A 225,711-nucleotide genomic window follows, 5' to 3' on the forward strand; every position below is an offset into this window, starting at 1 on the left:
TGAACGGACGGTGCGGCACCGTCCGTTCGAGGTTCCTCGCTCCGCGGGTCAAGGCTCCCGGCCTCCGCGAGCTTCCCTCCATGGCGCAGGGTGCGTGCACCCAGCGCCATCTCCAGCGCAGCCGGCTCTTCGGGGAGGCGTTGCTCACTACCCGGATGACCACCGCCGTCCGCCCGAGTAGGGTCGGGGGCTGCGTGACGGCCGATGGCCGCAGCCTGGCCTGCCTGCCCTTGTGAGGGCACATGCGTACGTGGCCCTTCCCGGCCCCACCCGGGAAGGGCACCGGGATGCGGCTCCTGACGTCTCACGTGCAGTGCGGCGGGCCCCCGGGCCCGTACCCCCCACACAAAGAGTCGCGCGTGCGCGGCCGCAGATCAGGAGCACCAGTGCAGGGCACCCCCCACATAGCCAGCACACCGCATCACGGGCGATGGTCGTCCGTGCACCCGGACGTCGCGCAGCGCATGTCGGACCGGGCCGCGGTGGCACCTCGCGCGACCCCGGCCACGCGGCGTCCCGACGATGCCGATCCCCAACTTCCCGTCTTCATCGACCAGTCGGGCTGGCGTCGGCGGGCGCTGCAAGGCCTGGCGCTGATGGTGGGCTGCGCCTGCGTCGGGTACCTGCTGTTCGTCGGCGCGCTGATCAGCGGCCTCCGGCAGCCCGTCGGCACCCACCCGCCGAGTACGAACGCACCGGCGCCCTCGGGCCCGGACACCGGCAGATCGGCCCCGCCGGCCGGAGGCCTGAGGCAGTGAGGCGGGGTTCCGCCGTCCGCCGCCCACCGCGCGGACACTGGATCGTCCTCCTGCTGGTCCTCCTCGTGGTCACCGTCGCCCTCCTCTTCGAGGGCTGGACCACCCATCAGGTCGACGCCGCCCGCACCAAGCCGCCGTGCACCCGGCCGATCCCGCGCGAGGCGGACGACGGCAAGCCGCTGCTGCGGTTCGGCCCGAACGGGGTCGCCACCGCGGCCATGCCGCCCAGGACCGTCGCGCTCACCTTCGACGGCGGGCCCGACCCGGTGTGGACGCCGCGCCTGCTCGACCTGCTGCGCAGGCACCACGCGCGGGCGACCTTCTTCGTCTACGGGAAGGACGCGGCCCGGCACCCCGGGCTGCTGCGGCGGATCGTGCGCGAGGGCCACGAGATCGGCTCGTACACCTACAGCGGCGGTGACCTCGGTGTCGCGTCGCCGCTGCGCGCGCGCCTCGAACTGTCGCTCACCCAGACCGCTCTCGCGGGCGCGGCGGGCGTCAACACCAGCCTGCTGCGGCTGCCGCACACCACGGCCGCGGACACGCTCTGCGGCGTGCAGTGGCCGGCCGCGAAGCGCGCGGCGGATCAGGGATACCTGGTGGTCGCCTCGGACCGCAAGGACCGCGATCCGGCGCGGGGAGTGGTGACGCAGCACAGCCAGACCGACCTCGGCTTCCGCGAGGCCGAGGACCTGCTGCGGGACCGCGACGTGAAGTGGTTCACCACCGTCAGCGGGGGACTGGGCCGCCCCTCGTTCCTCGAAGAGGTCCCGGTCGCCGAGGAGGTCAAGGGCGAGGGCCTGATCTGGTCGCAGCGGCTCGGGCACGGCCTCCTCACCGTGATGGTGTGGACGCTGACCCTCACCGGCGTGCTCGGCGTCCTGCGGATGCTCCTGTTCGCGCTGTTCGCCCGCCTCCACGTGCGCAGGCTGCACCGTTACCGGCCCGGCGCGCCACGGCTGCGCGAGGTGCGGGACCCGGTGACGGTGCTGGTTCCCGCGTACAACGAAGAGGCCGGCATCGCCTCCACCGTGTACTCGCTGCTCGCCTCCACCCACCCGCACTTCCAGATCATCGTGATCGACGACGGCTCGACCGACGCCACCGCCGACATCGCCGAGGACATCGACGACCCCCGGGTGACGGTGATCCGGCAGCCCAACGGCGGCAAGCCCAGCGCCCTCAACACCGGCCTGGCGCACGCCCGGTACGACATCGTGGTGATGGTCGACGCGGACACCATCTTCGAACCCGAGGCGCTTGCCCGCCTCGTCCAGCCGCTCGCCCACCCGGCGGTCGGCGCGGTCAGCGGCAACACCAAGGTCGGCAACCGGCGCCGCCTGCTCGGCAAGTGGCAGCACCTGGAGTACGTGCTCGGCTTCAACCTCGACCGGCGGATGTTCGAGGTCCTGGAGTGCATGCCGACGGTGCCGGGAGCGATCGGGGCCTTCCGCAGGGACGCGCTGATGGGCGTCGGCGGCGTCAGCGACGAGACCCTGGCCGAGGACACCGACCTGACGATGGCGCTCTGGCGGGCGGGATGGCGCGTCGTCTACGAGGAGTCGGCGGTCGCGTGGACCGAAGTGCCCAGCACCGTGCGGCAGCTGTGGCGCCAGCGCTACCGCTGGTGCTACGGCACCCTCCAGTCGATGTGGAAACACCGGCGGGCGGTGACGGAGGTCGGCCCCGGCGGACGCTTCGGGCGTCGCGTGCTGGTCTACGTCACCCTGTTCCAGATCGTGCTGCCGCTGTGCGCGCCGGTCGTGGACATGTTCGCCCTGTTCGGGGTGCTGTTCCGCGACCCCGTGGAGGCGGGACTCGTCTGGTTCGGCTTCCTGGCCGTGCAGGTGTTCACCGCCGCGTACGCGCTGCGGCTCGACCGCGAACGGCTGCGCGTGCTGTGGGTGCTGCCGCTCCAGCAGTTCGTCTACCGGCAGTTGATGTACCTGGTGGTCATCCACTCCGTGACCACGGCGCTGCTCGGCACCCGTCTGAAGTGGCACAGCATGAAACGGACTGGGACCGCCGATCCGTATCTGCTGGAAACGCCGCCCGCGGAGGCGTCCGCCAGGGCTTTTGGAGCTCCGCCGGACGAGCTGCCTTCGCGTGAGCGCGCGTCGGACCTGGAACATGACCGAGGGAGTCGACCATGAGGGACCCGCTCGACCAGCGGGCCGGACGCACCATGCCTGCGGGAGATGTCCCGGAACCCGCGGGGGATGTCCCGGAACCCGCGGGGGAGGCCCAGGACGCGACCCCGGGGGGCGGCACCGAAGCGCGTGTGCCGTTCGCCGACCGCCCCAGCTCCCGCTACGGGCCCCGGCGCGCCCACGCCCGGACGTCGAAGAAGCGCAGGAGGCTGCGGCGGGCGGTCCTCGTGCTGCTGGTCGTCGTGGTCGCCGGGGCGGGCGGTACGTACGGCTGGGCCGAGACCCGGCTCCAGCGCGACGTCGACCTGGGCGCGTACGGGGACCGTCCGCCGCCCGGCGAGGGCACCAACTACCTCATCGTGGGCTCGGACAGCCGCGACGGGCTCTCGCCGGACGCCGTGCAGGACCTGCGCGCGGGCGGGGGCGGCGGGCGGCGCACCGACTCGATGATGCTGCTGCACACCGGGGCCAACGGCACCAGCATGGTCAGCCTGCCGCGCGACTCCTGGGTCACCCTGCCCGGCCGCCTCGACACGACGACGGGCAAGACGAAGCGGCCCGAGGGCGACAAGCTGAACGCCGCCTTCGCCTACGGCGGCCCCGAACTCCTGGTGCACACCGTCGAGAAGAACACCGGGCTGCGCATCGACCACTACGCGGAGATCGGTTTCGCCGGGTTCGTGAACATCGTCGACGCCATCGGTGGCGTACGGATGTGCCTGGACCGGGACATCAAGGACAAGCAGTCGGGCGCCGACCTGCGCAAGGGATGTCAGACCCTGAGCGGCAAGCAGGCGCTCGCCTTCGTCCGCCAGCGCCACCAGGAGCGGGAGGGCGACCTGGGCCGGTCGAGGAACCAGCAGAAGTTTCTGTCGACCCTCGCCCACCAGGCCGCCAGGCCCGACACTCTCCTCGACCCGCGGGAGATCGCTCCGGCCGTGGAGGCCGGGCTCGACACGCTCATCGTCGACAAGGACATGAGCCTGCGCGATCTGAGCGGGATGTTCCGCGCCGTGCAGAGCGTCGCGGGCGGCCGGGGCAAGCAGATCAACGTGCCCGTGTCCGGCTTCGGCGTCCCCACGTCCAAGGGCAACGTACTGAAGTGGGACGCCAAGAGGTCGGCCCGGCTCTTCGACGACCTGCGGCAGGACCGGCGGGTGACGGAGACGGGGAAGACGTCCCGCCGGTGAGCGTGGCATGAGCACTCGGGAACGGCTGGTGGGCGGCGCGGTGACGCATGCGCGCCCTTCCGGGGACGGCCCCGATGGTTTGAGCTGGGAGATCGTGGTTGTGGGTGATGGCGGCGTGGTCGGGTCTCTACCGGGTGGGTGGAGGAGGCGACGCTGATGGGGTCGTTGATCGGGGAGTTGGAGGCGCGGGAGGCGGCGGCCCGGGTGCGGTCGCCGCCGTCGTCGACGAGTGACGGAACCGCCGGGGCCGCACCGTGCCGGGGGTCGAGCGGGGCGGGCCGCCCACCGACTAGCATCGCCGAGTTCGTGCCACCCACCGGCCCGGGCATCGCGGCACGGCGTACAGGGGAGCTGACACGGCATGAGAACGAAGAGCGCAGCGGCGTGGGCGGTAGCGGTGCTGATGCTCGGCGCAGCCGTCGGCGGCTGCGCCGAGCAATCGGTCAGGGGACCGTCCGGCAGCAGCGCGAAGCACACGAAGTCCCACCGCGAACCGGAGGACAAGCCTGATTCACGGGTCGTCGAGGACGACGACGACCACACCGTCCTCGAACTGTCCGACGGCCGGCAGGTGTCCCTCCGCTTCACTCGCCGCGGCCTGGAGGCACAGCATCGCGACACCTCTGACGACGCCTGGTCCGCCCGGAAGACGGTCTATGAGACCGGCACCGAACCGTGCCACGGCATCAGGGCAAAGGCGTACCGGGACACCGTGTGGCTCGCGGCCGGCTTCGGCGTGTACTGCAGGGACGGCGAAGAACCGCAAGAGGTGATCGCGGCCGTCGCCACCGGGGACCTCTCCTCCTGGACCACCGACCCGACCAAAAACACCATCGCCTGGCCGAAGGCCCGCATCCGCGACGGTGGCGCCCGAGTGGACTTCGTCGATCCCAGCATGCTGGAAACCACCACGCTGACCTGGCGCAAAGGCTCCGGATTCGCCGAGGTGGCCACGGAGTACAAGCCCATCCACCCCTGGTTCGTGGGCCGGTGGCGAGCCAGGGACGGCAGCCAGCAGCTGACCCTCCACCAGGTCGAGTCGGGCAGACGCGCACGCGTGGTCATCGAGTCCCGCACCGGCCCGCGATGCAAGGGCAGCGCCACTGTCTCCGGCATCGACCAGCACGATCTGTCCATGAGCAACTTCAAGCTCGATCAGGGCACCAGGACCGTCAACTGCCCGCCGGAGGAGACCGAGTACTCCTTCGACGTGAAGTCCTCGGACGGCCCGCTGCGCCTACGCAAGATCGGCAACCACCCGAAGACCGTCCTTACCTATGAGCGGGCGGGCTGACGTACGACTGCGCATGAGGGGCGGCGGCGTGGTCGGGTCTCTACCGGGTGGGTGGAGGAGGCGACGCTGATGGGGTCGTTGATCGGGGAGTTGGAGGCGCGGGAGGCGGCGGCCCAGGCCCGCGACCGCGACCACGTGCGGACCTGGGGCGTCCTGGTCGACGGCGCCCGCCACCAACTCGACCCGATCCGCGCCGAAGCCGACCGGCGCGGGATCACCGTGTAGGTCCTGCTCGACATCGTGCACGTCAGCGAGTACGTCTGGGCTGCCGCGCACAGCTTCCACCGGTCCGGCACCCCGGCAGCCGAAGCCTGGGTCGCCGGGCATCTGACCACGATCCTCCACGGCCGGGCCAGCCGCGGAGATCACCGCGCAGGCGGAGCGGGCCGGCCACCTGCGTCCGGTACCTGGGCGGCCACCTTGACCAACTCTGCCACGAGACCGCGTTGGCCGAGGGCCGGCCGATCGCCACCGGCCCGATCGAGGGCGCATGCAGGCATCTCATCGGCGACCGTCTGGAGATCACCGGGGCAAGGTGGGGGCTGAGCGGCGCCGAGGCCGTCCTCAAACTCCGGGCGGTGAAGGACAACGGTGACCTCGACGCCTACTTCGCCTTCCATCTCGCCCGCGAGCACGAACGGCTCTATTCCACCTCTGACCAGCACGACTACGACCTCACGGTCTGAACCGCAGGCGTCTCCCGGGGAGAGCTACACCCAACGGCGAATGACGTGCGGCGGGTGATGGCCCGCTCCCCAGCGCCGCGCATTCTCCCCAGATTCTCCCCAGGGGGCCGGGAGAGCCCTTCTGAACCCTTCGCGTACGCGAAGTCGAGCAAGCCTACTGGCTCCCCGCTACAGCCAGTCCCGCCGCTTGAAGATGAAGTACAGGCTCACGCAGACCACTGCCATCAGCCCGATCGCGAACGGATAGCCGAAGGCCCAGTGCAGCTCCGGCATCTCGTCGAAGTTCATCCCGTAAATCGTCCCCACCAGCGTGGGTGCAAACAGAATGGCCGCCCACGACGAGATCTTCTTGATCTCCTCGTTCTGTTCGAAACCCGCCTCCGCCAGCGCCCGCATCTCCGCGTTCTGCTGCTGCGTGACGAGTGTGGAGTTGACCGTGAGGATGTCCGTCAGGGCCTGGCGGAAGCCGTCTACTCGCTCGCTGGTGTGGGTGACGTGGTCGGCGACGTCGCGCAGGTAGCGCTGGAGTTCCTCGTCGGTGCCGTACTTGGCGAAGCCCGCCATGAGGGAGTGCAGCATCGCCACCAGGGGGCGGGTCGCGCGCTGGAACTCGACCATTTCCCGGGAGAGTTCGTAGATGCGCCGCGAGACCTCCGGGTCGCCCCCGAAGACCTCGGTCTCGATCTCGTCGATGTCGTTCTGGACGCCGGCCACGACGGGGGCGTACCCGTCGACCACCGCGTCCAGGATCGCGTACAGGACCGCCTCCGGGCCGAGCTTGAGGAGCTCCGGGCTCTCCTCCATGCGGCGGCGTACGGCGGTCAGGTCCGGGGCGGCGCCGTGGCGCACCGTGATGACGAAGTCGGGCCCCACGAACACGTGCAGCTCACCGAAGTCGACCTCCTCCGAGGCGTCCAGGTAGCGGGCCGCGCGCAGGACGACGAAGAGGGTCTCCCCGTACCGCTCCAGCTTCGGGCGCTGGTGGGCCTCCATCGCGTCCTCGACGGCGAGCTCGTGCAGGTCGAACTCGGCTGCCAGGGAGAGGAGTTCCGCCTCCGTCGGCCGGGCGAGGCCGATCCACGCCATGCCTTCCCGCTGCTCGCGCAGCTCCCGGAAGGTGTCGGCGAGGGAGGAGGGCGTCGCGACGCGGACTCCGTCCCGGTAGAGCGCGGCCTGCACGACGCTCGGGGCGTCCGCGGGTGCGGGGGAGGGAGAGGGGGACGCGGGCGTCGCCTCGGGGATTCCAGCGTTCCCGTTCCCTGCGGCCGAGGCAGCCTTGGCGGGGATGGTGCGCCGCCAGCCGTGCCTCTTCGCGCTCGGTGCGGGCCGGGGCCGGCGCTCCGCCATGTTGGCTGCCTCCGATGTCGGGTGAGGTCGGTTGGTGTCAGTTGGTGTCGGACGAAGTCGAACGTCTGTCTTGACGGCTTCTGCGCAGGATATACGTCCCAAAAGGCGCGACCGTGGCGACATCTCGACACGTTTGCGGACAGCGGGTGTCCGCAAGTCCCGCTAGCGTGCGGAGCATGACGAAGACGCAGGGAACAGCGGGTGCGGCGGGTTCGGCGAGTACGCAGGGGACGGTGAGTGCGGCGGGTTCGGCGAGTACGCGGGGAGCTACGCAGGGGACAAAGAGCGCCAAGCCGAAGGCTGCTCGCGCGAGTACCCAGTCGCGCCCCGCCCCCGCCCCCGTACTCAGTACCCGCGCCCTCAACCGCGCCACCCTCGACCGTCAGCTCCTCCTGCGCCGCTCGGCTGGCCTCTCCGTCGAGGGCGCCGTCACCCACCTCCTCGGCCTTCAGGCGCAGAACGTGAAGCCGCCCTACTACGCGCTCGCCGCCCGGCTCGAAGGGTTCGACCCGGAGGATCTGTCGGGGCTGCTGGCCTCGCGCGATCTCGTACGCATCGTCACGATGCGGTCCACCATCCATCTGCACACCGCCGACGACGCCCTCACCCTGCGCCCGTTGGTGCAGGCGGCGCGCGACCGTGAGCTGCACGCCTTCCGCAAGGGGCTGGTCGGCGTCGACCTGGGGGAGCTCGCCTCGATCGCCCGCGCCGCCGTCGAGGAGGAGCCCCGGACCATGCAGCAGCTGCGGGAGATCCTCCTGCCCCGCTGGCCCGACGCCGACCCGCAGTCGCTCGCCGTCGCCGCCCGCTGCTCACTGCCGCTGGTCCAGGTCACCCCGCGCGGTCTGTGGCGGCGCAGCGGGCAGGTCGCGCTCACCACCGCCGAGCACTGGACCGGCCGCCCGAGCGAGCCGGTGCCCGCGCCCGACGCCACCGTTCTGCGCTACCTCGCCGCCTTCGGGCCCGCGTCCGTCAAGGACATGCAGATCTGGGCGGGCCTGACGCGGCTGAAGGAGGCGTTCGAGCGGCTGCGGCCCCAACTGCGTACGTTCCGCGACGAGAGCGGCGTCGAGCTCTTCGACCTCCCCGACGCGCCCCGCCCCGACGCGGACACCCCGGCTCCGGCGCGCCTCCTGCCCGAGTTCGACAACCTCCTCCTGTCGCACGCCGACCGCAGCCGCGTCGTACCTCCCGAGTACAAGGGCCGCACCTGGAAGGGGAACTTCTCCTACAACACCTTCCTGGTGGACGGCTTCCTCGCGGGCGTGTGGCGCGTCGAGGAGAGCAAGAGCACGGGCAAAGTCACGGGTACGGGCAAGAGCGCGGGCAAGGGCTCGGGCAAGAGTGCGGGAGAGGCCAAGGGTCTCGCCGTCCTCACCATCGAGCCCTTCGGTACCCTGACCAAGGCGCAACGGCACGAACTGACGGACGAAGCAGCGCGGTTGCTGAGCGGCCCCATGAGCGGCCCCATGAGCGGGTCGAGCGCGTACGACATTCGCTTCGGCACGGTTATCGAGCGCTGACCGGCGGAGGCAGGCCTCAGTCCGCCCGCCCCGTAGCCGCCACCGTCACGCCCAGCCCGATCATCGTGACGCCCCCGGCTCCGCCGATCAGGGAAAGGCGGCGGTCCGAGCGGGCGAACCAGGAGCGGGCCGCTGAGGCGGTCAGGCCCCACAGGGTGTCCGTGATCAGACCGATGCAGATCGGGACGAGCCCGAGGAGAAGCATCTGCGCGGGCAGATGGCCCGCCGAGCGGTCGACGAACTGGGGCAGCACCGCCGCGAAGAACACGATGCCCTTCGGGTTCGTCACGCCGACGAGAGCGCCGTCCATGAGCGTCCGCAGGTCGGTGCGCGCCTCTGCGGGGGAAGCCGTCCCGATGGACTGCGCCCGCATCTCCTTGCGGTGCCGGAAAGCCTGCACGCCGAGGAAGACCAGGTACGCGGCCCCCGCCAGCTTCACCGCCATGAACACCGCGGCCGACCGCTCGACGAGCGACCCGACGCCGAACGCGACCGCGAGCACCAGGACGTACGACCCGACGACATTGCCGAGTGCCGTCGCCACCGCGGTGCGCCGGCCGTGGGCGAGCGCCCGGCCGATCACGAACAGGACGCTCGGTCCCGGGATCACGATCACCAGCAGTGACATCGCCGCAAAGGCGAGAAAACGGTCAGTGGACACCATGCCCATCACCCCCTCCAGGCCCATTCAATCCGTCGCGGGCCCGCGACGTAAGGCGCTCGCCAAAGCGCTCGCCAAAGCGCTCGCCAAAGCGCCCGCCATGGAGCCGTCATGGAATGGCGCTCCGGGGATCACGGCAGCAGTCCCGCCCGCCGCGCCGCCACCACCGCCTCCAGCCTCGTGTGCGCCCCCAACTTCCGCATGGCCGCCCGCAGATACCCCTTCACCGTCTCCGGCCGCAGCCCCAGCCGCTCCGCCGCCACCGCGTTCGTCGCACCCCCGGCCACGCACGCGAGGACGTCCACCTCGCGCGGAGCGAGGGACACCGACCGCTCACGGCCCGGCGGCAGCGTGGCCGCCGACGCCAGTCGGCCGCAGACCGCCAGCATCTCCGCCCGCAGCACCGGGTCGGCGATCCGTGGGGCCAGACCCCGGAGCGCACGGTGCGCCTCGCGGACCTGCTCCCAGGCGGGCCCGGCACCCGGCTGCGGCTCCCGCGCCGCCACGATGAGCGCCTGCACCTCGTCACGTACGACCAGGGCCTGCTCCACGTCCCGCGCCGCCGCCACCGCCGCCGACAGCGTGCGGTCGCCCAGCGGCTGGGCCGAGCGCAGGGCCCCGTACAGGACGCCTCGCACCTTGCGGCGCACCACCACCGGCACCGCGAGGACCGAGCGCAGGCCCTCCGCGGCCACGGCGGAGTCGTACTCGTGGCTGATGTGGCGCGAGTCGTGGTAATCCGTGACCGCGCACGGGCGCGAGAGCGCGACCGCCTTGCCACCCAGGCCGTTGCCGGACGAGACCGCGAGCCCGCACAGCGCACGCGTCCCCGTGCCCGTCAGCTCGCCGATCCGCACGTGCCGCTGCCCCTCGACGAGGCCCCCGAAGGCCACCGGCAGGCCCGTGCCGCGCCGCAGCCGCAGCAGCGCGGCCCGCATCTCGACCGCATCGCCTCCGTCAGCCGTCACGCGCACGCCCTTTCACCTCGGGACACCCCCGTCCGGGGGTGGTGAGATCCGCATCACGAATTACACGATGCTACGTAGCGTCCGGCAATGACTCCGGCGAAGAGCCCGGCACGGTGCCGGGCACCGGACCGGCGACGAGGAGAGCGCGATGACGACGACGGCCACCAGCGGCACGGAACAGTTCCGGGCGGCGCGGGACTTCCTGCTGAAGCACCGCGAGGACTACGAGGCGGCGTACGAGGGTTTCGCCTGGCCGCGGCCCGAGCGGTTCAACTGGGCGCTGGACTGGTTCGACGTCATCGCCGCTGGAAACGACCGCACGGCCCTCCACATCACCGAGGAGGGCGGGGGCGAACAGCGTTTCAGCTACGCCGAGCTGTCGGCGCGCTCGAACCAGGTGGCCAACTGGCTGCGGGCGCACGGCGTCGTGGCCGGTGACCGGATTCTGGTGATGCTCGGCAACCAGGTGGAGCTGTGGGAGACCGCGCTCGCCGCGATGAAGCTGCGCGCGGTGATGATCCCGGCGACGCCGCTGCTCGGAACGGTCGATCTGCGGGACCGGATCGAGCGGGGCAAGGCACGGCATGTGATCACCCGCGGCGAGGACGTGGAGAAGTTCGACGGTGTGCCGGGTACGTACACGAGGATCGTGGTCGGGGAGGGGTCCCCGCGCGAGGGCTGGCTGGCGTACGCGGACACGGCATCGGCCGCTCCGGACTTCGAGCCGGACGGCGTCACGGCAGCCGACGACCCGCTGATGCTGTACTTCACGTCGGGCACGACGTCGCAGCCGAAGCTGGTGGAGCACACTCATGTGTCGTATCCGGTGGGCCACTTGGCGACGATGTACTGGATCGGGCTGAAGCCCGGCGACGTACACCTGAACATCTCCTCGCCGGGCTGGGCCAAGCACGCCTGGTCGAATCTCTTCGCCCCGTGGAACGCCGAGGCGACGGTCTTCATCTACAACTACACGCGCTTCGACGCGGGCAGCCTGATGGCGGAGATGGATCGCGTGGGCGTCACCAGCTTCTGCGCGCCGCCCACGGTGTGGCGCATGCTGATCCAGGCGGACCTGGGCCAACTGCGCACGCCGCCGCGGGAGATCGTGGCGGCCGGCGAGCCGCTGAACCCCGAGGTGATCGATGCGGTGAACCGCGCCTGGGGCGTGACGATCCGGGACGGCTTCGGCCAGACGGAGACCGCGGTCCAGGTGGCCAACTCCCCGGGCCAGCGCCTGATCCCCGGCTCCATGGGCCGCCCGAGCCCCGGCTACCGGGTCACGCTCCTCGATCCGGTCACGGGCGAGCCGGGCGTGTCGGAGGGCGAGATCTCCCTGGACCTGTCGGCGCGGCCGGTCGGCCTGATGACCGGCTACCACGGGGATGCGGAGCGTACGGCCGAGGCGATGGCTGACGGCTACTACCGCACGGGTGACATCGGCTCGCTCGACGCCGAGGGCTACCTCACCTATGTGGGGCGGAGCGACGACGTCTTCAAGTCCTCCGACTACAAGGTGTCCCCCTTCGAGCTGGAGAGCGCGCTGCTGGAGCACGAGGCCGTGGTGGAGGCCGCGGTCGTGCCCGCGCCGGACGCGCTGCGGCTCGCCGTCCCGAAGGCGTACGTCGTGCTGGCCAAGGGCTGGTCGCCGGGCGACGAGACGGCGCAGGCGATCTTCGAGTACACCCGGTCGGTGCTGGCTCCCTACAAGCGCGTCCGGCGCATCGAGTTCACGGAGGAACTCCCCAAGACCATCTCCGGCAAGATCCGGCGGGTCGACCTGCGGGAGCGGACGGCTGAGGGCTCGTCGGAGGAGTGGCTGGAGCGCGGCAAGAGCTGACTCCTCGGTGCGCCCTCCTGACTCCCCGCTTCCCCCTGCTACTCCTCTACCCCTCCTGACTCCCTGCTGAGCTGCTGCTGACGTCCTGTCAGTGCAACGCCGGACGCTGACGGTTGCTGACCCCTGTCCCCCGGGTTCGGAGCCAAGTACAGTAATATTCGTACGCGTACGAAAGGGGAGTGATGAACGCGATCGGTTCGGTCGGGGCGGGTACGGATGCGGGGGAGCGGTCCACGGCATCCTCAAGTTCCAAATCCGTCGGGGAGCAGAGCCTGTCGAGGCTGCTGCGTCCTCATATCCGGAGTCTCGCGGCCGTCGCGATCCTTCAGGTGATCGGCGCTCTCGCGGGTCTGATGCCCCTGCTCGCGGTCGTCGAACTGGGCCGCACCCTGCTGGCACCGGGACCGATCGACGAAGGCCACGTCTGGGTGGTCGTGTTCGCGGGTGCGGCCGGCCTGTTCGTCCGGCTGCTGTTCACGGCCGCGTCCTCGGGGCTAGGGCACGTGCTCGACGGCCGGGCGCAGCTGACCTTCCGCCGACAACTGGCCGCGCGGCTGGGACGCGTGCCGATCGGCTGGTTCTCCCGGCGCAGGACCGGCGAGCTGGCCAAGGTGGTGGGGGAGGACGTGAGTGCCGTGCACCCCCTCGTCGCCCACGCGCCCGGGGAGCTCGTCTCCGCGTTCGTGGTGCCCCTGGTGTCGCTGGTCTATCTGTTCACCGTCGACTGGCGGCTGACGCTGATCACGCTGATCCCGGTGGTGATGGCCATCGCGCTGGTGCCGCTGCTGATGCTCCCCGCCAGGACGCGCGAGCAGGAGGAGTTCGACGCGGCCATGGGGCGGATCGCGAGCTCCGTCGTCGAGTTCGTGCAGGGCATCTCGGTGGTGAAGGCGTTCGGCGGATCCGAGCGCGCCCACGGGAAGTTCCTCACCGCCGTGGACGATTTCGTCGGCACCTTCTTCCGGTGGGTGCGCGGCATGTCCCTCGTCGCCGCCGGGATGCAGCTGGCGCTGTCGCCGCCGTTCGTGCTGCTGGTCGTCCTGATCGGCGGTACGTCCCTGATCACGTCCGGAAGCATGGCCCCGACCGACCTGCTGCCCTTCCTGCTGCTCGGCCTCGGACTGACCGCTCCGGTGGCGGCACTGGGCCACGGCTTCGACGACATGCAGGCCGCGGGCCGTGCGGTCGGCCGGATCAAGGAAGTGCTCGAGGTCGAGCCGCTGCCGGAGCCCGCGCGCCCGGTGGCGCCCCAGGGGCACCGGATGGAACTGCGTGACGTCCGCTTCGGCTACGAAGAGGATCGCGAGGTGCTGCGCGGGATCGACCTGGTGCTGGAGCCGGGGACCTGCACGGCGGTCGTCGGGCCGTCGGGCAGCGGCAAGTCCACCCTCGTGCAGCTGCTGCCGCGCTTCTTCGACCCGACCCACGGCTCGGTCGTCCTCGGCGGTGTCGATCTGCGCGAGATCGGCAGCCGACAGCTCTACCGCATGGTCTCCTTCGTCTTCCAGGACGTCCGCCTGCTGCGCGCGTCGGTCGCGGACAACATCGCGCTCGCGGTGCCGCACGCCGAGCGAGACGACGTGGTGCGCGCCGCCCGGCTCGCGAACATTCACGACCGGATCCTCGAACTGCCGCACGGGTACGAGACGGTGATCGGCGAGGGCGTCGAGCTGTCGGGCGGCGAGGCCCAGCGGATCTCGCTCGCCCGCGCGCTGCTGGCCGACACACCCGTCCTGGTGCTCGACGAGGCGACCGCCTTCGCCGACCCGCAGACCGAACAGGCGATTCGCCAGGCCCTGGCGACGCTGGGCGGCGAGCGGACGATCATGGTGATCGCCCATCGCCTGGAGACGGTCTTGGACGCCGACACCGTCGTGATGCTGGAGAACGGGTCGGTCGTCGAGCGCGGCGCACCCGCCGAACTGCTCACGCGGGACGGGAAGTTCACCGCGTTCTGGCGATCCCAAGGAGGTGATCCCGGATGATCCGGACGCTGCTGCGCGTGCTCGGACCCGAGTACGCCCGGGCGATGCGCCGCACCGTGGCCCTGATGACGATCACCGCGGTGGCCGAGGGCCTTTCCTACGCGCTGCTGGTTCCGGTGCTGCGGGAACTGTTCGGCGGCACGCCCGACGACGCCGTGCCGTGGCTCGTCGCGTTCGGGGCGGCGGTCGCGGTATACGCCGTGCTGCGCTACGTCAGCGATCTGTCCGGCATGCGCGTGGGGACCACGATGCTGCACGGCATGTACTACCGCCTTGGCGAGCATCTGGCCCGGCTGCCCATCGGCTGGTACAACGCCGGACGGGTCGGCGAGGTGTCCGTCATGGCGAGCCGCGGCCTGCTCCAGGCGATGGGCGTGGCCGCGCACCTGCTGGCACCGTTCGTCTCCGCCCTGGTGACCCCCCTGACGATCGTCGCCGTGATGATCGCCTTCAACTGGCAGCTGGGATTGGCCGCGTTGGCCGCCGCTCCCGTCGTGGCCGCGATCCAGGTGTGGACCGCACGCTCGATGGCCGGCACCGACACGGAGCGCCACGAGCGGGACAAGGAGGCCTCGGGCCGCGTCATCGAGTTCCTCCAGGCCCAGCCGGTGCTGCGGGCCGGTGGCCGGACCGGGGAACGCTTCGAACTCCTCGACGACTCGTTGCGGGAGGTCGAGCGCGCGTCCCGCCGTACCGTCCTCGCGATGCTGCCCGGCGCGGTGGGCCTGACGCTCACGGTCCAGGTGAGCTTCACCGCGCTGCTGGCCCTGAGCGCCTCGCTCGCGCTCGGCGGGAACATCGGTGCGGCGGAGGTCCTGACGATCCTGGTGCTCGCGGCCCGCTGCGCCGATCCGCTGCTTTCGCTGTCGGACATCGGCGGCAAACTCCGCGGCGCGCGGTCCGAGTTGGAGCGGCTCGACAAGGTCCTGCGCACCGAGCCGCTGCCGGAACCCCGCGAACCGGTCGAGCCGGTCCACCATGACCTGGCGTTCGAGTCCGTCACCTTCCGGCACGGCGACCGCACGGTGTTCGACGACGTGTCGTTCTCCGTGCCCCAGGGACAGCGGCTGGCCGTCGTCGGCCTGTCGGGTGCGGGCAAGAGCACGCTGCTCCAGTTGCTCGCGCGGTTCTACGACGTGGACACGGGCGCGGTACGCGTGGGCGGTGTGGACGTGCGGGAGATCGACACGGCGGAGCTGATGGCGCGGATCGCCATCGTCTTCCAGGACGTCCACCTCTTCGACGGCACCATCGAGGAGAACGTGCGCCTGGGCCGTCCCGACGCCGACGAAGCCGACGTCCGGGCGGCGGCGACCGCGGCCCGGCTCGACGAGGTGATCGAGCGACTGCCCGGCGGATGGGCGGCGAACGTCGGCGAGGGCGGCGCACTGCTGTCGGGCGGTGAACGCCAGCGCGTCTCGATCGCGCGGGCACTGCTGAAGAACGTGCCCGTCGTACTGCTGGACGAGGTGACCTCCGCCCTCGACCCGGTGAACGAGACAGCCGTCCACGAGGGCATCGAGCGCCTGATGGCGGGGCGGACCGTGGTGATGGTCGCGCACCGGATGCGGACCGTGCAACGTGCCGACCGCGTCCTTTTCCTGGAAGGCGGCCACATCGTGGAGGAGGGAAGCCACGACGAGCTTGTGGGCCGAAGCGGCCGCTATGCCGACTTCTGGAACATTTCCATGGCGCCGGTGGCCAGTGATTGAGTTGATTGAGTGGGCACGCTGATCGGTCCTTTGCCGTGGGGTCAGCCACGTATTTCCAGCCGCGTATTTATCGGTCTTCCGTGGTCTCGTCCGACCGCAGCAGTCCGTCGATGATCGCCGTAAGGCCCTGCCGATGCGTGTCACGGGCGTTGAGTTCGGCCCATCGACCGGCGACCGTCGCCAGATGGGGGTGCGTGCCGCTCGTCAGGCCGGCGACGACCTCGTCCTCATGGCTCGGTCCGGTCGTCTTGCCGCGTCGGCGCTCTCCGTTCACACGGATGACCAGGTCGCCGACGATGGAGAACCAGATCGTGCGGTAGATGTATACGGCCTGTTCCGGAGTGTGGCCGTAGTCCACCGCGGCGCCGATCATCTCCTCGACGAACCAGAGGGCCGAGGGGGCGACGAGGTCGGCGCCGGTCAGCACCTGGACGATCCACAGCCGGTCGGACAGCAGCTCGTAGAGCAGGATCGACACCGTGATCAGCCGCTCACGGGGATCCTCCGGAAGCTCCGGGCGGGGAACGCTCTTCGCCTGATTCTCCATCAGGAGCAGAAGCAGTTCATCCTTGTCGCGCACGTGATAGTAAAGCGCCATGGGTGCGCTGTTCAATTCGTTCGCCAGGCGCCGCATCGAAATCTTTTCCGCGCCCTCGGTCTGAAGAATGCGATCCGCCGCGGCGATGATGGCATCGAGAGACAAATGAGGCGGCCGGCCGACGGCCTTTGTGCGGGGCTTTCCTGCGGGCATCTGGTCCTCCGTGCTGGTCGGCAGATTCTAACATTCCGCACCTGTGGACAATCCGCGCCGGATATTCGTGCGTTCTTGCTCTATTTGAAAAGGTGTCATGAAAAGAGGTCGTGAGATGTGCGGGATCGCGCGTAAGGGTCGACGCGGCGCTGACCTGCGGGTCACACTTGACGCCGTGCTTCGCAAGGCCCGCTCAGGGAGCAGCTCATGGATGTGGTGACAGGTGTGCCGGAAACGCGAATTCCGGTGACCGAACCGTCGTATGCGCACGGTGTCAGTACGACGCCGCTGCTCGGTGACACCATCGGACGCAACCTCGACCGGGCGGTCGAGGCCTGGCCGGAGCGGGACGCGCTGGTGGACGTGGCGGCGGGGACACGCTGGACGTACGCCGAATTCGGCGCCGCCGTCGCGCAGTTGGCGCGGGGCTTCATGGGGGCCGGAGTCGCCAAGGGGGACCGGGTCGGCATCTGGGCGGTGAACTGTGCCGAGTGGGTGCTCGTGCAGTACGCCACCGCGCGGATCGGCGCGATCATGGTGAACATCAACCCCGCTTATCGGGCACATGAGTTGGAGTACGTGCTCAAGCAGGCCGGGGTGACGGTCCTGGTCGCATCGCAGTCGCACAAGACGAGCGACTACCGGGCACTGGTGGACCAGGTGCGGCCCGCCTGCCCGGAGCTGCGGTCCGTCCACTACATCGGGGACGGCTCGTGGGACGAGCTGCTGGACGCGGCGGGGAGGGTGAAGGTCGGTGAACTCGCCGCCCGCGAGGCGCAGTTGAGCTGTGATGACCCCGTCAACATCCAGTACACCTCGGGCACGACCGGCTTCCCCAAGGGGGCCACGCTCTCCCACCACAACATCCTCAACAACGGCTACTGGGTGGGCCGGACGGTCGGCTACACGGAACAGGACCGGGTCTGCCTGCCCGTGCCCTTTTATCACTGCTTCGGCATGGTGATGGGGAACCTGGGCGCCACGTCCCACGGCGCCTGCATCGTCATTCCGGCCCCGTCCTTCGACCCGGTCGCCACGCTGCACGCGGTGGAGCGCGAGCGCTGTACGTCGCTGTACGGGGTGCCGACGATGTTCATCGCGGAACTGAACCTCTCCGACTTCGGTACGTACGACCTGAGTTCGCTGCGCACCGGCATCATGGCGGGCTCGCCCTGTCCGGTCGAGGTGATGAAGCGGGTGGTCGCCGAGATGCACATGGAGGAGGTCTCCATCTGCTACGGCATGACCGAGACCTCCCCTGTCTCGACGCAGACCCGGCGCACGGACGATCTGGAGCGGCGGACCGGCACGGTGGGGCGCGCGCTGCCGCACATCGAGGTCAAGGTCGTCGACCCGGCCAGCGGCGTGACGCTGCCGCGGGGCACCTCCGGCGAGCTGTGCACGCGGGGCTACAGCGTGATGCTCGGCTACTGGAACGAGCCGTCGCGTACGACGGAGGTGATCGACGCGGGGCGCTGGGTGCACACGGGTGACCTGGCGGTGATGCGTGACGACGGCTACGTCCAGATCGTCGGCCGCATCAAGGACATGATCATCCGGGGTGGCGAGAACATCTACCCGCGCGAGATCGAGGAGTTCCTCTACGGACACCCGAAGATCGCGGACGTCCAAGTGGTGGGGGTGCCGGACGAGCGGTACGGAGAGGTCCCGCTGGCCTGCGTGATCCTGCGGGACGCGGAGGGTCCGGAGGGTCCGGAAGGCCCGCTGACACTGGAGGAGCTGCGGGCCTTCTGCGAAGGGCAGTTGGCGCACTACAAGATCCCGGCCGGGCTGCGGATTCTGGAGAGCTTCCCCATGACGGTGTCGGGGAAGGTGCGGAAGATCGAACTCAGGGAGCGGTACGGGGCGTAGTGCCGGCGGGGGCGAGGTCGCGGCGCATGGCCACGCGGGGCCAGCGGTCGAGTCCGAGCTCGGCCTCGTGGGCGCGGATCTTGCGTAGGCCCGGGGTGAGTTCGGCTTCGGCGAGCACGCGGAATCCGATGCGGGCGTAGTACGGGGCGTTCCAGGGGACGTCCGCGAAGGTGGTCAGGGTGAGGGCTTCCCTGCCCTCTTCGCGGGCGCGGTCCGCGGTGTGCTCGATCAGGGCCTGGCCGATGCGGTGGCGCGCCGCTCGGGGGTGGACGGAGATCTGCTCGATGTGCTCCGCGGTGTCCACGGGTTCGCTGATGAGGTACGCGATGGGGGTGCCGCCGCTCTCGCCGTCCTCGCCAGTGCGGTCTTCGCCAGCGTCGCCTGTGCCTGTGCCTGGGCCTGCGTCTTCGCCTGTGCCGGTGGCCACCCAGGCTCGGCCTGCGCGGCGGAACTCCTCCAGGAGGTCGATGCCGGGCGGCTCGTCATCGGCGATGGCCTCCATGCCCAGGGCGCGGAAGGGTTCGCCTGCGGCGCGTTCGATGTCCTGGAGCGTGGGGAGGTCGGCGGGGGTGGCCCGGCGGATGCGCATCCGCCGAGTATGCGGCTTGCCGGCCGGCGGCTGCGGGTATTTCTGTCCCGCCGCTTCGCGACGGATCTTTCCCACCCACCCGATCACCCCGCAGCGAGGAGGTCACCCGACGCCCGTGGGGGCAGGGGCCCGCAGCGGCCAGATCGGTCGTACCGGTGGGACGAGTTCCCTGCAGCGGCCAGCTCGCCCGTGTGGGTTGGGGGCCTGTAGTGACAGCTCGCTCGCGGCGGATCACCTGTGCTGGTGGGGGCCTTTGCCTCGCGGAGGCTGGGTGGCCTGTGCCGGGTGGGGGCCCGCGGCGGCCGGATGGCCTGTGGTGGTGGGGTGGGTTCTCTGGAGCGGTCGGATCGGGTGTGCCGGTGAGGGGGATTCGCTGCAGTGGCCGGGTGGCCGGGTGGCCGGGTGGCCGGGTGGCCGGGTGGCCGGGCGGCCTGTGCCGGGTGGGGTATCCCCGCGGCGGCCGGATGGCTTGTGCTGGTGGGATGGGGTCTCTTGAGCGGTGGGTTCGGGTGTGCGGGTGGGGGGATCCCTGCGGCGGCCGGATGGCTTGTGCTGGTGGGATGGAGTCTCTGGATCGGTCGATTCGGGTGTGCCGGTGGGGGGGGGCTCCCCGCAGCCGTCGGATTGTCTGCGTCGGTGGGAGGGGGTTTCCTGCCGTGGGTGCCGTGGGTGCCGTGGGTGCCGTGGGTGTGTTGGTTGGGTCCGCAGTCGGGGGTGCCCGTGTCGGGGAAGTGGCTTCTCGTCGCCGGTGGCTTCGGTGGGCGCTAGGTGCCCGTGGCGATCAGTTCGTCCGCTGCGTTGTTCACCGGCTGGGGTGTGCCCGTCAGGTCGATGACGAACAACGGGATGGACAGGGCGTCCGCGCGGGTGCGGGCCGGTTCCTCGTACCCTGCGAGGGAGAAGCAGACGCAGCTCACGGACTCGGTCATCGCGGTCAGCCATACGCACTCCACGTCACGGAGCGTCGTCGGCTGCACGGACGGCTCGATCAGCGCGATCATGCCCCGCGCCGCGACCCGCACCCCGGAAGGCGCCCGCTTGACCGCTCCCCGGATGTCCCCGTACCCCAGCCACCGCAGGTACAGCGCCGCCACCGTCACCGCGTCCCGCGCCGTGCGGACCGGCACCGGCTGGAAGGCGGGCCGAGGCGTCGGAGCCGTCCGGGGCAGGGAGATGTGCGCCGGGGCTTCCCGGGCTTCCGGGGATTCGGGGGCGTCCCTGGTCTCCGGGGCCTCCGGAGGCTTCGGTGTTTCCGGGGTCTCCCGAGCCGGAGTCTGCGGTGTCGCCGACGGCGCCTGCACCGCTCGGACCGGGATGCGCAGCACCGCCCCGCACCCGCACCCGCACCCCAGCTCCGGCTGCGGCCACTGGTCCCGGCGCCCGCACGTCCGGCACCGCACGGTCACCCACTCCTCCGCCCACGTCCGGTCCGTCACCGGTGTCACCGTCGCGCCGCGCGCCACCGGCGGTACCACGGGGGCGCCGCACGCGCAGGGGTAGGAGGGAGGGGCGTACACATGCTCGCGCCGGCAGATCGGACACCGTACCGGGACGCCGCTGTCCGTCATCACCCTCACCCGTCACCGTAACCGTCACCGCTCGCCGGTTCGTGACCTCCATCGTCCACCAAGTGGGCCTGCCACGGCAGGCAGTTGAGCCAAGAACAGCGTGCCCGCCAGAGTCAGGGCCCGGCGGCGGCTGCCCGGCAGGGGAAGGCCCGCCATGCGCGCGACGGTGCGTGGGGCGGGCCTGGCCGTGGGGTGCCGGGCGAGGCAGGCGGTGATGAGGGGCCGCAGCTCCCTCGGTACGTCCGTGAGGGCGGGGCCGCCATCGCCCTCGCCGCCGCCTTCGCCCCCTGCGGCGGCAGGAGCGTGTCCCGTCGCCGCGAAGGCGAGGACCGCGCCGAGCGCGAAGACGTCCGCGGGGGGCTTGGCCGCCGCGTCCGTCGCCAAGAGCTCGGGTGCCGTGTATTCGCGGCCTCCCCTGTACCCCGTGTACGCCACGCACCCACCCGTTCCGAAGTCGACGACGCGGGGTCCCTCGGCGGCCAGGAGCACGTTCGACGGGCGGAGGCCCCCGTGCACGAGGCCCGCCCGGTGGACGTCGTCCAGCGCCCCGGCGAGCGCGCTCGCCAGGGCCCGCAGTTCCGCCGTACCCAGTGGTCCGCCCATGTCCCGCACCCGTGCGGCGAGCGTCGGCCCGGGGACGTACTCCGTGGCGAGCCAGGGCGTCGCGCCGTGCGGATCGGCGTCGAGGAGGGCCGCGATGTGGCGGCCCCGCACCGCGCCGATCGCGTGCACCTCGCGGGCGAAGCGCCTGCGAAACTCCTGGTCACGGGCGAGGGAGGCGTGCACCACCCGCAGGGCGGCCGCGCGCCCCGTTCCGTCGTGCGCGAGGAAGACCCGCCCGAGAGTCCCCTGCCCCAGCAGCGGCCCGGCCGTCCAGCGGCCGTACCTCTGCCGGTCCTGCCCGGACATCTGGTCCTGACGGGCCGGCCGGTCCTGCCTGCCCGGCCCGGCGGGCGACGCGTCCGGTGAACTGGCCACGGGTGACCCCCCGATGGTGTGGCCCGAATTCAATGCGAATTCAACGACTGGGACGCGCCCCTCGGCCAGCCCGGTTCCCGGACATCCCTTGACGGTCTCCACCGCACCCGCCTACATTGCTTCCATATAGCAGAACATACTTTCCACAATGCGGAAACAGAAGCTCACCGCGGGGCGCGACGGGAGCCGGATCCGCCAGCCGTATCCGTCAGCCGAATAGCTGATGAAGCTGTCGAAGCTGTTGTCGAAGCAGGAGAACCCCATGGCCCGTATGACCGCTGTCCGTGCGGCAGTTGAGATCCTCAAGCGCGAAGGCGTCACCAACGCGTTCGGTGTGCCCGGCGCGGCGATCAACCCGTTCTACAAGGCGCTCCAGGAGGGCGGTGGCATCGACCACACGCTCGCCCGGCACGTCGAGGGTGCCTCGCACATGGCCGAGGGCTACACCCGCGCCAACCCCGGCAACATCGGCGTCTGCATCGGTACGTCGGGCCCGGCGGGCACCGACATGATCACCGGTCTGTACTCCGCGACCGGCGACTCGATCCCGATCCTCTGCATCACGGGCCAGGCGCCGACGCACCTGCTCCACAAGGAGGACTTCCAGGCCGTCGACATCGCGTCGATCGCCACGCCGGTCACCAAGATGGCCGTCACGGTCCTGGAGGCCGCGCAGGTCCCCGGCATCTTCCAGCAGGCGTTCCACCTGATGCGCTCGGGCCGCCCGGGTCCGGTCCTCATCGACCTGCCGATCGACGTCCAGCAGACCGAGATCGAGTTCGACATCGACACGTACGAGCCGCTGCCGGTCTACAAGCCGTCCGCGACCCGCGCCCAGATCGAGAAGGCGATCACGTACCTGGTCGAGTCCGAGCGTCCGCTGATCGTCGCCGGCGGCGGCATCATCAACGCCGACGCCTCCGACCTCCTGGTCGAGTTCGCCGAGATCACCGACACCCCGGTCGTCCCGACCCTGATGGGCTGGGGCACGATCCCCGACGACCACGACCTGAACGCGGGCATGGTCGGCCAGCAGACCGGCCACCGCTACGGCAACGCCACGTTCCTGGAGTCGGACTTCGTCCTGGGCATCGGCAACCGCTGGGCCAACCGTCACACCGGCTACAAGCTGGACGTGTACACCCAGGGCCGCAAGTTCGTGCACGTCGACATCGAGCCGACCCAGATCGGCAAGATCTTCGCGCCGGACTACGGAATCGCCTCCGACGCCAAGGTTGCCCTCGAACTCTTCGTCGAGGTGGCCAAGGAGCTCAAGGCCGCTGGCAAGCTGCCCGACCGTTCCGCGTGGGTCGCATCCCACCTGGAGCGCAAGGAGACCCTCCAGCGCCGCACGCACTTCGACAACATCCCCATGAAGCCGCAGCGCGTCTACGAGGAGATGAACAAGGCCTTCGGCCCGGACACGCGCTACGTCACCACCATCGGCCTCTCGCAGATCGCGGGCGCCCAGATGCTGCACGTCTACAAGCCGCGCCACTGGATCAACTGCGGCCAGGCGGGCCCGCTCGGCTGGACGATCCCGGCCGCGCTCGGCGTCGCCACCGCGGACCGCGACACCCCGGTCGTCGCCCTGTCCGGCGACTACGACTTCCAGTTCATGATCGAGGAGCTGGCGGTCGGCGCGCAGCACCGCATCCCGTACGTCCACGTCCTGGTGAACAACGCCTACCTGGGCCTGATCCGCCAGGCCCAGATCGGCCTGGACATCAACTTCCAGGTCAACCTGGAGTTCGAGAACCAGAACAGCCCCGAGCTGGGCGTCTACGGCGTCGACCACGTCAAGGTCGCCGAGGGCCTGGGCTGCAAGGCCATCCGCGTCACCGACCCGAACGAACTGGGCGCCGCCTTCGAGCAGGCCAAGAAGCTGGCCCAGGAGCACCAGGTCCCGGTCGTCGTCGAGGCCATCCTGGAGCGCATCACCAACATCTCCATGAGCCCCACGGCCGACATCAGCGCGGTCAAGGAGTTCGAGGAGATCGCCACGGAGCCGGGCCACGCGCCCACGGCCATCCGGCCGTTGAAGGTGTGACGCCGCGCTGAGCGTCTGAAGGGGCGGTCCACCCGTGGGGGGTGGACCGCCCCTTTATCTTGGGCGGATGGAATCGCTCGCTGATCTGAAGGTCATGACCTGCGCGGGCCGGGCCGAGTTGGAGGCCTGGCTGGACGAACACCACGACAGCTCACCGGGCGTCTGGGTGAAGCTCGCCAAGAAGGGTTCGGGGGTGCCCTCGGTGACGGCCGCGGAGGTCAACGACACGGCGCTCTGCTACGGCTGGATCACCGGCCACCGCAAGGCGTACGACGACGTCTTCTACCTGCAGAAGATCACCCCTCGCCGCCCGCGCAGCCTGTGGTCGAAGGTGAACATCGACCGCGTCGAGGAGCTGACCGAGGAGGGCCGCATGCGCGAGCCGGGCCTCACGGAGGTGGCCGCGGCGCGGGCTGACGGACGCTGGGCGGCGGCCTACGAGTCGCAGCGCAACGCCACGGTCCCGGACGACCTGGCGGCGGCGCTCGCGGTGAGCCCGGCGGCTCGCGAGACCTTCGAGGCCCTGGGCAAGTCCGACCAGTACGTGGTGTTGCACAGGCTGATGACGGCGAAGACCCCCGCCACGCGAGCCGCCCGCCTGGAGCGGATGGTGGCGAAGCTGGCTTCGGGCGAGAGGGTGCGCTGAGGCCAGTCTGCCCCTGCGGGTGCGTCGCGGTCGCTCGCGCAGTTCCCCGCGCCCCTGAAGGGGCTGCCGGTGGGCGCCCCTTCAGGGGCGCGGGGAACCGCGCGCTCAGCCAAGACGCAGTCGCAGACAACAAAGAACGCCGAGCACGGGACCGTCCGTACTCGGCGTTCTGGTTGTTGCCGTCCGACCGCGCGCGACTGGCGGAACATGCATACGCGCTGCCGGACGGAGTCATAGGGGTCCAAGGCCCAGGGGCCAGGAAACGGCTGGGACCGCGGCGGCTGCGAATGGACCGGCGGAGTTCTCCTCCCTCAGGTCGAGAGGAGAGCCGTCTGACCTTTACCACCGCACTGGCTCGCAGAGCCGCCGCGGTCCTCATCCGGCCCGGTTCACCACGGGACCACCCCTCATCCGGGTCCGTGATGGTGCGGGCGCAGCACCGGGAAACTGACCTCCCGTCAATTCCCCGGCGCAGTCAGGGGGTTCTAGTCCTCGCGCAGGGCGCGGACGGCTTCCTCGACGCGCTTGCCGTACTCGGCGTCGGCGGCGTGGAAGTGGGCGAGGTTCTTCTCGATGACGTCGTCACGCGTGACCTGCGAGAGGCCACCCGCGATGTTCGCCACCAGACGGGCCTGCTCGTCGGCCGACATCAGGCGGTAGAGCTCACCCGCCTGGAAGAAGTGGTCGTCCTTGGTGTGCAGCGGCGCCTCGTGCGTGCCCGTGTGACCGCTGACGGCCAGCGGGGCGGACAGCGGCTGACCGGTCTCGGCCGGGCCGTCGTACGAGTTGGGCTCGTAGTTCTTGCGGTCGCGGCCGTACGCGTTGGACGCCATCAGGCCGTCACGGCCGTAGTTGTCGGCGGTGGTCGCCTTCGGCGCGTTCACCGCGAGCAGCGTGTGGTTGACGCCCAGGCGGTAGCGGTGCGCGTCCGCGTAGGCGAACAGGCGGCCCTGGAGCATCTTGTCGGGGGAGGGGCCGATGCCCGGAACGAAGTTGTTCGGGGAGAAGGCGGCCTGCTCGACCTCGGCGAAGACGTTGTCGGGGTTGCGGTCCAGGACCAGGCGGCCCACGCGCTGCAGCGGGTAGTCGCTGTGCGGCCACACCTTCGTCAGGTCGAACGGGTTGAAGCGGTAGTCGGCCGCCTCGGCCGCCGGCATGATCTGCACGTGCAGCGTCCAGGACGGGTTCACGCCGCGCTCGATGGCCTGGAGCAGGTCCGTCTGGTGCGAGTTGGCGTCCTTGCCCGCGAGCTCGGCGGCCTGGTCCGACGAAAGGCTGCGTACGCCCTGGTTCGTCTTGAAGTGGTACTTCACGAAGAAGGCCTCGCCCGCCTCGTTCGTCCACTGGTAGGTGTGCGAGCCGTAGCCGTTCATGTGGCGGTAGGACGCGGGGATGCCGCGGTCGCCCATGAGCCACGTCACCTGGTGGGTCGCCTCGGGGGAGTGCGCCCAGAAGTCCCAGACGTTGTCCGGCTCCTGCTTGCCCGTGAAGGGGTCGCGCTTCTGGGAGTGGATGAAGTCGGGGAACTTGATCGGGTCCTTGATGAAGAACACCGGGGTGTTGTTGCCGACGAGGTCGTAGTTCCCCTCCTCGGTGTAGAACTTCAGCGCGAAGCCGCGCGGGTCACGGACCGCGTCCGCGCCGCCGAGGCTGTCGGCCACCGTGGAGAAGCGCAGAAACGTCTCGGTGCGCTTGCCGACGGTGTTCAGGAAGTCGGCCGAGGTGTACGCGGTGACGTCGTCGGTCACCTCGAAGTAGCCGTACGCGCCGGAACCACGCGCGTGCACCACACGCTCCGGGATGCGCTCGCGGTTGAAGCGGGCGAGCTTCTCGAGGAGGTGCTGGTCCTGGAGGAGAAGCGGGCCACCGACGCCGGCGGTGGCGGAGTTCTGATTGTCGGCGACGGGAGCGCCGGACTCGGTCGTGAGCACACGCTTCGACATGGTGGCGAGGGTGACCTTCCGTACGGACTGCTGAAACTGCTGAGGTGACGCGAGCGTAAGTACGCCCGAACAGCTACGTCAACAGTTTGTTGAAGTTTTGGGTGGGGCTTGTTCGCTTGCTCTTGCTGGGGCTTGAGTTCCGGACCGCGGCGACGCCTGGGCGCGACAGGACAGGTGTCAGCGCCGCCGCGGCCCGGAAGTTGAGGGAGCTCTTGAAGCCCTTGGGGCTTCTTAGAGCTCGGCGCCCGAGAGGCGCTCCACGCCGCGAAGGAGCGCGGAGTGGTCGAGGCCGCCGTCACCCTGCGTGCGCAGCGAGGCGACGAGCTGGGCCACCACGGCGCCGACCGGGAGCGAGGCACCGACATTGCGGGCGGCGTCGGTGACGATGCCCATGTCCTTGTGGTGCAGGTCGATCCGGAAGCCGGGCTTGAAGTCGCGGTTGAGGAAGTTGTCCTTCTTGCGGGTCAGGACGGTCGAGCCCGCGAGCCCGCCGTTCAGGACGTCGAGGGCGGCGGTCAGGTCCACCCCGGACTTCTCCAGGAAGACGACGGCCTCGGCGCACGCCTGGATGTTCACGGCGACGATGAGCTGGTTGGCGGCCTTCACGGTCTGACCCGAGCCGTGCGGACCGCACAGCACGATGGTCTTGCCGAGGGCGTCCAGGAGCGGCTTGGCCTCGTCGAAGTCGGCCTGCTCGCCGCCGACCATGATGGAGAGCACGGCCTCGATCGCGCCGGCCTCGCCGCCCGACACGGGGGCGTCCAGGACGCGGATGCCCTTGGCCTTGGCGGCCTTGGCCAGGTCCACGGAGGTCTGCGGGGTGATCGAGGACATGTCGACGATCAGCGCGCCGGACTTCGCGTTCTCCAGGATGCCGTCCTCGCCGTAGGCGATGGCCTCGACCTGCGGAGAGGCGGGCACCATCGTGACGATGACGTCGGCGTCCTTGACGGCCTCGGCGATCGACTTCGCGACGGTGCCACCGGCGGCGGCGAGGCGGTCCAGCTTGTCCTGCTCGAGGGTGAAGCCGGTGACGGAGTAACCAGCCTTGATCAGGTTCTCGGACATGGGGGACCCCATGATGCCGAGTCCGATCCACGCGATCTTGGGAAGGTTGCTCATGGTGGAGCCTTTCTGCAAAAACTACGGAGTTTCGGGTGGGTGGGCGGGAAAAGATCCGCCGCGAAGCGGTGGTCTAGTCCGAGCCGGGCAGCCAGCCGAAGGCCTCAGCGCTGGGCCGGTCGCCGGCCTTGTACTCCAGCCCGACGAACCCCTCGTAACCCGCCTTGCGGAGCTGATCGAGCAGCTCCTCCAGAGGCAACGACCCCGTTCCGGGGGCCCCGCGGCCAGGATTGTCGGCGATCTGTACGTGCGCGGTCTGGGCGACGTACCGATCGATGACGGCCGGCAGGTCCTCACCGTTCATGGACAGGTGGTACAGGTCCATGAGGAACTTCGCGTTGCCGAGCCCGGTGGCGGAGTTCACCTTGTCCACCACGGCGATCGCGGCGTCCGCGCTGACGATCGGGCAGCGCGGCGACTCCGGCTTGTTCAGGGCCTCGATCAGCAGCACCGCACCCACGCGGTCGGCCTCGCGGGCGGCCAACACCAGGTTCTCCAGGGCGAGTTCGTCCTGGACGGCGGGGGCGACCCCCTCCACCCGGTTGCCGTACAGCGCGTTCAGCGCCTTGCAGCCGAGGGATTCGGCGAAGTCCGCGGCGACCGAGAGGTTCGCACGGAACTTCTCGCTCTCCTCGCCCGGAATCGACAGGGCGCCGCGGTCCGGACCGGGCAGCTGCCCCGCGTAGAAGTTCAGGCCCACCAGCTGTACGCCGGCGTCCTCGATCGCCGCCCGCAGGGCGTCGAGCTCGGACTGCTCGGGGGTGGGGGCGTCGACCCAGGGCCACCACAGCTCGACCGCCGTGAAGCCCGCCGCGGCGGCAGCCGCGGGGCGCTCCAGGAGCGGGAGTTCCGTGAAGAGGATCGACAGGTTCACATTGAAGCGCTGGTCGGAGTATCCCATGGGGCTTCCGCGCTCCTTCCGTATTGCGGAAGTTAATTTCTGTCTGATGGAAGATTGCCGTCGAGGATCGGCCCTTGTCAAGAGGGGGCTGCCGGAAAATCACCACGCGGCAGTAGGTTGTGCGCGTGCGATTGAGAGTGGAGTTCACGACCGAACCCTTCGACCTGGACGAGGCGCCCGCCCATGCGGTGGTGGCCCGTGACGTCATCCAGGGGGCCGAGCTCGACGCCGTTGACGTCGGCCCCTTCGGCAATACCGCGGAAGGCGGTGCGGACGAGGTCCTGACCGCCGTCGACGCGCTGCTGCGCAAGGCCCTGGAGGCGGGCGCCACGCGCGTCTCGCTCCAGGTGAACGTGCTCGGAGAGTCGGGGGAGGCCATCGAATGACCGGTTCCAGAGACGACCGCGACCCCTTCGTGGCCGCCGTCAAGCCGCTCGTGGACGCCATGGGCGGCGAAATCGTGGCCCCCGACCAGGCGGGCCCCGACGACGTCGTCCTGGCCTGGCAGGGCGAGGACGTGCTCGCCGTACGGCTTCCGCAGCTCGCGGACTCCCTCGACCACATCCTGCTGGCCCTGGAGCGCAAGCGCGGGGTGCCCCTGTCGGACCTTGACCGCAAGGCCAAGCAGGAGGTCGTACGGATACTCGAGGCGCGAGGCGCCTTCGCCGTGCGGCATGGTGTGGAGACGGTCGCCGGCGCGCTCGGCGTCAGCCGCTTCACCGTCTACAACTATCTGAACCGCTCCACCTGACGGCCCAGGCCCCCCAAGGGGCCGGGGCCCCCGAAAGGCCGTCGTCCGTTAACCGGGCGGCGGCCTTTGTTACTCGAAGTTTTCAACAAAGTGTTGACGTGGTGTTTCGGCTGGCGTTAGCTATCCGCAGCCCGTCCAGCACAAGGCCCTATGGCCACGGAGGCACCCGTGACTTCGAGCTCGACGCCGGGCCTTGCCCGGTTCAACGCCTCGCCGGAGAGTGCGGCCACCGCCGCCCTCCACGAGGCCTGCGCCTCATCGGCCTGGGGAAGCAAACTGCTCTCCCAGCGCCCTTTCCCCACCGTCGAAGCCCTCTTCGCCGCCAGTGACGCCGCCACGGCCGAGCTGACCGACGAGGATCTGGCCGAGGCGATGGCCGGGCACCCGCCGATCGGCCGCCCGAAGCCCGGGGACCCCACGTCGTCGCGTGAACAGCGCGGCATGGCGGGGGCCTCCGAGGAGCTCAAGGAAGAGATGCTCGAACTGAACCTGGCCTACCAGGAGAAGTTCGGTCACGTCTTCCTGATCTGCGCCACCGGCGCGACCGGTGAGCAGATGCGCGATGCGGTGAAGACCCGGATCGGCAACACCGCCGAGCAGGAGCGCGCCAACGTGCGCACCGAACTCGGGAAGATCAACCGAATCCGGCTGGCCCGTCTCGTAGAAGAGGACAAGGACTGATGAGCACTGACACCACCGCCTCGGTGTCCACGCACATCCTGGACACCAGCGTCGGACGCCCCGCCGAGGGCGTCGCCATCTCGCTCACCGCCCGCAGCGGCCGTGACGCCGAGTGGGTGGCGCTCGGTGGCTCCGCGACCGACGCGGACGGGCGCTGCAAGGACCTCCCGGCCCTGCCGGAGGGCACGACCCACGTACGGCTCGACTTCGAGGTCGAGCAGTACTTCATGAAGAAGCAAGCCGAGGCGCAGCAGGACGCCCCCCGCGTAAGGGACAGCGGTGCGTTCTTCCCGGAGGTGGCGATCACGTTCGCCGTCGATCCGGGCGAGCACTATCACGTACCGCTGCTGCTCAACCCGTTCGGCTACTCCGTTTACCGAGGGAGCTAGCAGACATGCCCACGATTCTCGGCCAGAACCAGTACGGCAAAGCAGAGAACCGCGTCGTCAAGATCACGCGGGACGGCGACACCCACCACATCAAGGACCTGAACGTCTCGGTCGCGCTCTCCGGCGACATGGAGGACGTCCACTACTCCGGCTCGAACGCCAACGTCCTGCCGACGGACACCACCAAGAACACGGTGTACGCGTTCGCCAAGGAGTACGGCATCGAGTCCGCCGAGCAGTTCGGCATCCACCTGGCCCGCCACTTCGTGACGTCCCAGGAGCCGATCAAGGTCGCGCGGATCCGCATCCAGGAGTACACCTGGGAGCGCATCGCGACCTCGGACAACAACTCCCGGTTCATCGGCTCGGACGAGGTCAACCACTCCTTCGCCCGCAAGGGCCAGGAGCTGCGCACCACGCAGATCACCTTCGACGGCGAGAACTGGGAGATCATCTCCGGGCTCAAGGACCTCACGGTCATGAACTCCACCAACTCGGAGTTCTGGGGCTACGTCAAGGACAAGTACACGACGCTGAAGGAGGCGTACGACCGCATCCTGTGCACCGACGTCTCCGCCGCCTGGCGTTACAACTGGACCAGCGACGCGGACCGGATGCCCAACTGGGAGAAGTCGTACGAGCAGGCCAAGAAGCACATCCTCCAGGCCTTCGCCGAGACGTACTCCCTCTCGCTCCAGCAGACCCTCTACCAAATGGGTTCGCGCGTCATCAACAGCCGGAGCGAGATCGACGAGATCCGCTTCTCGCTGCCGAACAACCACCACTTCCTGGTGGACCTCGAGCCCTTCGGTCTCAAGAACGACAACGAGGTCTACTTCGCGGCCGACCGCCCCTACGGCCTCATCGAGGCCACGGTTCTCAGGGACGGGATCGAGCCGAAGATCCCGGTCGACATGACCAACCTCTGACGCGGGATGCGCGCCCCCAACCGTCCGCAGCGGACGGGGGCGCGCCACACCGGAGGGAACAGCAGCAATGGCACAGCCTGCAAAGGGGCCGGCTAAAGGCCCGTGTTCCACCCCATCGGACATAGCCGGCGGCGAATCAACTCCCGCCTGTCACCCGGTGGATGAGAAGCTCCACCCCTCGCGGCTCGTCCCCGCCGCGCTCCAGCACATCGCCGCCATGTACGCGGGCGTCGTCACTCCGCCGCTGATCATCGGCCAGGCCGTCGGCCTGGACACGGTCGCTCAGACGCGCCTCATCGCCGCGAGCCTGCTGATCGCCGGACTCGCCACGATCCTGCAGACGCTCGGCGTCAAGGGCTTCGTCGGCAACCGGCTCCCCTTCGTGAACGCCGCATCGTCGGCCGGCATCGCACCCATCCTCGCCATCGCCGAGAACAGCGCCACAGGTCATCAACTCCCGGCCATCTACGGCGCGGTGATGGTCGCGGGCGTCTTCTGCCTCGCCGTCGGCCCCTTCTTCGGGCGCCTCCTGCGCTTCTTCCCGCCGCTGGTCACCGGCGTCGTCATCACCCTCATCGGCGTGACGCTGATGCCCGTGCCCGTCACCTGGGCACAGGGCGGCGACAAGGCCGCCGCCGACTTCGGCGCCATGAAGTACCTCGCGCTCGCCGCCTTCACGCTCGTGGTGATCCTGCTCTTCCAGCGGTTCGGACGCGGCTTTCTCAAGCAAGTAGCCCTGCTTCTGGGCATGTTCGTCGGCACGCTCGCCGCGATCCCGTTCGGGATGGCCGACTTCAGCGCCATCAGGTCCGCTCCGGTGGCCGCGCTTCCGACGCCGTTCGCCTTCGGCGCCCCGGAGTTCCAGCCCGCTGCGATCCTCTCGCTCTGCATCGTGATGCTGGTCCTGATGACCGAGTCGTCGGCCGGCATGCTCGCCCTGGGCGAGATCTGCGAGCGCAAGACCGACGGGAGGACCATCACGCGCGGCCTGCGCACCGACGGCATCGCGACCCTGGTGGGACCGGTCTTCGGCGGCTTCCCGACCTCGGCCTTCGCGCAGAACGTCGGCGTCGTCTCCCTGACACGTGTCCGCAGCCGCTATGTCGTGGCCGTCGCGGGCGGCGCCCTCATCGTGCTCGGCGCCTTCCCGATGCTCGGCGCGGTCGTCAGCCTCGTACCGATGCCGGTCCTCGGCGGCGCGGGCATCGTCCTCTTCGGCTCCATCGCGGTGAGCGGCATCCGTACGCTCTCCGAGGCGGGCCTGGACGACAGCTCCAACATCATCCTGGTGGCCGTCGCGCTCGGAGCGGGCATCATCCCGCTCGCCGCGCCCACCTTCTACGCCGAATTCCCGGCCTGGGCGCAGACCGTCCTCGGCTCCGGAATCAGTGCGGGAGCGCTGACCGCGGTCCTGCTCAACCTGTTCTTCAACCATCTCGGCACCCGCGGCCCCGCGGCCGCGGCACTCAAATCTTCCTAGGGTCATGCCGTGCCCACATCGCCACAACAAAGAGAAGGAAGAAGCACCATGGCAGCACCGGCAGACCTGCAGCGCATCGTCATCGAGAACTGTGCCATCGCGACCGTCGACGCGAACGACACCGAGTACGCGTCGGGACACGTCGTCGTCGCGGGCAACAAGATCGAGTCCATCGGAGCGGGGAAGGCTCCCGAGGGTCTTCAGAACGTCGTACGCCGCGTGGACGGGACCGGTCACCTGGTGACCCCCGGCCTGGTCAACACCCACCACCACTTCTACCAGTGGATCACCCGTGGCCTGGCCACCGACCACAACCTCTTCAACTGGCTCGTCGCGCTGTACCCGACCTGGGCGCGCATCGACGAGCGGATGGTGACGGCGGCCGCGCAGGGCTCGCTCGGCATGATGGCCCGCGGCGGTGTCACCACCGCGATGGACCACCACTACGTCTTCCCGAAGAACTCGGGTGACCTCTCCGGCGCCATCATCGGCGCCGCGAGCGACATGGGCGTGCGCTTCACCCTGGCCCGCGGTTCCATGGACCGCAGCGAGAAGGACGGCGGCCTGCCGCCGGACTTCGCCGTCGAGACGCTCGAAGGCGCGCTCGCCGCGACCGCCGAGACCGTCGACAAGCACCACGACGCCTCCTTCGACGCGATGACGCAGGTCGCCGTCGCCCCTTGCTCGCCGTTCTCGGTCTCCACCGAACTCATGAAGCAGGGCGCGGAGTTGGCGCGCGCCAAGGGTGTACGCCTGCACACCCACGGCAGCGAGACCGTGGAGGAGGAGCAGTTCTGCAAGGAGCTGTTCGGCATGGGCCCGACCGACTACTTCGAGTCGACGGGCTGGCTCGGTGACGACGTGTGGATGGCGCACTGCGTCCACATGAACGACTCCGACATCGCCGCGTTCGCCCGTACCGGTACGGGCGTCGCGCACTGCCCCTCCTCCAACGCGCGTCTGGCCGCGGGCATCGCCCGCGTCCCCGACATGCTCAAGGCGGGCGTCCCGGTCGGCCTCGGTGTCGACGGCACGGCGTCCAACGAGTCCGGCGAACTCCACACCGAGCTGCGCAACGCGCTGCTCATCAACCGCCTCGGCGCCCACCGCGAGGCCGCCCTGAACGCGCGTCAGGCCCTGCGCCTTGGCACCTTCGGCGGCGCCCAGGTCCTGGGCCGTTCCACGCAGATCGGGTCGCTCGAGCCGGGCAAGCTCGCCGACCTGGTCCTCTGGAAGATCGACGGCATCGGGCACTCCTCGATCGCCGACCCGGTGACCGCCATCGTCTTCGGCGCGGCGGCCCCGGTCACGCTCTCCCTCGTCAACGGCCGGCCGATCGTCGAGAACGGCTCCCTGCTGCACGTCGACGAGGACGCCATCGCCCGCTCTGCGCGGGAGGAGGCGCAGCGCCTCGCGCGGATCGCCGCCGAGGCCTGACCCACGAACTCCGGTCAGGGGGGACGGCCCTTGACCGGACTTGAGCAGCCGAGCGGGTTGCTCAAGTGCCGCCCCGGAACGTGGCCCAAAGCTTCACGTTCCCGGGGCGGTCAGTACTACCTGGGCGCACCACCCACAACTTCATACCGAGCAAGTCCTTGCACCACGCACCACCTCCCAGAAGCGAAAAGTGCCGGCACGGCCCGTACTGGAAAACAACCGGAGGAGCCACAGTGGCCACTCAGCCCAGGTTCACCAAGCAAGGCACCACCCCAGACCCATCCGAAGTCGACGGCGAGAGCGCCATACGAGACGTACATCCCGTCGACCAGAAGCTCCCCCCGCTCAAGATGGCGACGACCGGCCTCCAGCACGTGGCGGCCATGTACGCCGGTGTCGTCGCCCCGCCGCTCATCGTGGGCGCGGCGATCGGCCTCTCCGCGAAGGAACTCACCTTCCTGACCGGCGCCTGTCTGTTCACCGCGGGCCTGGCCACCTTCCTCCAGACGCTCGGCATCTGGAAGATCGGCGCCCGGCTGCCCTTCGTCAACGGCGTCACCTTCGCCGGTGTCGCCCCCATGCTCGCGGTCGTCGACTCGACCAAGGACAAGGACGACGCGCTCCCGATCATCTTCGGGGCGGTGATCGTCGCGGGCATCCTCGGCTTCGTCGCGGCGCCCTTCTTCTCGAAGCTGGTCCGCTTCTTCCCTCCGGTGGTGACCGGCACGGTCATCACGCTCATCGGCATCTCGCTCATGCCGGTAGCCTTCGGCTGGGCGCAGGGACCCGTCCCGGGAGCCGACGACTACGGCTCGATGAAGAACCTCGGTCTCGCGGGCATCACCCTCGTGATCGTGCTGCTCCTGCGCCGGTTCACCACCGGTTTCGTCAAGCAGATCGCCGTGCTCCTGGGCCTCGTCGTCGGCACGGTCATCGCGATCCCGTTCGGCGTCACGGACTTCAGCCCGGTCGGCGACGCGGACATCGTTGGCTTCCCGACGCCGTTCCACTTCGGCGCCCCGCAGTTCGCGGCGGCGGCGATCGTCTCCCTCTGTGTCGTCATGGTCGTCTCGATGACCGAGTCCACGGCCGACATGCTGGCGCTCGGCGAGATCGTGGACCGTCCCGCCGACGAGAAGACCATCGCGGCCGGACTGCGCGCCGACTGCCTCGGCTCGGCGGTCAGCCCGCTCTTCAACGGCTTCATGTGCAGCGCGTTCGCGCAGAACATCGGCCTGGTCGCGATGACGAAGATCCGCAGCCGGTACGTGGTCGCCGTGGGCGGCGGCTTCCTGGTCCTGATGGGCCTGTGCCCGATGGCCGCCTCGCTCATCGCCGTCGTACCGCGCCCGGTGCTCGGCGGCGCGGGCGTCGTCCTCTTCGGCTCGGTCGCGGCGAGCGGCATCCAGACGCTGGTCAAGGCGAACCTGGAGCGTGACAACAACGTCCTGATCGTGGCCGTCTCACTGGCCGTCGGCCTGATCCCGATCGCGGCGCCGGAGTTCTACCACGCGTTCCCGGAGACGGCGAACATCATCCTCGACTCGGGCATCTCCACGGGCTGTGTCGCGGCCGTGCTGCTCAACCTCGTCTTCAACCACATCGGCAAGCGGGGCGAGGACGACGAAGTGACCAATCCGATGGAGCCCGGGGGAGAGATCGCTGAACAGAGGGTGCACGAAGGGTCTTCCCCGGCGGGGGCCCACTGACGTAACGTGCGTGACGCCGCCCGCATCGCGGAAGTTACTTTCCAGTCGGATTGATGGTCGGTCCCGCCGCGCGCCTCGTGAACTCCCGCGCGGCGGGCCCGACTTCCGGCGTCTCGCACACGGAAGAAGCGCCACCCATGAGTTCTCAGCCACGCCCCGCCGACCCGGCCGCACCCGCCGAAGCGGCTCCTGAGGTCCATCCGGTCGACGAGATCCTGCCGCCGGGCCGGATGCTCGTCGCAAGTCTCCAGCACGTCGCCTCCATGTACGCGGGCGCGGTCTCGGTCCCGCTCGTCGTGGCCGTCGCAGCCAAGATGTCGCCGGGGGACACCGCCGTACTCATGGGCGGCAGCCTCCTGATGGCGGGCATCGCGACGCTGCTCCAGACCCTTGGCATAGGCAATTTCATCGGCTCCCGCCTGCCCTTCGTCAACGGAGTCTCGTTCGCGGGCGTCGGCGTGATGCTGACGATCATCACGACGCAGGGCGGCGTCGAGGCGGGGATGCCGGTGGTCTTCGGGGCGATCATCGTCTCCAGCGTCTTCGGCTTCCTGGTCAGTTCCTACTTCTCACGCCTGGTCCGCTTCTTCCCGCCGGTGGTGACGGGATCGGTCATCACCCTGATCGGCGTCTCCCTCATCCCCGTCGCGTACGACTGGATCGTGGACGACTCGCCGACGGGCACGCCGGAGCCGGCCAGCATCGGCCTGGCAGGGGCCACCGTCCTGGTGATGCTGCTGCTCCAGCGCTTCACGCGCGGCTTCCTCAAGCAGATCAGCATGCTCTTCGCGATGATCTTCGGTACGTTGCTCGCGATCCCGATGGGCCTCGCCGACTTCTCCAAGCTGGACGACGCCGCCCTGGTCGGCATCCCCTCCCCGCTGCACTTCGGCGCACCGGAGTTCAACATCCCGGCGATCATCTCCATGTGCGTCGTGATGCTGGTGATCCTCACCGAGTCGACCGCCGACATGATCGCCCTGGGCAGGATCGTCGACAAGGAGGTCGACGAGAAGACCATCGCCCGCGGCCTGCGCGCCGACGCGCTCGGTTCGGCACTCAGCCCGCTCTTCAACGCCTTCCACGCGAGCGCCTTCGCGCAGAACATCGGCCTGGTCGTCATCTCCAAGGTGCGCAGCCGCTTCGTGGTGGCGCTCAGCGGCGCGATCCTCGTCCTGATCGGCCTCAGCCCGGCAGCGGCGGCACTGATCTCGGTCGTTCCCATGCCGGTCCTGGCCGCCGTCAGCCTCTTCCTCTTCGGCTCCATCGCGGTCAGCGGCATCCAGACGCTGCTCCAGGCGGACCTGCACCGGGGCGACAACGCCCTGATCGTCGTGGTCACCCTCGGCGCGGGCCTGGCGCCCGCGCTCTCGGACGGCTTCTACGACGCGTTCCCGGCCTGGGCCCAGATCGTCCTCGGATCGGGGATCTCCACGGGCTGCCTGCTGGCGGTGGCGCTGAACCTGGTCTTCAACCACCTGGGCGGCAAGGCGGGTTCGGCGGGCGCCGAACAGCCCAAGCCCGCGATCACGCACTGAGCCGAGCGGCCGGCCGGCGGGGGCGCCGCGCGGGAATCCGACGTCACCCTCGCCGCGGCACATTGATGTCGCATACGTGCCAGACCCGGTCCGTACGGCACTGCTGAACTCGGCAGCATGCCAGCACCCGCCACGTCACCTCCGTTCACCGAGACCTCCTCCGCCCGCCTCCGGCGGGGCGGCTGGCCGGCCGTCATCGCCGTGACGCTGGGGATCTTCTCCATCGTCACCACCGAGATCCTGCCGATCGGCCTGCTGACCCCCATCGGCGACACCTTCGGCATCTCGGACGGCACGTCCGGCCTGATGATGACCCTGCCCGGCCTGCTCGCCGCCGTCGCCGCACCGACCGTGACCGTCACCACCGGACGCGTCGACCGGCGCCACATGCTCTGCGCCCTGATGCTGCTGCTGGCTCTCGCGAACTTCCTCGCCGCGATCGCGCCCGGCTACTGGCTGATGATGGTCTCCCGGGTCCTCGTCGGACTCGTCATCGGTGCCTTCTGGTCCATCGGCGCGAGCCTGGCCTCCCGTCTGGTCCCCGAGGCCCAGGCCGGCCGGGCGACCGCCGTGATCTTCTCCGCGGTCCCGCTGGGCTCGGTGCTCGGGGTCCCCGCGGGCACCTTGCTCGGTCAACTGGCGGGCTGGCGCTCGGTGTTCGTGGCGATGGGCGTCCTGACCCTGGCGGTGCTCGGCGCGCTCGTGGTGTCCGTGCCGCCCCTGCCGCCGCAGCAGGTCACCCGGCTCACGGTGCTGCGCGAGCTGCTCGGTACCTCCCGCGTCCGGGTCGGCCTCCTCGCGACCTTCCTCATCGTGATGGCCCACTTCGGCACCTACACCTACGTCACGCCGTTCCTGGCGGACGTGACGCACGCGGGCCCGCGGCTCATCACCGTCTTCCTGCTCGCGTACGGCGCCGCGGGCATCGTCGGCAACTTCCTCGCGGGCGCGTGGGTGCGGCGCCGGCCGCGCGGCACGTTCGCGGTGGCCGCGTGCCTGCTCGCCGCCGCGACGCTGCTGCTGCCCGTGCTCGGTACGGGGAAGACCGGCGCGCTCGTGCTGCTCCTGGTCTGGGGCGCCGCGTACGGCGCGGTGCCGGTCTGCTCCCAGACGTGGTTCGTGACGGCGGCACCGCGCGCGCCCGAGGCGGCGTCCGTGCTGTTCACGTCGTCGTTCCAGGCGACGCTCTCGCTGGGCGCGCTGGCGGGCGGCGCGGTGGTGGACGCGGCGTCCACCACCGTGGTCATGACGCTCGGCGGGATCGTCGCGACCCTGGCGGTGGCGGCGGTGCTCAGGTCGCCGCGGCGGGCGCCCGGTCCGTCGCGAGCTTGACCGCCAGGGCGCCGAGCACCGTACCCATCACGTACCGCTGGACCCGCAGCCACGTCGGGCGGCGGGCCAGGAACACCGCGATGGTGCCTGCCGCCATGACGATGGCGAGGTTCACGACCAGGCTGATCGAGATCTGGACGCCGCCCAGGAGGAAGCCCTGCACCAGCGTGTGCCCGGCCGCCGGGTCGATGAACTGGGGGATGAGCGAGACGTACATGATGGCGACCTTCGGGTTCAGGAGGTTCGTCAACACCCCCATGGAGAACAGGCGTCGGGGCGAGTCGGGGGCCAACTCCTGGTGGGAGAAGACCGATACGCCGCCCGGCTTCAGCGCCTTCCAGGCCAGCCACGCCAGGTAGGCCGCCCCGGCCAGCTTCACGGCCACGTACAGCTGGGGGACCGCGAGGAAGACCAGGGACAGGCCCAGGTTGGCGGCCGTCAGATAGACGATGAAGCCGACGGCGACCCCGGCCAGCGAGATCGCTCCGGCCCGCCTGCCCTGGGTGATGCTCCGCGAGACGAGGTACATCATGTTGGGGCCCGGCGTGAGCACCATGCCCAGGGACACCACTGCGACGCCGAGTACCGCGTTCATTCCGATCATCCAGCAAGGATCGGACCCCTCCGCCGTCGAGCACCAGCGAAGAATTCTTCACACAACACGTAAGCACCGCTACATCGGCAGCACCGCTGCATCGGCGCGGGGTGCCGGTGCCCCGCGCCGACGCGGACGACGGATCAGCCGATGCGGTACGGGTCCCCGTACACCTTCCACTCCAGCGGAGTGTTCAGGTTGAGGTTGCCCTTCTTCAGGAACACCCGCTGTGCCGTGTCGACGCGGCTGGTGTCCTCGTGCGCCTCCTCCTGCCTCATCGCCCAGACGCGCGCGTCCAGGAAGGCGTTGAGGTACGTCACCTCGTCACCGCCCTGGGCCGGCGGCTTGGCCGAACGCAGCGCGCGCTTGCGGATGTTGCCGAAGCTGGTGCTGTCGCCGCCATTGCCGTGCATGACGATCGCGTCGTAGTACGCGAACTGCCCGAGGACGCCGATGCCGTCCGCCTTGCCCTGCTTGACGGACGGGTTGAAGTAGACGCGGTCCCGCTCGTCGTTCTGCGCCTTCTGGAACGCCGGGTCCTCGGCGGCCCGCTCCCAGTCGCGCGTGTAGTTGGGGTCGAGGCCCTCGTGGGAGTCGGTGCCGTCCACCTCGCGCAGCGCGGGCAGGTACTTGGCGAGGACGTTGCCCGGCTTGCGCTGGGTGTAGAGCTCGACGAGGTCGAGCATGTCGCCGGTGCCGGAACAGAAGCCGATGATCCCGGCGGTGTAGCCGCGGCCGTCGCCGATGTCCTCGCAGTAGCGGTAGTACTCCTTCCAGTTGAGGTCGGAGTTCTCGGCGCTGCACACGATCTTCATGGCGATCTCCTTCTTCGCCGGATCGTCGAGCCCGACCGCCTTCGCGGCCGGGGCCGCGCCCGCCGTCTGGGAGGCGATGACCGGTCCTGCGACGAGCGAGGCGCCGATGAAGGCGAGCAGAGTTCGGCGTGAGGTGTGGATGCGGGGCGTGGGGGCGCGATGGGGGGTGGGCACGGGACCTCCAAGGTGGGGGAGTTCGTCGATCCGATGACGCTTGGGCTCTTCCACGTACTGTTAGGAAGGTTTCCTACCAGAGTTCGAGGGTGACGTATACCCGTCAAGGGAGGGCGAGTTGATGATCTTGGAGACCGTGCCCCGCCGGTTATCGCGTCCCGGTCAGCCGTTCGCGCACCTGAACAGCGACTTTGTACGTGTCTCCGGTCGGCCGGACGGCGAGCTGCCCCGGGTCACGAATCCACCCGTCTTCGAGCGTGAACCAGTCGATGGCCTTCGGGGCCCGCCCTTCGTCGAGCGCCGCACGCAGCTCCTTGAAGTACGTTCCCCAGCGCAGCCGGTAGAGCCCGCCGACCAGTCCGGCCCACTCCCGGTTGGCGTAGTCGCGCAGCCCCGCGTCCGCCCCGGACCGCGTGCCCCACACGGTGAGCAGCGACAGCTGGTCGTACGCGAGCCGGTCCCGTTCGGTCGCGTCGGCGCCCCACGAGCGGGCGTCGGCGACCCAACGCCCCAGGAGGTGGCGGGAGTCGGTGGCCACCAGCTTGTCGAGCAGATCCATGTGTCCGAGCCAGGTCCGGGTCAGCTCGTCGAAGCGGGCCGTGTCCTTGTCGTCGTACGCCTTCTTGATGTCGGGGAGGAGCACCCGGCTGCGGTTGGAGAGGGCCTGGCGCGCCACGTCCAGGAGGTCGCGGCGGTAGGCGGAGGAGCGGCGCAACTCGCGGCGCACGTGCAGGAGTTCAATGAGGGCGGGTTCGAAATCCGCGGGCTCGTACCGCATCGCCTTCGGCGACCAGGCCGCCGCCGACTTCGCCGACAGGTCGGGCCGCGCGCCGAAGAGGCCGTCCGCGCCCTCGGACCACTCGTCGGCTCGGGTCGTGCCGTACGCGGTGCGGCGCAGGACGTCCCAGGCCGCCGCCGCGTGCGGGTCGGCGGCTCCGTAGCGGGAAACGGACCAGTCGGCGAACCAGGCGTCCAGGTCCAAGTCGCCTGTACGCCAGGCCAGTTCGGAGAAGAGCTCGAAGGCGGCCGGGTTGTTGTCGGCGGCCTCCGGCATCAGGGAGATGCCGCGCTGCGTGCTGCCCTCCTTGGTGCGCCACTTCTCGTAGAGTGCGGCCCAGTCGGGGGTGTTGGCGCCGAGGGCCGTGTGGCCGCCGAAGTTCCAGATCGAGCCGAAGGTGTACGGGGTCGCGTTCCAGTCGGCCTCGCGGTCGGTGACCTTCGGGAAGCGGTCGGAGAGGCCGTCGACCACCAGCATCATCGACTTGTCGACGGCGTCGACGATGGCCTCGGGAGGGTTGCTCTGCCAGCCGAGGATCACCCAGGTGGCGCCGGGATGCGCGGTCTGGAGGGCCTTCTCGACGGCCTTCGCCGCGTCCGGGACCGGGACGTCGCCCGGCTTACCGCCCTCGTGCAGGAGGTCCATCTTGTACATCGTCGAGGCGCCGAAAAGATCGTCCTGGGCGCGGTAGAAGGCGGCGGCCACCCGGCCGAAGTGCTCGGTGCGCGGATCGAGCCAGTCGGGCCGCGCGAAGCCGACCCAGTCGCCCTGCGGCACGGTCCTCGCGCCGGGATTCCTCGCCGTGAAGCCGGGCGGGACCGTGCCGAAGTAGCCGGGGAACACCGGCGTCATGCCGAGGTCCCGCAGCCGGTCGGCGATGCGACGGCCCAACGCGGCCCTTCGGTCGAGAAGTTGGCGCGAGACGGGGTACGGGAAGGCGGACATGTTCTGGAGCAGCCACCACGGCTGGTGCGCCGGGGCCGGGATCCACTCGCGCAACTCCTGGTCGGAGTAGCCGAACTCCTGGAACACGCGGTGGTAGAGCGCGTCGGCGCCGACGTACACGAGCACTTCGTTGTAGCCGTGCAGCGCGAGCACGTCGATCTCGCGCTCCCAGTACGACCAGTCGTGGTACGCCCCCGTGTAGCCGTCGTTCGTGTCGTTGAGCACGAAGCGGTGCGGGGCGTTGGCGCGGCCGGTGACCGGCTCGTCCAGGCCGGGCAGCCGGTCGGGCAGGTCCAGCTGGTCACCGGCCCAGGTGATGTTCGCGTGCGCGGTGTGCTTCAAGTAGTGGCGCAGGCCGGTCAGTTGAACGGCCGGGGTCGATCCGGTGACGGTGATGTTCCCGCGCCGCCCGGATATCCGGAAGGCGTCGTCGGGACCCGCGGTTCTGAACGTCAGCTGCTTCCAGTGCCGGGGCAGCAGCCGTCGGGCGGCCTTGACCGCGGGCGAGGCGGAGGCCGGGGCACCGTCGGCGGTGGAGCCGGAACAGGCGACGGCGGCGCCGGTCGTTCCGGCGAGTGCGGTGAGGAAGGTGCGGCGGGCCAGGGGCATGACGTAGGGATACCCTCCCGGGTCGGCGATGCTCGGGCGGGCGCCCGAGCGGTGCTGGACGGCGCACCACGATGAACCGCGCGCGGACCATGGTCAAGATGCCCTCGCGCGGCGGCCCTGCCCGTGCGCCGCGCCGCCGCACCGCCCGCGGCCCCGGTGCTAGCGTCGGCGGATGACCGCACCGCTGCCCGGCAGGCCGACCCGCGCCTCCACCACGGGCCGTCCCCTGATGGCCGCCCTCGACCTGTTCGGGCGGCGCTGGAGCCTGCGGATCGTCTGGGAGCTGCGCGCCGAGCCGCTGGGGTTCCGCGCGCTCCAGGAGCGGTGCGACGCGATGTCGTCCAGCGTGCTGCGCCAGCGCCTGACCGAACTGCTCGAAGCCGGCTTGGTGCGGCAACTGCCCGACAGCTCCTACGCCCTGACCGAGCTCGGGAGCGACGCCCACCAAGCCCTGCGCCCCCTGGACGCGTGGGCCGAGCGCTGGGCCACGGAGGTCAGCGCCGACTCGGCAGAGGGTCGGCGCTGAGCGCCTCCCGCATCTGCGAGACGGCGGCCTTCAGCGAGCCGAGCGGCCGGAGCAGCAGGGTCGCCTCCGTCAACTGACCCTGGGCGTCGACCTGTTGCACGAAGACGCCGTACGCGGCGGACTCCTCGCCGACGCTACAGGTGAAGGTCGTCACGCTGTGGTGCTCCTGCCCGCGCTTCTCGCCTTCCCCGCCTTCCCTGCCCTCCCCGTCCGCCCCGGGTCCGGAGAACTCCCGCAGCGGCTCGACCCCGTGCAGGCACTGCCCGATCTTCGTGAACAGGTGCGCCACGTCGTCCCGCCCGCCGTAGTCCGCGACAGGGCTGTGGAAGACGACGTCCCGCGCGAGCAGGAGCCGGGTCTGTCCGGGTGCGCCGGGTGCCAGTACGTCACGTACGTCGAGGCTCATCGGTCTCGCTCCTCCTGGCTCTGACTGCCGTCTGCCGACTGCTTCGGTTTCCGAAGCGCTGTCGCGAGCGTAGCCCGGACGCCGGGACTTTGTCCCACCCCCGTGGGCCGACATCCCGTCCGAGTCCGGCTCCATGTCCCGACGTCAGCGGCGGTCTATGCCCATAGATGAGCCCGCCGCCGCTGACTTACGTTCGATTGCAGATTCGGATCCATCCGGATTCCGTCCCCGACCCCATCCCGAGAAGGGCAGCAGATGAAGCGCGTGCACAGGACCGCGGTCAAGGCCGAGATAGTCCGCGAACCGGGAGCGAAGGAGACCACCCACCGGAAACTCATCGACACACCGGACGGCGCCGACCGCTTCGTCCTCACCGAATTCGAGGTCGCGCCGAACGGCTCCACTCCGCCGCACTACCACGAGTGGGAACACGAGATCTATGTGCTCGAAGGCTCGATGGGGCTCGTCATGCCCGAGCTCGGCAAGACCGAGGAAGTCGGCCCCGGCGACGCCATCTTCATCCCCCGCAACGAGCCCCACGGCTTCGTCACCGGCCCGGACCAGACCTGCCGGTTCCTGGTCGTCGCGCCCTGCGAGCGGCCCCCGGTACGGAACGTGTTCCTCTCCGAGGACCCCTACGAGTACACGCAGAACCCCGAGTACGTGAGCCTCCTGGGGGGCGGCAAGTGAGTGCACCGACGGCCGCGGCACCCAGCCGCGCCCTCGCTCCGTACGAGGACGCACCGGACCCCGGTCCGCTCCTCGCCCTGAACTTCGGCTTCGCCCGCGCCAGGGTGCTCGGCACGGCCCTGGAACTGGGCGTGTTCACCGGCCTCGTCCGGGGCCCGCGCGGCGCCCGGGGCCTCGCAGCCGAGCTGGGCTGCGACCCCGACGGGCTGCGCGCCCTGCTCGCCGCCCTGGAGGAGCTGGGCCTGGTCGCGGGCGGTGACGGCAGCGGCGAGGACAGCTGGGCGCTCACCGACGCCTCCCGGGCCTACCTGGTCGAGGGCGGCCGCGGCTACCTCGGCGAGCACTTCGCCGACGTACTCGCGGAGTGGGACCAGTGGACCGGCCTCACCGAACTGGTGCGGACCGGCGGGCACGGCGGCGGAGAGCTCGGCGCCCCCGAGAACCGGGACCTCTACCCGGGGATGTTCGCCGGGATCTTCCCGGTGGGGGTGCGCACCGCCTTCCGCGTGGTGCGGGAGCTCGCCCTGCCGGAGGCGGGCCGCGTCCTGGACTTCGCGTCGGGCGCCGGCGAGTGGGGCATCGCCCTGGCCGCCGCCGACCCGGAGGCACGCGTGGTGGCCCACGACGCCCCGGAGCTGCTCGGCGTCGCACGCGAGCGGGCGGCGGAGTTCGGCGTGGCGGAGCGGTTCCGCTTCGTCCCCGCCGACTTCACCAGGGACTACGCGGGCGACCTGCCCAAGGCGCCCTTCCCCGGCGGCTGTTTCGACACCGTCGTCCTCGCGCACCTGAGCCGCTTCGCGGGCCCGGACGCCACGGAGCGCCTCGTCCAGGAGTGCGCACGGCTGCTGCGACCCGGCGGCACCCTGCTGATGGTCGACGTCATGCGCCAGGAGCCGGGGCGGCCCGCCCTGCACCGTCCGATGATCGCGCTCAGCCTCCTGGTGAACACCGAGGCGGGCGGGGTCCAGGAGGAATCCGTGTACCGGGCGGTCATGGAGAAATACGGGGTGACGGCGAAGGAGTCCGTCACACCCGGCGTCATCACTGTTCTGACAGGAGAAAGGCGTTAGTGGTTCACGTGCGAGAAGTGGTGGTCACCGGGTTAGGAGTGGTCAGCCCGGCCGGAATAGGAACAGAAGCACTATGGGAAACGATCTCCGCGGGAAAGAGCGTCACGAAGCCCCTTTCCGACATCACGAGTTCGGCGCTCTTCGGAGACTTCGACTTCGTGTCGGACTCGATCGCTGAGGTCTCCGGATTCGAGGAGCAGATACCGGGCCTGCCGCCCGAGGTGCGACGGCTCGACCGGTACACGCAGTTCGCCGTGGCGGCCGCCTACCAGGCCGTACGGGACGCGGGGCTCACCCAGGGCACCTACGACCCCGTACGCGCCGGACTCTCGCTGTCCACGGCGGTCTGCGGCACCCCGAAGATGGAGGAGGAGTTCCTGCGGGTCACCGACGAGGGCCGGGGGCCCATCGACCCGGCCAAGGCGGGCCGCGACCTGTACCTCGCGTCCATGTCGAACACCCCGGGCACGATCCTCTCGGCGCTGCTCGGCATGCAGGGCCCGTGCGTGACCCTGTCGACGGGCTGCATCGGCGGCGTCGACGCGATCGGCCACGCCTACGAGGCGATCCGCCACGGGGAGGCGGACGTGATGATCGCGGGGGCCACAGAGGCGCCCATCACCCCGGTGACGGTGGCGTCCTTCGAGATCATCAACTGTCTCTCGCGCTCCCACGCCGACCGTCCCGAGGCCGCGTCCCGTCCGTACGACGCGGGCCGCGACGGCTTCGTGCTCGGCGAGGGCTGCGGCATCGTCGTCCTGGAGTCGCGCGAGCACGCGGAGCGCAGGGGGGCCGCGCCCTACCTGACGGTGGACGGCTTCTCGCACACCTCCAACGCGGCGCACATGACCGACCTGCTCTCCGACGGCGAGGACCTGACCCGCGCCATGACCCAGGCCGTGGCGGAGGCCGGCCTGCGTCCGCGGGACATCGACCACGTCAGCTCGCACGGCAGCTCGACCCCGCAGAACGACACCTGCGAGACCAGCGCCCTCAAGCTCGCCCTCGGCGAGCGCGCCCGGGAGATCCCGGTGAACTCGGCGAAGTCGATGGTCGGCCACGCGCTGGCCGCCGCGAGCGCCATGGAGATCGTGCTCTGCGCCCTCGCGGGCAAGCACTCCTTCGTCCACCCGACCGCCAACTACGAGAACCCGGACCCCACCTGCGACCTCGACTACGTACCGGGCGAGGGCCGCCCGTGGCACGGCAAGGCGATCCTCAAGGGCGCCAGCGGGTTCGCGGGGCTGCACGCCGCGCTCGTCACACGGGCCGTGCGGGAAGGAGCGCACCGATGAGCGTCGTCGTCACCGGGATCGGGGCGGTCACGCCCGCGGGCACCGGCATCGATCCCCTCTGGGACAGCGCACGCGCGGGCATCCCGCAGATCGCCGCCATCGACCGCTTCGACGCCTCGGAGTACGCCACGTCGGCGGCGGGCCAGGCGGACTTCGACGCCGGCGCAGAGCTGCCCTCCCGCTTCGTCAAGCGCACCGACCGCTTCACGCACCTGTCCGTGCACGCCGTACGGCAGGCGCTCGCCGACGCCCGCGTCACCGTGGGCGAAGAGGCGTCCGCCGAGCGCACCGGCGTCATGGTCGGCAACATCCTGGGCGGCTGGGAGTTCGCCGAGCGCGAGCTGCGCCACCTGTGGACCGACGGGCCGCGCGCGGTCAGCCCCTACCAGGCGACCGCCTGGTTCCCCGCCGCGCCGCAGGGCAACATCTGCATCGACCAGGGGATCAAGGGCCCGGCGCGCACGTTCGTCGCCGACCGGGCCAGCGGTGCGTACGCGTTGATCGGCGGGGCGGAGGCGCTCCTGCGCGACCGCGCCGACGTCGTGATCGCGGGCGGCGTGGAGGCGCCCCTTTCGCCGTACGGCTGGCTCTGCATGGAGACCAGCGGCCTCGGCGCCAAGTCCCGCGGCTCGCTCGGCCCGCACGAGTTGTACCGCCCGTTCGACGCGGGCCACGGCGGCAGCGTCTTCGGCGAGGGCGCGGTGTTCCTGGTCATGGAGCGGCGCGAGCACGCCGAGCGGCGCGGGGCGCGCATCCTGGGTGAACTGGCCGGCTGGGGCGTGACCACCGACGGCTACATGCCCTACTACACGGTCGAGCCGACCGGGCAGGTCCTCGGCCGCGCCATGCGGACCGCGACGCGGCGCGCCGGGATCTCCGGCGGTGACATCGGAGCGGTCTTCGCGCACGGCTCGGGCGTCCCGTTCGAGGACGTGACGGAGGGATACGCGCTGCACGAGGCGTTCGGCTCCGCCACCGCGCGCCAGCTTCCCGTCACCGCACCCAAGTCGGGCTTCGGCCACCTCCTGGGGGCGGCGGCGCCCGCCGACGCGGCGCTCGCGCTGCGGGCGATGCGCGACGGGGTGGTGCCGCCGACCGTGAACCTGGACCGGCAGGCCCCCGGGATCGACCTCGACCTGGTCGCGGGGCAGTCGCGCCCCGTGGCCGACTGCGAGCACACGCTGGTGGTCTCGCGCGGCCTGGGAGGTGTCAACGCATGTCTGTTGCTGAGGCGTTGACCTCCCAGGAAGTGCTTCCCCGGTCGGCCGGCATCCGCGCGGTGGGCATCGACATCGTCGACGTCGAGCGTCTTCGCGCCATGGTCGAGCGCCGTGGGCAGCGGATGGTCGAGCGGCTCTTCACGGTCAATGAGCAGGCCCAGTGCGAGGGCACGTCGCCCCGCCACCGGGCGTACTGCATGGCCGGTCGTGTCGCCGCCAAGGAGGCCGTGCGCAAAGCGCTCGGCGGCTACGGCGAAGGCCTGGGCTGGCGGGACGTCGAGATCGGCCGCGACGCGTCCGGCGCACCGGTGCCCCGCCTGACCGGCCGGGCCGACGAGGCGATGCGGCGTGCCGGATACAGCGGGCTGCACATGAGCATCTCGCACGAGGCGGGCGTGGCCGTGGCGATCGCGGTCGCCGACTGACCTTTCACCTCATCAAGACCGACCACCTGAATTACCCGAAGGAGTACGTGAGTTCCATGGACATCCGCGAGAACGTGGTCACCGTCATGCGCGGTGCCGGCTTCGAGAGCGAGGCGCTGACCGACGACCAGCGCCTGGCCGAGGACCTCGACATCGACTCGACCGAGCTGGTCGAGGTGATCGTCGCCCTGGAGCAGCACTTCGGCGTCAGCATCGACGCCGACGCCGAGGGGGGCTTTCGCACCTTCGGTGACCTCGTCGACTGTGTGGGGCGCCTGCTGTCGGCCGACGTCGCCGCGGTGGGGAGCTGAGACGATGCCCAGGATCGAGAACAGCGTCGTCATCGAGGCGGACGCACAGCGCGTCTTCGAGATCACGAACGACATCGGCCGCTGGCCCGACCTCTTCGACGAGTACAACCACGCCAAGGTGGTCTCGGAGGAGCGGGACGGCCGCTGGACCGAGATCCTCTTCGAGCTGACCAACCCCGAGGGCTCGACCTGGAGTTCCTGGCGGCTCCTGGACCACCGCGAGCTCACGGCGGTCGCCGAGCGGCGCGATCCGCTCTTCCCGTTCCGCTACATGCACCTCAAGTGGAGCTACCGGCAGGTGCCCGAGGGGACCCTCATGACCTGGGTCCAGGACTTCGAGGTCGACGACGCCTTCGATGTCCCGCTGCCGACCGTCGTGGAGCGCATGCAGCTGCACACCCGGCAGAACCAGGCGGGCATCAAGCGGAAGATCGAGTCCGGGGTCTGAGTTCTCCGTGCCCATCGCCATCACGGGGGTCATCGCGATGGACCACCTCATGACCTTCCCGGGCCGTTTTCCGGAGCGGTTGGTGGGGGACCGGCCGCACGTCGCGTCCCTCGCCTTCCTCGCCTCGCGGCTCGAGATGCGCCGGGGCGGCGCCGCGGCCAACGTCGCCTTCGGCCTCGGCCGGCTCGGTCTCGATCCGGTCCTGGTCGGCGCGGTCGGTTCCGACTTCGCCGACTACCAGGTGTGGCTCAAGCAGCACGGGGTCGACACCGAGTCCGTACTCGTCGTGCCGGGCGAGCACACCGCGCGGCACGTGTGCACGACCGACCTGGAGGGGGAGCGGGTCAGCACCTTCAGGCCGGGCGCCCTGTGGGCCTCCTCCACCCTCTCGCTGCGTTCCGTCGCGGCGAGCACGGGCGGCCTCGGCCTGGTGGTGGTCGAGCCGGGCGATCCGGCCGCGATGCTCCGGCACACCGAGGAGTGCCGCGCACTGGGGCTGCCGTTCGTGGCCCACCCTTCGTGGCAGATCGAAGGGATGGGCCGCGCGGACATCAAGCACCTGATATCCGGGGCGAGTTGCCTCATCACCAATGAGGGCGAGTCGGAGCGGCTGAGGGAGGCCACCGGCTGGAGCGGCCCGCGCGTCCTCGAACGGGTCGGGGCGTGGGTGACCACGCTCGGCGCCGCCGGGGCGCGCATCGAGCGTCCCGGCCGTGAGCCCTGCCTCGTCCCCGCCCTCGGCTCGGTCACCGTGGCCGAGCCGAGCGGGGCGGGAGACGCGTTCCGGGCGGGCCTCGTCGCCGGGATCATCCAGGGAGCGCCGCCCGAACGAGCCGCCCAACTGGGCTGCGCACTGGCCTCGTTCGCCCTGGAGACGACCGGCACACAGGAGTACGCGATGGACGTACGCCGCCTCCTCGACCGGGTCAGAGAGGCGTACGGCCATACGGCGGCGGCCGCGATCCGCCGCCTGCTCACCTACGCCGCGTGAGGCGTGCCGCATCAGGCGTGAGTGAAGACCGACGTCCCGTCACCGACAGAGAAAGAGTCAGGAGCATCCGATCCATGTACGTAGACCTGAGCATCCCCATCAGCCGCCGGGCGCCCGGCGTGGAGTTCGAGCAGTGGCTCCACCGCGACGGCATCCGCCACCTCTCGCGCAGGATCAGGGCGCTGCCGGGGGACAGTCGCAAGGACCGGCGGCGCAACTACTGGCGCTGGCTGACCGGCGCCCGCCGGCTGCGCGCACGCGATCTGCCCGACGGCTGCTTCCTCTCCAACGAGTTCTACCGGATGTCCGTCCACCAGGGCACGCACGTGGACGCGCCCTTCCACTACGGCCCCGAGTGCGCGGGAGAGCCCGCGAAGAAGGTCCTCGACCTGCCGCTGGAGTGGTTCTGCGGGCCCGGCGTCGTCCTGGACGTACGGGAGTGCGGGGGGAGTGTCACGGCGTCCGACGTCAAGGAGGCGCTGCACGCGGCCGGTTCGGAGGCCGGGCCGGGGACGGTGGTGCTCTTCCGCACCGACTCGGACCTGCGCCTGGGCACCCCCGCGTACTACACGCGGTCCACCGCGATCACGCCCGAGGCCGTCGACCATCTGCTGGACCTGGGCGTGAAGGTGCTCGGTACGGACTGCTGGAGTTTCGACGGCCCCGCCCGCGCGATGGTGGAGTCCTTCTACGGGACGCGCGACCCCGCCGCTCTCTGGCCCACGCATCTTCATGGCAGGAAGCGGGAGTTCATACAGATTGAGGGCCTTGCCCGGTTGCGGGATCTCCCGCAGCGCGGCGCGTTCACCTTCATGGCCTTCCCCATCGCGCTCGCGGATGCGGGCGCGGCATGGTGCAGGGCGGTTGCCGAAGTTTCGGAACGAGTATCGGATCGAGTACCGGAACGAGTGCAGGAACCGATTTGAACGGGTCAATTGCTCGGGCAATTGAGACGCGTTCCGTTGCGCTGTCAGGGAGATGGCCGTCCAGTGCGTCACGGGTCCGTCACGAGTCCTCCTTGGCGACCCAGGGAGCGTTTCGCGTACAGGACGGTCTGTACACGGTTGGGGGTGCCCAATTTGGCGTAGATACGGCTCAGATAGTTGCGCACGGTCTTAGGCCGAATGCCCAGCGCGGTGGCGATGCACTCGGTCTCGCGCTCGTCGGCGATCAGGGACAGGATCTGCCGCTCGCGCTCGGTCAGCGTCGACAGGGCCGTGTCGTCGCCGCGGTGGCGGCCCGACATGAGCTGCAGGATCGGCCCCGCGGTGGCCGCGGTGAACGCGGCGCCGTCGCGGTGCACGGCGAGGAGCGTGCCCCGCAGCTCGTCCGCGTCGATGCTACGGGAGAGGTACGCGTTGGCGCCGGCCACGAAGGCCTCGCGCATATAGACCGGCTGCTGGTTGGAGGAGAGGATGACGATGCGCACGTGCCCGGACTCCCGGCGAATGGCCCGGATCGCGTCCACGCCGCCCGTTCCGGGCACGCCGAGTCCCATCACGACGATCTGTGGGCGGCGCCTGCGTAAGTGCTCGACCGCCGCTGCGGCGTCATGGGCGATGGACACCACTGAGAATTCCGTAAACCCGTCGAGAAGCTTTCGGAAACCTTCGAGCACGAGTTGTTCGCTGTCGACGAGCAGGACCTTTATCGATGACATTGATCTCCCCCTGGGTTCCGCATTCACGACTGTGAAAGATCAGAACATGGGGGCATCAAGTGATGTTCTCCTTGCCCCCGTTGGCTGATTTTCATCGTCGACGAATTATCTGCCTGATCCGATGCTACACCACCTTCACAAATCCCCTTCCGGTAAATAATCAATAGTGAGGTCGACGTCACGCGGCGATTTATCGGAGTCACAGATTCCTTTCGCGTGCTGATCGGAATTCGCTTGAAATCTTTATGGAAACGCGGGATGGGGGGGCGGCGTGGCACCGCCTCGGTGGCACCCCCGAGGCGGTGTGGCCGCAGTGCGCCTCCAGTCATCGGAGCGATGGCGGGCGATCGTGCCAACATCGGCCCTGTCGAGGTCAGTTGGACGCATTGACATCCGATGTATTCGACCCTACGTTCCCGAGCGACCCGTCAACCTCAGGGAGCCGCCCCCATGCGCACCCAGTTCAGCCGCACCCGGCGAAGAGTCGCCGGGATCGCCCTGCTCCTCGCCTCGGCCCTCGCCGCGACCGCCGTCCCCGCCGCGGTCGCGGCACCGACGGAACCCCCGGCCGCCGCCGCCCCCGAGGCTCCGGGCCCGGGCACCGACCACGCCACCGACGACCCCTTCACCGCGGACCGCACCAACTGGTTCCGGCAGGACCGCTTCGGCATGTTCATCCACTTCGGCACGTACTCCAACCTCGAGGGCGAGTACAAGAAGGCCGACGGCTCCGTCTGCCGCGACGCCGAGTGGATCCAGCGCCAGTGCGACATCCCGAAGGCGGAGTACGAGAAGCAGGCCGCCACGTTCAACCCGGCCGAGTTCGACGCCAAGGCCGTGGTCAAGGCGGCCAAGGACGCCGGAATGCGCTACATCGTCATCACCTCGAAGCACCACGAGGGATACGCGATGTGGCCCACGAAGGTCAACGACTGGAACCTGCGCGACCACTCCTCCTTCGACAAGAAGCGCGACATCCTGGCCGAACTGAAGAAGGCCTCGGACGACGCGGGCATCAAGCTCGGCTTCTACTACTCGATCTGGGACTGGCACGACCCGGACTTCCCGGACCCGGCGACCTTCCCCCGGTACGAGAAGCGGATGCGCGCCCAGCTCAAGGAGCTGGTCGACACCTACGATCCGGCGCTGCTGTGGTTCGACGGCGAGTGGGACACGGACAAGCCCAACAACCCCTGGACGGCGAGGGACGGCGAGAAGCTGGAGGCCTACCTCCGCGACCTCGACCCGGACCTGATCATCAACAACCGCGTCGGCAAGCGCCGCGTGGTCGACGGGGACTACGGCACCCCCGAGCAGGAGATCCCCGGCGCCCCGGTCGACGGCCAGCTCTGGGAATCGTGCATGACCCTCAACGGCCACTGGGGCTTCGCGCGCTACGACACCGACTGGAAGTCGTCGTCCACCCTGGTCCGCAACCTCCTCTCCACGACCTCCCGCAGCGGCAACTACCTCCTGAACGTCGGCCCCGACGCCCGAGGACGCGTCCCGCAGCCCTCCGTCGACCGCCTGAAGCAGATGGGCGACTGGCTGCGCACGGCGGGTCAGGGCAAGGCGGTGTTCGGCGCCCGCTACGGCGGACTCGTCGAGGAGCCGTCCTGGGGCTCGGTCAGCCGCAAGGGCGACAAGCTCTACGCGGCCGTCACCCAGTGGCCCGCGTCCGGCGCCGCCCTGCACCTGAAGGCGCGTACGGACTTCGACGTCACGGCGGCGCGAGTGCTGGGCAGCGACCAGAAGGTGACGGCCACCAAGGCCGGTGACGGCATCGACGTGAAGCCGTCCGGAGCCGCGACCAACGACACGGCGACGGTCGTCGAGCTGACGGTGGACGCAGGGCCGACGGCCCGCCCCGACCACGGCAAGGGCCTGAAGCAGGAGATCTTCGACAACGCCGTTCTGAGCGGCACCCCGAAGATCACCCGCACCGACCGCACCCTCAACCACGCCTGGAAGTACGAGGGTTCACCGGCGGCGAGCATCCCCTCCGACAAGTTCAGCATCCGCTGGACCGGCACACTGGAGCCGCGCCGCTCGGAGACGTACACCCTGACGACCGTGTCGGACGACATGGCGCGGGTGTGGATCGACGGCAAGCTGGTCATCGACTCCTGGTCGCCGCACGAGCCGAGGATCGACAAGGGCCAGGTCGCCCTCACCGCGGGCAAGCGGCACTCGATCAAGGTCGAGTACGCGGAGCAGACGGGCGAGGCGCACATGAAGCTGCTCTGGTCCAGCCCCGGCCAGGAGCAGCAGATCGTGCCGGCGACGCAGTTGTCCGCGCGCTGAGCGGACCCACGGTCCTCCGCCGCCGCGCGCGTCGGGCCCCAAGTCCCGCGGAATGCGGGACTTGGGGCCCGCGTGGTGAGGACCAATGGCGGGCATTTTCCGCTCTCCGGAATTGGGAGTGTTGATCGTCGCCCAGCAGGGCATACGACCAAATGTCGATGTACCGGCCACCCAGGTCGGGCCGTCGGTGCACGCCCATCGCCGACCGAGAGAGTGACTGCCCCGTGAGCGCCCCCGAAGCACCCGAAACACCGGCACCCGCTCCGGAGGCCCTGGCCCGGCACCGCGCGCTCTTCCGTGCGATCCACCGCCGCAAGAACCCGCGCCTGCGTCAGTCGGACATCACCGTCACCGAAGAGGCCCAGGTCAAGCGCGCGGTGAAGGCGACCGCGCTGGGCAATGCCATGGAGTGGTACGACTTCGGCGTCTACGCCTACCTCGCGGTGATCATCGGCAAGGAGTTCTTCCCCTCCGGCAACGACACCGCGCAGACCCTCTCCTCGCTCGCCACCTTCGCCGCCGCCTTCCTGGTGCGTCCCATCGGCGGCATGTTCTTCGGGCCGCTCGGCGACCGGGTCGGCCGCAAGAAGATCCTCGCGCTGACCATGATCATGATGTCGACGGCGACCCTGGCGATCGGCCTGATCCCCAGCTACACCAGCATCGGCGTCTGGGCCCCCATCCTCCTCGTCCTGTGCCGCATGGTGCAGGGCTTCTCCACGGGCGGCGAGTACGGCGGCGCGGCGACCTTCATCGCCGAGTACGCGCCCGACAAGCGCCGCGGGTTCTGGGGCTCCTTCCTGGAGTTCGGCACCCTGATCGGCTACACCGTCGCCGCGGTCCTCGTCACCTCCCTCACCCTGTGGCTCAGCGACGACGCCATGCAGTCCTGGGGCTGGCGCATCCCGTTCCTGGTGGCGGCGCCGCTCGGTCTCATCGGCCTCTACCTGCGGCTGAAGCTCGACGAGTCGCCCGCCTTCCAGAAGATGGCGGAGGCGGAGAGCGGACCGGCCGCCGAACGCCAGAAGAAGTCCTTCAAGGACTCCTTCTTCGGCCAGTGGCGCGCGATGCTGCTCTGCATCGCGCTGGTGGCCGCGTTCAACATCACCGACTACATGCTGCTGTCCTACATGCCGACGTACCTGACGCAGCTCGGCTTCGGCGAGACCGGCGGCCTGATGTCCATCGTGCTCGTCATGCTGATCCTGATGGCGCTCATCAACTCCGTCGGCCGCCTCTCCGACCACATCGGCCGCAAGCCGGTCCTGATGGCGGGCTCGGTGGGCTTCTTCGTCCTGGCCCTTCCGGCCTTCCTGCTCATCAAGCAGGGCGGCACGGTCGCGGTCTTCACCGGCCTGCTCATCCTCGGCCTGGCCCTGGTCTGCTACTTGGGCGCCATGTCGTCGTCGCTGCCGGCCCTCTTCCCCACGGACGTCCGCTACGGCTCGCTGTCCATCGGCTTCAACATCTCGGTCTCGCTCTTCGGCGGTACGACCCCGCTGGTGGTCGCGGCGCTGATCGGCGCGACCGGCAACGACCTGATGCCCGCGTTCTACACGATGCTGGCGGGCCTGGTCGGCATCATCGCGGTGGCCGCGATGAAGGAGACGGCCCGCAAGCCCCTGGAGGGTTCCCCGCCGTCGGTCGCGACGGACGAGGAGGCCCGGGAACTGGTGGCGGCGCAGCGGCCCTGACCCCTCAACCGCGCCCGCCCTCCAGGGTGCTGATGGCCTCGGTCAGCCACTTCTTCTCCTCCGTGCCGGTGGCGCGGGCGATCCGGAGCATGCCCTGGCGGAAGAGGTCGGGCGCCTCCTCCGCCGACACCGGCTTCCCGTCGCGGTAGAAGAAGCTCGCCGGTGTGTCCAGGAAGACCTGGCGGCGGCGGAGCACGGCGGCCTGCTCGGCCGGGTCGGGGAGGTGGCGCAGGAACGCGAGCAGGGTGAAGAAGCGCTGCCCGTCGGTGATGTCGGCGTCCTTGGGGTCCCGCAGGCGGGCAAGGAGTTCGGTGCGTCCGGCCTCGGTGAGGGAGAGGATCCGACGGGGCGCCGCGCTCCTGCCCGGCTCGGTGCGCTGCTCGACCAGGCCCGCCTTCACCAGGCGGGTGATCGCCGGATAGAGCGCGCCGTCGCTCACGGGGCGGATGTGACCGCTGAGGCCCTGGATACGGGTCTTGAGGTCGTAGCCGTGCAGGGGCTCCTCGCGGAGGAAGCCCAGGATCGACAGCTCCAGCATGTGAGTTGAGCCCCTTCGTCGCGCGTTCCTGAGCGGCGCACCCTTGCGTAACCTCGCGCACCCTTGTCCACCCCGTGCGGTTGATGCTATCTCTTTCCGCTGTACCTCGAATCGAGGTACAGCGGAAAGAGGGGGGATGGGCCATGGGTCCGTCATCAGGATCAGGATCAGGATCAGGATCAGGAAAGGCATCGCCATCGGCAGAGCACCGGCGGCGACTTGTCTCGCTCGCGTACCCGGTCTACTTCGAGCTGCTCGCCGGAGTCACGGCCGGGATCATCAACATGGTCTGGGTGGCGCGCCTGGGCGGGGACGCGGTCGCCGCGGTGGCCGTCGCCACGAACGTCGAGAACCTGCTGCTCGGCGTCATCCTCATGGCCGGTTCCGGTACGACGGTCCTGGTCGCACGGGCCCGGGGAGCGCGGGACCGGGCCGCGGTGCGGTCGGCGGTGCGCGGCGGCTGGGCCCTGTGGGTGCTGATCACGCCGGTCGTGGCCGTCGGCGGCTACCTGTGCAGGGAGCCGCTGGCCCGGCTGGTCCTAGGCGGGGAGAGCGACGCGCTGGCCCTCACGACCGGCTACTTCGCGATCGCGCTGCCGGGCATGGCCGTGTACTTCGCCACGAACGTCGTCGACGGCATCCTCAAGGGCGCGGGCGACACCCGCACCCCGATGCGGCTCGCCCTGCTGGCCAACGGCCTGATCCTCGTCCTGGATCCACTCTTCATCGTGGGCTTCGGACTCGGTGTGCGCGGGGCGGCGATCGCCACGGTCCTCGGCCGGGCGGCCGCGTTGCTCTGCGGTCTCGTCGCGCTGCACCGCAACGCGCTGCTGCGGGCAGCGCGCCGCGAAGGGGGCGAGAGGCGGCTGGGCGCCGACGCGCGCAGGACGGCGGCCACCGGTCTGCCGATGTCGGCCGACTTCGTCGTACGGATGGCGGGCGCGCTCGCGCTGGTGGCGGTCGTCGCCAGGATCGGCGTCGGGGAGGTCGCCGCGTACGGCATCGCGACCAAGGCGATGTATCTGGCGACCATGGCCTTCTACTCCGTACGCCAGGCCGCCGCCATCCACACCGCCCACCTGCTGGGCACCGGCCGCGACGAGCGGCGGGCCGTCGGGTGCCAGGCCCTGCTCATCGCCGGGGCGCTGGGCCTGGCGGCCGCGCTGCTGCTGCTCGCCGCCGGTCCGTGGATCATGCGGGGCTTCGGCGCCGAGGGCGAGGTGGCCGACGCGGGGGCGCTCTATCTGCGTTGCCTTGGGCCGTACTTGGTGCTGCTCGCCTGCTTCATCGCGCTGGGCGGCGTCTTCGAGGGCAGCGGCGGCAGCCCGGCCCTCGCCCGCATCACGGCGTGCGGGGTGGCGGTCCAACTTGCGCTCGCCCACGCCCTGTTGGGCCTGGGGCTGCCCGGCGTCTGCCTGGCCATGGCGGGGTCCATGGCCCTGCAGTGCCTTGCGGTCGCCCGCCTCTACCGGCGTGCGGGGCGGGCGGATCCGCTACGCCCCGCACGCCGGAAGAGGCGGGCGGGCGGCTCCGGCATCAGCCGCACAGACGGCGCCGGGGTCAGTCGCAGAGACGGTGCATGGTGACGGCGCCGCCCGCGTTCTCGTCGTCCGTGCCGAGGGCCGCGACGCGGGAGCCGGGCACGCAGTGCAGCGCCTCGATCTTGTGGCCCTTGAACTTCGTCAGGAGCTCGGGCGTCTTGTCGACGGACAGCCGCACCCTCCCCGCTGAGGTGACGGACACCCTGCCCGCGTCGCTCACGGCGGAGTCGAACGGCCCGTCGTCACCGGCGTCGGAGGCGGAACTGACCAGCAGGCGCCCCGACCTGGTCACCTCCATGTCCGATGCGTGGCGGACGTCCCCCTTCGGGTACGGCGCTCGGAACGTCGCCGTCTTCACCGCGCCGAACTTCGACTCACCGTAGGAATTGATCGAGAACGGCGCCGCGTACAGCGTCGCGGGACGGTCCTTGCCCTCGCCCCGGTCCGCCCAGACCGCCACCGTCTTCCCGTGCCGCGACGTCAGCGTGAAGCTCTCGAAGTCGTCGCCCGTGCCGATCGCGGGCAGCGGCGCGATGTCCAGGACCCGCACGGCCTCCCCGGCGTCGGTCAGCTCGAGGTGGTAGGCGAGCCCCCGGCTGGCCACGGCCACGTACTCGTCGGACGTCCCCGGCACCGCGTCGAGCGCCTCCAGGTCGACGGGCTCGGCACCGCCCAGCCAGGTCAGCGGCGTGGCCACGGCCGCCTGGCCGTGGCGGTAGGTGACCTCGGCGACGCGGTTCTCGCCGGGCCGCTTGTTGTCGCGTACGACGAGGGCGTGCAGATTGCCACCCGAACGGTAGGTGACGGCGAGGCCGCTGATGCCGGACTTCACGTCGCTCCCGACCTGCTGCCACGGGGCTGCCTTCGGCTGTGCCGTGGACAGGCCGGTGCCGAGCGCCACGGCAACTCCCGCGCCGATGGCGGTCATTGCGGTCAGAAGGGTCTTACGCATGGTCAGGGACCTCTCGCTCGGTGCGCGACGCGCGTAGATTCACGGCTGGCCGGACCGTAGTGGCCCGGCCGCCGTGAGGCAAGTGCAGTACCTGGACTGGTCTAACACGCGGTTCGCGCCTCTAGCGGGCGGTGCGCGCGGCCACGGGTTCCGGGTGCTCCTGCTCTCGCTCCTGCTCTCGCTCCTGCTCCATCTCGGGGGCGGCGGCGCTGTCGGAAGCGGTCGTCCCGCGCTCCGGCCGCAGCAGCGTCGCCGCGAGGGCGAAGCCCGCCGCCGCGATGCCCGTGGCCACCGAGAAGGCGAGGCGGTAGCCGTCCGCCGTGGCCGCCACGGTCTGCCCGCCGTCCGCGAGCACACCCTCCGTACGGCTCGCCGCCAGCGTGGTCAGGACGGCGAGACCCAGGGAACCGCCCACCACCTGCGTGGTGTTGAAGAGCCCGGAGGCCAGGCCTGCGTCCTCCTCGCGCGCCCCGGCCATCGCCAGCCCCGTCACCGCGGGCATCGCGGCGGCGAACCCGGCGCCGAGCAGCAGCATGGCGGGGAGCACATCCACGACGTACGAACCGTCCGCGGGCAGGCGGCCGAGGAGAGCGAGGCCGACCGTGATGAGGGCAAGCCCCGCGAGCACCGAACGGTAGGGGCCGAAGCGGCCGATCAGCCGGGCGGACAGGCCCACCATCAGGACGCCGATGACGATCGGTGCGGGCAGGAAGGCGAAGCCCGTCTTCAACTCGCCGTAACCCAGGACCCGTTGGAAGTAGAGCGCGCCGATGTACTGGAAGCCGAACATGCCGGCGATCATCAGGATCTGCACGACGTTGGCGCCGGTCAGCGTGCGGGAGCGGAAGACGCGCAGGCGCAGCAGCGGGCGGGCCGCGCGGGTCTGGCGGACGGCGAAGGCGGCGTACAGGGCGAGGGAGAGCGCGGCGAGCGCGACCGTGGCGGGCGTCCCGTGCTCGGCGGAGCCCACGATCGTGTAGACGGTGAGCATCAGCGCGCCGGTGATGAGCGCCGCGCCCGGGTAGTCCGCGCCTCCGGCGAGGCCCGTGCCGCGGTCGTTCGCCAGGACGCGGACCGCGGCGACGAGCGCGACGGCCCCGATCGGCAGGTTGATCAGGAAGATCCAGTGCCAGTTGAGGGCCTCGGTGAGCGCGCCGCCAAGGAACGTGCCGAGCGCGCCGCCCGCCGCGCCGACCGCGCTGAACACCGCGATGGCCTTGGCCTGTTCGCGCGGCTCGGGGAAGAGCGCCACCAGCATGCCGAGGACGACCGCCGATGTCATCGCCCCGCCGACACCCTGCACGGCGCGTGCCGCGATCAGCAGGCCCTGGTCGGTGGCGACTCCGCACAGCACGGACGCCGCGGTGAACACGGCGAGACCCGAGACGAACATCCGCTTGCGGCCGATGAGATCGCCGAGCCGGCCCGCGAGGAGGAGCAGGCCGCCGAACGCGATGAGGTAGGAGTTCACGACCCAGGCGAGGCCCGGCGCCGAGAATCCGAGGTCGTTCTGGATGGCGGGCATCGCGACGGTCACGATGTTGCCGTCGATGATCGTCATCAGGAGGCCCGAGGACAGAACGGCGAGCGATGCCCGGCGGGAGCGCGGTGCGAGGGTTCGATCCTTGACATCGGACACGATGGGAACCTCCATGAGCTGCATAGGTGCACGACTTGTAACGGGGCTCATCGTGCGTGACCATGGAGTCCGGGAGAAGGAGGAACTTCGATGTCCCAAGGGAACACCGGTGTAACGGCGCAGGTGGTGAACGCGCAGGCGTGCCCGCTGCGGGAAGTTCTTGACAGGGTGGTGGGAAAATGGAGCATCCCGATCCTGGTCGCCGCGGCCCACGGCCCCATCCGCTTCACGGAGTTGGAGCGCAGCATCGAGGGCATCAGCCGCCGCATGCTGACGCTGACGCTGCGGAACCTGGAGCGCGACGGTCTGCTCACGCGCACGGTGTACCCGACGGTGCCACCGAAGGTCGAGTACGACCTGACGCCGGTCGCCCAGGAGTTGCACGGCACGCTGCTGACCCTGACGGGGTGGGCGGAGCGGCACCGGGTGACGATCGCGCAGTCGCGTGCGGACTATGACGAGAAGCGGGGGCTGGTCGACGCCTAGCCCCCGCCGCTCCGTGTGCGCGGGGTGCGCGGGGCCGGTTACGGCTTGCGGGCCACAGCTCCGTAGGCGTCGACCGGCGTCGCGTCCTCGGATTCGGGGCGCCACCGGGTGACTTGGGAGACGCCGGGCTCCACCAGCTCCAGGCCGTCGAAGAAGCCGCCGATCTCCTCGACGCTGCGTACGTGATAGGGGATCGCGCCGCTCTTGTTGTACGCGTCCGACGCCGCGATCATGCCCTGGCTGGTGGCGGTGCTGTCGCTGATCACCAGGTAGCTGCCGGACGGCAGGCCCGCCATGAGCTGCGACACCAGGTCGCGTGCCTGCTGGTAATCGCCCACGTGGCCCAGGGTGTTGAGGATCATCAGGGCGACGGGCCGCGAGAGATCCAGGGTCTCGCTCGCGGACTTCAGGATCGCCTTGGGGTCGTAGAGGTCGGCGTCGATGTACGCGGTGACGCCCTCGGGCGTGCTGGTGAGCAGCGCGCGGGCATGGGCCAGGACGAGCGGGTCGTTGTCGACGTACACGATGCGGGAGTCCGGGGCGACGCGCTGGGCGACCTCGTGCGTGTTGTCGGCGGTCGGCAGGCCGGTGCCGATGTCCAGGAACTGGCGGACGCCCTGCTCCGTCGCCAGATGGCGGACCGCGCGGCCCAGGAACTGCCGGCTCAGCCGCGCCACGTCGACGAGACCGGGGTGGATCCCCTTGATGTGGTCGCCGAGTTCACGGTCCTTCTCGTAGTTGTCCTTGCCGCCCACGAAGTAGTTCCAGAACCGCGCGGAGTGCGGCGTGCTGGTGTCGATGCGCGCGCGTATCTCCGCGGCGGCTTCGGCTTGGGGGTCGCGGTCCGACACGAGAGGGCCTCCGGTGGGTGAGCGGGCCTGCTTGCTGCCTGTTGGAACGATCAACCACCAATCTAGCCGTCAGAGGCCGATCACGGTCGGGTCGTCGGCCATCGCGCGGAAGTACTCGCGCGGATCGCCCACCATCTGCCGTGCGTTGAGGTCCAGGAGGCCACCGATGGAGTGCACCTCGGCGGCCTTGGTGCCGTCCGTCTTGCGGATCAACTGCTCGATGCGGAACGTCTTGCGCTCACCCCACACGAACTCGCAGGTCACCTCCACCTCGTCGCCCGCGCGCAGTTCGCTGAAGTAGCGGATGGTGTTCTCCAGGGCGACGGGGCCCACCCCCTTGGCGAGCAGACCGGCCTGCTCGATGCCCGCGGCGCGCAGCACCGACCAGCGGGCGTGCTCGGCGTACTGCAGGTAGACGGCCTGGTTGAGGTGGCCCTGCGAGTCCGTCTCGTACCCACGGACACCGATGCTCACGTAGAACTGCTCCGACACGACATTCCCTTCAACGGTTCGACATGGTCACTTCTTCAGCGCCGCGTGCGCCTAGCCCCTGCGGGGCGAGGCAAGCAGGTAGCGCACGCCGTGCGGCCGCTCGGCGTGTTCGCCGACCTGCCATCCCGCGGCCTCCAGCGCGGTCGCGCACGCCCGCAGCCGGTCCGGCGCCGCCTCGCGCACGGCGACGGCCTCGGGCTGCGGGGTCTCGCCCACCCGATACCCCTCGGGCCCCGGCGGGCAGCCCGCCGCCTCCAGGGCCAGCGCGGCGGCCTGCACCAGATGCGTCCGCTCCCAGGAGCAGGGGCGGTCCCGCGCACCGTCCGGATTGGTCATGCGGCGCATCTCCAGGAGGCCTTCCCAGGCGCTGCGCACGTCACGGGCGCGGGCCGGGCCTTCGGCACCGGGCGGCGGTGCGGGCTCGGTGCCCGTGCGGGCGGCGAAGAGGCCGGAGGGGGCGGGGGCGACCGGGGGAGGGGCGGGGGCATCGGCAGCGGGGCCGAGCTCGGTGCCCTCCCGTATCCGATGACCCGTGGGCGTCAGGAAGTAGGCGTGTGGCGGCCGGGGGTGCCGGAAGGCGAGGCGGTGGCGCACGAGTCCCGCCAGCTGTGTCTCGCTCCCGGTGAGACGGCCCGTCGCCGGGTCGGCGGCCTCGATGATCCGCCGCTGAGCGGCCGTCACAGGCTTCGTCATGAGCCCACCTCTTCCCCAGGTCCTCTTCCGCCTGGTTCCGATAGTGCCTCGTGCCACTGACAACGGCCGCGGGACCTCGGCTGTCGGCGGCCCGCCGGCTCAGCGAACGGTTCCCGCGGCGAGGTCGACGACCTTCTCGGCGACGAGTTCCAGCGTGCGCCGGTCGTCGTCGGCGGTGCCGCGCTCGGCGGGCGTACCGGGGTAGGTGTCGAGCAGGACGTCCGTGGCGCCGAGCTCGGCCAGCGCCTCCAGGTCGGCGCGGAGCTGGTCGACGCTGCCGTGGCCGAGGGGGCGTTCCGCCGTGTCGGGCTGCGGTGCGAGCCGGAGCTGGAGGCGGGGCACGAGGTCCGGCGCGGGGCGCCCGGCGGCCTCGGCCTCGGCGGCGATCCGGGGCAGTGCCGTGCGCACGGCGTCGAGCGTCGGCATGAACGGGTGCCAGCCCTCGCCGAGGCGGGCCGCGCGGCGCTGGGCCGCGGGGGAGTTGCCGCCGACCCAGACGGGCAGGGGCGTCGCCGGGGCGGGGGCGTTGCGGATGTCCTCGTACGCGGCGTACCGGCCCTGGAAGGAGGTCGTCTCCGCACGCCACGCGGCGCGGATCGCGGTGAGGTACTCGTCCGTGATGGCGCCGCGCTCCTCGAAGGGGACGCCCAGCGCCTCGTACTCGGCGCGGGACCAGCCGACACCGGCGCCGAGGATGAAGCCCGCTTCGTTCAGCTGGTCGATGTTGGCGGCCAGGCGGGCCGTCTGGAGCGGGTGGCGGTAGGGGATCACGGTGATCGTCGTGCCGAGCCGCAGCCCCGGTACGCGGCCGGCGAGATGCGCGGCGAGCACGAACTGGTCGTAGAACGGGGCCGGATAGACCGCGTGCACGTCGGGGGTGACCGTTATGTGGTCGGAGATCATCGCAAGGCCGAACCCGAGGTCACGGGCGTCGGTCGCCTGACGGACGAGGGAGTCGGGGGTGGTGCCGGAGCCGAAGTTGAGGAGGTTCACGCCGTATCGCATGGCGGCAAGTCTTGATGATCTTGGGGGTGCGTGTCGAACCGGCCCTCGCACCGCGCGACGGCCGCACCGCGCGACGGCCCCACCGCCCCATGACCGCCACCGGGCCGGCCGGGGAGACCGGCCGGCCCGGACGTCCGCCCGCTACTTGCTCATCGCGAAGCGCATCAGGGCCTGCTCGTCGCCCTGCTTGATCTTCCCGGTCTCGTTGATGACCTGGAGCTTCCAGGCACCGCCTTCCCGGATCGCCTTGGCCACGGCGCAGCCGTTGTCATTGGTGAGCAGGCTCGGCCAGATGTCGGCGACCTGCTGGGTGCTGCCGCCCGTGGCGTCGTACACCTTGAAGCTGATGTTGCGCGCGTTCTGGAAGGCGCTGCGCTTCTTGTACGCGGCGGCGACGAACACGATGGACGTGATGTTGTCCGGCACGCGCTCGAACTCGACGGTCACCGTCTCGTCGTCGCCGTCACCCTTGCCGGTCTGGTTGTCCCCGCTGTGCACCAGCGAGCCGTTGCCCAGCGGGTCGAGGGAGTCGAGACCGGCGAGGCGCACCGGGTCCGCCCCGGCCATCGCGATGGCGATCAGGTCGAGGTCGGTGCCCGCCTTCTGGCGGAGCTTCCCCAGCACCCCACCGCTGCTGCCGACGGTCGGGTCCCAGGACACCCCTATGGACAGACGGGTCACTCCGCCGAGATCAGCCGGTCCGTCTTCCTTCTTGAGCGTGATCATTCGCGATCCTTCTTGGTGGTGAGAGAGCTATATGGGACAGAGTGTGCCTGGTTTTACGGACGGATGTTCCAGCTCGCCACGACAGGTCGGCCGTGTTCGGTGCTGAGGCGGCAGACCGTCCCCGTCGCCAGTTGGAACAACGACCCTCCCGACACCGGCAGTCCGAGGCGCCGCGCCGTCAGGACCCGCAGGAAGTGGGAGTGGGCGAAGAGGACCACGCTGCCCTCGTAGTTGGCGAGCGCCGCGTCGACCTTGGCCAGCATCCGGTCGGCCCGCTCGCCGACCTGCTCCGGGCTCTCGCCGGGGTGCTCGGCGGGGCCCGCGGCCACCCCGTCCGTGAACAGATACCAGTCGGGGCGGGTGCGGTGGATCTCCACCGTCGTGACCCCCTCGTACGCCCCGTAGTCCCACTCGCCAAGGTCGGGGTCGACCCGGGCCTCCGGGAAGCCCGCGAGCTCCGCCGTGTCCCGGGCCCGCTGCCGGGGGCTCACGAACGCCGCGCCGATCCGGAACCTGCCGATCAGCGGTGCGAGCCCGCGCGCCTGCTCCCTGCCGTTCTCGGTCAGCGGGATGTCCGTCCAGCTGGTGTGCTGCCCGGTCAGGGACCACTGGGTCTCGCCGTGCCGGACGAGGAGCAGGTCACCCATGGTGCACAACTTCCTGTTCTGTCGGTGGTGGCCGGACCGGAAGGCCCGGTCCGGCCACCACCGAGGTTAGATCCCCGCAGGTACGCGCGCCGGGCGGCCCGAGCCGCGCGTCAGGCAGTAGCCCCCGATGCCCGCGAGCGCGCCGAGCACGCCACCGGCCCCGGTCCACAGCCAGCGGGACGACCACCACCCCGACGCCCAGCCGTCCTCCGGCTCGCTGGAGGCCGCCGCCGTCTTCGTGCCGACCCCCGGCACCAACGGCTCCGCGAGGGCGCCGTCCACCGCCTGCGCACCGCCCGCGTCGCTGGTCGTGACCAACGCCTCGGCCCGCATCGGCAGGCCCAGGTCGTCCGCCTTGAGTCCGGTGACCGTCAGCCGGGCGTAGTACGTGCCCGGCAGCGGGTCGTTGGCCCACGGCTCGGCCCACCCGCGCACCGTGCGCAGCGTGCAGGACAGTTCGACCGTGGCGGCGTCCTGCGCCGCCGTCCTGCTCTGCGCGCCGAACCGGCACGCCTGGTGGCGCCGCAGTCCGTCGTACACGTCGACCCGCCAGGTGGATGCGCCGTGCCGGGCGGTGTCCTCGGGCAGCTTCACCGTGGCGTGCACGGTGGCGCGCTGCCCGACGTCCGCGGGGAACGACCAGTACAGGTAGTCGCCGGTGGACGCCTCCGCGGTGGCCTCCTGGTCCGGCTGGATCGCGGTCGCCGTACGGAAGGACGTACCGGCCTCGGTCGGAGCGTCGGACGTGTCGGAACCACCTGAACCGTCAGAACCGTCCGAGCCGGCGGCGAAGGCCGCTCCGGCCGTGCCGGTCAGGGCGAGCAGCGCGGCGCCGGCCAGCAGGCCGGCCCGGCTCAACACACGTGTCGTACGCATCAGTTGGTCCTCCAGACCGCGAAGCGCCAGCGCGAGACCCAGCCCCAGACCAGACCGGCGAGGAAGCCGGTGAGGACCAGGGCGCCGAGCAGCCACCAGCCGTTGCCCAGACCGAAGGACGCCACGTCCGAGGCCTCGTCGGGCGCGTCCACCAGGTCGACGGCCAGCTCGACGGGCAGACCCGGGGTCGTCTTCACGGAGGAAGGCGCCGAGAAGGAGTTGCTGACCTGGAGGCACACGGTCTCGGCGGCGGGCTCGCCCCCGTCGCTGCCCTCGTCGTCGCCGTCCTCCTCCGGCTTCGGGTAGCGCAGCCCGGTCGAGATCACGTCCGTACGTCCGTCACCCGCCTCGGAGCCCCGCACGATCTCGCGTCCGCGCTCGGTCGAGGCGCGCAGCAGCACGCCGTAGTCCTGGTTCACCGCGCGGTCGGCGCCGACGCTGACGGAGGCGCGCAGCTCCTGGCCGGGCTTCACGTCGACGCGGTACCAGCGGTGCTCGCCGAACTTCTCCCGGTCGGTGTAGACGCCCGCCTTCAGCTGCGGGGCCTCGGAGCACTGGGTGGCGCCCTCGGTGGCCACCGGGGTGGCGACGGGGTCCGCGGCGCGGTCGACCAACTGCTTGACGCGCCCGGAGAGTTCGTCGGTGTGCCGCACCGAGGTGTACGTACCGCCGGTGGCCTCGGCGATGCAGCTCAGCTGGTCGCGGGTCTTGGCGTCCGGCACCAGGCCGAGCGTGTCGACCGTGAGGTGGATGCCCTCGGCGGCGATCTTGCGGGCCACCTCGCAGGGGTCGAGCGGCTGGCAGGTGTCCTCGCCGTCGGAGATGAGGACGATGCGGCGGCTGCGCCCGGTGTCGTCGTCCTTGAGGTCGTCGGCGGCCTTCAGGAGCGTGGGGCCGATCGGCGTCCACCCGGTGGGCGCGAGCGTGGCCACCGCGGCCTTCGCGTCGGTGCGTCCCGCGCGGTCGAGCTCGGCGACGGGGTAGAGCAGCTCGGTGTCCTTGCAGCCCGTCTTGCGGGCGTCGCCGCGGTAGTTGGCGCCCAGCGTGCGTATGCCGAGCTGGACCTCGTCGGGCGTGGCGTCGAGCACCTCGTTGAACGCCTGCTTCGCCGCCGCCATCCGGGACTTGCCGTCGATGTCGCGGGCCCGCATCGAACCGCTGACGTCGAGGACGAGCTCGACCTTGGGCGAGGGCTGCGCCGGTTCGTCTGCTTCGGCGGCGGCGGGGCCCGCCGTGCCGAGTCCGGCGGTCAAGGCGGCGAGCAGGGTGAAGGCCCCGGCCGCCAGCCGTTTTCTTGTGATCATCGCCGGATCTTATTGATCTTGACGTGCATACCCAAACCGACGGATGGGTATCAGCCGCCGCCCGCGTCAGCCCGCCCCCACCTCAGCCGCTCCCGCCTCATCTCACCGTCGAAGCTCCCGCCCCCCGAACGCCCCGCTCCCGTCGGCCTGCTTCCACCACGTCTCCAGCGCCGTCTGGTCCATCGACCGCCACGGCGGCGTCTCCTCGACGAGCGCACGGCCCAGGCGCCGCCCGAGATCGACCATCGCGGCACCGGCCACGGTGCGGTCGGTGTCGTACGTGTCGAGGGCGTCCGGCCAGGTCGTGGCCGTGGCGAAGGCGGACTCCAGGACCGTCGCGTCCTGGAGCGCCTTGACCGCGCCCGCCCCGGTGTGCGGCCGGGCCACGGTGGCGGCGTCGCCCATCAGGAGCACCCGGCCCGTGGTGTAGCGGGGCGCGGTGAAGTCGTACATCGGCTGGAGGAAGAGCTCGTCCGGGGTGGTCGTACGGACGAGGTCGCCCCAGTAGGGCGGCAGCAACGCGTCGCACACGTAGGTCAGGTGGGAGGAGAGGGCCTCCGTGAGGCCGCCCGGCGGCAGGCTGGTGGGCGCGGTGAGCCGCAGGTCGAGGCCGAGCCCCAGGTCGAGGTCCGGCGGCGGCGCGGTGTACAGGACCCAGTTGACGCGGTGGCCGCCGATGCCGTCCGGGATGCGGTAGACGATGAGGTGGCCGCCGGGGAAGACGACGTACACGCAGTCCTCCTCGGCCCACAGCTCCGGGTCCGGCAGCCGGACGGCGGGAAAGGCGCCGCGCCAGGCCAGATAGCCGGCGTACACGGGACGCACGGTCGCGAACGCCGCCGCACGGACCACGGAACGGTAGCCGTCTGCGCCGACGACGAGGTCGGCGCGCTCGGTGCCGTCGGCGGTGACCACCTCGGCGTCCTCGCGGCCGGTGCGCACCTCCTCCACCGCCACGCCCGTCCGGAAGACCACGGACTCGGGCACCCGGCCGCGCAACTCACGCCACAGAGGTCCCCAGTTGTACGTACGGAAAGGGAACGCCATCGCCCCGATCTCGTGGCCGAGCGGCCCCGCCGCCGACCCGTCCCGCACGTACCAGCGGCGCCGCTCCAGCTGCACCCACGGCATGTCCGCGTCCAGATACCCGGCGGAATCCAGCTCCGCGTAACGGGAGTTGTGCACCGCGAGTCCGACACCGCGGTCGGCGAGGTGACCCGCGGCCCGCTCGTACACCGTGATCTCATCGGCGCCACCGCGGTACGCGGCGAGTGCGGCGGCGCATCCGGCGATGCTCCCACCCACGATGGCGACCCTGCCTCCACGCATCATCGCGCCATCCTGGCAGGAAGGATGACCCTCTGTCAGCGCAGGGACACCCCGCGTCCGGCGAAGAACGGTTCGAAGTCCGAAAGTGCCATGTCCGCCGTCCGCGTCCCCGCGTCGATCCCGGACGGATTGTGCAGGTGCAGCCCGCCGTCCGCGGAACGCCCGGTGACCAGCACCAGGTGGCCGCCCCGGCCGGGCGAAGGCAGGTGCGGACGGCGGATCTCGTAGTGCACCGAGACCATCACCGAGCGGCCCTCGTCGAGCAGGCCGGTGACCTCCTCGACCGTGAGGTGCCGGTGCACCGTGGCGTTGACGCCGTGCACATCACGTACGTACTCCGCGAACGGGGCGTAGATCAGCCCGTGGATCGTGCCGTCGGCGTCCTCCGTGTAGGCGCCGTACTTCAGCGCGCCGTCCCGCAGCTCGAAGAGCGAGGGCGCGGAGGGGCCGAGCGCCATCCGCAGGCACGTCAGACCGCACAGATGGCCGCACCAGCGCGCGTAGTCGTCGAGGGTGACGGCGCCCGACTCCGCCCAGGCCGGGTCGGCCGCGCGGTCGAGCCCGCCGTACACGATGGCCTCGACCAGGCCGGGCGAGGCGAACTGGGTGAGGGAAGGAACCCGGCAGGTGGAACAGAGAGACACACGACCCCCGTCGTCCGGTGACGTCACTGGCGGTAGCCGCTGAGGAAGCGGCCGATGCGGCTGATCGCCGCGTCGAGGTCGTCAGCGTAAGGGAGGGTCAGGATGCGGAAGTGGTCGGGGCGCGGCCAGTTGAAGCCCGTGCCCTGGACGACCTGGATCTTCTCCTGGAGCAGCAGGTCGAGGACGAACTTCTCGTCGTCGTGGATGGGGTGGACCTTGGGGTCCAGGCGCGCGAAGGCGTAGAGCGCGCCCTTCGGCTTCACGCACGAGACGCCGGGGATCTCGTTCAGCTTCCGCCACGCCATGTCGCGCTGCTCGTGCAGCCTGCCGCCCGGAGCGGTCAGCTCGCGGATGGACTGGCGGCCGCCGAGCGCGGCCTGGATGGCGTACTGGGCGGGGGCGTTCGGGCACAGGCGCATGGAGGCGAGCATGGTCAGCCCCTCCAGGTAGCTCTTCGCGTGCTGCTGGGGGCCCGTGACGACCAGCCAGCCCGAGCGGAAGCCCGCCACGCGGTACGTCTTGGAGAGGCCGCAGAAGGTCAGGACGACGAGATCGGGGGCGAGGGCGGCGACGCTGTGGTGCACGGCGTCGTCGTACAGGATCTGGTCGTAGATCTCGTCGGCGAAGACCATCAGGCCGTGGCGGCGCGCGAGGTCGAGGATGCCCTCCAGGATCTCCTTCGGGTAGACGGCGCCCGTGGGGTTGTTCGGGTTGATGATCACGACGGCCTTCGTGCGGTCGGTGATCTTCGACGCCATGTCGTCCAGATCCGGGTACCAGTCCGCGGACTCGTCGCACACGTAGTGGACGGCCTTGCCTCCGGAGAGGGTCGTCACGGCGGTCCACAGCGGGAAGTCCGGGGCCGGGACGAGGACTTCGTCGCCGTCCTCCAGGAGGGCCTGGACGGCCATGGTGACCAGCTCGGACACGCCGTTGCCGAGGAAGACGTCGTCCACCGAGACCTCGTCCAGGCCAAGGGCCTGGTAGCGCTGGGCGACGGCGCGGCGGGCGGAGAGGACGCCGCGCGAGTCCGTGTAGCCGTGCGCCTGGGGGAGCATCCGGATCATGTCCTGGACGATCTCCTCGGGCGCCTCGAAGCCGAAGAGCGCGGGGTTGCCGGTGTTGAGGCGCAGGACGCTGTGGCCCGCCTCCTCCAGGGCGTTGGCGTGCTCGATGACCGGGCCCCGGATCTCGTAACAGACCTCGCTGAGCTTGCTGGACTGCCGGAACTCCATGCGCTGTGCCTCCCGTGACGTGAGTTACTTGGTTTTACCAAGTTGGAGCTTGGAAAGTCCAACAACTTGCATAGACTGAGTCGCATGCCACCCGCCGCCAGGTCCCGCCGAAGCTATGACCAGTACTGCGCCGCAGCCCGCGCCCTCGACGCCGTGGGCGACCGCTGGACCCTGCTGATCGTCCGGGAGCTCCTGGTCGGCCCCCGGCGCTACACCGACCTGCACGCCGATCTGCCGGGCGTGAGCACGGACGTCCTGGCCTCCCGGCTCAAGGACATGGAGCGCGAAGGCCTGACGACGCGCCGCCGCCTGCCCCCGCCCTCGGCCGCGTACGTCTACGAACTGACCGAGCGGGGTCGCACGTTGCTCCCGGTGCTCCAGGCGCTCGCCACCTGGGGCGCGCCCGCCCTCCAGGAGCGCAGGCCGACGGACGCGGTCCGCGCCCACTGGTTCGCGCTGCCGCTGCTCCGGGCCCTGGCGGCGCTCGGAGTGGAAGGGGTCCTGGAAGTCCACCTGGACGAAGGGGAGTTCCACGTCAGCCTGGGAGGCGGGCGGGAGTCGTACGGCGACGGACCGGCCCCCGCGGAACCGGACGCCCGTATGGCCCTGGACGCCGAGACGTGCGTGGAGGTCGGCCGGGGCGCATCGACGGTGGGGGAGGGCGTGCGGGCGGGCCGTATCGAGCTGACGGGCGAGGGAGTCCTCGCGAAGGCCCTGCGCGCGTCCTGACCGGCTCCGCGCCGGCGATCGGGCCGCCGGGTAGCCGCCGGTTCGGCGACCGTCACCGCGCCGTGCCCGGATACCGGTGTGTGCATCTTCCCGGCCTCTGGAATTCTTGGCGTCGCACAGATCTACTGACCAGAGGGGAAGTCATGAGCACCGAGACGTTGGAGTTCCAGGCCGAGGCCCGGCAGCTGCTGGAGTTGATGGTCCATTCGATCTACTCGAACAAGGACATCTTCCTGCGCGAACTCATCTCCAATGCCTCTGACGCCCTGGACAAGCGGCGCCTGGCCGGCCTCAAGGACGAGAAGCTCGGTGCGGACGACCTGCACATCGCCATCGAGGCCGACAAGGAGGCCCGCACCCTGACCGTGCGGGACAACGGGATCGGCATGACGCGCGACGAGGTGGTGGCACTGATCGGCACCATCGCCCGGTCCGGTACGGCCGAGATGCTGCGCCGCCTCAAGGAGAACAAGGAGTCGGCGGAGCTGATCGGCCAGTTCGGCGTCGGCTTCTACTCCGTGTTCATGGTCGCCGACAGGACCACGCTGCTCACCCGCAAGGCCGGTGAGACGACCGGTGTGCGCTGGGAGTCGACGGGCGACGGCACGTACACGATCGAGACCGTGGAGGACGCGCCGGAGGGCACGTCGGTCTGCGTGCACCTGCGGCCCGCCGACGAGGAGGACGCGCTCTACGACTACGCCGACGAGGGGAAGATCCGGGAGATCGTCAAGCGGTACTCGGACTTCATCTCCTTCCCGGTCCGGCTCGGGGACGAGACCCTCAACTCGATGAAGGCGCTCTGGGCCCGCCCGCGCTCCGAGGTGAGCGAGGAGGAGTACCAGGAGTTCTACCGGCACGTCAGCCACGACTGGGCCGACCCGCTCGAGGTCATCCAGATGCGGGCGGAGGGCACCTTCGAGTACGAGGCGCTGCTGTTCCTGCCCTCGCGGGCCCCGCACGACCTCTACCAGCGCGACGCCCGCCACGGCCTCCAGCTGTACGTCAAGCGCGTCTTCATCCTGGACGACAGCCGCGAGCTCCTGCCCGACCACCTGCGCTTCGTCAAGGGCGTCGTGGACGCGGCCGACCTGTCGCTGAACATCTCCCGCGAGATCCTCCAGCAGGACCGGCACATCCAGCTGATCCGCCGCCGCCTGGCGAAGAAGGTCCTGGCCTCCGTCAAGGACCTGATGAACAAGGAAGCCGACAAGTACCGCACGTTCTGGCGCGAGTTCGGACCCGTCGTCAAGGAGGGCCTCCTCGACGGGGCCGAGGACCACAAGGCGATCCTCGACATCGCCTCCTTCGCCTCCACGGCAGGCGACGAGCCCACCACCCTGGCCGACTACCTCACCCGGATGCCGGAGGGCCAGGACAAGATCTACTTCATGACCGGCGACAGCCGCGCACAGATCGCCAACTCCCCGCACATGGAGGCCTTCCGGGCCAAGGGGTACGAGGTCCTGCTGCTCACCGACCGGGTGGACGAGATCTGGGTCGAGGGAGTGGGGGGCTACGCGGGCACGGAGTTCCAGTCCATCACCCGCGGCGCGCACGACCTGCCCTCCGACGAGGAGCCCTCCGCGGAGCAGGCCGACGCCTACGCGGCGGTCCTGACCTGGCTCAACGAAACCCTGGACGACGTCAAGGACGTACGCCTGACGACCCGCCTCACCAGCTCACCGGCGTGCCTGGTCAGCGACACCGACGGCCTGACACCGGCCCTGGAGAAGATGTACAAGGCGATGGGCCAGGAGCTCCCGCCGGTCAAGCGCATCCTCGAACTCAACCCGGGGCACCCGCTGGTCAGCGGCCTCCAGACGGCCTACGACCAGCGAGCGGGCGACCCGGCGCTGACCGAGACGGCCGAGCTGCTGTACGGCACCGCCCTGCTCGCGGAGGGCGGGGAGCTGACCGACCCGGCACGCTTCGCGTCCCTGCTCGCCGACCGTCTGAGCAAGACGCTCTGACTCCGTGAGAACGAAGGAAGCTGGAGAGCGGGACCCTTGAAGACACTGAGACAGGTCGTTGCCACCCGCTACATCGAACCCCTGCGGACCGGCGGATCGGTGCCCGGCATCGTCGAGGCCGACGACCTGGGTACGTACGTCGTGAAGTTCACCGGATCGGCGCAGGGCCGCAAGGCCCTGGTCGCCGAGATCATCGTCGGCGAACTGGCCCGCCACCTCGGGCTGCGCTTCCCCGAGCTCGTCCTGGTCGACTTCGACCCGGCCGTCGCGGCGGACGAGCCGCACCAGGAGGTGCGGGACCTGCTGGAGGCGAGTGCCGGGCTCAACCTCGGCATGGACCTCCTGCCGGGGGCGGTGGACTTCACGCCCGAGGCGCTCGACGTGGACCCGCTGGAGGCGGGCAAGGTGGTGTGGCTCGACGCCCTCACGGCGAACGTCGACCGCACGGTGCACAGCTCGAACCTGATGGTCTGGCCCACGTTCGGCACCCACGAGCCGCACCTGTGGCTGATCGACCACGGCGCGGCCCTGGTCTTCCACCACCGCTGGGGCGCGTCCGCGCCGGACAAGGTGTACGACTTCCGCCATCACGCCCTCGGGGGGTACGCCCCCGATACGGCCGCAGCCGACGCGGAGCTCGCTCCGCTGGTGACGGAGGCCGCTCTCCGCGAGATCGTCGCCCTGGTGCCGGACGCGTGGCTGGCATCTGAACCGGGGTTCTCGTCCCCCGGGGAGGTGCGGGAGGCGTACGTCGGCTTCCTGCTGGCCAGAGCGCGTTCCTCTGCGGCTTGGCTGCCGAGGGACTTTCCCAGTCGGGGGGAGCTGGCTGCCGCCGACGCCCGGCGCGCTGCCGCTACGGAGAGGGGGCGGCCTGCCTGGCTGAAGCGGGTGCCCGACTTGCACGGGAAGCCCGCGGCTGAGCAGGACTGGTCCTCGCATCTCGGTTAGCCGCGGGCGGTCCCTGGCTGAGTGCGCAGTTCCCCGCGCCCCTTACGGGGCATGACTTGGCCCCCGGCGCTGTGCGGTGCCGGGGGCCAAGTCATGAATTCCGCAGGGGAATCAGCGCAGCTGCTCGTACGCCGGGAGGGTCAGGAAGTCCGCGTAGTCCGCGTCCAGGGAGACCTGGAGGAGGAGGTCGTGGGCCTGCTGCCACTTGCCGGCCGCGAAGGCCTCCTCGCCGATCTCGGCGCGGATGGCGGCCAGTTCACCGGCGGCGACCTCGCGGGCCAGGTCGGCGGTGGCCGTCCGGCCGTTCTCGAAGACGACGCCCGCGTTGATCCACTGCCAGATCTGCGAGCGCGAGATCTCGGCGGTGGCCGCGTCCTCCATGAGGTTGAAGATGGCGACGGCGCCCAGGCCCCGCAGCCACGCCTCGATGTAACGGATGCCGACCTGGACGGCGTTGACCAGGCCGTCGTACGTGGGCTTCGCGTCGAGGGAGTCGATGGCGATCAGGTCACCGGGGGCGACCTTCACGTCCTCGCGCAGACGGTCCTTCTGGTTGGGCTTGTCGCCCAGGACCGCGTCGAACGACTTCATCGCGATCGGGACCAGGTCCGGGTGCGCGACCCAGGAGCCGTCGAAGCCGTCGCCGGCCTCGCGGTCCTTGTCGTTCTTGACCTTCTCGAACGCGACCTTGTTGACCTCCGCGTCCTTGCGGGACGGGATGAACGCGGCCATGCCGCCGATCGCGTGCGCGCCGCGCTTGTGGCAGGTGCGGACGAGGAGTTCGGTGTACGCCCGCATGAAGGGGGCGGTCATCGTCACGAGGTTGCGGTCCGGCAGGACGAACTTCGAGCCGCCGTCACGGAAGTTCTTGACGATGGAGAAGAGGTAGTCCCAGCGGCCCGCGTTCAGGCCCGACGCGTGGTCGCGCAGCTCGTAGAGGATCTCCTCCATCTCGTACGCGGCCGTGATCGTCTCGATGAGGACGGTGGCGCGGACGGTGCCCTGCGGGACGCCGACGTAGTCCTGCGCGAAGACGAAGATGTCGTTCCAGAGGCGGGCCTCCAGGTACGACTCCGTCTTCGGGAGGTAGAAGTACGGGCCCTTGCCGAGCTCGATGAGGCGCTTGGCGTTGTGGAAGAAGTACAGGCCGAAGTCGACCAGCGCGCCGGGCACCGGGCGGCCCTCGAGCTGGAGGTGACGCTCGTCCAGGTGCCAGCCGCGCGGGCGCATGACGACGGTGGCGAGCTCGCCCGCGTCCTTGAGGGCGTACGACTTGCCGCTGCGGTCGTCGGTGAAGTCGATGCGGCGCTCGTAGGCGTCGGTGAGGTTGAGCTGGCCCAGGACCACGTTCTCCCAGGTGGGCGCCGATGCGTCCTCGAAGTCCGCGAGCCAGACCTTGGCGCCCGAGTTCAGGGCGTTGATGGTCATCTTGCGGTCCGTCGGCCCGGTGATCTCGACGCGGCGGTCGTTCAGGGCCTCCGGGGCCGGCGCCACCTTCCAGGAGTCGTCCGCGCGGATCGCCGCGGTCTCGGGAAGGAAGTCGAGCGTGGAGGTGCTTGCGATCTCGGCGCGGCGCTCGGAGCGGCGGGTGAGGAGCTCGTCACGCCGGGGCGTGAAGAGCCGGTGCAGCTCGGCCACAAAGGCGAGGGCCGCGTCGGTGAGGACCTCCTCCTGCCGCGGCAGAGGCTCCGCGTCGACGATGGCCAGCGGGGACTGCGCTGGTGCGGACATGAGCTGTCACTTCCTTCAGCGAGCTTCACAGGTGGCGCCTTGGCGACCGCCGGGCATTCGCAGTGACACTCAGTGCCACCGGAGCCGAGATACGGCCGTGGGCCCCACTTGAGGGAACGGGTGCTTCTGAACAGTGGATACTAGTTTCCTCATAGTGGAAGTTCAATCGTCTGTTGACGTCGAGATTCTTCTCATCGACAGAACGTGTCGCTGAGTGCCATGCCGGTCACTCAAGGTGGATCAGGTCGGCGGGGGTGTCGATGTCGTACGCCCGGGCCACGTCGCCGCACTCGACGAGTGAGATTTCTCCGGCGTGTTCCTTCAGATAGGAGCGAGCCCCGCGATCACCCACCGCGCTCGCCGCGATGCCCGCCCAGTGGTCGGCGCCGAAGAGCACCGGGTGGCCGCGCTCCCCGTCGTACGCGGCCGCCGCGAGGGTGGCGGGCGAGCGGTAGGCGGCGTGCACGCGGGCCACCGCGGCCGGGCCGATGCCCGGCTGGTCGACGAGCGAGACGAGCGCGGCCTCGGCGTCGGCGGCGTCCTCGCGCAGGGATGCGAGGCCCGCCCGCAGCGACGACCCCATCCCCTCCGCCCACTCCGGGTTGTCGATCAGTACGCAGCCGGGGAGCGAGGCCTTCGCGCGTACGACGTCGGCGTCCGCCCCGAGCACCACGTGCACGCGCGTGCACCCGCCCTCGCGCAGGACGTGGACCGCGTGCTCCACGAGGGGCCGCCCCCGGTGGTCGAGGAGCGCCTTCGGCCGGCCTCCCAGGCGCCGCCCGCCGCCCGCGGCGAGGAGGAGCCCGGCGATCATCGGATTCGTCATGGCTCCTGCATACCGCACCACGGCCGCCCGGTCGCGGCGGTCGAAGTGGCCTTCCGCGGTCGTTGTGCGGTCGATCAGCGGTCGACGCGGTGTCTTCAGGCCATAAAGTGGCGCGTCCTGCTTCCCGTGGCGTTTACTGACCCGCGTCCCCCTGGTGTCTGACCAACGCCGCGCGGGGGTCGCAAGATCTGCACGAGAAGATGCGCGCGACGTCGTGCGAGGGGGAGAGCTGTGTTGCGGAGCGTGGGGCAGAGGCAAGTGACCGGCAGCGATGAGGATCCGCGAGTCGCGGAGTTGGGCACCGCGGTGTCGCGGCTGCGCCGTGAGCTCGCCGCGCATCCGGCCGAGTTCCCCGACCGGGGCATTGCCGAGGACGAGCTCGCGGCACTGGCCGCGATGGCGCTGAGCGGTGCCCCGGAGGTGCCGAGGCTGCGGCGGTCGCTGCTGCTCGTCGCGGGAGCGATCGGCTCCGTCAGCGCGCTGGCCGCGGGCCTCGCGGCGGTCCGGGGAGCGGTGGAGCTGTTCGGGGAGCCGGGGCCGCGGTAGAGCGCGGCGCCCTTCTCCGAGCGTTCTCGTGAAGCGGCCTGGTGAAGCGCCCTGATGGAGCGGCCTGATGGAGCGCCGTGCCGTCAGGCGACCCAGTGGCGTGGTCCTCCGGTGGCCGAGCGGTCCAGGCCCGTGCCGAGCGCCGCGGCCAGCCGCCGGACCGCTTCCTCGCCGGAGGCGGCAGGCAGGGTGTAGGGAATGCGCAGCCGGTGCTCGTGCGTGCCGGGGTCCGCGCCGAAGCGGGCGCCGCCCTCGATGCGTACGCCGTGGGCGAGCGCCGTGCGGGCCAGGGCCGAGGCGATCGGCTGCCCCAGGTCGACCCAGAGCGACAGGCCGCCCGGCGGGGTCCGCCAGCGCCACTCGGGCAGGTGGTGGGCGAGCGAGGCGGCGAGCGCGTCCCGCTGGGCCCGGATGCGCGGCAGCCGGTCACGCAGTACGTCGTCCATGCCGGACAGCAGATGCAGCGCGACGAGCTGCTCGATCACCGGGGTCGCCATGTCGGAGGGGACGCGCGCGGTCGCCAGCTCCGTGATGAGCCGTGAGCCCGCCCGCACCCAACCGATGCGCAGCCCGCCCCAGTGCGTCTTGCTCAACGAGCCGACGGTGACGACCTGTTCGCCCACGCCGTGCGGGGCCAGCGAGGCGAAGGGCGCGGCCGGCGGCCCGTCGAGCGCGATGTCGGCGATCGTCTCGTCGATCAGGAGCCAGCTGCCGGTGGAGCGGGCCGCCTCCAGGATGCGTACGCGCTGCTCCCTGGGCATCAGACCGCCCGTCGGATTCTGGAAGTCGGGCACCAAGTAGGCCATGCGGGGCGCCGCCTGACGGAGCGTCGACTCGACGAGGCCGGTGTCCCAGCCGGTGTCGGTGACGGGTACGGGCGTGGCGCGCAGTCCCGCGCGGCGGATCGCGTCGAGAGCGTTCGGGTACGAGGGGTTCTCGACCAGGATGCGGTCGCCGGGTCTGCCGAGCAGGGAGAGCGTGAGGGACAGGGCGTGCTGGGCGCCGGTGGTGATCAGGATCTGGTCGGGCAGGGTGGGCAGACCGCGCCGCGTGAAGCGGTCGGCGACGGCCTCCCTCAACTCCGGTAGTCCGTACGGGTGGTAGCCCGGCGTCGAGGCATGCGGGGGGAGGGCGGCGGCCGCGGCGGCGAGCGCCTCGGTCAGCTCGGCCTCGGGTGCGCCGGGTGCGGCCACCGCGAGGTCGAGCACGCCGTCGCCCGCGGGGAACGCGGCCACGCTGGAGGGGCGGCTCCCGTCGGGCAGCTCGGTCCAGGTGCCCGCGCCGCGCCTGCTGCGGGCGTAGCCGCCCTCGCGCAGGAGGTCGTACGCGGCGGTGACGGTGGCCCGGCTGACACCGAGTGCCGTGGCCAGCTCGCGTTCCGCGGGAAGCCGGGTGCGTAGGGGGATGCGGCCGTCCAGGAGGAGGGTGCGGATGCCGTGGGCGAGCGCGCGGTAGCCGGGGTGGGCCCCGGCCGTACCGGTCACCAGCTGCGACAACTGCCGGCTGCCGAGCTTCCGGTCCACATCGTGGATCACACGTACGTCTGCCATGCCACCTCCCGCTGATTGGCCCTGCTGGCCAGGCCAATCAGCGTACAGACTCCGGTGGAGCGGGCCGGATTGGCCTGTTGCTACTAGGCGCTGGTGCGACGAGGCGCGACGAGGTGCGACGAGGGAGGGGGCTGGCCGTGGAGGCAAGGGTCGTGGTGGGGGTGAGCGGTTCACCGGCGAGTCTCGCGGCGCTGCGGGTGGCGGCGGAAGAGGCGCGAAGGGCCGGTCGCACCCTGGTCGCGCTGATCGCGTGGGAGCCGCCGGAAGGGGAGGGGCTGTACGCGCGGCGCCCGGACCGGGCGTGGGCCAAGCACTGGGAGTCGGCGGCCCGGGAGCGACTGGACCGGGCGTTCGACGAGGTGTTCGGCGGGGCGCCGGAGGGGGTCGCGGTGGAACGGTGGGTGGTGCGGGGCGCGGTGGGCCGGGCGGTGTGTGACCTGGCCGCCGCCTCGACGGATGACCTCGTGATCCTCGGCACGCGGAGGGGCTGGGGGAGGGCACGACGCTACGTACAGAGGCATGCCCGGTGCCGGGTCATGACGGTGCCGGGGCCTGCGGTGCCGCGAGGGGTGCGCCGAACGCTGCGGAGGATCACCCCGGAAGACTTCTCCCAGCCCTCGCCCCCGCCCCGCCCCGAACTCCCGGCTCCCCCGGCCAGGGACCCTCACTGACGACTGCCCCGGCCGAGGTCCCCCTCGGCCGCAGAGCGGGCTGGATTCCAGCGCTTTCCGGCGGCGAGATCCGTCCCCTTGGCGGGTTGTTGATCACCGGCTGCGCCCAGTTGGCCCTCGGCCGGGGGGTGGACTCGGACCTCTTCCCCGGGGCGGTGAGGGCTCCGGGACGGGGCGGGGCTCCGGGGGTGGGGTGTTACGGGAAGGAGCTCTCCGCCGGGGCCCCCACCCTTCCGTCCACCAGTTCCACCACCCGGTCGGCGACAGCCAGCCGGGCTCGGTCGTGGGTGACCAGGACCGTTGCCGTGCCCCACTCCCGGGTGAGGCGTCCCAGCAGATCGAGGACCGCCGCGCCCCGTTCGTGATCCAGGGCGCTGGTCGGCTCGTCCACCAGGAGCACCGCGGGTGCGTTCATCAACGCCCGTGCGATGCCGACCCGTTGGCGCTGGCCGCCCGACAGTTGGTGCGGGCGTCGATGCGCGAGACCGTCGAGGCCCACCGTGGCGAGCAGCTCCCGTGCCCGCGCCCGGGCCTCGCCGGAGCGTCGGCGTCCGCGACCGTCGATGCGCGCCATCAGCTCCACCTGTTCCAGCGCGGTCAGCGAGGCCGGCAGATTCGGCTGCTGGAAGATGATCCCCATCCTCCGCCGCCGCAACTCCGTGCGTTCCGCCGCGGACAGCGCACCTGTCTCCGTACCTCCGACCAGTACCCGCCCCGCGTCGGGCGTCGCCAGCGTCGCCGCCACCGCGAGGAGGCTGGACTTCCCCGAGCCGGACGGGCCGACGATCGCCGTCAGCGTTCCGGCGGGGACGTCGAGGTCGACCCCGTCGAGCGCCGTGAGGCGGCCCTCACCGTCCGGGTACGTCAGCGTGATGTCTTCGAGGGACAGACTCATCGGGCACTCCCCAGCGCGGTCAGCGGGTCGACGGCGGTGATCCGCCGGACGGACAGGCCCGCGCCCAACGCCCCGAGGGCGATCATCACGGCGGCGGGCCACAGCACGGTCGGAGCGTCGAGGACGAAGGGGACGTCGCCGCCGCCGATCGCGGAGCCGACCACCGCGGCGATCCCCGTCCCCAGGGCCGTCCCGGCGGCGAGCATCAGCACGGCCTGGCCGAGGGCGTCCCTCAGCAGGTACGGAGTGGACGCGCCCAGTGCCTTCAACACCGCGATGTCACCGGCGCGCTGGATCGTCCACACCGTGAAGAACGCCCCTATGACGAGCGCGGAGATGACGAAGAGGAAGCCGCGCATGAGCTGCAGCGAACCGTTCTCCGCCTGGTAGGAGCCGATGGCCGTGAGCGCGCCGTCGAGGGACTTCGTCTCCGTGCCCGCCGCCTCGTCCCCGGCGGCGAGATCGACTCCGCCGCCGGTCCGCAGCGCGACGACCGTGGCCTGCTCGTCCAGCGACGTACCCCGGTGGCCGAGCCCCTGCCAGTCGTCGAGCGCGGTCCAGACGACAGGGGTATGGCTGTACGAGGCGTCCGACGCGACCCGCGCGACGCTCTCCTCGACTCCGCTGCCCCCGAGCCGCACCGTGTCCCCGGGGCCGACTCCGAGGTCCGCCGCGGCCTTCTCCGAGAGCACGGCCCTGCCCGGCGCGACGCCGGCCGGCGCGATCCCGGAGTCCGGCTCGACCCCGAAGGCGGACACGGCGGCCGAGCGGTCACCGGCGGTGGCGTTCAGGGTGCTGATGCCGATGGGCTCGGCGGACCGTACGCCCGGCTGCTTCGCCCAGGTCTCCCAGGCGCGCTGTTGCACCTGGGAGCCGGTGAAGGAGGCGGACTGGCCGGGCGGTGGCGCGGCGAAGGCGAGGTGGTCGGCGGGGAGGCCGGTGATCGCGGAGGTGTTCTCCCTCGCGAGCCCGGCCGTGAGCCCGGAGAGCAGCCCCACGAGCAGAGTGATGAGTACGACGACGGCTCCCATCAGGGCGAACCGCCCCTTGGCGAACCGAAGGTCTCTCCATGCGACGAACATGGCCCCACCCTCCGTCCGCGCCCACCCGCGCGGCATCGCGCCGCAGCACGCTTCCCCCGGATCGAAGGAGGGAGCCCGCGATCAACCTTTCGGTTGACGGAAGCGGGGGCGGCTGCGCCTACGCTGGAGGGTCCGATGAACAACTCCCCGAGTGCCGAGCCCGGACTTGCGCCGGGAATCCAGTCCCGCTCGAAGCCACGGGGCGGACCCCGGCCCGCGAATCGCACCGGACCCCCGACTCTGCCCTCGCCCCCATTTCCGACCGAGACCAGCTCCGGAAGCACCCGCACCCACCCCCGACCGAAACCGGCACCGGGCGCCGCCCCGCTGCCGCCCTCAGCCTGGGCCGAGACCGGCACCGGGCGGGCGCCTCCGACCGAGATCAGCTCCGGGCCCCCGCCCCGCTCCCGCCTCCGGCCGAGAACCGGTTCCGGGAGCCACCGCTCCCGCCCTCGCCCTCACCCCCGACCGAGACCGCCCCGGAGCGCCCCCGGACCGAAACCGGCCCCCGACCCTGCTCCCGCCTCCGCCTGAGATCAGCTCTGGGGGCATCCGCCCTCGCCCCCCTCCGACCGAGACCGCCTCCGGGCACCCGCCCCCGCACCCTCCCCGCTCGCACCCTCACCCCCGACCGAGGCCCCGATGCTCCCCGACGACTCCCTGGCCCCCTCATCCCCCTCGCGGACCACCCCCGTCACCCTCGCCCTGCGCCTCTGCCTGCACGCGCTGCTCGTGGGGCTGCTCGCGCTTGCTGCCGTGCGGGCCGTGGCCGACGGTGCGGCGCGTGGCGGTGTCGTCGTGGCGGTGGTGGTCGTCATGGGAGGCGTCTACGCGGCGGGGACGTTCAGTCCGGCCGTGGCCCGGTCGCAGCGGGCGGCGGCCGTGTGGCTCGCGGTGCTCGGCGCCTGCTGGGTGGCGCTGCTCGTCCTGTCGCCGGACGGGCTGTGGGCGGCCTTCCCCCTCTACTTCCTCCAGCTGCATCTGCTGCCTCTGCGCTGGGGCCTGCCCGCCGTCGCGCTGACCGCCGCTGCCGCCATCGCCAGCTTCCTGCTGCACGGCTCTCCCGTGTCGCCCGGCAGCTTCATCGGGCCGCTGCTCGGCGCGGCCGTGGCGGTCGCCACCGTCCTCGGGTACCAGGCCTTGTACCGGGAGAGCGAGCGGCGCCGTGAACTGATCGACGAGCTCATGGCCACCCGGGCCGAGCTCGCCGCCGCCGAGCGGACCGCGGGCACCCTCGCCGAGCGCGAACGCCTCGCCCGCGAGATCCACGACACGCTCGCGCAGGGCCTGTCCTCCATCCAGCTCCTGCTGCGCGCCGCGCAACGCGCGCTGCCCGCGGGATCGCCCGCCGCCCCGCACATCGAGCAGGCCCGCGCCGCCGCGCAGGACAACCTCGCGGAGGCACGGCGTTTCGTGCGCGCCCTCAGCCCGCCCGACCTGGAGCACGGCTCGCTGGCCGGAGCGCTGGAAAGGCTCTCCGCATCGGCAAGCGCATCGGCAAGCGCGTCCGCATCGCCCGCCTCGGACGTCCAGGTCCAGTTCACGGTGAGCGGTACACCCACCGAGCTGCCGACCCCGTACGAAGTCGCCCTGCTCCGCACCGCCCAGTCCGCCCTCGCGAACACCGTCCGGCACGCGGGCGCGAGGCGCGCCGAGATCACGCTCAGTTTCATGGACACCTCGGTGTCCCTGGACGTGGTCGACGACGGGCGGGGCTTCGACCCGGCGTCCGCGCCCCACGACAACGGGCAGGACGGAGGGTTCGGTCTGCCCGCGATGCGGGCCCGGGCCCGATCGCTCGGCGGGACGCTGAGCGTGGAGTCGGCGCCGGGGCAGGGAACGGCCGTCGCGGTCACCCTGCCGCTCCCGACGGGGGCCGTTCCGACCGCAGCCGTTCCGACCGCAGCCGTTCCGACGGGGACTGCTCCGGTGGGAGCCGGTCCGATGGAGGCCGCACTGTGAGCGCCGAGGCGCCGGAGCCCATCCGGCTGCTCCTCGCCGACGATCACCCCGTCGTGCGCGCCGGGCTGCGCGCGGTACTCGACACCGAGCCCGGCTTCGTCGTCGTGGGGGAGGCGGCGACGGCCGAGGCCGCGGTGTCGCTGGCCGCCACCGGCGGGTTCGACGTCGTCCTGATGGATCTTCAGTTCGGGGCGGGGATGCACGGGGCGCAGGCCACGGCCGCGATCACCGCCGTGCCGGGGGCGCCGCGGGTGCTCGTCCTGACGACGTACGACACGGACGCCGACATCCTCGCCGCGGTCGAGGCGGGCGCGGCGGGATATCTCCTGAAGGACGCGCCGCCGGAGGAGCTGGCGGCGGCGGTGCGGACCGCCGCGGCGGGGCAGTCCGCCCTCGCGCCGGCGATCGCGCATCGGCTGATGGACCGGATGCGGACGCCCGGGGAGGCGTTGACCGGGCGCGAGCTGGAGGTGCTGCGGCTGGTGCGGGAGGGATTGTCCAACCTGCAGATCAGCAAGCGGCTCTTCCTGAGCCAGGCCACGGTCAAGTCCCACCTGGTGCACATCTACGCGAAGCTGGGCGTCGATTCGCGTACGGCGGCGGTCGCGGTGGCGACGGGGCGTGGGCTGATCCGGGGCGGCGCCGGGCAGCGGCCTTCGCGTTGAGACATCGGCGAGGAGGGGACCGAGCCGCTGCCTACGCCAGACATCCTCGTGGCGTCAGGACGCGCCGACATCGACGAGCGCGGTGGTGAGCACGGCGGCCAGGGTGAGGGTGGCGGCGAATGCCACGGCGGCGCGCGTCAGTGCGGCCGGGTAGGTCGCCTGATCGCGACGGGCGAGGTACCCGGCACCTGCCGCGACCAGGACAGCGATCACGATGGTCACGGCCAGGGCGAGCGCGATCATGACGGTGTGGTCGGACACAGCGTTCTTCTCCTTCGACGCCGACTGATGGGTAAAGCGGGGTCGAATCTGCCGAAGTGACTGTTCGCCATGGTGCGCCTGGACAAAGATGAACACCGGTGAACAGGACAGCAAGGTGAGGGGCGGGGAGGGTGGCGGCACACGGATCGCAGGTTCCGGCGGACGCATTGGACGCGTTGAGGGAGCTGCGCGCGCGCCTCGAGGCCGGGCGAGTGGCCGCAGGCTTGAACAAGACCGAACTCGCTCGCCGCGCCGATCGGGCACGCACGTCGGTCAGCGCCGCACTCAACCCCGGCCACGACGTCCCTACGGCCGACACGGTGGGGGCGCTGGCCCGCGCTCTCAAGCTCGATCTCCAAGCCCTGCTGCGTCTGCGGGCCGCGGCTGACGCCGACCGGCGCGACATTGCGGTGCCGGACCAGGACGGCCCCTCGCGATCCCCACTCGGCGTGACCATCGATGAGATCGATGACACGTACGCGGTGGACCACCTAGGGGTTCACCACAGCATCGACCCCGTACTGCCGCCGCTCACCTCATTGACTCCCTATGTCCGTCGGCCGCATGACCTTCGCCTTGAAACGGCCGGTCGAGCGGCGCAGGTGTCCAGCCAGATGACGGTGCTGGTAGGAGACTCGTCGACCGGCAAGACGCGCGCCTTGCAGGCCTTGGTCCTCCTCCGCGAGCTCGCGGAATGGCGGTTGTGGCAGCCGCATTCGCCCGAGCAGTTCCTTGAGGCGTACCGGCGGCAGCGCATCGCCCCGCACACCGTGCTGTGGCTGAACGAGACACAGCGCCATCTCATCGGGCCCCTGGGGGAGGAAACCGCCTGCGCACTACGGACGTTGCTGGCGGACCCGCTGTGTTCGCCCGTCTTGGTCCTGGGGACGCTGTGGCGTGAGCACCATTCCCTCTTGACGGTTCGGCCCCGTCCGACGGAGCAGGACCCGCACGCGCACGCCCGCGACCTCCTGGACGGAAGGTGCATCACGGTCCCTGACTCCTTCACCGACGACGAACTGGACCACCTGGCGCGGATCGCGCCAAAGGACCGGCGGCTGGCCCTCGCCGTCGAGCACGGGGGGCGTCATGTCACTCAGTTCCTTGCCGGTGCTCACGAGCTTGTACGGCGCTTCGAGGCCGCCCCGGCCGAGGCACGAGCTGTGATCCTTGCGGCCATGGACGCCCGCCGCCTGGGACACGGTCCGTCATTGAGTCCAGAGCTGCTGCGGGCAGCTGCTCCCGGATACCTGAGTGACCAGCAGTGGCAGTTGATGGACGACAACTGGTTCGAGAAGGGGCTCGACTACGCGCGCCGGCCCTGCAAGGGCGTTCCCGGTCCGCTGACGGCATGGCGGCCCCGCCCCGGAGAGACCGCCCCGGCAGCGACGGTTCTCCGGCTCGCCGATTACCTGGAGCAACATGCACGGGACACGCGTCGCTTCACCGTGCCCCCGGCCGCTTTCTGGGATGCCGCCGCCCACCACGCGGGATCGGCCGCCGATCTGATGGCGCTGGCGGGCGCGGCCGACGACCGGTGGCTGCGCCGCCAGGCTTCACTGCTCTACCGGGCCGCCGCCGACCACGGCCTGCCACGCGCGTGGGTCGCCCTGGGGAGCCTGCACGAAGGGGTCGGTCATCGCTCCACAGCTGTCCGCTGCTTCCAGGCCGCAGCCGATGCCGGTGAAGTCGACGGCCTTGTCCGCCTCGCCCAGATGCGCAGCGGAAGCGGAGACGCCGCAGAGGCCCTGCGGCTCTACCGGGCGGCAGCACGGCTGGTCGAGGACGCTGCCGAGCCCGTGCCCGATGTTGCGAGATTCGTCGGCATGCTGGCCATGCCACTGGCGGACGCGGGTGACACGGATGGCGCAGAGCGTCTGTGCCTGGCATTGGCCGAGGCGGGCAACGACCATCAGTGGCTCTGGGCCTATCTGGCCAAGCTCCGCCTGCGCGCCACGGACCTGGAGGGCGCTGAAGCTCCCGCGCGTGAGGCTGCTCGCCATGGCGACTGCACAGGGATGCTCGACCTGGTCGGGACGTGGCGAGCGGCCGGTGACGAAGACCGCGCCGACCGTCTGTTCGGGCAACTGATGGACGTCGGCCCGACGATGGCACTGGGGGAGCTCGCTCTCTCGTCGTCGCGGCTCGGGCCAGGGGAGGCGGAACGCCTCCACCGGGTCCTCGAAGGGCGTGAGGGCGCCGAGGCCCTGTGGGTCAAGGCCGCACGGCTGCACGAGGCCGGAGACCTCGCCGGAGCCGAACCGCTCTACCAAGCGTGTGTCGCGGCCGGCGATCACTTGGCTTACGGCGATCTGGCCGCGCTGCGGATGGAAGCCGGTGACTTCGACGGTGCCGAGCGGTATGTCCTGCGTGGTGCCACTGAGGCCAGTACCCGGCACAGCGGGGACGAATTGGCCATGACCTACCGCAAGAACGGCCAACTCGCCAGACTGCGTTCCTTCTGTCAGGACGCCGCTGACCAAGGATTCACCTGGGGTCTCGTCCACCTGGCACGGCTCTTGGACGAGGCCGGTGAGCACGTCGAAGCCGAAAGCCTCGCCCTCAGAGCCGTGGCGTCCGGGGATTCCTCTGGCCTGTGGCTCTTGGGGAAGGACGGCGACGACCCCCGCCGTCGGCAACTGCTCCGGTACGGACTCGAACCGGACGGCCGTGTCGCTGATCCCTGGAGCTGACCTAGCGTCGGGACCACCACTCGAAGAGGCCCAGCAGCGCAGGCATGACCACTCCTGCCGCCCCGAGTGCGATGCGGCGCCGCACTTCCTGCCACAGCGGTGGGGACGTGACTTCCCGTGCTTCCTTGGGTGGGGCCGGTACGCGGTCGGGCTCGGGCTTATCGAAGTGACGGCACACGTGAACCTCTTGGGGTCTGAGCGGGCGGATGACCACTGCGCCGGGACCGTGGCCCGGTACGGGAGCCACTCTGACTCCACGTGTTCGTGCAACCTCCGACATCCGGGCGAACCGGGCAGCGGGCGAACTATCCTGCTGGTCAACGCCACCGAGGGAAGTGCCCGAAGCGCCTGTCGCGGGTGGCCCGGGCAGGGGGAGGCGCATTCGGATGGGGACGGCCGGACAGCGCGTGTGGGAGATCCTGAGCGGATTGCGTGAGCGGGCCGAGGCGCGCCGGAGGGCTCAAGGGCTCTCCTTCAGCCAGACCGTGGTGGAGACGACGCTCAGGACATCCGCCGCTGCTCCAGGTGCTCGGGGCTTCTCACGGAAGCGGATCAGCGACTGGGCTCCCCGGGACGTGGCCGGGTTCAAGCTGCCCCAAGCGGCCAGTGACGACAGAGTCCTGGCCTTGGCCGCGCTTTGGGCCGACTGGGCACAGGAACCGCCGCCAGGACGCGAGTTGCGCGACCTGTTGGGGAAGGCTCGCGACGAGCAAGGGGCCGAGCGCCGCACGCCGCCGGAGGAACGGTCCGAAGCCGAATCGCTCTCCGATCTGACCGCTGAACAACTGGAGGTGCACGAGGCACCCTTGCCCAGGCCCCGGCGCCGGACACTGCCCACCCTGTCCCCGTACCTGAGCCGTGAGCTGGACGGAGAGCTGCGCAGGCGGCTGGAGAAGGCGCTCGCCGGTGGATCTTCGGCCCTCCTGGTACTGACCGGGGAGTCCTCGACCGGCAAGACTCGCGCCCTGTACGAGGCCGTGCGTGAACTGGCCCCCGACCAGCCGCTCCTGCGGCCCGCGACCGCACAGGACCTGCTGTCGCTCCTGGCCGACGGGGCGGCACGTCCCGGCACCGTGCTGTGGCTGAACGAGTTCCAGCGGATCCTGTACGACAGCGAGGGCGAACAGGTCGCCGCGCAGCTGCGGTTGTTCCTCGAACGGCACCAAGGGGTGGCGGCCGTCGCCACCTTGTGGCAGAACCCGTACTGGCAGGAGCTGACCAGGCAGGGAAAGCCCCGGGACCCCTATCCGCATGCGCGGGCCCTGCTCGTCGGCGCCCACACGCACCGGATCCGGGTCCCGGCCGAGCTGACCCCTGAGGAGCGGGAGCAGTGGCGGGAGCTCGCCGCGCACCATGGGGACGACCGCCTGGCGTACGCCGAGCGGGCGGGAGCGCGGGACGGGCGCATGGTGCAGCATCTCAGCGGCGGCCCCGAACTGCTCGATGCCTATCTGAGCGGCCCCGACGACCACTTCACGCGCCATGAGCACGCGTTGATCACCGCGGCGCTCGACGCCCACCGCCTGGGCCACTCATCGCCGCTGTCCTCGGCCCTCCTGGCGGACGCAGCCGACGGCACGCTCGCCCCGCACCACCGGGCCCCGAGCGCGGACTGGGCGGCACTCGTCCTCGACGCGCTGACGACCGGCGAACGGCTCGACGGCACCCGCACCGACATCCGCTGCACCCTGACGCCTCTGAGGGCGCGACGGGACACCGCGGGAGCCCCGCCTCTGTACGAGCCCACGGTCTACCTCCGTCAGCACATCCCCCCTGTCCGCGCCGACCAGGCCGGTTCGGCGTCCCTGTGGGAAGCCCTCTGCCGCCACACGGAGGAGACCGCGGACCTCGTTTCATTGCAGGAAGCCGCCTGGCGGCGCGGGCTGTTCCGGTACGCCGTCGACCTGGACCGCAGGGCCGCGAAGGCGGGCAGCGGCGAAGCCTTGATCCGTCTTCTCAAACGCACCGCGACACATCCGGACGCCCACCGGATCGCACACTGGGCGGCAGCGCAGGCCCATCCGTCCCGGACGCGCCAGACTGACGAGATCCTGGACCTCCTGGCCGCGGCGCAAGCCCAGGAAGCCGTCGACGAGCTCGCACGTCGGCTCGTGGATCGGACCGACCCGGCGGATGTCGTGACCGGCGGAGCACTCGCCGTACGCCTGACGGACAAGGGTGCCTCTCCGGAGGTCGTCCAAGCCCTCGTGGACTCACTGCTGCAGCACACCGATCAGCTCGCCCCACGTGCCCTGGTACGAGTGCTGCCCGATCTCCGGCGGGTCTGCACCGAGCGTTCCTTCCGGTCTCTGGCCCGGCGTGCGGCCGACGAGCTCGACCTGGTGGACACGTGGGCGACCGTGATGCTGATCCGGTCCTTGAACACGGCCGAGGCTCCCGACCTCCTGGCTGCCTTCGCCACCAGGATCACCACCGAGGCTTCGCGCCTGGACCCCGATGAACTTCCTGGCCTGATGGCGGAGCTGTGGCATGCCGGGGCCGAGCAAGCCGTGCACTCGCTGCTCGCCCTCGACCCGGCGGCAAGGGTCGGGCTGACCGATGCCGCAACCGTCGGGTGCCTGCTGGGAGTTCTTCGCCTTGCCGGGGCCGACGATGCGGTACGGACGCTGCTGAGCTGCGGACCGGCCCGGCATGTCGGTCTCGTGCCGGGTCCGGACGATGTCGAGAGGGCGGTCTGCGGACTTCTCGGCGCCTTGCGGGAGTACGGGGCCATGGACGAGTTCGCCGTTCTCGCCGACCGCGCCGTGTCCGAGCTGGATCTGACCGACCCCGAAACAGTCACCGCTCTCCTGGACTCGCTGTGCTCGGCCGGCCGCGAGGAAGCCCTGGCGACGCTGTTGCGGCGGGAGGTTGCCGGGCACGTGTGGTACGAGGATCCGCACGAGATCCAGCCCTTGCTCAGCGCGCTGCGAAGGGCCGGAGCCTGCGAGGTCTTTGAAGCCACGGCAACGGTGCTCGTCAACGAAGTGGACCTCCACGTCTCCGAGTTCATCGCGGAAGTCGTCGAGGTTCTGCTGGCGGTCGACGCCGAGCGGGCCATCGACCACCTCGTGACACGCGCCGAGGCGGACGTGGGAACGGGGCACGGACTGCTCGCCGTGCTCGCTCTGTCGGAAGCAGGTGCCCACGGAGCCGCGCGACGGCTGGCGCTCCACCACGTCGCCAACACCACCAGCACGGATCTGGACGAGGTCAGCATCCTCGCGTGGTTCTGCCACGCGGCCCACGTTCCGGACGCGGTGCGGAAGTTGATCGATCAAGGCCTGGTGGACCGAGTCGCCGTGGACTTCTCCACGAACCTCGATGCGCACGAGACGCTCCTGGACGTCCTCGTCCTAGCGGGGGCCGACGAGACCGCACGGTCCTTCGCCGACCGGGCCGCCGCCGGCATCGACCTGGACGACACGATGGGCATCGCCGCCCTGCTGAAGGCCATGAACGCCGCGGGGTTCTCCGGAGCGTGCGAGGTCCTGGTCCGGCGTGCCGCCCCGGGCGCGAGCCTCGGGCACATGAACAGCGTCGCCAGGCTTCTCGAGGCGTTCATGGAGCTCGAAGCCGAGGAGGCGCTCCAGCACCTCCTGCGACGAGCCCCGGCATCCCAGGTCGACCTCAACCGAGCGACCACCAGCTGCGGTGAGGCCCTCTTGGCGGCACTCCGGAAGGCCGACGCTCCCGAAGCGGACGAGTTCGCCCGGCGGGCGCGGGCCGCGGGATGTCTGCCCACGGCCCCCCTCCTGCCGTACGGAGTCGAGGTCGACGGCCGTCCGGCAGGCCCGTGGTCATGGGACCGGTAGACCCGGCCGGGTAGGCCGGCGGGTATCGACCCTTCAGGCCGCAGGCCCCGAACTCGCCAGCGCGGCGGACAGCTCCACCGCCACCTGTTGCAGTACCGGCACGATCTTCTCCACCGCGGCCTCGGTCACGCGGCCCGCCGGGCCCGAGATCGAGATGGCCGCCGCCGTGGGGGAGTTCGGGACCGACACCGCAAGGCAGCGCACCCCGATCTCCTGTTCGTTGTCGTCGACCGCGAAGCCCGCCCTGCGGACCTCCTCCAGCGCGTCGAGGAACCCCTCCGGCGTGGTGATCGTCTTCTCCGTGGCCGCGGGCATGCCGGTGCGGGCGAGGAGGGCCCGTACCTCCTCCGGTGGCGTGTGGGCCAAAAGAGCCTTGCCGACGCCCGTGGAGTGGGGCAGGACCCGGCGGCCCACCTCGGTGAACATGCGCATGGAGTGCTTGGAGGGCACCTGTGCGACGTACACGATCTCGTCCCCGTCGAGCAGGGCCATGTTCGCGGTCTCGCCGGTCTCCTCGACCAGGCGCGCGAGGTAGGGGCGCGCCCAGGTGCCGAGGAGGCGCGAGGCCGATTCGCCGAGGCGGATCAGGCGCGGGCCCAGGGAGTAGCGGCGGTTGGGCTGCTGGCGTACGTAGCCGCAGGCGACCAGGGTGCGCATCAGGCGGTGGATCGTGGGGAGCGGAAGGCCGCTGCTGGCGGAGAGCTCGCTCAGGCCGACCTCGCCTCCGGCGTCCGCCATCCGTTCGAGGAGGTCGAAGGCGCGCTCAAGGGACTGGACACCACCGCTGGCAGCGGGCGGCTTGGAGGCGGCGACTTCGGTGGAGGCGTCGCTGGCGCTTGACGTCGGCACGGCGCAGTCCTTTCGGGGCTGACGGGCAAGGCAGCAGCCTACCGGGCGGTTCCCCGCCGGGGCTCTGACCGGCCCTGGCGTCTTTGCCGGTCAGGGCCGGTCAGGGACCGGTCGGGGCGCCTTTGTCCGCTTACCCGCCGTCGCGCCTGGTGATCGTTTGACGGCCCGGTTGTGCATAGCTACGTTCTGGTCTGCGGAATTCTAATTCCACTTTGTGGAAACGTCCAGGGCGTGCCAGGTGGCCTCTTGACGGTTCGGGGTCGGCCGTGAAGACTCATTCAACAGAACGTTGAATTCCGTTTAGCGGAAACGAATGGTCTGTGTAGCGGAAAAGAACGAACAGGCGAGCAACACGGCAAGCGACGGCGAACAGCCGAGCGACAGCGAAGAAGCGAAGAAAGGGCGTTGAGGACGTGGACGTAGAACTGGTGCTGCGCTCGACCCGCGTGATCACACCGCAGGGAACCCGCGCCGCGTCGGTCACGGTCTCCGGAGGGAAGATCGCGGCCGTCCTGGCGCACGACGCCGACGTACCGGCGGGGGCCAGGATCGAGGACCTCGGCGACGACGTCCTGCTGCCCGGCATCGTCGACACGCACGTCCATGTGAACGACCCGGGCCGCACGGAGTGGGAGGGCTTCTGGACCGCCACCCGCGCCGCGGCAGCCGGCGGCATCACCACCCTCGTCGACATGCCGCTCAACTCCCTGCCGCCGACCACCACCGTCGACAACCTGCGCACGAAGCAGGACGTCGCACGGACCAAGGCGCACATCGACGTCGGCTTCTGGGGCGGCGCCCTGCCCGACAACGTCGGCGACCTCAAGCCCCTGCACGACGCCGGTGTCTACGGCTTCAAGTGCTTCCTCTCGCCGTCCGGCGTGGACGAGTTCCCGCACCTGGACCAGGACCACCTCGCCACCTCCATGGCCGAGATCGCGGGCTTGGGTGCTCACGGGGGCCTGCTCATCGTGCACGCCGAGGACCCGCACGAGCTGGACGCGGCCCCGCACAAGAGCGGCCCCAAGTACACGGACTACCTGGACACCCGGCCGCGCGTCTCCGAGGACGCCGCCATCGAGGGCCTCATCGGGCTCGCCAAGCGGCTCGGCGCCCGTGTCCACGTACTGCACCTGTCGTCGTCGAACGCGCTGCCCCTGATCGCCGCCGCCAAGCGCGATGGCGTCAAGCTCACCGTCGAGACCTGCCCGCACTACCTCACGCTCACCGCGGAGGAAGTCCCGGACGGGGCGAGCGAGTTCAAGTGCTGCCCGCCCATCCGCGAGGCCGCCAACCAGGATCTGCTCTGGGAAGCGCTCGCCGACGGCACCATCGACTGCGTCGTGACGGACCACTCGCCGTCCACCGCCGAGCTCAAGACCGACGACTTCGCGACCGCGTGGGGCGGCATCTCCGGGCTCCAGCTCAGCCTCCCCGCGGTCTGGACCGAGGCCCGCAAGCGCGGCCACAGCCTCGAGGACGTGGTGCGCTGGATGTCGACGCGCACCGCCGAACTGGTCGGACTCGACCAGAAGGGCGCCATCGAGGCCGGCCGCGACGCCGACTTCGCGGTCCTCGCGCCCGACGAGACCTTCACCGTGGACCCCGCGGAGCTGCAGCACCGGAACCGAGTCACGGCGTACGCGGGCAAGACCCTCAGCGGCGTCGTGAAGTCCACCTGGCTGCGCGGCGAACGCATCCTGCACGGCGGCGAGTTCAGCGAACCCGCAGGCCGACTTCTGGAAAGGAAGAACTGATCACCGTGACGGCGATACCCAGTTTCACCGGCGACGCGAGCCCTTACGGCGGCGGCGACCCGTACGCGGACTACCGCACCGCCGACTTCCCCTTCACCCAGTACGCGAACCTCGCGGACCGGCAGCTCGGCGCGGGCGTCATCGCCGCCAACGACGAGTTCTTCGCGATGCGCGAGAACCTCCTCCTCGCGCACGACGCCGTCTTCGACCCGGAGCACTTCGGGCACAAGGGCAAGGTCATGGACGGCTGGGAGACCCGCCGCCGCCGCGGCGTCTCCGCCGGGCAGCCGTGGCCCACCGCCGACGACCACGACTGGGCCCTCGTCCGCCTCGGTGCCCCCGGCGTCGTACGCGGTCTTGTCATCGACACCGCCCACTTCCGCGGCAACTACCCGCAGGCCGTCTCGGTCGAGGGCGCCAACGTCGAGGGTTCGCCGACCCCCGAGGAGCTCCTCGCGGACGACGTGAAGTGGACGACGCTCGTGCCCCGCACGGCGGTCGGCGGCCACGCGGCCAACGGCTTCGCCGTCGACGTCGAGCAGCGCTTCACGCACCTGCGCGTCAATCAGCACCCGGACGGCGGCATCGCGCGCCTGCGGGTGTACGGCGAGGTCGTCGCCGACCCCAAGTGGCTCGCCACGCTCGGCACGTTCGACGTGCTCGCCCTGGAGAACGGCGGCCAGGTCGAGGACGCGTCCGACCGCTTCTACTCCCCGGCCACCAACACCATCCAGCCGGGCCGCTCCCGCAAGATGGACGACGGCTGGGAGACCCGCCGCCGCCGCGACAACGGCAACGACTGGATCCGCTACCAGCTGGTCGCCCAGTCCGAGATCCGCGCCGTCGAGATCGACACCGCGTACCTCAAGGGCAATTCGGCCGGCTGGGCCGCGCTTTCGGTACGGGACGGCGAGAGCGGCGAGTGGGTCGAGGCGCTGCCCCGCACCCGCCTGCAGCCCGACACCAACCACCGCTTCGTCCTGGACGCCCCGGTCGTCGGCACGCACGTGCGCATCGACATCTTCCCGGACGGCGGCATCTCCCGCCTGCACCTCTTCGGTTCGCTGACCGAGGCGGGCGCGAGCCGTCTGACGGCACGTCACCAGGAGCTGGGCGGCTGATCGGGCCCGCCGAAGCCCGCTGAAGAACGTGGGGCGCACCGGGTGGACAGCCCCGGTGCGCCCCATCACCATGCCCGCGCACGGTTACGCGGCATGCCCGCCGTCGACCACGAGCTCCGAGCCGGTGATGAACGCGGCGTCCTCACCGGCGAGATAGGCGACGAGGGAGGCCACCTCGTCGGGCGCACCGAAGCGGGTCAGCGCGTTCGCCGCCTTCTGGGGCTCGGCGAACGGCCCGTCGGCGGGGTTCATGTCCGTGTCGACCGCACCCGGGTGCACCACGTTCACCGTGATCCTCCGGTCGGCGAGCTCCCGTGCCAGGGGCTTCGTCATGCCGATGAGCGCCGCCTTGCTCATCGCGTAGAGCGAACTGCCGGTCCCGCCCGCGTAGCGCGTGAGCGCCGTCCCGACGGAGATGATCCGGCCCCCGTCGGCCAGCCGCCCGGCCGCCGCCTGCGAGGCCAGGAAGACCGAACGCACGTTGACGGCGAGCACCCGGTCGATGTCGGAGAGCGCCAGGTCCCCGATGGGGCCGAGGACCCCGATGCCCGCGTTGTTCACCAGGATGTCCAGGCGGCCCAGGTCGTCGGCCGCGCGCTCCACCGCGCCCGCGGCGTCCCCGGCGTCGGCCGCGTCCGCCCGGATGGCGAAGCCGCGCTGCCCCGCCGCCTCGATCTTGGCGGCCACCTCACGCGCGGCGGCCTCCCCGTTGACGTACGTGATCGCGACATCGGCGCCTTCTCGCGCGAGCCGCAGCGCGATCGCCGCGCCGATGCCGCGGCTGCCGCCGGTGACCAGAGCCGTCCTGCCGGTGAGAGTAGACATGTTCATAACCTCATTCGCGTGGGTGTCTGCCGATATGCGTGAGAAGTGCTTGCGGTTTCAATGAAAGCGGGCGGCGTGCCCCATGGCTGGCGGTAAATGGACGCCGCGCTCCGCGGTCCCATCTCCGCGGTCCCTTCCCGGCGCGATCTTTGCCGGATACGGTGATCGACCCACGTGAGAGCCGCCGAAGTCTCCACACCGCCGCATCCGTTGGAGATCGCGCCCCGTGTCGACGCTCGCCGCTCCCGCCGCGCCCGCAGTGCGCCGCGCCTGGCTCACCGATCTGCCCGTCCTGCTCGTGGCCGTGGTCTGGGGCGCCAGTTATCTGGCGGCGAAGGGCATCACGACGACGCACACGGTCGTCGCCGTCCTGGTGCTGCGGTTCGCCGTCGTGCTGCCCGCGCTCGTGGTGGCCGGATGGCGCGGCCTGCGGGCGCTGACGGCGCCGCAGTGGCGCGGGGCGGGGGTGCTCGGGCTGATCCTGAGCGGGATCTTCCTCCTGGAGACGTACGGGGTCGTCCACACCTCGGCGACCAACGCGGGCCTCATCATCAGCCTCACCATGATCTTCACTCCGCTCGCCGAGGCCGCGGTGACCCGCAAGAGCCCGCCGCGCGCCTTCCTCGCGGCGGCCGGGCTCTCCGTGCTCGGCGTGATCCTGCTGACCCAGGGCGGCGGCTTCACGCGACCCTCACTGGGGGACGGTCTGATCCTCCTCGCGGCGCTCGCGCGCACGGTGCACGTTCTGGCGATGTCCCGGATCAAGGCGGTCCAGGACGCGGACGCGCTCTCGCTCACCACCGTCCAACTGGGGTCCGCCGTGGCCGTGTTCGCGGTGCTCGCCGCCGCGGGCACGGGAGCGTCGCCCTGGTCCGTCGCCGTGGACTTCGGCGCGCGCGAATGGGCCGGGCTGCTCTTCCTCTCCGTGTTCTGCACGCTCTTCGCCTTCTTCGTGCAGATGTGGGCGGTACGCAGGACGTCCCCTTCCCGGGTGAGCCTGCTGCTCGGCACGGAGCCGTTGTGGGCGGCGGCGGTGGGGATCGCGCTCGGCGGGGAGCGGCTGGGTGTGGTGGGTCTGGTGGGAGGTGTGCTGGTTCTGGTGGGGACCAGCTGGGGGCGCCGGGCACGGTGATACCTTCCGTGGTCGATCAAGCAGGGGGAGCCCATGAACGAGTACTTCGAGCAGGAATTCGCCGCGAGCGCGCAGAAGCGCCGTGCTTGGGGCGCCGCGCTGTTCCTGGCCGCGGGCATCATCTGGGCCGTGCTCGCGTACCAGCTGATGGCGCCGTTCAGCGACGGGGACGACGAGTACTCCAGCAGCAGCCGCACGTGCCAGTCGGTGCTGTTCTACGAGGGTGACGCCCCGACGTGGGCAGATGCCACGTGGGACGACTGCCGCGCAGAGCGCAGGTGGCCCGAGATGCTGGGCTGGCTGGGGCTCTCGGTGCCGCTGTCGGTTGCGGGCGCGGTGCTCTTCACCGGCGGGTCCACCAGTCTGCGGATGCGGGAGTACATGGCGGAACACCGCATCGCCGCTGCTGCCGCCGCGAAGACCGCTGCCGCGAAGACCGGCGCCGAGAAGGCCGTTGCCGAGAAGGACTGACGGCGGCGAACCGGTTGCGCCGGGTTAACTCCCGGAAAATTCACCGCACTTGACGTTGACACGACAACCTCTACGCGCGTCACACTGGTCGCATGCGAATCCCCCCACGAATCGTGAGCATCACCGCCCTCGCCGCCGCCCTGCTCATCGGCGGCCCCGTCGCCGCCTCCGCGAGCGCGGCCCCGGCCCACCACGCCCCCGCGTCGACGGCGTACTCCGTCGCCGCCGTCGGCGACATCTGCTACTCCGCGCTGCCCGCCCAGGCGCACGACACCCTGGACCTGATCGAGGCGGGCGGCCCCTACCCGTATCCGCAGGACGGCACCGTCTTCCAGAACAGGGAAGGCATCCTGCCCTCGCAAGGATCCGGCTACTACCACGAGTTCACCGTGGTGACGCCGGGCTCACCGGACCGCGGCGCGCGCCGCATCGTGACCGGTGAGGAGAACCAGGAGGACTACTACACGGCCGACCACTACGAGTCCTTCGACCTGGTCGACTACGCCTGCTGAGCCGCCGGGCGCGCCCGAGCCCGCCGCGGCACGGTGCTAGCGGGCCTTTCGGCTCTCCGCGACGGCGAACAGCGCGAGCGCGAGCACGATCAGCGTGACGCCCGCGTAGATCTCGTAGCCGTCGAGGAACCCGATCCGCTGTACGACGCCCCAGCCGCGCAGCCGGCCGGTCAGCTCGTGCACCAGGGCGGCCACGCCCTGGATCAGGAGAAGGACGCCGGAGACCTCGAGTACCTGCTTCATGCCGAAGAGCCTCGCCCCGCGGACCCCCCACGCACATCGGCCACGGGGCGAGGCCTCTTCCCCCCGGGCCCCTCCGAAAGTCTGCGCGTGTACGACTTTGGTAGACGATCACGACCGGACGACGCTCCATGACCCCGGCAGTGCGTAGATTTGTCGACCATGAGCGGCAATGAGCCCCGGCCTGTTCCCTCGGCGCCCCCGGCCCCCTTGGCCAGGCGTCCCTGGGCGCTGCCCTCGGCCGTCGCCGCCGAGCTCGATCCGGACCACGCGGGACGCGAGAACAAGGGCGACCGCAGGCCCCGGCGGACCGTACGGGACTGGCTCGTCGACTTCGCCTGCTTCTTCGTGGCCGTCGCCATCGGCATGGTGGGCGCGGACGCGGTCGGCAACAACCCGAACGTCTCGCCCGGCTTCGCCGAGGCCGACCAGGTGATCGGCGCGCTCGCCTGCGCCGCCGTCTGGCTGCGCAGGCGCTGGCCGGTCGGTCTGGCCATCGCCATGGTGCCGGTCAGCGTGCTCTCGGACACCGCGGGCGGGGCGACCGCGGTCGCCCTGTTCACCCTCGCGGTGCACCGGCCCTTCCGGTACGTCGGCTGGATCGGCGGGGTCTCGATCGCCGTGGTGCCGTTCATCTACTGGCTGCGGCCCGACGCCGATCTGCCCTTCCTGGTCGTTGTCCTCATCAGCATGCTGATCAACGCCTCCGTCATCGGCTGGGGCATGTTCGTCCGCTCGCGCCGCCAGCTCCTGATGAGCCTGCGCGAGCGCGCGGTCCGCGCCGAGAACGAGGCCGCGCTCCGCGCCGAACAGGCCCAGCGCATGGCCCGCGAGTCCATCGCCCGCGAGATGCACGACGTGCTCGCCCACCGCCTCACCCTGCTCAGCGTGCACGCGGGCGCCCTGGAGTTCCGCCCCGACGCGCCCCGCGAGGAGATCGCCCGCGCGGCCGGTGTCATCCGGGAGAGCGCGCACGAAGCGCTGCAGGACCTGCGCGAGGTGATCGGCGTCCTGCGCGGGGGCGGCGACGGCGAGGCCTCCGGCCGCCCGCAGCCGACCCTCGCCGCCCTGGAGACCCTGGTCGCCGAGTCCCGCGACGCGGGCATGAAGGTGGCGCTCGACCACCGCGTCGCCGACCAGGACGCGGTGCCCGCCGCCGTCGGCCGCACCGCCTACCGCATCGCCCAGGAGGGCCTGACCAATGCCCGCAAGCACGCCCCGGGCGCCGAGGTGAGCGTCCTGGTCTCCGGCGCCCCCGGCGACGGCCTCACCCTTTCGGTACGCAATCCACCGCCGCCCGGCGACGTGCCGGACGTCCCCGGCTCCGGCCAGGGCCTGATCGGCCTCACGGAGCGGGCCACGCTGGCGGGCGGCCGCTTCGAGCACGGGATGGCGCGGGACGGCGGGTTCAGCATCGACGCCTGGCTGCCGTGGGACGCGCCCTCCGGCCGCGGGGACGAGCCGAAGCAGACGTGATGGGGTCAACAGACGTGACGGGGGCGGCGGACGTGACCGGCTTGTCCGAGAGGGGATCTCGTTAATGTGGAGCCCATGAACCCCATCCGCGTCCTTCTCGTCGACGACGACCCGCTGGTCCGAGCCGGTCTGTCCTTCATGATGGGCGGCGCGGACGACATCGAGATCGTCGGCGAGGCGGCGGACGGCTCCCAAGTCGCCCCGCTGGTCGCCGAAGTGCGCCCGCACGTCGTCCTGATGGACATCCGCATGCCCACCATGGACGGCCTCGCGGCGACGGAGGCCCTGCGCAAGCGCCCGGACGCCCCCGAGGTCATCGTCCTCACCACCTTCCACGCCGACGAACAGGTGCTGCGGGCCCTGCGGGCGGGGGCGGCCGGGTTCGTCCTCAAGGACACCCCGCCCGCCGAAATCGTCGCGGCGGTACGGGCGGTGGCGGCGGGGGAGCCCGTGCTCTCGCCCTCGGTGACACAGCAGCTGATCACACAGGTGACGGGCGTCGACCCCCAACTGGGGCGCAGGGAAAGGGCGTTGCAGCGCCTGGCCCTGCTGGGGGAGCGGGAGAGGGAGGTGGCGGTCGCGGTGGGCCGGGGCGCGTCGAACGCGGACATCGCGGCGGAGCTCTACCTGAGCGTGGCCACCGTCAAGGCCCACGTCTCCCGCGTCCTGACGAAGCTGGACCTCAACAACCGGGTGCAGATCGCGCTGTTGACGCATGACGCGGGGCTGCTGGACGGCGTGGAGTAGCGCCCGGACCCGAGCCGGGCTCTACGAGGAAGGTGATGGGCTCACCCCCCGGCGATCTCCGTCATCCGAACCAACCGGCCTTCCCGCCGCGACAGTTCACACGCCTCGGCGATGCGCAGCGCCTGCAGCGCCTCCCGCCCGTCACAGGGGTTCTCCCGTTCTCCCCGTACGACATCCACGAACGCCGCCAGCTCCGCCTCGTACGCGGGAGTGAACCGCTCCAGGAAGCCCGGCCACGGCTTCTCGGGCGGCGGCGGGCCCGAGGGTTCCACGGACGACAGGGGCATGCGGTCGTCGAAGCCGACCGCGATCTGGTCGTCCTCTCCGGCCAGTTCCATCCGTACGTCGTAGCCCGCGCCGTTGACCCGCGTGGCCGTCGCCGTGGCGAGCGTGCCGTCGTCGAGGGTGAGGACCGCCGCGGCCGTGTCGACGTCGCCCGCGTCGCGGAACATCGAGGGCCCGGCGTCCGACCCGGTCGCGTACACCTCGGTCACCTCACGGCCCGTCACCCAGCGCAGCATGTCGAAGTCGTGGACCAGGCAGTCGCGGTAGAGACCGCCGGAGAGCGGGAGATAGGCGGCCGGCGGCGGCGCGGGGTCGGAGGTGATCGCGCGGACCGTGTGCAGCCGCCCGAGCCGCCCCGACCGCACGGCCTCGCGCGCCGCCATGTACCCCGCGTCGAACCGCCGCTGGAAGCCCAGCTGGAGCACCGTGCCCGCGGCCTCGACCTCCTGGAGCGCGGCGAGCGTGCCGGGCAGGTCGAGGGCGATGGGCTTCTCGCAGAAGACCGGAAGCCCCGCACGCGCCGCCTTGCCGATCAGCTCGGCGTGCGCGGAGGTCGCCGCGGTGATCACCACCGCGTCCACGGCACCCGACCGGGCGCTGCCCGTGAAGACGTCGTCCACCGAGGGCGCCGACGAGGCGCCGATCCGTGCCGCGAGCCCGGCCGCGCGCCCGACATCGGCGTCGGCGACGACCAGCGCACCCACGTCGGGATGCCGCTGGAGAGCCGCGGAGTGAAATGTGCCGATACGGCCCGTTCCGATCAGTCCGATGCGCATGGACCCACCCTCACCACGCCCCGCGATCCTGTCAATCCTTTGTCCGGACAACAGAACTTCAGAACTTCCCGTCATCATTTCCTGCGACTACGCTCGCCACGTGCCCAAATCTGCCGCCAAATCAGCCGTGGACCCGACCGTCTCCCTCCAGCTCGGCGTCGACCGCAGCAGCCCGGTCCCGCTGTACTTCCAGCTGTCCCAGCAGCTGGAGGCGGCGATCGAGCGAGGCGCCCTGACGCCGGGCACCCTGCTCGGCAACGAGATCGAGCTCGCGGGCCGCCTCGGCCTGTCCCGGCCGACCGTCCGCCAGGCCATCCAGTCGCTCGTCGACAAGGGGCTGCTCGTGCGCCGCAGGGGCGTCGGCACCCAGGTCGTGCACAGCCAGGTCAAGCGCCCCCTCGAACTCAGCAGCCTCTACGACGACCTGGAGGCGGCGGGCCAGCGCCCCGAGACCCGCGTCCTGCGCAACACCGTCGAGCCCGCGTCCGCCGAGGTCGCAGCCAGGCTCGGCGTCGCGGAAGGCGACGAGGTGCACCTGGTCGAGCGGCTCCGCCTGGCCCACGGCGAACCGATGGCCTGCCTCCGCAACCACATCCCGTCCGGCCTGCTCGGCCTGGACACCGCACGCCTGGAGGCCACCGGCCTCTACCGCATGATGCGCGCCGCGGGCATCACCCTGCACAGCGCGCGCCAGTCCGTGGGCGCCCGCGCCGCCACCGCCGACGAGGGCGAGCGGCTCGGCGAGCCCGCAGGGGCCCCGCTGCTCACGATGCAGCGCACGACCTTCGACGACACGGGCCGCGCGGTCGAGTTCGGCTCGCACATCTACCGGGCCTCGCGCTACTCCTTCGAGTTCCAGCTCCTCGTACGGCCGTAGCCCTCCGGCACATCACCGTCGTAAGAATGTTCTGACAAAGCCATTGACGCTGCCGCGCGCCCGCCGCTAGAACTCCCCCAGCCGCACTAGGGCGGCCGGGAGAAGAGGTGGCCCCACCATGCGTACAGCCCGCACGGCAGCAGCTCTCATAGCGGTGATCGCGCTCACGGCCGGGTGCAGCGGCTCCGGCGGCAAGGACGACGAGGACAAGTCGGGCGACGACGGGGGAGGCGGCAAGGGCGTGAACACGCCGCGCCTCAAGATCGCGATGGTCACGCACTCCGGCGAGGGCGACACCTTCTGGGACATCGTCCAGAGCGGCGCCAAGCAGGCGGCCCGCAAGGACAACGTCGACTTCCTCTACTCGAACGACAAAGAGGCCAAGGGACAGGCCGAGCTCGTCCAGTCGGCGATCGACAAGAAGGTCGACGGCATCGTCGTGACCCTGGCCAAGCCCGAGGCGATGAAGACGGTCCTCGGCAAGGCGGAGGCCGCCGGGATACCCGTCGTCACGATCAACTCCGGCGGCGAGTTCTCCGCCGACTTCGGCGCGCTGAGCCACATCGGGCAGGACGAGTCCGTGGCGGGCGAGGCCGTCGGCGACGAGCTCAACAAGCGCGGCAAGAAGAAGGTGCTCTGCGTCATCCACGAACAGGGCAACGTCTCCCTGGAGCAGCGCTGCGACGGCGTCAAGAAGACCCTCAAGGGTTCGGTCGAGAACCTGAACGTCGAGGGCACCAACGCGCCGAACGCCCAGTCATCCATCAGTGCGAAACTCCAGGCGACCAAGGACATCGACGCGGTCGTCACCCTCGGCGCGCCCATCGCCGCCCTCTCGGTGAAGGCCAAGGAAGACGCCGGAGACGCGGCCAGCAAGGCCGAGGTCGCCACCTTCGACCTGAACGCCGAGGTCGTCAAGCGCCTGAAGGCCAAGGAGGTCGGCTTCGCCGTCGACCAGCAGCCCTACCTCCAGGGCTACCTCGCCATCGACGAACTGTGGCTCTACAAGACCAACGCGAACGTCCTCGGGGGCGGCAAGCCCGTCCTCACCGGACCCGCGATCGTCACCGAGAAGGACGTGCCGAAGCTCGAGAAGTACACCGCCCGCGGTACCCGATGAACACATGCGTGATCCGCGTGGTCGATACTTGGGCGGCCGGGGCCGGGCATCCGGACCGGCCACACCGAGGAGCAGAGCTAGAAGGGCACGGCGTCGTGGCAAGGGTTCAGACAGGGGTACGTGCGGTGGGCGCCGTGCTGGTCGCGGTGCTCGGGGTGTCCCTCGCGGGGTGCAGCAGCACCGGTGGCAAGCGCGCCGAGGACGCACGCAAGGCGGCGACGGCACAGGGCAAGGCCGCGGTGAACACGCCGAACTGGACGTTCGGCATGGTGACCCACTCGGGTGACGGCGACACGTTCTGGGACATCGTCCAGAGCGGCGCCAAGCAGGCCGCCGTCAAGGACAACATCAACTTCCTGTACGCCCACAATGCCGAGGCCCAGCAGCAGGCCCAGCTCGTGGACTCGTACATCGACAAGCGGGTCGACGGCATCATCGTCACGCTCGCCAAGCCCGCCGCCATGAAGGGCGCCCTGGCCCGCGCCAAGAAGGCCGGCATCCCGGTGATCACGGTGAACTCCGGCTCCGCGGAGTCCAAGGAGTTCGGCGCGCTCACCCACATCGGCCAGGACGAGACGATCGCGGGCGAGGCCGTCGGCGAGGAGCTCAACAAGCGCGGCAAGAAGAAGGCGCTCTGCATCCTGCACGAGCAGGGCAACGTCGGCCACGAGCAGCGCTGCGAGGGCGCCAAGAAGACCTTCGACGGCAAGATGCAGAACCTGTACGTGACCGGCACGAACATGCCCGACGTGCAGTCCTCCATCGAGGCCAGGCTCCAGTCCGACAAGGCCATCGACTCGGTGGTCACGCTCGGCGCGCCCTTCGCGGACACCGCGGTGAAGGCCGCCGACAGCGCGGGCAGCAAGGCCGAGGTCGACACCTTCGACCTGAACGAGAAGGTCGCTGCGGGCCTGAAGGACGGCACGCTCGGCTTCGCCGTCGACCAGCAGCCCTACCTCCAGGGCTACGAGGCCGTGGACCTGCTCTGGCTCTACAAGTACAACGCCGACGTCCTCGGCGGCGGCAAGCCGGTCCTCACCGGACCGCAGATCGTCACCAAGGACCAGGCCGCCAAGCTGGAGGAATACGCGAAGCGAGGGACGCGATGACAGCGACCGCACCGGCGCCGGCGCCTTCGCCGGACACCAAGGCCGACGAGCGCCTCCTGAAGGCATCGCCGCTGAAGAAGCTGATGGGCCGCCCCGAGCTCGGCTCGGTCGTCGGCGCCGTCGCCGTCTTCGTCTTCTTCGCGGTCGCCGCGGACAGCTTCCTGCAGACCAACAGCCTCGCCACGGTGCTCTACGCGGCATCGACGCTCGGCATCATGGCGGTGCCGGTGGCCCTGCTGATGATCGGCGGCGAGTTCGACCTGTCGGCGGGCGTCATGGTGACGACCTCCGCGCTGATCTCGTCGATGTTCAGCTACCAGATGACGGCCAACGTCTGGGTCGGCGTCCTCGTCTCGCTCGTCGCCACCCTCGGGGTCGGCGTCTTCAACGGCGTGATGCTGACACGCACCGACCCGCCGAGCTTCATCATCACGCTCGGTACGTTCCTGATGCTGACCGGCATGAACCTCGGCTTCACCAAGCTGATCAGCGGCACGGTCTCCACGAAGTCGATCGCCGACATGGAGGGCTTCTCCTCCGCCAAGGACGTCTTCGCCTCGACGATCACCATCGGCGGCGTCGACTTCAAGATCACGATCCTCTGGTGGCTCGGCCTGATCGCGGTCGCCACCTGGATCCTGCTCCGCACCCGCGTCGGCAACTGGATCTTCGCGGTCGGCGGCGGCGAGGACGCGGCCCGCGCGGTCGGTGTCCCGGTCGCGGCGACCAAGATCGGCCTCTACATGGGCGTCGCCTTCGGCGCCTGGATCTCGGGCCAGCACCTGCTCTTCTCGTACGACGTCGTCCAGTCGGGCGAAGGCGTCGGCAACGAACTGATCTACATCATCGCGGCCGTCATCGGCGGCTGTCTGATCACCGGCGGATACGGCTCTGCGGTCGGCGCGGCCGTCGGCGCCCTCATCTTCGGCATGGTCAGCAAGGGCATCGTGTTCGCCGAGTGGAACCCGGACTGGTTCAAGTTCTTCCTCGGAGTGATGCTGCTCCTGGCGACCCTGCTCAACCACTGGGTCCGCAAGCGCGCGGAGGCGACGAAGTGACCGACACGACCGATGTCACCGACGCGGTGCCGGCGGCGGAAGGCACTCCGCTCGTCGAGCTCGACGACGTCAGTAAGTACTACGGCAACATCCGCGCCCTCGAAGGCGTCTCCCTGGAGGTCCACGCGGGCGAGATCTCCTGCGTCCTCGGCGACAACGGCGCGGGCAAGTCGACCCTCATCAAGATCATCGCGGGTCTGCACCGGCACGACGCGGGAGAGTTCCGCATCGACGGCGAGGACGCGAAGCTGGGCTCGCCGCGCGAGGCCCTGGACCGCGGTATCGCCACGGTCTACCAGGACCTCGCCGTGGTCCCGCTGATGCCGGTCTGGCGCAACTTCTTCCTCGGCTCCGAGCCGACGAAGGGCGTGGGCCCCTTCAAGCGCCTCGACGTCGACCTCATGCGCGAGACGACCCGCGCGGAGCTGCTGCGCATGGGCATCGACCTGCGCGACGTCGACCAGCCCATCGGCACCCTGTCGGGCGGCGAGCGCCAGTGCGTGGCGATCGCCCGCGCGGTCTACTTCGGCGCCAAGGTCCTGGTCCTCGACGAGCCGACCGCAGCCCTTGGCGTCAAGCAGTCGGGCGTCGTCCTGAAGTACGTGGCGGCGGCGCGGGACGCGGGCCTCGGAGTGGTCTTGATCACCCACAACCCGCACCACGCGTACCTGGTCGGCAACCGCTTCGTCCTCCTCAAGCGCGGCACCATGTTCGGCAGCTACGCGCGTGACGAGGTCACCCTGGACGAGCTCACCCGCCAGATGGCGGGCGGCAGCGAACTGGACGACCTCCGTCACGAACTGGAGAAGCGCTGAGCAGCGCCCCGTAAGGGGCGCGGGGAACTGCGCGCTCAGCCCAGGAAAAGCCGCAGTCGCGACTGCTCTGTGACCCAGCAGACGCGTCTGCGGCTTCTTCGTGGTTGCTCGCGCAGTTCCCCGCGCCCCTGACGGGGCGCACCCCGGAGCTACGGGGGCACCCCGGGTCCGTTGTGCGCGCCCCCGCGAGAGTGAGGCAGAATCGCCGCAATGAGCACCTACCGCGATCTCGCGCACCGCGGCTCCGCACGAGCCACCGTTCTGCGGACCGTGGGCACGCGTGAGCGCCGATCCCATCTGACGGCGCCCCGCGTCCCCACCGTCGGCATCGACATCGGCGGCACGAAGGTGATGGCGGGCGTCGTCGACGCCGACGGCAACATCCTGGAGACGCTCCGCACGGAGACCCCGGACAAGTCCAAGAGCCCCAAGGTCGTCGAGGACACCATCGTCGAGCTGGTCCTGGACCTCTCCGACCGGCACGACGTGCACGCCGTGGGCATCGGCGCGGCGGGCTGGGTCGACGCGGACCGCAACCGCGTCCTGTTCGCCCCGCACCTCTCCTGGCGCAACGAACCCCTCCGCGACCGCATCTCGGGCCGCCTCGCGGTCCCCGTGCTCGTCGACAACGACGCGAACACCGCCGCGTGGGCGGAGTGGCGCTTCGGCGCGGCCCGCGGCGAGGACCACCTGGTCATGATCACGCTCGGCACCGGCATCGGCGGCGCGATCCTGGAGGACGGCCAGGTCAAGCGCGGCAAGTTCGGCGTGGCCGGAGAGTTCGGCCATATGCAGGTCGTCCCCGGCGGCCACCGCTGCCCGTGCGGCAACCGCGGCTGCTGGGAGCAGTACAGCTCCGGGAACGCGCTGGTCAGGGAGGCCCGCGAGCTCGCCGCGGCCGACTCCCCGGTGGCGTACGGGATCATCGAGCGGGTCAAGGGCAACATCCCCGACATCACGGGCCCCCTGATCACGGAGCTGGCCCGCGACGGCGACGCGATGTGCGTGGAGCTGCTCCAGGACATCGGCCAGTGGCTGGGCGTCGGCATCGCGAACCTCGCGGCGGCCCTCGACCCGTCCTGCTTCGTGATCGGCGGCGGCGTCTCGGCCGCCGACGACCTCCTGATCGGCCCGGCCCGCGACGCCTTCCGCCGCCAGCTGACGGGCCGCGGCTACCGCCCCGAGGCCCGTATCGCCCGCGCCCAGCTGGGCCCCGAGGCGGGCATGGTGGGCGCCGCCGATCTGGCGCGCCTGGTGGCCCGCCGCTTCCGCAGGGCCAACCGCCGCCGGGTGGAGCGCTACGAACGCTACGAGCGTTACGCGGAGGCGCGCCGCACCAATGACCGCACCTCTCAGGGAACTCTGTAAGTGATGACCGTGCCCCGCCAACCCTCGTCCCCGGACTCCGCGGGCTCCCCGGATCATGCCGACGAGGGGAGCGGCCCCCGCGAGGACCGCCGCCACATGATCCGCCGCCGCTGGCTGACGGCCACGATCATCGTGCTCCTGATCGGCGTACCGGCCGGCTATCTGGTGATCTCCGCGAACCAGAGCCGCAACAGCGGCCGCGACAAGGAGGCCAAGTACTCCGCGACCGGCCTCACCGCGGGCTGGCCCTCCCGGGTGCAGCGCCGACTCTACGACGTGCCGATCCCCCCGTACTCCCGGGAAGTCGCCTACTACGAGACGAACAACTGGCGCACCAGCCGCCTCTACGCCCAGTTCCTGACGAGCAACAAGGGCCTGGACAAGTTCCTCAAGCAGATCGGCACGAGCACCAAGACGCTGAAGAAGAACGACATCACCATCAGCAAGCGCGACCGCAAGGTGGTCGGCTGGGAGTTCACGGACCCGGGCCCCTGGCTCGGCCTCACCCACGTGAAGAAGGACCCGGCGCCGACCCTGGACGTGGTGGTGAACCGCGTCAACTCGGAGCACCCGATGGTCTATGTAGTGTCTACGACAACCCCGTAACTGGCGTGTTTCATCGGTGAGTTGCCCGCGGGGCGGCTCGTACGATGACGCCCATGATCTCTGAAGAGGCGTACGACGGACGTCGGCGTGCCCAGTGGCTCGCGGGGGAGGCGCGGGCGGACGGCGTGGCCCGCAGGGACATGCTGCGGCTGCTGGCCGCGGCCGGGGCGGTGGCGACGCTGCCGGTGACGCTGGGAGCGCCCCGGGCGCAGGCGGCGACCGGCACAGGGGCAACCGGCACAGCGGCAACTGGCACAGCTGCGACCGGCACAGCGGCAGCCGGGATCGTGGCAGCCGGGATCGTGAAACCGCTCCCCGCGGACCGCTTCACGATCCGCGGCACGAACGCGGAAACGAAATTCGAGGCGCTCGCCGGCACCCCCTTCCACACCCCCGTGTCCCACTTCTTCGTACGCAACCACACGGCGACGCCCCGCCTGGACGCGAAGACCTGGACGCTGCGCGTCTGGGGCGACGGACTGACCGGAGGCGAGAGGGAGTTCACGCTCGCGGACCTCAAGAGCCTCCCGTCGGTGACGCGCACCGCCTTCGTCGAGTGCGCGGGCAACGGCAGGAGCTTCTTCACGACCCAGCAGGGCCAACCGGCATCGGGCACGGCCTGGACCCTGGGAGCGATCGGCAACGCCCGCTGGCGCGGCGTACGCCTCTCCGAAGTCCTGCACAGGGCAGGCGTGTCGCGCCACGCGGTGGACGTGATGCCGAGCGGTCTGGACGCGGAGTACGTCACGGACGACGGCACGAACCTGGGCCGGGTCCGCCGCCCGCTGCCACTGACCAAGGCGCTGGACGACGTGATCCTGGCCTACGAGATGAACGGCGCCCCACTGCCTCCGGACCACGGCTACCCGGTGAGGGTCCTGGTCCCGGCGTGGGTGGGCATCGCGTCGATCAAGTGGGTGGGCGACATCGAGGTCTCGTCCAAACCCCTCTTCTCCCCCTGGAACACGCAGTTCTACCGCCTGTTCGGCGAGGCGTACCCACCGGAGGGCAGCGCCCCCCTGACCCGCCAGACCCTGAAGTCGGCCTTCGAACTCCCGCGGGACGCAAGCTTCGAGGCGGCCACGACCCACCACCTCACCGGCCGCTCCTGGTCGGCGACGGGCGCGATCACCCGGGTGGACATCAGCACGGACGGGGGCACGACATGGCGCCGGGCCCACCTCAAGGACACCCCGCACCGCGCCACTTGGACCCGCTGGACCACCCCCTGGCACCCCAGAACCCCCGGCCCCACCACACTCCTGGCCCGAGCCACAGACACCACGGGCCACACCCAGCCGGAGACGACGGTGCACAATACGCAGGGGTATCTGTTCGATGCGGTGGTGCGGCATGAGGTGCGGGTGGTGTGAGGCCGGAGTGGGTCCCTAGGCGGGAGCCGTGATGGCGGTTCCGGTACCGACGAGTTCGCGCAGCTTGTCACGCGTCTCGGCGTCGGTGGAGTAGATCACCGTGCCGATCATGCCGCGGGTCAGCAGCACCTTGTACGTGTTGCGGACAAGGCGGTCGACATCGGCGTTCGGTGTGGCTTTGGTGAACACCGGGTCCTTTGACGCCCTGCGGTCGACGACCCACCTGTCCCCGCGCCACACCAGATCGGGGCCGATGATGACGCCGCTCCAGTCGTACTCGAATCCCTGCGCCGTGTAGACGCAACCCACCTGCCCGAAGCCGGCCGGGTCCGTGGCCCACAGAGCGGCGGGGGGAGCGCCCAGTACAGCGCGGTCGCCAAAGACGTTCCATGGCCGGGCCCAGTCCCCGATCGCCACATCCGCAGGAAGCGCCTGCCCCGGCGGAATCTTGGTGGTCCATTTCCAGCAGTATCCGGCGGACATCCTCGCACCGTACCCATGGGCGCGACGGTCGACGAGAAAGGCCTCCAACTCCTCCGGGCTGTCGACGACTTCGAGACCGACCTTCCCGTCCGGCTCCCATGCCACCGGCTGATCGCCGTCGAGTCCGAGCAGCCGCACCACCCACCTCAGATACGCGTCACTGCCTCCGCACCGGAACTGACTGTCCAGCGACACCACCCGGCAGTCCAGCTTCTTCTCCGCGGCGGCCTGCTGAATCTGCCCGACCGTACCCATCTCGCCCGGCCGTACCACCTGATGCTGATCAAGCAGGAACACCGGAACACGGGCCGCGTCGATCAGCTCCTCGATCTGTGCCTTGTCGGTGCGCAGCTCGGCCTTGGTGTACCGATTGGCGGATGTCTTGCGAATCCGATGTGCCTCGTCGCAGATGAGTACGCCGAGCCCGTTGCGCTCGGCGGTCATGAAGCTGTTGAAGTACTTGAAAAGGTCCTGCACTTCACGCTTTCGGGCCCCGGCCACCTTCCGCATCGTCTTCGTGAACGACTGCGACCCGGTGGCGTGCAGCGCTGACACGCCCCGCCGATACAGTTCGCCGAGTAGCGAGAGCGCGATCACACTCTTCCCTGAACCCGGCCCACCCGTCACCACAATCACTTCCTTGTGGTCGGCCTGCTGTGCTTTCCGTACGGCGCCGAGCACCATTTCGTACGCGATTCGCTGCTCATCGAGCAATACGAACTGTTCGCGCTCACGTACCTCTTGTGCGGCCACGGACATCAACTGCACCGAGGGCTGAATCTTGCCGGCGATCAGTTCATCAGCGGCGGCGGCCCCCGGCCGAGGCGCGAGCCGAGCCTGGAGATATCCGATGAAGTCACCACGCCTGTCGGCGGTGAACAGCCTCCCGCGCTCGGTTTGTTCGACCTCGTCCAATCCGCTCACACCGAACTCCGTGGCGTTGTGCAGGAAGGCCGCACCGGAGATCCGCTCCGGGTGTTCGGCCAACGCCCCGTTGAAGGACACCAGGTAGTCGCAGTATCCCCGTACCTGCTCAATCGGATTCAGCACGGGTCGCCCGTACGCCTCGACGCGACACAGCAGTGGCTCGCCGTCCTCGGGATGCGCATCGCTCCACTGCTTGAGTTCCACGACGACGTACGAGGGCGCACCGGTCAGCGGATGCACTCCGGCCAACACCGCGTCCGCACGCTTGCTGGTGAGTGGCAGGGCGTACTCCAGCATCACCTCGACCTGCCCGAGCCCGGCGTCGAGCAGGGCCCCGGTGAGCGCGGGGATGCTCCGCTCCCAGGAGCGCACTTCGGAGGGACCGGGCTTGTAGCCATGTGCATGCACGAACTGCTCTGTCAGATGCAGGAACAGCGAACCCTCAAGGGCTCGCGCGGCGACCGACTCGGCGGACTCGCGGAACAGCAAGGAATGCCCCCAGGCAGCACGAAGTTGCTCGTGCGGGTGGGGGCATGTCCTTCGAGACTCCACCGGAGCGGAGCGGAAGCCCGTCGGGCCGCGATGACGATTGATCGCAGAATATCGCGGGCCGTGAGCCGGACCGGCCTAGGTCCCTGGCGGGCGGAGCCCCTGGATGGGGAAGACAGGAGCCATCGACTGAAGAAAGCGCTGAGTCTCTGGGTCCACGGAGTGCAGAACGACACCTCGTCTGGCCCGGGTGAGCAGTACGTGATAGGCGTTACGCACGCACTCGTCGAATCGTGGGTTCGTCTGTGCCTTGACCTTCGCGTCGTACGAGCCGTCACGTCGAGCCACCCATGTGTCCCCGCGCCTGACGTAGTCCATACCGAGAATGACACCGCACCAGTCCCACTCCATGCCCTGCGCCGTATAGACACAGCCGACTTGGTGTACGCCTTCAGGGCGGATGGACCAGAGGTTCTTGGGAGGGGCGTCGTTCTCATAGCGCTTGCGGGTGCCGTTGACGTTCCAAGGGCGTTTCCAGTCGCCAATCTTGACGTCCGGGACAAGAGTGCCGTCAGATCGTGGTTTGCTCCATGGCCAGCAGTAGCCGGCCACCATGCGCGCGGTGGAGTGCGCGTGGTGCTCATCAAGGATGACACCCTCCAAATCAGCCGGAGAGTCCGCTACTTGGACATGGATCATCCCGTCGGGCACCCATTCCCAGGGGGCGCTGGGACCGATTCCCAGAAGGCTGTGAACCCACTCGACGTAGAGGTCGCTGCCACCACACCGCCATTGGCGCCGAAGGTCGTACTCGACGGCTTTGAGACCTCGCGCCTTGGCGGCCTTGCGGATCGTGCTGACCGTGCCTACCTCGTTGCTGCGGACGGACTGCTTCTCGTCGAGGAGGAAGACGGAGACCTTGGCGGCATCGATCAGTTCGTCCACCTGGGGTCGAGTACCACGACGGTCACGCCGGTACTGGTCGTCCGACTTCATTCGCAGCCGATGGGCTTCGTCGCAGATGAGGAGAGCCAGTTCGTCAGGCTCCGCGTGTACGAACTCGTTGAAGAAGGCGAGGTATTCATAGAGGACACGGTCGTTGCGCCCCACATGCTCCTTCAGCATGGCCATGAAAGCCTCGGCCCCGTTGGCGAGTCTGGCGGGGGTGGACGGATCGATGTCGCGCAGCAACTCGATGGAGATTGCCGTCTTGCCTGTGCCGGCGCCGCCGTTGACGATGAAGACGGCCTTCTCGCCTTGCTTCTTCGCGCGCTCCACGGCAGCGAGAACGTCGTCCTTGGCGGTCAGCTGCACGCCACGGAGGGTGAAGACATGGTCCACGCCGTGCGGTTGGAAAAGAACGTCGGCCAGCGGGTTGTTCACCATCATGTCGACCAACGGCTGGTCACGCATGCCCATCCGCTCGAAGAGTCGCTCCACCGCCGACTCTCCCGATGCTTTGGAGAACTGCGTCATGAGGAGCTGCCGAAGGCTCTCCCTGCGGTCACCGGTGAAATGGACTGTGCGAATCGTCCTTGTCGACTTGTGGTTGAGGATGTCCGCGACGTCGTGCTGCTTGGCGTTGTGCAGGTACACGGCACCGGCCAGCTCGACGCGGAGGCCGTTCAACGGTCCTTGCTCACCCACCAGGAAGTCGCAGAACGGCTTGATCTGCTGACTCGGGTGCTTCGTCGGGGTGGGGTATCCGACTTGGTAACTCTCCTGCTTGTGTGGATCTGTGGTGGCTTTGGTCCAACGCTTCAGTTCCACGGGTAGGTATGAGTCGCGACCGCTGTCGGGGTGAATGCCCACAAGGACCGCGTCCATGGCCCCCTGCCTCCCGCCAGGGGGCTTGAACTCGATGAGGACCCGCACTTCACCGCGGTCCACTTCGATGAGGTCGCGAGCGAGTTCAATCAGACTGGTGGCCCATGCCTCTTGCTCGCTCTCGCCGATGCCCTTTTGGTACATCTTGATGCGCTCGACGAGGTGGGATTTGAGGACGCCACGATCATGCAGCGCAATGAGGGCACGGGCAGGCGCCTGAAGCAGGAGCACGGAAGGGATCCCCCGGACACACGAGAAGTCTCGTGCGGGTGGGGGCATTTCCTCAGCCGGAAGCCCGTCGGGCCGCAATTACCCGTTGAACGGTAGCGCAGCCCTGCTGGAGGGAGGAGCCAGGTTCGGAGGGGGATGAACAGCAGTGACGGTGCTGTTCTCTCATTGCCTACGCGGTATCGGTGTAGGGAGGGGTCAGCCGAGGCCCGTCCACCGTTCGTACGCGGCCGCTCCCACCCCCAGATCCTCCCAGGCCATCCCCGCCGACTTGAACAACCGCGGGCGGTTCGCGGGGATGTCGATCTCGCCTCGTACCAGCTCACCCAGCGTCCGCAGCCGGGTCATGTCGAAGGCGCCCGCCTCCACCGCCAGTGCGATGTCGCCGCACTCCCGCAGCGCCACCCCGTGCGACTCCGCCACCACCAGGCCGCGCCTGAGCAGACCCTCGTCCACCTCGCGGGCGTCCGGTTCGTGCGAGCCCACCGCCGCGACCGTCGCGTGGGGCGGGAGCAGTGCGCTGTCGAAGAGCGGTTCGCGCGCTGTCGTGCAGCAGCAGACCACGTCGGCGGTCGCGACGTCCGCCGGGGCCGCGGGCGCCGCTGAGAGACCTGCCTCGCGGCAACGGACGACGAAGGCCGCCACCCGCTCCGGGTTCCGGGCCACGACGTCCACGTGGGCCAGGGTCGGGCGTACCGCGCGGACCGCCTCCACGTGGCCCCAGGCCTGGGGGCCGGTGCCGAAGACCAGGAGGCGGCCGGCCTCCGGGACCGCGAGGTGCTTGATCGCGGCTCCCGAGACCGCCGGAGTGCGCAGCGAGGTGAGGGCGATGCCGTCCAGCAGGGCCAGGGGAGTGTGCGTCTCGCCGTCGAGGAGGAGGTACACGCCCTGGACGCGGGGGAGGTCGCGGGACGCGTTCTCGGGCGTGACCGTGGCGATCTTCACTCCGGTGTACGACGTCGTGGCGGACGGCATCAGGAGGAGCTGGCCGCCCGGTACGTCCACGATTCCCCGCGGAGGTTCCGTCTCCGGGTCCAGGCCCGTCTTGAGGACGGCCTCCACCGCCTCGACGGCCGTGGCCATCGGGACGAGCCGGGCCATCGCGTCGGCGTCGATGTAGGGCGGGGCCTCGCTCATGCCTGGTTCCTTTCGGGCTGTTTGCCGGGGGATGTCCGGTCGCGTCGCGTCACGCTCATGATCACCCCCATCGAGCCTTCTCCACCAGGACGCCTTCAGCGTGTGGGCGGGGCTGCGTCGTCGGGGCGAAGTGAACAGGGCGCTTGGCGGCGGGAGTTGAGAACGCCTTCCGCGCGGAATTCCGGCGCCGGACCAGTCCTCCCGATGAGAGCTTCGGCACCCTCTTACTCACGCGTCAGCTCCGCCCGTTAGCGTAGAGCGGTGAGCGAGACGACTACCCCTGCCCTCCAGTACCGATTCGACGGACCCGAAGACGCCCCCGTGCTGATCCTCGGGCCTTCGCTCGGCACCACCTGGCACAAGTCATAGAACCCTTCCATGGGGTTCCGCACAGTCCAGACAGTGCCGTGAAGTTGCAGGTGAGCGGCCGTCGTTCCGCCTCACTCCGCAGAGACTGTGACACCTCGTGACACGACGAAGCCCCGGCCGGTGACCAGCACCGCGCCGGGGCTTCTGGCGTATCTACAGCCGGTCTTGTCTCCGCTCGCGAGGCGTCACCGCGGTCAGCCGCTCAGGGTGTTCCGAAGTCCACTCTCTGCCCCCGGCCTCCGGCCGCAGGACCCACACCCCAGCGCTCCGCACGTCCGTGACGACCCCGCGCCGGTTGGCTTCCTCGTCGTGGATCAGGTCGCCCACCCAGGGCTTCCGCTCGCCGCTCACGCTCGTTCCTTCCCAAGCAGTTCCGCCCACACCCGTTTGCCCCACGGGAGCGGCTCGCTGCCCCAGTGGTCGGCCAGCTCCGCCACGAGCGCGAGGCCGCGTCCGCCTTCGCTCTCGCCGTCCGGCACCCGGGGCGCGGGTGGCACCTTCGAGAAGTCCACGACGCCGATGCACACCCGGACCGCTTCGGGTCTGTCCACGCTGACCCGGATGGACTCTCTCCGGGCGTGCTGGACGGCGTTGGACACCAACTCGGACACGATCAGGACGCCGTCGTCGGCCAGGTCGTCCAGCCCCCAGACGGCAAGTGCTACGCGTACCAGACGCCGGGCGGTGCCCGCACTCCCGGACTGGCGCGGCAGCGTCTCGCTGTACCCGGGGTAGCCGGTCGGCCGGGCCCGCGTTGTAGGTTGCGGCATGTCGGCGCTCCTCGAAGCGTTGGCCATGCCCCCGGCCGTTCGCGTGGTGCGGGGGTCTGTCATGCCAAGGCTTGTGGTCCCCGTCACGCCGCTACAGGGACGAGGCGTCCTACTTTCGCCACGCTATTCGGCGACGCCTAGGAATTCCGCCAACGGCCGCAGTCCCGCTGGGTGGTTGGGGAGCGCCCACAGGTCGCGCACGATGGCCACGGCCAACGTGTGGTGCTGCATCCACGTCGGTGCCACCCGGCGCAGGGACTCCAGCGCCTTCACCGCTCCAGTGGCATCCCCGGTGTCCGTGTGCGCTCGGGCCACGTCCAGCAGCAGCCACGTGCGCCACGATGGCGGGGTGTCTTTGCTCAGCCGCATCCCCTTGGCGAGCGCCAAGGCGTCATGAGGGTGCCCGTACTGCACGGCCAGGCGGACGCGTTCGATACGGACCGACGACGGGCTAAAAACGCTCACCATGCGGTTGTCGCTGCCTGCAGGGAGCTTCGCAACGCGGGCAGCTTCCTTCTCAGCCCCCGCCATCAGCTCTGCTGCACGCTCGTAGTCGCCGCTCCGCGCGGCAGAGGTGGCAGCGCTCATGGTCAGGGCGCCCCACACCTTCAGGCCGTCGGCGGTGTCTGTGTGCCCGCCGCTCTCGATTGCTTCAGCCGAGCGCAGGGCGATCCCCAGGGCGTCTTCCAGACGGCCTTGCCGCTGGTAGGTCCAGGCGACAGAGTTCACCACCATGGGGACCAAGAGCGGGTCTGCGGACTGCTCGGCCGCGCTTATGGCCCGCTCCAGGCTCGTCAGGGCAAGGTCTGTCTTGCCCATGCGCACGGCGACGTGCCCGGCGAGCTGGAGTGCCTTGCCCAGGGCTGCGAAACCGGCCCTGCGGTAGTCGTCGCTCCCGGACACCGTGGCGGAACGCGCGTCGGTGATCAGGTCGGGGAGGCCCTTCATCACGGAGTCGAATTCGGCTGCGTGATACTGCGACCACCCGTCTGCGATCTGCTCGCGCAGCCGCTCCATGGAGAAGTCCGGGCCGGTCGGTTCCGGCTGCGGCCCCCAGAGCGCGGGCATGACGGCACGGCGTACGGCGACGAAGCGCGGCCCGTCGCTCTCTCCGCCTGCCGTGACCGCCGGAGGATCGCCCAGCAGAGTGGTCAGCTCCACGCCCAAACCGTTGGCGAGAGCGTGAAGTGTGGGGAGGCGTGCCGAGTGCTTCCGCTGCTGTTCAAGCTGACGGATCACGTCGACGGACACGCCGGAGCGCTCGGCCAGCTCTTCTTGCGTCAGGGAGGCCAGACGACGCAGACGGCGCAGGGTCTTCCCCAGGTCTTCGTTTGCCACGCTGCCACGGTACGCCCGGCCTGCGTTTACACGACAGGAAGCCGCAGCTCTCACAGGCTGCGGCTTCCTGGTGTTCAGGTGGCGGGCAGTTCGGGCCGCCCTTCGGTGGCCATGCCCCGCAGGAGACCGGCCATCACGTCCGGCACCCGGCGCCGCTGCTCCGCCGTCAGCTCCAGGGCGTCCAGCGCCCGGTTCATCGCCTCGAACATGATCTTCGTCTGGACCTCAGCCAGCGTCACCAGGCGCTCGTCCACGCCCATGCGCGCGGCCACCTCGCACATACGCACGAGGCGGTCCCGCTCGGCGCTGTAGAGCTTCAGCCACCCGTGCGTCTGCGCCTGGTACGTCTCGTCCACGCCGGGGAACTCCGTGGCCCCCTTCTCCGTACGGGACGCCAGACCCCAGATCAGCGCCTCGCCCTCGGTCTCCTGCACCCGCTCCAGCAGCCACGCCACATGGCCGGACGCCTGCTGAATGAGCCGGGCCATCACCACGGCGGGGTCCTCGGCCGGGCCGATCTCCCCGAAGGTGGTGCCCCATTCGGCCATCGCCAGGCGGCGCGCGGCGGCGGCCTTGGACCGGGGCGTGGCCCCACCGTGGTTGCGGCATCGGGTCGCCCCCTCCACGGGCCACTTCTGGCAGCGCCCGCCGTTCCGGGTCTTGGCCCCGCACCGGCCGTCACCGCCCGTCTGCGGCCCGGTCCCGCCACCACCGGAGGCACGGACCGTTCCACGGGATGCGGACGCCTGACGGCCCTTCATGGGATTGCTCGCATTCATGTGATCTTGCTCCTTCGAGTCTCTGTGTCGGTCACTTCTGCCGGGGCCGGGCTACCTCTTCCCCCGGGGCCCTTACAGGCCCCCGGGGAGTGGGAAGAGGTGGGGATGCCCCTCTTCCGGGAAGAGGTGGGAAGAGGTGGGAAGAGGTAACGCCCAAAACGCTCTGACCTGGTCAGATTCCCGTCTTCACCTCTTCCCGGATCTTGGGAAGAGGTAGGCCGTGCGGGGGCCTCTCCACCTCTTCCCGCACCTCTTCCCGGATCTTGGTCGCGGGAAGAGGTGAAACGGCCCCCATCACGGCCCCTCGGGGAAGACCTGCTGCCCTTCCGCGAGGACCAGGTTCGGCCGGTTCTTCGGCACGCCTTCCAGCTCCGCCAGCGCCCCGGACTCCAGCAGGTTGCGCACCGCCACACCCACCGTGGCGTCCTTCTTGTTGATCGCCTTGGCGATCGTGGACCGGGACCACGGCCCCGGGTCCTTCTGGAGCAGTGCCAGGATCAGCCGCTCCGTGGCGCCGGTCGCCTGCTTCAGCGCCGGGTCCTTCGGCTCCCGAGTGATGGCCGTCTCCACCGGGCCGGGCTTCCCGGCGCCCTGCGGCACGTACGTCACGTACGCGGTCACCGAGCCGACCGCACCGGCACCGGCCGGGTTGTCCTTCCGGAGCCACAGCTCCGAGACGCCGGTCTCTTCCACGGACAGCTTCGTGCGGCACTTGATCTCGTACAGCGCGCCCTGCGTGGCGAGGAACTTCCGCTTCGATCCGGCTTGCCGCTCAGTGTTCTCGTGGCCTACGTGGTCGATGTAGACCCCGCATGCCCCGTGCACTGTGAACGGCGCGAAGTACGCGGCGAACGCGGCGTCCACGCCCTCGGAATCGTTCACCTTCTGCCCGAGAGCGCCGATGGACGGCGTGAGTGCGTCCAGCGTCACCAGGGCCGCCGACGACACCAGGTCGGGGGCCAACTGCTCGCCCTGCTGCCGGGTGCGCAGCACCACGAAGCGGTCCCGGATGGCGTCGGGCTTGGCCCCGGCCCACAGGAGGCGCTGGACCAGGGCCCGCTGCGCGTTCTGGTCGAACTCCCAGTGGATGACCAGGCCCCCGGCGTTCAGGACGCGCGCCTGAACACTCACCATGAGCACGGACTTACCGGCGGAGCCGTCGCCGTAGACCCCGTTCACGGAGCCCTCGTAGAACAGGCCCCGGTCGGCGTCCGCGAACTCCCCGACGGTCGGCCGGACCTCCCAGTCACCGGCCAGCACGGCGTCCAGGGCGTCCGCCACGGACTCCACGGCCGTGGCCTGCTCCCGCTCCTGCGTGAACCGGTACCGGGCTTCCTGCTCGGCACGCAGAGCCAGCAGCCGCTTCTGGACGAGCGCTTCGTGAGCCTCCGCCTCGTCCTGCGGGTGCTTGGCGGCCTCCGTCTCCCACACGGACCGGAGGGTCTTCGCCAGCCGGTCTTCCGGGTGCGGCTCGGCGGACGTGGTGTTGGCGGCGCGCACCATGTCCGAGTACCAGGACCAGCCGCGCGGCGGGGCGAACTTCCAGGCGTCGCCCGCGTAGTGCCCGGCCACGGTCGCCACCCAGTCGTTCGAGCTGCGGTAGGGGTCATCGGCCGGAAGAGACAGCAGGTCGGAGAGCTGAGACCCCGGTGGCCGGCCAGCTACCACGCTGCCATCCGTACCGGGCCGCGCCGTGCGGGCCAGATTCGCCACCCAGCCAGGCAACGGCGCCGGTTCGGCGTCGTGGACGACCGTGTAAACGCCGTCCGTCTTGGACCCCGGGACCATGACGTATGCGCCCGGCCCGGTCTTGAAGTCGACCGCCTCACCGAGGGTGTTCGAGTAGCCGTCCGCCTTCCCGCCGGACTCCCCGAAGGGGAGCCGGAAGACCATCTGGCGGCCCCCGCGCCCCGTCCGGTACGTCAGGGTGCCCGGGGTGTCCTGATCGGCGCTCAGCGCCGCCCAGGTGGCCTCCCCGGGCTTGCCCTCGGCCACGTCCACATCCACCACCGCGCGGCTGGTGAGCGTCTGCCCCAGGTTCAGCCGGTCGTGCTGGCCCCACTTGATCCACCACGTGTGGATCTCGTCCGGGTCGGTGGTGGCGCCCTTCGAGCCGTGGTCGTTGCGCGGGTGCTTGCCCGGCGACTTGCAGCCGTAGTTGCCGCAGGTGCACCCGTCCACGGTGACACGGTGACACGGGAAGACCTTGACGCCCTCGGCCGCGAGCGCCAGGGCCGCCGCCAGCAGGCCGTCCGGGTCCGCCAGGACGCCGTTCCCGGCGTCGGTGGACTCCGTTTCCACCGGCGGGAGTTCGGGGCGCTCAGTGCCATTGAAGAGCTTCACGACGGCATCCCCTCGGTGGTGGGACGCACGGCGATGACCACGGTCAGATGGGTCACGGTCTGGCCGGTCGCGGAGGCGACCGCGCGGAAGGCGTCAAGGTTGGCCCGCAGGGCGTCCCGCTCCAGCTCATCATCCGTCTTGGACGGTTTCCAGTGGCGCCCCTCATGAGCGCTGGACTTGATCATTTCGATCCCCTTGAAATTCCCAGATTTGATCTTGAGCGCCGCGTCGGTGGGGATCGTCGGGAGTTCCGGGACCAGGCGAGAGGGGCGTTACCCTGGAAGGGCAGCACCGGTCTCTTAGCGGCGGTCCGGTCAGCGCTTTGTCAGTCGGAGCGGTGCCCCCTTGGGTTGGGCACCGCTTCGGCGTTTCTCGGGTCAGGACAGCGGCAGGATTGCGCAGTGCTGCGCGTGTTCCTGAGCCACCTCCAGGGCGCCTTCTTCAGCGCGGCCGTGGCCGCACCCCGAGCAGTGCCAGCGCGGGCCCTCCGCGCCCTCGGTGACGGTGACCCGGGCGTTCGTGTGGACGGCGCGGAACTCCGTCGGGTGCAGGGTGGTCTGATGCTCCGTCATGCTGCTGCATCTCCGGGTGCGTTGAAGGAGACGGCCAGGCACTCCCGGCCGCCCTGGACGGCCACACGGCCCCCGTAGCGAGTCCCGTAGCCGTTCGGGTCCTCGGGCTGCTTGGGGCCGCTCACGGAGCCGTCCACGGGTATGAAGGTCACTGCGCACCCCCGGCCGCGCGGCACTCGCCCGCGTGCTTATTGGCGTGCTCGCGGGCGCGGTCGTCCCAGCCGTAGCCGAACTCGCGCCGCTCACCGCAGCCGTAGCAGTAGGTGTACGACTCCTCGCCCTCGGCCGTGCGAGCGGTCGTCACCAGAGAGCCGCCCACGGTGCAGTACTGCTTGCCGATGTGGTCGCCGCGCTCCGGCTTCAGGGAGACCTCGCGGTCATCGGCCGCGTTGGACAGGTCCACCTGCCAATCGGCGTCGATCGCGTCGTACATCTCGGCGTCCGTGATGTTCGCCAGGGGGCCCTGCTGTGCGGGGGCCGCTACGATCCGGCCGTCGCCATCAGTCGCGTAGTTCATGTTCAGCTCCAGTGTTCGTGCGGCAGGTTGCCGCCGGTTGTGGTGGAACGGCACTGCGCCGCGTGGGTGCGTGCCGCGTCTTCGCCGTCGCCCCGTGCGGTGCAGGCGGAGCACGCCCAGACGCGTTCGCGGGTGTCCGGGTGCGTGCTGCTCTCCACCCGGCCGCCGCCGTCGGCGGTCAGGTAGTGCCGGGAGGTCAGGGCCGCCACGTCAGGCCGCCACGAGCGCGGACGGGGCGGGTGGCTGCGGGTCGGGCTCGCCACGCAGGACACGAACGAGCGACGCGGTGACAACCACGACACGGCCCTTGCCGAAGCGGATTACCTTCGCAGGGAATTCATGGCGCTTGATCATTGCGTATGCCTGCGAAGTCGAGCACCCGAGAACGAGGGCGGCGTCAGGCACGTTGGTGTGCGGCGGCCAGGTTCCCTCAATCTCCGCGAGGGTCGGAATCTTCTGGGTCTCCGAAGTGATCGGCATTTTTCGTCCTTGGGGTCGAAGTGAATCCGTTTCGTTCGCCTAGGTCTATATGGTGGCATGGCCTGAGGGATGCTCGCAGGCTTCTGACCTGCGCGAATGCTACTATGCTGCCAGGCATTAGGGGTCATAACGGGCGTTGGTAGCTTGGTAGCTCATCATTGATCTGCGGCTTTTCCGGGGCCTGTATGAACGCACGAACTTTTCTTGGGTGCGGATTTGCGGCGAGCGTTTAAACAGCGTCTATGCTCAGTCGGCATAAGTCGTTACATTGCTACCATGCAACCAACACGACAGCCCCTCGGGGACACCACGCAGCACGTAGCCCGCATAGTCCGCGACCTGCGGGAACGCCAGGGCATCAGCACCACGGTTATGGCGGAGCGCCTGAGCACGCTCGGGCGTCGCATCTCGCAGTCCGGCGTGACCCGCCTGGAGACCGGCCAACGGCAGATCACTGTGGACGACTTGACCGCGCTCGCGGCGATCCTCGGAGTCCGGCCCGCCTCACTGCTGCCGTCCGGCGCTCCGGCGGACCCGTGCGCGGACGGCGAGCACGCCTACGACTCCCGCGAGATCAGCGGCCCCGGTCCCCGCGTCTGCAACGACTGCGGCCACATCGAGGACCTGGAGGTCTGACCATGCCCGACCCGATCAAGAAACTGCCACCCAACGCGAAAGGGCAGACCCGCTATCGCTTCGTGGTGGACGCAGGTATGGACCCCGCCACGGGGAAGCGCAAGCAACTCCGGCGCACGTTCGACACCTTGAAGGAGGCGAAGGCGGAGTATGCCCGCATCACCAGCAAGCGTCACGAGGGGACGTTCGTCGCGCCCAACAAGATCACCGTGGACGAGTGGCTGGACCAGTGGCTCACGATGAAGGCTGAAGACCTGGAGTCCACGACCGTCTACAACTACCGCGTGACCCTGGACCGCGTGCGCGGGAGGCTCGGGTACATCCGGCTTCAGGAACTCACCGAGGATCACGTAGACGAATGGATGCGGTGGGCGCTCCAGGAAGGCCGGGCGCGCGGTGGTAAGGCCGGTACGGGCCTTGGGGTGACCTCCGTGGACATGAGCCTGGCGCGGCTGAAGGACGCCCTGAACCGGGCCGTGACGCGCCGTCTGGTGACCGTGAACGTGGCCAGCGAGGTGCACATCCCGCTGAAGGCCAGGAAGGCGGAGCGCAAGACGAAGGCGGTCGTGCAGCCGTGGAACGCCACGGAGGTGGGCGCGTTCATCGGCGCGATGAAGGGGGATCGCCTGTACGCGCCCCTGCTGCTCTCCCTGATGGGTCTGCGCCCTGCGGAGGTGTGCGGGCTGCGGTGGTCGGACATCGACCTGGAAGCGGCCACGCTCAGCATCGCCAACACGCGGACCCTGATGGGCAATCGCACGGTGGTGGAGAAAGACACAAAGAGTATGGCTGGCGAACGCGTGCTGCCGCTCCCGGCGCTTGTGCGTGAGGCACTGAAGGCGTTCAGGGCGCGGCAAGCGAAGGAGCGCCTGGCGGCAGGTGAAGGCTACGAGGGGACGGGCTACGTGCTCGTAGATGAACTCGGTGCGGCACTGAACGGTCGGCAGCTCCGGGTGCGGGCTTACAAGATTATGGACGAAAACGGCCTTCGCAGGGTCCGTCTGTACGATGCTCGGGCGTCGTGCTTGACCTACCTAGCGAACAATGGGGTGCCGGATCACCTACTCGCCCTGTGGGCCGGGCACACCAACGTGAAGACGACCAAGAAGTGGTACGTGAAGCCAGACGTGGCGGACCTGCTTCCAGCAGCGGAGGCATGGGGAGGTCTCGCGGGGGGTGTGTGACAGTTCGTGACAGATGAAGGTGTGGACCCGTGACCGAAGCCATGATCAATACGCTGCAATATCGCTTTGACGGGCCAGAAGACGCCCCAGTCCTGATCTTGGGACCATCCCTCGGTACTACATGGCACATGTGGGACCGGCAGGTTCCCGAGCTGGTCAAGCAGTGGCGGGTGTTCCGCTTCGACATGCCCGGACACGGCGGTTCCCCCGCGCACCCCTGCGGCTCCGTCGGCGAGCTCTCCGAGCGGCTTCTCGCCACGCTCGACGAGGTCGGCGTGCAGCGCTTCGGGTACGCGGGCTGCGCCTTCGGCGGCGCGATCGGCGCCGAGCTCGCCCTGCGGCACCCGCAGCGCGTGGCGTCCCTGGCGCTGATATCCGCGTCGCCCCGCTTCGGCAGCGCCGACGAGTTCCGCCAGCGCGGGGTGATCGTGCGGAGCAACGGTCTCGATCCCATCGCGCGCACGTCCCCCGAGCGCTGGTTCACGCCCGGCTTCGCCGCCGCGCAGCCCGCCATCACCGACTGGGCCGTACAGATGGTGCGGACGACCGACCCGGGCTGCTACATCGCCGCCTGCGAGGCCCTCGCCGCCTTCGACGTGCGCGCCGAGCTGAACCGGATCGGCGTGCCCACCCTCGTCCTGGTCGGCTCGGAGGACCAGGTCACCGGGCAGGGCGAGGCCCGCACCCTCGTCGCGGGGATACCGGACGCCCGCCTGGCCGTGGTGCCTGGCGCGTCCCACCTCGCTCCCGTCGAGCAGCCCGCGGCCGTCACGGACCTTCTCGTACGCCACTTCTCCACCGCCTGGCAGATCGCGCCCGACGCCACCGGCACGCACGCCGCGATCAGCGCGGTGCCCGTCAAGCCGGTGCTCGCCCCGCCGCCGCCCGTCTTCCCCGTCGCGGAGATCGGGCCCATGGAGCAGCCCGAGGCGGTGGGCGGCGGACGCCCCGACCCGTACGAAGCGGGGATCAAGGTCCGCCGCGAGGTGCTCGGCGACGCGCACGTGGACCGCGCGCTCGCCGCGGCCGACGACTTCTCGGGGGACTTCCAGGAGCTCATCACGCGCTACGCGTGGGGCGAGGTCTGGAACCGCCCCGGCCTCGACCGGCGCTCCCGCAGCTGCGTCACCCTCACCGCGCTCGTCGCCGGCGGCCACCTCGACGAGCTGGCCTTCCACACCCGAGCGGCCCTGCGCAACGGCCTCACCCCGCAGGAGATCAAGGAAGTGCTCCTCCAGGCGGCCGTCTACTGCGGCGTGCCCGCGGCGAACTCCGCCTTCAAGGTGGCCCAGGCCGTGATCCGTGAGGAAACCACGCCCCAGGAGTAGCAGGATGGGGGCATGACGACTGCCGCGAAGCGCATCAAGCTCACGAAGAAGACACACGCCTGTGTCCGCCTGGAGCGGGACGGCCTCAGTCTCGTCATCGACCCCGGCGCCTTCAGCGAACAGGACGCGGCGCTCGGCGCCGACGCGATCCTCGTCACGCACGAGCACCCCGACCACTTCAGCGAGGACCGGCTGCGCGCCGGCATGGAGGCCAACCCGGCCGCCGAGATCTGGACCCTGCGCTCCGTCGCGGAGAAGATCTCGGCCGCCTTCCCGGGGCGGGTGCACACCGTCGGGCACGGCGACACGTTCACGGCCGCCGGGTTCGACGTACAGGTGCACGGCGAGCTGCACGCCGTGATCCACCCGGACATCCCGCGGATCACCAACGTCGGCTATCTGGTGGACGGTTCCGTCTTCCACCCGGGCGACGCGCTGACCGTGCCCGAGCAGCCGGTGGACACGCTGATGCTGCCGGTGATGGCGCCCTGGAGCAAGATCTCCGAGGTCATCGACTACGTACGCGAGATCAAGCCGCAGCGTGCCTACGACATCCACGACGCGCTGCTCACGGACCTGGCCCGGCCGATCTACGACGCGCAGATCGGGGCGCTCGGCGGCGCCGAGCACCTGCGGCTCACCCCGGGAGAGTCCGCCGACCTCTGACCGGCGGGCCGGGCACTGTCAGTGGCGCCCGGTAGGTTGTGAAGCATGCGCATTGCCACCTGGAACGTGAACTCGATCACCGCTCGGCTGCCGAGGCTCCTCGCCTGGCTGGAGAGCAGCGGTACGGATGTGCTGTGCATCCAGGAGACCAAGACCACCGCCGAGGGCTTCCCCGCGGCCGAGCTGCGCGAGCTGGGCTACGAGTCGGCGGTGAACGCGACGGGCCGGTGGAACGGCGTCGCGCTGGTCTCCCGCGTAGGCCTCGAAGACGTGACGGTCGGCCTGCCCGGCGGCCCCGAGTACGACGGCGTCCAGGAGCCCCGCGCGATCTCCGCGACCTGCGGCTCCGCGCGCGTCTGGTCGGTGTACGTGCCCAACGGCCGCGAGGTGGACCACGCGCACTTCGCGTACAAGCTGCAGTGGTTCGAGGCGCTGAAGGCTTCCGTCGCCGCCGACGCGGCGGGCGCCCGGCCCTTCGCGGTCCTCGGTGACTTCAATGTGGCCCCGACCGACGCGGACGTGTGGGACCCCGCCCTGTTCGAGGGCGCCACGCACGTGACCCCCGCCGAGCGCGCGGCGCTGGCCGCGCTGCGCGAGGCGGGCCTCTCGGACGTCGTGCCCCGCCCCCTGAAGTACGACCACCCGTTCACGTACTGGGACTACCGCCAGCTCGGCTTCCCCAAGAACAAGGGCATGCGGATCGACTTGGTGTACGGGAACGAGGCTTTCACGAAGGCGGTGACGGACTCGTACGTCGACCGCGAGGAGCGCAAGGGCAAGGGCGCGTCCGACCACGCGCCGGTCGTGGTGGACCTGGAGCTGTAGCGCTCCGCCGGGTGCGGGGTGATGGACCTGCGGGCCGGTGGGGGCCGGCCGCGCAGTTCCCCGCGCCCCTTACGGGCCCCTCAGGAATCACTCCGGGACCAGCGCCCCCAGATCCACCGAGTCCGCGATCGCGGCGAGCCCCGCGTCCCCCGGATGCAGATGGTCCCCGCTGTCGTACGCGGCCAGCATCCGCGCCGGATCGGCCGGATCCCGCAGCACCGCGTCGAAGTCCAGGACGGCGTCGAAGTCGCCGCCCGCCCGCAGGTAGTCGTTGACCTTCATCCGCTCGGCATCCGCCGCGGCCGTGCACAGGGTCTCGCCCCGGCAGGGCGCGATCGTCGCGGCCACCACGCGCAGGCCTCGCGCGTGCGCCCGCTCGGCGATCTCCCGCATACCGGCGATCACTTGATCCGCCGACGCGCCCCAGCGGACGTCGTTGACGCCTTCGAAGAGCACGACCGTACGGGCCGACGTCTGGGCGAACACGTCACGGTCCAGGCGGTGCAGCGCGCTCACGCCGCCCGTGTCGGTGGAGACCCCGTCGCCGGGATAGCGGTCCGCGATCACGCGGTTCGCCGAGATCCCCTGGTTCAGCACCCCGAAGCGCGGCACCTCGTCCTGCCGGAGCAGCCGCGTCGCGAGGACGTTGGGCCAGCGGTGGTTCGCGTCCTGCGTCGACTTCACGCCGTCCGTGATGGAGTCGCCGAGCAGCACCACGGAGCCGGGACCGCCGCCCACGTCGACCCCGGTGAGCAGCGGCCAGGTCGTGATCGTCGAGGTGTACGCCGCCGGGGAGCCGTCTGCCGCGTGGTCGCCGGGGCCGCTCACGTACGAGCGCTGTATGGCCTGGCTGTGGACGGGCGCGGTCGTCACCGTCTCGGGGAGGTGGAAGCTCACCAGGAGGTTCGTGTCCTCGGGCACGTCGAAGTCCAGCGGGTCACTGAACGCCTGGGTACCCGCCGGGACTTGGGTGCCGGTCTTGCCCCGGAACGACAGCCGCCGCGGCTCGCCCCGCGCCCCCGCGCCGGACTCCTGCACCGCCACCGTCGCGCTGCCGATCCGCACCGGCGCGGAGGCGAAGGTGTTGTCGAGCCGGATCCGCACCCGCGGCCCGCCCGTGCTCGTGTGGACGACGAGCCGCACCGTCCGGTCGGCCCACGGGCCCACCGCCGTGTACCCGGCCGTCGACGCCGACCAGCTGCCGGTCCACCCCTTCGCGGGCTGCCGCACGGAGAGCGCGAAGACGTGCAGATCCGGGGCGCCCGGGTCCTTGGGCAGGGTCACCGAAGCGATCTCGCGCCCGCGCGCCACCGGCACGGTCACCACGTACAGCCGTGTCTTCTCGGCGAGTTGGCCGCCGGGGGTGTTCAGATGCGGCAGCGCGACCGCCTTCGTGGCGAGCGGACCAGAGCGCCAGTCCGGTGCCGTCAGGCGGTACGTCCCCTTCGATCCGTCCCGGTAGCGCACCGTGCCCGCGCCGCTGGCCTCGCCGCCCGTGCCCGCGACCAGGAACGCCAGCGCGTCCCCGCGCCCGCGCACCCGCACGGACTGCCCGTCGGCCCGGACGTTGTCCGCCTCGCCCGCGCCCGTGCGGGGCAGCGTGAGCCGCGCCCCGTCCACGGCGAGCGAGCGGCCCGGGGTCCAGCCCGCCGCCGTCAGGTCCTGGGCCGAGAGCGAGCCGCCCGAGGCGTCGAAGTCCGCGTCGCCGGGGCGCGCGTCGTCACTGACCGCCCTGTTGTCGAAGAGCCGCTCCAGGGGGAGCGGCTCGGGTCTGTGCGGGGCGGCCTGCGCCGTCGCCACGGGGGCGACGCCGGCGAGTACCGCGAGTACGGCGGCCGATCCCCAGATACGTGAGATACGCGAGGCACGCGAGCTGCGTGGGCGCACACCAGACCCCTCCCCTTGGCTGAAGCTGACGTGACGACAGGTGCGCCATGAAGCTAAGGAGGTCAGGGGGAAGCGTCAATGAGGTGCGCGTGAACACGACCCGAACTCGCCGGGATGCCGGAATCCGCCGGGTGGCGCCCCGTCAGATGTCCGTGCGGACGCCGATGCCGTCGAGCACACAGTCCAGGCCCGACTGGAGCTTGGCCCGCGGGTCGCCGAAGATGCCGCCGGCGCCGGAGCTGCGCCGGAACGTGGGGTAGCGGCCGGTGTTCATCAGTCAGGTGCACTCCGGGGCACCTCGGTGCAGGCGCGGCCGTACATAGGCGTTGACCGATCCGCGAAGTGCCGCTGCGGACAGCCGAAGAGACCGTCGGCGATTCACCGACGCGTATCGCCGGTTCGCCGACGCGTCGGGCGCACTCGGATGATTCCGTGATCAACTGACGCAAGTTACATTCGTTGGACCGGGGAGCAGAGGCACCCTCACGGAGAGGCCGATCATGAACATCTCCTTCTTCGGCAAGTGGCGCAAGCAGCAGGCCGCCGACCGAAGCCCAGGACTCGCCTCGGCGTTCGACGCGGATCCGGCCGGGGTGGCCGAACTCCTCGCCGAATGCGAGCTGCTGCGCTCCCAGGCAGCCACCGCGGGGCTCGAACTCGACGACTCCCCGGCCTCGTTGACCGCACTCGACCAGCTCCTGCCGCGCTGGCGCGACGACCCCGAGATGCTGCCGTGGCTGGGCAACGACGCGGGCCTGTACCTGGGTTCGGTCATCGTCCGTACGGTGCCCGGCGCCACCTGGCACGTCCTGCCCGGCGGCAGCCCCGTCGTGCAGCTCGCGTCGGGGCGCGAGATCCAGGTGGTGGAGGCGGGGCTCGACTGGGCGGTGACGGGTGCTCCCGAGCTGTCCCAGGTCTACGCGGAGGCGTCGGAAGCGTAGCCGCGGGATGACGTAACTGGAAATACGGTTAATGCCCATACGTGCGTGTCGTCCAGTAAGTCCCGTTTTCGCGTAGATAGTTTGCGCGGACCGAGACCGCCGAGAGTGGGCAGGGCAGGGCATGGCCGTCGATCCGCTGATCGAGCTGCGTGATGTGAACAAGTACTACGGGGAGCTGCATGTCCTCCAGGACATCAACCTCACCGTCGGCAAGGGGGAGGTGGTCGTGGTCATCGGCCCGTCAGGGTCGGGGAAATCAACGCTCTGCAGGACGATCAACCGGCTGGAGACGATCCAGTCGGGAGCCATCGCACTGGACGGGCAGCCGCTTCCGGAAGAGGGCAAGGCGCTGGCCACACTCCGTGCCGACGTGGGCATGGTGTTCCAGTCCTTCAACCTCTTCGCCCACAAGACCGTGCTGCAGAACGTCTCCCTCGCGCCGGTGAAGGTGCGGGGCAAGAAGAAGGACGACGCCACGCGGCGCTCCCGCGAGCTCCTGGAGCGGGTGGGCCTCTCGACCCAGGCCGACAAGTACCCGGCGCAGCTCTCGGGCGGCCAGCAGCAGCGTGTGGCCATCGCACGCGCGCTCGCCATGGAGCCCAAGGTGATGCTCTTCGACGAGCCGACCTCGGCCCTCGACCCCGAGATGATCAATGAAGTGCTCGAGGTCATGCAGGGCCTCGCCCGCGACGGCATGACCATGGTCGTCGTCACCCATGAGATGGGCTTCGCCCGTTCGGCCGCCAACCGTGTCGTCTTCATGGACGCCGGCCGCATCGTCGAGGACCGCGCCCCGGAGGACTTCTTCAGCAACCCGGAGAGCGACCGGGCCAAGGACTTCCTCTCCAAGATCCTCAAGCACTGACGGGGGGACAGCCATGATGCGTACGACACGTCTGCTCGCGGCGCTCGTCCTCGCCGCCTGCGCCGCCACCGCCTGCGGCAAGGAGGGCAGCCCCCCGGTGAAGGGGCCGCAGCCCGACGAACTGCCCAAGTACCAGGTGGCGAAGGGTTTCACGCTGCCGGGCTCCGGCACCTGGAAGAAGGCCAAGAGGCGCGGTCACCTCGTCGTCGGGGCCAAGGAGGACCAGCCCTTCCTCGGCGAGAAGAACCCCGCCACCGGGACGTACTCCGGCTTCGACATCGAGATCGCCAAGATGGTCTCGGCCTCGCTCGGCTTCGAACCGAAGTCGATCCGGTTCAAGACGATCGCCTCGGCGAACCGCGAGACCGCCCTGCAGAACGGGCAGATCGACTACTACGTCGGCACCTACACCATCAACGACCTCCGCAAGAAGCTCGTCGGCTTCGGCGGCCCCTACTACATGGCGGGCCAGGGCCTGCTGGTGCGCTCCGACGAGGACGACATCAAGGGGCCGCGGGACCTGGACGGCAAGAAGGTCTGCTCGGCCGCCGGGTCGACCCCCTACCAGCGCATCCAGAAGGACTACCCGAAGGCGACGCTCGTCGCGTACGACACGTACTCGGTCTGCGTCGACAACCTGCTGACCTATCAGGTCGACGCCGTCACCACCGACGACGCCATCCTCATCGGGTACGCGGCCAAGGTGCCCGACGAGCTCAAGGTGGTCGGCAAGCCGTTCTCGAAGGAGCCCTACGGCATCGGCGTCCCCAAGGGCGACAACACCCTGCGGTTCGCCGTCGACGACGCGCTCGCCGCCCGGGAGAAGAACGGCGACTGGAAGAAGGCCTACGACGCCACCCTGGGCCTCTCCGGAGTCCCGGCGCCGAAGCCGCCCGCCATCGACCGCTACCCGGCGAGCTGAGGAGGCGTCGTGGACGTACTGACAGACAACTTCTCCACCTTCGGCAAAGGGTTCGTCGGCACCGTCGAACTCACCGTCTACGCCTCGATCCTGGCCCTCGTACTCGGCTTCGTCATGGCGTCGTTCCGGGTGGCGCCGGTCGGCTCCTTCCGGGCGTTCGGCACCGCCTGGGTGACCGTCCTGCGCAACACCCCGCTCACGCTGCTCTTCTTCGCGGTGCTGCTGGGACTCCCGCGCTTCGGACTCGTCCTGCCCTTCAAGGTGTTCGCCGTCCTCGCGCTCGGCTGCTACACCTCCGCCTTCATCTGCGAGGCACTGCGCTCGGGCATCAACACCGTCCCCAAGGGCCAGGGCGAGGCCGCCCGCAGCCTGGGGATGACCTTCGGACAGACCCTGTCCATGGTCGTGCTCCCGCAGGCCTTCCGGTCCGTCATCCCGCCGGTCGGCTCCACCCTCATCGCCCTCGCCAAGAACTCGGCCATCGCGGGCGCGTTCAGCGTCACCGAGCTGCTCGGCACGTACAAGACGCTCAGTGAGCTCGGCTACAACATCATCTGGACGTTCGTCTGGATCGCCGTCGGCTACCTGATCATCACCCTCGCCATCAGCGCCGTCTTCAATGTCCTCGAGAAGCGCTGGGGAGTCGCCCGATGAAAGCCCTCTCCCACGAATCAACCGCCCTCTACGACGTACCGGGCCCCAGGACCGAGCGCAGGCACAAGCTCTACGGGCTGCTCTCCACCGTGATCCTGCTCGCCCTGGTCGGCTGGATCATCTATCTGCTCTTCGACACCGACCAGTTCACCGCGACGAAGTGGACGCCCTTCGAGTACACGGGCATCCAGGAACTGCTCCTGAAGGGCCTGGGGAACACCCTCAAGGCCTTCGCCATCTCCGCGGTGCTCGCGCTCGCCCTCGGCGGCCTGCTCGCCATGGGGCGGCTCTCCGACCACCGTCCCGTGCGCTGGCTGGCCACGCTCCTCGTGGAGTTCTTCCGCGCGATGCCGGTCCTGGTGATGATCTTCTTCGTCTTCGTGGCGCTGAAGGTCCAGCCGCTGCCGGCCCTGGTCACCGGGCTCACGCTCTACAACGGCTCGGTGCTCGCCGAGGTCTTCCGCTCGGGCGTGAACTCCGTGGAGCGCGGGCAGCGGGAGGCGGCGTACGCGCTCGGGATGCGCAAGACGCAGGTGATGACGCACGTCCTCGTACCGCAGGCCGTGCGCGCCATGCTGCCCGCCATCATCAGCCAGTTGGTGGTCGCCCTCAAGGACACCTCGCTCGGCTATCTGATCACCTATGAGGAGTTCCTCCACGCCGGGAAGCTGATCGCGTCGAACCTCGACTACGATCTACCTTTCATCCCCGTGGTTCTGGTGATCTCGCCGATCTACATCGGGATGTGCATGCTGCTCTCGTGGTTCGCCCAGTGGGTGTCCAAGCGACAGCGGCGCAATCCCAAGACCGAGGCCGCGGAAGTGGCACCGGCCGAACCAGGGACGCTGCTGCCGGGTGCGCAGTAGCTAAAGGGGCCAGGGCCCGACCCGGCAGCAGCCGGTGATCACTGTTCGCGCAGCGGGACCGACACGTACGACGGGTCGGACGCGGGCGAGGAGAAGGTCAGCTGCGCGCCGGACGGGTTGTGCTCGATGTAGAGCGGGTCGACCGTGTCGACCACCAGGGCGAGCCTGTGTCCTGCCGGAACGTCGTAGGCCGTGGAGAACAACTCCAGGTCCACGCCGAACGGCCGGCCGGGGGTCTTGCCGTGGAAGGTGTACGGCGCGTTGCTGACCAGCTTGCCGAGGCCGAGCGGGCCCACGTCGTAGAGGTACGCGACGAGGGTGCCGCTCTCCTTGGTGCTGGTGAGCGTGGTGTGCAGCTTCGCCGTCCCGCGCACCCGCTGCTCCGCGGCGTACTTCTCGGACTGCCACACGCTCGCGTAGCGCCGCGGCAGCAGCGGCACCGATGCCATCGGCGGGATCTTGAGGAACTGGTCCAGGGCGTTCGAGAGCAGCACGGTGCCGCCGTTGGCGCCCGAGTCGACGTTCGCGCGGATCGTGGTGGAGCCCGCCAGGTCGATCTTCTTCTTCGTCGCGCCGACGGACTTCCAGTCGGGGTAGCCCTCGTAGCCGCCCGTGGAGCGGGACTTGAGCTGGACGGGCTGCTCGCCGTCGACGCCGTTCTTCTCGCCCTTGAGGTAGCGGTCGAACCAGCGCTGGGTGGAGGTCCAGGTGTCGTTGGGCAGCCCGAGCAGGCCGGTCGCCTCGGCCGTGGCGTGGTCGCCCGGACGGAACTCCAGGCGCTTGGGGCCCGTCAACTGCTCGTAGAACTCGGCGTACTGGTTGGGCGGGAAGATCGTGTCGCCCCAGGCGTTGCCCATCATGATGGCCGCGCCGTTCTTGTTGATCCGGTCGATGTAGGTCGCGGGGGAGCGCTTGGCGCCCCACGCGATCATCTCGTCCTCCTTGTCCAGGTTGGAGGCGAGGAAGTCCTTGAGGGTCTGCTGGAGTTCGGGGCTCGGGCGGCCCGTGAGGATGCCGGCGCCGCCGAGGAGCCCGGCGGCCTGCTGGTGCTGGGTGCGGCCGCTGTAGATCGAGTCGATCAGGTCGGCCCAGCCGCTGAGCGCGGCCACCGCCTTGATCCGCTTGTCGTGCGCGGCGGCGAGCAGGCTGATGCCCGCGCCGTACGAGACGCCGCCCATGCCGACCTTCTCCGGGTCGGCCGGGGTGTTCTCCAGGGTCCAGTCGATGACCTTGGAGGCGTCCGCGATGTCCTCGGGGCCGCCGGTCTCGATCTCGCCGCCGGACTGCCAGAAGCCGCGCGAGTTGTAACTGACCACGACGTAGCCGGAGTTCGCGAGCTTCTGGGCCTGCGCGACGTACTCGATCTGCGGCATGGCCCAGCTGGTGGGCAGCACGATGGCGGGGTACTTCGTGCCGGCGGCGCCGGCCTGCGCGCCCTTGGGCGTGAAGACGTTGGCCTTGAGGATCGTGCCGCCGTCGCCGGGTATGTCGACGAAGCGCACGTCCGCCGAGCTCGCCGCCCGCGGAGCGGCCGCCGGAGCCGCCTGGGCGGCCGGGGCGAGGCCGAAGGCGGCGCCGGCGACGAGAGTCGCCGAGACGGCGCCCACGGTGGTCGTACGCAGAGCCTTGCGCGGTTGTCCCACGGGTCACTCCTTACTCGTGCAAGCAAAGTGACCCGACGGTAACCTCGGCGTCTTACCGGGGGTAACCCATCGGTAAGTTACGCCCCGGTAACGATTGTTGAGCGCTTGATCAGGCGAGCGCGCTCTTCGTCTGCCAGTCGGTCCAGGAGATGTTCCACTCGCCGTAGCCGTTGCCCGGGTCCGGGACGCCCTTCGAGCCGCTGCCGGATACCTCGAAGGGGTCGCCGACCTGCACCTGGCCGTAGAGCCAGGAGGCGTCGCCGTCGCTCATGCCGATGCAGCCCGAGCTGTGGTTGGTGTTGCCGAAGTACGAGGCGTTCCAGGGAGCCGCGTGCGCGTACATGCCCGACCAGGTCAGACGCATCGAGTTGTCGACCATCTTGTCGTAGGCGTCGCCCAGGCCGACCGTCTCGGAGCGCATGTTGATCGTGCCCTCCTTGGCCATCAGGACGGACGTGCCGCCCCAGGACGCCTTGTCGCCGCCGGGGGTGCCCGCCGACATCGGGACGGTCCTGACGCTCTTCCCGTCGCGCACGAGCGTCGCCTGCTTGCTGTCGAGGTCGACCTTGACCTTCTGGCTCTTGCCGACGGTGAAGCCGGTCGCGTAGTCGCGGACGAACCAGCCGCCGCCGCTGCCCGAGTCGACGCCGTTGAGCTGGGCGTCGAGCTTCACCTTCGTGCCCGACTTCCAGTACTCCTTGGGGCGCCAGTCGATGCGGTCCTTGCCGTCGTAGTTCTTGATCCAGCCCCAGGACCCGGTGGTGTCGTTCGAGGTCGTCACCTTCAGGTGCTTCTCGACGTCGGCCTTGTTCTTCACCGGGTGGTCGAAGACGACCGACAGAGGCTGCGCGACGCCGACCGTGGTGCCCTTGCCGGGCGTCAGGGACAGCTTGTTCACCTGCTCCGGGGCGGCCGTCCTGAAGGAAGTGCGGGCGCTGCCGCCCTCGTCCGTCGTCGCCGTGACCTTGTACGAGGTGCCGGGCGCCGCCTTGCGGTCCGAGGTCCAGGTGGTGCCGTTCGCGGCGACCTTGCCGGTGAGCTTCTCGCCCTTCGCGTCCGCGACCGTGACCTGCTTCAGCTTGCCGTCGGCCAGCTTCACCTCGACCGGGGAGCCCGCCTTGGCCTTCTTGCCCTGCAAGTTGACGGATATGTCCGGCTTGTCCGCAGCAGTGTCGGCGGACGCGGGAGTGCTGCCCGAACAGGCGGTCAGTGCGGCGGCCAGGGTCGCCAGGCCGGCGGCCGTGACCGCGGCTCCGGTGCGGCGGGTGCGTGCGGGGCGTCGGCGACTCGGCGAGCTCAGGGGCCTCAAGGGAACGTACCTCCGTGCGAATGTGGAACTGCACGGAGAGAGGGTCAAAGGTCCCGGTGGGTTGCCTGTTGCCCCGAATTGCCGAATAGGTCACAGAGGCGGGATATGAGCCGGGCGTGACCGTCGGCGCTCGGTGACCGACCGCCTACTTGGCGCGATGGGACGTGCGCGGCGGCGTGACCGCCGGGGCCGGGGCCTGGGCGGCGCGGGTGACGTCCCCGACCAGCTCGACGACGTCGGGACCGTACGCCTGGGAGTTGACGACCTTCAGGAGCAGGACGAACGTGTTGGCGCCGTGCTTGCGGGCGAGGCGCTCGTGGTGCCGGGCGAGATAGCGGGTCGCCGCCTGGTTGGTGATCGCGCGCTGGCCGCAGAAGAGGAAGACGGGTCTCGCCTCCTGGCCCTGGCCCGCGGTGAGCCGCGCGAGGATCACGTACTCCGCGATGCCGCCCTCCATGCGGTACCGCTCACTGCCGATCTGGAACGCCCCGCGGTCGGGACCCGGCTCCGGGTCGGTGTTGATCCGTACGCCCGGCAGCAGCGAGTGCATGTGCGCGGCCATGCGGCGGTTGGCCGTCGGGGAGCCGACGCAGAACTCCGTGCGTTCGCCGAAGCTCTGCTGGGCGGCGTCGTGCGCGACGAGCTGGGCGTGCGCCCCGCAGTCCTTGATCACCGCGGCCAGCTCCAGGAGCGCGAACACGTCGTGGCGTACGACGGTGAGCTCGGGCCCGCCCGCCTCGCGGTTCACCACGAGCAGCGACTCGGAGTTGTCGGGCAGCCCGAAGAAGGCCTGCTTGCGGCGGAGCTTGCGCCGCCACAGGTAGGTACGGGCGAGCCAGCCCAGCACGGCGCCGAGGCCGGCCGCGATCAGGCCGAGGACGACAGTGCGCACGTCTTCAGTCATGGGGGCGCATGCTAGCGGGCTCTAGGACCCGTGTTCGAGGGGGTCCTGACGTGGCGGGGGAACCGAAGTTACGCTGCGCAGACGGTTGTTGACTGGAGGTACGAATGCGTCGTGCTGTCGTACGGAATCTGACGCTATTGGCGGTCGGAGGGGTTTTGGTGTCGGTCGGAGCGGCCGTGCCCCCTTCGTCTCCGCGCTCAGCTGAACCGGCCTCGCGGACCCCGGCGAAGGTGCCGGTGGCCGTCGGTCACGGAGGCGCCGTCTCCAGCGTCGACGCGGACGCGTCGGCCGCGGGGATCGAGGTCCTCAAGAAGGGCGGCAACGCGGTGGACGCGGCGGTCGCCACGGCGGCGGCCCTCGGCGTCACCGAGCCCTACTCGGCGGGTGTCGGGGGCGGCGGCTACTTCGTCCACTACGACGCCAAGAGCCGCAAGGTGAGCACGATCGACGGCCGCGAGACGGCCCCGCGCACCGCCGACTCCGGCCTCTTCCTGGAGAACGGCAAACCGATCCCCTTCGCGGACGCCGTCACCAGCGGCCTGGGCGTGGGCACGCCCGGCACCCCCGCGACCTGGCAGTCCGCGCTGGACGCATGGGGCAGCAAGCGGCTCGGCACGCTCCTGAAGCCCGCCGAGCGCCTCGCGCGCGACGGCTTCACGGTGGACGGGACCTTCCGCTCGCAGACCGAGGCGAACCAGGCGCGGTTCGCCGACTTCCCGGACACGGCGAAGCTGTTCCTGCCCGGGGGCGCGCTGCCCGTGGTCGGCTCGACGTTCAAGAACCCCGATCTCGCCCGCACCTACGAGGAGTTGGGGCGCAAGGGCATCGGGGCGCTGTACCGGGGCGGCATCGGCAAGGACGTCGTACGGACGGTGAACAAGCCGCCCGTGGACCCGGCGTCCGGGCGCGTCGCCCGGCCCGGCGACCTGTCCGCGAAGGACCTGAAGGCCTACGCGGTGAAGCGGCAGGCGCCGACGAAGACCTCCTACCGGGGCCTCGACGTCTACTCGATGGCCCCCTCCTCCTCCGGCGGCACGACCGTCGGAGAGGCGCTCAACATCCTGGAGCGCACCGACCTCTCGAAGGCCTCGAAGAAGAAGTACCTGCACCGCTACATCGAGGCCAGCCGTGTCGCCTTCGCCGACCGCGGGCGCTGGGTGGGGGACCCCGCCTTCGAGGACGTACCGACGAAGGAACTGCTCTCGCAGAAGTTCGCCGACTCGCGGGAGTGCCTGATCCGCGACGACGCGGTCCTCAAGAGCCCGCTCGCGCCGGGCGACCCGCGGAATCCGGCGGCGTGCGGGTCCGGCGACAAGGCCGCCCCGACCACGTTCGAGGGGGAGAACACGACGCACCTCACGGCCGCCGACAAGTGGGGCAACGTCGTCGCCTACACCCTGACCATCGAGTCGACCGGCGGCAGCGGGATCACCGTGCCGGGGCGCGGCTTCCTGCTCAACAACGAACTGACCGACTTCTCCTTCGCGCCCGCCGACCCGGCCGTCCATGACCCGAACCTGCCGGGCCCGGGGAAGCGTCCGCGCTCCTCCATCGCCCCGACGATCGTCCTGGAGAAGGGGAAGCCGGTGGTCGCGCTCGGCTCGCCGGGCGGTGCCACGATCATCACGACCGTCCTGCAGACCCTCACGGGCTTCGTCGACCGGGGGCTGCCGCTGGTGGACGCGATCGCGGCGCCGCGCGCGAGCCAACGCAACGCCGCGCAGACCGAGTTGGAGCCGGGCCTGTGGGAGAGCCCGGTGCGGGCCGACCTCGAGGCGATCGGGCACTCCTTCAAGCGGAACCCCGAGATCGGGGCGGCCACCGCGGTGCAGCGGCTGCCGGGCGGGAAGTGGCTCGCCGCGGCGGAGAAGGTGCGTCGTGGCGGCGGGTCGGCGATGGTCGTTCGGCCGGAGTGAGACGGGGCCGGGCGGGTCTGTGAGGGCCCGCCCGGCACTTTCACCGGGCCGCGCGGTTCCGCCCATGCGTTCAGCGCCAGGAGGACGGGCAGGTCCCAGCCCATGCCGTGCTCCCCAGTGGGGCCAATTACTATACCGGTATGAGAATGGGATTCTCGACTAGGGTGGGTGCATGGTTCGAACTCCCCTGACCCTTGAAGAGCGCGAGCGCGGCGAGCGGCTCGGCCGGCTGCTGCGTTCGGCGCGTGGCGAGCGGAGCATGGTGGAGGTGGCCGCGGCCGCCGGGCTCTCGGCGGAGACGCTCCGCAAGATCGAGACGGGGCGGGCCCCGACGCCCGCGTTCTTCACCGTGTCGGCGCTCGCGACGGCGCTCGGCCTCTCGCTGGACGAGGTGGCCCAGGCGTGCGAGCTGGTGCCGCTCGCCCCGGCGTGAGGGGCTGCGGCGGGCGGTGAGGCCAAGTCGCGGGGCGTGAGGCCTTGCGCGGGTGGCCGCGGTCAGGCCGTCCGGGCCCACGCGGCTGCGTTCTCGGCGGCGAAGTCCGCGAAGCCGCGGGCCGGACGGCCGGTGATCCGCTCGACCGCCGGGTCCACGCGGTCCTCCGATCCGTGCGCGATGCCCTCGTCCATGGCGGCGAGGGCGCGGGCGAACGCCTCGGGCATCCCGGAGGCGACGAGCCGCTCGCGGAAGTCCGCCGCCGGGACGGAGCGATGGCGGATCTCCCGCCCCGAGACCTTGGAGACCGCCTCCGCGACATCCGCGTAGCCGAGCGCCTGCGGCCCGGTGATCAGGTGCGCCGCGTTGTGCGGCCGCTCGTCCGTCAGGGCCCGTACGGCGACGGCCGCGATGTCGCCCGCGTCGACGAACCCCACCCGGCCCTCCCCGGTGGCCGTCACGATCTCATCCGTGGCGCGGATGCTCTCCACGTGGAGATGGCCCGGCGTGACGAAGTTCTGCATGAACCATGAAGGGCGCAACACCGCCCACTCCGGGGCCAGTTGGCGCATCGCACGATGCACCTCGCCCGCTCCCGGATCGCCCTCGGCGATGGCGGAGGAACTCAGCAGCACGAAGCGGCGCACGCCCGCGTCCAGGGCGCGCTCCAGGAACGGCACCATCGGCCGGGCGGGCTCGGCGTCGCCGATGGGCGGCACCAGATAGACGCCGTCCGTGCCGGTGAGGGCGGGGCCGTGCGTGGTGGGGTCGTTCCAGTCGAAGCGGACCTGGCCGGTGCCCGGCGCCGGGGTGCGGCTTCCGACGCGTACGGACATGCCCTCGGCGGCCAGTGCGGTCGCCACGCGGCTGCCGGTGGTGCCGGTGCCGCCGGTGATCAGGAAGCGCATGGTCATCGGGTCTCTCCGGAACGGGTGGCGCCGACGGGGATCTCGCCGTCGAAGGCGTCGGCGACCAGCGCGCCGTTCCAGTAGTCGCGAAAGCGCGTGATCCGGCCCTCGTGGACGGTGATGACCTGGATGTACGGCATGTCGAAGGGGCGCCCGGTGGCGACCGCCCGGCCGGTGCCGCGCAGCTCCGCCACGATCGTCCCGGGGGCCTCGGTGCGGTGGACGGTCAGGTCCTCGAAGCTCCGCAGGTCGATGTGGTCGGGGTAGTCGGCCATGTAGGCGCGCACGGCGTCGCGGCCGACGAGCCGGTGTGGGGCGCCGGGGAGCGCGAAGGGGAACTCGAAGACTCCGTCCGGCGCCCAGAGACCGACCCAGCCGTCGATGTCCTTGGCGAGGAGGAGGTCCAGGGAGCGCATGAATACGTCGGTCGCTGAATGGGGCGTTGCGGGGTGTGCAGCGGGGTGTGTTGCCCCAGGTGTCGCGGGGTGCGTCGTCATGGTGCCGACGTTAACCTGACCCCGGGTCCGTTTACAAGTACCGGACCCGGGGTCGACTTATGCTGGGATCTGTTCGCCGTGCTCGTCCCGCTCGACCCGCCCCCACCGAGGAGGAACCATCACCGCCCGCAAGGAGAGAGCCGACTCCGTCCGCAACAGGGCCGCGCTGCTGGCCGCGGCCGCCCGGCTGTTCAAGGACGCCGACGACCCCGACAGCGTCAAGATGGCCGACATCGCCCAGGCCGCCGGGGCCGGCAAAGGCACGGTCTTCCGGCACTTCTCCGACCGCATCGGCCTGGTCAGGGCGCTGGTCGTCGAGGAGACGCAGCAACTGCGCGAGCAAGTCGTCGACGGACCGCCGCCCCTGGGCCCCGGCGCACCGGTCGCCGAGCGGGTGCCCGCGCTCATGGCCGCACTCCTGGACCTCAAGCTGAACCAGCGCGCCCTGATGCTCGCCCTGGAGCGCGCGGGGGCCGGCAGTCCCTACCTCAATCCCGCCTACGATCTGTGGCACTCCGAAGTCGCCGGGATGCTGACCGGCGTACACGGACGCGAGGACGCCGACTATCTCGCACACGCCCTGCTCGCCGCCGTCCGCAGCGACCTGGTCGAGCACCTGACCAGCCAGGGCGCGAGCCCCGGGCAGCTGCACGCGGGGCTGCGGAGGCTGTGCGCCTCCGTGCTCGCTCACGGCGCGGAGAGTGAGGTGTGAGGCTCCGTGGGGCGGCCGGAAAGCCGCGTGTAGCCGCCCCGTAACACGACTGGTGTTATGTTCCGGACCGGAAGACTCCAGGCTCCATGGGGCGGTGCTGGCTCGGATGGCAGTAGGACAACTCCCGGATCAGGTCCGGGAGTTCGCGAGGTACCTCAGGGACATCCTGGCGCGGCTCGACCCGGGCGCCGGGTGGTGCGGTGTGTTCTGGTCCCGCGACCCCGAGGGAATGCAGGCCTGCCTGGATGGCTCGGAAGTGCCCCCCTGGGACGTGGTGGAGGCACTGCTGCACGACCTGGCCGCCGGGTACGGGGCGCAGGCCGCCGAGCGGGAGACGCAGCGGGCGCGGGCGCTGCACGGTGCGTCGCTGGCCGCGTACGACGCGCGGCCCGGTGGCCGTGAACTGCTCGGCGAGCGGCTCGACATGATGCTCACCGAGCAGCGGTTCGCCGTGGAACGGCAGGCGGACCTGGGCCGCTCGCTCGCGGCGGCGGCCACGCGGGACGAGGTGGAGCGGCTCAACCGCGACCTGGCCTGGGTCCGTGACGACCACGAGCGGGCGACCGCGCGGTGCGCGGAGCTCCGGGAGCGCATCGAGCGGCTGGACCGGGCGGATCGCCCGCAGTGGGTCGACTTCGGGACGCCGGTGTCGGACGATTTCGCGGGTGAGGGTGCTGACGACTTCGGGGTCGAGGGATCCGGCGACTTCGGGCTCGGGAGTTCCGGCGGCTTCGGGGCCGATGGGTCCGGCGCTTTCCGGGCCGCGCAGTTCGACGGCTTCGATGAGCAGGGGGCGACCGCTTTCGGGGCCCGGCCCGCGGACGGCTTCGGAGCCGTCGCCGGTGGCCGCGAAGCCGCGTCGCCCGAACTCGACACCCGCACAAGGGAGTTCGGCGCCTTCACGGCGGATCAGGGCGGCCCGACCCCCGACTCCCGCACCCTCTCCGTCGATCCGGCCCAGGACTCGGAGTCGGCCCTGGAGCCGGACTCGGGACCGCCCGACACCCAGCCGGCCCCCGACCCCTCCCGCGTCCCCAAGCAGAACCGCAAGTCGCGCGACACGTCCCGCCGTCCGCGCCGCCCCCGAGGCGCCCGTTTCGCGGGGTTCGCCGGGCCGGACGAGGGCGAGGGTGGCGAGGGTGAGGCCGGTGGTGCGGTCGCCGTACCCGAGACCGCCCCGCAGCGGCCCGCCGCGAACGGCCCGCGCGGTGCGCGGTTCGCGCACACCGCCGAAGGGGCGCACACCGCCGAAGGGGCGGACGGCGCCGCCGGAACCGGGCGCCGCGAGGCCGCGAGGCCGGACCGTGACGCCGAGCGGGCCACCACCGAAGCCGTCGCCGCCCTGGTGAGGCTCCGTGGCCAGGGCCGCAGCGGCGAGGCGCACGGCGTACTCGTCGAGGCGGCGGGCTGGCCCGCGGCGCGCCTGCCCGTGTTCGCCGGTGAGCTGCACCGCGCGGGCCTCGGTGCCGACTGGTCGACGCTGCTCTGGGAGGCCGCTTCGCTGCCGCCCGACCGGCTCGTCGCGCTGGCCGACGCCCTCGCCGGGTCCGGCCGCGGCGACGACTGCCGCAAGCTGCTGCGGCAGGGCGTCTCCCGGCCCGCACCGGAGATCGCCGAGGCGGTGCTCGCGCTGATCGACGCGGGCCGCGAGCGCGAGGCCCGTGCGCTGCTCGACGCCTACATCCGCGTCCGTACCCCCGAGGACGCGGCCGGCTGCGCCCACACCGATCCGTACCGCCTCATCCCGCTGCTGCTCCAGGCGGCCCAAGGGGTGTCGGACGAGCGCCACTGGGATCTCGTGCACGCGTTGCGTGTTGCCGGATTCAGTGCCTGACGCGCCCGTTTCATTTGTGCGTTCTCGTCCGCTTGGGTGCGAAACATGATCGACTCCGCCGGTTAACGGCGATGGTCTTGCCCAGCCCGTCGGGGAGGCTTACGTTTTCCTGTCTACGCATCAAGTCTACGGGCGTAGAAGCTCTCTGACGTCCCGTCGAAGGAGCAGCTCATGGTCAACGTCGTACGCGCCGCACTGGTCCAGGCGACCTGGACAGGCGACACCGAATCCATGATTGCCAAGCACGAGGAGCACGCCCGCGAGGCGGCCCGCCAGGGTGCGAAGATCATCGGCTTCCAGGAAGTGTTCAACGCCCCCTACTTCTGCCAGGTGCAGGAGCCGGAGCACTACCGATGGGCCGAACCCGTGCCGGACGGACCCACCGTCACGCGGATGCGGGAACTGGCCCGCGAGACCGGCATGGTCGTCGTCGTCCCGGTCTTCGAGGTCGAGCAGTCCGGGTTCTACTTCAACACCGCCGCCGTGATCGACTCCGACGGTACGTATCTCGGCAAGTACCGCAAGCACCACATCCCCCAGGTCAAGGGCTTCTGGGAGAAGTACTACTTCAAGCCGGGGAACGCGGGCTGGCCCGTCTTCGACACGGCCGTCGGCAAGGTCGGCGTCTACATCTGCTACGACCGCCACTTCCCCGAGGGCTGGCGCCAGCTGGGCCTGAACGGCGCCCAGATCGTCTACAACCCCTCCGCCACGTCGCGCGGACTCTCCGCCTACCTCTGGCAGCTGGAACAGCCCGCGGCGGCCGTCGCCAACGAGTACTTCATCGCCGCGATCAACCGCGTGGGCGTCGAGGAGTACGGCGACAACGACTTCTACGGAACGTCGTACTTCGTCGACCCGCGCGGCCAGTTCGTCGGCGAGACCGCGAGCGACAAGGCCGAGGAACTCGTCGTCAGGGACCTGGACTTGGGGCTGATCGAGGAAGTACGCCAGCAGTGGGCGTTCTACCGTGACCGCCGCCCCGACGCGTACGAAGGACTGGTACAGCCGTGAAGGACCTCCATACCCGCCACCAGGCCGTCCTGCCCGCGTGGCTCGCGCTCTACTACGCCGACCCGCTGGAGATCACCCACGGCGAGGGCCGCCACGTCTGGGACGCGGACGGCAAGCGGTACCTCGACTTCTTCGGCGGCATCCTCACCACCATGACCGCCCACGCACTGCCCGAGGTCACCAAGGCGGTCAGCGAACAGGCCGGGCGGATCATCCACTCGTCCACGCTCTACCTCAACCGGCCGATGATCGACCTCGCCGAGCGGGTCGCGGGCCTCTCCGGCATCCCGGACGCCCGCGTCTTCTTCACCACGTCGGGCACCGAGGCCAACGACACGGCCCTGCTCCTGGCCACCGCGCACCGCCGCTCGAACCAGATCCTGGCGATGCGCAACAGCTACCACGGCCGCTCCTTCACGGCCGTCGGCATCACCGGCAACAACGCCTGGTCGCCGACCAGCCTCTCGCCGCTCCAGACGCTGTACGTCCACGGGGGCGTCCGCAGCCGAGGACCGTACGCCGCGCTGAGCGACGCCGAGTTCATCGAGGCCTGCGTCGCCGACCTGAAGGACATGCTCGGGCAGGCGCGCGGGGGAGTGGCGGCGCTGATCGCCGAGCCGATCCAGGGGGTCGGCGGCTTCACCTCGCCGCCGGACGGGCTCTACGCGGCCTTCCGCGAAGTCCTCTGGGAGCACGGCGTCCTGTGGATCTCGGACGAGGTGCAGACCGGCTGGGGCCGCACCGGCGACCACTTCTGGGGCTGGCAGGCGCACGCCGCCAGCGGCCCGCCGGACATCCTCACCTTCGCCAAGGGCATCGGCAACGGCATGTCCATCGGCGGCGTCGTCGCGAGCGCCGAGGTCATGAACTCCCTCGACTCCAACTCCATCTCGACCTTCGGCGGCTCCCCGGTCACCATGGCGGCCGGCCTCGCCAACCTCACGTACCTCCTGGAGCACGATCTCCAGGGCAACGCGCGCCGCGTCGGCGGGCTGCTCATCGAGCGGATGCGCGCCATCTGCGCCCAGCTGCCCGTCGTACGCGAAGTGCGCGGCCGCGGCCTGATGATCGGCATCGAACTGGTCGACCCCGAGACGGGCGAGGCCGATCCGCAGGCGGCATCCGCCGTGCTGGAGGCGGCCCGCGACGGCGGCCTCCTGATCGGCAAGGGCGGCGGCCACGACACCAGCGTCCTGCGCATCGCCCCGCCGCTCTCGCTGACCGTCGCGGAGGCGGAAGAAGGGGCCTCGATCCTCGAACGGGCCCTGCGGAGCGTCTAGTCCAGTGCCTTCCGGCAGGAACGTACGAGCATGAAAGGGAGCGCACCATCATGAGTACCCGCACCCTGATCCGCGGCGGACTCGTCATCACCGCCGCCGAAGAGATCCACGCCGATGTGCTGATCGAGGACGGCCGGATCGCCGCGCTCGCCGCACACGGCTCGGGCGCCGCCGCTGCGTGGACCGCGGACCACGTCATCGACGCCTCCCACAAGTACGTGATTCCGGGGGGAGTCGACGCGCACACGCACATGGACTTCCCGTTCGGCGGCACGTTCTCCTCCGACGACTTCGAGACGGGCACCCGGGCCGCGGCCTGGGGCGGCACCACCACCATCGTGGACTTCGCGGTGCAGACCAAGGGGCAGGCGCTGCGCGCGGGCCTGGACGCCTGGTACGCGAAGGCGGACGGCAAGTGCGCGATCGATTACGGCTTCCACATGATCCTCTCGGACGTCAACGAGAAGTCCCTGCGGGAGATGGACCTGCTGATCGAGGAAGGGGTCAGTTCGTTCAAGCTCTTCACCGCCTACCCCGGCGTCTTCTTCAGCGACGACGGGCAGATCCTGCGGGCGATGCAGAAGGCCGCCGTGAACGGCGGCCTCATCATGACGCACGCGGAGAACGGCCTGGCCATCGACGTCCTGGTGGAGCAGGCCCTCGCCCGGGGCGAGACCGATCCGCGCTACCACGGCGAGGTGCGCAAGGCGCTCCTTGAGGCGGAGGCCACGCACCGGGTGATCAAGCTGGCCCAGGTGGCCGGAGCCCCGGTCTACGTCGTGCACGTCTCGGCCCAGGAGGCGGTGGCCGAGCTGGCCAGGGCCCGCGACGAGGGTCTGCCGGTGTTCGGGGAGACCTGTCCGCAGTATCTGTTCCTGTCCACGGACAACCTCGCCGAGCCCGACTTCGAGGGTTCCAAGTACGTCTGCTCGACCCCGCTGCGGCCCCGCGAGCACCAGGCCGCGCTCTGGCGCGGGCTGCGCACGAACGACCTCCAGGTGGTGTCGACCGACCACTGCCCCTTCTGCTTCGTCGGGCAGAAGGAGCTGGGCCGCGGCGACTTCTCCAAGATCCCGAACGGTCTGCCGGGCGTCGAGAACCGCATGGACCTCCTCCACCAGGCCGTCGTGGACGGGCACATCAGCCGCCGCCGTTGGATCGAGATCGCCTGCGCGAGCCCGGCCCGGATGTTCGGCCTGTACGGCAAGAAGGGCACGATCGCGCCGGGCGCCGACGCGGACGTCGTCATCTACGACCCGGCCGCCGAGCAGATCATGTCGGCGGAAACACACCACATGAACGTGGACTACTCCGCGTACGAGGGCAAGCACGTCACCGGCCAGGTGGAGACGGTCCTGTCCCGCGGCGAAGTCGTCATCGACCAGCGGAAGTTCACCGGCCGCGCCGGACACGGCGCGTACGTGCCGCGCGGCACCACCCAGTACCTCGGCTAGGAGAGGCGACGCACCATGGACTTCGGACTCGTCCTGCAGACCGATCCGCCGGCCGGGCAGGTCGTCAGCCTCATGAAGCGCGCCGAGCGCAACGGCTTCAGCCACGGCTGGACCTTCGACTCGGCGGTCCTGTGGCAGGAACCCTTCGTCATCTACAGCCAGATCCTGGCGAACACGGACCGGCTGATCGTCGGCCCGATGGTCACCAACCCGGGCACGCGCACCTGGGAGGTGACGGCCTCCACGTTCGCGACCCTGAACGACATGTACGGCAACCGCACGGTGTGCGGCATCGGGCGCGGCGACAGCGCGATGCGGGTGGCGGGCCGTACGCCGAACACCCTGGCCCGGATCAGCGAGGCGATGAAGGTCATCCGCTCGCTGGCCTCGGGCGGGGAGGCGGACCTGGGCGGCACCACGATCCGCTTCCCCTGGATCAAGCCGGATGCCGAACTCCCGGTCTGGATGGCCGCGTACGGCCCCAAGGCCCTGAAGATGGCGGGCGAGGAGGCGGACGGCTTCATCCTCCAGCTGGCCGACCCATATCTGACGGAGACGATGGTGAAGGCGGTCAGGGACGCGGCCACGGCGGCGGGCCGCGATCCTTCCTCGGTCACGATCTGCGTCGCGGCCCCCGCGTACCTGACGCAGGACGACTCACCGGCGTCCTTGGCACACGCCCGTGAGCAGTGCCGCTGGTTCGGCGGGATGGTCGGCAACCACGTCGCCGACCTGGTGTCCAAGTACGGCGAACACTCCGACCTGGTCCCCGAGGCCCTCACCGAGTACATCAAGGCCCGCGAGGGCTACGACTACTCCCACCACGGCCGCGCCGACAACCCCGACACGGCCTTCGTCCCGGACGACATCGTGGACCGCTTCTGCGTGATCGGCACGGCCGAGCAACACATCGCGAAACTAAGGGAGTTGGAGCGGCTGGGAGTGGATCAGTTCGCGCTGTACGCGATGCACGACGCCCGCGAGGGAGTCATCGACGGGTACGGCGACACGGTCATTCCCGCGCTGTCGTGAGCAGCCCCACCTCCAGGTCGGCGACGACACCGTAGTGATCGCTGGCCCATACGCCGTCGACCGGTTCGTCGAAGGCGAGGCCGGCGCCGCGCACGCGGGCGAAGGCGCCCGGGTGCGCGTGCGGTGAGCCGACGAAGACGTAGTCGATCCGGCGGCGGTGTCCGGGCTGGCGCACCAGGAGTTCGATGTCCTCGGCCGCGCGGGGGTTGTCGGCGCTCCAGGTGTGCCCCGGACCGGAGCCCGCGACCTCCCACGCGTCGTGGAAGTGGGTGCTGCGCCCCGACAGCGACTGCCGGCCGGTGAGATAGCGGATGCCGGCCGATTCGGGCTCCGCGTTGAAGTCACCGGCCATGACCGTCGGCAGGGCAGTGCGGTGCCGGGCGTCCAGGTCGCTCAAGGCCAGCACCTGGCGCTCCCGTTGCGCTTCCGCGTCCAGCCGGAACGACGTCGTGGGCGCGATGAACAGCACATCACCCAGCGCGGGCAGCGGCACGAGGGCGGCCAGGGTGAGCCACGGGACGTCGGGCGCGTCCGTGCCGCGCTGATCGAGGACTTCGGCGATGCGGTGCGGCCACCGCGTCGCGATCGCCGTCCCGCCGTACCGGTCCGCGTGGGGCGGATCCGTCGCCGTGGTCCGCGCCTGGTGGGTGCCGTGCAGCCCGGTCCCGTCGAGCAGACCGGGCAGCTGGTCCGGCAGGACCTCCTGGAAGGCGACGAGATCCGGGTCCAGCCGCCGCAGCCCGGCATTGACCATCGCCATCCGTGCCGCGGCGTCGCCCCGGCTGTTCCACACGTTCAATGTCACGACGCGCACTCTCGTCGTCATCAGGTTCCTTTCCCTGGCTCAGGCCCCCGGACGGCCCGGTCGCCCGAGCCGTCCGGTCGTCCCGGCCGTCCGGTCATCCGGACGGTCCCGTCATCCGAACTGGCCGACCTTGTAGTCGCCCGCGGGCCGCTGCGTGAGGACGTTCAGGCGGTTGAAGGCGTTGATGAGGGCGATGACCGACACCAGGGCGGCCAACTGGTCCTCGTCGTAGTGCTTGGCGGCGTTCGCCCACGCCTCGTCGGTGACGCCACCGGCCGCGTCCGCGATGCGGGTGCCCTGTTCCGCCAGTTCCAGCGCGGCCCGCTCGGCCTCGGTGAACACGGTGGCCTCGCGCCAGCCGGCGACCAGGTGCAGGCGTATCTGGCTCTCCCCGGCGTGCGTGGCCTCCTTGGTGTGGATGTCGATGCAGGAACCGCAGCCGTTGATCTGGCTCGCGCGCAGCGCGACCAGTTCGCGTGTCGCGGCAGGCAGCGCCGACTCGGCGAGCGACCGGCCCGCGGCGGCGATGTGCTTGACGGCCTGGGCCGAGACCGGATTGCCGAGGAAGTCGAGTCGGGGGGTGAGCATGGTGATCTCCCTTGCGTGTCGGGCCGGTCCGCCCCGGGACGGAGCGGCCGTTGGCGGGGACCGTGTCGTCCCAGCAGACCGACGAGACAGCCCGCCGGAATGTGAGGCCACGCGCCGACATCACATTCCGGCGGGCTGTCTCGTCGTACGGGTGACGGCACATGCGGCAAGAGGAGCGGCGAGACAGTGACGACCCAGTCCAGCACCGGAGACGGCCCGCTCGACCCGAGCCTGAGCGCGATCATGAGCGAGCGGCGTCAGCTCATCAATCTCGCCTACCGGCTCCTGGGCTCCCTGGCCGACGCCGAGGACGTCGTACAAGAGGCATACGTCCGCTGGTACGCCATGTCCCCGCGGCAGCAGCAGGCCATCGCGTCCCCCGGCGGCTGGCTGACGAAGGTCGCCGGCCGCATCTGCCTCGACCAGCTCCGCTCGGCACGGGCCCGGCGCGAGAGTTACGTGGGCGAGTGGATTCCGGAGCCGCTGCCCGACCGCGCGGAGTGGGCCGACGGGCGGCCGGGCGGTACGACCGCCGACCCGGCCGACCGCGTCACGCTCGACGAGTCGGTCAACATGGCGTTCCTGGTCGTGCTCGAATCGATGACCCCGGCCGAGCGGGTGGCGTTCATCCTGCACGACGTCTTCCGCTACTCCTTCGCCGAAGTGGCCGAGATCGTCGGCCGCAGCCCGGCGGCCTGCCGTCAGCTGGCCTCATCGGCGCGCCGCCGCATGCGCACCCCGCAGGCCCCGGCGACCCCGGCGGTCCGGCGCGCCGTCATCGTCAGGGACTTCAAGCGGGCCTGGGAGAGCAGGGACATCGCCGCGCTCATCGGCCTCCTCGATCCCGACGCCACGGCACTCGCCGACGGCGGTGGACGGGTCGACGCGGCGCCCCACCCCATCACGGGAGGCGAGCGGATCGCGCGCTACCTGGTCGCCGTCGCCGACCACGTGCCGCCCGGCCAGACGATCCTGGAACGCACGGTCAACGGCCAGCCCGGTCTGGTGGTCCAGCACGGTGGCGTCACCACGTCGGTGCTCGCGTTCGACATCGAAGGCGAAAGGATCAAGCGCTGCTGGGCGGTACGGAACCCCGAGAAGCTGCGGTCCTGGACGACGAACTGACGAGCCCGCCCGGCCTTCCCGCGGGTTTCATCGCTTATGCCGGGTGGGTGTCGGCTTGCGGTCTATGTCGTACGGTAAACTAACAAACCGAGCCAAGGTGCTCCATTGAGCCGTCAGTTGCTCAATTTTCAAGCGGCGACGTCGATCGCCGACGGTCGGAGGGTTGGGGGCAGGGCATGGGTCGCAGTGGTCGCGCCGCCCGGCTCCCCGTGGACGGTGTCTTCCGTGACCGCGCCGGGGTGCGCGCTCCCAGGGTCGTACGCATCGACAACTCCGCCCGTGACAGCGTGCCTGATATCGACGGCACCATGACGAGCGGCCCGCGCCCCTGACGTTGCCGGAGTGTCGACTCCCGCCCGTCCGCGCCCAGTTGCTCTCATCCACCTGTCCCGACGGCATGAGCCGTGCGCCCGTGCCGCGCTGCCGTGCACCCACCGGCCATCGACCCGACCAGGGAGAGCAGATGACCACCCAGGAGATTCCCGAGCGGCTGCTCGACGGATACGCCGACATCCTCACCCGGGCCGCCGCCACCGGCCGCCGCCTCACCCGTGAGGAGCTGACATCGCGCAGGGCGCTCGGCGCGCAGGCCGCCCACGCCGGATACGCGTGGCGCGTCCTCATCCGCGAACACCTCGCCGCCACCCGCGTCCACCGTCCCGCGACCGGCGATCCGGACCACCTGCTCGCGACCGCCGAGCAGGCCATCGACGCCTTCGCCGAGGGCTATGAACACGCGCAACGCCTTGTCGTACGTCAGGAGGAGGCGGCCCGGCGCGAATTGATCGACGACCTGCTGTACGGGCGAGGGGACCTGGGGCGTCTCGCCGCGCGTGCCGAGCGATTCGGGCTGCGGCTGTCCCACGCGCACGCGGTGGCCGTGGCGGAAGGGCCGGCCGCCTATGACGAGACCGATCCCGTGTCGCGGGACGTGGAGAGCGAACTGGTCGGCCGCTTCGGCGACCGGCACATCCTGCTCACCACCAAGGACGGCCGCCTCGTGTGCATCGCCCCCGCCCACCAGGACGAGGTCCTCGACCACTTCGCCAAGCGGGCGTACGCAGCCACCGACGGCGGCCGCATCGCCATCGGCAGGCCCCAGCCCGGCGCGGCGGGCATCGCCCACAGCTACGAAGAAGCCGTCAGCACCCTGGAGCTCGCGACACGCATGGGCTTCGACGAGCCCGTCCTGCGCGCCGCCGACCTCCTGGTCTTCCCCGTACTCGCCCGCGACCGGCAGGCCCTGGTGGACCTGGTGCTCACCACGCTCGGCCCGCTGGAAGAGGCGCGCGGCGGGGCCGTGCCCCTGCTGGAGACCCTGTTCGCCTACTTCGACACCGGGTGCGTGGCGGCCCAGGCGGCGCGGGAGCTGTCGCTGAGCGTACGAGCCCTCACGTACCGCCTGGAGCGCATCCGCACCCTCACCGGATCCGACCCCTCCGACCCGCTGGACCGCTACACCCTCCAGACGGCGGTCATCGGAGCTCGGCTGCTCGGCTGGCCGGCCACCTCGCTGTGAGGTGACCGGCGGCGGCGTCGCGGGCGGGTCAGTCCGTGACGTCGATCTTGCCGTTGAGCTGGGTGGCAGCGGCGGTCGAAGCCGCGGTGGCGGCGGCGGCCGCGAGGGGCTTGCCGCCGGTGATGCCCTTGAGGAGCTCGGCCACGTCGACTCCCGTGGTGGAGCTGAGGAGTTCCATGCCCTGGGCGACGTTGTCGGCCACCGTGCGCGAGAGCCGGCTCGCCCCGTCCGTCGAGATCACCGTCATCTTGTCGATCGCGCCGAGCGGTTCCGCCGCCTTGGCCACCACGCTGGGCAGCACCTCGACGAGCATCTGCAGCACCGCCGCGTCGCCGTACTGCGCGAACGCGTCGGCCTTCTTGCGCATCGCCTCCGCCTCGGCGGCCCCCTTGGCGCCGATCGCGGCGGCGTCGGCCTCGCCCTCCAGGCGTACGGCGTCGGCGAGCGCGGCGCGCTGGGCCTTCTCGCCCTCACCGGTCAGGCGGGCCCGGTCGGCGTCCGCCTCGGCCTGCTTGACCAGGGAGACGCGGCGCGCCTCGGCCTCCTGCTCGGCCTGGTAGCGGGCGGCGTCGGCGGGCTTGCGGATCTTGGTGTCCAGCTCGCGGTCGGTCAGGGCGGCCTGCCGCTGGGCGACCTTCTCCTGCTCGGTGAGGACCTCCTGCCGACGGGCGGCCTCGGCGAGCGGTCCCGCCGCGCCGGCGCGGGCGGACGCCTCGTCGGTCTCGGCCTTGATCTCGGCCTGCTTGAGGGCGAACGTCCGCTGGGCGATCGCGATCTCCTCCTCGGCCTTCAGCCGGGCCTGCTCGGCGGCGCGGCGCGCCACGGCCTCGGCGATGTCCGCCTCCTGCTTGGCGCGGGCGGCCTCGGGACGGCCGAGGTCCTCCAGGTAGGAGCCCTCGGTGCTGATGTCCTGGATCTGGAAGGCGTCGAGCACCAGGCCCTGCCCGGACAGGCTCGCCTCGGCCTCCTCGGCGACCTGCCCGGCGAACGCGGCGCGGTCGCGGATGATGTCCTCCACCGACATCCGGCCCACGATGGAGCGCAGCGCGCCGGAGAGGACTTCCTGGGTGAAGCCGACGATGCCGCCCTGCTGGGCGAGGAACCGCTGGGCCGCGGCGCGTATCGAGTCCTCGGTGCCGCCGACCTTGACGATCGCGACGCCCTCCAGGTTGGCCTTCACCCCGCGCAGGGTGACCGCGCCGCGCACCGCGATCGGGATGTGCCGCGAGGAGAGGTCGAGCGTGAACTTCTGCTGGACGAACGGCACGACGAACACGCCGCCGCCCACCACGACCTTCTGGCCGCTGTTGTCGGTGAAGATGCGGCCGGTGTCGGGATCGGTGGACTTCTTGCCGCGCCGCCCGGTCACGATGAAGGCCTCGCTGGGCCCGGCGACCTTGTAGCGGGTCACGACGACGAGTGCGAGCAGTACGAGGAGTACGACGACGCCGATGACGGCGGTCAGGACTGGGCTCATGGTGAATTCCCCCCTGCCTCCCGGGGGCGGCAGATCGGTGATGTGGTGCGTGTACGTGGATGAGCTACGTGGGGCGGCGCGGGCGTGACGTGACGTGAGTGGTGCGGTGGTCAGCGCTGCACGGGGCGGACCGCGACCGAGGTCGGTGACAGGGCCGACTCGACCCAGATCTCGGTGCCGCGGGTGACGGCCACGGTGCTCCTGGCGGCGAACTTCACCGGCTGACCGGCCAGTTGGAGCAGCACCTCTCCATAGCCGTCGGCCGGGATTGCGGTGACCACGGCCCCCGCGGTGCCCACGAGATCCTCGCCCCGGGGTGTGGTCGCGGTCTGATCCCGCATCAGGGCACGGCTGAACTTCCAGGTCAGCCAGCCCGCTGCCACGCCGACGGCCGCTCCGGCAGCGGTGGCGCCGACGGCGCCGAGCCCGGTCGTACCGAGCACGATCGCACCGCCGAAGCCGAGCATGGACACGAATCCGGCGACGACGGGCAGGGACAGCAGCCCGTCGAGGAGCCCGTCGAAGAGCCCTTCAAGAACCCCGTCGAAGACGAGGGAGAGGATCAGCAGCACGATTCCCGCGATGCCAAGACCCAGAAAGAGAGTCACCGGAGCACCTCCCCACTTGCCACTTGCCACTTGCCGGATGTCTCGGTGAGGTGGGGATCGTCGCATGCGGGACAGATGGTGCACATTGCCGTGATCCGGCAATCATTACGGTTCTTTTATGCCGGTCTGCCTTTGTGCCGGTCTCCCTCTGTGCCTGTCTGTCTCTGTGCTGGTCTAGCCGTCGGCCGTGCCCGTCCTGGCCTGTGCGCGCCGACCGAGCAGTTCCGCCAGGCCCTGGCGGGTCGCGGCGAGCACGACGCGGTCCTGGGAGCGCAGTACGTAGCCCGGGTGCAGGTCCCAGACGAGACCGGCCGGATGCTCGGTGCCGTCGTCGGACCGGGCGGCGGTCAGGTCCGGGAGCCGCTCGTCCGGTGCGGTGGCGTCCAGGGCGATGACCCGCCAGACCCCGGGCCGGAACGACTCGGCGATGGTCCGACCCTCCAGCTGGCGGTGTCCCGCGACGTCGAGGGCGGCGAACAGCAGCACCCGCCGCTCGACGGGGATCGCGCCCAGGATCTGCCGCCCCATCATGGCCCCGGCGAACGCGGGCGCGGCGAGGGTGGAGACGCTGCGGCTGCGCGTGAGGGCCTGCGGGTGGGCGGCGCGCAGGGTGCGGTAGACGGCGGTGGCGAACGTGTCGTCGTACAGCCGAAGAGCCACGCGGACGTTGGGTTTGACCGAGCGGGCGTACAGGGCGGCTTCGAGGTTGGTGGTGTCGACACTGGTGAGGGCGAGCAGGGCGTGTGCGCGGTGGATCTTTGCGGCTTCCAGGACGCCTTCGTCCGTGACGTCGCCGATGACCGTGGGTACGCGCAGGCGGCGGGCGAGCGGGATGCCGCGCGCCTCGGGGTCCTCCTCCACGCACACGACGGGGATGCCGAGTTCGCGCAGGCGGGCCAGGACGCGGGTCCCGATCTTGCCGAGTCCGAGCAGGACCACGTGACCGGAGAGACCGCGTGGCGGGCGGCGCAGGGAGGACGCGGTGCGGAACGTGCCCAGCGCCTCCAGGACGGCGGCGAGGAGCACCGGCAGGAGGAGCAACCCCGCCAGTCCCGAAAGGAGTTGCAGGATCTGGCGGGCGGTGGATTCGCCGAGCGCGGGGTCGTCGATGGCGAACAGGTCGAGCAGGGTCAGATAGGCGGCGTGCAGCGGATGGTCGTCGCCGGTCAGCCAGTTCGCCACCGCCAGGCCGAGGACACAGGCCATGAGCCCGGCCACCGACCAGCGCAGGCGCGGCGAGAAGAGCGATCCGAGCGGAAGGCCGCGCCCGGTCAGGCGGCCGGGTGGCCGGTCGGGCCCGGCGTGCGAGACGGCCTTGAGGACCACGGTGCCCCTGCCGGTGGCGGAGGTGACGGTGCGGTCGTCGGGCAGCAGCAGGGGCCCGTCCTGGCCGCCGTCGTCCGAACCCTCCGCGCCCGCGGGGTCGTTGGTGGTCGACGAGAGCAGGGCGAGCGTGCACAGGCCGGGGTCGGCGACCTCTCCGCGGCGCGGCGGGTCGCGCTCCACGGCGCGCAGGAGGAGACCGTCGGCCTGGACGACCTTGCTGGTACCGGCGACGGCGGTGGCCGCGAGGGCGGGAGCCGCGGTGTCGGCGTCGGACAGGACGGTGGTGGAGGCGTTCACCTCGGCCGGGTCCAGGCCGGGCGACGCGACCGCGGCGGCCTGGTCGAGCAGCTCCTCCAGGTGCTGGCCCAGCTTGCGGTTGTAGAGCCGGATCACTATCCGCAGGCGGGGGTTGAGGCGCCGGGCGACGAGCGCGGCGTGGATGTTGGTCTCGTCGTCGTCGTACACCAGGGCCAGCGCGGCGGCGTCGTGGACGCCCGCCTCGACGAGGACGGCCTCGTCGGGCTCCGGTGCTTCCAGGACCCGGGGGACCTCGGGCCGCGTCGCTGCGTCCCCGCTGCCGCCGGGGGTTCCGGCCGCGCGTGCCATGACGGCCTGCATCCGGACCAGGAGGGCGGTGGCCCGCGCACGCCCGGCCGGTCCCGACCGCGGACCGTCCACCGGCAGCGCGGAAGGGACGACGACGGTCACCCGCTCGCGGTAGACCGAGCGCAGCTCGGCGGCGAGGCGTTCGGCGAGCGCGTCGTCACCGCAGACGATCATGTGGCCGCTGTGGGGCGGCTGTTGTGCCTGGCGGGGGAGCGGCCGACGGGGGTCCGCCTGCCGGGGGTCGGCCTGCCGGGGGTCGGCCTGCCGAGGGAGCGCGGGCCCGGTGTCCGGATGGCGGCGGACGGGCTGCGGGTTCCCCTGGCTCACGACTCGTCCTCTCCGGAGCGGCTGATCATGCGGGTCAGGGTAGTTGGGGTACGTGGCACGGGTACGCCGGTACGCCAGTACGCCGGGAGGCCGCTGTCGCGGTCAGTGCGACCGGGAGCGGACGGGAACAGGGTTGTCGGCGCCGTCAGTCGGGGAAACTCGCCAAGAGGCTGGATCTGAAGCCTCTCCCGCACCTGTAGGCAACAGCGCCACCGCCAGTACCTGAGCCGACTTGACCCGAGTCTTCGCGTCGACCCGAGTCCCACGTCGACCGGAGTCCCGCGTCGACCGGAGTCCCGCGTCGACCGGAGTCCCGCGTCGACCCGATCCCCGCGTCGACCCGATCCCCGCGTCGAAACCCGAGTAAGGAGCCTGGGCATGGATTTCGGACGTGTGCCGCCGATCGGACGTGTGCCGCAGACCGATCCGCTCGCCTCGTGACCGGCACCGTCCCCACGGGGCCGACCGCCGCGGACCCCGGCGCGACATCCCAGACCGTGGCCGACGACGGCCGCGTCGAACTGCGCCCCGGCGCCTTCCCGGAGCACAGCCGCTTCGCCAACGACGACCTCAGGCCCATCCCCCTCGCCGAACGCCACTGGAGCACCTACAACTTCGCCGCCCTGTGGATCGGCATGGCCCACAACATCCCTTCCTGGACGCTCGCTTCGGGTCTGGTCGCGCTCGGCATGGACTGGCGCCAGGCCGTCTTCACGATCGCGGCGGCCAACGTGATCGTGCTCCTGCCGATGCTTCTGACGGGACACGCGGGCCCGAAGTACGGCATCCCGTTCCCCGTCCTGGCCCGCGCCTCCTTCGGCCTGCGCGGGGCGAACCTGCCCGCGCTGATCCGGGCGGCCGTGGCCTGCGGCTGGTTCGGCATCCAGACCTGGATCGGCGGCCAGGGGATCTACGTCCTGCTCAACCAGGTCTTCGACGGAGCGTGGAGCGACGAGTCCCGGATCGGCGGCCACCCATGGCCGCTGTGGCTCTGCTTCGTCCTCTTCTGGGTCCTCCAACTGGCCATCATCTACCGGGGGATGGAGGCGCTGCGGCGCTTCGAGAACTGGGCGGCGCCCTTCGTGCTCGTCGGCGCCGTCGTGCTGCTCGTGTGGATCGCCGACAAGGCGGGCGGCTTCGGCCCGCTGCTCGACCAGCCGTCCACGCTGGGCTGGGGAGCCGACTTCTGGCCGGTGTTCTTCCCCGCGCTGATGGGCATGATCGGCTTCTGGTCGACGCTGTCCCTGAACATCCCCGACTTCACCCGGTTCGGTAAGGGGCAGCGGGCGCAGGTGTGGGGGCAGACGCTCGGCCTGCCGACCACCATGACCGCCTTCGCGCTCCTGTCGGTCCTGGTGACCTCCGGCTCGCAGGCGGTGTACGGGGAGCCGATCTGGGAGCCCGTCGACCTGGCCGCCAAGGCCGACAACGTCTTCGGGCTCCTCTACGCCCTGGTGACGGTCCTGGTCGCCACGGTCTCCGTGAACATCGCGGCGAACGTGGTCTCACCCGCGTACGACCTCGCGAACCTCGCCCCGAAGTTCATCAACTTCCGTACGGGCGCGCTGATCACCGGTGTCGTGGGCGTGGTCATCTTCCCGTGGAAGCTGATCGAGACGCCCGAGCTCTACATCTTCGTCTGGCTGGGCGTCGTGGGCGGACTGCTCGGCACGGTCGCCGGAATCCTGATTGCCGACTACTGGGTGGTGCGTCGGACGGTCCTGGACCTCGCCGACCTGTACCGCCCGGAAGGGCGCTACTGGTACACCGGCGGGTGGAACCTGCGCGCCGTCGCGGCCTTCGCGGTCGGGGGCGTGCTCGCCGTGGGCGGGTCGCACTCGGCGCCGGGGAAGGGACCGTTCCCCGAGGACGGGCTGATCCCCGTACTGAAGCCGCTCGCCGACTACGGCTGGGCGATCGGGCTCGCGTCGGCGCTGGTCGTCTACGTCGGGCTGATGGCGGTGGGCAGGGGCGGGCGCAAAAGGCAGGGGTAGGGGCAGGCGCGCGGGCTCCGGGGGAGGCCGATCGGCGGCCTAGACTGGACCCTCGCGTACGAGAGTCCGTACGCGTGAGTCCGGGCGCGGAGGGAGGACGACCGTGGCGACGAACGGCACCGGCTTCGACGATCCATCGGCCGAGGTCCTCGCCGACGCGGCGGCGGCCTTCGGGCTGCTCGCCTCCTCCGCGCGGCTGCACATCGTATGGGCGCTCGCGCAGGGCGAGAGCGACGTGACCGGGCTCGCGGAGCGGGTCGGCGGAGCGCTGCCCGCGGTCAGCCAGCATCTGACGAAACTGAAGCTGGCCGGGCTCGTGCGCTCCCGGCGCGAGGGCCGGCGCCAGGTCTACTTCGTCGACGACGCGGACGTGGTGACCGTGGTGCGGCTGATGGTCGGACAGCTGACTGACCGCGCCGACCGCTCGCACACTTCTGACCCTGCCGAGCGCTCACACACTTCTGCCCGCGCCGAACGCTCCGACATCGCCGACCGTGCCGACCGCTCCCACATCGCCGACCGTGCCGACCGCTCCAACCGTGACGGCAGTGCCGACCGTGCCGCGCGGTCACCGGCACGCCGGCTCCGCGGCCTTGGTGCCTGAGGCCGCAGCCGGTGGGCTCACCTCGCTGGAGGTGCTGCGCCGTGTGGAGAGCGGCCCGCGCGGCCTGACGGACGCGGAGGCCGAGCGGCGCGTCGCCCGGTTCGGCGAGAACACCCTTCCCGACCGGAGGGCGGTGTCGTGGCCGCGCCTCTTCGGCCGCAGCCTGCGGGATCCCTTCACGGCGGTGCTGCTCTGCCTCGGCCTGGTGTCGGCCACCGTCGCCTCCTGGGGCACCGCCTGCGTGATCCTGTGCCTGGTCGTCGTCAGTGGAGTGCTGAGGACGTCCGGTGAGTACCGCGCCGACCGGTCCATGGCCGCGCTCCGGGCCCTGGTGGCCACCACCGCGAGCGTGCTGCGCCGCGCGGAGCGTGACGACGGCCCCCGGGAGCGGGAGATCCCGGTCGAGGAACTGGTGCCGGGGGACGTGGTGCGGCTCGGCCCCGGCGATCTCGTCCCCGCCGACGTGCGGTTGCTGCGCGCGAGCGGGCTGAGCGTGCGCCAGGCGGCGCTGACGGGGGAGTCGGCGCCGGTGCCCAAGGCCGCGGCCGACGTGCCGGACACGCGGCGTCCCGAGGGGGTCTTCGAGCAGCCTCACCTCTGCTTCCAGGGCAGCAGCGTCGCCTCGGGCAGCGGCACCGCGGTGGTCGTCGCGACCGGGGCGCGGACCCGGTTCGCCGCCGCGCACGGCATGGCGGGGCGGCGCGGGCCGAGCGCCTTCGACCGCTCCGTGCACGGCATCTCCTGGGTCCTCATCCGGTTCATGCTGCTGACCCCGCCGCTCGTGCTGATGGCCAACGCCGCCCTGCGCGGGCGCGGCCTGGAGACCCTGCCGTTCGCGGTCGCCGTGGCGGTCGGTCTGACGCCGGAGATGCTGCCGGTCATCGTCACCACCTGCCTGGCGCGCGGGGCCTCGCTCCTGGCCCGTACGCACGGGGTGATCGTCAGACGGCTGCCCGCGCTGCACGACCTCGGCGCCGTCGACGTCCTGTGCCTGGACAAGACCGGCACGCTCACCGAGGACCGGCCGGTCCTCGACCGCACCCTGGGTGCCGACGGGCGGGCGGCGCCCGAAGCGCTGCACTGGGCGGCGGTCAACTCCTGGTGGACACTCCAGCTCGCCGAGCTGCCCGCCCCCGACCCGCTCGACGACGCGGTCCTCGATGCGGTCCTCGACGCGGTGCCCGACGCCGGGCGCGAGGACGAAGCGATGCGGTACGAAGCGATGCGGTACGGAGGGGCGCGGTCCGAGGGGCCGGGTTACCGAGGGGTGGGGTACGAGGCGCTGGAATACGAAGGGCTGGGATACGAAGGGCCGGGTTACGAAGGGCTGGGATACGAAGGGGTGGCGGCGCTGCCCTTCGACCCCGTACGCCGCCTCGCCACCGCGGTCGTACGCGGTCCCGTAGGCCTAGGCACCCACACGCTCGTGGTGAAGGGCGCCGTCGAGGCCGTGCTGGAACGCTGCGTGCTGGAGGACGGTGAACGGGAGAGGCTGCTGGACCTCGCCGCCCGTGAAGCGGACGGCGGCCTGCGTCTCCTCGCGGTCGCCACCGCCGAGCGGCCCGCCCGCACCCGCGCCTACACCCCGGCCGACGAACGCGGCCTGACCTTCCGCGGCTTCCTCACCCTGCGGGATGCCCTTGCCCCGACCGCCGCCACCGCCCTGCGGGACCTCGCGGAGAGCGGCATCACGGTCAAGATCCTCACCGGCGACCACTCGGGGACGGCGGCGCGGGCCTGCCGCGAGCTGGGGATCGGCGAGGCAGAGGGCGGCGGAGTTCTCACAGCCGACCGCGTCGACACCCTCACCGACGCCGAACTCGCCCAGACCGCCCGGCACACCACCGTCTTCGCCCGCTGTACCCCCGAGCACAAGGCCCGCATCACCGAGGCGCTGCGGGCGGGCGGGCACACCACCGGGTTCCTCGGCGACGGGGTCAACGACCTGCCCGCGCTGCGGGCCGCCGACGTCGGGATCGCGCCGCGGGCCGCCGTGGACGTCGTACGCGAGAGCGCCGACGTGGTGCTCGCCGACAAGGACCTCACCGCGATCGGCCACGCCGTCCGCGCGGGACGCCACAGCAGCGGCAACATCGCCACGTATCTGCGCGTCACCCTCTCCTCGAACCTCGGCAACGTCATCGCGATGCTCTCCGCGGGACTCCTGCTGCCGTTCCTGCCGATGCTCCCGGCGCAGGTCCTGGTGCAGAACCTGTGCTTCGACGCCGCGCAGCTCGCCTTCGCCTACGAGCGGCCTCATCCGGCGGTCCTTCGCCGCCCCACCGAGCTGCGGCCCCGCGCCTTCCTGCGCTTCATCACCGGCTTCGGCGCGCTCAACGCCCTCGCCGACCTCGCCACCTTCCTCGTCCTGGCGCTCGCCCTGCACGGGCCCGGCGCCGTGGACGACCAGGCGGTGTTCCACTCCGGTTGGTTCACCGAGAACCTGCTGACCCAGGCCCTGGTGATGCTGCTCCTGCGGACCGGCCGCCGCCGGGCCGAGGGCAGGACGCCGGGCCCGGTCGGCTGGTCGGTGGCCGCGCTCGCCGCCGTCGGCCTGCTCCTTCCGCTCTCCCCACTGGGCCCGCTCCTGGGCATGACGCCCCTGCCGGGCCTGTACTACCTGCTGCTCGCCGTGGTGCTCGGCCTCTACGCGGCGGCGCTCGGGGTGCTCCGGCGCCGGTGGGTCCCGCAGCCGTAGCCAGCTGTGGCCAGCCGCAGTGGCCAGCCGTGGTCAGCCGCAGTGAGCTGTGGTCATCCGTAGGAGAGGTCCGAGCAGGGGTTGTCGTCGGCGGAGCGGGCGTCGTCGGCGACCTTGGTGGGGACGGGCTCCGGCTCGCCCGACGGGGTGGCCGTGGGGGCGTCCGCGTACGACCGGCCCAGGGTGACGGTCACGCCCGGGGCGGTCGCGGACTTCACTTCCGCCCCCGGGAAGAGCCGGGCGACGGACTTCGCCCTGCCCTGCTCGCCGGGTCCGTACGCGATCACCGTGGTGGCGTGGTCCTGGGTGCCGGCGGTCGCGGTGCCGGTAACCGTGAAGTCGTGCTCGGTGAGGGTCTTCGCCGCGCGGGCGGCGAGACCGGTGACGTTAGTGCCGTTGTAGACGGCCACGGCGACGCCGTCCCCGGAGACAGGCGCGGCGGACTCTGCGCCGCCGGGCTTGTCTCGCTTGACGTTCTTGCCGCTGGCGTCCGCGCCGTCCAGCGTGCGGTCGTCCTTGAGCGAGGCCCACAGCGCGTCGGCATCCGGCTGGACCACCGCGACCCGCGAACCCTCGTACCGCCAGGGGATGGTGACGAACTTGGTGTTGCCCAGGTCGATGTCCTTCAGCGACATCGCGAACGAGATCAGCTTGTCGGCTGAGCCGAGCCCGGGGTCGACGGTCATGGACTGCGTGGCGGCGTCCGCGAGCGGCAGCAGCTTGGTGGGCGTCAGGCCGTCGCTCTTGACCTTCTTCAACAGGCTTGCCACGAAAGCCTGTTGGCGCTTGATGCGGCCTATGTCGGAGCCGTCGCCGATGCCGTGCCGGATGCGTACGTAGTCCAGGGCCTTCTGGCCCGACACCTCCTGTTCTCCCTTGGCGAAGAGACGCGCGCCACGGGTGGCGCGGTGGGGGTTGAGGTCACGCTGGTAGACGTCCTGCGGCAGGCACACCTCCACTCCGCCCACCACGTCCGTCAGCTCGGCGAACCCCTTGAAGTCGACGACGACGGTGTGGTCCACGCGCAGACCGGTGAGGTGCTCGACGGTGTTCTGGGTGCAGGCGGGGTTCCCCTTGGCGGTCTCGCCCACCGAGTACGCGGCGTTGAACATGGTGTTCGGCCGGGTCTTCGTCCAGCTGCCGTCCGGCAGCTTGCAGGGCGGGAGGTCCACGAGGGTGTCGCGGGGGATGGAGACGGCGACGGCATGCCGGTGGTCGGCGTACACGTGCAGCAGGAAGGCGGTGTCGGAGCGGCCGATGTCGTTCTTGTCGCCGCCGCCGAGCGCGCTGTTCCCCGCTGTGCGTGCGTCCGAGCCGATGACCAGGACGTTCTCACCCTTGGATGTGTCGGCGTCGGGCCGGTCACCGGAGACACCGTCCGCCGCGAAGGTGTCGATGTTGCCGCTCAGCCGGACGTACACCCACCCGGCGCCGGCCGCCACGAGCACCAGCAGGGACAGGACGATGCCCAGTGTGAGCCGCACACGGCCGCGCTTGCGCCGACGGCTGCGTACAGCTGCACGGTGGCTGGTTGTCATGGGTGCGCCCTATCCGTCCGAGTCGTTCCGCCTCACAGAGAGGGACCTCCCGGCCCGCCCCATGGTTGTACAGTTGCGCAATGTAGCAATCTTTCTTGAGGCTACCGACGCTGAATGACGGCTGAGACATCTGTGGAGAAGGGCGGGCGACGATGCTCCGTAACGGACTGGAACCCTGGCATCTGCTCATCGTGGCGATCGTGGTCATCGTGCTGTTTGGCTCGAAGAAGCTGCCGGACACGGCCCGCGCGGTGGGCAAGTCCCTGCGGATTCTCAAGAGCGAGACCCGGGCGATGCAGGACGACGGCGAGCGGGGGAAGGCGTAGGCCCTTGCGCGGGAAAGGGCTTGAGGCTGGTGCGAGGTGCGAGGTGCGAGGTGCGAGGTGCGAGGTGCGAGGTGCGAGGCGCGAGGCGCGAGGCGCGAGGCGTGGCTGGGGCCTGGTGCCGGATGCGGCTCGGGCCTGGCGTCCCTGAAGCCTCAGGTCCTAAGCATGTGGCGCACGTGTCGCATGTGAAGCCTCAGGCCTGGCGCGCCGCCGTCACGAGCCACACCCCCGCCCGCATCCGCACGCCGTACTCGGTCGCGTGGGGCCGGAACGCCGCCTCCAGGGAGGCCCGCGTCGCGGCGGTGACCGTCCGGCCCGGAGTGCGCGACAGGATGAAGTCGACCGCATCGGCTGGGGTTTGGCCCCACACGGCCTCGATGGGTATGGGCGTCACCCTCACGTCCTCGTAGGCGGTGAGCACCTCGTGGATGCGGGCCGGGTCCGAGAGCGAGGACATGGCGGTGCGGGCGGCGACGGCGTCGGCCGCGGCCTCGGGCGACACGTACTCCGGGCTCTCCGCGGGACCGTCCTCCTCCGCGAGGAGCTTGGCGAACCGGCTCAGCGTCCGGGACTCCTCGGTCTCCTGGTCGACGGGCTGCGGACAGACGAACACCAGGCGCCCGCCGGGACGCAGCGCGCGGGCGATGTTCGTGAACGCGGCGGCGTGGTCGGCGAAGAACATGACCCCGCCACGGCTGATCGCGACGTCGTACCCAGCTCGGGGGAAGGGGTGGATCTGGGCGTCGGCCCGCTCGTACGCCGCGTTCGTGATGCCTTCGGACGCCGTGCTCGCACGGGCCCGGTCGAGGAGCGGTGCCGAAATGTCGACGCCCACCGCATGGCCGTGCCCAGCGCGGCGGGCCGCGATGCGCGTGGTGACGCCGGCGCCGCAGCCGATGTCCAGGACACGGTCGCCCGCGCCGATCGCCGCGGCGTCGAACAGGGCGTCGTTCACGCCGGACAGCATCGCGTCGTAACGGTCGTGGTGCGTGGCCCAGTGGGTGCCCACCGGCCCGTTCCAGGCCTTCGCCTGGCGGGAGTTGGGGGTCGGCGTCGTCAGTGTCGCCGACGCAGTCGATGTCGCCGAAGCAGCCGACTCGGCTGACGCAGCCGACGCGTTCGATGCGGCCGATGTGTTCGATCCGGTCATGACGTCTCCTTGGCGTAGTGAGCCGAGTGGTGCGCCGCGAGGGAGCTCTCGATGCGGTCGACCGCCGTGAACGCGCCGTACGCGATCAGGTGCACGAGGCAGTGGTCGCTGAACGGCGGCTTCTTCCAGGCCGCCACGTCCTCGTCGGTGATGCGGTACGGCGCGAGTGCGGCGAGCAGCGCGAGCCGTGCCCCCGGGCGCGACGCGCGGTCGGGCAGGGCGCCCCAGGACAGCGGCGGATGCGCGCCGTCCCACTCCGCCACCACCGCCTGTACGAGGGCCTGGTCGGCCTCGTCGAGCAGGCCCGCGCCCGTCGTCGCCGCGGTGCGGAGCGCCGCGTACGCGGAGCCGATGGGTGTGCCCGCGGCCCAGGCCGGGCCTGGCTGCGGGTCGTCGAGCAGGGGCAGCGAGTCACCGGGCGTGACGGTGCGGCGGACCGACTTCTGCAGGGTGCGGCCGCCGATCGAGCGCACCGCCCGGAAGCGCTGCGCGTTGCACGGCAGCATGGCCTCGCCGATCAGTGACGACGCGACGCGGTTGATGAAGTGGAAGGTGAGCGCGGTGCCGATGTGGGCCGGGGCGTGGGCGCGCGGGAACGGCGGCGAGACGAGCTCCGGCGCCTGCGGCGTCCGCGTGGCCTGGCCCCAGGCGAGCAGTCGCGCCTGCGCCGGGTCCTCGGGCTGCTCGCCGCGCAGCACCCGCTCGGCGACGCGGTGCTCGCCGGTGGCGTGCAGCATCACCGTGTGCGCGCTCACGCAGAACGGGCAGCGGTTGGCGAGCGAGACGCCCACGGCGACCAGCTCCCGGTCGGTGCGGGTGGTGCCGCCGCTGCCGAAGGCGTCGCCGCCGCCGACCAGCAGGGACTCGCGGAGCAACGCCCAGGTGGCGGTGAACAGTTCGGGTGCGGGGGACAGGGCGACTAGGGGCGCGGGCTCGGAGATGCCGAAGTCCTCGGCCATCTGCGCGTAAGCCTCGGCGGTCCTGCCCGTCGCGGATTTCGGAAGTACGGAATCGGTGTATCGAAAGGTTGCCATGGCTCGATGGTCGGGGCGCCGGGTGTCTCGGGTCGTCGTCCGGCGGAAGGCAGTTGCGGGTACGCCGCCGGGGCCGGACGGGTCGGCGACTACTGCGTGGGGAGTAGTGCGGGAACGGTCTGCTGAGGTGACGCGGTTGTCAGTGACGGCCTCTATCGTTCTGAACACGGCGGGGGATGCGCCGAAACGGGGGATGCGAGGGACGCGGGGGCGGAGATGGCGGCGGACCGGACGGGGAGAGCGGCGGGGCAGGTGAACGTGCGCGATCGAGTGCGGGACCAGGTGCGGAATCAAGCGCGGCAGGCGTGGGTCGGCGACGCGATGCTCGCGGTCGTGGTGGGCGTGATCGTCGCACTCGCGGCGGGTCTGCGGGACGGCGGTGCGGGGTTCCTCGACTACGCATTGATCGGCGCCGGTTCGCTCGCACTCTCCGCCCATCGAGCGGCGCCGCGCGCCGTGCTCGCGGTCACCACGGCGTGCCTGCTCGGCGAGGTGGTGTACGCGGGCGCGAGCAGTGTCGCGGCGATTCCGGTGGTGGCGGCCGTTCATACGGCTGCGCGCGCAGGCCACCGGGGCGTGGCCGCCGGTGCCGCCGCGGTGTTCCTCGCGGGCTTCGCGGTGGCGGGGGAGGTCGGGGGAGCTGCGGGGGGCGTGGCGGCGGGAGAGGGATCGGACGACATCGTGCAGCGCACGCTGCTGCTGGCCGGCTGGTTCCTGTGCGCTCTCGTCACGGGCCTCGCCGACAAGAACTGGCAGGCGTATCTGCGCCAGACCGAGCAGCGGGCCCTGGAGGCCGAGCGGACCCGCGAGGAGGCGGCGCTGCGCAGGGCGGGCGAGGAGCGGCTGCGGATCGCGCGCGAACTGCACGACTCGCTGACGCACAGCATCTCGATCGTCAAGCTCCAGGCGGGAGTGGCCGTCCACCTCGCCCGGAAGCGGGGCGAGGAGATACCGCCCGCGCTGCTCGCCATCCAGGAGGCGAGCGGCGAGGCGATGCGTGAACTGCGGTCCACGCTCACGGTGTTGCGCACGGACGAGCCGACGGGGAGCCCGGCGCTGCTGGTCGAGCGCGCGCGGGCGGCGGGGCTCGCGGTGGAGCTTGCGGTGTGCGGCCGGGAGCGTGCCCTGGCCGGTGACCTGGAGCGGACCGCGTACAGGATCGTGCAGGAAGGCCTCACCAACGTGGCACGCCATGCGGGAGGCTCGGCCAAGGTAACGGTCGGACTCGACTACGGGGAGCGGGTGTTGGGGGTGCGGGTGGAGGACGACGGGGTAGCCGATGCGGGGCGGCCGCCGGTGGAGGGGACAGGGCTCACGGGCATGCGCGAGCGGGTCGCTTCCCTGGGTGGGACGCTGCTGGCGGGGCCGCGGGTCGAGGGGGGATTCCTGGTCCGGGCGGAACTTCCGCTGGAGGGCGGGGCGTTGCTGTCCGGGACAGCCGAGGGGACAGCCGATGAGGCATCCCTGGGGGTACCCATGGGCGCGGCGCTCTCCGGGGGAGCCGGAAAGGCCGCCGGGCGGGGCGGGTCGCCGGCGGAGGTCAGGGTGGCCGCTGATGTCGGGCGCCCCGGGGAGGGGACGTGATCCGGGTGGTGCTCATCGACGATCAGGCGTTGATGCGGGCCGGGTTCCGTGCGCTGCTCGAGGCCGAGGACGGTATCGAGGTGGTGGGGGAGGCCGCCGACGGGGAGCGCGGGGTCGCGCTGGTGCGGGAGTGCGTGCCGGACGTGGCGCTCATAGACGTACAGATGCCGGTGATGACCGGGATCGAGGCGACACGGCGGATCGCGGCAGATCCCCGCCTCCGCGACGTACGCGTCGTGATCCTCACCAACTACGGCCTTGATGAGTACGTGTTCGACGCCCTGAGGGCCGGTGCGAGCGGGTTTCTGCTCAAGGACACGGAGCCCGCCGACCTGTTGCACGGCATCGAGATCGTCGCGCGCGGGGACTCCCTGCTCTCGCCCTCCGTGACGAGCAGGCTGATCGGCGAGTTCGTCTCGCGGCCGCCGGACCGGGCCACCGCGCCGGGCCTGGAGAACCTCACGCGCCGGGAGCGGGAGGTCACCGCGCTGGCCGCACGGGGGCTGACGAACGAGGAGATCGCCACGCACATGGTGATCAGTCCGTTCACGGCGAAGACGCATGTGAGCCGGGCGATGACGAAGCTGGGCGCGCGCGACCGGGCCCAACTGGTCGTCTTCGCCTATGAGTCGGGGCTCGTAGCGGCCCGTAGCGTGACTCCGTAGACGCGGCCATGGTCGGGGAGGCGCGGCTGTGGGAGGCGGCAGATCGGCAGATAGGGGGAAACTGTGGCCATGGCATGATCTCCGCGTGACCGTCATACCGTTCAGACACGTCGCCGTCCTCTCCGCCGTGGTCGTGCTCGCCTCCGGATGCGGGCTCTCGGAGGAGGTGGAGCGGGAGAGGGATCCCGGGCGTACGGCGTCTGCCGAGGGTGGTCGGTCCGGTGCGGGCGATACGGGTGATGCGGGGGACGGTTGGCCGGACGGTGTGTCCGCCGAGCCCGGTCCTGACTCGCCGACGGGGATTCCCGTCGAGACGGCGCCGCCGGGGGTGTCCGACGCGCCCTCGTCCTCCTGCCCCGCGTCCGGTGTCCGTATCGAGGCGGGCATGGTCAACCCCGCCATGGGCCTGCGCGCGATGTCCGTGACCCTGACCAACTGCGGCAAGGACACCTACCGCCTGAACGGCTATCCGAAGCTGCGGGTCCTGGACGAGCACCGCGAACCCCTCGACGTACAGATCCTCGAAGGGCCCGCGCCCGTCACGCAGATGGACGACCCCGGGCCGCACCCCGTCTCGCTCAAGAAGGACGAGAGGGCCTACACCGTCCTCGTCTGGCGCAACACCGTCACCGACACGACCACGACCGCCGTCAGCGGCACCTATCTGAAGGTCACCCCGGCCCCGGGCACCCGGCCCGGGACCGTGATCCCGGAGGGCCGGATCGACCTCGGCAACACTGGTCGCATCGGCACCACCGCCTGGCAGCGCGAGCCCGGGGGCGACACGAAACCGTCCGGGGCTACGGCACCCGCGCCGTCCACTCCGGTGAGCTGAACTTGGTGCGGGCCAGTTCCCGCGCCCTGGCCATCTCCTCGTCCGTGGCCTTGCCCGCCGTCAGGCCGTACCGCGTGCGGAAGGAGTCGAGCATCCGCTCGATCACGGCCTCGCGCGGCAGTCCGGTCTGGCGGCGCAGCGGATCCACGCGCTTCTTCGCGCTCTTCGTGCCCTTGTCCGAGAGCTTCTCGCGGCCGATGCGGAGCACCTCGACCATCTTCTCCGCGTCGATGTCGTACGACATCGTCACGTGGTGCAGCACGGCGCCGTGCCCGCCGGCGACCCGCTTCTGGGCGGCGCCGGCGACCTTCCCGGCGTCGGTGGCGATGTCGTTGAGCGGTTGGTACCACGCCTTGATGCCCATGTCGCCGAGGGCGTCGAGCACCCAGTCGTCCAGGTAGGCGTAGCTGTCGGCGAAGGACAGGCCCTGCACGAGGGAGTCGGGGACGGAGAGTGAGTACGTGATGGCGTTGCCCGGCTCGCAGAACATGGCGCCGCCGCCACTGATCCGGCGCACCACCTGGATGCCGTGCCGCTCGGCGCCCTCCCGGTCCACTTCGTTGCGCAGCGACTGGAAGCTGCCGATGACGACCGCCGGGGACTCCCACTCCCACACGCGCAGCGTCGGCGGGCGGCGCCCGGCGGCGACCTCCTCGGTGAGCACCTCGTCCAGGGCCATGAGCAGGGCGGGGGACTGCGGGGCCTCGTGGATCAGCTGCCAGTCGTAGTCGGTCCAGTCGGTGGCGTGCGCGAGGGCGCGGCGCACCGCGACGCCCACCCCCTCCGACGTCAGCCCGTACATGACCGTGCCCTCCGGGAGCGCGGCGTCGACGCGGGCGGCGAGGCCCGCCGTGTCGGTGTCGGCCGGGGCGCCCTCCAACGAATGGCTCAGGGCGTCGAACGCCTCGTCGGGTTCGAGGAAGAAGTCTCCCGCCACCCGCACGTGCCGCAGCACCCCGTCCTCGACCTCCAGATCCACGACGACGAGCTTGCCGCCGGGGACCTTGTACTCACCGTGCACTGTGCTTCCTCCGGGCCTGGCTGAATCGCGAACACCGTCAGCCTGCGATTTCATATCAGGACAACTCGACCCACTAGGGATAGATTCCCGCACAGGGTGGTCAGTCGTCCCTAGGCGCCGGCCCCGACGGGAGCTGACGAGGAGCCCATGAGCCACGCTGAGACGAGTGACCAGGCCACAGCCGGGGCGTCACCGGCCGTCAAGCTGACCCTCACGACGCTGACGATGATGGTCGTCGGCTCGATGGTCGGCGCGGGCGTGTTCTCGCTGCCCCGCCGGTTCGCCCAGGAGACCGGTGTCGCGGGCGCGTTGATCGCCTGGGCCATCGCCGGCACGGGCATGCTGATGCTCGCGTTCGTCTTCCAGACCCTCGCCGTGCGCAGACCGGATCTGGACGCCGGTGTCTACGCCTACGCGAAGGCCGGGTTCGGCGAGTACCTCGGCTTCTTCTCCGCCTTCGGGTACTGGGCCAGCGCGTGCGTCGGCAACGTCACCTACTGGGTGCTCATCATGTCGACCGTCGGCGCCATCTGGCCCGGCCTCGGTGACGGCGACACCCTGCTGGCCGTCGTCCTCTCCTCGTTCGGCCTATGGGCGTTCTTCCTGCTCATCCGCCGCGGGGTCAAGGAAGCGGCGGCGATCAACAGGATCGTCACCGTCGCCAAGATCGTGCCCATCCTCGTCTTCGTGATCCTGGCGCTCTTCCTCTTCAAGCCGTCCGTCTTCGCGGAGAACTTCGGCGGCGCCGACTACGCGGGATCGCTCTTCAACCAGGTGCGCGGCACCATGCTGGCCACCGTCTTCGTCTTCCTGGGTGTCGAGGGCGCGAGCGTCTACTCCCGGCACGCCAAGCGCCGCGAGGACGTCGGCCGGGCCACGGTCCTGGGCTTCCTCAGCGTCTTCGCCGTCTTCGCCTCCGTCACCATCGTGTCGTACGGCATCATGCCGATGGCCGAGATCGCCGAGCTGCGCCAGCCCTCCATGGCCGGGGTCCTGGAGGAGGCCGTCGGCACCTGGGGCAAGGTCTTCGTCAGCGTCGGACTCATCATCTCCGTGCTCGGCGCCTACCTCGCCTGGACCCTGATGGCCGCGGAAGTGCTCTTCGTCGCAGCCAAGGACGACGACATGCCCCGCTTCCTGCGGAAGGCCACCGCCGAGGACGTGCCGGTCCCCGCGCTCCTGATGACCACCGCGCTGAGCCAGGTCGTCCTGGTCGTCACGATGTTCTCCGACGACGCGTTCAACTTCGCGCTCGACCTGACCAGTGCGCTGAGCCTCATCCCGTTCCTGCTCGCGGCCGCCTTCGCCGTCAAGATCGCCACCGGGGCGGGCCGCGAGGACGTGGCGGTCGAGGGGCAGAGCACCCGCAAGGAACTGGTGATCGCGGTGATCGCCACGCTGTACATGGCGTTCCTGCTGTACGCCGCCGGGCTCAAGTTCGTCCTGGTCTCCTTCATCATCTACGCCCCCGCGACCTTCCTGTTCATCAAGGCCCGGCGGGAACAGCGCCGGCGCCTGTTCTCGCCCCGCGAGGCCGTCATCTGCGCCGTCTCGATCGCGGGCGCCGTCGTGGGTGTGATCGCGCTCGCGGTCGGCTGGATCGAGCTCTGACCCGGCGCCCCCGGGACCGGCCTCCGCCCCTGTTGCCACCGACCGAAAGGCGCATCGTGACCAGCAACGACACCCCCGCCGCACCGACCTTCGGTGTCCACTCCGAGGTCGGCAGGCTGCGCAAGGTACTGGTCTGCGCGCCGGGGCTCGCCCACCGCAGGCTGACCCCCACCAACGCCGACGACCTGCTCTTCGACGACGTCATGTGGGTGGAGAACGCCCAGCGCGACCACGCGGACTTCGTCATCAAGCTCCAGCAGCGCGGCGTCGAGGTCGTCGAGCTGCACGACCTGCTCGCCCAGACCATGGCGGTCCCCGGGGCCAAGGACTGGCTCCTCGACCGGAAGATCACCGCGAACGAGGTCGGCCTCGGCCTCATCGACGGCACCCGTGCCTTCCTGGAGACGCTGGAGCCCCGGCAGCTCGCCGAGTACCTCATCGGGGGCCTGGCCACCGCGGACCTGCCGGACGAGTTCCGCTCCGGATACGTCGCCCTCGTGCGCGAATCCACCGGCGTACGCGAGTACTTGATGCCGCCGCTGCCGAACACCCTCTACACCCGCGACACGACGTGCTGGCTGTACGGAGGCGTCACGCTCAACCCGCTGTACTGGCCGGCCCGGCACGACGAGACGCTTCTGATGAAGGCCGTCTACCAGTTCCACCCCGACTTCAAGGGCGCCACGGTGTGGTGGGGCGACCCCGAACTCGACTGGGGACAGGCGACGTTCGAGGGCGGCGACATCATGCCCGTCGGCAACGGCGTCGTCCTGATGGGCATGAGCGAGCGCACCTCGCGCCAGGCCATCACCCAGGTCGCGTCCGCGCTGTTCGAGAACGGCGCGGCCGAGCAGGTCATCGTCGCCGGCATGCCCAAGCTGCGGGCCGCGATGCATCTGGACACCGTCTTCACCTTCGCCGACCGCGACATCGTCACGCTCTACCCGAAGATCATGGACGCCGTGCACTCCTTCACGCTGCGTCCCGGCGGCAGAACGGCCGGCGCCAAGGCGGCGGGCGGCAAGGCGGCGGGCGGCAAGGCGGCCGGCGTGGAGATCACGGACGAGGGCTCACGCGCGTTCGTCGACGTGGTCGCCAAGTCGCTCGGCCTGCCCGAGCTGCGCGTGATCGAGACGGGCGGGGACGTCTACGCCTCCGAGCGCCAGCAGTGGGACAGCGGCAACAACGCCGTCGCCCTGGAGCCGGGCGTGGTCTTTACATACGACCGCAACACCCAGACCAACACGCTGCTGCGCAAGGCGGGTGTCGAGGTCATCACCATCGTCGGCGCCGAACTCGGCCGGGGCCGCGGCGGCGGGCACTGCATGACGTGCCCGCTCGTCCGCGACGCCGTGGACTTCTGAAGCTCCTGAAGCTCCCTGGCGGTACGGGGGATCAGTACCGCTGGGCCTTGACCAGCTTCGCGGAGAGCTTCGGCTCCGGGGGCTCGTGGCTGATGGCGTACCGCTGGGCCCGCTTGCCCGGTTCGAGGTTCTCCGTGCCGACGTAGCGGGTCTCCACGGTCTTGCCCGAGGAGTCCACGAAGTCGACCTGCACGGCGAAGTCCGCCGTCTTGTCGGTCCTGTTGGTGAAGGTCACCACGGAGGCGAGCACACCGCCGGTCTCGGAGCGCGGCTTGCCCGTCATGGAGACGTCGGACATCGCGTTGCCCTTCCCGTCGACGTCCTGCAGAGCCTTCTCGGCGGCCTGGTTGGCGCGCTCCGTGTCGGCGGACACGGACGCCTCGAACTCGTCCGCGCGCTCCGACGCGGACGCCTCCGCCTTCGACGCCGACGCACGGGCGGACTCGGCGGCCTCCGAGGCCTGCGACTTCAGCGGGGACGCGGTCTTCTCCGAGAACGACGCCGAGTCGGGGGCGCTCGGCCGTTCACTGACCGTCCTGCTCTCCTCGGCCGACGGGGCGTCGCTGTCGGTGCTGCACGAGACGAGGGCGGCGGCCGTCAGGGTGGCGGCGAGCGTGAGGGCGGCGGACACCGCGGGCCTGCGGCGTGCGGGGCGCCGCTTCCCGCGGGGCGGCATGGGGTTCATTCGGTGCGGTCCTTTCCCTGCTGCTGGAGCTTGTCCGTGATGGGGGAGTCGTGGGGGAGTGGTGGGGGTGACGTCAGTACCGCAGGGCGCAGGCGATCCGGCCCCGGTCGGTGAGCGTGCCTTCGGGTACGAAGCGGACCTGCGCGCCGGTGTCCAGGGCCCGCTCGACGATGTCGTCGACGACGTCGTCCACCGCGTCGAGATCGTCGGACGCGGCCGGCACCAGATGTCCGCCGACGGCGCGCACGGTCGCCTGGTACGTGTCCTCCACGGCGACGAGGCGGGCCCGGTCCGTCGTCACGTTCTGCCAGACCTCGTCCAGACCGGCGGCGTACTGGTGGCGGCCCTGCGCCGCGTCCAACTCATGGAGTACGGAGTCGAGTTCGGTCTTCTCCTGGGTGGCGAGGAAGGGGCGTACCGCCTGCCACACCGCGTCCGCGGGTCCGTGCGCGAGGCCGCCGTGCGGCACCCGGGTGGCCTTCTTGGTGACCGTGCCGACGTCGTCGACGAGGGAGAGCGCCGCGGCCTCCCCGGCCACGAACAGGGGGCGCGGATGGGCGTGCAGCACGGCGGCCGCCGCGTGGTCCGCCTCGCGCAGGAACTTGCGGGTCTGCTCGTCGCGGAAGGTGCTCGGCAGGTCGCCGATCCGCTCCTGGCGCTCGGCGTCCGGGTCGTCGAGGCTGCGGGTCAGCGGGAACGAGTCCGCCTTGTGCTCGGTGACCCGCTCCGGGGTGCCGCTCCACAGCGTGACGCGGTCGGCCGACACCGCGAGGACCCAGTACGGGCGCTCGGCGGCCTGGGCCGCGACGACGTTGCGCGTCAGGAAGGTGTCCGAGAGCACCACGCGCGGCGGCACCGTCCTGGCGAGCGACCACACCTGGTGCTCCCCGGGGGCGGCGAAGACGGCGAGCCCGTCCTCGGCGTGCACGAGGTCGATCTCCGCCACCGCCCGGTCCAGCTGCGCGGCCACGTCGATCCGGTGCTCCCTGGCCACGGCGGGATCGGACTTCAGGCGCTCCTTGGCCTCGGCGACGAGGTTGCGCAGCCGCACGGGATCTTGGGCGTTGTCCGGTTCCCTGCGGTGGGTCGGCAGCAGGACCGTGACGGCGGGGTAGGTGCGCGGGCGGCGCAGCTCGGCCAGGGCGGCCGGGTTGAGGGAGGGGTGCATGGAGTGACCCTTTCGGGGCGGGGCGGCGGATGAGGGGCCTCCGGAGAGGGCATTACGCCATGAAATGCACCCTATGCCGGTTCCCTGGACGGGGCATTTCACCCGGGGCCGCTCCCCCCCCCGGCGGCGCGGCTCGGCTCACCTCAGCAGGAAGCCGAAGACGTACCCGAGGGCGTTCGTGGCCCAGTGCAGCCCCATGGGGGCGAGCAGGCTCCCGCTGCGGCGGCGCAGCTCGCAGAAGAGGCAGCCCGCCAGGGCGGTGAACAGGACCGCACCGGCGTCGACGACGACCACACCGAGGGCCGAATCCCCGAAGGCGCCGCCGAGCACGGGCTTGGCGTCGGCGAGGCCGAGCGACGGCAGGATGTGCCAGAGGCCGAAGAGCCCCGACGAGACCAGGGTCGCGGCGAGGGGCCCGCGGGAGCGCAGGAGCAGACCGAAGAGAACGCCCCGGAAGGCCACTTCCTCCAGCAGGACCGTGCCGAACGGAACCGTCACCAGGACCCGCAGGGCGACCTCACCCGCGCTCAGACCGCTCTGCCGCTGGTCCTCGAACAGGCCGCGGGTGACCGGCAGCGCGGCCGCGACCGCATACCCCGCGGCGACGACGCCGATCAGCGCCAGCCCCCACCACAGGCCGCGCGGGAGGGTGGCGCGCGCGAGCCCCAGGTCGGCCCACCGCCCGCCGGACCAGTACACGATCGCGAGCAGTACCGCCGTGGCCAGCAGGGAGAGGGGCAGGCTCCAGTTCTGGGCCCACCGGTTGTTCGCGAGGTTGCTGAGCACGAGGACGACGACGGTGGCGGTGACGGCGGTGGCCGTCGTGACCGGACGCCGCAAGAGCCGCGGAAGCCGCAGGAACCGAAGCCGCGGCTGCCGCGAGGAAGGCCGTCGGGCGTGCACGGGTCCATCGTGCGGGCGTCCTGCGCACGAGGCGACCGGAGGCGATCGGAGGCGACCCGAAGCGACCGGCAGGCCGAGTCGCCGCGCGCACCCGGTGGACTCAACCTGAAGGCATGGAAGAGCGCGCGCCCGGCCAGGCGCCCTCGCCCGCGACCGCGCCTGAGGCGGCTCCGGCCCGTCGCCCGGGTCGTGGCCGTGCTGTGCGTGGCGGTCCTCGCCACGACGGCCACGGCGCGCGGCACCGTCCTCAGCTCCGGCTTCCACCAAGGCGTACTGAAGGACCAGCACGCCTACGACCGCCTCTACCACGAGGTCCTCGTCGACCCGCGGAGCCTCCCGGTCGCCCGCGCCCTGCTGGGACGCCTGCCGGTCCCGGAAGCCGCGGTGACGTCCAACCTGAAGATCGTGCTTCCCCCGGAGACCCCGGTCCTCGACCGGGTGCACGACTGCGAGCGGCAGCGCGGGAGGCCGGTGAACTTCGTGGCCGTCGACTACCTGACGATCGGCGATGCGCGGGGCGCGGTCGATGCGCTGAACGCGGAGCGCTGAGCGTTAAGGGAAGGGGGGCGGGGCGCGGGGATGTGGAGTGGGGCGCTTACGTAGGGTTTGCGAGGTATGAGGGGCCGGGTGAGCATGAGGTGGCGGTGCCCCCGCGCGCCCCGCCCGGCGACATCCGTCACCGGAGGGCCGCGCCGGACCTCGGAGCTGAGGCGGTTGGCGAAGAGCATTCCCGGGCGAGCGGGCGGAGCGGAATCCGGCCGGGCGGGCGGTTGGCGGCGGACTCTGCGGGAGGGGGTGCGGCGCGGCGGGGCGATCGTCAGGAAGCCGTACTGGGAACGGCCCGGCCCCGCCTACCTCGTCAGACGCTGGCCGGACCTCACGGGCGCCTGCTTCGGCACGGTCTTCTTCTGGCTCTCCCTCACGCCCTCCCTCGTGCCCCGTCCCTGGCTGCTGCAGGGCGTAGTCGGCGGGATCACCGCGGCCATCGGCTACGGTCTCGGCTCGGTCGTCAGCACCCTGGTCCGCGCGCTGCTGCGATGGCGGCCGAGCGAGAAGGCACGGGCACATTTCTGGCAGGCGTACTGGGTCCTCGGTCTTGTCCTCACCGTGTGGCTGATCGCCGAGAGCGACCACGCGCAGCGCCGCCTGCGCGAGCTCCAGGGGCTGCCGCCGTCGATGGCCTGGCACACGCCGGTCATCATGCTGATCGCCGTCCTGCTCTGGGCCCTTTTCCTGCTGGCGGCCCGTGGCATCCGGCTGGGGGCGCGCAGGCTGATCCGCGCCCTGCACCGGTTCGTCCCGCTGCCCGTGGCCATCGGGCTCGGCGTCGCGCTCAGCGCGCTGCTCGTCACGATCGGGCTGCGTGACGTCGTCTTCCAGCGCGGTGTCATCGACCTCGCCGACCGCATCGCGTACGCGACGAACGGCGGCACCAAGGAGGGCATCCGCCGGCCGACCTCGCCGCTGGTGTCCGGGGGTCCCGGATCGCTGCTGCGCTGGCAGGACCTGGGGTTCCAGGGCCGTAACTTCGCGGGGTCCACGCCGACGAAGGAACAGATCACGCGGTACACGGGCAGGCCCGCGAAGGATCCCGTGCGGGTCTACGTCAGCGCGTCGGCGCCGGAGGCCTTCAGCAGCCGGGACCCGTTCGAGGCGAAGGCGCGGCTGGCGGTGGAGGAGCTGGAGCGGACGGGAGCCTTCGACCGGGACGTGCTGGCCATCGCGGGGACCACGGGGACGGGGTGGGTCAACGCCGACATCAGCGAACCCCTGGAGTACATGCACGACGGTGACACGGCCATCGTCGCCGTCCAGTACTCCTACCTGCCCAGCTGGGTCTCCTTCCTCGTCGACAAGGAGCGTGCGGCGCAGGCCACGCGCCGGCTCGTCGACGCCGTCCTGGCGAAGTGGTCCGCCCTGCCCGAGGACGACCGGCCCAAGCTGGTCGTGACCGGGGAGAGCCTGGGCGGATTCGCGATCGAGTCGTCGTTCGACGGTGTGGACGATCTGCTGGCCCGGACGGACGGGGCGCTGATCGTGGGCACGCCCAACTTCGCCCCGATGTCGCAGGAGATCCGCGATCACCGGGACGCGGGGAGCCCGGTCTGGCGCCCGCTGTACGAGGGGGGCCGGAACGTGCGGTTCGCGCAGTTCCCCGAGCGGGACCTGAAGCGGGCGGGGCCGGGGGTGGGGTGGGGGCATCCGCGGGTGGTCTATCTCCAGAACGCGTCCGACCCGGTGGTGTGGTGGTCGTCCGACCTGCTCCTGCACCGTCCGCAGTGGCTCCGGAGCCCCCTCGGCCCGGACGTCACCCCGGCGATCCGGTGGTTCCCCGTCGTCACCTTCTGGCAGACGTCGGTCGACATGGCGGTGTCGTACGGAGTCGAGGCCCCGCACGGCCACCGGTACGGGGCGGGGCCGGTGGACGGGTGGGCGGCGATTGTTCCCCGGGAGGGGTGGACGGGGGCGGACACGGAACGGTTGCGACGGCATGTGGAGGAGCGGGATGCGCCGTACTGAGGGGCGGGGCCGGGTCCGTCTGCGGGACGGGACGGTGCGCGTTCCCGGCTGCCGGGCGCCCGGCGTGCTGCGGGGCCCGTTCGGTGGTGGGTGTGGTGCCGTGCTGGTTTGTCCGTCCTTGCTGTCGTCGGGTGATCGGGGTGCGGGTTCTGTGGGGCTGGTCTGTGGGTGGGTGTGGTGCCGTGCTGGTTTGTCCGTGCTCGCTGTCGTCGGGTGATCGGGGTGCGGGTTCTGTGGGGCTGGTCTGTGGGTGGGTGTGGTGCCGTGCTGGTTTGTCCGTGCTCGCCGGCGTCGGGTGATCGGGGTGCGGGTCCTGCGGGGCCGGTCCGTGTGTGGGTGCGGGGCCGTGCCGGTATGTCCGTCCTCGCTATCGTCCGGTGGCCCCTTGGGTGCTGCGGCCCCGGAGTGCCGCGAACCGTGCTCCGGGCGGACATACCGGCACGTCCCCTCCCGAGCGCTGCCGACTGCGGACGCCGGGGTTGATCTCCCTGCCCACCCCCGGTCGGTACGCTCCCCCCCCCACCCCGCCCACCCATCCCTTGACACCGCGGGGCAATCGGGCGGGTGGGCGGGGAAGGTCTGTTCGTTGCGGGCAAGGCTGTGGGGGGAACGGTGGGTGGGTGGGAGAGGGCCGTTCTTGCAGGTGAGGCCGCGGGGGATGAGGTACGGGCGAGGCCCAGGGGCCAGGCCACGTGGGATTCATCTCGAATCCATCCCCCGTACCGCCGGGCCGTACGGATTGTCAGTCCGGCGTGCTCTCATGGATGCATGATCGAAGCGATCGAAGACTTTCTTGTACGTGGCGTCCCCGACGTCGAAGAAGCTCTCCGCAAGGCCGCCGCGGCCGAGGTCATGCCGCGGTTCCGGCAGCTCGCCGAGGGCGATGTCGTCCAGAAGAGCGGGCCGCACGACCTCGTGACGGTGGCCGACCGGCTCGCCGAGGAGCACCTGACCGCCGCCCTCACCACCCTGCTCCCGGGCTCCGTCGTCGTGGGCGAGGAAGCCGTGCACGCGGACCCCTCGACGTACGAGGCGATACGGGCCGACGCGCCGGTGTGGATCGTCGACCCGGTGGACGGCACCCGGCAGTTCGTGCACGGTGACCCCGGATTCTGCATGCTGATCGCGCTGGCGTGGCGCGGAGAGGTGCTCGCCTCCTGGACGTACGCCCCGGCGCTGGACGAGATGGCCGTGGCGGTGCGCGGCAAGGGCGCCTGGCTGGACGGGGAGCGGCTGGTGGCCGGCTCGCCCGGCGAGGTCATCGAAGTGGCGACGTCGCACCCGGACTTCACCACCCCCGAGCAGAAGCGCGCGCTCCTCGGCCTGCGGGTCGACGGCGTCGCGCCGCGGCCCTGCGGTTCGGCCGGGCTCGAGTATCTGGCCATCGCCAGGGGGGAGTTGGACGCGGTCGCGTTCTCCTGGGAGCTCGCCTGGGACCACGCGGCGGGGCTGCTGCTCGTGGCCGAGGCCGGAGGCGGCAATCTGACCGTCGCCGGAGAGCCCTTCCGGATCGAGGGCGGGAACGCGCTGCCGTTCACGGCCGCCCGGGACGCCGCCACGGTCGACCGGGTGGTGGCGTTGCTGTCGGCCGCAGCCTGATCTGCGGGGCACCGCGCGGCTCGAAGTTGAACCGCACGGTGGTGACCTCGAACTCCGTGACGGTCCCCACGCCCGGCCAGTCCGCAGGGGTGAGCGGCAGATGCCCCAGGTCCACGAAGCCGACGATCGGCAGCCCCAGATCGACGAAGAGCCCGGTCCGCCCCGGGCCCCACGGCAGCTCGCTGACCGTGCCGGTCAGCCGGGTGCCCTGCGGAAGTGGGCCATCCGTTTCCGCCGCCGTGGTGTGTCGGCTGTGGCGGGCGTGTCGCCACGCGGCATCGAACTCCGCTTCGGACACCGGCTCCCCACCGTCGACGGGGCCGTCCAAAAGTACGCCGTATCGCGCCTCGTAGAGTTGCGCCCCCAGCGGCTCGAACTCGTCGAGAGCCCAGGTCAGTTCGGTGCGCGAGGCCGCCACGGACGCCGCTCCGAGCGGGTCGGTGAAGGACGCCTGACGTACGGCGATCCCGTCGGAGCCCGTCTCGAACCAGTCGTCGGAGCCCGCGTCAGCGCGGCGGATCCAGTACGTCACCCGTCAGAGGCTACCCGCGCCCACGGCGCTGTCGGTGGCCCGGCCTATCCTGGGCGGCAGAGGCCATCGGCTGACAAAGGAGTCCGAAGGTGCCGTCGATGCTTGATGCCGTCATCGTGGGGGCGGGACCGAACGGTCTGACCGCTGCCGTCGAGCTGGCCCGCCGCGGCTTCTCGGTGGCCGTGTTCGAGGCCAAGGAGACCGTCGGCGGCGGGGCGAGGACCGAGGAGCTGACGCTTCCCGGGTTCCGGCACGACCCCTGTTCCGCCGCACATCCGCTGGGCGTCAACTCGCCCGTGTTCCGCACCATGCCCCTCGACCGATACGGCCTGGAGTGGCTCCAGCCGCAGCTGCCCATGGCGCACCCCTTCCCGGACGGAAGCGCCGCCGTGCTGTCCCGGTCCGTCGCCGAGACGGCCGCCTCGTTCGGGCCGCGCGACGCGGGGGCGTACCGCAGGCTCATCGAGCCCTTCGTGAGCAAGTGGGACACGCTCCTGCAGGACTTCATGGCGCTGCCGTCGACCGCCCTGCCGCGCGACCCCGTGACCCTCGCCCGCTTCGGCCTCGCGGGGCTCCCGCCCTCCACCTGGCTGATGCGGCGCTTCCGGGACGACCGGGCCCGCGCCCTGTTCTCCGGGCTCGTCGCCCATGTCATCGCGCCGCTCGGCGGACTCGCCACCGGCGCCGTCGGCATGGTCTTCGCGCTGGCCGCACACGCCCGCGGCTGGCCGGTGGCCCGGGGCGGCTCGCAGTCGATCTCGGACGCGCTCACCGCGTATCTGAAGGACCTCGGCGGCGCGGTCCACACGGACTACGAGGTCAAGCGGCTCGACGACCTGCCGCCCGCGCGCGCGTACATCTTCGACACCTCGCCCACCGCGCTGGCCCGGATCGCGGGTTTGGGGCGGAGCTACGAGAACTATCGCTACGGCGCCAGCGTCTTCAAGATCGACTACGCCCTGGACGGGCCCGTCCCGTGGACGGCGAAGGAGGCCCGCGAGGCGGGCACCGTGCAGATCGGGGGCAGCAGCGCGGAGATCGACGCCGCGCTGCACGCCGCGTCCCGCGAGAACCGCGCGCCGGACCCGCCGTTCTTGATCACCGTGCAGCCCAGCGTCGTCGACCCCTCCCGCGCGCCCGCGGGCAAGCAGGTCTTCTGGGCGTACGGCCATGTGCCCAACGGCTGGGACGGCGATCTCACCGACGCGATGGAGCGCCAGATCGAGCGCTTCGCGCCCGGCTTCCGCGACCGCGTCCTGGCCCGCGCCACCTCGGGCCCGCCGGAGCTGGCCGCGCGCAACGCCAATTACGTGGGCGGCGACATCGCCTGCGGCGCCGCCAGCGGAATCCAGCTGCTGCTCCGCCCCAAGATCTCCCTCTTCCCGTACGGCACCGCGCACCCGGCGGTCTTCATCTGCTCGTCCGCGACACCGCCAGGACCCGGCGTGCACGGCATGTCGGGCCACAACGCCGCCAAGGCCGTCTGGCGCAAACTCCGCACGCCCTGAGGGCCGGGCCCCACGCCCCCCCACGTCCATGTCGGATTCTCGCCAGCCACCCCCACCCGCCATGCCCGATCCTTGAGCCATGCCCACCGTCCCGCACGCCGCGGTCACCACCACCGGCACCACGACCCCGCCGCCCCCCTCGATGCACACCGACGCCGAGCGCTGCGTACGGGCCGTGCAGTCGAAGGACGCACGGTTCGACGGGTGGTTCTACACCGCCGTTCTGACCACCCGCATCTACTGCCGCCCCAGCTGCCCCGTCGTCCCCCCGAAGCCCGAGAACATGAGCTTCTACCCGAGCGCGGCAGCCTGTCAGCAGGAAGGGTTCCGGGCCTGCAAGCGGTGCCGACCGGACAGCAGCCCGGGCTCGCCCGAATGGAATCAGCGCGCCGACCTCGTGGCCCGCGCGATGCGCCTCATCGCGGACGGAGTCGTCGACCGCGACGGAGTCCCCGGCCTCGCCACCCGCCTCGGCTACAGCACCCGCCAGGTCGAGCGCCAGCTCCTCGCGGAGCTCGGCGCGGGCCCTCTCGCCCTGGCCAGGGCCCAGCGCGCCCAGACCGCCCGCCTCCTCATCGAGACGACCCCCCTGCCCATGGCGGAGATCGCCTTCGCCGCCGGCTTCTCCTCGATCCGCACCTTCAACGACACCGTCCGCGAAGTCTTCGCCCTGGCCCCCAGCGAACTACGGGACCGCGCTCCGAAGGCCACCAAGCAGACATCGGCTCCCGCCGTCCCCGGCACCTTCTCGCTCCGCCTCCCCTTCCGCGCCCCCCTCAACCCCGACAACCTCTTCGGCCACCTCATCGCCACCGCCGTACCCGGCGTCGAGGAGTGGCGCGACGGTGCCTACCGCCGCACACTCCGCCTCCCCTACGGCCACGGAGTCGTCGCCCTCACCCCCGCCCCCGATCACATCGCCTGCCGCCTCAGCCTCACCGACATGCGCGACCTCACGATCGCCATCAGCCGCTGCCGCCGCATGCTCGACCTGGACGCCGACCCGGTCGCCGTGGACGCCCAGCTGAGCGCCGACCCGCTGCTCGCGCCCCTGGTGGCCAAGGCGCCGGGCCGTCGCGTGCCGCGCACGGTCGACGAGGCGGAGTTCGCCGTACGCGCGGTACTGGGCCAGCAGGTCTCCACCGCCGCCGCCCGCACCCACGCCGCACGCCTGGTCACCGCACACGGCGAGCCGATCGACGACCCCGAGGGCGGCCTCACCCACCTCTTCCCCACGCCGGAAGCCCTCGCCGCGCTCGACCCGGAGGCACTCGCCCTGCCGCGCAGCCGCCGCACCACCCTGACCACGCTCGTACGTCACCTCGCCGACGGATCACTCCGGCTCGGCGTGGAGAGCGGCTGGGAGGAGGCCCGCGCCCGGCTCACCGAACTGCCCGGCTTCGGACCCTGGACGGTCGAGGTCATCGCGATGCGGGCGCTCGGCGACCCCGACGCCTTCCTCCCCACCGACCTCGGTATCCGGCGCGCCGCACAGGAGCTCGGCCTCCCGCACACCCCGGCGGCACTGACCGAACGGGCAGCGGCCTGGCGCCCCTGGCGGGCGTACGCGGTCCAGTACTTGTGGGCGATCGACGACCACCCCATCAACAGCATCCCGGCGTGACAGCCCCCACCGCGAAGGACAGCACCATGCACCGCCAACACACCCTCGTCGACAGCCCTTACGGCCCCCTGACCCTCGTCGCCACCGACGGCGTCCTCAGCGGCCTCTACATGACGGAGCAGCGCCACCGCCCACCCGAGGAGACCTTCGGCGACCGCGACGCGGGGCCGTTCGGGGAGACGATCAGCCAGCTGGAGGCGTACTTCGCGGGCGAGTTGACGGAGTTCGACCTGCCGATGCGCCTCGACGGCACGCCGTTCCAGCGCACCGTCTGGCAGCAGCTCCAGCTGATTCCGTACGGTGAGACCCGTTCGTACGGTCAGCTCGCGGCCCTGCTGGGCAAGCCCAACGCCTCACGCGCGGTCGGCCTGGCCAACGGCAAGAACCCGATCGGGGTCATCGTGCCCTGCCACCGGGTGATCGGTTCGGGCGGGTCGCTGACCGGCTACGGCGGCGGACTCGACCGCAAGCAGCGCCTGTTGGCCTTCGAGGGCGCAGCGACGAGGAGCGAGGATGCCCTCTTCTGAACCTCAGGGCGACGGGACGAGGGACCCAGGGGCCCAAAAAACGCGGGCAGTCAGCCCACCCGCACCCCGTTCTCCAGCTCCGCAGGACCCGTCCCCGCATCGAGCACCTCCAGCCCGGCCCGCACCCGCAGCCCCAGCTCGCCCGGCAGGAACTCCGCGAGGTCCTCGCGGGCCACGAGCCGCCAGGAGAGCAGCTCGGCCTCCTGGAGCCTGATCGACTTCAGCTGGTCGGCGTCGAGCACTCCGCCGTCGTACAGATAGGCGACCAGCGGCGGCCGCGTCGAACCCGGCACCCAGTCCACCGCGAGCAGCGCCCCCAGCCGGACGTCCAGGCCGATCTCCTCGGCGGTCTCGCGGCGCGCCCCCTGCCGCGGTGTCTCGCCCTCGTCCGACTCGATGGTGCCGCCGGGCAGGGCCCACCCCTCGCGGTAGTTGGGCTCGACGAGCAGCACACGGCCCTCGGCGTCCCGGAAGAGCGCGGCGGCCCCGGCGATGATGCGGGGGAGGCCCGCGATGTACGTGGCGTAGTCCTGAGTGGTCACGTGAAAAGGGTAGACGCGCCGCCGGACCGAGCCGGTGGCCCGAGCGGATCCGACCAGCGGGAGGAGCCCGCCCCGGCTACCCCTCCGCCAACTCCACGGTCCTTGCCGCGAGTTCGGAGATCCTGGACCCGTCGAAGCCGAACACCGCACTGCGCACCCGGTCTTCGAGGGGGTCCCGCCACTGCGCGGGAATCGCCTTGGCCCCGCACAGCACCCCCGCGACGGACCCCGCGGTCGCGCCGTTCGAGTCGGTGTCGAGGCCGCCGCGCACCGTCAGGGCGATGGTGCGGGTGAAGTCGCCTTCCCCGTACAGGAGTCCGGCGGTCAGGACGGCCGAGTTCGGAACCGCGTGGATCCAGCCGAGCCCGGAGGTCTCCGCCTCGGCGGTGGCCAGCGTCTCCTCCCAGCCGAGCCCGGCCTCGTGCAGGGTGACGACCCGGCGCACCGTACGGGCGAGCCGGCAGCTCGACGGGATCACGCCGAACGCCGCCTCCAGCGCGGCCCGCGGCGTGCCCGCGGTGAACGCGGCCGCGACGAGCGCCGCCGCCCACATCGCCCCGTAGACGCCGTTGCCGGTGTGCGAGAGCGCCGCGTCGCGGCGGGCGAGGGAGGCGGCGCGGCGCGGGGCGCCGGGGTTCGTCCAGCCGAAGATGTCGGCACGGATGAGGGCGCCGATCCACTCCTGACAGGCGTTCTCGTACGTCGCGGTGAGCGGCGGCTTGAGACCGTTCGCGAGATTCCGGTACGCGGCGCGCTCGGCGGTGAACGTCTGGAGATAGGGAAGGCGCAGCAGCCACAGCTCGCCGACCTGTTCGGTGCTGAACGCGAACCCGTGCGTCTCCAGGAGGTGCAGTCCCAGGATCGCGTAGTCGACGTCGTCGTCACGGCAGCTGCCGTGCACCCCGCCGCGCACGCACTGCTGCCACTCGGGCCTCAGCTGGAACTCCTCGACCCAGGAGGGTGGTTCGGGCAGATAGTCGGTGAGTGGCAGCGCGTCGGCCTGCCGCAGGTAGCGCTCGATGCGCTCACGTGTCCAGTAGTCGCCCCGCTCGATGGGCTTGCCGAGCATGTTGCCCGCGATCCGCCCGATCCAGCCGCCGAGGACGCGGTCGGCGAGTTCCGTATGTGCTGGGGTCATGCCTCCGGTCTACCGAATTCGGGGCGCTTGTGCGCGGTCAACGCGACCGGTTCGGCGCGGAGCGCGAGACGTTTGTCTGGTTTTCGATCAGATGCACATTCTTGGGGGTGTCCGTGACGCGGCATGCGGCCGTGACGGCTGGCGCGCGGCCGTGAGGGCCGTCGCGCGTCCGCGCCCCCTTCGCGGCCACTGATCGATCATTTCCGTGATCGCGGTGCGCCGCTATAGATGGTTTTACGCTGATTTAAAGGGGAGATCCGAGGCTCCGAAATGCGGGCGGCCATGGGCAGGCGGCCCCTCCTGCGGTTATGGTCGCAGCGGCGCGACTGCCTTGACGCGAGCAAGGCCCGGAAAGCAAGGGGATCCAAGGTGGCGGACGCTGCTGGGACGGCGGGGCATGTGCTCATCGCCGCGGACAAGTTCAAGGGCTCACTCACGGCCGTGCAGGTCGCGGAGCGGGTGACGGCCGGGCTTCGCCGCGTCGCCCCGCACGTGGAGGTCGAGGCCCTGCCGGTGGCCGACGGCGGGGACGGCACGGTCGCCGCGGCGGTCGCGGCCGGTTTCGAGCGCCGTGAGGTGCGGGTGACGGGACCGCTCGGTGACGAGGTCACCGCCGCGTACGCGCTGCGGGACGGGACCGCCGTGGTGGAGATGGCGGAGGCCTCCGGCCTCCAGCTGCTGCCCGAGGGAGTCTTCGCGCCGCTCACGTCCACGACGTACGGATCCGGGGAACTGCTGCTCGCCGCGCTCGACGCGGGCGCGCGGACGATCGTCTTCGGCGTCGGCGGCAGTGCGACGACGGACGGCGGGGCCGGAATGCTGGCCGCGCTGGGCGCGGTCTTCCTGGACGTGGCGGGGGAGCCGGTGGCGCCGGGAGGCGGCCCGCTGGCCTCGCTGGCCACGGCGGACCTGTCCGGGATCGACCGGCGGTTCGCCTCGGTGGACCTGGTCCTCGCCAGTGACGTGGACAACCCGCTGACCGGACCGAAGGGCGCTCCGGCGGTCTACGGCCCGCAGAAGGGGGCGACCCCGCAGGACGTGGCCGAGCTGGACGCGGCCCTCGCGCACTTCGCGAAGGTGCTCGCCGAGTCGGTCGGCCCCTCTGCGGCCGAGTACGCCGAGTCCCCGGGAGCCGGAGCGGCAGGCGGCATCGGGTACGGCGCTCTCGTCGGGCTCGGCGCGAGCTTCCGCCCCGGTATCGAGGTCATGCTGGACGTCCTCGGCTTCGCCCCCGCCCTCGCGCGGGCGTCGCTGGTGATCACGGGGGAGGGCTCGCTGGACGAGCAGACCCTGCACGGCAAGGCCCCCGCGGGCGTCGCGGCGGCGGCCCGCGAGGCGGGCGTCGAGGTCGTGGCGGTCTGCGGCCGCCTGGCCCTTCCGGCGGAGGAGCTGGGCAAGGCGGGCATCAGGCGGGCGTACGCGCTCACCGACGTGGAGCCGGACGTGGCCCGCTGCATCGCCGAGGCGGGGCCCATCCTGGAAACGGTGGCGGAGGGCATCGCCAGGGACTTCCTGAGCTAGACGTGGCCCGGGGGCGTGGATTCCCCCTCCTGGCCGGTGGGGGGCTGGCCGCGCAGTTCCCCGCGCCCCTGGGGGGCTTGGATGCTGGCCGGGCTTGGTTCGCATGCCCCGGCCGGTGGGGGTTGGTCGCGCAGTTCCCCGCGCCCCTTACGGGGCCCGGTGCTTGGCTGAGTTCAGCGATGCGCCGCGGGCCGGTGGTGGCTGGTCGTGCAGGTCCTCGCGCCCCTTACGGGGCCCGGTGCGATTCCCCCCGGCCGGTCTGGTCGTGCAGTTCCTCGTGTTCCTTACGGGAGCCGCCCCCCTCAACGCCGGACGGGATGGGATTTTCAGCCCGTCCGGCGTCTGAGGACGAACTCGGCGGAGCCGGTGATCGGCGGCGCGCAACGCCACCGGGGGCGGAAAAGACCCCGCCCTAGCCCGGCGCCAGCCGGTACGCGTCCAGGGCCAGCGTCATCTCCATCAGGTCCCGTGGACGCGCCAGCGACCGTGACGTCAGCTGTTCCAGGCGCCGCAGGCGGTTGAACACCGTGTTCCGGTGGCAGTACAGCCGCCCCGCGGCCCGCCCCGCCGACCCCTCGCACAGCAGCCACGCGTCCAGCGTCTCCAGGAGCACCGCCCGGTCGGCCGGCTCCAGGGCCAGGACCTCGCCGAAGACGTCCGACACCAGCCGCCCCGCCAGCTCCGGCTGGCTCACCACCAGAGCCGTCGGCATCCGCTGGTCGAGCCGCACGATCCCGGTCGCGTCCGGCGCACACGTACGCAGGGCCAGCTCGGCGAGGCGCCGCGCGTGCCCCAGCTCGGAGAGCCCCGCCACCACCGGGCTGATGCCGCCGGGCCCGGGGCACCGCCCGTCCAGCGCGGCGGCCAGCTCGTCCAGGCCCTCCTCCGCGCCGAGCGCCACCACCCCCACCTCCCGGTCCGTCCGCATCCGCCAGACGAAGCGGAACCCGGCCCGCTGGATCTGCCGGTGGAACGCGGCACGCCCGTCCCGCCGCTCGGCGCGCAGCACCACCACCGCGTACGGCCCGCGCTCCGGCAGATCGAGCCCCGCGGCCACCTGCGCGGCGAGCCCGGGGGCCGACTGGCCCTCCAGGAGCGCGTCGAGCAGCGCCTGCAGCTGCTCGTCGGTGCGGCGCCGCAGCTCCATCTCCGTCGCCCGGTAGGCGTCGGACGCCGCCGCGGCCTGCGCGTCGACCGCCGACCACACCATCGTCGCCGACCGCATCAGGACCGCCAGCTTCTCCGGGTCCTGCCCCACGGCGCCTTCGAGCAGCGAGTCCCAGACCAGATAGCCCGCGTTGCGGTACGAGTGCACCACCAGGTCGAGCGGAAGACCCTGCTGGGCCCTGCGCCGCCCGGCCTCCTCCGCGTACTCCAGATCGCGGCGCGGCGACGCGCGGGGCGCCGAGATCGTCTCGATGCCGATCCGCATCGCGTCCTCCGCCTCCCGCCACTGCTGGTCGTACGGCAGCACGCGTGCGTACACCGGCGAGTGCTCGAAGAGCTGGCGCAGATGTTCGTCCACCAGCTCGGGGATGCGGGGGAGCAGCGCCACGCACGCCTCCTCGAGCACCTTCCAGTCGTGGCCTGTCCGAGGCCTGCGTCCGCTCATGGATTTCTCCCCCGTCGCCGCTGCCCGCCGTGCCTCCGTGCTGCGGAGGATGCCACTGCTCGGCCACCCCTGGCAGGCCCCTGACACGGGGTGTTGTGCCCGTGCACAACGGGTGGCCGGTCCCGCTGGTCACCCGCAGCGATTCGGACACAGGCCGTGGACGGGCGGGCGCGGCGGTGCTGTTGTGAGCGCCACGCGGAGGGCCGTGCGGGGCGGGCGGCCGAGCGCCATGAGCAGGGCAGGCGGAGGACAGGGGGTCCCAGGTGGGTGGTTCCGGACTGGTCGTACAGGACGCGTCGGTCGGATACGGACCGGTGCGCGCACTGCGCCAGGTGTCGCTCGAAGTGCCGGACGGTGCCGTCGTCGCGGTGCTCGGCGGCAACGGCGCGGGCAAGTCGACGCTCCTGCGCGCCATTTCACGCACCCTCGCGTTTCACCGGGGTGCGCTCACCACCGGCTCCATCCACTTCGGCGGGCGGCGCATCGACGGGCTGCACGCGGACCGTGTGGTCGCCGCCGGAGTCTCCCAAGTGCCGGAAGGAAGAAGGGTGTTCGCCCGGATGACCGTCGCCGACAACCTGCGGGCGGGCGCGCTCGGCTCCGCGGGGAGCCGGGCCGCGAAGGCCAGGGCGCTGGACCGCGTCCACGAACTCTTCCCCGTGCTCGCCGAACGCGCGGGCCAGCGCGCCGGGCTCCTCTCGGGCGGCGAGCAGCAGATGCTGGCGGTCGCCAGGGCGCTGATGGCCTCGCCGAAGCTGCTGCTCCTGGACGAACCCTCCCTGGGACTGGCTCCGTTGATGGCGGCACGCATCGCCGACACCATCGAGGAGATCAACACCCAGGGCACCGCCGTCCTCCTCGTCGAACAGAACGCCGCCCTCGCGCTGCGCCTCGCATCACGTGCGTACGTCCTGGACGTGGGCGAAGTGGCACTCGCCGGAGCGGCGGACGAACTGTCCGCGTCCGACGAGGTGCGCCGCCGCTACCTCGGCGTGGTCGACGAGGCCGCCGCGGCCGACGCCTCGCGCGGCGTCAGCGCGCTGCCCGTGCTGCGGCGATGGGCGGGCCGACGGTGACCGAGGACCGCACGGCGCCCGACACGCCGCCCATGAACCCCGTCGACCCCGAGGACCTCGTGGGCCGGGGCGACGTACCCGCCCTGGAGGTGCGGGAGTTGACCGTCCGGTTCGCGGGGCTCACCGCGCTCGACGCCGTCAGCTTCACCGTCCGGCCCGGCACCGTGCATGCCGTCATCGGACCCAACGGCGCGGGGAAGTCCACCTGCTTCAACGTCCTGTCCGGCGTGTACCGCGCCTCCGGCGGCAGCGTCCGCTTCGGCGAGCACGAGCTGACGGCGATGCCTCCGCACCGCATCGCCGACCTCGGCGTCGCGCGGATCTTCCAGAACCTTGCCCTGCCGCCGCGCGCGACGGTCGCCGACAGTCTGATGCTCGGCCGGCACCGGCTGACCCGCACGGGGTTCGTCGCCGCGGGACTGCGCCTCCCGTCGGCCGCGCGCGAGGAGAGCCTGCACCGCGAACGGGTGCGCGAGATAGCGGCGTTCGTGGGGATAGAGCGCCAACTGCACGCTCCTGCGGGCTCCTTGCCGTACGGGCAGCAGAAACTCGCGGAACTGGCCCGCGCCTTGTGCATGGAGCCGCGGCTGCTCCTGCTCGACGAGCCGGTGGCGGGCATGACCGCGGACGAGCGCCGCCGCACGGCGGCCGTCATCGCGGGCGTCCGCGACAGCCTCGGAATCTCGATCGTCCTGGTGGAACACGACATGGGGGTGGTGATGCGGCTCGCGGACGCGGTGACCGTACTGGACTTCGGCCGGCGCATAGCGGACGGCGCACCGGCGGCCGTGCAGAACGACCCGGCGGTCGTGCGCGCGTACCTGGGAGAGGAGGCCACCTCATGACCACCTTCGTCGAGCTTCTTCTCAACGGGCTCTCGATGGGCTCCGTCTACGCCCTGATCGCCCTCGGCTTCGTCGTCATCTTCCGGGCCACCGAAGTCGTGAACTTCGCGCACGCCTCGCTGCTCCTGGCGGGCGGCTACATCACCGCGATCCTCCACGACGACATCGGCTTCTGGCCTGCGCTGCTCGTCGGCATCGCGGGCGCCGCCGTCGTCGGCGCGGCCATCGAGTTCCTCGTCATGCGGCGCTATCGCGGCTCCGACCACAGCGTCCTCGCCATCGTCACCATCGGCGTCGACATCCTGCTCACCACCGAGCTCACCCGCCGCCTGGGCACGGACGTGCTCTCGCTCGGCGACCCCTGGGGCGACTCCGTGCTCACCATCGGGTCGATCTCCATCGCGCACACGCGGATCGCCGCGTTCGTCGCCGCCGCTCTCCTGATCACCGTGTTCCTGCTCGCCTTCCGCTACACCTCTTGGGGCGTGGCGATGCGCGCCGCGGCGGAGAGCCCGGAGACCGCCGCCCTGATGGGTGTGCGCCTGGGCCGGGTCTCGCTCGGCGCCTGGGCGGTGGCGGGCGGACTCGCCGCCGTTGCGGCGCTCTTCCTCACCGTCTTCCCGACCCCGGGGCTCGAACGGGCCACCTCGCTGGCCGCGTTGAAGGCGTTCCCCGCCGCGATCCTCGGCGGCCTCGACTCCACCACGGGCGCGCTCGTCGGCGGGCTCGTGGTAGGCGTCACCGAGTCGCTCGCCACCGGCTACCAGAGCGAACTGACCTTCCTGGGAAGGGGGTTGGGCGATCTCGCGCCCTACCTCGTGATGACCGTCATCCTCCTCATCCGGCCCGCCGGACTCTTCGGCACGAAGGAGCTCGCCCGTGTCTGAAGTCCTGGCCCGCGGCCGGGAGCTGCGCTCCCGAGGCCGTACGAGGCTGACGCGCCCGCGGACGTACGTCTGGCTCGCGGGAGCCGTGGTCCTGCTCGCCCTGCCCTTCTACCTCGACCGCTTCTGGCTCCAGGCGGGCCTGTTCGCCATGGCGGCCGCCATCGGCGCGATCGGCATCAACCTCCTCACCGGCGCGACCGGCCAGCTCTCCATGGGGCACGCCTTCTTCCTCGCGATCGGCGCGTACGGATACTGCGTCTTCGCGGGGGACGGCGATGACGGCCTGACCGGACTCGGCCTGCCCACCTGGATCGCGGCCGCCCTCGCGGTCCTCGTCGCGGGGATCGCGGGCGGGCTCTTCAGCCCCATCGCGGGCCGGCTGCGCGGCGCGTACCTCGGCATCGCGACCCTCGCCCTCATCTTCATCGGGCAGCACGTGCTCTTCAACGCCCACGATCTGACCGGCGGTTCCAACGGACGCGACGTACCGCCCCTGAGCGTCTTCGGCATCACCTTCGACGAGAGCGAACTCGTCGTGGCGGCCGTGCCGTTCGGGGCGTCGGAGAAGCTCTGGTACGCGGGGCTCGTCCTCCTCCTCGGCTGCGGGCTCTTCGCCCGCGGCGTGCTGCGCGGCCGGCCCGGACGCGCGATGAACGCCATCCGCGACCACCGCATCGCCGCCGGCGTCATCGGGGTGCCCGTCGCCCGCTACCGCGCGGGCGTCTTCGTCCTGTCGTCGATGTACGCGGGCCTCGCAGGCGTCCTGCTCGCCCTGGTCTTCCAGCGCACCGTGCCGGACTACTTCGGCATCACGCTGTCCCTCGAATACCTCGCCATGATCGTCATCGGCGGCCTCGGCTCGGTGGCGGGCGCGGTGGCCGGTGCGGCCGTCGTGTCCCTGCTGCCGCAGCTCCTGACCCGGTACAGCGACGCGCTGCCCCTGGTCTCGGCCCCCGGCAGTGGCGGGATCACACCGGGCGAGGCGTCCCGGTATCTGTACGGCGCCGCCGTCGTGGCGGTGGTGCTGTTCCTGCCCGGCGGCCTGGCCAGCATCGCCGCCCGGCGCACCAGGCCGACGTCCGGCCCAACTCCAGGGGAGGAACGATGAGTTCACGCACATTGAAAAGGGCCACCGCGACGGCGACGGCGCTCGCCGCGCTGCTTGCGGTGGCGGGTTGCAGCTCCAAGGCGGAGGACGACAAGGGCGACAAGGAGGGGGCGGGCGGGGTCAAGACCGGTGTCGGGGTCTCCGCCGACGCGATCACGCTCGGCGTGCTCACCGACATGACCGGTGTCTACGCGACCCTGGGCAAGAGCGTCACCCAGGCCCAGCAGCTCTACGTGAAGCAGACCAACGCCGACGGCGGCATCTGCGGCCGCAAGCTGAAGCTGACCGTCCGCGACCACGGCTACGACCCCCAGAAGGCGGTCGCCGGGTACACCGAGCTGGAGCCGGACGTCCTCGGCTTCGCCCAGTTCATCGGCTCCCCGTTCGTCGCCGCGGTCAAGCAGCGGGTCGACGGCAACAAGGGGCTCGTGCTGCCGCAGGCCTGGTCGGCGAATCTCCTCGGCAGCCCCTACGTCCGGGTCGTGGGCTCGACGTACGACCTGGAGACGATCAATGCGATCGACTTCCTGATGAAGGAGAAGGGCCTCAAGAAAGGCGACAAGCTCGGCCATGTCTATTTCGAGGGCGATTACGGCGAAAACGCGCTGAAGGGCTCGCAGTACATGGCGAAGAAATCGGGCCTCACCGTCGTGGAGCAGAAGATAAAGGCGACCGACAACGACATGACGGCCCAGGTCGCGGCCCTGAAGAAGGCCGGAGTGAAGGGTGTGGTGATCAGCGCGGGTCCGCGGCAGGCGGCCTCGCTGGTGGGTGTCGCGGCGGCCGGCAAGTTCGACGTCCCGATCATCGGCAACAACTCCGCGTTCGCGCCCCAGCTCCTGGGCACACAGGCGGGCCCGGCGCTCGCGAAGAACTACTACGTGGCCTCGCCGACCCTCCCGATCGGCGCGGACACCCCCGCCGCGAAGAAGCTGGTCGCCGACTACAAGAAGGCCTACCCCAAGGACGCCCTGGACAACGGCGTGACGGCCGGCTGGACCGCGGCGTCCGTCTTCGGAGAGGCCCTGAAGAAGGCCTGCGAGAGCAAGGACCTCACCCGTGAGGGCGTCGACAAGGCGCTCCTGACGATCGACTCGTACGACACGGGCTTCGGCGTCTCCCAGGACTTCACCGACCCCAAGGCGCCCTCCTCGAAGGAGAGCGTCATCCTGCGCCCCGACAAGGGCGTGACGGGCGGCATGAAGGTGGTCAGGGAGCCGGGCGCCGCTGAGGCGGCCGAGGGCTACACACCGGGCGCCTGAGCCGCACACGGCGTCCGGCCGACCCGCTCCGAGCAAGCCGAAGGGGCCCGAACCAAGTGGTTCGGGCCCCTTCGGGCTACGTACGGGAGCCGCTACGGCAGCTGTGCCGCCCGCGCCTCACGCCGGTTGTCCCGGAAGTTGTTCACCCTGCGCGCCGTGGCGAAGAGGGGGATCACCGCACCGAGGACGACCTGGAGCGCGCAGCCGGTCTGCAGGAGCAGCAGGCCGCCGGGGGCGTCGAACGCCCAGGCCGCGAGCAGCCCCATGGCCGCGACGATCCACGAGAGCATGGCCACCGCGAGGGGACCGCGCGGCTTGGGGTACTCGACGCGGCTGACCATGAGCCAGGCCGTGCCGATGATCGCCATGAGCGTCGCCCAGAAGGGCAGCTCCAGGAGCACGATCGAGACGACCGTGAGGGCACCGAAGGGCGATGGCATGCCCTGGAAGGTGCCGTCCTTCACGGTCACGCAACTGAACCGCGCAAGCCGCAGCACCACCGCGAGCAGCACGACGATCGCTCCGACCGCGGCGACTCTCTGGTGCGCGTCGTCGGCGACCATGCCGTAGACGAGCACGAAGTACGCCGGGGCCAGACCGAAGCTGATCAGGTCCGACAGGTTGTCGAGCTCGGCGCCCATCGGCGAGGACCGCAGCTTGCGCGCCACGAGCCCGTCGAAGAGGTCGAAGACGGCCGCGCAGAGCATCAGGATCACGGCGGTCGCGGCGGAGTGCCGCGCCATGCCGCTCTCGTTGCTGCCCTGCAGGTGCGGGATGAGGATGCCGGTGGTGGTGAAGTACACCGCCATGAACCCGCACGTGGCGTTACCGAGCGTGAGGGTGTCCGCTATCGAGAGGCGGAGTGAGAGAGGCATCTCCTCGTCGGCCTCGTCCTCGGCCGCCTCGGGCACCCAGCCCGCCTGTGTCTCTGGATCAACCACGGTCAATTCGAGTCACCCCAGCCACGGTCTTCTGACCGACCTCGACGTCCACGTCGACACCCTCGGGGAGATAGATGTCGACACGGGAGCCGAAGCGGATCAGGCCGATCCGTTCGCCTTGCTCCACCTTCGTGCCCTGCGGCACGTAAGGAACGATGCGCCGCGCGACAGCGCCCGCGATCTGGATCATCTCGATGTCACCGAGCTCGGTGTCGAAGTGCCAGACGACGCGCTCGTTGTTCTCGCTCTCCTTGTTGAACGCCGGGACGAACCCGCCGGGGATGTGCTCCACGGACGTCACCGTGCCCGCGAGGGGCGCGCGGTTGACGTGGACGTTCAACGGGCTCATGAAGATCGCGACGCGGGTACGCCCGTCCTTCCACGGCATGATGCTCTGCACCACGCCGTCGGCCGGGGAGATGACCCGGCCCTGGGCGATGTCGCGCTCGGGGTCGCGGAAGAACCACAGCATGCCCGCCGCCAGAGCGGTGGCAGGCACGGCCACGGCCGCGGCGCCCTTGGAGCGACGCGCACGCACGAGGCTGAGTGCCGCGGTGGCGACAGTCGGCAGGAGCCACGGCGATGCTCCGCGCGCAAGGCGTACGCCAGCGAGGCTGTCGCGTGGTGCAGAGGTTTGGCTGTGGGGCATGGATGACCTTCGTAGCGGATGATGCCGCGCATGAACGGGGGACGGCGGCTTTTTCCGGATGGTATCGGTTGCGAGCCACAACTGGGCAAGCCAGGAAGCGGAGTCGACGGCCGAAGAGTGTTGACAGGGTGTGACCTTCTTCTCGATGAAAACACCCCAAATCGGGCATCTAGCCCTGGAATCGATACTCTTCGAGCAGTCGCCGCCCAATGATCATTTTCTGGATCTCGGCGGTACCTTCGCCGATCAGCAGCATGGGAGCCTCACGGTACAGGCGCTCGATCTCGTACTCCTTCGAGAAGCCGTAACCGCCATGAATCCGGAACGCGTCCTCTACGACTTCTTTGCAGTATTCGGACGCGAGGTACTTCGCCATCCCTGCTTCGAGGTCGTTTCGTTCCCCGGAGTCCTTTTTGCGTGCTGCATTCACCATCATCGCATGGGCGGCCTCGACCTTGGTAGCCATCTCGGCCAGCTTGAACTGAATCGCCTGATGCTGAGCGATCGCCTTGCCGAAAGTGTGGCGTTGCTGGGCATATGAGACACCGAGCTCAAATGCACGCTGAGCAACACCGCAGCCACGCGCCGCGACATTCACGCGGCCGACTTCGACGCCGTCCATCATTTGGTAAAAACCGCGCCCGGTGGTCCCGCCGAGCACGCGATTGGCCGGAATTCGCAGTCCGTCCATGATGAGTTCGGTCGTGTCGACGCCCTTGTAACCCATCTTGTCGATCTTGCCGGGGATGGTGAGGCCGGGGCGGACCTCTCCGAAGCCCGGCTCCTTCTCCACGAGGAAGGTCGTCATCGACTTGTGGGGCGCCGTGCCCTCGGGGTGTCCTTCGTCACTTCGGCACAGAACGGCCACCAGCGTCGACGTACCGCCGTTGGTCAGCCACATCTTCTGACCGTTCAGGACGTACTCGTCGCCGTCCCTGACGCCCTTGGACGTGATCGCCGACACGTCCGAGCCGAGCGCGGGCTCCGACATGGAGAACGCGCCGCGCACCTCGCCGGCCGCCATGCGCGGCAGGAAGGTGTCCTTCTGCTCCTGCGTCCCGTGCTGCTTGAGCATGTAGGCGACGATGAAGTGGGTGTTGATGATGCCGGAGACCGACATCCAGCCACGCGCGATCTCCTCGACGCACAGTGCGTACGTGAGCAGCGACTCGCCCAGACCGCCGTACTCCTCGGGGATCATGAGCCCGAAGAGGCCCAACTCCTTGAGACCGTCCACGATCTGCTGCGGGTACTCGTCACGGTGCTCGAGCTCCGTGGCGACCGGAATGATCTCCTTGTCGACGAAGTCCCGGACGGTGGACAGGATCTCCTGCTGGACGTCCGTGAGGCCAGCGGTCTGCGCGAGTCGGCTCATGGCTACTTCTCCTGCGTCTTCTTCGCGGTGTCCCGCAGCTCCGGGCGGCCGGGCTGTTCGCCGCCGCGCTCCTTGATGTACGTCTCGGTGGGGACCATCACCTTGCGGCGGAACACGCAGACCAGCGTGCCGTCCTGCTTGTAGCCCTTGGTCTCCACGTAGACGATCCCGCGGTCCGACTTGGACTTCGAGGGGGTCTTGTCCAGGACGGTGGTCTCGCCGTAGATCGTGTCGCCGTGGAAGGTCGGCGCCACGTGCTTGAGCGACTCGACCTCCAGGTTGGCGATCGCCTTGCCCGAGACGTCCGGCACGGACATGCCCAGAAGCAGCGAGTAGATGTAGTTGCCCACGACGACGTTCTTCCCGAAGTCGGTCGTCTTCTCCGCATAGTTGCTGTCCATGTGGAGGGGGTGGTGGTTCATGGTCAGGAGGCAGAAGAGGTGGTCGTCGTACTCGGTGACCGTCTTTCCGGGCCAGTGCTTGTAGACGTCCCCGACGGTGAACTCTTCGTAGGTGCGGCCGAACTGCATGTCAGGCCTCCGGGATCTCGAACTTGGAGGTGCGCGTCATGCCCGCGGCGCGCCCCTTGCCCGAGATGACCAGGGCCATCTTGCGGCTGGCCTCGTCGATCATCTCGTCGCCGAGCATCGCGGAGCCCTTCTTGCCGCCCGCCTCGGAGGTGCAGTAGTCGTACGCGTCCAGGATCAGCTCGGCGTGGTCGAAGTCCTCCTGGGAGGGCGAGAAGACCTCGTTGGCGGCGTCGACCTGGCCGGGGTGCAGGACCCACTTGCCGTCGAAGCCGAGCGCGGCGGCGCGGCCCGCGACCTCGCGGTAGCCGTCGACGTTCTTGATCTGGAGGTAGGGGCCGTCGATCGCCTGGAGGTTGTTGGCGCGGGCGGCCATCAGGATCTTCATCAGGATGAAGTGGTAGGCGTCGGCCGGGTAGCCGGGCGGCTGCTCGCCGACGACCAGGGACTTCATGTTGATGGAGGCCATGAAGTCGGCCGGGCCGAAGATGATCGTCTCGACGCGGGGCGACGCCTGCGCGATCGCGTTGACGTTGTTCAGGCCCTGCGCGTTCTCGATCTGCGCCTCGATGCCGATCTTGCCGACCTCGAAGCCCATCGTCTTCTCGATCTGGGTCAGCAGGAAGTCCAGCGCGACGACCTGGTCCGCGGTCTGCACCTTCGGCAGCATGATGCAGTCGAGGTTCTGGCCCGCGCCCTCGACGACCGTGACCACGTCGCGGTACGTCCACTCGGTCGTCCAGTCGTTGACGCGCACGACCCGCGTCTTGCCCGTCCAGTCGCCCTCGTTGAGGAACTTGACGATGGTGTGCCGGGCCTCCGGCTTGGCCAGCGGCGCACAGGCGTCCTCCAGGTCCAGGAAGACCTGGTCGGCGGGGAGGCCCTGGGCCTTCTCCAGGAAGCGCGGGTTGGAACCCGGCACCGCCAGACACGAACGGCGGGGACGAAGGCGGTTGATGGGCGCGGTCATGCGGGGACCTCCAGAGGGTCGAGCTTGTTCGCTTTCCGGATCTCGTCGACGATACGGCCGATGATCTCGGTGATGCCGAAGTCCTTGGGGGTGAAGACGGCGGCCACACCCGCCGCCTTCAGGTCCTCGGCGTCGCTGTTGGGGATGATGCCGCCGGCGATGACGGGGATGTCGGGCGCACCCGCCTCGCGCAGGCGCACCAGCACGTCGGGCACGAGCTGCGCGTGCGAGCCGGAGAGGATCGAGAGGCCCACCGCGTGCACGTCCTCGGCGAGCGCGGCGGCCACGATCTCCTCGGGCGTGAGCCTGATGCCCTGGTAGACCACCTCGAAGCCGGCGTCACGGGCGCGCACCGCGATCTGCTCGGCCCCGTTGGAGTGCCCGTCCAGGCCCGGCTTGCCGACCAGGAAGCGCAGCTTGCCGGTACCGAGGTCGGCGGCGGTCTTTGCGACCTTGTCGCGGACGAGGGCGAGCGGCGTGCCCGCCTCCGCGGTGACGGCCACCGGAGCGCTGGAGACGCCCGTGGGCGCCCTGAACTCCCCGAAGACCTCCCGCAGGGCGCCGGACCACTCCCCGGTCGTCACACCGGCGCGTGCGCACTCCAGGGTGGCCTCCATGAGGTTGCCCGTGCCCGCGGCGACCTCCTTGAGCTTCTCCAGGGCCTTGCAGGGGCGCGGGTGGTTGAACGGCGGCTGGTAGCGGGTGTCGCGCCAGTGCTGGAGGGCGTTCACGACGCGGTTCTCGACCGCGGGGTCGACCGTCATGATCGCGGTGTCCAGGTCCGCGGTGAGCGGGTTCGGCTCGGTCGACTCGTAGGCGTTGACGCCGACGATCTTCTCCTCGCCCGACTCGATGCGCGCCCTGCGCTCGGCGTGCGAGGAGACCAGCTGCGACTTCAGGTAGCCGGACTCGACGGCGGCCATCGCGCCGCCCATCTGCTCGATGCGGTCCATCTCGGCGAGCGACTCCTCGACGAGGGACTCCACCTTGGCCTCGATGACGTGCGAGCCCTCGAAGATGTCCTCGTACTCCAGGAGGTCGCTCTCCAGGGCGAGCACCTGCTGGATGCGCAGCGACCACTGCTGGTCCCACGGCCGGGGCAGCCCCAGGGCCTCGTTCCAGGCGGGAAGCTGCACGGCACGCGCGCGTGCGTCCTTGGAGAGCGTGACGGCCAGCATCTCCAGGACGATGCGCTGGACGTTGTTCTCGGGCTGCGCCTCGGTCAGGCCCAGCGAGTTGACCTGCACGCCGTAGCGGAAACGGCGCTGCTTGGGGTTGGTGATGCCGTACCGCTCGCGCGTGATGCGGTCCCAGATGCGGCCGAACGCCCGCATCTTGCACATCTCCTCGACGAAGCGGACGCCCGCGTTCACGAAGAAGGAGATGCGGGCGACGACGTCACCGAACTTCTCCTCGGGCACCTGCCCGGAGTCGCGCACGGCATCGAGGACGGCGACGGCGGTGGACATCGCGTACGCGATCTCCTGCACCGGAGTGGCACCGGCCTCCTGCAGGTGGTAGCTGCAGATGTTGATCGGGTTCCACTTGGGGATGTGCGCCACCGTGTACGTGATCATGTCGGTGGTGAGGCGGAGGGAGGGCACCGGCGGGAAGACGTGCGTCCCGCGCGAGAGGTACTCCTTGACGATGTCGTTCTGCGTCGTCCCCTGGAGCTGCGTGATGTCCACGCCCTGCTCCTCCGCCACCACCTGATAGAGCGCCAGGAGCCACATGGCCGTGGCGTTGATCGTCATCGAGGTGTTCATCTGGTCCAGGGGGATGTCCTGGAACAGCCGCCGCATGTCGCCCACGTGCGAGACGGGGACGCCGACCCGGCCGACCTCACCGCGGGCGAGGATGTGGTCCGGGTCGTAGCCGGTCTGCGTGGGCAGGTCGAACGCGACCGAGAGGCCCGTCTGACCCTTGGCGAGGTTGCGCCGGTACAGCTCGTTGGACGCCTCGGCCGTGGAGTGACCGGCATAGGTCCGCATGAGCCACGGCCGGTCCTTCTGACGCTCTGTCATGTGCGAACCCTCAGCCCTCAGACGTTCCGGAAGCGGTTGATCGCGTCGATGTGCTTGGCCCGCATCTCCGGGTCGCGCACCCCGAGGCCCTCCTGGGGCGCGAGGGCGAGGACGCCGACCTTGCCCTGGTGGAGGTTGCGGTGCACGTCGTAGGCGGCCTGGCCGGTCTCTTCGAGGGAGTAGACCCGGGAGAGGGTGGGGTGGATCTTGCCCTTGGAGATGAGGCGGTTGGCCTCCCAGGCCTCGCGGTAGTTCGCGAAGTGCGAGCCCACGATCTTCTTCAGGGACATCCACAGGTAGCGGTTGTCGTACTCGTGGTTGTAGCCCGAGGTCGAGGCGCAGGTGACGATGGTGCCGCCCTTGCGTGTGACGTACACGGAGGCTCCGAAGGTCTCGCGGCCCGGGTGCTCGAAGACGATGTCCACGTCCTCGCCGCCGGTCAGCTCGCGGATGCGCTTGCCGAAGCGCTTCCACTCCTTGGGGTCCTGGGTGTGCTCGTCCTTCCAGAACTTGTAGCCCTCGGCGTTGCGGTCGATGATCGCGTCGGCGCCCATCGCGCGGCAGATGTCCGCCTTCTGCTCGCTGGAGACGACACAGATGGGGTTGGCGCCGCCGGCCAGGGCGAACTGGGTGGCGTAGGAGCCGAGGCCGCCGCTCGCGCCCCAGATCAGGACGTTGTCGCCCTGCTTCATGCCCGCGCCGTTGCGCGAGACCAGCTGGCGGTAGGCGGTGGAGTTCACCAGGCCGGGGGAAGCGGCCTCCTCCCAGCTCAGGTGGTCCGGCTTGGGCATGAGCTGGTTGGACTTGACCAGGGCGATCTCCGCGAGGCCGCCGAAGTTGGTCTCGAAGCCCCAGATGCGCTGCTCGGGGTCGAGCATCGTGTCGTTGTGGCCGTCCGAGGACTCCAGCTCGACGCTCAGACAGTGCGCGACGACCTCGTCGCCCGGGTTCCAGGCGTTCACGCCGGGGCCGGTGCGCAGCACGACGCCCGCCAGGTCGGAGCCGATCACGTGGTACGGCAGGTCGTGGCGCTTGGTGAGCTCGCTCAGACGGCCGTAGCGCTCCAGGAAGCTGAAGGTGGAGACCGGCTCGAAGATCGAGGTCCACACGGAGTTGTAGTTGACCGAGGAGGCCATGACGGCCACCAGGGCCTCGCCCGGGCCGAGTTCGGGCACCGGCACGTCGTCCAGGTGCAGCGACTTGCGGGGGTCCTTGTCGCGGGTCGCGAGCCCGGCGAACATCTCCGCCTCGTCCTTGTGCACGGTGATCGCGCGGTACGAGTCGGGCAGGGGGAGAGCGGCGAAGTCGGCGGACGTGGAGTCCGGCGACTGGATCGCGTCCAGGATTTCCTTCACGGTGATGCCTCCGGCGGATGGGGTCTCCCCTGCTCGAGCGAAGCCGAGAGCTTGGGGAAGCGGGCCCTCTAAAAAAGGGGAGCACGCTCTTGAGGGTTACGTCGGGTGCTGCTGGTGCAGGTGGTGGAGGTGTGCCGTCGGTTCGGCGAAGGGTGATGCTCGGCAGCGCTTGGTGTGGCGCGGGAGGTTGCCTGTGACGCAGGCGTCCGGGCGCTCGAGCCGTGGCTTGAGGGGACAGCCGGCGTACGGAAGTTCTCTGCACGCCGGCCGCCCGGACAACATCAACGTATGACACCGCGTGCCAGTCGGCAAGACACTGAGTGCCATCAATTTTTGATGGATGATCGATCAGTGCAGGTCAGAGGGTGTGACGGCATGACGGAGGGGGCGCTACCGGTGGGTAGCGCCCCCTCAAAAGCCCAGGACGAAAGGGCGGAAAACGGAATCTATGACTCCCGCAGCGCCTTCTCGATCGTCCGCATGATCTCGTCAAGCGGTGCGTCCGTCCGGGCCACGGTGACCAGGACGTCGCCCCCGGTGCTCACCGAGGCCGCCGGAGCGGTGGTGGTGTCACGCCCCGCCCCGATGCCCGAACCGAACGTCCTGCGGACGATGGCGAAGGCGTGGTCCAGCTGGGTCTCCACGTCGCCCTGGCCGCCCGCACGCAGCCACCGGCGCAGGACGTGGTTGTGCGCGGTCACCACCGCGGAGGCCGCCACCTCCGCCAGCAGCGGGTCGTCGTTCCCGTCGTGGTGGGCCTGCTCGTCGAAGTGGCCCAGGAGATAGCGCGTGAACAGCCGTTCGTAGCGGGCCACCGAGGCGATCTCCCGCTCGCGCAGCGTGGGGACCTCGCGCGTCAGGCGGTACCGCTCGACGGAGACCGCCGGGGACGCCGCGTACATCTTCATGACTTCCTTGATGCCCCGGCACACCGTGTCCAGCGGGTGCTCGTGCGGCGGCGCCGCGTTCAGGACCGCCTCCGCCCGGATCAAGGTGTCGTCGTGGTCCGGGAAGATCGCCTCTTCCTTGGAGCGGAAGTGCCGGAAGAAGGTCCGGCGGGCGACCCCGGCCTGCGCGGCGATCTCGTCGACCGTCGTCGCCTCGTACCCCTTGGACGCGAAGAGCTCCATCGCCGCGGCCGCCAGCTCCCGGCGCATCTTGAGCCGTTGGGCGGCGGCCCGGCTGCCGGCCGCGCTCTCGGGAGCGTCGGGCGTAGCGGGCGTACGTGAGGACTTGGCGGCCTTGGGCATGACCCGAACGTACTGCATATGCGCAGCCGATCGCTCCTGCGGGACGGGGCCGCCCGAGGGTTCGAGCAGCCCGCCCCAGTCCGTGCGCGGTCTGTCGTCAGGCGCGCCCCCGTCCGATCCCGGCTTACCGTCGGGCATATTCGCGGAAGCCGCGGCCGGTCTTGCGGCCGAGGCAGCCCGCGGCCACCAGGTGTTCGAGCAGGGATGCGGGGGCCAGGCCCGGGTCGCGGAACTCGCGGTGCAGGACCTTCTCGATGGCGAGCGAGACGTCCAGGCCGACGACGTCCAGGAGCTCGAAGGGCCCCATGGGGTAACCGCCGCCGAGCTTCATCGCGGCGTCGATGTCGTCGAGCGTCGCGTAGTGCTCCTGGACCATCTTGATCGCGTTGTTGAGGTAGGGGAACAGGAGCGCGTTCACGATGAAGCCCGCGCGGTCGCCGCAGTCCACCGGGTGCTTCTTGATGGTCGCGCAGACCTGGCGGACCGTCGCGTGCACGTCGTCGTCCGTGAGGACCGTGCGGACCACCTCGACCAGCTTCATCGCCGGGGCCGGGTTGAAGAAGTGCATGCCGATCACGTCGCCGGGACGCGAGGTGGCGCGGGCGCAGGCGACGACGGGCAGGGACGAGGTGGTGGTCGCCAGGATCGCGCCCGGCTTGCAGACCTTGTCGAACGCCGCGAACAGCTGCTGCTTGATCTCCAGGTCCTCGGCGACCGCCTCCAGAGCCAGGTCGACGTCGGCGAACGCGTCGTACGTCCCGGCCGGAACGATCCGGTCCAGGGTCTTGGCCGCGGTCTCCGCCGTCATCCGCCCCTTGTCGACGGAGCGCGAAAGCGACTTGGCGATACGGGACTTGGCCTTCTCCGCCTTCTCCTCGCTGCGCGCGGCCAGCACCACGTCGTAGCCCGCCTTGGCGAAGACCTCGGCGATGCCGGACGCCATGGTCCCGGAGCCCGCGACGCCGACCGAGCGGATGGTGCGTCCGCCGCCCTGCCGCCCGCCCTCGGGCGGGGTCAGCGCGTCCCGCACGACGACCGAACTGCCGGGAGCCTCGTACGAGTAGAACCCGCGCCCCGCCTTGCGGCCGGTCAGGCCCGCCTCGCTGAGCTGCTTGAGGATCGGCGCGGGCGCGTGCAGCCGGTCGTGCGACTCGGAGTACATCGCGTCCAGGACCGTGCGGGCCGTGTCGACGCCGATCAGGTCGAGCAGCGCGAGGGGGCCCATCGGCAGGCCGCAGCCGAGCCGCATGGCGGCGTCGATGTCCTCGCGGGAGGCGTACTTCGCCTCGTACATCGCCGCTGCCTGGTTGAGGTAGCCGAAGAGCAGGCCGTCGGCGACGAATCCGGGCCGGTCGCCGACCGCGACGGGCTCCTTGCCCAGGGCGTACGCCAGGTCGGTGACGGAGGCGACGGCCGCCGGCGCGGTCAGCACGGAGGAGACCACCTCGACCAGCTTCATCGCCGGGGCCGGGTTGAAGAAGTGCAGGCCGAGCACCCGCTCGGGGCGCTGCGATTCGGCGGCCAGACGCGTCACGGACAGCGCGTTCGTGCCGGTCGCGATGATCGTCTCGGGGCGGACGACGCCGTCGAGCTCACGGATGAGCTGCTGCTTGATCTCGTACGACTCCGGGGCGACCTCGATCACCAGGTCGGCGTCGGACGCCGCCTGCAGATCGGTGAACGTGCGGATGCGGGCGAGGGCGTCCCGCCGCTCGTCCTCGGTGAGCTGCTCACGGCGCACGGCACGTGCGGTCGACGACTCGATGGCGGTGACGGCCTGGGCGCCCGCAGCCTCGCTGATGTCGATGCCGATGACCTCGCGTCCGGCGCGGGCCAGGACCTCGGCGATGCCGGTGCCCATGGTGCCGAGACCGATCACGGCGACGGTGTTCAAGGGAGTGTCCATGCGTGGACTCCAGGAAGTGAGTGACGACTGAGGGGCGCACGCGGTGCGCGCAACGGCGGCGCGGCGTACGGAGGGTGAGCTGCTGCGTGTCGTGACCGGGCGGCGAAGAGCGCACGCCCGTGAGGAGTCGACCGGCCCTGTCCCGGAGCCGCGTCGTGCTGGGTGGAGCTGAGGTGCTCAAGCACCGAACCGACATGCACCCGCAGTGGCTGCGTCACCAGGCCGCTGCGAGGTTGAGGAACTGCCAGCGAGGAGTGTGCCCCGCTCACATGAGATTAACCGGCGAGTAACGAGCGCGCCAGTCCCCGGGGTTTGTGATCTACATCGCGGATAGGCTCCCCGTCATGGACGTGGAGTTGCGGACGGTGACGGAACGCTTACGCCGTGAGGCGGGAGTCTCGGAGACCTACGAGAGGCTGGTCACGACCGGCGATGTGGAGGAACTCGCGGAGGTGCTCGCCGCGGCGGGCCAGCCCTTGTGGGCGCGGGAGCTGGCGGCGGTCCGGCTCGGCACGGCCGGGGACAACCGGGCCTTCGAGTCCCTGGTGCTGCTCCTGAACCACCGGGACCCCTCGCGGTGTGCCGCCGCCGCGTACGCCCTGGCCAGGCTGGGCGATCCGCGTACGGCACGGGCGGCAGCCGCCCTGGCCACCAATGAGCTGCGGGTCGCCTACGCCCTGCACCCGGTGCGTCTGCTCACCGAGCTGCGGGCGCCCGAGTCGGCGCCCGCCCTGATCACCACGCTGAAGCGCAGGCTCGCCCCGCACGATCCGTACGGCAAGATCGCGCTGGCCTGCGTCGAGGGCCTGGGAGCACTGGGGGACCCGCGGGCCCGGCCCGTCCTGACCCAGGCGTGCGGCTATCCACGCCTCGCGGCAGCGGCGTCGGCGGCCCTGGCACGCCTGCCGGCCTAGCTTCGCCGCCCGTCGGGCTACAGGACGGCGTACGCCTCGATCTCCATCAGGAACCGCGGCGAGACGAGACCGGCGACCTGCACGGCGGAGGACGCCGGGAGCCGCTCGGGGTCGATGTGTACGTCCCGCGCGGCCCGTATCGCGGGCATGTGTGCCATGTCCGTGACGAAATAGGTCAGCTTCACGACGTCCTCGAAGCCGCCGCCGGCGGCCAGCAGGCAGCGCCGCAGATTGTCGAAGACCTGCCGCGCCTGGGCCGCCGGATCGTCCTCGCCGACCAGCTCCCCGTTCTCGTCCAGGGGAAGCTGCCCGGAGATCGCGACGAAGCGGCCGGTGCCCATGACCACGTGGGTGTACGCGGTGGCGGGCAGGACGCCGTCGGGGGCGCTGATGCGGGTCAGTCGGCTCATGGAGCCATCCTGGACCATGGGTCTGACAACGCCCCCGACGGGCTTGGGTGTTGCTCGGTCACGCGGGAGCCGGTGCGCCGCTCAGCCGCGGTGGCCGAGCAATCCGTGCAGCGCGGTCCCGCGCGCCGCACCGCTCTTGGCGCTCATCGGTGCCGGGTCGGGCAGCGCCTCGCACACCGCGTCGACCTCGCCGCCGCTCCGCGGCACCGTGCCGTTCTCCAGGTACGTCGCCAAGTGCCGGTCCAGGCAGGCGTTTCCGGAGAGGGTGATGCCGTGGTTGCCGCCGCCCTGCTCGACCACCAGGCTCGAACCGCGCAGCTTGCGGTGCAGGGTGAGGCCGCCCTCGTAGGGCGTGGCCGCGTCGTCCGTCGCCTGGAACAGCAGCGTCGGCGGCAGCTGGGAGTTGGAGACGTCGGCCGGCCGGAGCGAGCCCGTGGGCCAGAAGGCGCACGGCGCGTTGTACCAGGCGTTGTTCCAGGTGGAGAACGGCGCCTTCTCGTGCACCCGCCAGTTGTCCTCGCGCCAGGTGCCCCAGTCGCGCGGCCAGGACGCGTCGCGGCACTGGACCGCCGCGTAGACGCTGTAGCCGTTGTCGCCCGCCGCGTCGACGGCGCCGAAGTTCTCGTACGCCTCGACGAGCGGGTCCGCGTCCTTGGCGTTCACGTACGACGCGAACGCTTCGGCCAGGAACGGCCAGTAGCCGTTGAAGTAGCCGCCCGGCAGGTAGGTGTCCTCCAGCTCGGCGGAGCCGACCTTCTCGCCCGCGGGCTTCTTGGCGAGGGCTTTGTGCATCGCGTACCACTTGGCCTCGACCTTCGCCGGGTCCGTGCCCAGCTTGTAGGCCTTGTCGTGTTTGGCGACCCAGGCCATGAACGCCTTGTGGCGGGTGTCGAAGGCGTAGTCCTGGTTGATGTTGCTGGCGTACCAGACGTCCGTCGGGTCGACCATCGAGTCGAGGGCCATGCGGCGCACGCGGTCCGGGTAGAGCTTTCCGTAGACGGCGCCGAGGTAGGTGCCGTACGAGTAGCCGAAGTAGTTGATCCTCTTGGCGCCGAGCGCGCCGCGGATCGCGTCCATGTCCTTGACCGCGCTCACCGTGTCGATGAACGGCAGGAGGTCGGCGTACTTCTCGGCGCAGGCCTTCGCGAAGGCCCGGGCGCGCGTGAGGTTCGCCTTCTCGACGCCGTGCGTGGCGGGCACGCTGGCGGGCCGCACCGGCGAGAAGTGGCCGGGGCGGCAGTCGAGGGCGGGCCTGCTCCTGCCGACGCCGCGCGGGTCGAAGCCGATGACGTCGTACTGCGCCGCCACCTTCTTCGGCAGTGTCCTGGCCACGAACCCGGCGAGCGTCAGGCCGCTGCCGCCGGGGCCGCCCGGGTTCACCAGGAGCGGGCCCTGGGACTTCTTCGCGGTGTGCGGGACGCGGGTCAGCGCGAGGGTGATCTGCCGGCCGTGCGGCCGGTCGTGGTCGAGCGGGACCTTGAGCGACGAGCACTGGAGCGTGGGGTAGTCCTTGGTCGCGCACTCCTTCCAGGTGAGCGGGGAAGTGCGCGGGGTGCTCGCGGTGTCGGCGCTCGCGGCGGGCACCGCGGCCGTGACCAACGAGGCCACCACCGCGGCGGCGCCGCACAGGGCGACGGCGCGTTTCTTCATCGGGCCTCCCAGAACGGGGGGTTCGGGGCCGTGGGCGCACGGCCCCCGCGGCATCGTCCCGGAAAGCCCGCCCTGAAGACGCCGCTCTGCCGATGAATGACCTGAAAGGCGCAGAGAAGGGAGCCGATGGGCTCAGAGGAAGGTGAGCTGGGTGCCGCCGGGCGTGACGGGTGCGGTCGCGGGCTCCTCCGGCACGCGGATCCGGCGGGCGGCGCCCGCCCGCGCGGGCCCGATGCCGAACTCCTCGGCCAGCTCGTGCACTTGCCGGGTGATCCGGCGCTGGTACCACTTGGGCGCGTAGGCACCCTCCGCGTACAGCCGCTCGTAGCGCCGCACGAGGTACGGATGGTGCCGCTGGAGCCACGCCATGAACCACTCGCGCGCTCCGGGCCGCAGATGCAGCACCAGTGGCGTCACGGAGGTGGCCCCCGACGCGGCGACGGCCCGCACGGTCGCCCGCAGCTGCTCGGGCCGGTCCCCGATGAACGGGATCACGGGCGCCATGAGCACGCCGCACCCGATGCCGTGCTCGGTCAGCGTCCGTACGACGTCGAGCCGCCGCTCCGGAGCGGGCGTGCCCGGCTCCACCGTGCGCCACAGCTCCTGGTCGACGAAGCCGACGGACACGGAGATGCCGACGTCCGTGACGGCGGCGGCCTGCCGCAGCAGGTCGAGGTCGCGCAGGATCAGCGTGCCCTTGGTGAGGATGGAGAAGGGGTTCGCGTGGTCGCGCAGGGCGGCGATGATCCCGGGCATGAGTCCGTAGCGCCCCTCGGCCCGCTGATAGCAGTCGACGTTCGTGCCCATCGCGATGTGCTCGCCGTGCCAGCGGGGCGACGCGAGCCGGCGGCGCAGCAGATCGGGGGCGTTGACCTTGACCACGATCTGGCTGTCGAAGCCGAGCCCCGTGTCCAGGTCCAGATAGCTGTGGGTCCTGCGCGCGAAGCAGTAGACGCACGCGTGCGTGCAGCCCCGGTACGGATTGACGGTCCACTCGAAGGGCATGCGGGACGCCCCCGGCACCCGGTTCACGATCGTTCTGGCCCGGATCTCGTGAAAGGTGATCCCACGGAACTCAGGGGTGTCGAAGGTCCTCGTGGTGACCGCGTCCGCGCCGAACAGCGCGGCATCCGCGACACCCCGTGACGGCCCGTCGGCGAGGTTCTCCCAGCGCATGACGCCTCCTCGGTAGCACTGACCACAGAATAGAACACATGTTCCCTTGATCGTGCGACCCGGTACCCCGGTGGTGCCGGGGCGACCCCGATTTGAGGGGCCGGTACGCAGGGTGGTTGGCTCTCCGTGAACACCCCGAGTGACAACCGAGTGCTGGAGGAAGTGCCATGGCGCAGGTCGAGGCGACCACGGAGCGGATCATCGCGGCGCAGCCGGAGGACGTCTTCGACGCGCTTGCCGACTACGAAGGCACGCGTTCGAAGATCCTGTCGGAGCACTTCAGCGAGTTCGAGGTGCGTGAGGGCGGCGACGGCGAGGGCACGCTCGTCCACTGGAAGCTGCAGGCCACCAGCAAGCGCATCCGGGACTGCCTCCTGGAGGTGACCGAGCCGACCGACGGGGAGCTCGTCGAGAAGGACCGCAACTCCTCCATGGTCACCACCTGGACCGTGACCCCGGCGGGGGAGGGCAAGGCGCGCGTGGTCGTCTCCACCGTCTGGAACGGCGCGGGCGGCATCGGCGGCTTCTTCGAGAAGACCTTCGCGCCCAAGGGCCTCGGGCGTATCTACGACGAGGTGCTCGGCAAGCTCGCCGCCGAGGTCGAGAAGTAGGCCGAGAAATAGGTCCGGAAGTCGGTCCAGAAGTAGGCCGGGGAGTGGGCCGACGCCTGACCGGTCCTCAACTCCGGTAGCCCATAAGGGTTGTTGTCACGCTCACCGTTTCGAGTGGTTTTCTGTTCGGGGCTGTTGTACGGCGTAGGGCTCCCACCGGCGCATACGTGCGCCGGACCCCACACAGGGGCGACTCGTCGCGCTTGCCCGCAGTTCTCGCGCAATGCGAGAAATGTGCGGCGCAGGCGTGACGAGGGGAGCAGGACGTGGGCGGCACAACGCTGGTGAAGGGCGCCGAGCAGGGGGACGTGGCGGTGGCCTCGGCGCCTCCGGGCGACGGGGCGCCACCGCCACCGCTCGCGGAGCACACATCGGCGACGGACGGGCTCAGCCCCGCACGCGTCCGGATGGTCTTCGTCGGGCTCATGCTCGCGCTGCTGCTCGCCGCCCTTGAGCAGATGATCGTCGCCACCGCGCTCCCGAAGATCGTCGGTGAGCTGCACGGCCTGGACAAGATGTCCTGGGCGATCACCGCCTACCTCCTGACGTCCACGATCGGGCTGCCCATCTACGGCAAGCTCGGGGACCTCTTCGGGCGCAAGGGCGTCTTCCAGTTCGCGATTCTCATCTTCATCATCGGCTCGGCGCTTGCCGGTTGGTCGCGGACGATGGACCAGCTCATCGCCTTCCGCGCCCTCCAGGGCGTCGGCGCGGGCGGTCTCATGATCGGCGTACAGGCGATCATCGCGGACATCGTGCCGCCCCGGGAGCGCGGCCGCTACATGGGCCTCATCGGTGCCGCGTTCGGCCTCGCGTCGGTCGCCGGACCGCTGCTCGGCGGTTTCTTCACCGACCACGCCACCTGGCGCTGGTGCTTCTACTTCAACGTGCCCTTCGGGCTCGTCACCCTCCTCGTCGTCAGCCTCGGCCTGAAGCTGCCCAAGCCCACCGCGAAGGCCCGACTCGACGTGCTCGGCGCGCTGTTGCTCGCCTCGGCCTCCACCTGCCTGGTGCTCCTGACCAGTTGGGGCGGCACCGAGTACGAGTGGGGCTCGCGCGTCATCCTGGGGCTCGCGGCCGGGGCCGTCGCCTCGGTCGTGCTCTTCGTCGTCGCCGAGCGCTTCGCCGCAGAACCGATCATCCCGCTGCGCCTGTTCCGCGACTCGGTCTTCAACGTCACCGGCCTGGTGGGCGTGGTCGTCGGCATCGCCCTCTTCGGAGCGGCCAGTTACCTGCCGACCTTCCTTCAGATGGTCGACGGCGCCAGCGCCACCGAGTCCGGACTGCTCATGCTGCCGATGATGGGCGGCATCGTCGGCGCCTCGATCCTCTCCGGACAGCTCATCAGCCACACCGGTCGCTACAAGGCCTACCCGGTCGTCGGCGGCATCCTCTCCGTCATCGGCATGTGGCTGCTCTCCCGGCTCGAGGCCGACACGCCCCGCCTGCACTACAGCATCTGGATGGCGGTGCTCGGCGCGGGCGTCGGCCTGGTCATGCCCGTGCTCATCCTCGCCGTGCAGAACGCGGTACGCCCCGCCGACCTCGGCACGGCCACCAGCGCCAACAACTACTTCCGGCAGATCGGCGGCAGCGTCGGCGCCGCGATCTTCGGCACGCTCTTCGCCGACCGGCTCGCGGACTCGCTCGCGGACCGCATCCCGGCCGGCGCCGGCCTCCCCGACCCCGAGGCCATCACCCCGCAGCTCGTCCACGCGATGCCCGCCCCGCTGCGCGAGGGCTACATCCAGGCGTACGCCGACGCGATGCCGCGCATCTTCCTCTACCTGGTGCCGGTCCTCGTCCTCGGCCTGCTGATCACCTTCTTCCTCAAGGAGTCACCCCTGTTGTCCAGCGCAGCGTCCCAGGACGCCCCCACGGCCGAGCCCACGCCCCTTCCCCAGGCCCGTACCCCGTACGCCGCCGGGGTGCCCGTCTGCGGCACCGTGCAGCACCCGGACGGCACCGTGGTGCCCCGCGCCGCCCTGACCCTCATCGACGTCGGGGGCCGGCAGATCGGCCGCGGCGCGAGCGGCGACGACGGGCGGTACGCGCTCTCCACGCCCGGCACGGGGTCGTTCGTCCTGATCGCGGCCGCGGGCGGCCACCAGCCGCAGGCGGTCACCGTCACCGTCGGCGAGCGCCCCGTGGAACTCGACGTGGTGCTCGGCGGCGCGGGACGCCTGGCAGGCAGCGTGCTCACCGCGGACGGCACCCCGGTCAGGGACGCCGCGGTGACCCTCACCGACGTACGCGGAGAGGTCGTCGCCACCACCCGCAGCGGACGCGAAGGCGGCTATGTCATCACGGAGCTGGTCGCCGGTGAGTACACCCTGGCCGCCAGCGCACCCGCCTTCCGCCCGGCGGCCCTGCCCGTCAGTGTGCAGGCCTCGCGCGAGACCCGCCAGGACGTCGAGCTCGCGGGCGGCGCCGTCCTGCGTGGCACCGTGCGGGCCAGCGGCGGGCGGCCCGTGGAGGACGCGCGCGTGACGCTGCTGGACGCGGCGGGCAACGTCGTGGACACCCTCACGACCGGCCAGGACGGCACCTTCCGGTTCATCGATCTGTCGTCCGGCGAGTACACGGTCATCGCCGCGGGCTACCCGCCGGTGGCCACCGTCCTCCAGGTCGCGGGCGGCGGCCGTACGGAGCGGGATCTCCAGCTGGGGCACGAGGACTAGGCCTGGCGCCCGGGGCGGCCCGAAATACCCGCCGGAGGCGCCCCCGTGCGGCCCAATTCCCCTATTGCACCGCACGGCAACCTGTGCCGGTCGTACGGTGGTTGGGGCGGCGCAGGCCTTCGCGGTGCCGCCGGAAGGAGCGTTGGCCATGGAATACGGCACCCCGGACGGGCCGGTGGCGCAGCACGCCGTGGCCGGCCGGATCCCGCTCGCCGTGGTCGTCGTGGACGGCGCGGGCCTCGTCTCGCACTGGAGCAGCGGCGCACGCAAGTTGTTCGGGTACTCCAAGGAGGAGGCCGTCGGAACCCCGGCGGCCGACCTGCTCCCGGTGGCCGGCGCGATCCCGGAGGAACGCGCGCACTTCGGGGAGTACGACGGCCTGGGGCCCGACCTGGGCACCTCCCTCGACGGACACATCTCGTACCCCGCCGCCGGGCGCGCGCGGCTCTCCGTACCCGGCGGCGAACAGCACCGCGTGGACGTCCTGTGGTGGGCGTACCCGCTCGTCGGCCCCGGACCCGAGCGGCTGCTCGTGCTCGCCGCGGACGCCGACCGTCTGGCCGACGAGGAGGGGCACGAGCCGGGCCAGGTGGAGCGGATAGCGCCGGGGTTCGCCCTGCACACGGACTTCCCCGGAGCGGACGAGCTGGCGCGCGGGCTGCCCGAGATCCTGCCCAGCATGAGCGTGGGCGAGAGCTCCCGCATCGTGGCGCAGATCCTCGAACTGGGCTATCCCGTCCTGGAGTTCAGCAAGCACGACCGCGTGCCCGTCACCCCGGACTGGGGCGTGCCGCGCCGCGCCGAGCGCAGGGCACGCAGGCTGCGCGCCCAGCGGGCCGCCGCCGAGGGGCTCGCGCCGGAGCCCGGCACGCCCGGTGAGACCGGGGACGCCGAGGACGCCGAGGATCTCGAGTACGCGGCGGTGCGCGAGCGCCTGGAGTTCCTGAACGAGGTCAGCGGGCGCATCGGCTCTTCGCTCGACCTCTCGCAGACGATCATCGAGGTCAGCCGGGCCGTCGTGCCGCGGTTCACGGACGTCGCGGGCACGTACCTGCGCGAACAGGTCGTCGCGGGTGAGGGCTTCCCCGAGGGCCCGCCGGACGAGACGACGATGTGGCACCGGGTCGCCGTCGAGCACACGGACGAGCCGGGCCGCTGGGACGACGTCGTGCCCGTCGGCGAGTCCATGCCGTTCCCGTCGCACACGCCGTTCTTCCAGTGCATGACCACCGGCGATCCGGTCCTCGTGCCGCGCATCACCGAGGAGATGGGCAACGCGATCGCCTCGCAGTTCGAGAAGCGCGACATCCGCCCGCTCATCAACCACCGCTCGATGCTCGTCGTACCGCTCAAGGCCCGCAACGTGGTGCTCGGATTCATGATCCTGCTGCGCCACCGGGAGCGGCCCGTCTTCAACGACATGGACCGCGTCACCGGCGCCGAACTCGCCGCCCGCGCGGGCCTCGTGCTCGACAACGCCCGCATGTACACCTACCAGGAGAGCGTCGCCGACACCCTCCAGGACAGCATGCTGCCGCACATCGAGCCGCGCATGACCGGCTGCGACATCGCCACCCGCTATCTGCCGGGCACGCTCCTCGGCCGGGTCGGCGGCGACTGGTTCGACTCCGTGAAGCTGCCGGGGTCGCGCACCGCGCTCGTCGTCGGCGACGTCATGGGCCACGGCCTCAACTCGGCCGCGATGATGGGCCAGTTGCGCACCGCCGTGCAGACCATGGCCGCCCTCGACCTGCCGCCCGCCCAGCTCCTGCGCAACCTGGACGACCTGGCCCAGCGGCTCGGCGAGCACTATCTCGCGACCTGCCTGTACGCGGTCTACGACCCCATCGCGAGCGAGCTGCGCCTCGCCAACGCGGGCCACATCCCGCCCGTCCTGGTCCGCGCCGACGACGGGCGCAGCGAACTCCTCGACCTGCCGACAGGGGCGCCCATCGGCGTCGGGGGCGTGCCCTTCGAGGCGGTCACCGTGCGCGTGGCGCCCGGCGACCGGCTCCTGATGTGCACCGACGGCCTCGTCGAGGTGCGCGGCGAGGACATCGGCGTCGGACTCGCCACGCTCACCGAGTCCGCGGCCCACCCGGCGGCCTCCATGGACGACGCCTGCGACACCATCATCCGCGCGCTCAACACCAGGGGCGGACGCAAGGACGACGTCGCCCTCCTGATGGCACGCCTGAACGGCGTCGCGGACGAGGACGTCGCGACCTGGCGGCTCGCGCTCGATCCCAGCGAGGTGAGCAGGGCGCGCGACCTGGTGCGTGAACAGCTGCACGCCTGGTCACGCGACGCCCTGTCCGAGACCGCCGAGCTCCTGGTCAGCGAGCTGGTCACCAACGCCGTACGGCACTCGCGCGGCCGCCGCGTGGAACTGCGCCTGGTGCGCTCCGGTGCCACGCTGATCTGCGAGGTCGAGGACGACGACCACACCCTGCCCACGCTCCTGAGCGCGGGCCCCGGCGACGAGTTCGGGCGCGGACTGCGGATCGTCAGCGTGCTCGCCAAGGAGTGGGGGACCAGCCGTACGGCCTCCGGCAAGACCGTGTGGTTCGAGCTGGTGCCGCCGCGCAGGTGAGACCCGGACACCCCTGGGGCGTGCGCCCGGGGGGAACGTGGAGAAGGCGCCGTGAATGATTGCGCCGGTGACTTGTCCGCGCACCCAGGGCGCGGTACACCGATCTCGCCGTCGGCTTCGGCGGTCGTCGTCGCATCCTGGGGAGCTGGGCATGAGCGTCACGAGTCGGTACAAGGAGGCGTGGGAGGGGTTCTGGCGGGAAGCCCCCGAGGAACCGGGGGCCGTCTTCTGGGACGCCGAACCCGTGCTCACCATCGGCATCCATCTCGCCCTCTTCGAACCGCACCTGGCGGCCGCCGGACTCCCCGTCGTGGACCTGGGCTGCGGCAACGGCACCCAGACCCGCTTCCTCGCCGACCGCTACCCGCGGGTCCTGGGCGCCGACCTGTCCGCGGCCGCACTGCGGCACGCACGGCGCGCCGACCCGGCGGGACAGGTCGAGTTCCGGCAGGTCGACGCCGCGGAGAAGGCCGAGGCCGAGCAACTGCACGCGGAGCTCGGCGACGTGAACGTCTATATGCGCGGGGTGCTCCACCAGTGCGACCCCGCCGACCGTCAGCCGCTCGTCGACGGCATCGCCGCGCTGCTCGGCGAGCGCGGCAGAGCCTTCGTCGTCGAGCTCGCCGAAGCCGCGGGGAGGGTCCTGAGAGGGCTCGCCCAGAGCCCCGAGGGCCCGCCGCCGAAGCTGGCGCCGGTGTTCGCGCACGGCATCGCGCCGGGCGAGGTCGCGGACGCCGCGGTGCCGGAGTACGTCAGGGCGGCGGGCCTCACGGTCCTCGCGCAGGGTGAACTGCCGCTGACCACCACGGAGTTCACGCCGGACGGCACGCGGATCGAGCTGCCGTCGAAGTGGCTGGTGGTGGGGCGGACGGGTCCGGCGTGACCGGCGTGATCGGCAAGCGTTTGCAGGTTCGCGTCAACCGTCCATAGGTTGACCCGATGGGTCTCTTCGACAAACTGACCGGCACCAGGCACCCCGACAGCGGTGTCGCACCGCGCACCGCCGATGAGGTCCGGGCCGCGCTGCTCGCCGTCAACGGGCCGGACGTGCCCTACCGCGTGCGCAACGGCACCCCGGCGGAGAGCGCCGACCTGGTGGCGGAGTGGCGGATCATGGAGCCGGCCTGGCACACGTTCTTCGTCCGGAGCCAGCTGGACAGGACCCTCAAGACCCGGATGCGCCTGGTGCCGGACAGCCACGAAGTGCGCACCGTGGACGAGTAGTTGGAGGTCACGTGGGTCGGTGACACGCCCAGGATCGCCGTGTCGGGCGAGTACGCGCGCGGTCAGGTGACCATGAAGACCCGGACCTGGACGTACGAGCGAGGGGCCGACGGCAAGCGGCACCGGACAGAGACGTTCCGTTTCGACCCCGCGGACATGAAGGACCCGCTGCGGGACGCGGTCCTGGGCGCCGGGTGGGTGTGGCGGGGAGTGGTCTTCAAGCTGTGAGCGGGCGCGGGGGCGCTCCGGCCACCGACATGCCGCGGGCGCCGGGCCGTGTCAGGATCACGGGCAGGGGCTCGTACGCCGATGGAGTCGCGCCATGCCGAGTGATGCGGCCAGCCCCCGCAGCCCCCGCAGCCCCGAAAGGCCCCGCAGCCCCCGCTGGACGGACTGGGCCGACGGTCTGCCGCCCGCCACGGGAGCCGTGGTCATGGCCACCGCCGTCCTCTCCGTCGGACTGCACCTGCTCGGCGTGGAGTGGGCGTCGCTGGCACTGCTCGTCGTCGCCCTGGTCGTCTGGCTGTTCCTCGCCGCCGTCTTCGCCCGGCACCTGCTGACCGAACGGGACCGCTGGCGCCACGAGATCGACACCCCGCCCGCCCTGACCGCCGTCGCCGCGACGGCGGTCCTCGGCACCCGTCTCTCGCTCCTCGGCCACCAGCCCGTGTCGGTGGCGCTGCTCTGTCTCAGCGTGCTGCTCTGGCCGTTGCTGATGTCCCACGTCATCCGCCACTGGCAGAGCAGGCTGCCGGGCGCCGCCTACCTGGTGTGCGTGGCCACGCAGGCGATCGTCGTCCTCGCCGCCACCGTGGCCACCGCCGACCGGCTGACGTGGCTGATGTGGCCCGCCCTGGTCCTCTTCGTCATCGGCCTCGTCCTGTACGCCGTGGTGCTGCGCCGCTTCGACTTCGGCCAACTCGTCACCGGCCGGGGCGACCACTGGATCATCGCCGGTGCCATGGCCATCTCCGCCCTCGCCGGATCGAAGTTGGTCGCCGCCTCGGCGCCGCACGGTCCGCTGCACTGGGCCACCTCGGCGCACGACGCCCTGCGCGTCGCCACCCTGGTGGCCCTGGGCCTCGCCTTCGCCTGGTACGCGGTGCTCGTGGTCTGCGAACTGATGCGGCCCCGCCCGCACTACGACGTACGCCGCTGGGCCACCGTCTTCCCCCTCGGCATGACCGCCGTCGCCGCGCTCTCCACCTCCACGGCCGCGGCCGTGCCGTGGCTCTGGACCTGCGGGAAGGTGCTGCTGTGGCCCGCACTCGCCGTCTGGACCGTGGTCGCGGTCGGCGCGCTGCGTGCGGCGGCGCGCGAACGCTCCGGGTCCCCGGCCCCCGCCGGGCTCAGCCCGCCGCGCTGACGGCCTGCGGCACCACGCTGCGGGGATCTCCCTGCGCCACGTCACGGGCCGCATCGCGGGCGGTGCGCGCGAAGGCCGCGACCGCGCCCGTGCCGTGGCCGGCCCGCCACACCAGGCCGTAGCCGACCGGCTCGGCGTCGGCGAAGGGGACGTACGCGACACCGGGACGGGTGAAGTAGGTCCCGGTGTGCGCGGGGGCGATGAACGCGCCCCTGCCGCCCGCGACCAGCATCAGCGCCTCCTGCATGTTGGTCACGCCAGGACCGCGGCCGATCGCCCTGCCGGTCGGGGTGCGCGAGGGGACGTGGTGCTCCAGCACGTAGTCCGGCACCTCGCCGTCGATCGTCAGGAGCGGCACGTCGGCCAGGTCCTCCAGCGACACCGAGTCCCGCGCGGCCAGCGGATGCGCCGAGGCGATCGCCAGGACGCGCTCCTCCGCGAGCAGCGCGGGACCGCCGCCCAGGTCCTCCTCGCGCACCGGGAACTCGGTGAGCTGCACGTCGAACTCGCCCTTGCGCAGCTGCCCGTACGGATCGCCCAGCGGCACCTCGCAGATCTCCACCGCGAGCCCCGGGTGGCTCACCCGCAGTGCCTCCGTCGCCCGCATCACGATCTCCCCGGCCAGCGGATTGGCGAAGCCGACGTGCAGCACGCTGTCGATGCCGCGCGCGGTGGCCGCGGCCCGCTCGACGGCGGCGTCGATCGCCCGGTGGTGCGGTTCCAGGTCGGCGCGGAGCTGGCGGCCGAGCGCGGTGAGGGCGACGCGGCGGCTCGTGCGGATGAACAGCGGTGCGCCGACCCGGCGTTCGGTGCGCTGGATCAGCTGGCTCACCCGGGCGCGGGACAGGCGCATGCGCTCGGCCGTCCGGCCGAAGTGCAGCTCTTCGGCCAGGAGCAGGAAGCACTCCAGTTCATCGCGTTCCATCGACGTCCCCCCAGGCAGCTCGGATCGGTAAGCCTGGTTGAACGAACGTTGCGATCTTCGCCGTTGTTCCGTCCGTGTGCCCCGATCGATGGTGGGTGGGCCGGGAAATCCCCCGCACCATCCATGAATTGGCGGAGAGCCGACATGAGTACGCAGAGAGAACCATCAGCGAAGGCGCCGAGCGCCTCCCCGGTCACCTTCGAGCGGCGCGAGTGGGGTGTCCTGCTCGTCCTGTGCGGCGCGATCTTCCTCGAAGGCATCGACGTGGCCATGCTCAACGTGGCCATGCCCTCCATCCGCGCCGACCTGGGCCTGTCCACCGGCTCCCTCCAGTGGGTCATGAGCGCCTACGTCCTGGGGTACGGCGGCTTCATGCTGCTCGGCGGCCGTGCGGCCGACCTCTTCGGGCGCCGCCAGATGTTCGTCTTCTGGCTCTCCGTCTTCCTGGTCTTCTCCGGCCTCGGCGGCTTCGCCACCGAGGGCTGGACACTGATCGTCGCCCGCTTCGTCACCGGCGTCGCCGCCGCCTTCATGACGCCCGCCGGACTCTCCATCATCACCACCGGCTTCGCGGAGGGCCCGCGCCGCAACAAGGCGCTGCTCTTCTACTCCGGCACCGCCGCGGGCGGCTTCTCCATCGGCCTGGTCGTGGGCGGTCTGCTCACCGCGGTCGGCTGGCGCTGGGTCTTCTTCGTGCCCGTGGTGCTCTCCGCCCTGATCCTGGCCGCCGCGCTCGCCTTCGTCCCGAAGTCCGCGCGCCCCGACCGCACCGGGCAGGGCGTCGACCTGGCGGGCGCCCTCACCGTCACCGCCGCGATCGTGCTGCTCGTCCTGGGCGTGGAGCGCGCCTCCCACGCGAGCGCCGCCGCCACGATCGGCACCCTCGGCGCGGGCCTGGCCCTGCTCGCCCTCTTCGTCGCCGTGGAGCGCCGCTCGGCATCCCCGCTCGTCCGCCTGGGGATCTTCCGCAGCGGCGCCCTGGTCCGCGCCAACCTCTCGGGGCTCTTCTTCGCGGGCGGCTTCTTCGGATTCCAGTTCCTGGTCGTCCTCTACCTCCAGGAGCTGCGCGACTGGTCCACGCTCCAGACCAGCCTCGCGATGATCGTCGTCGGTGCCGACGCGGTGCTCTCGCCGACCCTCACCCCCAAGCTGGTCGATCGGTTCGGCAACGCCCGGGTGATCTTCGGCGGTCTGCTGCTCGCCGCGCTCTCCTACGCCCTGTTCCTGCCGGTCGGCGCCGACTGGACGTACCTGGCGATGTTCCCCAGCTTGATCGTCCTCAGCCTCGGCTTCGCCCTCACCTACGGACCGCTCACCATCGTGGCCACCGAGGGCGTCAAGGAGGAGGAGCAGGGCCTGGCCGGCGGACTGCTCTACACCGCCTTCCAGTTCGGCGCCGCCCTCGGCCTCTCCGCGGTCACCGCGGTCAACGTCCGGGCCACCACGTCCGGTTCACCTTCCGCGCTCCTCGACGGCTACCGCGCGGCCCTGTGGGTCCCGCTCGCCGCGGCCCTGCTCGCCGCGCTGATCAGCGCCTTCGGGCTCCGCTCACGGCCGGGCACGGTGACGGCGTCCGGCGCACCGGTGGACGACCGCACCCCCGAGATCCCCGCCGCGCACTGAACCGGCACCCCACTCACCAAGGAGCACCCGCCATGCCCACCACCAAAGTCAGCGACTTCTCCGAGCTGCGGGACACGTTCTTCTCGTACGTACGCGACATCAAGTACGCCACGATGATCACCGTCGACCGCGCGAACCGCCCCCGGGCCCGTGTCCTGCTCCCCGTCTGGGAGATCGTCGACGGCCGCCCGCTCGGCTGGCTCGCCGCGTACAAGACCCCCGTCAAGACGGCCCACCTCGCCGACAACCCGCACACCACCTACTCCTACTGGAACCCCCGGCAGAACACCGTCCACGTCGACGCCCTCTCCGCCTGGGCCGACGACGAGGCGTCCAGACGCCACGCCTGGGACCTCTACACCAGGGGCGGCCCGCCCGGCGTGGGCTACGACCCCGTCCACTACTGGCGCGGCGGCCCGGAGGATCCCGAGTACCACGTGATCCGCATCGAGCCCTGGCGGATCCAGCTGGTCCGCGGATCGGATCTGCGCAGCACCCTCTGGCAGCCGGCCGCGATCACGGCCGCGATCACAGCCGGGGGGCCGCCGGGAAAGTGAGGCACGCGACGCGGTCGCCGACGGACCTGGCCCAGAAGTTGACGACCGCGTAGCGTGAGGCGGCATGAAGATCCTGATCAGCGCCGACATGGAGGGCGCCACGGGCGTGACCTGGCCGGCCGACGTGCTGCCCGGTACGCCGCAGTGGGAGCGGTGCCGCTCGATGTTCACATCGGACGTCAACGCGGCCGTGCTCGGCTTCCTCGACGGGGGCGCCGACGAGGTGCTCATCAACGAGGCGCACTGGACCATGCGCAACCTGCTCCTGGAGAAGCTCGACGAGCGGGCCCAGATGCTCACCGGGCGCCACAAGTCCCTCTCCATGGTCGAGGGCGTCCAGCACGACGACGTGGACGGCATCGCGTTCATCGGCTACCACGCGGGCGCCGGCATGGAGGGTGTGCTCGCGCACACCTACCTCGCCAACTCGATCACCGGGGTCTGGGTCAACGGCGTCCGGGCCAGCGAGGGGCTGCTCAACTCCCATGTCGTGGCCGAGTACGGAGTGCCCGTCGTCCTCGTCACCGGCGACGACCTGGCCTGCGAGGACGCGCTCGGCTACGCGCCCGGCGCGCTGAAGGTCGCCGTGAAGGACCACGTGTCGCGGTACGCGGCGGTCTGCCGCACCCCGCGGCGCACCGCCTCCGACATCCGGGCCGCGGCGAAGGAGGCGGCGGCGCTCGCCGTGCGGCACGAACCGGTCCAGGGCGGGCCGTTCACCGTGGAGCTCGAATTCGACGCCGAGCACCTGTCCATGGCGTCCACCGTCGTGCCAGGGGTGCGCCGCACCGGCGAACGCAAGATCGCTTACACCAGCGAGACCATGTACGAGGGCATTCGAACCTTCAAGGCGGTCACGACGATCGCCTCGGCGGCTGTGGAGGAGCAATATGGCTGAGGATCAGCCGGGCCATCAGGCCACCGGACACGTCGACGGGCAAGCGCTCGACGAGGTCGTCCGGTTCACCTCGGAGCTCATCCGCATCGACACCACGAACCGGGGCGGCGGCGACTGCCGCGAGCGCCCCGCCGCCGAGTACGCGGCCGAGCGCCTGGCCGGCGCCGGGCTCCAGCCCACGCTCCTGGAGCGCACACCGGGGCGGACGAACGTCGTCGCGCGGATCGAGGGCACGGACCCCTCCGCCGACGCGCTGCTCGTCCACGGCCACCTGGACGTCGTGCCCGCCGAGGCCGCCGACTGGAGCGTGGACCCGTTCTCCGGAGAGGTCCGCGACGGCGTCGTCTGGGGCCGTGGCGCCATCGACATGAAGAACATGGACGCGATGATCCTCTCCGTGGTGCGCGGCTGGGCGCGCGCGGGGGTGCGGCCCCGGCGGGACATCGTGATCGCGTTCACCGCCGACGAGGAGGCGAGCGCCGAGGACGGCTCCGGGTTCCTCGCCGACCAGCACGCGTCCCTCTTCGAGGGGTGCACGGAGGGCATCAGCGAGTCCGGCGCCTTCACCTTCCACGACGGGCGCGGCAATCAGCTCTACGCCATCGCCGCGGGGGAGCGCGGCACCGGCTGGCTCAAGCTGACCGCGCGCGGCAAGGCGGGCCACGGCTCCAAGGTGAATCACGCCAACGCCGTGAGCAATCTCGCCGCCGCGATCTCGCGCATCGGGGAGCACCGGTGGCCGGTGCGGATCACTCCGACGGTCCGCGCCGCCCTGACCGAACTGGCCGCGCTGTACGGGGAACAGGCCGACCTGGATGTGCCCGGCTTCGACGTGGACACGCTCCTGGAGAAGCTCGGCCCGGCCGCCGACCTGGTCGCGCCGACGGTGCGCAACAGCGCCAACCCGACGATGCTTCAGGCGGGTTACAAGGTGAACGTCATCCCGGGGGAGGCCGTCGCCTACGTGGACGGCCGCTTTCTGCCCGGTGGAGAGGAAGAGTTCGCCGCCACCCTTGACCGGCTCACCGGAGGGGACGTCGACTGGGAGTTCCACCACCGCGAGGTGGCGCTCCAGGCGCCGGTCCACTCGTCCACGTACGCGAAGATGCGGGCGGCCGTCGAGGAGTTCGCGCCCGAGGGGCATGTCGTGCCGTACTGCATGTCCGGCGGCACGGACGCCAAGCAGTTCTCACGGCTCGGCATCACCGGCTACGGCTTCTCGCCGCTGAAGACACCGGAGGGCTTCGACTACCAAGCGCTCTTCCACGGAGTCGACGAGCGCGTCCCGGTCGACGCACTGCACTTCGGCGTCCGTGTCCTCGACCGCTATCTGAGAACGGCCTAGGGAACACAACCGATCATGGGGGAAGAGAAGGACATGATGGAGACCCAGGCTTACGGATCATGGCCGTCGCCCATCGACGCGGCGCTCGCCGCCGCCCACGACGGCTCACCGGCCCACGTGGGTTTCGTCGGGGACGAGGCGTGGTGGACCGAGCCGAGGCCCGCCGAGGGCGGCAGGCGGGCCCTGGTGCGGCGGCGTCCGGGGGGCGCTGAGGAGTCCGTGCTGCCCGAGCCGTGGAACGTGCGCAGCCGGGTCCTGGAGTACGGCGGGCATTCCTGGGCCGGGGCCGAGGGACCGGACGGGCCGCTGGTGGTGTTCGCCAACTTCTCGGACCAGCGCCTGTACGCGTACGAGCCCGACACCCCCGGAGCCGCGCCGCGCCCGCTGACCCCGCTCTCCGACATCGGCGGCGGCCTGCGCTACGTCGACCCGTGCGTGCACCTGGACCGGGGCGAGGTGTGGTGCGTCCTGGAGGAGTTCACCGGTCAGGCGCCCACCGACGTGCGGCGGGTCGCCGTGGCCGTGCCGCTGGACGGCTCGGCGGCCGGCGACCGTGCGGCGGTGCGTGAACTCTCCGACGACCGGCACCGGTTCATCACCGCGCCCCGGCTCTCGCCGGACGGCGCCCGCGTGGCGTGGATCGTCTGGGACCACCCCCGGATGCCGTGGGACGGCACGGAACTCCTGGTCGCCGAGGTCCGCGCGGACGGCACGTTCGGTGCGCCGCGGGTGCTCGCGGGCGGCCCGGAAGAATCCATTCCGCAGGTGGAGTGGGCGCCCGACGGGCGGCTCCTGTACGCGAGCGACCGGACCGGATGGTGGAACCTCTACCGCGCGGACCCGGCGGACGGCGGGACCGGAACAGCCATCTGTCCCCGCCAGGAGGAGTTCGCGGGCCCGCTGTGGCAGGTCGGCTCCGGCTGGTTCGCGCCCCTGGACAGCGGCCTGGTCGCCGTCGTGCACGGCAAGGGCGCCACCGCGCTCGGCGTGCTCGACCCGGAGACCGGCGAGGTCGTCGACGCGGCAGGACCCTGGACGGAGTGGTCGGCGACCGTCGCGGTCAACGGCACCCGCGCCGTCGGCGTCGCGGCCAGCCCGCGCAGCGCGTACGAGGTCGTGGAGCTGGACACGAGCACCGGACGCGCCCGCGTGATCGGCGCCGCGCACGACGACCCGGTGGACACCGCGTACTACCCCGAGCCGCGCATCCGCACCTTCAGCGGCCCGGCTGGCCGCGAGATCCACGCGCACGTCTACCCTCCGCACCACCCGGCCCGCGTCGCCCCCGACGACGAACTCCCGCCGTACGTGGTGTGGGTGCACGGCGGCCCCACCGGCCGCTCCCCGCTCGTCCTCGACCTGGAGATCGCCTACTTCACCTCGCGCGGCATCGGCGTCGCCGAGGTCAACTACGGCGGCTCGACCGGCTACGGCCGCGCGTACCGCAACCGCCTGCGCGAGCAGTGGGGCATCGTCGACGTGGAGGACTGCGCGGCCGTCGCGCTCGCCCTGGCCGACGAGGGCACCGCCGACCGCGCCCGCCTCGCGATCCGCGGCGGCAGCGCGGGCGGCTGGACCACGGCCGCCTCGCTGACCACGACGGACGTGTACGCCTGCGGCACGATCATCTATCCGATCCTCGACCTCACGGAGTGGGCCGCCGGAGGGACCCACGACTTCGAGTCGCGGTACCTGGACTCGATGATCGGGCCCTTCGACGAGGTGCCGACGCGGTACGTGGAGCGCTCGCCCGCGGAGCACGTCGACCGGGTCAGCGTGCCCTTCCTGCTGCTCCAGGGGCTCGACGACGTGATCTGCCCGCCCGAGCAGGCCGAGCGGTTCGTCTCCGAGCTGGAGGGGCGCGGCGTGCCGTACGCCTACATCGCCTTCGAGGGAGAGGGGCACGGATTCCGCCGCGCGGACACGCTGATCCGCGCCCTGGAGGCCGAACTCGCCCTGTACGCCCAGGTGTTCCGGCTCAACCTGTCCGGCGGCGCGCCCACCCTGGAGCTCGCCAAGTGAATCCCCTGATACGTCCCGCGCGGCTGGCCCCCGGCGCGCGGGTCGCCGTCGTGGCGCCCAGCGGTCCTGTGCCGCCGGAGCAGCTCGACGCGGGGCTCGACATCCTGCGCGGCTGGGACCTGGACCCGGTCGTCGCACCCCATGTCCTGGACCGGCACCGGGAGTTCGACTACCTCGCGGGAGCGGACGCGGACCGGGCGCGCGACCTGGAGCGTGCGTGGTGCGACCCTTCCGTGGCCGCCGTGTTCTGCGCGCGCGGCGGGTACGGAGCCGCGCGCATGGTGGATCTTCTGGACTGGTCGGCGATGCGCGCGGCCGGGCCCAAGGTGTTCGTCGGCTACAGCGACATCACCACGCTGCACGAGGCGTTCGCCGCCCGCCTTGGGCTCGCCACCCTGCACGGGCCGATGGCGGCCGTCGTCGGCTTCCTGAAGAACGCGCGGGCCCAGGAGCACCTGCGCGCGACGCTCTTCGAGCCGGAGGCGGTGCGGGTGATCGCCTCGGAGGGGGCATCCGCGCTGGTTCCGGGCAGGGCCCGGGGCGTCACCTTCGGCGGGTGCGTGAGTCTCCTGGCGGCGGAGCTCGGGACACCGGGAGCGAGGGCGTCCGCGCGGGGCGGGCTGCTGTGCGTCGAGGACATCGGCGAGGAGGCCTACCGCCTGGACCGCATCCTCACGCAGCTGTCGCGGTCGGGATGGCTGGACGGCGTCGCCGGGATCGCCCTCGGGTCGTGGGTGGACTGCGACCCGCCCGCCATGGTGCGAGCTCTCCTCCTCGAGCGGCTCGGCGGCCTCGGGGTGCCCATCGTCGAGGAGTTCGGGTTCGGACACTGCGAGGGGGCCTTGACGATTCCCTTCGGGGCGGCGGCCGAACTGGACGCGGATGCCGGGACGCTGACGCTGGACGTGCCCGCGCTGGCGTGAGCCCGGGACTCACCCGTACGGCCCACACCCCCACTCCGGAGGGGCATCCACCGCGCGCAAACCCGCCCAGCTGCCCATGCTGGTCACCGGGGGGAGGCCGGTCGAAGCTCCGACGGAAGGTCCTACGTATGAGTCCCAACACCTCCTCGGGTGGCTCCAGGAGCGGCTCGGGCGGCGGCGGTGGCGTCATGACGCCCGGCAGGATCGCCGTCTTCGTGGTCGCCGTCCTCACCCTGGTCTTCATCTTCGAGAACACCCACCACACCAAGATCAGGCTGCTGATCCCCGAGGTGACCATGCCGCTGTGGGTGGCGCTGCTGTGCACCGCCCTGATCGGCGCGCTGTGCGGGGCCTACTTCATGCGGCGGCGCAAGTGAGGGCCCGGCTGCGGCGCGCGGGCGTCGTCG

At 70.8% G+C, this 225,711-nt stretch carries 205 protein-coding genes and 2 pseudogenes (1 of these 207 running past the window's edge); 118 read left to right on the forward strand and 89 right to left on the reverse strand.

Annotated elements, in window-relative coordinates; all coding sequences use genetic code 11:
• The first annotated feature begins 386 nt into the window (after positions 1 to 386).
• From ACIGXX_RS06385 to ACIGXX_RS06405, 5 genes and pseudogenes are all read left to right on the forward strand, one after another.
• Positions 387 to 758, forward strand: coding sequence for a hypothetical protein (locus ACIGXX_RS06385; protein WP_351158725.1), 372 nt, complete (start codon positions 387 to 389; stop codon positions 756 to 758).
• On the forward strand, positions 755 to 2,911 hold the full coding sequence (locus ACIGXX_RS06390) for a bifunctional polysaccharide deacetylase/glycosyltransferase family 2 protein (protein WP_351158727.1): 2,157 nt from the start codon (positions 755 to 757) through the stop codon (positions 2,909 to 2,911). The genes ACIGXX_RS06385 and ACIGXX_RS06390 overlap by 4 nt, the downstream gene beginning before the upstream one ends.
• Complete coding sequence (locus ACIGXX_RS06395) at positions 2,908 to 4,098, forward strand: LCP family protein (protein ID WP_399973260.1); 1,191 nt, start codon at positions 2,908 to 2,910, stop codon at positions 4,096 to 4,098. The genes ACIGXX_RS06390 and ACIGXX_RS06395 overlap by 4 nt, the downstream gene beginning before the upstream one ends.
• A gap of 361 nt (positions 4,099 to 4,459) precedes the next feature.
• On the forward strand, positions 4,460 to 5,392 hold the full coding sequence (locus ACIGXX_RS06400) for a hypothetical protein (protein ID WP_399973263.1): 933 nt from the start codon (positions 4,460 to 4,462) through the stop codon (positions 5,390 to 5,392).
• Between the two features lie 105 nt (positions 5,393 to 5,497).
• Positions 5,498 to 6,078 (forward strand): annotated as a pseudogene (locus ACIGXX_RS06405) (ISKra4 family transposase); the annotation flags it as partial.
• Positions 6,079 to 6,246: 168 nt separating this feature from the next.
• On the opposite strand, the gene ACIGXX_RS06410 reads toward ACIGXX_RS06405, so the two are convergent.
• Complete coding sequence (locus tag ACIGXX_RS06410; protein WP_351158735.1) at positions 6,247 to 7,425, reverse strand: magnesium and cobalt transport protein CorA; 1,179 nt, start codon at positions 7,423 to 7,425, stop codon at positions 6,247 to 6,249.
• Between the two features lie 176 nt (positions 7,426 to 7,601).
• Here ACIGXX_RS06410 and ACIGXX_RS06415 point away from each other — a divergent pair, with 176 nt between their 5' ends.
• On the forward strand, positions 7,602 to 8,948 hold the full coding sequence (locus ACIGXX_RS06415) for a winged helix DNA-binding domain-containing protein (RefSeq protein WP_399973266.1): 1,347 nt from the start codon (positions 7,602 to 7,604) through the stop codon (positions 8,946 to 8,948).
• Positions 8,949 to 8,964: 16 nt separating this feature from the next.
• Here the strand turns inward: ACIGXX_RS06415 and ACIGXX_RS06420 are convergent, their stop codons facing one another.
• Both ACIGXX_RS06420 and ACIGXX_RS06425 read right to left on the reverse strand, forming a co-directional pair.
• Positions 8,965 to 9,612, reverse strand: a complete 648-nt coding sequence (locus ACIGXX_RS06420; protein WP_351158740.1) for a LysE family translocator — start codon at positions 9,610 to 9,612, stop codon at positions 8,965 to 8,967.
• Between the two features lie 128 nt (positions 9,613 to 9,740).
• Positions 9,741 to 10,547, reverse strand: a complete 807-nt coding sequence (locus ACIGXX_RS06425; RefSeq protein ID WP_351159356.1) for a helix-turn-helix transcriptional regulator — start codon at positions 10,545 to 10,547, stop codon at positions 9,741 to 9,743.
• Between the two features lie 178 nt (positions 10,548 to 10,725).
• On the opposite strand from ACIGXX_RS06425, the gene ACIGXX_RS06430 reads away from it, so the two are divergent.
• From ACIGXX_RS06430 to ACIGXX_RS06440, 3 genes are all read left to right on the forward strand, one after another.
• On the forward strand, positions 10,726 to 12,417 hold the full coding sequence (locus ACIGXX_RS06430; protein ID WP_351158743.1) for an AMP-binding protein: 1,692 nt from the start codon (positions 10,726 to 10,728) through the stop codon (positions 12,415 to 12,417).
• A gap of 182 nt (positions 12,418 to 12,599) precedes the next feature.
• Positions 12,600 to 14,402: an ABC transporter ATP-binding protein gene (locus ACIGXX_RS06435; RefSeq protein ID WP_399973271.1), complete on the forward strand. Its 1,803-nt coding sequence runs from the start codon at positions 12,600 to 12,602 to the stop codon at positions 14,400 to 14,402.
• The gene (locus tag ACIGXX_RS06440) at positions 14,399 to 16,114 is read left to right on the forward strand and encodes an ABC transporter ATP-binding protein (RefSeq protein WP_399973273.1); all 1,716 of its coding nucleotides are present in this window, start codon (positions 14,399 to 14,401) and stop codon (positions 16,112 to 16,114) included. The genes ACIGXX_RS06435 and ACIGXX_RS06440 overlap by 4 nt, the downstream gene beginning before the upstream one ends.
• Before the next feature lie 67 nt (positions 16,115 to 16,181).
• Here ACIGXX_RS06440 and ACIGXX_RS06445 read toward each other — a convergent pair whose 3' ends face one another.
• On the reverse strand, positions 16,182 to 16,865 hold the full coding sequence (locus tag ACIGXX_RS06445; RefSeq protein WP_351158751.1) for a TetR/AcrR family transcriptional regulator: 684 nt from the start codon (positions 16,863 to 16,865) through the stop codon (positions 16,182 to 16,184).
• Between the two features lie 207 nt (positions 16,866 to 17,072).
• Between ACIGXX_RS06445 and ACIGXX_RS06450 the strand changes: the two genes are divergently transcribed.
• On the forward strand, positions 17,073 to 18,737 hold the full coding sequence (locus ACIGXX_RS06450) for an AMP-binding protein (protein ID WP_399973277.1): 1,665 nt from the start codon (positions 17,073 to 17,075) through the stop codon (positions 18,735 to 18,737).
• On the opposite strand, the gene ACIGXX_RS06455 is transcribed toward ACIGXX_RS06450, so the two are convergent.
• The 3 genes from ACIGXX_RS06455 to ACIGXX_RS06465 form a co-directional block, all read right to left on the reverse strand.
• Complete coding sequence (locus ACIGXX_RS06455) at positions 18,715 to 19,326, reverse strand: GNAT family N-acetyltransferase (RefSeq protein ID WP_399973280.1); 612 nt, start codon at positions 19,324 to 19,326, stop codon at positions 18,715 to 18,717. The two genes, ACIGXX_RS06450 and ACIGXX_RS06455, sit on opposite strands and share 23 nt — an antisense overlap.
• A 764-nt stretch (positions 19,327 to 20,090) precedes the next feature.
• Positions 20,091 to 20,894 (reverse strand): hypothetical protein, encoded by an 804-nt coding sequence (locus ACIGXX_RS06460; RefSeq protein WP_399973284.1) that lies wholly within the window; start codon positions 20,892 to 20,894, stop codon positions 20,091 to 20,093.
• A 24-nt stretch (positions 20,895 to 20,918) separates the two neighbouring features.
• Positions 20,919 to 21,872, reverse strand: a complete 954-nt coding sequence (locus ACIGXX_RS06465; protein WP_399973288.1) for a protein kinase — start codon at positions 21,870 to 21,872, stop codon at positions 20,919 to 20,921.
• Between the two features lie 262 nt (positions 21,873 to 22,134).
• Here ACIGXX_RS06465 and gcl point away from each other — a divergent pair, with 262 nt between their 5' ends.
• The gene (gene gcl, locus ACIGXX_RS06470; RefSeq protein ID WP_351158763.1) at positions 22,135 to 23,922 is read left to right on the forward strand and encodes a glyoxylate carboligase; all 1,788 of its coding nucleotides are present in this window, start codon (positions 22,135 to 22,137) and stop codon (positions 23,920 to 23,922) included.
• 67 nt (positions 23,923 to 23,989) lie between these two features.
• Complete coding sequence (locus tag ACIGXX_RS06475; protein ID WP_399973292.1) at positions 23,990 to 24,568, forward strand: YdeI family protein; 579 nt, start codon at positions 23,990 to 23,992, stop codon at positions 24,566 to 24,568.
• Positions 24,569 to 25,053: 485 nt separating this feature from the next.
• Here the strand turns inward: ACIGXX_RS06475 and ACIGXX_RS06480 are convergent, their stop codons facing one another.
• From ACIGXX_RS06480 to ACIGXX_RS06490, 3 genes are all read right to left on the reverse strand, one after another.
• Entirely contained in the window at positions 25,054 to 26,511 is a 1,458-nt protein-coding gene (locus tag ACIGXX_RS06480) for a catalase (protein ID WP_351158766.1), read from the reverse strand.
• Positions 26,512 to 26,742: 231 nt separating this feature from the next.
• Positions 26,743 to 27,633 carry a 2-hydroxy-3-oxopropionate reductase gene (locus ACIGXX_RS06485; RefSeq protein WP_351158768.1) on the reverse strand — a complete coding sequence of 297 codons (891 nt, stop codon included), beginning with the start codon at positions 27,631 to 27,633 and terminating at the stop codon, positions 26,743 to 26,745.
• A gap of 73 nt (positions 27,634 to 27,706) precedes the next feature.
• Positions 27,707 to 28,534 (reverse strand): TIM barrel protein, encoded by an 828-nt coding sequence (locus ACIGXX_RS06490; RefSeq protein ID WP_366464525.1) that lies wholly within the window; start codon positions 28,532 to 28,534, stop codon positions 27,707 to 27,709.
• A 125-nt stretch (positions 28,535 to 28,659) separates the two neighbouring features.
• Here ACIGXX_RS06490 and ACIGXX_RS06495 point away from each other — a divergent pair, with 125 nt between their 5' ends.
• The 10 genes from ACIGXX_RS06495 to ACIGXX_RS06540 all read left to right on the forward strand — a co-directional run bounded on the left by ACIGXX_RS06495 (position 28,660) and on the right by ACIGXX_RS06540 (position 38,780).
• Complete coding sequence (locus ACIGXX_RS06495) at positions 28,660 to 28,920, forward strand: hypothetical protein (RefSeq protein ID WP_249586930.1); 261 nt, start codon at positions 28,660 to 28,662, stop codon at positions 28,918 to 28,920.
• Positions 28,917 to 29,285: a helix-turn-helix domain-containing protein gene (locus ACIGXX_RS06500; RefSeq protein ID WP_351158772.1), complete on the forward strand. Its 369-nt coding sequence runs from the start codon at positions 28,917 to 28,919 to the stop codon at positions 29,283 to 29,285. Before ACIGXX_RS06495 ends, ACIGXX_RS06500 begins: the two co-directional genes overlap by 4 nt.
• A gap of 168 nt (positions 29,286 to 29,453) precedes the next feature.
• Entirely contained in the window at positions 29,454 to 29,966 is a 513-nt protein-coding gene (gene uraD, locus ACIGXX_RS06505; RefSeq protein ID WP_361462194.1) for a 2-oxo-4-hydroxy-4-carboxy-5-ureidoimidazoline decarboxylase, read from the forward strand.
• Positions 29,966 to 30,355, forward strand: a complete 390-nt coding sequence (gene uraH, locus ACIGXX_RS06510; RefSeq protein ID WP_351158777.1) for a hydroxyisourate hydrolase — start codon at positions 29,966 to 29,968, stop codon at positions 30,353 to 30,355. The genes uraD and uraH overlap by 1 nt, the downstream gene beginning before the upstream one ends.
• Positions 30,356 to 30,360: 5 nt before the next feature.
• Complete coding sequence (gene pucL / locus ACIGXX_RS06515) at positions 30,361 to 31,284, forward strand: factor-independent urate hydroxylase (protein ID WP_351158779.1); 924 nt, start codon at positions 30,361 to 30,363, stop codon at positions 31,282 to 31,284.
• Between the two features lie 67 nt (positions 31,285 to 31,351).
• A complete protein-coding gene (locus tag ACIGXX_RS06520) occupies positions 31,352 to 32,764 on the forward strand; it encodes a nucleobase:cation symporter-2 family protein (protein ID WP_361462189.1) in 1,413 nt (470 codons plus the stop codon).
• A gap of 48 nt (positions 32,765 to 32,812) precedes the next feature.
• The gene (locus ACIGXX_RS06525; protein WP_351158784.1) at positions 32,813 to 34,201 is read left to right on the forward strand and encodes an 8-oxoguanine deaminase; all 1,389 of its coding nucleotides are present in this window, start codon (positions 32,813 to 32,815) and stop codon (positions 34,199 to 34,201) included.
• A gap of 350 nt (positions 34,202 to 34,551) precedes the next feature.
• Positions 34,552 to 35,910, forward strand: coding sequence for a nucleobase:cation symporter-2 family protein (locus ACIGXX_RS06530; protein WP_351159359.1), 1,359 nt, complete (start codon positions 34,552 to 34,554; stop codon positions 35,908 to 35,910).
• A gap of 137 nt (positions 35,911 to 36,047) precedes the next feature.
• Positions 36,048 to 37,448, forward strand: a complete 1,401-nt coding sequence (locus ACIGXX_RS06535; protein WP_351158786.1) for a nucleobase:cation symporter-2 family protein — start codon at positions 36,048 to 36,050, stop codon at positions 37,446 to 37,448.
• A 117-nt stretch (positions 37,449 to 37,565) separates the two neighbouring features.
• Positions 37,566 to 38,780: an MFS transporter gene (locus ACIGXX_RS06540; RefSeq protein ID WP_351158789.1), complete on the forward strand. Its 1,215-nt coding sequence runs from the start codon at positions 37,566 to 37,568 to the stop codon at positions 38,778 to 38,780.
• Here the strand turns inward: ACIGXX_RS06540 and ACIGXX_RS06545 are convergent.
• From ACIGXX_RS06545 to ACIGXX_RS06555, 3 genes are all read right to left on the reverse strand, one after another.
• Positions 38,740 to 39,384 carry a LysE family translocator gene (locus tag ACIGXX_RS06545; protein WP_351158791.1) on the reverse strand — a complete coding sequence of 215 codons (645 nt, stop codon included), beginning with the start codon at positions 39,382 to 39,384 and terminating at the stop codon, positions 38,740 to 38,742. The genes ACIGXX_RS06540 and ACIGXX_RS06545 overlap by 41 nt on opposite strands.
• A gap of 134 nt (positions 39,385 to 39,518) precedes the next feature.
• Entirely contained in the window at positions 39,519 to 40,364 is an 846-nt protein-coding gene (locus tag ACIGXX_RS06550; RefSeq protein ID WP_351158793.1) for a chitosanase, read from the reverse strand.
• Between the two features lie 148 nt (positions 40,365 to 40,512).
• A complete protein-coding gene (locus ACIGXX_RS06555) occupies positions 40,513 to 42,696 on the reverse strand; it encodes an alpha-N-acetylglucosaminidase (protein ID WP_399973305.1) in 2,184 nt (727 codons plus the stop codon).
• 172 nt (positions 42,697 to 42,868) lie between these two features.
• On the opposite strand from ACIGXX_RS06555, the gene ACIGXX_RS06560 reads away from it, so the two are divergent.
• On the forward strand, positions 42,869 to 43,222 hold the full coding sequence (locus ACIGXX_RS06560; protein ID WP_351158798.1) for a helix-turn-helix domain-containing protein: 354 nt from the start codon (positions 42,869 to 42,871) through the stop codon (positions 43,220 to 43,222).
• On the opposite strand, the gene ACIGXX_RS06565 is transcribed toward ACIGXX_RS06560, so the two are convergent.
• Positions 43,191 to 43,628 carry a hypothetical protein gene (locus ACIGXX_RS06565; RefSeq protein ID WP_399973309.1) on the reverse strand — a complete coding sequence of 146 codons (438 nt, stop codon included), beginning with the start codon at positions 43,626 to 43,628 and terminating at the stop codon, positions 43,191 to 43,193. The two genes, ACIGXX_RS06560 and ACIGXX_RS06565, sit on opposite strands and share 32 nt — an antisense overlap.
• 255 nt (positions 43,629 to 43,883) lie before the next feature.
• On the opposite strand from ACIGXX_RS06565, the gene ACIGXX_RS06570 reads away from it, so the two are divergent.
• The 9 genes from ACIGXX_RS06570 to ACIGXX_RS06610 all read left to right on the forward strand — a co-directional run bounded on the left by ACIGXX_RS06570 (position 43,884) and on the right by ACIGXX_RS06610 (position 51,004).
• On the forward strand, positions 43,884 to 44,318 hold the full coding sequence (locus tag ACIGXX_RS06570; RefSeq protein ID WP_351158803.1) for a cupin domain-containing protein: 435 nt from the start codon (positions 43,884 to 43,886) through the stop codon (positions 44,316 to 44,318).
• Positions 44,315 to 45,388 carry a methyltransferase domain-containing protein gene (locus ACIGXX_RS06575; protein WP_399973312.1) on the forward strand — a complete coding sequence of 358 codons (1,074 nt, stop codon included), beginning with the start codon at positions 44,315 to 44,317 and terminating at the stop codon, positions 45,386 to 45,388. The genes ACIGXX_RS06570 and ACIGXX_RS06575 overlap by 4 nt, the downstream gene beginning before the upstream one ends.
• 20 nt (positions 45,389 to 45,408) lie before the next feature.
• Positions 45,409 to 46,683 carry a beta-ketoacyl-[acyl-carrier-protein] synthase family protein gene (locus tag ACIGXX_RS06580; RefSeq protein ID WP_383817921.1) on the forward strand — a complete coding sequence of 425 codons (1,275 nt, stop codon included), beginning with the start codon at positions 45,409 to 45,411 and terminating at the stop codon, positions 46,681 to 46,683.
• Complete coding sequence (locus tag ACIGXX_RS06585) at positions 46,680 to 47,921, forward strand: beta-ketoacyl-[acyl-carrier-protein] synthase family protein (RefSeq protein WP_383817456.1); 1,242 nt, start codon at positions 46,680 to 46,682, stop codon at positions 47,919 to 47,921. The genes ACIGXX_RS06580 and ACIGXX_RS06585 overlap by 4 nt, the downstream gene beginning before the upstream one ends.
• The gene (gene acpS / locus ACIGXX_RS06590) at positions 47,900 to 48,328 is read left to right on the forward strand and encodes a holo-ACP synthase (RefSeq protein ID WP_361462164.1); all 429 of its coding nucleotides are present in this window, start codon (positions 47,900 to 47,902) and stop codon (positions 48,326 to 48,328) included. Before ACIGXX_RS06585 ends, acpS begins: the two co-directional genes overlap by 22 nt.
• A gap of 56 nt (positions 48,329 to 48,384) precedes the next feature.
• On the forward strand, positions 48,385 to 48,639 hold the full coding sequence (locus ACIGXX_RS06595) for an acyl carrier protein (RefSeq protein ID WP_399974331.1): 255 nt from the start codon (positions 48,385 to 48,387) through the stop codon (positions 48,637 to 48,639).
• Positions 48,640 to 48,643: 4 nt separating this feature from the next.
• Positions 48,644 to 49,087 carry an SRPBCC family protein gene (locus ACIGXX_RS06600; protein WP_351158812.1) on the forward strand — a complete coding sequence of 148 codons (444 nt, stop codon included), beginning with the start codon at positions 48,644 to 48,646 and terminating at the stop codon, positions 49,085 to 49,087.
• Positions 49,088 to 49,094: 7 nt separating this feature from the next.
• Positions 49,095 to 50,078, forward strand: a complete 984-nt coding sequence (locus tag ACIGXX_RS06605; protein WP_351158815.1) for a carbohydrate kinase family protein — start codon at positions 49,095 to 49,097, stop codon at positions 50,076 to 50,078.
• 74 nt (positions 50,079 to 50,152) lie between these two features.
• The gene (locus ACIGXX_RS06610) at positions 50,153 to 51,004 is read left to right on the forward strand and encodes a cyclase family protein (RefSeq protein WP_361462155.1); all 852 of its coding nucleotides are present in this window, start codon (positions 50,153 to 50,155) and stop codon (positions 51,002 to 51,004) included.
• Between the two features lie 68 nt (positions 51,005 to 51,072).
• Here the strand turns inward: ACIGXX_RS06610 and ACIGXX_RS06615 are convergent, their stop codons facing one another.
• A complete protein-coding gene (locus ACIGXX_RS06615; RefSeq protein ID WP_351158820.1) occupies positions 51,073 to 51,738 on the reverse strand; it encodes a response regulator transcription factor in 666 nt (221 codons plus the stop codon).
• 450 nt (positions 51,739 to 52,188) lie between these two features.
• Here ACIGXX_RS06615 and ACIGXX_RS06620 point away from each other — a divergent pair, with 450 nt between their 5' ends.
• Both ACIGXX_RS06620 and proP read left to right on the forward strand, forming a co-directional pair.
• On the forward strand, positions 52,189 to 54,042 hold the full coding sequence (locus ACIGXX_RS06620; RefSeq protein ID WP_399973320.1) for an alpha-L-fucosidase: 1,854 nt from the start codon (positions 52,189 to 52,191) through the stop codon (positions 54,040 to 54,042).
• Between the two features lie 224 nt (positions 54,043 to 54,266).
• Positions 54,267 to 55,736, forward strand: a complete 1,470-nt coding sequence (gene proP / locus ACIGXX_RS06625) for a glycine betaine/L-proline transporter ProP (RefSeq protein WP_399973323.1) — start codon at positions 54,267 to 54,269, stop codon at positions 55,734 to 55,736.
• A gap of 4 nt (positions 55,737 to 55,740) precedes the next feature.
• Here the strand turns inward: proP and ACIGXX_RS06630 are convergent, their stop codons facing one another.
• Positions 55,741 to 56,274 (reverse strand): PadR family transcriptional regulator, encoded by a 534-nt coding sequence (locus ACIGXX_RS06630; protein ID WP_351158827.1) that lies wholly within the window; start codon positions 56,272 to 56,274, stop codon positions 55,741 to 55,743.
• A 143-nt stretch (positions 56,275 to 56,417) separates the two neighbouring features.
• Here ACIGXX_RS06630 and ACIGXX_RS06635 point away from each other — a divergent pair, with 143 nt between their 5' ends.
• A complete protein-coding gene (locus ACIGXX_RS06635; protein ID WP_399973327.1) occupies positions 56,418 to 57,860 on the forward strand; it encodes an MATE family efflux transporter in 1,443 nt (480 codons plus the stop codon).
• Here the strand turns inward: ACIGXX_RS06635 and ACIGXX_RS06640 are convergent.
• Positions 57,835 to 58,767: a hypothetical protein gene (locus ACIGXX_RS06640; protein WP_351158829.1), complete on the reverse strand. Its 933-nt coding sequence runs from the start codon at positions 58,765 to 58,767 to the stop codon at positions 57,835 to 57,837. The genes ACIGXX_RS06635 and ACIGXX_RS06640 overlap by 26 nt on opposite strands.
• A 121-nt stretch (positions 58,768 to 58,888) precedes the next feature.
• Complete coding sequence (locus ACIGXX_RS06645) at positions 58,889 to 60,421, reverse strand: MFS transporter (RefSeq protein ID WP_399973331.1); 1,533 nt, start codon at positions 60,419 to 60,421, stop codon at positions 58,889 to 58,891.
• A 75-nt stretch (positions 60,422 to 60,496) separates the two neighbouring features.
• Here ACIGXX_RS06645 and ACIGXX_RS06650 point away from each other — a divergent pair, with 75 nt between their 5' ends.
• Positions 60,497 to 60,892 carry a helix-turn-helix domain-containing protein gene (locus ACIGXX_RS06650; protein ID WP_351158834.1) on the forward strand — a complete coding sequence of 132 codons (396 nt, stop codon included), beginning with the start codon at positions 60,497 to 60,499 and terminating at the stop codon, positions 60,890 to 60,892.
• 38 nt (positions 60,893 to 60,930) lie between these two features.
• On the opposite strand, the gene ACIGXX_RS06655 is transcribed toward ACIGXX_RS06650, so the two are convergent.
• The 11 genes from ACIGXX_RS06655 to ACIGXX_RS06705 all read right to left on the reverse strand — a co-directional run bounded on the left by ACIGXX_RS06655 (position 60,931) and on the right by ACIGXX_RS06705 (position 70,694).
• The gene (locus tag ACIGXX_RS06655) at positions 60,931 to 61,743 is read right to left on the reverse strand and encodes an SAM-dependent methyltransferase (protein WP_351158836.1); all 813 of its coding nucleotides are present in this window, start codon (positions 61,741 to 61,743) and stop codon (positions 60,931 to 60,933) included.
• Positions 61,744 to 61,812: 69 nt separating this feature from the next.
• On the reverse strand, positions 61,813 to 62,235 hold the full coding sequence (locus ACIGXX_RS06660; protein WP_399973337.1) for an acyl-CoA thioesterase: 423 nt from the start codon (positions 62,233 to 62,235) through the stop codon (positions 61,813 to 61,815).
• Between the two features lie 51 nt (positions 62,236 to 62,286).
• A complete protein-coding gene (locus ACIGXX_RS06665; protein WP_399973340.1) occupies positions 62,287 to 62,928 on the reverse strand; it encodes a hypothetical protein in 642 nt (213 codons plus the stop codon).
• A 99-nt stretch (positions 62,929 to 63,027) separates the two neighbouring features.
• Positions 63,028 to 63,933: a TIGR03619 family F420-dependent LLM class oxidoreductase gene (locus tag ACIGXX_RS06670; protein ID WP_351158844.1), complete on the reverse strand. Its 906-nt coding sequence runs from the start codon at positions 63,931 to 63,933 to the stop codon at positions 63,028 to 63,030.
• A gap of 141 nt (positions 63,934 to 64,074) precedes the next feature.
• A complete protein-coding gene (locus ACIGXX_RS06675) occupies positions 64,075 to 64,659 on the reverse strand; it encodes a TerD family protein (protein WP_351158846.1) in 585 nt (194 codons plus the stop codon).
• 53 nt (positions 64,660 to 64,712) lie between these two features.
• Positions 64,713 to 65,306, reverse strand: a complete 594-nt coding sequence (locus ACIGXX_RS06680) for a histidine phosphatase family protein (RefSeq protein ID WP_351158848.1) — start codon at positions 65,304 to 65,306, stop codon at positions 64,713 to 64,715.
• Positions 65,307 to 65,372: 66 nt separating this feature from the next.
• On the reverse strand, positions 65,373 to 66,182 hold the full coding sequence (locus ACIGXX_RS06685) for a hypothetical protein (RefSeq protein WP_351158850.1): 810 nt from the start codon (positions 66,180 to 66,182) through the stop codon (positions 65,373 to 65,375).
• Entirely contained in the window at positions 66,182 to 67,486 is a 1,305-nt protein-coding gene (locus tag ACIGXX_RS06690; RefSeq protein WP_399973346.1) for a VWA domain-containing protein, read from the reverse strand. The genes ACIGXX_RS06685 and ACIGXX_RS06690 overlap by 1 nt, the downstream gene beginning before the upstream one ends.
• 102 nt (positions 67,487 to 67,588) lie before the next feature.
• Positions 67,589 to 68,815 carry an FAD-dependent monooxygenase gene (locus ACIGXX_RS06695; RefSeq protein WP_399974335.1) on the reverse strand — a complete coding sequence of 409 codons (1,227 nt, stop codon included), beginning with the start codon at positions 68,813 to 68,815 and terminating at the stop codon, positions 67,589 to 67,591.
• Between the two features lie 35 nt (positions 68,816 to 68,850).
• A complete protein-coding gene (locus tag ACIGXX_RS06700; protein ID WP_361462130.1) occupies positions 68,851 to 69,459 on the reverse strand; it encodes a C39 family peptidase in 609 nt (202 codons plus the stop codon).
• Positions 69,460 to 69,482: 23 nt separating this feature from the next.
• Entirely contained in the window at positions 69,483 to 70,694 is a 1,212-nt protein-coding gene (locus tag ACIGXX_RS06705; protein WP_351158858.1) for a pyridoxal phosphate-dependent aminotransferase, read from the reverse strand.
• 84 nt (positions 70,695 to 70,778) lie between these two features.
• Between ACIGXX_RS06705 and ACIGXX_RS06710 the strand changes: the two genes are divergently transcribed.
• The 3 genes from ACIGXX_RS06710 (at position 70,779) to ACIGXX_RS06720 (ending at position 74,344) form a co-directional block, all read left to right on the forward strand.
• Positions 70,779 to 71,423 carry a winged helix-turn-helix transcriptional regulator gene (locus ACIGXX_RS06710; RefSeq protein ID WP_399973349.1) on the forward strand — a complete coding sequence of 215 codons (645 nt, stop codon included), beginning with the start codon at positions 70,779 to 70,781 and terminating at the stop codon, positions 71,421 to 71,423.
• A 143-nt stretch (positions 71,424 to 71,566) separates the two neighbouring features.
• The gene (htpG, locus tag ACIGXX_RS06715; RefSeq protein WP_399973352.1) at positions 71,567 to 73,396 is read left to right on the forward strand and encodes a molecular chaperone HtpG; all 1,830 of its coding nucleotides are present in this window, start codon (positions 71,567 to 71,569) and stop codon (positions 73,394 to 73,396) included.
• A gap of 45 nt (positions 73,397 to 73,441) precedes the next feature.
• Positions 73,442 to 74,344, forward strand: a complete 903-nt coding sequence (locus ACIGXX_RS06720; protein ID WP_361462293.1) for a HipA family kinase — start codon at positions 73,442 to 73,444, stop codon at positions 74,342 to 74,344.
• Positions 74,345 to 74,455: 111 nt separating this feature from the next.
• On the opposite strand, the gene aceB is transcribed toward ACIGXX_RS06720, so the two are convergent.
• Together aceB and ACIGXX_RS06730 are read right to left on the reverse strand one after the other, a co-directional pair.
• Positions 74,456 to 76,075, reverse strand: a complete 1,620-nt coding sequence (gene aceB / locus ACIGXX_RS06725; RefSeq protein ID WP_361462120.1) for a malate synthase A — start codon at positions 76,073 to 76,075, stop codon at positions 74,456 to 74,458.
• Between the two features lie 226 nt (positions 76,076 to 76,301).
• On the reverse strand, positions 76,302 to 76,901 hold the full coding sequence (locus ACIGXX_RS06730) for a nucleotidyltransferase family protein (RefSeq protein WP_351158868.1): 600 nt from the start codon (positions 76,899 to 76,901) through the stop codon (positions 76,302 to 76,304).
• 231 nt (positions 76,902 to 77,132) lie between these two features.
• Here ACIGXX_RS06730 and ACIGXX_RS06735 point away from each other — a divergent pair, with 231 nt between their 5' ends.
• Complete coding sequence (locus tag ACIGXX_RS06735) at positions 77,133 to 77,447, forward strand: DUF5955 family protein (RefSeq protein WP_351158871.1); 315 nt, start codon at positions 77,133 to 77,135, stop codon at positions 77,445 to 77,447.
• 83 nt (positions 77,448 to 77,530) lie between these two features.
• Here ACIGXX_RS06735 and ACIGXX_RS06740 read toward each other — a convergent pair whose 3' ends face one another.
• Complete coding sequence (locus ACIGXX_RS06740; RefSeq protein ID WP_399973356.1) at positions 77,531 to 78,997, reverse strand: PLP-dependent aminotransferase family protein; 1,467 nt, start codon at positions 78,995 to 78,997, stop codon at positions 77,531 to 77,533.
• Between the two features lie 137 nt (positions 78,998 to 79,134).
• Here ACIGXX_RS06740 and ACIGXX_RS06745 point away from each other — a divergent pair, with 137 nt between their 5' ends.
• Complete coding sequence (locus ACIGXX_RS06745) at positions 79,135 to 79,668, forward strand: universal stress protein (RefSeq protein WP_399973358.1); 534 nt, start codon at positions 79,135 to 79,137, stop codon at positions 79,666 to 79,668.
• 196 nt (positions 79,669 to 79,864) lie between these two features.
• Here the strand turns inward: ACIGXX_RS06745 and ACIGXX_RS06750 are convergent, their stop codons facing one another.
• Complete coding sequence (locus ACIGXX_RS06750) at positions 79,865 to 80,563, reverse strand: ABC transporter ATP-binding protein (RefSeq protein ID WP_399973361.1); 699 nt, start codon at positions 80,561 to 80,563, stop codon at positions 79,865 to 79,867.
• Complete coding sequence (locus ACIGXX_RS06755; protein WP_399973364.1) at positions 80,560 to 81,645, reverse strand: ABC transporter permease; 1,086 nt, start codon at positions 81,643 to 81,645, stop codon at positions 80,560 to 80,562. Before ACIGXX_RS06755 ends, ACIGXX_RS06750 begins: the two co-directional genes overlap by 4 nt.
• A gap of 642 nt (positions 81,646 to 82,287) precedes the next feature.
• Between ACIGXX_RS06755 and ACIGXX_RS06760 the strand changes: the two genes are divergently transcribed.
• Both ACIGXX_RS06760 and ACIGXX_RS06765 read left to right on the forward strand, forming a co-directional pair.
• A complete protein-coding gene (locus ACIGXX_RS06760) occupies positions 82,288 to 83,607 on the forward strand; it encodes a sensor histidine kinase (protein WP_399973367.1) in 1,320 nt (439 codons plus the stop codon).
• On the forward strand, positions 83,604 to 84,272 hold the full coding sequence (locus ACIGXX_RS06765) for a response regulator (RefSeq protein WP_399973370.1): 669 nt from the start codon (positions 83,604 to 83,606) through the stop codon (positions 84,270 to 84,272). The genes ACIGXX_RS06760 and ACIGXX_RS06765 overlap by 4 nt, the downstream gene beginning before the upstream one ends.
• Positions 84,273 to 84,326: 54 nt before the next feature.
• On the opposite strand, the gene ACIGXX_RS06770 is transcribed toward ACIGXX_RS06765, so the two are convergent.
• Positions 84,327 to 84,533: a hypothetical protein gene (locus tag ACIGXX_RS06770; RefSeq protein ID WP_351158887.1), complete on the reverse strand. Its 207-nt coding sequence runs from the start codon at positions 84,531 to 84,533 to the stop codon at positions 84,327 to 84,329.
• A 131-nt stretch (positions 84,534 to 84,664) separates the two neighbouring features.
• Between ACIGXX_RS06770 and ACIGXX_RS06775 the strand changes: the two genes are divergently transcribed.
• Together ACIGXX_RS06775 and ACIGXX_RS06780 are read left to right on the forward strand one after the other, a co-directional pair.
• Positions 84,665 to 87,226: a hypothetical protein gene (locus ACIGXX_RS06775; RefSeq protein ID WP_399973374.1), complete on the forward strand. Its 2,562-nt coding sequence runs from the start codon at positions 84,665 to 84,667 to the stop codon at positions 87,224 to 87,226.
• Positions 87,227 to 87,852: 626 nt separating this feature from the next.
• The gene (locus tag ACIGXX_RS06780) at positions 87,853 to 91,041 is read left to right on the forward strand and encodes a hypothetical protein (RefSeq protein ID WP_399973377.1); all 3,189 of its coding nucleotides are present in this window, start codon (positions 87,853 to 87,855) and stop codon (positions 91,039 to 91,041) included.
• 33 nt (positions 91,042 to 91,074) lie between these two features.
• On the opposite strand, the gene ACIGXX_RS06785 is transcribed toward ACIGXX_RS06780, so the two are convergent.
• Positions 91,075 to 91,890 (reverse strand): IclR family transcriptional regulator, encoded by an 816-nt coding sequence (locus tag ACIGXX_RS06785; protein WP_351158895.1) that lies wholly within the window; start codon positions 91,888 to 91,890, stop codon positions 91,075 to 91,077.
• 413 nt (positions 91,891 to 92,303) lie between these two features.
• On the opposite strand from ACIGXX_RS06785, the gene allB reads away from it, so the two are divergent.
• Both allB and alc read left to right on the forward strand, forming a co-directional pair.
• Positions 92,304 to 93,647, forward strand: coding sequence for an allantoinase AllB (gene allB / locus ACIGXX_RS06790; RefSeq protein ID WP_351158897.1), 1,344 nt, complete (start codon positions 92,304 to 92,306; stop codon positions 93,645 to 93,647).
• Positions 93,648 to 93,652: 5 nt separating this feature from the next.
• Positions 93,653 to 94,768 (forward strand): allantoicase, encoded by a 1,116-nt coding sequence (gene alc, locus ACIGXX_RS06795; protein WP_351158899.1) that lies wholly within the window; start codon positions 93,653 to 93,655, stop codon positions 94,766 to 94,768.
• Positions 94,769 to 94,852: 84 nt separating this feature from the next.
• On the opposite strand, the gene ACIGXX_RS06800 is transcribed toward alc, so the two are convergent.
• Positions 94,853 to 95,599: an SDR family oxidoreductase gene (locus tag ACIGXX_RS06800; protein WP_361462092.1), complete on the reverse strand. Its 747-nt coding sequence runs from the start codon at positions 95,597 to 95,599 to the stop codon at positions 94,853 to 94,855.
• A 220-nt stretch (positions 95,600 to 95,819) separates the two neighbouring features.
• Here ACIGXX_RS06800 and ACIGXX_RS06805 point away from each other — a divergent pair, with 220 nt between their 5' ends.
• The 3 genes from ACIGXX_RS06805 (at position 95,820) to ACIGXX_RS06815 (ending at position 97,708) form a co-directional block, all read left to right on the forward strand.
• Positions 95,820 to 96,725, forward strand: a complete 906-nt coding sequence (locus ACIGXX_RS06805; protein ID WP_366462986.1) for a DMT family transporter — start codon at positions 95,820 to 95,822, stop codon at positions 96,723 to 96,725.
• Positions 96,726 to 96,758: 33 nt separating this feature from the next.
• Complete coding sequence (locus tag ACIGXX_RS06810) at positions 96,759 to 97,196, forward strand: hypothetical protein (RefSeq protein WP_399973383.1); 438 nt, start codon at positions 96,759 to 96,761, stop codon at positions 97,194 to 97,196.
• A gap of 92 nt (positions 97,197 to 97,288) precedes the next feature.
• The gene (locus ACIGXX_RS06815; protein ID WP_351158907.1) at positions 97,289 to 97,708 is read left to right on the forward strand and encodes a ribonuclease; all 420 of its coding nucleotides are present in this window, start codon (positions 97,289 to 97,291) and stop codon (positions 97,706 to 97,708) included.
• 36 nt (positions 97,709 to 97,744) lie between these two features.
• On the opposite strand, the gene ACIGXX_RS06820 is transcribed toward ACIGXX_RS06815, so the two are convergent.
• Positions 97,745 to 97,951: a hypothetical protein gene (locus tag ACIGXX_RS06820; protein ID WP_351158909.1), complete on the reverse strand. Its 207-nt coding sequence runs from the start codon at positions 97,949 to 97,951 to the stop codon at positions 97,745 to 97,747.
• A 159-nt stretch (positions 97,952 to 98,110) separates the two neighbouring features.
• Here ACIGXX_RS06820 and ACIGXX_RS06825 point away from each other — a divergent pair, with 159 nt between their 5' ends.
• The gene (locus ACIGXX_RS06825) at positions 98,111 to 99,424 is read left to right on the forward strand and encodes a sensor histidine kinase (protein WP_399973388.1); all 1,314 of its coding nucleotides are present in this window, start codon (positions 98,111 to 98,113) and stop codon (positions 99,422 to 99,424) included.
• A gap of 75 nt (positions 99,425 to 99,499) precedes the next feature.
• Positions 99,500 to 100,171, forward strand: a complete 672-nt coding sequence (locus ACIGXX_RS06830; RefSeq protein ID WP_383817533.1) for a response regulator — start codon at positions 99,500 to 99,502, stop codon at positions 100,169 to 100,171.
• Between the two features lie 41 nt (positions 100,172 to 100,212).
• On the opposite strand, the gene ACIGXX_RS06835 is transcribed toward ACIGXX_RS06830, so the two are convergent.
• Complete coding sequence (locus ACIGXX_RS06835) at positions 100,213 to 101,232, reverse strand: Gfo/Idh/MocA family oxidoreductase (protein ID WP_361462080.1); 1,020 nt, start codon at positions 101,230 to 101,232, stop codon at positions 100,213 to 100,215.
• 127 nt (positions 101,233 to 101,359) lie between these two features.
• Here ACIGXX_RS06835 and ACIGXX_RS06840 point away from each other — a divergent pair, with 127 nt between their 5' ends.
• The 8 genes from ACIGXX_RS06840 (at position 101,360) to ACIGXX_RS06875 (ending at position 109,558) form a co-directional block, all read left to right on the forward strand.
• Positions 101,360 to 102,109, forward strand: coding sequence for a GntR family transcriptional regulator (locus ACIGXX_RS06840; protein ID WP_351159371.1), 750 nt, complete (start codon positions 101,360 to 101,362; stop codon positions 102,107 to 102,109).
• 118 nt (positions 102,110 to 102,227) lie between these two features.
• Entirely contained in the window at positions 102,228 to 103,229 is a 1,002-nt protein-coding gene (locus ACIGXX_RS06845) for a sugar ABC transporter substrate-binding protein (RefSeq protein WP_351158919.1), read from the forward strand.
• A gap of 95 nt (positions 103,230 to 103,324) precedes the next feature.
• On the forward strand, positions 103,325 to 104,338 hold the full coding sequence (locus ACIGXX_RS06850) for a sugar ABC transporter substrate-binding protein (RefSeq protein WP_399973393.1): 1,014 nt from the start codon (positions 103,325 to 103,327) through the stop codon (positions 104,336 to 104,338).
• The gene (locus tag ACIGXX_RS06855) at positions 104,335 to 105,396 is read left to right on the forward strand and encodes an ABC transporter permease (protein WP_351158924.1); all 1,062 of its coding nucleotides are present in this window, start codon (positions 104,335 to 104,337) and stop codon (positions 105,394 to 105,396) included. Before ACIGXX_RS06850 ends, ACIGXX_RS06855 begins: the two co-directional genes overlap by 4 nt.
• On the forward strand, positions 105,393 to 106,211 hold the full coding sequence (locus ACIGXX_RS06860; RefSeq protein WP_399973396.1) for an ATP-binding cassette domain-containing protein: 819 nt from the start codon (positions 105,393 to 105,395) through the stop codon (positions 106,209 to 106,211). Before ACIGXX_RS06855 ends, ACIGXX_RS06860 begins: the two co-directional genes overlap by 4 nt.
• A 210-nt stretch (positions 106,212 to 106,421) precedes the next feature.
• Positions 106,422 to 107,579, forward strand: coding sequence for an ROK family glucokinase (locus ACIGXX_RS06865; RefSeq protein WP_351158929.1), 1,158 nt, complete (start codon positions 106,422 to 106,424; stop codon positions 107,577 to 107,579).
• Positions 107,580 to 107,582: 3 nt separating this feature from the next.
• A complete protein-coding gene (locus ACIGXX_RS06870; RefSeq protein ID WP_351158932.1) occupies positions 107,583 to 108,185 on the forward strand; it encodes a sugar kinase in 603 nt (200 codons plus the stop codon).
• Between the two features lie 44 nt (positions 108,186 to 108,229).
• The gene (locus ACIGXX_RS06875) at positions 108,230 to 109,558 is read left to right on the forward strand and encodes a sulfite oxidase (RefSeq protein ID WP_399973401.1); all 1,329 of its coding nucleotides are present in this window, start codon (positions 108,230 to 108,232) and stop codon (positions 109,556 to 109,558) included.
• A gap of 15 nt (positions 109,559 to 109,573) precedes the next feature.
• Here ACIGXX_RS06875 and ACIGXX_RS06880 read toward each other — a convergent pair whose 3' ends face one another.
• The 14 genes from ACIGXX_RS06880 to ACIGXX_RS06945 all read right to left on the reverse strand — a co-directional run bounded on the left by ACIGXX_RS06880 (position 109,574) and on the right by ACIGXX_RS06945 (position 121,817).
• A complete protein-coding gene (locus ACIGXX_RS06880; RefSeq protein WP_399973404.1) occupies positions 109,574 to 111,457 on the reverse strand; it encodes a DNA/RNA helicase domain-containing protein in 1,884 nt (627 codons plus the stop codon).
• Between the two features lie 138 nt (positions 111,458 to 111,595).
• Complete coding sequence (locus tag ACIGXX_RS06885; RefSeq protein ID WP_399973407.1) at positions 111,596 to 113,515, reverse strand: DUF2075 domain-containing protein; 1,920 nt, start codon at positions 113,513 to 113,515, stop codon at positions 111,596 to 111,598.
• Between the two features lie 195 nt (positions 113,516 to 113,710).
• Positions 113,711 to 114,649, reverse strand: coding sequence for an ornithine cyclodeaminase family protein (locus tag ACIGXX_RS06890; protein ID WP_399973410.1), 939 nt, complete (start codon positions 114,647 to 114,649; stop codon positions 113,711 to 113,713).
• 522 nt (positions 114,650 to 115,171) lie between these two features.
• Positions 115,172 to 115,369 carry a hypothetical protein gene (locus tag ACIGXX_RS06895; protein ID WP_356538288.1) on the reverse strand — a complete coding sequence of 66 codons (198 nt, stop codon included), beginning with the start codon at positions 115,367 to 115,369 and terminating at the stop codon, positions 115,172 to 115,174.
• Positions 115,366 to 115,788: an ATP-binding protein gene (locus ACIGXX_RS06900; protein WP_356538289.1), complete on the reverse strand. Its 423-nt coding sequence runs from the start codon at positions 115,786 to 115,788 to the stop codon at positions 115,366 to 115,368. Before ACIGXX_RS06900 ends, ACIGXX_RS06895 begins: the two co-directional genes overlap by 4 nt.
• A gap of 123 nt (positions 115,789 to 115,911) precedes the next feature.
• Positions 115,912 to 117,126, reverse strand: coding sequence for a helix-turn-helix domain-containing protein (locus ACIGXX_RS06905; RefSeq protein WP_356538290.1), 1,215 nt, complete (start codon positions 117,124 to 117,126; stop codon positions 115,912 to 115,914).
• 74 nt (positions 117,127 to 117,200) lie between these two features.
• The gene (locus ACIGXX_RS06910) at positions 117,201 to 117,905 is read right to left on the reverse strand and encodes an HGGxSTG domain-containing protein (protein WP_399973416.1); all 705 of its coding nucleotides are present in this window, start codon (positions 117,903 to 117,905) and stop codon (positions 117,201 to 117,203) included.
• 294 nt (positions 117,906 to 118,199) lie between these two features.
• Complete coding sequence (locus tag ACIGXX_RS06915; RefSeq protein WP_356538292.1) at positions 118,200 to 120,248, reverse strand: bifunctional DNA primase/polymerase; 2,049 nt, start codon at positions 120,246 to 120,248, stop codon at positions 118,200 to 118,202.
• Positions 120,245 to 120,433, reverse strand: coding sequence for a hypothetical protein (locus tag ACIGXX_RS06920; protein ID WP_356538293.1), 189 nt, complete (start codon positions 120,431 to 120,433; stop codon positions 120,245 to 120,247). The genes ACIGXX_RS06915 and ACIGXX_RS06920 overlap by 4 nt, the downstream gene beginning before the upstream one ends.
• A 192-nt stretch (positions 120,434 to 120,625) precedes the next feature.
• Complete coding sequence (locus tag ACIGXX_RS06925) at positions 120,626 to 120,820, reverse strand: hypothetical protein (protein ID WP_356538294.1); 195 nt, start codon at positions 120,818 to 120,820, stop codon at positions 120,626 to 120,628.
• Positions 120,817 to 120,972, reverse strand: a complete 156-nt coding sequence (locus ACIGXX_RS06930; RefSeq protein ID WP_356538295.1) for a hypothetical protein — start codon at positions 120,970 to 120,972, stop codon at positions 120,817 to 120,819. The genes ACIGXX_RS06925 and ACIGXX_RS06930 overlap by 4 nt, the downstream gene beginning before the upstream one ends.
• The gene (locus ACIGXX_RS06935) at positions 120,969 to 121,337 is read right to left on the reverse strand and encodes a hypothetical protein (RefSeq protein ID WP_356538296.1); all 369 of its coding nucleotides are present in this window, start codon (positions 121,335 to 121,337) and stop codon (positions 120,969 to 120,971) included. Before ACIGXX_RS06935 ends, ACIGXX_RS06930 begins: the two co-directional genes overlap by 4 nt.
• 2 nt (positions 121,338 to 121,339) lie before the next feature.
• A complete protein-coding gene (locus ACIGXX_RS06940; protein ID WP_356538297.1) occupies positions 121,340 to 121,546 on the reverse strand; it encodes a hypothetical protein in 207 nt (68 codons plus the stop codon).
• Position 121,547: 1 nt separating this feature from the next.
• Positions 121,548 to 121,817: a DNA-binding protein gene (locus tag ACIGXX_RS06945; RefSeq protein ID WP_356538298.1), complete on the reverse strand. Its 270-nt coding sequence runs from the start codon at positions 121,815 to 121,817 to the stop codon at positions 121,548 to 121,550.
• Positions 121,818 to 122,093: 276 nt separating this feature from the next.
• Between ACIGXX_RS06945 and ACIGXX_RS06950 the strand changes: the two genes are divergently transcribed.
• Genes ACIGXX_RS06950 through ACIGXX_RS06970 form a run of 5 tightly spaced genes read left to right on the forward strand, consistent with a single transcriptional unit; the run spans position 122,094 to position 126,456 of the window.
• The gene (locus ACIGXX_RS06950; RefSeq protein WP_356538299.1) at positions 122,094 to 122,453 is read left to right on the forward strand and encodes a helix-turn-helix transcriptional regulator; all 360 of its coding nucleotides are present in this window, start codon (positions 122,094 to 122,096) and stop codon (positions 122,451 to 122,453) included.
• A 2-nt stretch (positions 122,454 to 122,455) separates the two neighbouring features.
• Complete coding sequence (locus ACIGXX_RS06955) at positions 122,456 to 123,637, forward strand: tyrosine-type recombinase/integrase (protein ID WP_356538300.1); 1,182 nt, start codon at positions 122,456 to 122,458, stop codon at positions 123,635 to 123,637.
• A gap of 41 nt (positions 123,638 to 123,678) precedes the next feature.
• On the forward strand, positions 123,679 to 124,965 hold the full coding sequence (gene pcaC / locus ACIGXX_RS06960; RefSeq protein WP_399974340.1) for a 4-carboxymuconolactone decarboxylase: 1,287 nt from the start codon (positions 123,679 to 123,681) through the stop codon (positions 124,963 to 124,965).
• Between the two features lie 33 nt (positions 124,966 to 124,998).
• The gene (locus ACIGXX_RS06965; RefSeq protein ID WP_351159374.1) at positions 124,999 to 125,631 is read left to right on the forward strand and encodes an MBL fold metallo-hydrolase; all 633 of its coding nucleotides are present in this window, start codon (positions 124,999 to 125,001) and stop codon (positions 125,629 to 125,631) included.
• A 45-nt stretch (positions 125,632 to 125,676) separates the two neighbouring features.
• A complete protein-coding gene (locus ACIGXX_RS06970) occupies positions 125,677 to 126,456 on the forward strand; it encodes an exodeoxyribonuclease III (RefSeq protein WP_351158945.1) in 780 nt (259 codons plus the stop codon).
• Between the two features lie 87 nt (positions 126,457 to 126,543).
• Here the strand turns inward: ACIGXX_RS06970 and ACIGXX_RS06975 are convergent, their stop codons facing one another.
• A complete protein-coding gene (locus tag ACIGXX_RS06975) occupies positions 126,544 to 128,343 on the reverse strand; it encodes an SGNH/GDSL hydrolase family protein (protein ID WP_351158948.1) in 1,800 nt (599 codons plus the stop codon).
• 142 nt (positions 128,344 to 128,485) lie between these two features.
• On the reverse strand, positions 128,486 to 128,617 hold the full coding sequence (locus ACIGXX_RS06980; RefSeq protein ID WP_351158950.1) for a hypothetical protein: 132 nt from the start codon (positions 128,615 to 128,617) through the stop codon (positions 128,486 to 128,488).
• A gap of 226 nt (positions 128,618 to 128,843) precedes the next feature.
• Between ACIGXX_RS06980 and ACIGXX_RS06985 the strand changes: the two genes are divergently transcribed.
• From ACIGXX_RS06985 to ACIGXX_RS07005, 5 genes are all read left to right on the forward strand, one after another.
• On the forward strand, positions 128,844 to 129,284 hold the full coding sequence (locus ACIGXX_RS06985; RefSeq protein ID WP_351158953.1) for a DUF6278 family protein: 441 nt from the start codon (positions 128,844 to 128,846) through the stop codon (positions 129,282 to 129,284).
• 121 nt (positions 129,285 to 129,405) lie between these two features.
• A complete protein-coding gene (locus ACIGXX_RS06990) occupies positions 129,406 to 130,149 on the forward strand; it encodes an amino acid ABC transporter ATP-binding protein (protein ID WP_351158956.1) in 744 nt (247 codons plus the stop codon).
• Between the two features lie 16 nt (positions 130,150 to 130,165).
• Positions 130,166 to 131,071 (forward strand): glutamate ABC transporter substrate-binding protein, encoded by a 906-nt coding sequence (locus ACIGXX_RS06995; protein ID WP_351158958.1) that lies wholly within the window; start codon positions 130,166 to 130,168, stop codon positions 131,069 to 131,071.
• Between the two features lie 9 nt (positions 131,072 to 131,080).
• Positions 131,081 to 131,725, forward strand: a complete 645-nt coding sequence (locus tag ACIGXX_RS07000) for an amino acid ABC transporter permease (RefSeq protein WP_351158961.1) — start codon at positions 131,081 to 131,083, stop codon at positions 131,723 to 131,725.
• Positions 131,722 to 132,591: an amino acid ABC transporter permease gene (locus ACIGXX_RS07005; protein ID WP_361461989.1), complete on the forward strand. Its 870-nt coding sequence runs from the start codon at positions 131,722 to 131,724 to the stop codon at positions 132,589 to 132,591. Before ACIGXX_RS07000 ends, ACIGXX_RS07005 begins: the two co-directional genes overlap by 4 nt.
• A 38-nt stretch (positions 132,592 to 132,629) precedes the next feature.
• Here the strand turns inward: ACIGXX_RS07005 and ACIGXX_RS07010 are convergent, their stop codons facing one another.
• The 3 genes from ACIGXX_RS07010 to ACIGXX_RS07020 form a co-directional block, all read right to left on the reverse strand.
• Positions 132,630 to 134,234, reverse strand: a complete 1,605-nt coding sequence (locus ACIGXX_RS07010; RefSeq protein ID WP_351158966.1) for a CocE/NonD family hydrolase — start codon at positions 134,232 to 134,234, stop codon at positions 132,630 to 132,632.
• Between the two features lie 109 nt (positions 134,235 to 134,343).
• A complete protein-coding gene (locus tag ACIGXX_RS07015) occupies positions 134,344 to 135,543 on the reverse strand; it encodes an Ig-like domain-containing protein (RefSeq protein WP_399973431.1) in 1,200 nt (399 codons plus the stop codon).
• Positions 135,544 to 135,688: 145 nt separating this feature from the next.
• Positions 135,689 to 136,447, reverse strand: a complete 759-nt coding sequence (locus tag ACIGXX_RS07020) for a hypothetical protein (RefSeq protein WP_366462997.1) — start codon at positions 136,445 to 136,447, stop codon at positions 135,689 to 135,691.
• Positions 136,448 to 136,551: 104 nt separating this feature from the next.
• Between ACIGXX_RS07020 and ggt the strand changes: the two genes are divergently transcribed.
• Complete coding sequence (gene ggt / locus ACIGXX_RS07025) at positions 136,552 to 138,363, forward strand: gamma-glutamyltransferase (RefSeq protein WP_361461981.1); 1,812 nt, start codon at positions 136,552 to 136,554, stop codon at positions 138,361 to 138,363.
• Positions 138,364 to 138,535: 172 nt separating this feature from the next.
• Positions 138,536 to 138,796: a helix-turn-helix transcriptional regulator gene (locus ACIGXX_RS07030; protein ID WP_351158974.1), complete on the forward strand. Its 261-nt coding sequence runs from the start codon at positions 138,536 to 138,538 to the stop codon at positions 138,794 to 138,796.
• 62 nt (positions 138,797 to 138,858) lie between these two features.
• Here ACIGXX_RS07030 and ACIGXX_RS07035 read toward each other — a convergent pair whose 3' ends face one another.
• Positions 138,859 to 139,710, reverse strand: a complete 852-nt coding sequence (locus ACIGXX_RS07035) for an NAD(P)H-binding protein (RefSeq protein ID WP_399973436.1) — start codon at positions 139,708 to 139,710, stop codon at positions 138,859 to 138,861.
• Positions 139,707 to 140,120 carry a nuclear transport factor 2 family protein gene (locus ACIGXX_RS07040; RefSeq protein WP_399973439.1) on the reverse strand — a complete coding sequence of 138 codons (414 nt, stop codon included), beginning with the start codon at positions 140,118 to 140,120 and terminating at the stop codon, positions 139,707 to 139,709. The genes ACIGXX_RS07035 and ACIGXX_RS07040 overlap by 4 nt, the downstream gene beginning before the upstream one ends.
• A gap of 250 nt (positions 140,121 to 140,370) precedes the next feature.
• Between ACIGXX_RS07040 and ACIGXX_RS07045 the strand changes: the two genes are divergently transcribed.
• The 6 genes from ACIGXX_RS07045 (at position 140,371) to ACIGXX_RS07070 (ending at position 147,527) form a co-directional block, all read left to right on the forward strand.
• Complete coding sequence (locus ACIGXX_RS07045; protein ID WP_383817924.1) at positions 140,371 to 140,913, forward strand: TetR/AcrR family transcriptional regulator; 543 nt, start codon at positions 140,371 to 140,373, stop codon at positions 140,911 to 140,913.
• A gap of 106 nt (positions 140,914 to 141,019) precedes the next feature.
• A complete protein-coding gene (locus ACIGXX_RS07050) occupies positions 141,020 to 142,747 on the forward strand; it encodes a hypothetical protein (protein WP_399973442.1) in 1,728 nt (575 codons plus the stop codon).
• A gap of 171 nt (positions 142,748 to 142,918) precedes the next feature.
• On the forward strand, positions 142,919 to 143,761 hold the full coding sequence (locus tag ACIGXX_RS07055) for a nitrilase-related carbon-nitrogen hydrolase (protein WP_361461972.1): 843 nt from the start codon (positions 142,919 to 142,921) through the stop codon (positions 143,759 to 143,761).
• Positions 143,758 to 145,041, forward strand: coding sequence for an aspartate aminotransferase family protein (locus ACIGXX_RS07060; protein ID WP_351158987.1), 1,284 nt, complete (start codon positions 143,758 to 143,760; stop codon positions 145,039 to 145,041). The genes ACIGXX_RS07055 and ACIGXX_RS07060 overlap by 4 nt, the downstream gene beginning before the upstream one ends.
• Before the next feature lie 50 nt (positions 145,042 to 145,091).
• Positions 145,092 to 146,495 (forward strand): dihydropyrimidinase, encoded by a 1,404-nt coding sequence (gene hydA / locus ACIGXX_RS07065; RefSeq protein WP_361461967.1) that lies wholly within the window; start codon positions 145,092 to 145,094, stop codon positions 146,493 to 146,495.
• Between the two features lie 15 nt (positions 146,496 to 146,510).
• Positions 146,511 to 147,527 (forward strand): TIGR03842 family LLM class F420-dependent oxidoreductase, encoded by a 1,017-nt coding sequence (locus tag ACIGXX_RS07070; protein WP_351158993.1) that lies wholly within the window; start codon positions 146,511 to 146,513, stop codon positions 147,525 to 147,527.
• Here ACIGXX_RS07070 and ACIGXX_RS07075 read toward each other — a convergent pair.
• Positions 147,508 to 148,353: an endonuclease/exonuclease/phosphatase family protein gene (locus ACIGXX_RS07075; protein WP_399973448.1), complete on the reverse strand. Its 846-nt coding sequence runs from the start codon at positions 148,351 to 148,353 to the stop codon at positions 147,508 to 147,510. The genes ACIGXX_RS07070 and ACIGXX_RS07075 overlap by 20 nt on opposite strands.
• Positions 148,354 to 148,443: 90 nt before the next feature.
• The gene (locus ACIGXX_RS07080) at positions 148,444 to 148,920 is read right to left on the reverse strand and encodes a carboxymuconolactone decarboxylase family protein (RefSeq protein WP_399973451.1); all 477 of its coding nucleotides are present in this window, start codon (positions 148,918 to 148,920) and stop codon (positions 148,444 to 148,446) included.
• 186 nt (positions 148,921 to 149,106) lie between these two features.
• Between ACIGXX_RS07080 and sigJ the strand changes: the two genes are divergently transcribed.
• The 3 genes from sigJ to ACIGXX_RS07095 all read left to right on the forward strand — a co-directional run bounded on the left by sigJ (position 149,107) and on the right by ACIGXX_RS07095 (position 151,564).
• Positions 149,107 to 150,045, forward strand: coding sequence for an RNA polymerase sigma factor SigJ (sigJ, locus tag ACIGXX_RS07085; protein ID WP_399973453.1), 939 nt, complete (start codon positions 149,107 to 149,109; stop codon positions 150,043 to 150,045).
• A 176-nt stretch (positions 150,046 to 150,221) separates the two neighbouring features.
• Positions 150,222 to 150,377, forward strand: coding sequence for a hypothetical protein (locus ACIGXX_RS07090; protein WP_361461958.1), 156 nt, complete (start codon positions 150,222 to 150,224; stop codon positions 150,375 to 150,377).
• A 131-nt stretch (positions 150,378 to 150,508) separates the two neighbouring features.
• Positions 150,509 to 151,564 carry a helix-turn-helix domain-containing protein gene (locus tag ACIGXX_RS07095; RefSeq protein WP_351159007.1) on the forward strand — a complete coding sequence of 352 codons (1,056 nt, stop codon included), beginning with the start codon at positions 150,509 to 150,511 and terminating at the stop codon, positions 151,562 to 151,564.
• A 28-nt stretch (positions 151,565 to 151,592) separates the two neighbouring features.
• Here the strand turns inward: ACIGXX_RS07095 and ACIGXX_RS07100 are convergent, their stop codons facing one another.
• The 3 genes from ACIGXX_RS07100 to ACIGXX_RS07110 form a co-directional block, all read right to left on the reverse strand.
• Positions 151,593 to 153,041, reverse strand: a complete 1,449-nt coding sequence (locus tag ACIGXX_RS07100; RefSeq protein ID WP_399973457.1) for a flotillin family protein — start codon at positions 153,039 to 153,041, stop codon at positions 151,593 to 151,595.
• Positions 153,042 to 153,151: 110 nt separating this feature from the next.
• Positions 153,152 to 153,649, reverse strand: a complete 498-nt coding sequence (locus tag ACIGXX_RS07105; RefSeq protein WP_399973460.1) for a hypothetical protein — start codon at positions 153,647 to 153,649, stop codon at positions 153,152 to 153,154.
• 174 nt (positions 153,650 to 153,823) lie between these two features.
• Positions 153,824 to 155,755 carry an NAD-binding protein gene (locus tag ACIGXX_RS07110; protein ID WP_366461853.1) on the reverse strand — a complete coding sequence of 644 codons (1,932 nt, stop codon included), beginning with the start codon at positions 155,753 to 155,755 and terminating at the stop codon, positions 153,824 to 153,826.
• A gap of 590 nt (positions 155,756 to 156,345) precedes the next feature.
• Between ACIGXX_RS07110 and ACIGXX_RS07115 the strand changes: the two genes are divergently transcribed.
• The 3 genes and pseudogenes from ACIGXX_RS07115 (at position 156,346) to ACIGXX_RS07125 (ending at position 161,204) form a co-directional block, all read left to right on the forward strand.
• Complete coding sequence (locus ACIGXX_RS07115) at positions 156,346 to 157,902, forward strand: NCS1 family nucleobase:cation symporter-1 (RefSeq protein ID WP_399973463.1); 1,557 nt, start codon at positions 156,346 to 156,348, stop codon at positions 157,900 to 157,902.
• 103 nt (positions 157,903 to 158,005) lie between these two features.
• A pseudogene (locus ACIGXX_RS07120) lies at positions 158,006 to 158,332 on the forward strand (ArsR/SmtB family transcription factor); the annotation flags it as partial.
• 109 nt (positions 158,333 to 158,441) lie between these two features.
• Complete coding sequence (locus tag ACIGXX_RS07125; RefSeq protein ID WP_399973466.1) at positions 158,442 to 161,204, forward strand: cation-translocating P-type ATPase; 2,763 nt, start codon at positions 158,442 to 158,444, stop codon at positions 161,202 to 161,204.
• A 53-nt stretch (positions 161,205 to 161,257) separates the two neighbouring features.
• On the opposite strand, the gene ACIGXX_RS07130 is transcribed toward ACIGXX_RS07125, so the two are convergent.
• Entirely contained in the window at positions 161,258 to 162,742 is a 1,485-nt protein-coding gene (locus tag ACIGXX_RS07130; protein ID WP_399973470.1) for an LCP family protein, read from the reverse strand.
• A 152-nt stretch (positions 162,743 to 162,894) separates the two neighbouring features.
• Between ACIGXX_RS07130 and tatA the strand changes: the two genes are divergently transcribed.
• Entirely contained in the window at positions 162,895 to 163,068 is a 174-nt protein-coding gene (tatA, locus tag ACIGXX_RS07135) for a Sec-independent protein translocase subunit TatA (RefSeq protein ID WP_351159019.1), read from the forward strand.
• Between the two features lie 193 nt (positions 163,069 to 163,261).
• On the opposite strand, the gene ACIGXX_RS07140 is transcribed toward tatA, so the two are convergent.
• Complete coding sequence (locus tag ACIGXX_RS07140) at positions 163,262 to 164,218, reverse strand: class I SAM-dependent methyltransferase (protein ID WP_351159022.1); 957 nt, start codon at positions 164,216 to 164,218, stop codon at positions 163,262 to 163,264.
• The gene (locus ACIGXX_RS07145; protein WP_351159025.1) at positions 164,215 to 165,252 is read right to left on the reverse strand and encodes a carboxymuconolactone decarboxylase family protein; all 1,038 of its coding nucleotides are present in this window, start codon (positions 165,250 to 165,252) and stop codon (positions 164,215 to 164,217) included. Before ACIGXX_RS07145 ends, ACIGXX_RS07140 begins: the two co-directional genes overlap by 4 nt.
• A 321-nt stretch (positions 165,253 to 165,573) precedes the next feature.
• On the opposite strand from ACIGXX_RS07145, the gene ACIGXX_RS07150 reads away from it, so the two are divergent.
• The 3 genes from ACIGXX_RS07150 to ACIGXX_RS07160 all read left to right on the forward strand — a co-directional run bounded on the left by ACIGXX_RS07150 (position 165,574) and on the right by ACIGXX_RS07160 (position 168,336).
• Positions 165,574 to 166,836: a sensor histidine kinase gene (locus tag ACIGXX_RS07150; protein WP_399974345.1), complete on the forward strand. Its 1,263-nt coding sequence runs from the start codon at positions 165,574 to 165,576 to the stop codon at positions 166,834 to 166,836.
• Positions 166,833 to 167,501, forward strand: a complete 669-nt coding sequence (locus ACIGXX_RS07155; RefSeq protein WP_366461842.1) for a response regulator transcription factor — start codon at positions 166,833 to 166,835, stop codon at positions 167,499 to 167,501. Before ACIGXX_RS07150 ends, ACIGXX_RS07155 begins: the two co-directional genes overlap by 4 nt.
• Positions 167,502 to 167,586: 85 nt before the next feature.
• Positions 167,587 to 168,336 (forward strand): DUF4232 domain-containing protein, encoded by a 750-nt coding sequence (locus tag ACIGXX_RS07160; RefSeq protein ID WP_383817588.1) that lies wholly within the window; start codon positions 167,587 to 167,589, stop codon positions 168,334 to 168,336.
• On the opposite strand, the gene ACIGXX_RS07165 is transcribed toward ACIGXX_RS07160, so the two are convergent.
• Positions 168,302 to 169,357 (reverse strand): biotin/lipoate A/B protein ligase family protein, encoded by a 1,056-nt coding sequence (locus tag ACIGXX_RS07165; RefSeq protein WP_366461840.1) that lies wholly within the window; start codon positions 169,355 to 169,357, stop codon positions 168,302 to 168,304. The genes ACIGXX_RS07160 and ACIGXX_RS07165 overlap by 35 nt on opposite strands.
• Positions 169,358 to 169,504: 147 nt before the next feature.
• On the opposite strand from ACIGXX_RS07165, the gene ACIGXX_RS07170 reads away from it, so the two are divergent.
• Both ACIGXX_RS07170 and ACIGXX_RS07175 read left to right on the forward strand, forming a co-directional pair.
• Positions 169,505 to 170,968, forward strand: coding sequence for a basic amino acid/polyamine antiporter (locus ACIGXX_RS07170; protein WP_351159034.1), 1,464 nt, complete (start codon positions 169,505 to 169,507; stop codon positions 170,966 to 170,968).
• Positions 170,969 to 171,024: 56 nt separating this feature from the next.
• A complete protein-coding gene (locus ACIGXX_RS07175) occupies positions 171,025 to 172,332 on the forward strand; it encodes an arginine deiminase (protein WP_399973478.1) in 1,308 nt (435 codons plus the stop codon).
• A 31-nt stretch (positions 172,333 to 172,363) separates the two neighbouring features.
• On the opposite strand, the gene ACIGXX_RS07180 is transcribed toward ACIGXX_RS07175, so the two are convergent.
• The 3 genes from ACIGXX_RS07180 to ACIGXX_RS07190 all read right to left on the reverse strand — a co-directional run bounded on the left by ACIGXX_RS07180 (position 172,364) and on the right by ACIGXX_RS07190 (position 175,088).
• Positions 172,364 to 173,017: a hypothetical protein gene (locus ACIGXX_RS07180; RefSeq protein ID WP_351159038.1), complete on the reverse strand. Its 654-nt coding sequence runs from the start codon at positions 173,015 to 173,017 to the stop codon at positions 172,364 to 172,366.
• 73 nt (positions 173,018 to 173,090) lie between these two features.
• Complete coding sequence (locus ACIGXX_RS07185) at positions 173,091 to 174,185, reverse strand: chemotaxis protein (RefSeq protein WP_399973482.1); 1,095 nt, start codon at positions 174,183 to 174,185, stop codon at positions 173,091 to 173,093.
• A 138-nt stretch (positions 174,186 to 174,323) separates the two neighbouring features.
• Positions 174,324 to 175,088, reverse strand: coding sequence for a lysostaphin resistance A-like protein (locus ACIGXX_RS07190; RefSeq protein ID WP_399973485.1), 765 nt, complete (start codon positions 175,086 to 175,088; stop codon positions 174,324 to 174,326).
• A gap of 189 nt (positions 175,089 to 175,277) precedes the next feature.
• Here ACIGXX_RS07190 and ACIGXX_RS07195 point away from each other — a divergent pair, with 189 nt between their 5' ends.
• The 3 genes from ACIGXX_RS07195 to ACIGXX_RS07205 all read left to right on the forward strand — a co-directional run bounded on the left by ACIGXX_RS07195 (position 175,278) and on the right by ACIGXX_RS07205 (position 179,207).
• Positions 175,278 to 175,637, forward strand: a complete 360-nt coding sequence (locus tag ACIGXX_RS07195; protein WP_399973488.1) for a hypothetical protein — start codon at positions 175,278 to 175,280, stop codon at positions 175,635 to 175,637.
• Positions 175,638 to 175,883: 246 nt separating this feature from the next.
• On the forward strand, positions 175,884 to 177,608 hold the full coding sequence (locus ACIGXX_RS07200; protein WP_399974348.1) for an alpha/beta hydrolase: 1,725 nt from the start codon (positions 175,884 to 175,886) through the stop codon (positions 177,606 to 177,608).
• A gap of 768 nt (positions 177,609 to 178,376) precedes the next feature.
• Positions 178,377 to 179,207 (forward strand): inositol monophosphatase family protein, encoded by an 831-nt coding sequence (locus ACIGXX_RS07205; RefSeq protein WP_361461923.1) that lies wholly within the window; start codon positions 178,377 to 178,379, stop codon positions 179,205 to 179,207.
• Here the strand turns inward: ACIGXX_RS07205 and ACIGXX_RS07210 are convergent.
• Complete coding sequence (locus ACIGXX_RS07210; RefSeq protein ID WP_351159047.1) at positions 179,143 to 179,739, reverse strand: hypothetical protein; 597 nt, start codon at positions 179,737 to 179,739, stop codon at positions 179,143 to 179,145. The genes ACIGXX_RS07205 and ACIGXX_RS07210 overlap by 65 nt on opposite strands.
• A gap of 98 nt (positions 179,740 to 179,837) precedes the next feature.
• Between ACIGXX_RS07210 and ACIGXX_RS07215 the strand changes: the two genes are divergently transcribed.
• The 3 genes from ACIGXX_RS07215 (at position 179,838) to ACIGXX_RS07225 (ending at position 183,398) form a co-directional block, all read left to right on the forward strand.
• Positions 179,838 to 181,247, forward strand: coding sequence for a phytoene desaturase family protein (locus ACIGXX_RS07215; protein ID WP_399973492.1), 1,410 nt, complete (start codon positions 179,838 to 179,840; stop codon positions 181,245 to 181,247).
• 142 nt (positions 181,248 to 181,389) lie between these two features.
• A complete protein-coding gene (locus ACIGXX_RS07220) occupies positions 181,390 to 182,871 on the forward strand; it encodes a DNA-3-methyladenine glycosylase 2 family protein (protein WP_366461849.1) in 1,482 nt (493 codons plus the stop codon).
• 26 nt (positions 182,872 to 182,897) lie between these two features.
• A complete protein-coding gene (locus ACIGXX_RS07225; protein ID WP_351159393.1) occupies positions 182,898 to 183,398 on the forward strand; it encodes a methylated-DNA--[protein]-cysteine S-methyltransferase in 501 nt (166 codons plus the stop codon).
• A gap of 50 nt (positions 183,399 to 183,448) precedes the next feature.
• Here the strand turns inward: ACIGXX_RS07225 and ACIGXX_RS07230 are convergent, their stop codons facing one another.
• Both ACIGXX_RS07230 and ACIGXX_RS07235 read right to left on the reverse strand, forming a co-directional pair.
• Positions 183,449 to 183,940 (reverse strand): NUDIX hydrolase, encoded by a 492-nt coding sequence (locus ACIGXX_RS07230; RefSeq protein ID WP_351159053.1) that lies wholly within the window; start codon positions 183,938 to 183,940, stop codon positions 183,449 to 183,451.
• 76 nt (positions 183,941 to 184,016) lie between these two features.
• Entirely contained in the window at positions 184,017 to 185,078 is a 1,062-nt protein-coding gene (locus tag ACIGXX_RS07235; RefSeq protein ID WP_351159055.1) for an ADP-ribosylglycohydrolase family protein, read from the reverse strand.
• Positions 185,079 to 185,447: 369 nt separating this feature from the next.
• On the opposite strand from ACIGXX_RS07235, the gene ACIGXX_RS07240 reads away from it, so the two are divergent.
• Positions 185,448 to 186,599: a glycerate kinase gene (locus ACIGXX_RS07240; protein ID WP_399973497.1), complete on the forward strand. Its 1,152-nt coding sequence runs from the start codon at positions 185,448 to 185,450 to the stop codon at positions 186,597 to 186,599.
• Between the two features lie 412 nt (positions 186,600 to 187,011).
• Here the strand turns inward: ACIGXX_RS07240 and ACIGXX_RS07245 are convergent, their stop codons facing one another.
• The gene (locus tag ACIGXX_RS07245) at positions 187,012 to 188,211 is read right to left on the reverse strand and encodes a helix-turn-helix domain-containing protein (RefSeq protein WP_351159061.1); all 1,200 of its coding nucleotides are present in this window, start codon (positions 188,209 to 188,211) and stop codon (positions 187,012 to 187,014) included.
• Between the two features lie 263 nt (positions 188,212 to 188,474).
• On the opposite strand from ACIGXX_RS07245, the gene ACIGXX_RS07250 reads away from it, so the two are divergent.
• The 5 genes from ACIGXX_RS07250 to ACIGXX_RS07270 are packed head-to-tail and all read left to right on the forward strand — an operon-like array spanning position 188,475 to position 193,389.
• Positions 188,475 to 189,287, forward strand: coding sequence for an ABC transporter ATP-binding protein (locus ACIGXX_RS07250; RefSeq protein WP_351159064.1), 813 nt, complete (start codon positions 188,475 to 188,477; stop codon positions 189,285 to 189,287).
• Between the two features lie 32 nt (positions 189,288 to 189,319).
• Positions 189,320 to 190,132 (forward strand): ABC transporter ATP-binding protein, encoded by an 813-nt coding sequence (locus tag ACIGXX_RS07255; RefSeq protein WP_399974352.1) that lies wholly within the window; start codon positions 189,320 to 189,322, stop codon positions 190,130 to 190,132.
• Positions 190,129 to 191,019 carry a branched-chain amino acid ABC transporter permease gene (locus tag ACIGXX_RS07260; RefSeq protein WP_351159067.1) on the forward strand — a complete coding sequence of 297 codons (891 nt, stop codon included), beginning with the start codon at positions 190,129 to 190,131 and terminating at the stop codon, positions 191,017 to 191,019. Before ACIGXX_RS07255 ends, ACIGXX_RS07260 begins: the two co-directional genes overlap by 4 nt.
• A complete protein-coding gene (locus ACIGXX_RS07265) occupies positions 191,012 to 192,127 on the forward strand; it encodes a branched-chain amino acid ABC transporter permease (protein WP_383817613.1) in 1,116 nt (371 codons plus the stop codon). Before ACIGXX_RS07260 ends, ACIGXX_RS07265 begins: the two co-directional genes overlap by 8 nt.
• Positions 192,124 to 193,389, forward strand: a complete 1,266-nt coding sequence (locus tag ACIGXX_RS07270) for an ABC transporter substrate-binding protein (RefSeq protein WP_351159069.1) — start codon at positions 192,124 to 192,126, stop codon at positions 193,387 to 193,389. The genes ACIGXX_RS07265 and ACIGXX_RS07270 overlap by 4 nt, the downstream gene beginning before the upstream one ends.
• A gap of 92 nt (positions 193,390 to 193,481) precedes the next feature.
• Here the strand turns inward: ACIGXX_RS07270 and pssA are convergent, their stop codons facing one another.
• The 9 genes from pssA to ACIGXX_RS07315 form a co-directional block, all read right to left on the reverse strand.
• Positions 193,482 to 194,336 carry a CDP-diacylglycerol--serine O-phosphatidyltransferase gene (gene pssA, locus ACIGXX_RS07275; RefSeq protein ID WP_351159072.1) on the reverse strand — a complete coding sequence of 285 codons (855 nt, stop codon included), beginning with the start codon at positions 194,334 to 194,336 and terminating at the stop codon, positions 193,482 to 193,484.
• Positions 194,323 to 194,979 (reverse strand): phosphatidylserine decarboxylase, encoded by a 657-nt coding sequence (locus ACIGXX_RS07280; protein WP_160508247.1) that lies wholly within the window; start codon positions 194,977 to 194,979, stop codon positions 194,323 to 194,325. The genes pssA and ACIGXX_RS07280 overlap by 14 nt, the downstream gene beginning before the upstream one ends.
• Positions 194,980 to 195,148: 169 nt before the next feature.
• A complete protein-coding gene (locus ACIGXX_RS07285; protein ID WP_351159076.1) occupies positions 195,149 to 196,354 on the reverse strand; it encodes an acyl-CoA dehydrogenase family protein in 1,206 nt (401 codons plus the stop codon).
• A 2-nt stretch (positions 196,355 to 196,356) separates the two neighbouring features.
• A complete protein-coding gene (locus tag ACIGXX_RS07290) occupies positions 196,357 to 196,884 on the reverse strand; it encodes a MaoC family dehydratase (RefSeq protein ID WP_351159079.1) in 528 nt (175 codons plus the stop codon).
• 1 nt (position 196,885) lies between these two features.
• Positions 196,886 to 197,851: a CoA ester lyase gene (locus ACIGXX_RS07295; RefSeq protein ID WP_351159082.1), complete on the reverse strand. Its 966-nt coding sequence runs from the start codon at positions 197,849 to 197,851 to the stop codon at positions 196,886 to 196,888.
• Entirely contained in the window at positions 197,848 to 199,875 is a 2,028-nt protein-coding gene (locus tag ACIGXX_RS07300; protein ID WP_351159084.1) for a protein meaA, read from the reverse strand. The genes ACIGXX_RS07295 and ACIGXX_RS07300 overlap by 4 nt, the downstream gene beginning before the upstream one ends.
• 17 nt (positions 199,876 to 199,892) lie before the next feature.
• Positions 199,893 to 201,230, reverse strand: a complete 1,338-nt coding sequence (gene ccrA / locus ACIGXX_RS07305; protein ID WP_351159087.1) for a crotonyl-CoA carboxylase/reductase — start codon at positions 201,228 to 201,230, stop codon at positions 199,893 to 199,895.
• A gap of 446 nt (positions 201,231 to 201,676) precedes the next feature.
• Positions 201,677 to 202,480, reverse strand: coding sequence for a TetR family transcriptional regulator (locus ACIGXX_RS07310; protein WP_237330317.1), 804 nt, complete (start codon positions 202,478 to 202,480; stop codon positions 201,677 to 201,679).
• Between the two features lie 124 nt (positions 202,481 to 202,604).
• A complete protein-coding gene (locus ACIGXX_RS07315) occupies positions 202,605 to 204,386 on the reverse strand; it encodes a 3-hydroxyacyl-CoA dehydrogenase family protein (RefSeq protein ID WP_399973510.1) in 1,782 nt (593 codons plus the stop codon).
• Positions 204,387 to 204,730: 344 nt separating this feature from the next.
• On the opposite strand from ACIGXX_RS07315, the gene ACIGXX_RS07320 reads away from it, so the two are divergent.
• On the forward strand, positions 204,731 to 205,300 hold the full coding sequence (locus ACIGXX_RS07320; protein WP_351159093.1) for an adenylosuccinate lyase: 570 nt from the start codon (positions 204,731 to 204,733) through the stop codon (positions 205,298 to 205,300).
• A gap of 17 nt (positions 205,301 to 205,317) precedes the next feature.
• Here the strand turns inward: ACIGXX_RS07320 and ACIGXX_RS07325 are convergent, their stop codons facing one another.
• From ACIGXX_RS07325 to ACIGXX_RS07335, 3 genes are all read right to left on the reverse strand, one after another.
• Positions 205,318 to 205,710: a RidA family protein gene (locus ACIGXX_RS07325; RefSeq protein ID WP_399973515.1), complete on the reverse strand. Its 393-nt coding sequence runs from the start codon at positions 205,708 to 205,710 to the stop codon at positions 205,318 to 205,320.
• Positions 205,711 to 205,791: 81 nt separating this feature from the next.
• Entirely contained in the window at positions 205,792 to 207,360 is a 1,569-nt protein-coding gene (locus ACIGXX_RS07330) for an alpha/beta hydrolase (protein WP_399973518.1), read from the reverse strand.
• A gap of 132 nt (positions 207,361 to 207,492) precedes the next feature.
• Entirely contained in the window at positions 207,493 to 208,536 is a 1,044-nt protein-coding gene (locus ACIGXX_RS07335; protein ID WP_399973521.1) for an Rv2578c family radical SAM protein, read from the reverse strand.
• A 167-nt stretch (positions 208,537 to 208,703) separates the two neighbouring features.
• Between ACIGXX_RS07335 and ACIGXX_RS07340 the strand changes: the two genes are divergently transcribed.
• From ACIGXX_RS07340 to ACIGXX_RS07370, 7 genes are all read left to right on the forward strand, one after another.
• On the forward strand, positions 208,704 to 209,147 hold the full coding sequence (locus tag ACIGXX_RS07340; RefSeq protein ID WP_351159101.1) for an SRPBCC family protein: 444 nt from the start codon (positions 208,704 to 208,706) through the stop codon (positions 209,145 to 209,147).
• Positions 209,148 to 209,413: 266 nt separating this feature from the next.
• A complete protein-coding gene (locus ACIGXX_RS07345) occupies positions 209,414 to 211,828 on the forward strand; it encodes an MFS transporter (protein WP_351159103.1) in 2,415 nt (804 codons plus the stop codon).
• Positions 211,829 to 211,976: 148 nt separating this feature from the next.
• On the forward strand, positions 211,977 to 214,421 hold the full coding sequence (locus ACIGXX_RS07350; RefSeq protein ID WP_399973526.1) for a SpoIIE family protein phosphatase: 2,445 nt from the start codon (positions 211,977 to 211,979) through the stop codon (positions 214,419 to 214,421).
• A gap of 151 nt (positions 214,422 to 214,572) precedes the next feature.
• Positions 214,573 to 215,304, forward strand: a complete 732-nt coding sequence (locus tag ACIGXX_RS07355) for a class I SAM-dependent methyltransferase (RefSeq protein ID WP_399973530.1) — start codon at positions 214,573 to 214,575, stop codon at positions 215,302 to 215,304.
• A gap of 56 nt (positions 215,305 to 215,360) precedes the next feature.
• Complete coding sequence (locus ACIGXX_RS07360; RefSeq protein ID WP_399973533.1) at positions 215,361 to 215,645, forward strand: hypothetical protein; 285 nt, start codon at positions 215,361 to 215,363, stop codon at positions 215,643 to 215,645.
• Entirely contained in the window at positions 215,646 to 215,873 is a 228-nt protein-coding gene (locus ACIGXX_RS07365; protein WP_399973536.1) for a hypothetical protein, read from the forward strand.
• Between the two features lie 94 nt (positions 215,874 to 215,967).
• Positions 215,968 to 217,011, forward strand: a complete 1,044-nt coding sequence (locus ACIGXX_RS07370; protein ID WP_399973539.1) for a tellurite resistance/C4-dicarboxylate transporter family protein — start codon at positions 215,968 to 215,970, stop codon at positions 217,009 to 217,011.
• Here ACIGXX_RS07370 and ACIGXX_RS07375 read toward each other — a convergent pair.
• A complete protein-coding gene (locus ACIGXX_RS07375; protein ID WP_399973542.1) occupies positions 216,995 to 217,936 on the reverse strand; it encodes a LysR family transcriptional regulator in 942 nt (313 codons plus the stop codon). The genes ACIGXX_RS07370 and ACIGXX_RS07375 overlap by 17 nt on opposite strands.
• Positions 217,937 to 218,080: 144 nt before the next feature.
• On the opposite strand from ACIGXX_RS07375, the gene ACIGXX_RS07380 reads away from it, so the two are divergent.
• The 8 genes from ACIGXX_RS07380 to ACIGXX_RS07415 form a co-directional block, all read left to right on the forward strand.
• Positions 218,081 to 219,559, forward strand: coding sequence for an MFS transporter (locus tag ACIGXX_RS07380; protein WP_351159115.1), 1,479 nt, complete (start codon positions 218,081 to 218,083; stop codon positions 219,557 to 219,559).
• Positions 219,560 to 219,591: 32 nt separating this feature from the next.
• A complete protein-coding gene (locus tag ACIGXX_RS07385) occupies positions 219,592 to 220,116 on the forward strand; it encodes a pyridoxamine 5'-phosphate oxidase family protein (RefSeq protein WP_351159117.1) in 525 nt (174 codons plus the stop codon).
• 64 nt (positions 220,117 to 220,180) lie between these two features.
• On the forward strand, positions 220,181 to 221,014 hold the full coding sequence (locus tag ACIGXX_RS07390) for a M55 family metallopeptidase (RefSeq protein ID WP_351159119.1): 834 nt from the start codon (positions 220,181 to 220,183) through the stop codon (positions 221,012 to 221,014).
• A complete protein-coding gene (locus ACIGXX_RS07395; RefSeq protein ID WP_361461878.1) occupies positions 221,007 to 222,359 on the forward strand; it encodes a M20/M25/M40 family metallo-hydrolase in 1,353 nt (450 codons plus the stop codon). Before ACIGXX_RS07390 ends, ACIGXX_RS07395 begins: the two co-directional genes overlap by 8 nt.
• 36 nt (positions 222,360 to 222,395) lie before the next feature.
• Positions 222,396 to 224,381 (forward strand): LpqB family beta-propeller domain-containing protein, encoded by a 1,986-nt coding sequence (locus tag ACIGXX_RS07400; protein WP_399974355.1) that lies wholly within the window; start codon positions 222,396 to 222,398, stop codon positions 224,379 to 224,381.
• Positions 224,378 to 225,304 (forward strand): LD-carboxypeptidase, encoded by a 927-nt coding sequence (locus ACIGXX_RS07405; protein WP_399973548.1) that lies wholly within the window; start codon positions 224,378 to 224,380, stop codon positions 225,302 to 225,304. Before ACIGXX_RS07400 ends, ACIGXX_RS07405 begins: the two co-directional genes overlap by 4 nt.
• 128 nt (positions 225,305 to 225,432) lie before the next feature.
• Complete coding sequence (locus ACIGXX_RS07410; RefSeq protein ID WP_351159129.1) at positions 225,433 to 225,681, forward strand: LapA family protein; 249 nt, start codon at positions 225,433 to 225,435, stop codon at positions 225,679 to 225,681.
• On the forward strand, positions 225,678 to 225,711 hold the beginning of the coding sequence (locus tag ACIGXX_RS07415; RefSeq protein WP_351159132.1) for a hypothetical protein. It continues 281 nt past the right edge of the window; only the first 34 of its 315 coding nucleotides appear in the window; its start codon is at positions 225,678 to 225,680; its stop codon lies beyond the right edge, outside the window. The genes ACIGXX_RS07410 and ACIGXX_RS07415 overlap by 4 nt, the downstream gene beginning before the upstream one ends.

The sequence above is a fragment of the Streptomyces sp. NPDC055243 genome, assembly GCF_044544025.1.
Classification (GTDB): domain Bacteria; phylum Actinomycetota; class Actinomycetes; order Streptomycetales; family Streptomycetaceae; genus Streptomyces.

Excerpts from the sequence above, each read along its gene's own strand:
- ACIGXX_RS06595 (WP_399974331.1), top strand. The coding sequence starts at position 48,385 with ATGGACATCCGCGAGAACGTGGTCACCGTCATGCGCGGTGCCGGCTTC.
- ACIGXX_RS07315 (WP_399973510.1), bottom strand. The coding sequence starts at position 204,386 with ATGGACACTCCCTTGAACACCGTCGCCGTGATCGGTCTCGGCACCATG.
- ACIGXX_RS06650 (WP_351158834.1), top strand. The coding sequence starts at position 60,497 with ATGTCCCAAGGGAACACCGGTGTAACGGCGCAGGTGGTGAACGCGCAG.
- ACIGXX_RS06620 (WP_399973320.1), top strand. The coding sequence starts at position 52,189 with ATGCGCACCCAGTTCAGCCGCACCCGGCGAAGAGTCGCCGGGATCGCC.
- ACIGXX_RS07030 (WP_351158974.1), top strand. The coding sequence starts at position 138,536 with ATGGTTCGAACTCCCCTGACCCTTGAAGAGCGCGAGCGCGGCGAGCGG.
- ACIGXX_RS07100 (WP_399973457.1), bottom strand. The coding sequence starts at position 153,041 with ATGAGCCCAGTCCTGACCGCCGTCATCGGCGTCGTCGTACTCCTCGTA.
- pcaC (WP_399974340.1), top strand. The coding sequence starts at position 123,679 with ATGATCAATACGCTGCAATATCGCTTTGACGGGCCAGAAGACGCCCCA.
- ACIGXX_RS06430 (WP_351158743.1), top strand. The coding sequence starts at position 10,726 with ATGACGACGACGGCCACCAGCGGCACGGAACAGTTCCGGGCGGCGCGG.
- ACIGXX_RS06810 (WP_399973383.1), top strand. The coding sequence starts at position 96,759 with ATGAACGAGTACTTCGAGCAGGAATTCGCCGCGAGCGCGCAGAAGCGC.
- ACIGXX_RS06455 (WP_399973280.1), bottom strand. The coding sequence starts at position 19,326 with ATGCGCATCCGCCGGGCCACCCCCGCCGACCTCCCCACGCTCCAGGAC.
- ACIGXX_RS06890 (WP_399973410.1), bottom strand. The coding sequence starts at position 114,649 with ATGAGCGAGGCCCCGCCCTACATCGACGCCGACGCGATGGCCCGGCTC.
- ACIGXX_RS07070 (WP_351158993.1), top strand. The coding sequence starts at position 146,511 with ATGGACTTCGGACTCGTCCTGCAGACCGATCCGCCGGCCGGGCAGGTC.
- ACIGXX_RS06435 (WP_399973271.1), top strand. The coding sequence starts at position 12,600 with ATGAACGCGATCGGTTCGGTCGGGGCGGGTACGGATGCGGGGGAGCGG.
- ACIGXX_RS07145 (WP_351159025.1), bottom strand. The coding sequence starts at position 165,252 with ATGGCAACCTTTCGATACACCGATTCCGTACTTCCGAAATCCGCGACG.
- ACIGXX_RS07285 (WP_351159076.1), bottom strand. The coding sequence starts at position 196,354 with ATGAGCCGACTCGCGCAGACCGCTGGCCTCACGGACGTCCAGCAGGAG.
- ACIGXX_RS07270 (WP_351159069.1), top strand. The coding sequence starts at position 192,124 with ATGAGTTCACGCACATTGAAAAGGGCCACCGCGACGGCGACGGCGCTC.
- ACIGXX_RS07295 (WP_351159082.1), bottom strand. The coding sequence starts at position 197,851 with ATGACCGCGCCCATCAACCGCCTTCGTCCCCGCCGTTCGTGTCTGGCG.
- ACIGXX_RS06755 (WP_399973364.1), bottom strand. The coding sequence starts at position 81,645 with ATGTTCGTCGCATGGAGAGACCTTCGGTTCGCCAAGGGGCGGTTCGCC.
- ACIGXX_RS07150 (WP_399974345.1), top strand. The coding sequence starts at position 165,574 with ATGCTCGCGGTCGTGGTGGGCGTGATCGTCGCACTCGCGGCGGGTCTG.
- ACIGXX_RS06410 (WP_351158735.1), bottom strand. The coding sequence starts at position 7,425 with ATGGCGGAGCGCCGGCCCCGGCCCGCACCGAGCGCGAAGAGGCACGGC.
- ACIGXX_RS06825 (WP_399973388.1), top strand. The coding sequence starts at position 98,111 with ATGAGCGGCAATGAGCCCCGGCCTGTTCCCTCGGCGCCCCCGGCCCCC.
- ACIGXX_RS06710 (WP_399973349.1), top strand. The coding sequence starts at position 70,779 with ATGCCACCCGCCGCCAGGTCCCGCCGAAGCTATGACCAGTACTGCGCC.
- ACIGXX_RS07035 (WP_399973436.1), bottom strand. The coding sequence starts at position 139,710 with ATGACCATGCGCTTCCTGATCACCGGCGGCACCGGCACCACCGGCAGC.
- ACIGXX_RS06690 (WP_399973346.1), bottom strand. The coding sequence starts at position 67,486 with ATGATCACAAGAAAACGGCTGGCGGCCGGGGCCTTCACCCTGCTCGCC.
- ACIGXX_RS07375 (WP_399973542.1), bottom strand. The coding sequence starts at position 217,936 with ATGGAACGCGATGAACTGGAGTGCTTCCTGCTCCTGGCCGAAGAGCTG.
- ACIGXX_RS07310 (WP_237330317.1), bottom strand. The coding sequence starts at position 202,480 with ATGCCCAAGGCCGCCAAGTCCTCACGTACGCCCGCTACGCCCGACGCT.
- ACIGXX_RS06450 (WP_399973277.1), top strand. The coding sequence starts at position 17,073 with ATGGATGTGGTGACAGGTGTGCCGGAAACGCGAATTCCGGTGACCGAA.
- ACIGXX_RS06425 (WP_351159356.1), bottom strand. The coding sequence starts at position 10,547 with ATGCGGGCCGCGCTGCTGCGGCTGCGGCGCGGCACGGGCCTGCCGGTG.
- ACIGXX_RS06530 (WP_351159359.1), top strand. The coding sequence starts at position 34,552 with ATGGCGACGACCGGCCTCCAGCACGTGGCGGCCATGTACGCCGGTGTC.
- ACIGXX_RS06920 (WP_356538293.1), bottom strand. The coding sequence starts at position 120,433 with ATGATCAAGTCCAGCGCTCATGAGGGGCGCCACTGGAAACCGTCCAAG.
- ACIGXX_RS06945 (WP_356538298.1), bottom strand. The coding sequence starts at position 121,817 with ATGCCGATCACTTCGGAGACCCAGAAGATTCCGACCCTCGCGGAGATT.
- ACIGXX_RS06475 (WP_399973292.1), top strand. The coding sequence starts at position 23,990 with ATGGAATCGCTCGCTGATCTGAAGGTCATGACCTGCGCGGGCCGGGCC.
- ACIGXX_RS07095 (WP_351159007.1), top strand. The coding sequence starts at position 150,509 with ATGACCACCCAGGAGATTCCCGAGCGGCTGCTCGACGGATACGCCGAC.
- ACIGXX_RS07020 (WP_366462997.1), bottom strand. The coding sequence starts at position 136,447 with ATGACTGAAGACGTGCGCACTGTCGTCCTCGGCCTGATCGCGGCCGGC.
- ACIGXX_RS07080 (WP_399973451.1), bottom strand. The coding sequence starts at position 148,920 with ATGCTCACCCCCCGACTCGACTTCCTCGGCAATCCGGTCTCGGCCCAG.
- ACIGXX_RS06985 (WP_351158953.1), top strand. The coding sequence starts at position 128,844 with ATGAACATCTCCTTCTTCGGCAAGTGGCGCAAGCAGCAGGCCGCCGAC.
- tatA (WP_351159019.1), top strand. The coding sequence starts at position 162,895 with ATGCTCCGTAACGGACTGGAACCCTGGCATCTGCTCATCGTGGCGATC.
- ACIGXX_RS07110 (WP_366461853.1), bottom strand. The coding sequence starts at position 155,755 with ATGATCGTCTGCGGTGACGACGCGCTCGCCGAACGCCTCGCCGCCGAG.
- ACIGXX_RS06750 (WP_399973361.1), bottom strand. The coding sequence starts at position 80,563 with ATGAGTCTGTCCCTCGAAGACATCACGCTGACGTACCCGGACGGTGAG.
- ACIGXX_RS06640 (WP_351158829.1), bottom strand. The coding sequence starts at position 58,767 with ATGCGTAAGACCCTTCTGACCGCAATGACCGCCATCGGCGCGGGAGTT.
- ACIGXX_RS06910 (WP_399973416.1), bottom strand. The coding sequence starts at position 117,905 with ATGAATGCGAGCAATCCCATGAAGGGCCGTCAGGCGTCCGCATCCCGT.
- ACIGXX_RS06400 (WP_399973263.1), top strand. The coding sequence starts at position 4,460 with ATGAGAACGAAGAGCGCAGCGGCGTGGGCGGTAGCGGTGCTGATGCTC.
- ACIGXX_RS07055 (WP_361461972.1), top strand. The coding sequence starts at position 142,919 with ATGGTCAACGTCGTACGCGCCGCACTGGTCCAGGCGACCTGGACAGGC.
- gcl (WP_351158763.1), top strand. The coding sequence starts at position 22,135 with ATGGCCCGTATGACCGCTGTCCGTGCGGCAGTTGAGATCCTCAAGCGC.
- ACIGXX_RS07410 (WP_351159129.1), top strand. The coding sequence starts at position 225,433 with ATGAGTCCCAACACCTCCTCGGGTGGCTCCAGGAGCGGCTCGGGCGGC.
- ACIGXX_RS07075 (WP_399973448.1), bottom strand. The coding sequence starts at position 148,353 with ATGACGACGAGAGTGCGCGTCGTGACATTGAACGTGTGGAACAGCCGG.
- ACIGXX_RS06800 (WP_361462092.1), bottom strand. The coding sequence starts at position 95,599 with ATGAACATGTCTACTCTCACCGGCAGGACGGCTCTGGTCACCGGCGGC.
- ACIGXX_RS06630 (WP_351158827.1), bottom strand. The coding sequence starts at position 56,274 with ATGCTGGAGCTGTCGATCCTGGGCTTCCTCCGCGAGGAGCCCCTGCAC.
- ACIGXX_RS06685 (WP_351158850.1), bottom strand. The coding sequence starts at position 66,182 with ATGCGTACGACACGTGTGTTGAGCCGGGCCGGCCTGCTGGCCGGCGCC.
- ACIGXX_RS07205 (WP_361461923.1), top strand. The coding sequence starts at position 178,377 with ATGATCGAAGCGATCGAAGACTTTCTTGTACGTGGCGTCCCCGACGTC.
- ACIGXX_RS06730 (WP_351158868.1), bottom strand. The coding sequence starts at position 76,901 with ATGACGAATCCGATGATCGCCGGGCTCCTCCTCGCCGCGGGCGGCGGG.
- ACIGXX_RS07355 (WP_399973530.1), top strand. The coding sequence starts at position 214,573 with ATGAGCGTCACGAGTCGGTACAAGGAGGCGTGGGAGGGGTTCTGGCGG.
- ACIGXX_RS07140 (WP_351159022.1), bottom strand. The coding sequence starts at position 164,218 with ATGACCGGATCGAACACATCGGCCGCATCGAACGCGTCGGCTGCGTCA.
- ACIGXX_RS07395 (WP_361461878.1), top strand. The coding sequence starts at position 221,007 with ATGGCTGAGGATCAGCCGGGCCATCAGGCCACCGGACACGTCGACGGG.
- ACIGXX_RS06900 (WP_356538289.1), bottom strand. The coding sequence starts at position 115,788 with ATGCCGCAACCTACAACGCGGGCCCGGCCGACCGGCTACCCCGGGTAC.
- ACIGXX_RS06560 (WP_351158798.1), top strand. The coding sequence starts at position 42,869 with ATGACCGCACCGCTGCCCGGCAGGCCGACCCGCGCCTCCACCACGGGC.
- ACIGXX_RS06545 (WP_351158791.1), bottom strand. The coding sequence starts at position 39,384 with ATGATCGGAATGAACGCGGTACTCGGCGTCGCAGTGGTGTCCCTGGGC.
- ACIGXX_RS06440 (WP_399973273.1), top strand. The coding sequence starts at position 14,399 with ATGATCCGGACGCTGCTGCGCGTGCTCGGACCCGAGTACGCCCGGGCG.
- ACIGXX_RS07220 (WP_366461849.1), top strand. The coding sequence starts at position 181,390 with ATGCACACCGACGCCGAGCGCTGCGTACGGGCCGTGCAGTCGAAGGAC.
- ACIGXX_RS06600 (WP_351158812.1), top strand. The coding sequence starts at position 48,644 with ATGCCCAGGATCGAGAACAGCGTCGTCATCGAGGCGGACGCACAGCGC.
- ACIGXX_RS07385 (WP_351159117.1), top strand. The coding sequence starts at position 219,592 with ATGCCCACCACCAAAGTCAGCGACTTCTCCGAGCTGCGGGACACGTTC.
- ACIGXX_RS06830 (WP_383817533.1), top strand. The coding sequence starts at position 99,500 with ATGAACCCCATCCGCGTCCTTCTCGTCGACGACGACCCGCTGGTCCGA.
- ACIGXX_RS07180 (WP_351159038.1), bottom strand. The coding sequence starts at position 173,017 with ATGAACCCCATGCCGCCCCGCGGGAAGCGGCGCCCCGCACGCCGCAGG.
- pucL (WP_351158779.1), top strand. The coding sequence starts at position 30,361 with ATGCCCACGATTCTCGGCCAGAACCAGTACGGCAAAGCAGAGAACCGC.
- ACIGXX_RS07130 (WP_399973470.1), bottom strand. The coding sequence starts at position 162,742 with ATGACAACCAGCCACCGTGCAGCTGTACGCAGCCGTCGGCGCAAGCGC.
- ACIGXX_RS06415 (WP_399973266.1), top strand. The coding sequence starts at position 7,602 with ATGACGAAGACGCAGGGAACAGCGGGTGCGGCGGGTTCGGCGAGTACG.
- ACIGXX_RS06740 (WP_399973356.1), bottom strand. The coding sequence starts at position 78,997 with ATGGCAGACGTACGTGTGATCCACGATGTGGACCGGAAGCTCGGCAGC.
- ACIGXX_RS06990 (WP_351158956.1), top strand. The coding sequence starts at position 129,406 with ATGGCCGTCGATCCGCTGATCGAGCTGCGTGATGTGAACAAGTACTAC.
- ACIGXX_RS07225 (WP_351159393.1), top strand. The coding sequence starts at position 182,898 with ATGCACCGCCAACACACCCTCGTCGACAGCCCTTACGGCCCCCTGACC.
- ACIGXX_RS06445 (WP_351158751.1), bottom strand. The coding sequence starts at position 16,865 with ATGCCCGCAGGAAAGCCCCGCACAAAGGCCGTCGGCCGGCCGCCTCAT.
- ACIGXX_RS07290 (WP_351159079.1), bottom strand. The coding sequence starts at position 196,884 with ATGCAGTTCGGCCGCACCTACGAAGAGTTCACCGTCGGGGACGTCTAC.
- ACIGXX_RS06995 (WP_351158958.1), top strand. The coding sequence starts at position 130,166 with ATGCGTACGACACGTCTGCTCGCGGCGCTCGTCCTCGCCGCCTGCGCC.
- ACIGXX_RS07350 (WP_399973526.1), top strand. The coding sequence starts at position 211,977 with ATGGAATACGGCACCCCGGACGGGCCGGTGGCGCAGCACGCCGTGGCC.
- ACIGXX_RS06420 (WP_351158740.1), bottom strand. The coding sequence starts at position 9,612 with ATGGTGTCCACTGACCGTTTTCTCGCCTTTGCGGCGATGTCACTGCTG.
- ACIGXX_RS07400 (WP_399974355.1), top strand. The coding sequence starts at position 222,396 with ATGGAGACCCAGGCTTACGGATCATGGCCGTCGCCCATCGACGCGGCG.
- ACIGXX_RS06970 (WP_351158945.1), top strand. The coding sequence starts at position 125,677 with ATGCGCATTGCCACCTGGAACGTGAACTCGATCACCGCTCGGCTGCCG.
- ACIGXX_RS06500 (WP_351158772.1), top strand. The coding sequence starts at position 28,917 with ATGACCGGTTCCAGAGACGACCGCGACCCCTTCGTGGCCGCCGTCAAG.
- ACIGXX_RS07245 (WP_351159061.1), bottom strand. The coding sequence starts at position 188,211 with ATGAGCGGACGCAGGCCTCGGACAGGCCACGACTGGAAGGTGCTCGAG.
- ACIGXX_RS07320 (WP_351159093.1), top strand. The coding sequence starts at position 204,731 with ATGGACGTGGAGTTGCGGACGGTGACGGAACGCTTACGCCGTGAGGCG.
- acpS (WP_361462164.1), top strand. The coding sequence starts at position 47,900 with ATGTCTGTTGCTGAGGCGTTGACCTCCCAGGAAGTGCTTCCCCGGTCG.
- ACIGXX_RS06615 (WP_351158820.1), bottom strand. The coding sequence starts at position 51,738 with ATGTCATCGATAAAGGTCCTGCTCGTCGACAGCGAACAACTCGTGCTC.
- uraH (WP_351158777.1), top strand. The coding sequence starts at position 29,966 with ATGAGCACTGACACCACCGCCTCGGTGTCCACGCACATCCTGGACACC.
- ACIGXX_RS07235 (WP_351159055.1), bottom strand. The coding sequence starts at position 185,078 with ATGACCCCAGCACATACGGAACTCGCCGACCGCGTCCTCGGCGGCTGG.
- ACIGXX_RS07335 (WP_399973521.1), bottom strand. The coding sequence starts at position 208,536 with ATGCGCTGGGAGAACCTCGCCGACGGGCCGTCACGGGGTGTCGCGGAT.
- ACIGXX_RS07255 (WP_399974352.1), top strand. The coding sequence starts at position 189,320 with ATGAACCCCGTCGACCCCGAGGACCTCGTGGGCCGGGGCGACGTACCC.
- ACIGXX_RS07360 (WP_399973533.1), top strand. The coding sequence starts at position 215,361 with ATGGGTCTCTTCGACAAACTGACCGGCACCAGGCACCCCGACAGCGGT.
- ACIGXX_RS07280 (WP_160508247.1), bottom strand. The coding sequence starts at position 194,979 with ATGCCCCACAGCCAAACCTCTGCACCACGCGACAGCCTCGCTGGCGTA.
- ACIGXX_RS06395 (WP_399973260.1), top strand. The coding sequence starts at position 2,908 with ATGAGGGACCCGCTCGACCAGCGGGCCGGACGCACCATGCCTGCGGGA.
- ACIGXX_RS07340 (WP_351159101.1), top strand. The coding sequence starts at position 208,704 with ATGGCGCAGGTCGAGGCGACCACGGAGCGGATCATCGCGGCGCAGCCG.
- aceB (WP_361462120.1), bottom strand. The coding sequence starts at position 76,075 with ATGTCCGCACCAGCGCAGTCCCCGCTGGCCATCGTCGACGCGGAGCCT.
- ACIGXX_RS06610 (WP_361462155.1), top strand. The coding sequence starts at position 50,153 with ATGTACGTAGACCTGAGCATCCCCATCAGCCGCCGGGCGCCCGGCGTG.
- ACIGXX_RS06705 (WP_351158858.1), bottom strand. The coding sequence starts at position 70,694 with ATGGAGTTCCGGCAGTCCAGCAAGCTCAGCGAGGTCTGTTACGAGATC.
- ACIGXX_RS06565 (WP_399973309.1), bottom strand. The coding sequence starts at position 43,628 with ATGAGCCTCGACGTACGTGACGTACTGGCACCCGGCGCACCCGGACAG.
- ACIGXX_RS06555 (WP_399973305.1), bottom strand. The coding sequence starts at position 42,696 with ATGCCCCTGGCCCGCCGCACCTTCCTCACCGCACTCGCCGGAACGACC.
- ACIGXX_RS06695 (WP_399974335.1), bottom strand. The coding sequence starts at position 68,815 with ATGCGTGGAGGCAGGGTCGCCATCGTGGGTGGGAGCATCGCCGGATGC.
- ACIGXX_RS06955 (WP_356538300.1), top strand. The coding sequence starts at position 122,456 with ATGCCCGACCCGATCAAGAAACTGCCACCCAACGCGAAAGGGCAGACC.
- ggt (WP_361461981.1), top strand. The coding sequence starts at position 136,552 with ATGCGTCGTGCTGTCGTACGGAATCTGACGCTATTGGCGGTCGGAGGG.
- ACIGXX_RS06665 (WP_399973340.1), bottom strand. The coding sequence starts at position 62,928 with ATGACGAAGCCTGTGACGGCCGCTCAGCGGCGGATCATCGAGGCCGCC.
- ACIGXX_RS06585 (WP_383817456.1), top strand. The coding sequence starts at position 46,680 with ATGAGCGTCGTCGTCACCGGGATCGGGGCGGTCACGCCCGCGGGCACC.
- ACIGXX_RS06670 (WP_351158844.1), bottom strand. The coding sequence starts at position 63,933 with ATGCGATACGGCGTGAACCTCCTCAACTTCGGCTCCGGCACCACCCCC.
- ACIGXX_RS07090 (WP_361461958.1), top strand. The coding sequence starts at position 150,222 with ATGGGTCGCAGTGGTCGCGCCGCCCGGCTCCCCGTGGACGGTGTCTTC.
- ACIGXX_RS07370 (WP_399973539.1), top strand. The coding sequence starts at position 215,968 with ATGCCGAGTGATGCGGCCAGCCCCCGCAGCCCCCGCAGCCCCGAAAGG.
- ACIGXX_RS07260 (WP_351159067.1), top strand. The coding sequence starts at position 190,129 with ATGACCACCTTCGTCGAGCTTCTTCTCAACGGGCTCTCGATGGGCTCC.
- ACIGXX_RS06645 (WP_399973331.1), bottom strand. The coding sequence starts at position 60,421 with ATGGAGGTTCCCATCGTGTCCGATGTCAAGGATCGAACCCTCGCACCG.
- ACIGXX_RS06760 (WP_399973367.1), top strand. The coding sequence starts at position 82,288 with ATGCTCCCCGACGACTCCCTGGCCCCCTCATCCCCCTCGCGGACCACC.
- ACIGXX_RS06490 (WP_366464525.1), bottom strand. The coding sequence starts at position 28,534 with ATGGGATACTCCGACCAGCGCTTCAATGTGAACCTGTCGATCCTCTTC.
- ACIGXX_RS06950 (WP_356538299.1), top strand. The coding sequence starts at position 122,094 with ATGCAACCAACACGACAGCCCCTCGGGGACACCACGCAGCACGTAGCC.
- ACIGXX_RS07170 (WP_351159034.1), top strand. The coding sequence starts at position 169,505 with ATGAGCCACGCTGAGACGAGTGACCAGGCCACAGCCGGGGCGTCACCG.
- ACIGXX_RS06535 (WP_351158786.1), top strand. The coding sequence starts at position 36,048 with ATGAGTTCTCAGCCACGCCCCGCCGACCCGGCCGCACCCGCCGAAGCG.
- ACIGXX_RS06485 (WP_351158768.1), bottom strand. The coding sequence starts at position 27,633 with ATGAGCAACCTTCCCAAGATCGCGTGGATCGGACTCGGCATCATGGGG.
- ACIGXX_RS07325 (WP_399973515.1), bottom strand. The coding sequence starts at position 205,710 with ATGAGCCGACTGACCCGCATCAGCGCCCCCGACGGCGTCCTGCCCGCC.
- ACIGXX_RS07380 (WP_351159115.1), top strand. The coding sequence starts at position 218,081 with ATGAGTACGCAGAGAGAACCATCAGCGAAGGCGCCGAGCGCCTCCCCG.
- ACIGXX_RS07050 (WP_399973442.1), top strand. The coding sequence starts at position 141,020 with ATGGCAGTAGGACAACTCCCGGATCAGGTCCGGGAGTTCGCGAGGTAC.
- ACIGXX_RS06815 (WP_351158907.1), top strand. The coding sequence starts at position 97,289 with ATGCGAATCCCCCCACGAATCGTGAGCATCACCGCCCTCGCCGCCGCC.
- ACIGXX_RS06835 (WP_361462080.1), bottom strand. The coding sequence starts at position 101,232 with ATGCGCATCGGACTGATCGGAACGGGCCGTATCGGCACATTTCACTCC.
- ACIGXX_RS06520 (WP_361462189.1), top strand. The coding sequence starts at position 31,352 with ATGGCACAGCCTGCAAAGGGGCCGGCTAAAGGCCCGTGTTCCACCCCA.
- hydA (WP_361461967.1), top strand. The coding sequence starts at position 145,092 with ATGAGTACCCGCACCCTGATCCGCGGCGGACTCGTCATCACCGCCGCC.
- htpG (WP_399973352.1), top strand. The coding sequence starts at position 71,567 with ATGAGCACCGAGACGTTGGAGTTCCAGGCCGAGGCCCGGCAGCTGCTG.
- ACIGXX_RS06480 (WP_351158766.1), bottom strand. The coding sequence starts at position 26,511 with ATGTCGAAGCGTGTGCTCACGACCGAGTCCGGCGCTCCCGTCGCCGAC.
- ACIGXX_RS06875 (WP_399973401.1), top strand. The coding sequence starts at position 108,230 with ATGACGCCCATGATCTCTGAAGAGGCGTACGACGGACGTCGGCGTGCC.
- ACIGXX_RS07215 (WP_399973492.1), top strand. The coding sequence starts at position 179,838 with ATGCTTGATGCCGTCATCGTGGGGGCGGGACCGAACGGTCTGACCGCT.
- ACIGXX_RS07185 (WP_399973482.1), bottom strand. The coding sequence starts at position 174,185 with ATGCACCCCTCCCTCAACCCGGCCGCCCTGGCCGAGCTGCGCCGCCCG.
- ACIGXX_RS06540 (WP_351158789.1), top strand. The coding sequence starts at position 37,566 with ATGCCAGCACCCGCCACGTCACCTCCGTTCACCGAGACCTCCTCCGCC.
- ACIGXX_RS06845 (WP_351158919.1), top strand. The coding sequence starts at position 102,228 with ATGCGTACAGCCCGCACGGCAGCAGCTCTCATAGCGGTGATCGCGCTC.
- ACIGXX_RS07005 (WP_361461989.1), top strand. The coding sequence starts at position 131,722 with ATGAAAGCCCTCTCCCACGAATCAACCGCCCTCTACGACGTACCGGGC.
- ACIGXX_RS06680 (WP_351158848.1), bottom strand. The coding sequence starts at position 65,306 with ATGGGTGACCTGCTCCTCGTCCGGCACGGCGAGACCCAGTGGTCCCTG.
- ACIGXX_RS06525 (WP_351158784.1), top strand. The coding sequence starts at position 32,813 with ATGGCAGCACCGGCAGACCTGCAGCGCATCGTCATCGAGAACTGTGCC.
- ACIGXX_RS06855 (WP_351158924.1), top strand. The coding sequence starts at position 104,335 with ATGACAGCGACCGCACCGGCGCCGGCGCCTTCGCCGGACACCAAGGCC.
- ACIGXX_RS07300 (WP_351159084.1), bottom strand. The coding sequence starts at position 199,875 with ATGACAGAGCGTCAGAAGGACCGGCCGTGGCTCATGCGGACCTATGCC.
- ACIGXX_RS06935 (WP_356538296.1), bottom strand. The coding sequence starts at position 121,337 with ATGAACTACGCGACTGATGGCGACGGCCGGATCGTAGCGGCCCCCGCA.
- ACIGXX_RS06865 (WP_351158929.1), top strand. The coding sequence starts at position 106,422 with ATGAGCACCTACCGCGATCTCGCGCACCGCGGCTCCGCACGAGCCACC.
- ACIGXX_RS06870 (WP_351158932.1), top strand. The coding sequence starts at position 107,583 with ATGACCGTGCCCCGCCAACCCTCGTCCCCGGACTCCGCGGGCTCCCCG.
- ACIGXX_RS06980 (WP_351158950.1), bottom strand. The coding sequence starts at position 128,617 with ATGAACACCGGCCGCTACCCCACGTTCCGGCGCAGCTCCGGCGCCGGC.
- ACIGXX_RS06570 (WP_351158803.1), top strand. The coding sequence starts at position 43,884 with ATGAAGCGCGTGCACAGGACCGCGGTCAAGGCCGAGATAGTCCGCGAA.
- ACIGXX_RS07330 (WP_399973518.1), bottom strand. The coding sequence starts at position 207,360 with ATGAAGAAACGCGCCGTCGCCCTGTGCGGCGCCGCCGCGGTGGTGGCC.
- ACIGXX_RS06635 (WP_399973327.1), top strand. The coding sequence starts at position 56,418 with ATGGGTCCGTCATCAGGATCAGGATCAGGATCAGGATCAGGAAAGGCA.
- ACIGXX_RS06460 (WP_399973284.1), bottom strand. The coding sequence starts at position 20,894 with ATGACGGACAGCGGCGTCCCGGTACGGTGTCCGATCTGCCGGCGCGAG.
- ACIGXX_RS06925 (WP_356538294.1), bottom strand. The coding sequence starts at position 120,820 with ATGACGGAGCATCAGACCACCCTGCACCCGACGGAGTTCCGCGCCGTC.
- ACIGXX_RS06675 (WP_351158846.1), bottom strand. The coding sequence starts at position 64,659 with ATGATCACGCTCAAGAAGGAAGACGGACCGGCTGATCTCGGCGGAGTG.
- ACIGXX_RS07390 (WP_351159119.1), top strand. The coding sequence starts at position 220,181 with ATGAAGATCCTGATCAGCGCCGACATGGAGGGCGCCACGGGCGTGACC.
- ACIGXX_RS07040 (WP_399973439.1), bottom strand. The coding sequence starts at position 140,120 with ATGCGCTCCCTGGACCTCCTCCTCGCCAAGGACATCGACGGCTGGGTC.
- ACIGXX_RS06820 (WP_351158909.1), bottom strand. The coding sequence starts at position 97,951 with ATGAAGCAGGTACTCGAGGTCTCCGGCGTCCTTCTCCTGATCCAGGGC.